Here is a 230686-nt window from a genome sequence, read left to right on the forward strand (position 1 = left end):
AGCCGCCTTCTGGTGGGGCTCCCGCAGCTACGACTCAGACCTCGCCGCCGTGACCGGCAGTGCGGCGGCACCGACCGCACCCCTCACACGAGAAACGGAGTGGAACGGATGAACACCGACAGCGAACGCACCGCGGCCGCGGGCGTGAACTCCCCGGCGGTGGAGCAGATGCGTGCCCGCGGCGCCTGGAACCCGCTGTGGGACCGGCTCCACGAGTGGGACCCGGGCTGGACCGAGCAGTTCATGGCCATGGGCAGCCAGCCCTGGCAGAGCGGGGTGCTGGACCCCAAGGTCATCGAACTGCTCTGCATCGCCGTGGACGCGGCTGCCACCCACATGTACGCCCCCGGGGTGCGCCGGCACATCCGGGCGGCACTGGATCTCGGCGCCACTCGTGAGGAGATCCTGGAGGTCCTCAAGCTGTCGACGCTGGTCGGCATCCACGCCTGCAACATCGGCGTGCCCATCCTCGCCGAAGAACTCGCGGCGCGCGAGCAGCCCGGCAACGGCTGAACGGCCATCACACCCGCGAAACCCACCGGAACAAGGAGACAGAACATGCATTTCCTCGACGACTCGCTCCTGCCGGAGAACCAGGAGAAGCTGGTCATCCAGGTCGCCCCGTACGGCCCCGAATGGTTGCCCGGTGACTCCGACGACATCCCGGTGACCATGGACGAGCAGGTCCAGAAGGCGGTCGACTGCTACAACGCCGGCGCCCAGCTGCTGCACATCCACGTGCGCGAGCTGGACGGGCGCGGGTCCAAGCGGCTGTCGATGTTCAACGAGATGCTGGCACGGCTGCGGGAGGCCGTGCCGGAGATGATCCTTCAGGTCGGCGGGTCCATCTCGTTCGCTCCCGAGAACGAGGGGGACACCGCCAAGTGGCTCGACAACGACACCCGGCATCTGCTGGCCGACCTCAGCCCCGCACCTGACCAGGTGACCATCGCCATCAACACCAACCAGATGAACGTCGTGGAACTGCTGACCCGGGACGACATCGCCGGCACCTCCATGCAGAACCCTCAGCTCTACAAGGCGTATCGCGACCTGGTCAGCGAGGCAGGCCCGGAGTTCTACCTCGAACACCTCAAGCGCCTGACCGCCAACGGCATCCAACCGCATTTCATGCTCGGGAACCTGCCCTCCCTGGAAACCGTGGAGCGGCTGATCCGGGCCGGGGTCTACACCGGCCCGCTCAACCTCAACTATGTCGCCATCGGCGGCGGTGCGTCGGGCGTGCACCCCGCGGACCTGATCGAGTTCGCCCGTCGCAGCCCTGACGGCGCGGTGCTCACCGTCGAGAGCATCATGCGCTCCACGCTGCCGATGAACACGATCGCCCTCGCGCTCGGCCTGCACGTGCGGGTCGGCATCGAGGACAACCTGTGGGCGCCCCGCAAGGAGCGCATCACCTCCGTCCAGCAGGTCGAGCAGATCGTCCGCATCGCCGATGAGCTGGGACGCGACGTGGCCAGCGCTCAGGAGGCCAAGCAGATCTACCGGATCGGCGAGTACTGGTCCACCTCTGACGAGACCCTCGCCCACCTCGGTCTGCCACCGAACCGGCGCGCCGGCGAGCGGGGTGTCCCCCTGCGCCACCGCGCCCCTGCGGTGCCCGCCGGCAGGCCGTCGGTCCAGGCATCCGGCACCACCGGGGCCACCGTGGAGTCCCCGACGCCCCCTGCCCGCGCGCTGGTCTAGGGCTGCTCGGCCGATCGGCCCCGCTCACTCCGAGGCAGCGTCGGGCCGTCCCGGTTCGCCGAGGACGGCCCGGCGCCCTCCCCCTTCGCGGCACACCCGCAACGCAACGTGCACCGGGAGCAGACACCCCCTGCACCGCCGACGCCGCGGCCGGTCACCTGCCTCCGCCACCCGTACCACGACAGCCCCTGGAGTTCTCGATGCTCAACCTCGCCACCGTGCTGGAGGACAGCGCCCGGTCGGTGCCCGACCGGGTGGCGATCGTGTCGGACGAGGAGCGGTTGACCTACCGACAGCTCGACGCAGCGGCCAATCAGGTGGCCAACCTGCTGGCCGCACGCGGGATCGTCAAGGGCGACAAGGTGGCACTGTCGTGCCCCAACATCGCCTGGTTCCCGGTGGCCTACTACGGGATACTGAAAGCCGGGGCGCTGGTCGTACCGCTCAACGTCCTGCTCAAGCGCCGCGAGATCGCATACCACCTGGCCGATTCCCACGCCAGGGCGTACCTCTGCTTCGAGGGCGGCGCGGATCTCCCGCTCGGCCGCGAGGGAAAGGCCGCGTTCGACGACACGGACGGGTGCGAGCACTTCTTCCTGATCACCGGTGGCCCGGCAGCGCAACCGGGCGCCGCGCCCCCGGCGGACGGGCCCGAGGATCTCGCCCACGCACTCAGCACCCGGCCCACCACCTTCGACACCGTGGTCACAGAGCCGGATGACAGCGCGGTCATCCTCTACACATCGGGCACCACCGGTCGGCCGAAGGGAGCCGAACTCACCCACGCCAACATGGTCTTCAACGCCCTGTCCTGCCACCGGCTGTTCGGCGAGGCGGAGCACGACGTCCATCTGGTGGCCCTGCCCCTGTTCCACTCCTTCGGCCAGAGCGTGCAGTTGAACGGCGGGCTCGCCTCGCGGTCCACCCTGGTCCTGATGCCGCGCTTCGACGCCAGGGGCGCGCTCGCCCTCATGCGGCGCCATGTGGTGACCTTCTTCGCGGGTGTCCCGACGATGTACTGGAGCCTGCTCGGCGCAGAGATCTCCGCTGCGGACGCGTCCGCCGTCGCGGAGAACCTGCGGATGGCCGTGTCCGGTGGTGCGACACTGCCGGTGGAGATCCACCGCACGTTCGCCACGACCTACGGGGTACAGATCCGCGAGGGCTACGGGCTCTCGGAGACAAGCCCGGTGGCGACGTTCTGCCCCCGCGGGGCACGGACCCGGCCGGGGTCCATCGGCGTGCCGGTCTGGGGCGTGGAGGTCGACCTGGTGGCCCCCGACTGGACCCCGGTCGGACCGGGGCAGATCGGGGAGATCGCGGTCCGCGGGCACAACGTCATGAAGGGCTACCACCGCCGCCCCGCCGCCACCGCGGAGGTCATGCGGGGCGGTTGGTTGCGCACCGGCGACCTCGCCTGCCGGGACGAGGACGGCTGGCTCTACATCGTCGACCGCGCCAAAGACATGATCATCCGCGGCGGCTTCAACGTCTACCCGCGCGAGATCGAGGAAGTGCTGCTCGCACACCCCGCCGTCAGCCTGGCCGCCGTCATCGGTGTCCCCCACGAGCGCCACGGTGAGGAGATCAAAGCGTACGTGGTCCCCGCTCCGGGCGCGGACCTCACCGAAGACGCCCTCATCGACTGGGCCCGGTCGACGATGGCCGGCTACAAGTACCCCCGGCTCGTCGAGTTCCGCGACACCCTGCCCACGAATGCCACCGGGAAGATCCTCAAGGGAGAGCTGCGCACTGACCACATGACTCGCCCGCGGTAGGCGGTACCCCACGGAGCGTCCTCCCGCGGGGCCACAAGCGGCCGGTTCCCCGGTCGATGACGGTTCTCTGTGCCCACGCGGGCCTGCCGAGCGGCAGCCCGGCACCCGGAACCGCGTGCAAGACCAGAGGGAAGCCCTGTTCTGCGCCAATACTGGAAATATGGACATGATGGGGTATTTGAGGCGGCCTCTTGTGCGTGTGCTCGGCGCGCGGCGGGGTCAGCCGGCTGGGCCTGAGGACGGCGAGCGGAGTGCCCGTCGCCGGGCGCAGGCGCGGCCCTTGTCCTCTCTGCTGAGCCCGCGGAGCGTCGCCGGCCAGGTCTTCCTCCTCCAGCTGGTGCTGATCGTCGTCCTGGTCGCCGCCACGATGGTGACCCTGGTGCTGCAGGCGCGGCGCCAGGGGACGGAGGCCGCGCGCGCAGAGGTACTGGCCGCCGGGGAAGCGTTCGCGAACGCCCCGGGGACCGCCAAGGCACTGGATAGCCCCGACCCGACCGCGGTGCTACAGCCGCGCGCCGAGGCGGCCCGGAAACGGTCCAACCTCGACAACATCGTCGTGGCCACCACGCAGGGTATCCGTCTCACTCACCGCGACCCTCGTCTGATCGGGAAGCGCTACGTCGGCCCGTACCGGGAGGCGGTGCACGGCAAGGCTTTCACGCATGTCGTCGTGGACCCTCTGGGCCTGTCCGTGTACGCGGCGGTGCCCGTCTTCCGGCCGGACGGCTCGGTCGCCGGCATCGTGACCCCCGAGATCACGGTCAAGAACGTGAACGAGGGGGTGGAGCGGCAGCTGCCGATGCTCCTCGGGGCCGCGGGCGGCGCGCTCGCCGTGGCCCTGGCCGGGTCGGCCCTGGTGAGCCGGCGGCTGAGCCGCCAGACCCATGGGATGGCCCCGGCCGAGATGACGCGGATGTACGAGCACCATGACGCGGTACTGCATGCGGTGCGGGAAGGCGTGCTGATCGTCGGGGGCGACGGGCGGCTGCTGCTGGCCAATGACGAGGCGCGCCGTCTGCTGGACCTGCCTGCTGATGCGGAGCAGCAGCCCGTCACCGACCTGGGCCTGGCCCCGGACACCGCTGAGCTGCTGGCCTCGCGCAGGAAGGCCACCGACGAGGTGCACCTGGCCGGGGACCGGCTGCTGGCCGTCAACGTGCGGCCCGTCGATGACGGTGGCCCGGCGGGCAGCGTGGCCACGCTGCGCGACACCACCGAGCTGCGCGCCCTGGCCGGGCGGGCCGAGATGGCGCGCGAGCGCCTGCGGCTGCTGTACGAGGCCGGGGTGCGGATCGGCACCACGCTGGATGTGGTGCGCACCGCCGAGGAGCTGGCCGAGGTGGGGGTCCCGCGGTTCGCCGACTTCGTCACCGTTGAGCTGCTGGACCCCGTGCTGCGTGGCGAGGAGCCGGACAGCGCGAGCACCGAAATGCGCCGCACCGCTGTGCGCGGGATCCGCGACGACCAGCCCCTCTACCCGGTGGGCGAGCTGATCCGGTTCGCCCCCGCCAACCCCGTGGCTGCCGGTATGACCAGCGGCCGCGCGGTGCTTGAGGCCGACCTGGCTGCGTCCGGCGGCTGGCGCGCCCAGAGCCCGGAACGCGCCCAGAGGATCCTGGACTACGGCATCCATTCCCTGATCTCGGTACAGCTCCAGGCGCGAGGCATCGTGCTCGGGATGGCCAACTTCTGGCGTTCGGAGAACGGGCCCTTCGAGCAGGAGGACCTGGACTTCGCCGAGGAGCTGACTGCCCGGGCGGCGGTGTGTATCGACAACGCCCGGCGCTACACCCGGGAGCACGCGATGGCAGTCACCCTTCAGCGCAGCCTGTTGCCCCGCGAGCTGCCCGAGCAGTCCGCCGTCGAGGCGGCCTCCTGCTACCTGCCGGCTCAGGCCGGGGTGGGCGGTGACTGGTTCGACGTCATCCCGCTGCCCGGCACCCGGGTGGCCTTGGTGGTCGGCGACGTGGTCGGCCACGGCCTGCACGCTGCGGCGACCATGGGCCGCTTGCGCACCGCGATCCACAATTTCTCCGCCCTCGACCTGTCACCCGACGAACTGCTCGGCCACCTCGACGAGCTCGTCGCCCGGATCGACCAGGAGCAGACTGCCGAGGGCGACGGCGCAGCCATCACCGGGGCCACCTGCCTCTACGCGATCTACGACCCGGTCTCCGGACAGGCCACCATCGCCCGGGCCGGACACCCCGGCCCCGCCCTCGTCCACCCCGACGGCACCGTCACCTTCCCCGACGTCCCCGTCTCGCCGCCCCTCGGCCTCAGCGCCAGCATGCCCATCGAGACCGCCGAGCTGCACCTGCCCGCCGGCAGCCGGCTGGCCCTCTACACCGACGGACTCGTCGAAAGCCGCGACCGCGACCTCGACACCGGCTTGGCACTCCTGCGGGACGCCCTGAGCCATCCCGATCGCGCCCCGGGGCAGACCTGCCAGGAGGTGATCGAGGCGCTGCGGCCCACCAGCCCCAGCGACGACATCGCCCTGCTGGTGGCGCGCACCCGGAGACTGGACCCCAGCCAGGTTGCCGTCTGGGAGGTGCCGGACGACCCCACCGCCGTCGCCCCCGTCCGGGCCGCCTGCGCCCGTCTGCTGGAGACCTGGGGCCTGAGCCACATCGCCTTCACCACCGAGCTGATCGTCAGCGAACTGGTCACCAACGCCATCCGCTACGGAGGGACTCCCATCACGTTCCGCATGCTGCACGACCGCAACACCCTGATCTGCGAGGTCTCCGACGGCAGCAGCACCTCCCCGCATCTGCGCCGCGCGGCCGCCACCGACGAGGGCGGCCGCGGCCTGTTCCTCGTCGCCCAGATCGCCCAGCGCTGGGGCACCCGGTACACCGCCCGAGGCAAGGTCATCTGGACCGAGCAGAGTCTGGCCGAGGGCGCGGCCGAACCGGGCGAAGGCATGGACGACGGCCTGCTGCTGGACCGATGGAGCTTGTGAGGCCGCGCTGGAGCCGCGGACGCGGCAAGGCTCAGATGACGCTGCGGATCGCCGCCTCGAACCCTTCCACGTGGGCGGCGGCGAGCGCTTCGGCCTTCTCCGCATCGCGGTCGACGATGGCGCGCAGCAGCGGCCCGTGCTCGTGGACGTGGCCGTGGCCGGCCAGGCTCGGCAGCCGGTCGATGAACAGACACCAGATGCGCGTGGCCAGGTTGTCGTACCTGACCAGGGTGTCCTCGAGGTAGGGGTTGCGGGTCGCTGCGTAGAGGGCACGGTGCACGGCCATGTCGAGCCGGATCAGGTCCGCGCCGCCGTCGGATGCGTCCTTCAACTCGCCCAGCAGCCGGTTGAGTTCACGGCGGTCGCTCTCGCCGGCGCGTTGAGCCGCCAGGGCCGCGGCGAGCGGCTCAAGCCGCTGGCGCACTTCCGAGATGTGGCCGAGATCGGCGATCTGCACTTCGGTGGCGAAGGTCCCGCGGCGGGGGTAGGCGATGATGAGCCGTTCGTGCTCCAGCCGTTTGAGCGCCTCCCGGACGGGGGTGCGCCCGAAGCCGAGGTCGGCGGCGATCCGCTCGTCGTTGACGGGTTCTCCGGGGCGGATCCGGAGCGTTACCAGACGGTCCGAGATGGAGCAGTAGGCCTGGTCGGCCAGCGTTCCGGCACTCTGACCGGTGGTGGTGCCCCGACGAGGGCCCGGGTGAGCGTTTGACGCTCTCGCGGGAACGGCCGCACTCCGCCGGGGTGGAGTCCACCACCCACGGGTGTCGACCGCCAGCAGCCGGATGACCCGCTGGATCATCCGGCTGCTTTGCGCAGTGGCTCGGTGCGGCCCGGCGCCTTGGGCAGCTACGGGAACAGGTGCCGCGGGCGGGTGGGGGGCATGGCGGGCCCGACCGGTTGCGTCACGCCTGCTGCCGGTAGGCGCGGAAGGCACGCGTGGACAGCCAGCCCATGACGAGGGCTGCCGCTGCGAGCAACCCGAGGTGCAGCCGGACCGTGTTCCAGTCGGTGTGGGCGCCCATCGCCTCCCGGGCCGCGACGACCGCCCATTCCACGGGGTTGTACTCGGCGACGACACCGACCCAGCCCGGGGCGAGGCCGAGGTCCATCACGGCCGAGCTGAGGAACATCAGCGGCAGCGTGGTGAATTGGGAGATCGCGATGAGTGTCGCCTGCTGGCGGGTCAGCAGCGCCACGGCGTCGGACAGGGCCGAGAAGATCAGGGTCAGCAGCACCGCGGCAAGCAGGGTGACGCCGACTCCGGCTACGCCTCCGGGGAACCGGGCGCCGGCGGCCAGGGCGATGGCGACGATGATCAGGCTTTGGATGAGCGTCTGGATCGCCTGGTAGGCCATGGTCGCGATCGCCATGGCGCCTCGGCTGGCGGGGGAGGTGAGCATCCGGTCCATCACGCCGCGGTCGATGTCCTCCTGGTAGGTCGTTCCTGCCCACGCGCTCGCGAACAGCGCGGTCATCATCACCACGCCCGGCGTGAGGAACCGCAGGAAGCCGCCGGCTGCGTGGGTGAACCCGGGAAGGCCCACCACCGAGCGGAACAGCTGTCCGAACAGCAGCAGCCAGATCACCGGCTGCACCAGGCCGATGACGAGGAAGGTCGGCATCCGCCAAAGGGCGCGCAGCAGCCGACCGGTCAGGAGCGCGGCGTGCGTGAGCACGGTGAGGGGGCGCGCACCTGTGAAGTGCTGGTGTGCGGTGGTCACTTCGTCACCTCCAGGGCCTTCGGGTCTGCGTCGGCGTCGAGGCTGTGGCCGGTGTGCCGCAGGTAGACGTCATCGAGCGAGGGGCGGGCGAGAGTCGCGGAGGTCACGGCCATGCCCGCTTCCTCAAGGGCGGCCAGTACGGGTGGCAACGCCCGGGCACCGTCATCGGTTCGGCCACGGACGGTGCTCCCGTCCATGGTGATGTCCCGCAGTTCGGGCACCGTCCGCAGGACCGCGGGCGCCCGGTCGTCAGCCTGGGCCAACTCGATGTGCACCGCGTCGCCGCGCAGGCCGCTCTTGAGTTCCTCCGGGGTGCCGGCGACGACCACCCTGCCTTGGTCGACGATCGCGAGCCGGTCGGCGAGATGATCGGCCTCCTCCAGGTAGTGCGTCGTCAACAGCACCGTCATCTGCTCGTCCCCGGCCATCCGTGCGATCTCGGCCCACATTTCGCTGCGGGCATGGGGGTCGAGCCCGGTCGTCGGTTCGTCGAGGAAGAGCACCTGGGGGCGGTGCATCAAGCCGAGCGCAACGTCGAGCTTGCGCGCCATACCGCCGGAGTAGGTCTGCACCAGCCGGTTCGCGGCGTCGGCCAGGCCGAACCTGTCGAGAAGCTCGCGGGCGCGGGCCACGGCATCCCGACGGGACATCCCGTGCAGGCGTCCGGCGAGCAGCAGGTTCTCGGTCGCGGTGCCCATCGGGTCCGCGCCGGACTTCTGCGACACGAACCCGATCACCCGGCGCACCTGCTCGGGCCGCGTCGCCGCCTCGATCCCGGCCACGCGCGCCGATCCCGAGTCGGCGGCCGAGAGCGTCGAGAGGATCTTCACCGTGGTCGACTTGCCGGCTCCGTTCGGCCCGAGCAGTCCGAATACGGTCCCCTTCGCCGCTGCGAAGCTCAGCCCCCGCAATGCCGTGATGCGCGGCTTGTTCCTGCCGGCCGGATAACTCTTGACCAGATCGACGGCTTCCACAGCCGGATCTGCTACGTGGGCAGCACCCATCGTCACACCCCTTGCCAGGACTTGGTGTGACTCCCGCCTTCCTGGTGTCACCGGACACGAGGAGGCTTGATGGCGAGGGCTGGGCCCTACGGCGAGTAGTCGCCCGAGAGGCTAGCACACGAGCGCACCAGACCAGGTCCCGGTGCCGACCGCTGCGCTCCGCATCCTCAACACCTGTGACCGGCGCCCCCCTTGGCAGCAGAGCAGCAGGACGGCCGCCGATCCGGTGGCCGTCCTGCTGGAGTGGCCGACATCAGGGGTGAGCACGCCCGGTGACCGTGCCGGTCCTCCGCCCCGCTAACGGACCTGGGGGTGCCACACATCCTGGGTGCGGCCCTCGTCGTCGACCACGGTGATGTCGGGCCACCGGTCGAAGGCCGAGCACGGGTGGGAGATCCCGAGGTCGACCACGTCGCCCACCTTCAGGCCGCGGGCGCCCGTGAGGACCAGGTGGTGATCGTAGATCTGCTCCGCGGTGGCCCGCGCGGCCGGCTGCGGCGTTCCCTGTGCGTCGCGGGAGCCGATCAGGACCGGCAGCCCGGCGTCGTAGGGCAGTTCACGTTTCCCGGCGCCGACGACGATGCGTCCCGGTTCCGGCGCGGAGAGCACGACCGCCCGTACGGTCAGTGCCGCCTTCAGCCCCGGCAGGGGCGAGACCTGCTCGTACGTGCCGTGGTCGTGGGTGACGTAGCAGCCCGACCGCAGGACCGGCACCACCGGCACCGCCCCGGGCCGCTCGGTAAGGTCCGACAGGGCGTGGACGACCCGGTCGGGGAAGGCGGAGCCGCCCATGCTGAATACCGGCCGCGCGGTCTGGAACAGCGGTGTCAGGCTGCGGAAGAGATCGGCCGCCTTCCGGCAGTGGGCGTCGACCTCCGCAACGGTGGTGGCGTCCCGGCGGTTGGGCCGGATGCCCTCGTAGCCCGCGACACCGGCCAGGAGGATTCCTGAGGATTCCTGGGCGGCCACGGCGAGTCCGTGCGCCGTGGCGGCCTCCCGTACGCCGGTCCGGCCGCCTTCCGCACCGACGTCGACCAGGACGTGCAGGGGACTGCGCACCCCGTCCATGACCGACCGCGCGAGGTTCAGCCCGGCCATCGAGTCCACGAAACAGTAGAGCTCGAGATCAGGTGTTTCCTCAAGCCAGCGCCGCATGAGGGCGAGGTCGGGGCGGTGGATCACCTCGTTGGCGATGAGGATGCGCCGTGCTCCCCAGCCCAGCGCCGTGCCGCCCTGCCGCACGGTCGCGACCGTGACGCCCCACGCCCCGGCGGCCAGCTGCCGCTCGACAATCGGGCGCGTCATGGTGGTCTTGATGTGCGGGCACAGTGCGACGCCCTGATCGCGGCACCAGTCCGCCATGAGCTGGACGTTGTGGTCCAGCGCGGGCAGGCTGAGCCGGAGTTCGGGCATCTCGCGCGCCCCCGTGGACAGCGTGTCGTCGTGGCTCATCGGCCCTCCAGACCGGTCGTCAGGCACGGCGGCGCGAAAGCGCCGTCGTCGCCACCGAGTTGTGCACCGTGAACGCCACCGTGCCCGGCAGGAAGCGGTCCTCGGACCATGCCAGTGGCGTGCCCGCCGGATCGGTCACGCGCCGCCGCTCCCGGATCAGAGGTCCGCCGGCCGCGCAGCCGAGCAGGCGGGCGTCCTCCGTGTCGGCGTGGACCAGGTCAATGGTGTGTTCGGCGTCGGCGAACACCACTCCGAGGTCCGCCAGCGGCTCGGTGTGCGAGACGGCATCGGTTTCCAGGCCGGCGATCATGGCGCCGACACGCTCGGGGTAGAGGGTGCGCTCGATCATGGTCGGCACCCGCGACAGGGTGCGGAGCCGCAGCACCCGGTAGATCGGCGCCCCCGGTTCGAGAGCGAGTTGTTCGCACTCCGACGGATCGGCGGGACGGCATTCGACATCGATGGTGCGGCCGCCCGGCTCCTCCCCGATCGACCGCGCCCAGTGGGTGAAGCTCAGCAGCTCGAAGAAGCTCTGCGTGCGGGCGGTGCCGAGTACCACGCGCCGCGTGCCGCGCCGGGAGGTGACCAGGCCGTTGGCGCGCAGTACCGTCAGCGCCTGGCGCACGGTGCCGCGGGACACGGCGTACCGCTGGGCGAGCTCCTCCTCGCTGGGCAGACGGCCGCCGGCACCGTAGGCCCCCGAGGCGATGGCCTCCCGCAAGTCGGCTGCCAACTGCCGGTACCTGGCCCCCGCCGCGCGGCCGCCCGTGCCTGCCATGCCGCTCTCCTTCGCCATCAAGCGCCTCCCGCTGCTCCGGATGACCTTATCCGCTGGTCGCAGCTGTCTACCAGCTGCGACCCGGCCTCCCGGCCGGCGTATGGCCTCTTCCCGCGACGCTCGCCCCTCCGCACGGTGACGTTCACCTTCCGGACACCATCCTTCGCGGTAATGATCCAAGTTGTACAGCCAACTCCACCACCCCCCTGGAGAACCTTGTGAAACTGCACGTCCGCACGGTGAGCCTCGCCTGCTCCGTCGTCGTGGCAGCCGTTGGGCTCAGTGCCTGCGGCGCATCCGGCGGCGCCGGGGTCGATGGCAGCAGCAAGGCCGCGACCACCACCTCGGCCAAGGATTTCGGCGGCATGGACGCCCTCGTGGCAGCCGCGAAGAAGGAAGGCAAGCTGAACGCCATCGCCCTTCCTCGCGACTGGGCGAACTACGGCGAGATCATCGACACCTTCGAGAAGAAGTACGGGATCAAGGTCGAGGTCGAGAACCCCAGCGGTTCCAGCCAGGACGAGATCAGCGCGGTCACCTCCCGCAAGGGCCAGGACCGGTCTCCGGACGTCATCGACGTGGGCAGTTCCTTCGCCATGAGCGCGGCCGGGCAGAACCTCCTGGCGCCCTACCAGGTCAGCGCGTTCGGGCAGATCCCGAAGACACAGAAGGACCCCCAGGCCCGCTGGTACAACGACTTCGGCGGCTACGTCTCCATCGGTTGTGACGCGGCCCGCGTCAAGAAGTGTCCGAAGACCTTCGCCGAACTGCTCGATCCGCAGTACAAGGGCCAGGTCGCACTGACCGGCAACCCGACGAAGTCCGCCTCGGCCTTCGGCGCCGTGCTCGCCTCGGCACTCGCCGACAAGGGCTCCTACGACAACGTCAAGCCCGGCCTGGACTTCTTCGCCCGCCTGAAGAAGTCCGGCAACTTCAACCCCGTCGAGTCGAGCCCTGCGACCATTCAGAAGGGCGAGACACCGATCAGCATCACCTGGGACTACCTCAACACCGGCTACGCGGACCAGCTCCGCGGCAAGGGCGTCAACTGGAAGGTCAGCATCCCGACCGACGGCGTGTACGCCAATTACTACTCGCAGGCGATCGTGAAGTGGGCACCGCACCCGGCCGCGGCCCGCCTGTGGCAGGAGTTCCTGTACAGCCCCGAGGGCCAGAACCTGTGGCTCAAGGGCTACTCCCGCCCGGTGCTGATGCCCTCGATGAAGCAGGCGGGGACTCTCGACACGGCCGCTGCCGCCAAACTCCCGCAGGTCCCCCGCAACGGTGCGAGCACCTTCCCGACCGAGGGCCAGCTCAGCAAGGCCAAGCAGGACGTCGCCCAGGGCTGGTCCCAGGCGGTCGCCGGATGAGTGCCATCCCCACGGCGGCCGGCGGCAGCAGCCGGCCCCGTTCCGCCGGCCGCAGTGCCGGCCTCGGGCCCGCCCGGCGGCTGCGCCCTCCGCGCCTGACGGGCTGGCTCGGTGTCGTCCCGCTGCTCGCGTTCACCGTCGTGGTGTTCGGCCTGGCTTTCGGGACGATGGTGTTCGGTGCGTTCACCACGCCCGAGACCGCGCCGGGCGGGGTCCACCTCACCGGCGCGAACATGAGCGCCTCGGTGCACGGCGCCTACCTGACCTCGCTGATCGGCAGCGTCAAGCTCTCCGCTGTCTCCGCGTTGATCGCCACCGTCGTCGGCCTGCCGATCGCCCACGTGATCGTGACCTCGCGCTTCCGCGCCCTGCGCAGGGCGGTGCTGGCAGGGTCGGGCGTGCTGGCGAACTTCGGCGGGGTGCCGCTCGCGTTCGCCTTCGTGGCGACGCTGGGCAACGCCGGCGTGCTGACGCACCGCTTCCACCTGCTCAGCCACGGCTGGAGCCTGTACGGCTTCTGGGGCCTGACCTTGGTCTACCTCTACTTCCTCATCCCGCTCATGGTGCTCACGCTCACCCCGGCTCTGGAGGGGCTGCGGCGGCAGTGGTGCGAGGCCGCACGCAACAACGGTGCGAACACCTTCCGGTACTGGGCTCATGTCGCGCTGCCCCTCCTCACGCCCTCGCTCCTCGGCGGCTACGTACTGCTGTTCGGCAGCGCGTTCAGCGCCTATGCGACTGCCGCCGCGATGGTCGGCAGTTCGGTACCCCTGGTCACCATGCAGATCGCGGACGCGCTGTCCGGCAACGTCCTGGTAGGCCAGGGCAATGTCGCGCTCGCGCTCGGAGTCGACATGGTGGTGGTGGCGGGGCTCGTCATGGCCGTTCAGCTGCCGCTACAGCGGAGGAGCGCGCGATGGCTGGCCTGAGCAGAATCCGGTACGGGCGCGCCTTCGTCTTGCTGCTCACCGGTGCCTACTTCCTCGTTCCGCTCGCCTGCGCCGTCGCCTTCAGCATCGGCGCCGGCACCCCGGGCCGGAGCATCGGCTTCGGGGCCTACACCGGCGTCCTCGGCGCCGGCGGCTTCACCGACAGCCTGACGCTGACCCTGAAACTGGCGGCCGCCACGATCGCGCTCGTGCTGGCGCTGCTGGTGCCTGCCCTGGTCACCGTGCGGCTGGCCGCACCGCGCCTGCGCACACTCGTCGAGATCGTGTGCATGCTGCCGTTGGTGGTACCTGCTGTTGCCCTCGTCGCGGGGATCAGCGCGGTGTTGCGCTGGGGACCCGACCACTTCGCCGGCACCCCGGTCTTCCAGGCCCTGGCAGCCCTCCAGGACCAGAACTTCCCCTTCGTCCTGGTGCTCGCCTACACGCTGATGGCACTGCCGCTGGCGTACCGCACACTCGACGCCGGGATCGCGGCCATCGACCTGCGGATGCTGGTCGAGGCCGCCCGGGCCTGCCGGGCGCCATGGCCGCGCACCCTCCTGCAGGTGGTGCTGCCCAACCTGCGCGGGGCGCTGCTCAACACGGCGTTCCTGACCCTGGCGCTGGTGCTCGGTGAGTACACCGTCGCCGCGATCCTCGGCTACCAGCCGTTCGCCGTGTGGATCCTCGCCATCAGCGGCTCACAGGCGCAGATGTCGGTGGCCGTGTCGGTGATGGGCCTGCTCGTCACCTGGGTGCTGCTGCTGGTCGTCGCCACCGCCGGACGCGCTCACCATCCCAAGGAGACCTCATGACCGACCTGGTAAGCGATCTCACCCCCCTCAGCCCGGCACGGACGGGTGCCACCGTCGAGTTCCGCGGGCTGCGCCGCGCCTTCGGCGCAACGACCGCGCTGGACGGCCTGGACCTGACGGTCGAGCCGGGTGAACTCGTGGCGCTGCTCGGCCCGTCCGGTTGCGGCAAGACCACCGCACTGCGCACCCTCGCCGGATTCGAGCGGCCCGACTCGGGCGAGGTCCTCGTGGACGGCGAGGACATCACGGGTGTTCCGGCGCACCGGCGCGACGCGGGCATGGTGTTCCAGTCCTACAGCCTCTTCCCGCACCTGACCGCCCTCGACAACGTCGCCTTCGGGCTGCGGATGAGCGGCATCCGCACAGCCGAGCGGCGGGCCCGCGCCGCCGAACTCGTCGAGCTGGTCGGGCTGCCGCACCACACCGGCCACTATCCGCACCAGCTGTCCGGAGGTCAGCAGCAGCGGATCGCGCTGGCGCGGGCTTTGGCGCTGCGGCCACGTGTGCTGCTGCTCGACGAGCCGCTGTCGGCACTCGACGCACAGGTGCGCCTGACGCTGCGCGAGGAGATCCGCCGCATCCAACAGCAGCTGGGCATCACGACCCTTTTCGTGACACACGACCAGGAGGAAGCCCTCTCCATGGCCGACCGGGTCGCGGTGATGCGGGCCGGACGACTGGAGCAGTGCGCGCCTCCGGCGGAGCTGTACGAACGCCCCGCGACCGCGTTCGTTGCCGAGTTCGTGGGCGTGATGAGCCGGATCCCGGCCCGGCCCGGGGCGGACGACGGGACCGTGCACGTACTCGGCCGCAGTCTGCCGGTCAGCGGGAGGCTGCCGGGCACCGGTGCCGCCGGCGGCACCGGTGACGTGGACGTACTGGTACGGCCGGAGGCGGTCGAGGTCACGGCGGACGAGAACGGCACCTCCCGGATCACGGGCGCGGCCTTCCTCGGCGCGACCTCGCGGTTGACCGTGCGGCTGGCCAACGGCGCCGAGGTGGCGGCCGACGTGCCCACCCACGCCATGACCAGGCTTCCGGTCGGTGCGGCGGTGACGCTGACGCTGGCGCACCGGCCCGTGCTGGTGGACCGCCGCCGCGCAAGCGGCGGCGCAGGGAGCTGACGGCCGGAACGATGCCCCGCCGGAAGACGACGTCAGCGGTCATCGACCGGGCTGACGACCCCCTTGACGGACGCGGAACGCCCTCCGCTTCCGCACATGACCGCCTGTTGGAGAAAAGCGCCTTGGAGCACCGCATCACCGCGCCCGCCCTTCCCGCTGCCGTCCTGTTCGACATGGATGGCACCCTCGTCGACACCGAGCGGCTGTGGAGCGCCGCGGTCGAACAGGTCGCCAACCGGATCGGGCGGCCCCTGACCGACGCGGACACCCCTCACGTACTGGGTCGCCCGGCTGTGTACACGGCGGCCCACCTGCACCGCACGGGTGCTCCGGCGGCCTGCGACCCCGGGGCGCTCGCCACCGAGCTGGATGCCGAGTTCGCCGCCCGGGTCGCCGGCGATCTCGTTCCGCGTCCGGGCGTACTGCGCCTGCTGGACGAGCTGGCCACGGCCGGCGTGCCCGCGGCGATCGTCTCCGCCTCGCCGCGCCACGTCGTCGACCTGGTGCGAACGGCGCTGGGGGAGGACCGGTTCACGCTGACCTTCGCGGTCGAGGACACCGCCCGCACCAAACCGGCGCCCGACCCGTACCTGGCCGCGGCCGCCGCTCTGGGCGTCGCGCCGCACACGTGCGTGGTCGTCGAGGACACGCCCACAGGTGTCGCCTCGGCCGAGGCTGCCGGGTGTGCGGTGCTCGCCGTTCCCTCCACCGTACCGATCCGGCCCTCGGCCAACCGGACCGTCCTCGACTCCCTGGAGCGGGCCGACCTGGCCCTGCTCGGCTCCCTCATCGCGTCAGCAGAAAGGCAGTGACAGACACCGTGGACGACATCCGGCACGTCGTGATCCTGATGCAGGAGAACCGCAGTTTCGACCACTACTTCGGCACGCTGAACGGCGTGCGCGGCTTCGACGACCGCCAGGCGCTGACGTTCCCGAACGGCGACAGCGTCTTCCACCAGCCCGCACTGTCCCGACCCGACGGCGGGTTCCTGCTGCCGTACCGGATGGACTCGACCACGTTCGACGCGCAGAACGCGGACGGCCTGCCGCACGACTGGGAGAGCGGTCACGAGGCCATCAACAACGGCGCGATGAACCGCTGGACGTCCGCCAAGGGCGAGCAGAGCATGGGCTACCTCACCCGTGCGGACATCCCCTACCAGTACGCGCTGGCCGACGCGTTCACGCTGTGCGACGGGTACTTCTGCTCACTGGCCGGGCCCACCAGCCCCAACCGGCTCTACCTGTGGACCGGCACGGCCGGCCCGGGCCGGGACGGTACGACGGGCCCGTGGATCGACAACACCCCGCTGCCCGAGAGCCCGGTCTGCGACTGGACCACCTACGCGGAGCGCCTGTCGGCCGCCGGTGTCAGCTGGCGCGTCTACCACTCTCCCGGCCTGGACGAGCGGGACGGCAACTACGAGGACAACGCCCTGGAGTACTTCGGCCAGTTCCACCGGTTCGACAAGGACGACCCCCGCTACCGCGACGCGATGACGAAGTGGGACCTGTCGGCGTTCGACACGCACTGCCAGGACGGCACCCTGCCGACGGTGTCCTGGCTGGTCTCGCCGTATCTGTTCTGCGAGCATCCGACCGCCAGCCCCGCATACGGCGCGCACTGGGTCGACACCGCCCTGCGGTCGCTGTTCGCGAACCCGGAGGTGTGGCGGCACACCGTCTTCCTCGTCATGTACGACGAGAACGACGGCTACTTCGACCACGTGGTGCCGCCGTTCCCGCCCGCGGGAACCCCCGACGAGTTCGTGGACGGGCAGCCGATCGGGCTGGGCAACCGCGTCCCCCTGTGGGTGATATCCCCGTGGTCGCGCGGCGGCTGGGTCAACTCCCAGGTCTTCGACCACACCTCCGTCCTGCGCTTCCTCGAACTCGTCACCGGCGTGCGGGAGCCCAACATCGCGGCATGGCGCCGCGCCGTGTGCGGCGATCTCACCACCTGCTTCGACTTCACCCGGCCCGACTTCTCGCTCCCCCAACTTCCGGACACCCGTGCGCTGGTGGAGCAGGCCGATGCCGCGACGGAACTGCCGCCGGTGCCGCTCCCCGCACCGGGCGCGCAGGTCACGCCGGTACAGGAACCCGGCGGCGCGCGCCCGCACCGGCCACTGCGGTACCGCCCCTGGGCTGACATCGCGGTGGACCGCGCCACCGGCAAGGTCACCTGCGTGCTCGCCAACGAGGGGCCGGAGACCTTCCATTTCACGGTCTTCCCGAACATCCACCGGCCGTTCGCGGGAACGCCGTACACCGTCGCCCCGCACAGCACCGACACCTTCGTGTGGGAGACGGTGAGTACCGCCGGGCGCTACGACTTCACGGTCCACGGTGCCGACGGTTTCGTCTGCCGCTTCGCCGGGACGGTGGCGGGAGCCGGTCAGGGGGACATCGCCGTCCCCCGCGTGACAGCGGTCCTACGGGGCAGCGAGCCGGAAACCTCGGCCGTCGAGTTGCTGCTGGCCAACGACGGCGAAGCGGCCGTGTCCTTCACGGTCACCCCGAACGACTTCGGCGGCGCGGTGCGCACCCGGCTGGTCGGGCCGGGCGAGGAGGCCGTCCTGCCCTGGCGCACGGACGGTGGACGGTACGACGTGACCGTCACGGCCGATGGCGCCACGGGCTTCGCCCAGCGGTATGCGGGGACCGTGCACGCGGTCGGAGCGGCGCCGTCCGCACCGCGCTGATCACGGCGGCCGGCGGCTCGCTCGTCGATGCCGGAACCGGCCCTGCGCCGGCGGCACCGGCGCGCGGGCAGCGTGGTGCGCGCACGGAGAGCGCGCGTGCTTCCCCTGCCGCGTCGGAGGAGAGGTCGAGCACGTCGCCCCGGTGCCCGGCGTCGCGCAGGGTCCGGGCCGCGATGGTCACCTGGACGGTGCTGGACGAACGGGCCTCGAAGTGGCGGCAATATTCGGGCCCGGCGTTCAGGGCGCTGAGGCCAAGATCCGGACCACGCACGGGCTCCCCTACCCATCCCGCTCCCGACCAGCTTTTCCGGTCTCTTCGCGGTCTCTTTCCGGTCCCCCTCGGTCCGCTCAGCCGGCAGCCGGCCCCGGGCCCCGCTGACGCGGTCCTCTTCCTGCATGGACTGCTCGATGAGGCGGTCGGCCTGATACCGAACGCCGGCAAGGAACTTGGGGTACGGGCGGGCCCACGCGGGCTTGGCCGTTCGCCCACCACCGACAGGGGGTGCAGTGCCCGATCCCCGCCCGCGGCCGCGTTCCCGCGGCAGTTGCTGCGTCAGCCCCTGGCGGGGAATGGGCGGCCGACGTACCGGAAGCCCATCATGACAAGCACGGCCAGGCAGCAGCGGGCCAGACCCCCTCATCGAGCGCCCTGGCCGCCGGTGCGATCTCTCCTCGGCTGCCTCCGGCGTTTTCCCGCTGCGCCAATGGGGTGACGCTGCGCCTTCAGACTTGAGCGCTTGTCCTACCGCGTGGATTACTGGAGACGAGGTGCTGAGGACGTGCCCCCGGCATAGTCCAAGAGCCGGCGCCCATCCCGTGCTCCACCTCGCCCACCGCACGATGGCCGTCCACCCCCGCAGCCCGATCCTTCCGCAGGCTCCCGCCCGGCCTCGTGCAGGATCGTGCGGACTCTTCTTGGGCCGGCCATGGCAGGCGGCCGCGGCCAACCACCGCACCACCGGCGACCAGTTGCTCACTCCGCCCAGGCAGCACTGGCACGGCCGTGTTCGCGGGCCGCCGCCTTCACCCCTCTACTCCTCGGGAGACTGATCGTGACCTCCAACGCCGTTGCCTCCGCGACCCAGGCCACGGGCTACTGGCCCCCTCCGCCCCCCGCCGGACCGCCGACGCTGCTCGCCGCCATCCCCGACTCCGGACCCGCCACGGGCGGAAACCTCGTCCGGCTGATCGGACAGAACCTGCGCGGCGCGACCAGCGTGACCTTCGGTGGTGTCCTGGCCACCATCGTCTACCAGGGCCCTCTCACCGGCCCCGGTGACCCCGGTGCAGGGCAGGACTCCCCGCAGGCGGGCGCCGGCTGGGGCGGCCCCGGCGGCTGGCCCGGGCACGGCGGGTACCCGGGCGGGGGCCGCCCCGGCTTCGACTTCCTGGTGGTGATCGCGCCGGCGAACCCGCCCGGGACCGTGCAGATCATCGTCACCACACCGGCCGGTACCAGCAACCCCCTGCCCTACACCTACCTCACGCCGCCTCCGCCGCCCCCCACGCCCACCGCTATCGCGCCGACCAGCGGACCGAGCACCGGCGGGACCGCGTTCACCATCACCGGCACCAACCTCGGCAGCGTGACCGGCGTGCTGTTCAACGGCGTTCCGGCCACCGGCGTGACCGCCACCGCCACCACCGTCACCGGCACCACCCCGCCCGGGACCGTCGGCCCTGCCACCGTCACCCTGCTCAGCCCCGCGGGCAACACCACGGTGCCCGGCGGCTTCACCTACCTCCCGCCGGCCCCGACCGCGGCCTCGATCATCCCGGCGGTCGGGCCGGTCACCGGCAGCACCCCCTATGTGCTCACCGGCACCCACCTGACCGGCGTCACCAGCGTCACCTTCGGCGCCACCCCCTCGACCATCCTGTTCGTCAACCCGGCCGGAACCCAACTGGTCGGGCTGACCCCGGCCGGCCCCGTCGCCGGCGGTAACGTCACCGTGACCGTCACCGGCCCCGGCGGAAGCGCCACCGTGCCCGGCGGTTTCACCTACTTCGCCGCCCCGCCCCCGCCGGCCCCCGCCGCCATCAGCCCCACCTCCGGAACCGCCGCCGGGGGCACCGCCTTCACCCTCACCGGCACCGGCCTCGGCGGCACGCTCGCCGTGCTGTTCAACGGCGTTCCGGCCACCGGCGTGACCGCCACCGCCACCACCGTCACCGGCACCACCCCGCCCGGGACCGTCGGCCCTGCCACCGTCACCGTGGTGACCGCCTCCGGTACCGCCACTGTCCCCGGCGGCTACACCTACACCTGACCCACCGGACCGTCGGTCACCGAGCCGTCATCCTCCTCGGCTCGGTGACCGACGCCTGCCCATCCGGCCATCCGGGGCCCCCGGGGGCCGCTACCCACCCCTCACGACAGCGACCACGGAACTGCTCGGGACCGGCACGGGACCGGCCGTATCTTCGCCCTCGCCGGCGCGCCTCGAACGGATCCGGGACGGAACCTCCTCAACTGTCCAGAAAGTAGGAGCACTTGTACGGGCCCAGTGGCTCGTCTTTCGGGCGAAGGGTGACCTGGATGTCGTCGGGACGGAGAGTGGGGTGGAGGACCGCCCGGGCGCGGGCGAGGCTGCACACCAGTTGCCCGTTGCGGAGGCGGTCGTCGGCGGAGAGGTAGGTCTCCGGTGCGTCAAGGGTGACGCGGTTGCCGTTCGCGGAGGCGTGAAAGGGGCCGTTGAACACCACGAGGTTGGCGAGTCCGCTCTTCTGCTCCGACTCGTTCGGGCCGGCGAGGAGGAGCTTGAGGGCGGAGTCGAGGTGGTTCAGCTGCACGCCGGGCCGCGAGACGCCGCGCAGGCCCGTGTCCGAAGCGAAGTAGATCCGCATCCCCTTGGTGAGACCCGGTATGGGCTCACCGGCGTCGATCACCCCTGTGGGCCGGATCCCGCAGCCGGCAACGGCCGGCAGGAGCAGGGCCGCGGTGGCGCACAGGCGCGGAATCCTCCTTGCACGTCCTGGACTCTTCACGGCATGTCCTTCGGTCGGCTGCGGGGGAACCGGAGGGTGAAGACCGCGCCGCCCCCGGCGCGGTTGGCGGCTTCGATGGTGCCGCCGTGCAACTGGGCGTTCTCCAGGGCGATTGCGGTGCCCAGGCCGCTGCCCTCGGATCGTCTGCGGGCGGTGTCGGCCTTGTAGAAGCGGTCGAAGACGTGCGGCAGGACCTCGGGGGGCAGGCCGGGGCCGCGGTCCGTGACCTCGATGGTGATCGTGTCGGCCGTGGCGCGGAGCACCACTGTCACGGGCGGGGCCCCGTGTTGCAGCGCGTTTCCGACGAGGTTTGCCACCACGATGTCGATCCGGCGCCGGTCGACCACCGCCCGCGCCCCGCCGCCGAAATCGGTGCGTACCCGGGAGGTCCAGCCGCGCCGGGTGAGCGTCGTGCGGATCAGCTCCGCCAGGTCGGTCTCCATGACGTCGAGCGACACGGTTCTGGCGTCGAAGCGCGAGATCTCGATGAGGTCGTGGACGAGTCGGGTGAGCTGGGCGATTTCCGCGCTGACGGTGCGGGCGGCCAGGGAGGAGTCCGGCGGCAGCTGATCGGCCTCCTCGTCCAGCACGGTGGACACCACGGTCATCGCGGCGAGCGGGGTACGCAGTTCGTGTGAGACGTCGGAGACGAACCGGCGTGCGCGCGCCTCCTGTTCCCGCAGCTCCGCGACGGAGGTCTGCAGGCTCTCAGCGGTGTCGTTGAAGGTTTCGGCCAGCTGGGCGAGCTCGTCGCGTCCCCTCACCGCGACGCGGGTGGCGAGTTCACCGGCAGCGAGCATCCGAGTGGCCCGGCCGAGGTCCCGTACGGGGCGGAGCACCGTACGCGCGGCGAGCAGGGCGAGGGCCGCGGCCAGCAGGACGACCGGGACGGTTCCGGCACGGACCGTGGCCAGCAGCACGGCGATGTCCTCCTCCTCGGTCCTGAGCGGGGCGATCGTGAAGACGTCGAGGTCGGAGGTGCGCCCGGTGTCGAAGGCCACGGACGCGCCGACCACCAGAAACGGTTCGCCGCGCCACTCGACGCGCTGGAACCGCAGGCGGCCGGTGGTCCTGACCGCGGTCCGCAGCTCAGGGCTGATCCGCGTCTGGTCCGCCAGGGAATCCGAGGTGGCCGTGAGGTTGTGGTACCGGGCGACGACGAGGTCATCGCCGAGCCCGCGCGAGACGCTCGCGGCGAAGCGGGTGAGGGTGCTCCGGTCGAGGGGTATCTCGAGGTCGGCCGCCACGTCGCTCACCCGGTTGCGGAAATCGGTCTGCAGCGCGTGCTGGGCCCGCTCCAGCACGGCGTCGCGGGACTCGCGGTAGGCGAGCGTGGTCGAGGTCACCGCGCTGATCAGGGTGACGAGGACGAACGTGACCACAAGGCGGATCCGCAGCCCGCCCATACGGGCCCGGAAGCGTCTCATCCGGGGCTCACAGGGGCCCGAAGCGGTAGCCGAAGCCCCGGACGGTCTGGATGTACCGGGGTGTGCCGGGAAGGTCCTCGATCTTGGTGCGCAGCCTGCGCACGGCGGCGTCCACGAGCCGCGAGTCGCCCAGGTAGTCGAGATCCCAGACCGATGTCAGCAGTTGCTCCCGGCTGAACACCCGGCCCGGAGCGGCCGACAGCTCCAGCAACAGCCGCAGCTCCATCGGCGGCAGGGGGACGAGCGTGCCCAGCTTGGTCACGGTCAGGCCGGACCGGTCGATGACGAGGCCGCCGTGCTGCTCTCCCGGCGCGGAGCCGGGCGCCGGTTCGGCACGGCGCAGTGCCGCCCGGATACGGGCCTCGAGTACGCGTGCCGTGGCCGGTTTGACCACGTAGTCGTCGGCGCCCGCTTCGAGGCCGGTGACGATGTCCTGGTCGTCGCCGCGGGCCGTGAGCATGATCACCGGGATGGTGGTGCGGGACCGGATGGCCCGGCAGACGTCGAAGCCGTCCATACCGGGCAGCATCAGGTCGAGGACCACGAGTTCGACGGGCTTCCCGGTAAGGCCGTCCAGCAGGGGCAGAGCCTCTTCTCCCGCGCCGGCCACGGATACGTCGTAGCCGTGCCGGCGCAGTACGAGTTCCATCCCGTCGCGCACGGAGGTGTCGTCCTCGATGAGCAGCACATGGGGCATGGCTCTGATTATGCGGGAGCGTTTGCCCATGTCAGACCGGGTCGGCCGGGAGAATCGCACGGCGCGAGCGATTGTTACGCCGCCATCATCCAGGCATCCACCGCCCATCATGTGAGGGGCTGAGCGTTGACGGCATGGACCTTCGAATTCCCTCCCGCGCCGCGGGCCGTCTGCGTCTGGCGGCGCTCGTCGCGCTTCCCGTCCTGGCCCTGTCGGCCGCCTGCGGCGGCGGGGGCGATCCGCTCGCGACGGGCGAGGAGATCGCCTCCGTTCCCGGGGACACCGCCTCCGGCGGCGAGCACTCCGGGAACTCCGGCAAGCGAGGCGACCAGGGCGCCTTCTACGACGCGCAGATGGACTACGTGCAGTGCATGCGCGGGAAGGGCGGCGTCAAGGACTTTCCCGACCCGAAGCTGAGCGGCTACCTCGACTGGACGAAGATCGACGAAATCTCCCGGAAGCCCGGGAACGAGGAGGCGTCCAAGGGCGGCAAGAACGGCGTCTGCGGCAAGGAGATGTCGGCCGCCATGCGTCTGGAGCCGAAGCGCGATGTGCAGAAGCAGTACGAATCGATGCTGGCGCATGCCGCCTGCATGCGGAAGAACGGCGTCTCGAAATTCACCAACCCCACGCTGTCCGGCGGCAATGTGATACCCGGCGGGGACCCTGACCCGGCGGCATCGCAGATCGACACCAGCTCCCCGGCGTACAAGCAGGCCCGCCAGGCGTGCAAGGACAAGCTGCTCGACGGTCTGGACGGCATGCAGTGATGCGGCGTAAAGCATGCGTCGCGGCCGGTGCGGTGACCGCCGTTGCCGCGCTGGGAGCCGGAGCCGTGGTCCTCGGGGGCGGCGACCGGGGCGCACAAGCGGAGAAGAGGGGTGACCTTCCGCCCGCCACGGCCGAGATCACCCGGACCGATCTCGTGCAGAGCAAGACCGTCGACGGGCACCTCGACTACGCACAGCGCCGCACCGTCAAGTCTGCGGTCGAAGGGACCGTCACCAAGGCCGCCCAGGAGGGCAGGACGGTCACGGCCGGGCAGCGGTTGTACGAGCGGGATGCCCGGCCGGTGATCCTCCTGTACGGGCCGACACCGGCGTTCCGGCCGATGAAGGTGGGCGATCGCGGCCCCGACGTCCTCCAGCTGGAGCGCAACCTCCGCGACCTCGGTTTCGGCGCGAGCCTCTACGTCGACACCCGCTACGACAAGGGAACCGAAGCCGCGGTCAAGAGCTGGCAGAAGTCGATCGGCATCGAGAACCCGGACGGCCGTGTCGGCAGGGGGGACATCGTCTTCCAGCCCGGCGCGGTGCGGGTGGTGGCGGCCGACGCCGCACTCGCCGATCAGGTCGGGCCCGACAAGACCGTGCTGACCGTCGCCTCGACCACACCGGTCGTGCGGGCCCAACTCGACCAGACCGACGCGGTCCTGACGTCCCGGGGCACCAAGGTCGAGGTCACCCTGCCCAGCGGCAGGACCGTCGGCGGCAAGGTGGCGGGAACGGCGAGGCCCGAGGCATCGGAGGGCTCCCCCGGGGCGCGCCAGGAGGGCATCACGGTCGAGGTCACCTTGGACAGCCCTCGGTCCGTCCTCGCTGCCGAGGACGCCAAGGCCACCAGCAGCGTCACGTTCATCAGCGAGAGCCACCGGAATGTGCTGGCCGTGCCCGTCGAGGCGGTCGTCGCCCTGCGCGGTGAGAACGGCGGCTACGGCCTCCAGATCGTCCAGGGCCGTACCACCAGGATGGTCCGGGTCACGACCGGCATGACCGCCGACGGGCGTATCGAGGTCAGCGGCGACGGCATCTCCGCAGGCATGAAGGTCGGAGTGGCCAAGCAATGACCGTCATCGAACTGCGGGCCGCCACCAAGTCCTACCCCGGCGGGGTACACGCCCTGCGCGGCGTGGACCTGCGCGTCGGCCAGGGCGAACTCGTCGCGATCGTCGGCCCGTCCGGGTCGGGAAAATCCACCCTGCTCAATCTGATCGGCACCCTCGACCGGCCCACGTCGGGCACGGTCCGGGTGGCCGGACACGACGTGGGTGCGCTCAGCGACAGCCGGCTGGCGGCGCTGCGGGCGCGGCACATCGGCTTCGTCTTCCAGCACTTCCACCTGTCCCCCGGCCGGGACGCGGTCGACAACGTCGCGGACGGCCTGCTCTACGCGGGCGTGCCGCTGAAGGAGCGGCGGTCACGGGCCCGTGTCGCGCTGGAGCGGGTCCGCCTCGGTCACCGGCTCTCGCACCGGCCCAGCGAGCTCTCCGGCGGCGAGAAGCAACGTGTCGCCATCGCCCGCGCCCTGGTCGGGGAACCGGACCTGCTGCTCGCCGACGAACCTACGGGCGCGCTGGACACCGCGTCCGGCGAGGTCGTGATGCAACTCGTCCACGAACTCCATGCAAGGGGCACCACGATCTGCGTGATCACCCATGACCATGAGATCGCCGCTTCCCTGCCCCGCCGCATCCGGTTCAGGGACGGGGCCGTGGTCTCCGACTCCCGTTCCGGCGAGGCTGCCTCATGACCGGCCGCGTGCTCAAACCCGCCCGCCTCACCGCAGCCGACGTCCTGCGTGTCGGCGCCGTCGGGCTGCGCGCCCGCCGGACCCGTGTGGTGCTCTCCGCCCTCGGCATCGCGATCGGCATCGCCACCATGGTCGCGGTCGTCGGTCTCTCCATGTCCAGCCGGGCCGACCTGATGTCCCGGCTCGACCGTCTCGGGACGAATCTGCTCACCGCCGAGGCAGGCAAGGACGCCCTGGGCCAGGAGGTGAAGCTGCCGAAGAACGCGGTGGCCATGGTCGAGCGCATCGGCCCGGTGCAACAGGCCACAGCCACCGCGCAGGTGGACGTCCGCATCCGCCGCAGCGATGTGGTTCCCGAGGAGCAGCCGGCCGGAGTCACCACGCAGGCCGCCCGAGCGGACCTGCTGACCGCGCTGAACGCCACAGTGGCCAAGGGCCGTTGGCTGGACGGTGCCGGCGAGCGGCTGCCGGTCACCGTCCTCGGCGCCGTCGCGGCCGAGCGGTTGGGCATCACCGAGCCCGGCGAGAAGATCATGATGAACAGCCGGTACGTCGTGGTCGTCGGCATCCTCAGCCCCGTGGAGCTCGTCCCCCAGCTCGACCGCACGGCGCTGGTCGGCTTCCCGGCCGCCGAGCAGTACCTGGGATTCGACGGCCACCCCACGACCGTCTTCGAGCGGTCCCCGGATGCCTCGGTCGACGATGTCCGGGCGGTGCTGGCGCGGACGGTGATGCCCGGTAACGAGGGTTCGGTGAAGGTGTCCCGGCCCTCCGACGCACTGGCGGCGAAGGCCGCCGCCGACAAGGGGCTCACCGGCCTGATGCTCGGCCTCGGCGCGGTCGCCCTCCTGGTGGGCGGCGTCGGTGTCGCCAACACCATGGTCATCTCGGTCCTGGAACGCCGGCAGGAGATAGGTCTGCGCCGGGCGATCGGCGCCACCAGGGGCGCGATCCGGCTCCAGTTCGTCACCGAGTCGCTGCTGCTGTCGGCGCTGGGCGGGACGGCGGGGGCGGCGCTCGGCGCGGCGGCCACGTTCGCCTTCGCCACGGCACAGGGCTGGGCGGTCGTCGTGCCGCTCTGGTCGCTCGGCGGCGGCCTGGGCGCAACGCTCGCCATCGGTGTCCTGGCCGGTCTCTACCCGGCGATCCGGGCCTCCCGTCTCGAACCCACGGTCGCGCTCCACGCGGCCTGACGGCCCCGCACCCGACGGTACGGGGCCGAGCCGCCTCCGGAGGCGGAATCGGGCTGCTCTGCCCGTGGCGGGGAGCGGCGTTCCTACCTGGTGGCCGCCATGGTCCTGGTGATCGTCCGCATCGTGCAGCTCGCACTGGGCAAGCTCGGCCCCCGCTACGGGGCCATCATCACCGCGGCAGCAGGCGGATACGTACTCGATCCCGCCGAAGCCGCACGCTGAGCCCCATAACGAGCCGAACCCGGTGCGGCCCGCCCTCGGCCGAGGGTGGAGGTGTGCGGCTCCAGGCGCCCCGCGTGCCTGCGCACCGTGTCGGCAGCCGTGTGGGCCGCCCTGCAACAGCGGTGGCGCCGCGACCTGCCGAGCGCCGGGCAACCCTTCTCCAGGGCCGGCGGCGGCCGAAGGTGCCCGGATGGTCGCGCAGCGCAGCCGCCACCGTCAGAGCGGTCCCGGCGAGGAGTGGCAGAAGCGTCGCGGCGGACAGCCGACCGGGTACCTCCTGTTCGGCTGTGGAGCGCCACAGCACTCCGCAACCGGTCGGGAATGAGATTCCCGTGCCGGCGTTCAGCGCCGGCACGGCCCGTGCGGTGCGCAGTGCCGAGGCACGGGTGCGGGGCCGGTGGAGCGAGTACCCGACCATCCCGCCGCCGAAGGACGCCGCCGCCGAGCAGTGCATCAACAAGCCCAAGCAGTGGCGCGGCCTGGCCACTCGCTACGACAAGACCGCCACCCTCCACCTCGCCGGGCTCCGCCGCGCCGCCATCTTCGTCTGGTCGGCGAGATGATCCGAAGGAACCGGCCGAGTAGCGCTTCGTTACGTCGAGGATCTGTACAGCCACTCGAATGGCAGGCCCTGCGCACGCGTGTTCCAGTTAATGAGAGCCCTTTTTGCGAGGAAGTCGGAAAGGTGAGCCCTATGACGGAGACGACGGAGCGCATCACCCAGTTGACGGACCGGGCGAAGCACGCGCAAGAACACGTACAAAGCGCCATCGCAAAGAACCGTGAGCAACTGTCGGCTGCGGTTGAAGAGGCCCAGCGGGAGGCGGAACAGCGCGCAGAACAGCTCCGCCGTGAGGCAGCCGAACAGAAGGCTGCTGCCGCTGGATCACTTGAAGAAGCAAGGAACAAGTGGCAGGAGCACGTAGCGACGGTCAAGAGCCGTTTCCAGGAGCGCAAGGCTGAGCTTGACGTGAAGCGCGCCGAGCACAATGCGGAGGATGCGGAGCACTACGCATCGTTCGCAATCGACTACGCTGCCGCCGCGATTCTCGAAGCGGAATCCGCCTCGCTGGAAGCCTTGCTGGCCCGCTCGGAGGCCAAAGCCCTGGCCCACAGGTAGGCGGAGTGCGGCCGGCGGACGGCCCACCGTCACGACTCTGCCGAGAAAGGCACGCCCTCCCGGCGGCTCCCGGCGGAGGCCGCGTGTGGCCTCCGCCGGGACGGGGTTGACCGGACCCGGAACGGCGAGCCGGCAGCTCATGGGAGGGAAAGACATGGACGCGGCGGCCGGCGGCTCAGTCCCTGGGCCTCCGGCAGCGCCTGTGACGTGCACCGAGCTGATGAACGGTTCCCTACGGTGATGGAGAACGCGTCCCGACCGGTGGCCGCCGCGCGACGGCCCTATCTGATCGTGAATCCGCATTCGGGAGGAGGAAAGGCGATTCGCTTCCGGATCGCGGAGGCGGCCCGCGATTTGGGAGCTCAGGTCTTTCTGATCGACTCCTCCCAGCACCAAGACCTTGCGACGGTCGCCAGACGCGCGGTGGATAACGGTGCGGATCTGCTGGGGGTGGCCGGCGGAGATGGAACTCAGGCACTCGTCGCCGAGGTGGCCGCGCAGAGCGGCCTTCCCTTCCTGGTCATTCCGGCAGGCACGCGCAACCATTTCGCGATGGACCTCGGCCTGGATCGTAAAGACCCTTCGGCCGCGTTGGAAGCCCTCACCGACGGCATCGAGGTGTGCGTGGATCTCGGGTTCGCGGGCGACCGTGCGTTCGTCAACAACGTGTCCTTCGGTGCGTACGCCGCCCTGGTGCAGGACTCGGCCTACCGGGAGGACAAGATCGGCACGATGATGCGGATCCTCCCGGAATTCCTGGCCCACCACGAGGGCCCGGACCTGGTGGTACGCACCGGACCGCTTACTGTGGACCGGCCGGATGCCGTGCTGGTGAGCAACAACCCTTACCAGGCCGACGACCCGGCAGGGCTCGGTAAGCGGGCACGGCTCGACTCCGGGCTCCTGGGGGTGCTGGCCGCCAGGGCGGAAACACCCGCGGAGACGGGCGCCCGGCTGCGCAGTGGGCAGCCGCACGGGCTGACGCATCTCGCCACCCGGGACGACGTGACGGTCCACGCCGACGTCCCGGTCGTCCCCGTCGGGCTGGACGGCGAGGCCGTCACCCTGCCGACTCCCGTACGGTGCCGGATCAGTCCCCGGACACTGCGGGTACGTGTTCCCCGCCATCGGCCGGCCGCGCAGCAAACAGCCGCCCAGCACGCCGGGCGGCCGGGCGGCTGGGGCGCCATCCGGCGGGTGGCCTCAACTGTCGGACGGGGTGCTCACGGCCGCCGGTGACCGCAGCAGCATGAGCATGCGTGCTGAGGAGCGACGGCGGCCGTTCCGAGCGAGCCGCCCACCGACAAGGGCCGCGGCTCAGTGCTGAGGGTGCGGGCGGGTGTGGAAGAGCGGGCGCCGCTGGCGGGTCGTCCCCGGAGCGAGACGGCCGACTTCGACGCGCGTCCGGATGGCGCGGACCATCTCGGTCAGGCCCACCACTATGGCCATGACGCCCACTACCAGGGTGAGTGTCGCGATGGAGGCGAACGGCATGACGATCAGCACGATGCCGGCCAGAGAGCCGATGAAGCCGAAGGCCATGTGCCAACCGCGCGCCGGCATGTCCGGAGCTGAGATCGCCACAGCCGTCTCCATGGTGCCGCGCATCAGCCAACTGAAGCCGAGCCACAGGGCGAGCAGGAGAATCGACTCCAGGGTGCCCCGGAAGCAGATCAGCCCCAGCAGGATGGAGAGCGCACCTGTCACGAAGTGCACCACACGAAGGTGTCCCGGCACCTGCGTGCCGAAGGCACCGGCCAGCTGGAAGACACCGGTGACCAGCAGATAGACGCCGAAGAGCACGCCGGCGACCCGCAGCGTCGCATCCGGCCACACCAAGGCGATGACGCCCAGGGCAACGGCGGCAAGGCCCATGGTGAACAGGACCTGCCAACCCATGTTCGCCAGGAGAGCCATGACTTTGGTCGCGGGCGGCGCCTCTTGGGGCTCGGTGCCGCCCGGCGGAACGGGACCCGAGGACGCGGAAGAGGCAGAAGAAGACGCCATGACGCCCACCTCCTTCTGAGAACAGCGTGATCACGTCAGTACACCTCCATCGTCACCCGATCGGCCTCACACCGCTCAGTGAAGACGGAGAGTGCGGTGCCGGCTCAGCTCCCAGAGCCACCGGGCACGGGTCCCCCGGCCTCCTCCCCCGACGCCCGGGGCCGCTGCGTTCTCAGGTGGAGAGACGAAGACCCACCGGGATCGGGGGGGGGACGGGGGGCAAGCGCGTCGCGCGTCCCGCCGGGAGGTGAGGAGGCCCCGAATGGCGCCGGCAGCCGTACGCGACCTGGCCGCGGGCGGATCGGCATGGACGGCGCGATCACCCTCCGCCCCCTGCCGACACCGGCGGCAGCACCGGTCGGGATCGCCGCCGACCGCGACGGAGCCCTGTGGTTCACCGAGATCGCCGCCGGGCAGATCGGAAAGATCACTCCCGACGGGCAGATCACCGAGTTCCCCCTGCCCGATCCCACCGCCCGACCGCACGCCGTCACCGTCGACGGCCACGGCACCGTGTGGTTCACCGAATGGAGCGGCAACCGCGTCGGCACGCTCACCCCCGACTACTCCCTCACCGTCCACGACCTGCCCACCCCCCACTCCGAACCCCACGGCATCGCCCCCGGCCCCGACGGCGCCCTATGGGCCGCCCTGGAGATCGGCGCCCTCGCGCGCATCGCCCCGACGCCCAGCACCACCTGACCAGGCCGCCCGCTCACTCCCTGGTTTTGTTCACGAGTCGCCACTCATGAGCAATGCCGCACGCCCCCTCAGTCCTCGCGATCGAGGTCACCACCCCTCCGCCCCAGGACGCAACCCGACGTCACCACCAACGAGTTGGGCCGAAGGGGTGCGAAGGATGCTCAACGAGCAGAGCGCATCCCGTGGCGGGTTTCTGGCGTATCCGGGTCACACCCCAGTAGGGCTCAGCGGCGCGCGTCGCCAGCGCGAGCAGGCTCGTCAGCTTCGAGATCGCCTCAGGGGAGGCTTGAAGTAGCGGCGGACGTTCTCCGGCCTCTCATGGAGGTGTGGCGGGGAACGCGACTCGAGCAGTGATCGTCAGCAACCGGAGGCTCTTGCCGGAGACGAACGTCCCGGTCCTTCCGTCCGGCGGCCGTTCGTGGGCGGGAACGCGAAAGTGGCCGCTGACTGTCCTTCGCCGACGTCACCGGGCCGGCAGGGCGCCGTGAACTACTCGTCACGCTGGTGATTGATGAACGCGGTCAACGCGTCCACCGTTGCGTCGGGCTGCTCGTCCGGAATGAAGTGTCCGGCCTGGGGGATGAAGACGCCGGTCACGTTCTCTGCCCACGGGCTGAGGGAGGCGGCCATGTCAGGGATCGAGCCATGGGAGCTGGAGATTCCCAGGACCGGGACGGTCACGTGTCCTCGTTCGAGAGCGTCATGATTTCTCCGCGCTGATTCCGCGGCGTCGCGGTAGTAGGCGAGAGATGCTGAAAGACCTCCCTCGGCCGCGATGGCGGCGGCGTAATGGTCGATCTCGGCACCGTCGAAGGTGTTCGGGGACAGAGCTTTGACCTTCAAGAACCAGCCGACGTAGGCACGCTCACGGCCGGTGAGCAGAGTCTCGGGCAGTTCGGGCACCAGGTGGAAGGCGAAGTGCCAGGTCTTCCAGGCCCGGTCGGGATCCGTAGGAATGGAGTCCGGGAGGGTGATTCCGGGAATGCCCGCGTCGAGCAGGGCGACCCCATGCAGGCTCGCTTCGTACTTCAGGGCCAGCGAGAAGGCGACCCAGGCCCCGATGTCGTGGGCGACGAGCCAGTACTTCGGCACGTTGAGCGCGGTCAGCGCGGCCTGGACGCGCGCAGCGACCGTGTGCGTGTCGTAGGGCCCTTGAGGGCGGTCGGAGTGCCCCTGCCCCGGCAGGTCGATCGCGATCACGTGGAATCGCTCGGTAAGGCGTGCCATCACCTTTCGCCAAGCCCACCAGGTCTGCGGGAATCCGGCGAGCAGGACGACGGTAGGACCGTCCGGCCGGCCGCCTTCCACGGCGTGGAGTCGAATTCCTTCCGCGTCGACCCAGCGGTGAGTGAAACCCGCCAGGTCGTACAGCGGCAATCCCGGGACCGGATTCTGGTCGCAGGAGCGGTTCGGGGCTATGGCGGCGTCGGTCATGTCTGGAGCCTACTGCATCTTGGACTGGTTGGTTCAAGATACGATGGGCAGGGCCACAACGGCTGGTCCGGGAACGAGGTACATGCGTGATGGCGGGGAAGAAGCAGTTCGATGTGGACATCGCGCTCGACGCGGCGATGGTCCAGTTCTGGCGAGCTGGATACGCCAACACCTCTCTCGACGACCTCTCCAGGGCGACCGGATTGAACCGCAGTTCCCTCTACTCCTCGTTCGGCGACAAGGACTCGCTCTACCTGCGCTGCCTGGACCGCTACGCCGCGAGGTACGGAAGCAGGTACGACCAGGCGCTTTCCCGTGCGTCCGAGGAACCGCTCCAGGCGGTACGGGCGTTCTTCGAGGTCACCCTGGAGCGCATCGCCGACCCTGACGTCCCTGATGGATGCCTGATCGCCCAGACCGCGATGGCAGCACCGGCGCTCAGCCCCACCATCGCCGCACGCGCGATCGAGGCTCTGGGCCTTCAGCATGCGCGGCTGCGGACCGCCTTGAACGCCGCGCAGTTGGCGGATGGCGATGCCGACGACTTCGCCGTTCACATCATGGCGGTCAACCAGTCGCTGGCCGTGCTGAGCAGGACCAGGGCGGGCCAGCAGCAGCTCCGCACGGTCATCGACGTCAGCATGAGGGCGCTCTCGCACGCCTTGCCTGCCCGGAGCTAGTACTGCAACGGTGTGTGCTGTGACGGGTGACCGGGTCAGGGGCTGGCGGTCTGCGACTGGACCACCTACGCGGAGCGCCTGTCGGCCGCCGACGTCAGCTGGCGCGTCTACCGCACGCCCGGGCTCGACGCGCGCCACGGCAACTACGAGGAGAACGCCCTGGAGTTCTTCGGCCAGTTCCACACCTTCGACCACGACGACCCCCGCTACCGCAACGCGATGACGACGTGGGACCTGTCGGCGTTCGACGCGCACTGCAAGGACGGCACCCTGCCGACGGCGTCCCCAGGTCTCCGACCACACTTCCGTGCTGCGCTTCCTGGAGCTGGTCACCCGCGTGCGGGAGCCCAACATTTCGCAGTGGCGCCGAGCCGTCTGCGGTGACCTCACGAGCTGCTTCGGCTTCGGCGGCGCGGCGCACACCCAGCTGGTCGGCCCCCGCGAGCAGGTCACCGTGACCTGGCCCACGAAGGACGGGCGGTACGACGTCACGGTGACCGCTGACGGCCACCCGGAATTCGCCCAGCGATACGCCGGAACGGTGCACGCCATGCCGGAGGGGCGTGCGGAGACGGCTCACTGAGCCGCCGGCCCCGTACCGGCCCCCTTGCGGGGTGCGCCCTCCCCCGGACGGGTCAATTCCGGTGGGAGGCCCCTCTCCCTCCTGGGGAGAATGAGGCATGAGCAGCTGGGGTCGTTCAGGGCTGGAGCCCGGGCCTGAGTCTGCGCCCCGACCGAAGGGTGCGCGTCGGGGCTCGGCTCGGGACTGGGTGTCGACCCTCATCTCAGGTGTGGCCGTGGTGGTGTCCGTCGTGAGCCTGAGCCAGTCCCAGAAGGCCCAGAACGCCGCGCAGCAGGCGCAGAAACACGAACGAGCCGCAAACGTGGGGTCCTTCTCGCAACCGGCACTGCAACCACCTCACATGTACATCGTCAACCGGAACTCCTTCGACATCAGAGACGTGACCATCACCTTCAAGGACGGCAGCTACCACACGGTCGGTATCGTCCCGGCCTGCTCCATCTGGCATCTCACCAACTTCACCGAGAACGTGAACGGTGCGACCTACACGCTCACTTTTCCGGCGAAGGTGAACTTCACCGACGCGGACGATCCGCCCGGCTACTGGGTCATCGACGAACAGGACCGCGTCGCGCACATGGGGGCGAAGCCCGCCGCCCCGTCCGGCAGCAATCTGACCGACTATTTCGCCAGTCACGTGCAGATTCAGTTCCTCAACGCGTGCGTGTGAAGCGTTGCCGGTGCCGGGCGCCGCACCGGATACCGGCCCGGCTGCTGTTCAGGCTTCCTGGCCGGTGGCGGCGAGGACGATCTCCCGGATGGTGACGTGGTCGGCGGCTACCGCACTCATCCGGATGGACGGCGCATGCCGCAAGACCGAGACCGAGCCGGCATACCCGCGCCTTGAACTCAAGCGCGCTTGAGGTCACATGATCGAGCCATGAACGCGATGAGCAACACCACGGCGCTCCAGGACCACTTCGAGGTCACCACCCTCATCAGCGGTCTCTTCCGCACCATGGACGAGCGGCGGTTCGACGAGGGCTGGGCCGGGGCCTACTTCACCGACGATCTGCGGACGACGACGCCGCTCGGCGTGGCCGAAGGGGCGGACGCGGTGCGCCACATGGAGGAAGCCGTCGGCCGGTTCGCCGCCACCCTGCACGTCTCCTCCGACGTCCTCGTCCAGGCCGAGCCGGGCGCACGGACGGCCCAGGTCTCCTGGAACGCCCACATGACCCACCTCCACCTGGACTCCACGCTCCGGGCACGGGGCGAGACCGCCAACCCCCTGTTCACGGTGGGCGGCAGCTACAAGGGGGAACTCCGACGCACCGACAGCGGCTGGCGCATCAGCGACATGGCGGTGCGGGCCGTCTGGACCACTGGCGAGCCGCCCGTCCTGCCGGAGGAGGCCGCCACCCGTGTCGCGGAACTGACCGGCGCCCGGCATTGAGCCGAGCCCGGAGGGTCATGGCACGGCGGCCGGCAGCGCCACCGCCCCGGCTTCCGCAACGGACCGTGCGGGAAGCCACTTTGAGACGGAAAACGCAACGTCGACAGGGCACGCAGAGGCAGCTACCTTCACCTGGTCTGCGGCGGCCGGCCACGGCCGGGCGGGGATTCCTTCAGGCTGCGCCACCCGCGACGGGACGGGGCAGCACGCCCGCGAATCCTCGCCCCCCGTGCGCAAGCCACCGAATCGGGACCGCACCAGGCACCCCCAACCAGGGAGAGACGCATGCCCCATCTTGCTCTGTACACATTCGGCGCCCTGAAGTCACCTCTCTCCGTTCCCACCCCGCTCACGAGCGAGTTCTATGAGCTGGGTGAGGCCGTCTACCGGGAGATCAGCCGGCACCCCGGATACCTCGCGCGGGCGGAACCGGTGGGCGGCAGCCGGGGCGTGCTCTTCGACGCGGACTGGGGTGCATGGGGGGAGTTCGCCGTACCGGCCTGGTACGACAAGGGCCGTACGGCGGAAACCACGGCCCTGGCCGCGACCCTCTCCCTCTGGACCGCCCTGCGCCCCGCCTTCGACGCCATTTACACCGGTCTGCACCGGGCGGCGCTGAACCGGCGCTACGACTGGTTCGAGAGGAACGCACACCCCAATTACGTGTTCTGGTGGGTCGCCGACGGAGAGACACCCACCTGGCAGGACGGGGTTTCCCGGCTGGCGCACCTCGACGGCCACGGCCCCACGCCGCGCGCCTTCACCTTCCACCACGCGTTCGCCCCGGACGGAACTCCGGCCGAGACCAAGGCCAACGCCAAGGCCAACGCCAACGCCAACGCCACTGACAAGGCCGCCGGTACCGGGCCGGAGAGCGAGCGGGTTCGCTGAGAAGGAAGCCTGAACGGCTGGGGTCGCGGCCGTACGCCTCGATTGAGTGACGGAGCACTTCTCAGCTGACGTTCGCCCGGGAGGGCGGCCGACGCCCAGCAGCAAGCCGCACGCGCCGGACGGCAGCAACGCGAGGTGGTCCACTCGCGGCCCGGACTCCCGGGCCGCTCCCCCGCCCGTGGGATCAGGCGAGCGGCAGTCCCAACGCGCGCAAGGTGCCCGGCGACACGTCAGCGTCTTCGAGGGCGTCGGCGAGCCGCAGCGCCCGGTCCGCGATGACGAGGTCGCGGGGCGCATCGGGGACGGCCTCACCGGCGTCCACCAGGAACGCGGCGATCGCGCGCCACGAGTAGAACTCCGTCCCGGCCGATCCGGGCAGCGGTTCGGGGAAACCGCCCGGGTCGCGCCGGTTCTTGGCCAGTTCGATGAGCTCGTGGTGGCCGCGCCCCCAGCGTTGCGCGGCCTCCTCAAGGGTGACGGTGTCGTGGTAGCGCGCGCCCACGGCCCGGAGGCCCGGGATGAGCCGGATCTTCTGCGCCGCCTGCGCGATGGCGTCCAGCAGCGTCGGGGCCTCGATGTCGCACGACAGCTCCCGCAGCGCTTCGGGGTCCGGAACGCGGGCGTACGCGCCGGGTTCGCCGGGGGCGAGGGTGTAGGAGACCGAGCCGTCGGCGAAGGCGTCGCAGTGGTCGAAGGCGTCGGCCTGCCCGGAGGTGAGGGGCTGATTGACGAGGAGGGTGAAGCTCCACTCAGACACGGCGCGGTGTCCTTTCAGTGCTGGTGGTCCCGGACGAAGCGGTCGATCCGCTTCGCCTCGTTGCCGGGGTTCTTCGGAGTGCCCGAGACGACGTGGCGCGCCCCGCAAGAGCAGCACACCACCCACCCCCACCGGTGCCCGTTCTTGTCGGGCACCACCTGGCAGCCGGCGCTCCTGGCCCGGTCAAGGGCCGCCGCAACATCCCCATCCTGGTGCCGTCCCTTGGAAATCACACCTGTACCTTACTCAGAGCATCCCCAAGATCACCGTAAGTGATACAGCGGGCTGGGGAACGTCAACCAGAACACGCCACTCCTGTGCGGAGGATGCTGTCCTGCCGGCAGGACAGCGGCAGTCCGCCCACCGGCAGGGAAGCGCACCACCGGGCGGATGGCAGGGCAACCGGGCGGGGCGCCCTCGGCGTCTCACCGTCCGACCGCGACGTTCACGAGACCTCTGGGGGACCACGGATGGCTGTCACGCTGGCCGAGGAAATCATGCTGCTGTGCCTGGACGGCGAGTCCGGGGTGCCGGAGCAGCGGCAGGCGGCGGGCTGGGCCGTCGCGGGCGGGATCCTGCTCGAACTGGTCCTCGCCGGAAGGGCATCCGTAGAGGGCAAGTACCTGAAACTGACGGACCGGACGCCGACCGGTGAGCGCCTGCTCGACGACCGCATGGCGCTGCTCGGCACCTGGCTGCGCGACCGTGAGAAGCGCCGGGTGACGGAGTGGCTGACCAAGGACCGGAACAAGGCCGCGAGCGCGGCCACGGAGAGCCTGTGTGCGCGCGGCGTGCTCGTCGAGCAGGAGCACAGGGCGCTCGGGCTCTTCCCGACGCGCCGCTATCCCGAGGTCGACGGGGCGCCCGAGACCGAGGTGCGGCAGCGGCTCCGGGCCGTCGTCCTGGACGGCGCCGCCCCGGACGAGCGCACCGCGGGCCTCATCGCCCTGCTCCACGCCGCCAAACTGCACCGCGTGGTGTTCCCCGACACCCCGCGCAAGGAGGTGGCCGGCCGGATGGCGGAGATCGCGGCCGGCCAGTGGGCGGCGGAGGGGGTGCGCGCCGCGATCCGTGACATGCAGGCGGCGGTGGCCGCGGTGGCCGTGGCCGCCAGCGTCTCGGCCGGAAGCTAGCGGCTCGTCGCTCGGCCTCGGGCGGGCCTCGGGCGGGTCAGCGGCTGGAGGACCGGAGGACTTCGTGCACCCGGGATCGCCCCGTTACGCTGCCTGCGTGAACGGTGCGGATGAGGTGCGGGGGCGTCCCGACTGGCGGGTGCTCGTCGTCGGGGGCGCGTCGGGGATGGGCAAGACCGGTGTCGGCCGGGCGTTGGCCCGACGGTACGGCGTCCCCGTCGTGGAGGTCGACGACCTCGTGGAGGCCCTCCTCGCCGTCACCCGGCCCGAGCATCTGCCGGAGGTCCACGTCTGGCGCACGCACCCCGAGGCCGCCCACCAGGCACCCGAGTCGGTGGTCGAGCGGCAGATCGCGATCGCCCGGGCGCTGGCGCCGGCGATCGAGGCGGTGGTGGCCAACCATGTGGGCACCGACACCCCGGTGATCCTGGAAGGCGACTACGTCCTGCCCGGACCGGCATCGCTCGCGGGCCCGGTCCGGGCCGTCTTCCTGCACGAGGACGACGAGGCGCAGGTGGCGGCCAACTACCTGCGCCGGGAGCCGGAGTCCGGACCGCAGCGCCACCGCGCACGCGTCAGCGTGCGGTACGGCCGGTGGCTCGCCGCACAGGCGCGGGCGGCCGGCGTGCCGGTCCTCGCTCCGCGCCCGTGGGAGGACCTGGCCGACCGCGCCGCGGCGGAGGTGCAGGCGGGGCCGGGAGGCGCTGCGGTCTCCCGGCATGCCTCGTAGGCCCGGCACGAGCCCACCGCAGCAGTCGCCGGCCCCGTCCGGCAGCCGAGCGCCTCCGCGCCGCGGCCCGCGCGTTCTCCGGCGGACTCCGCGCGGCACGGAAGCTGCGGCAGGCGCGGCGGATACGGCAGATGCAGCCGTTTTCGGCAGCTGCCCCCGGTCACCGGCTGATCCGTGGTAGGCAGTCCCGGGCCGCACGCTCCGCTCCACGAATCCCGGAGGGACCCCATGAGAAGACTCCTGCTGCCGGCGGTGCTCGTCGGGGCACTGTTACCGGGAGCGCTCGGCGCGCCCCCGGCAGCCGCGTCGACGGCCCCGCCGCCCGCCCCGGCGGCGGCCGGCCGGCCGCAAGCCCTCATCGATACGTGGCGTCCGCCGCTCAGCACCCGGGGCCGCTACGTCGTCGACGCCGACGGCAAGCGCTTCAAGCTCATGTCGGCCAACTGGCAGGGCGCGCAGGGCTCCTGGAACGGATCCGGAGACCCCACCGACCCGGCCAACCACCACGACGGCGAGAAGTCCGACCAGATGCCGCTCGGTCTCGACCGCGCGCCGATACCGAAGATCCTCGCCGGATTCCACGCACTCGGCATCAACAGCATCCGGCTGCCGTTCTCCAACGAGATGCTGCACGACAAGCGCCCCGTCCCGGACTCCTCGGTCGCCGCCAACCCGCAACTGCGCGGCAAGACCCCGCTCCAGGTCTTCGACGCGGTGGTCGGCGCCACCACCGCGGAAGGCTTCGCGGTGGTACTCAACAACCACACCAACACCTCGCGTTTCTGCTGCGGGCTGGACGGCAACGAACGCTGGAACACCAGTCAGTCCACCGCGCAGTGGGAGGACGACTGGATCTCGCTCGCCCGCCGCTACAAGGCCGACAAGCGCGTCGTCGGGGCTGATCTCTACAACGAGGTGCGCCGCACCGTCACCGACGACGCCAACTGGAACTGGGGCGACAGCCACGACTGGTGGGCCGCCTCCCAGCACCTCGGCGACCGTCTGCTCACGGAGGCCAATCCCGATCTGCTGGTGGTCGTCGAAGGCATCAACTGGCAGGGGATCCCGGCCGACGGGCTGTTCCACTGGCGGCCGACGCTCGAACCGGTACGCACCCTGTCGCACACCCTCGTCGCGTCGAACAAGCTGGTGTACTCGGCGCACTTCTACGGCTACACCGGGCCGAACCACACCGGCGCGACCGGAATGGGCGAGACCCACGACCCGCGCTACCAGGAGCTCTCCCGCGAGGACCTGTTCGCGACCCTCCGGCGCCAGGCGTTCTACGTCACCGAGGCCGGCCGCCACTACACCGCGCCGCTGTGGATCAGCGAGTTCGGCATCGGCCGGGACGAGACGAACCCACAGGCCCGGGCCTGGTTCGGCACCTTCGTGGACTACCTGATCGACCAGGACACCGACTTCGCCTTCTGGCCCCTGGTCGGTTGGGCCGGCCACGGAACGTGGCCGTTGATCAACTACGACACCGCCGGACGGCGTTCCGGCATCCTGGACGGCGGTGACTGGCGCACGGCCGACTGGAAGCGCCTGGTGGCCGCGCCCCAAAAGACGGGGCGGATCGCCGTCTCCGACACCTGGGACATGCTGAACCTCGACCACGCCGACGCGGTCCAGTCGGCGCGGGTGCGGAAGCAAGGGGACTGGGATCCGGGAGCCCGCAAGGGGGTCTGCCCCGACGGCCAGCGCCTGATCGGCCTGGCGCACCGCGACGGGCGCGGCCTGTGCACCGACGCCGGGGCCGCCGGGCTCGCCGGACCCGACGCGGCGCTGAGCACCGTGCAGGACGAACGTCATGTCCAGCAGGGCGACTGGGCGCGCGGCTACACCAAGTACCAGTGCGCGACCGGCCAGTTCATGATCGGCTACAGCGTGCGCGGCCAGGCGGTCTCGGGAGTCCTGTGCGCCCAGGCGCGCCGCGCCCTGGGCACGGACGGCCGTACCGTCTGGTTCGACCGGAGCGACGACCGTCCGGCCGGGGCCCCGGGCGGCGAGTTCGCCCAGGGCACCGCCAAGGGCCAGTGCCGCACCGACGAGTTCGCGGCCGGCCTCGCCTTCACCCACGCCTGGGCCAAGGGCGGCACACCCGACGCCCTCCTGTGCCGCAAGCTCTGACGGACACCGGCCCCGGGGCAGCGCCCGAGGCAGCCCTGCCCCGGGGCTGCCGGGTCAGCCGGCCGGCGTCCTCGCCGTAGCGAAACCGCAGGTCAGCCGCGTCGGCGCCGGGGGCGCAGGGCCACCGAGGGCAGCTCGGGCGCCGGCAGCCGGTCGCCGTCGTAGCCGTGCACCTCGCCGAAGCGGGTCCCGGTCATCCAGTCGGCACGCGCCGTCACGATGTCCTCGTGGGACCGTCCGACGAAGTTCCACCACATCACGATCTCTTCCTCGAACGGTGCGCCGCCGAGGAGGATCGCGCGGGCGGTCTCCGCCGAGGTGTTCGTCAGCGTGAGGCTGTCGGCGCCGGGGTGGACGTACCCCAGTTCGGCCGGCGCGAGCGCCGTGCCGGCCACCCGGACCGAACCGGTGTCGAGCAGCAGACCGTGCTCGAAGGCCGCATCGAGGCCGAGGGTGAGGGAGGCGTGCGGCGCGAGGAGCACCTCGGCGCCGAGGAGGGGCGTGAACGTGCGCACCGGGGAGCGGGCGCCGGCCAGCGAGCCGAGGAAGACCCTCAGCTCGGCCCCGGGCAGGCGGACGGGCTCGGGCACGTGGTGCTGGAAGTCCCGGTCCGTGCCGCGGTGCTCTTCCGGCAGCGCCACCCACAGCTGCACGCCGTGCAGGACGGTGGTCCGCGGGGTGGACACCTCGGAGTGCGCGATGCCGTGTCCGCCGGTCATCAGGTTCAGCTCACCGGGCCGCACGAAGGCATGGCTGCCGAGGCTGTCGCGGTGCTCGATCTCCCCGCTGAACAGCCAGCTCACGGTCTGCAACCCGGTGTGCGGGTGGGGGGCCACGTCCATGCCGCCGGTGGCCGCGACATCGTCCGGCCCGTAGTGGTCGGCGAAGCACCACGCGCCGATCAGGGACCGGTTCCGCTGCGGCAGGGTGCGCCGCACGGTCATCGCGCGCGGCCCGCCCAGCGGCACCTTCCGCGGGGCGAGGACCTCCACCCGCGGGGCGGCGGCGCCGCGCACCTCGTCCGCCTGCGCCGCGCAGCGCACTTCGGCCGGATCCGCCTCGACGTTGCTCATGGCACGCCCACCGCCTTTCACCCAGCAGCTCGATCGCCCGGGGGAGTCAAGAGATTCAAGAGATTCGAGGGACTCGCGGGAGCAGTATCGCTCACCGCGCGTCCCGGTGAGCGGGGCGGGCGCACCCGGGCCGACCAGCCCGTTCATGCCCTCCCCTGGTCCGGGAATACTCCCCTCCCGGCTTTAGTTTACGATTCAACCAACCCGACGCCAGCGTGAAGGGACGCACACCATGGCTTCGACCCTCGACATCCGGCGCGCCGACGAGCGCTTCCACACCCGGGCCGGCTGGCTGGACTCCCACCACTCCTTCTCGTTCTCCCGGCACTGGGACCCCGACAACACCCACTTCGGGCTGCTGCTGGTCTCCAACGACGACATCGTCGCGCCGGGTACCGGCTTCGACACCCATCCGCACCGGGACATGGAGATCGTCACCTGGGTGCTCGACGGCAGCCTCGTCCACCAGGACTCCGAGGGGCACAACGGCGTGATCTACCCGGGCCTGGCCCAGCGGATGAGCGCCGGCACCGGCATCCTGCACAGCGAGAAGAACGACTCCTGGACCCTCACCGGCCGGCCCGAGCACCAGGACCCGGTCCACTTCCTCCAGATGTGGGTCATCCCCGACGAGGCCGGTATCCGCCCGGGCTACGAGCAGCTCGACATCAACGACGAACTCGCCCGCGGCGGCTGGACCACCCTGGCCTCCGGGATGTCCCGGGACACCGGGCGGCGGGCGATCGGCATCCGCCAGAAGCACGCGGCACTGCACGTCAGCCGGATGCGTCCCGGGGAGACGCTCCAGATCGCGACCGCTCCGTTCGCGCACCTCTTCGTCGCCCGGGGCAGCGTCGAGCTGGAAGGCGTCGGGCCGCTGGCCACGGGGGACGCCGGTCGCCTCACGCACGCCGAGGGCCAGCGCCTGACCGCGGGCCCGGACGGCGCGGAGGTCCTGATGTGGGAGATGACGGCCGCTGTGGCGATGCGCTGAGGGAAGCGGGGGCGGGGGTAGCGGGCCGCCTCGGGGCCGGGGGCCCGCCGGCACCGTGAAAGCGGCGCGCCCGCGCTCCCGTTGGGGGGGGGAGGCGACCGGGGGCTGCGGGGCGCGCCGCGTGCCGGACCGCAGCCGAGGACCGGTCGCGGCGCGCCCCTCCCCCGCATGCCCCCGCTCCTCCCCCGAGGCACCCTGGGAGGTATGGGGCGTGTCAATGAGGAGGTCGAGGCGCTGCTCCAGGAGTACGCCGACCTCATCGCGATCAGTGGGGGCGATGCCTTCAAGGCGCGGGCGTACGAGAAGGCGGCGCGGGCCATCGGGGGGCATCCGGCCGATGTGGCGCGGCTCGATGCCGCGGGGCTGCGGGAGATCCCGCACGTCGGGGCGTCGATCGCGGAGAAGGTGGCGGAGTACCTGCGGTCCGGCCGGGTGTCGGTGATCGAGGAGACCCGGGCGATGATCCCGGCGGGGGTGCGGGAGCTGATCACCATCCCCACCCTGGGGCCGAGGAAGGCGATGGTGCTCTACGAGGAGCTGGGCATCGCCTCGGTGGACCAGCTGCTGGACGCCGTCCACGAGGAGCGGCTGCGGGATCTGAAGGGGTTCGGGGAGAAGACCGAGGCGAACATCCTGCACGGGATCGCGCTGCTCCAGCGGGCGGGCGGCGGGCGGATCCTGCTCAACGCGGCGATGGACGTGGCCGAGCAGATCACCGCCGAGCTGGCCGGCATCACCGGGTGCGAGCGGTGCTGCTACGCGGGGTCGCTGCGGCGGATGCGGGAGACGATCGGGGACATCGACATCCTGGTGGCGGCGGAGCGGTCGGCGCCGTTCATGGCGGCGCTGGCGGAGCTGCCGGCCACCGCGGAGGTGATCGCGCACGGGGAGAAGAAGACCTCGGTCCGTACGACCAAAGGGCTCCAGGTGGACCTGCGGGTCCTGCCGCCGGGCTCCTGGGGCGCGGGGCTCCAGTACTTCACCGGGTCCAAGGGGCACAACATCCGCACCCGGGCGATCGCGGTCCGCCAGGGGCTGAAGCTGTCCGAGTACGGGCTGTTCGACAGCGAGAGCGGGGAGCTGGTGGCCTCGCGGACCGAGGAGGACGTCTACGCCCGGCTCGGGCTGCCGTGGATCCCGCCGCCGCTGCGGGAGGACCGCGGCGAGATCGCCGCCGCGCTCCGCGGTGAACTGCCCGAGCTGGTCACCGAGGACGACATCCGGGGCGATCTGCACACCCACACCGACCTCACCGACGGTCTGTCCTCCCTGGCCGACATGGTCGCCGCGGCCGCCGACCGGGGCTACCGGTACTACGCGGTCACCGACCACGCGCCCAACCTCGCCATGCAGCGCATGACCGACGAGAAGATGCTCGCGCAGCGGGCCGACGTGCGCGCGCTGGACGGGCGGTTCGGCCGGATGCGGCTGCTGCACGGCACCGAGCTGAACATCGGGCCGGACGGCGAACTGGACTGGCCCGACGCGTTCCTGGCGGAATTCGACCTGTGCGTGGCGTCGGTGCATTCGCACTTCAACCAGAGCCGCCGGGAACTGACCAGGCGGCTGGTCCGCGCCTGCGAGAATCCGCACGTGTCGATCATCGGCCACCCCACGACCCGGCTGATCGGCAAACGGCCGGGGATCGACGCGGATTTCGACGAGGTGTTCGCCGCGTGCGCGCGCACCGGGACCGCGCTGGAAATCAACGCGCATCCCGAGCGGCTGGACCTGTGCGACGAGGACATCCTGCGCGCCAAGCGCCACGGGGTGACCTTCGCGGTGAACTCCGACGCGCATTCCACCACCCATCTGCCCTATCTGCGGTACGGCGTGGGCACCGCGCAGCGCGGCTGGCTGACCGCGGACGACGTCCTCAACACCTGGCCGCTGACCCGGCTGCGGCGGTTCCTGCGCGGCGGACGGCGGGGCTGAGCGGCGGGCCGGGCCCGCCGCCGGTCACGCCGGTTCGGGGGCCGGTACCGGGGCCGCTGCCGGGACGGGCTCCGCGGCGCGGGCGCGGCGGTGCACCCGGTCGAGCAGCGCCGCCGGGTCCGGTTCGGCCTGTAGGCCGCGGAGCAGCAGCCGCCACAGGTCGTCGAGGTGCTCCTCGATGTTGCGCCGGCCCTCCAGGGCGTCGGAGACGGTGTGCAGGCCGAAGAAGGCGCAGACGATGCCGTGCGCGGTGGCGGCGGGCGGTACGCCGGCGGCGAGTTCGCCGTTGCGGGCGGCCTCCTCCAGCAGTTGGGTGACGGCCTCGATCCAGCCGAGGAACGGGGTCGGGAGCTGCGTCTCGATGGCCTTGCGCTCCGCCCAGAGGCGCGCCCCGGCCCGGACCACGATGTCGTCGCGGAACGCCCGGGCCACCTCGAAACTCAGCCCGACGAGCTTTTCCAGGGCGGGCACCCCGGGCTCGCGGTAACGGCTGATCAACTGCGGCCAGGTGGCGAAATGCTCCTCCACGATGGCCAGGGCGAGCTTCTCCTTGCTGGCGTAATGGAAATAGATCGCGCCGCTGGTGCGGCCGGAATGCGCGCTGATATCGCTGATGCTCGTCCCGGCATAGCCCCGTTCGTCGAACAGGGTTGCGGCCGCTTCCAGCAGGAATCTGCGCGTGGTCTTCGCCCGGATCTGCACGTGCACCTCGGATGTCGTTTCCCTGCCCTCTGCTGGAAATGTACCGTGCCCGGCCGCCGCCAATTCACGGGTGCGCCTGTTCGAATTTCGATATTCCCTGGTCATATGAGTACGTCACCGTCATCCACCGGCACGGCCGGAACGAGCGGACCGCTGGACCGGTCCCGAACCGTCGAGCGGGAGCTGGTCCACCGGTCCTCCGTGGCGGAGGTCCTCCTCACCGACGTCCGGCCCGCGGCGGGCTGCGCGGACGTCTTCGAGGCGGCCGCGGCCTGGCCCCGCGCCCATGCGACCTTCCCCCGGGACGGGTCGCAGCGGCACAGTCCGCTGGTCCTGGTGGAGACCCTGCGCCAGTTGGGCCTGTACATCCCGCTGCGGTTCCACGGGGTCCCGGCGGCGTGCCACGCGATCATCACCGACCTGTACTTCCGCCTGGCGCCCGAGCGGGAGCCGGCGGCCGGGCCTGGGGCGACCGAGGTCACCTGCCGGGCGCGGGTCGGCGGGGTCCGCCGCGCACCCGGCGGCACCGTCACCGGCCTGCGGCTGGACGTCTCGTTCACGGCCCGGGGGGCGGTCTTCGGGCAGGGCGGGGGCGGGGTGCGGTTCGTGGACGGGGCGGGCTACGCCGCGCTCCGGGGCCGGGGCGCGGGGCCGGCGGAGCCGTGCCGCACCCGGACCGGGGCGTACCGTCCGCCGGCCGCCGCGCTGACCGTGAACCACCCGCAGGACGCGGTACTGGCCGAGGACGGCGGCGGGCTGCTGGTCGCGCCGGCCGATCCGCTGCACCCGTTCCTCTTCGACCACCCCTCGGACCACGTGCCCGGCATGGTGCTGCTGGAGGCGGCGCGGCAGGCGGCGGCGTACCGCAGCGGGGGCGCGCTGGCCCGGCCGCGCGCCGGGCGGCTGAAGGCGGTGCGGTTCACCGAACTCGCGCCGTCGGCGCGTGTGCTGTGCACCCGCCACCACACGACCTGCGTGTTCCGGGTGGTCCAGGACGGCACACCAACGGCCTACGGCACCCTCAGCTACCCATAGAACATAAAATATGGACATTTATGACTCTATTGACCCTGGCGCGTTGCCGTCCGTAACGTAACGATCGTTATTTTCCGACGCCGAGCGCGCCTTGGTCTCCCCTGTCGGGAGCCGCCCTCCGCCGGGAACCCTTCAGCCCGCTGCCGCGGCCGTGCACCGACGCGGACACGCCCCCGAGGCGACCCGGTCACACCGCCGCCCTCCGGGCCCATCGGAACGGAACCTCGGATGACCGCACATCGCATCCTTTCCTGGACCCCAGACGCCGTGGTCTTCGACTGCGACGGCACGTTGATGGACACCGAACGCCACTGGGTGGACGCCCGTGACGCGGTACTGCGCGAATACGGCTGCACCCCCGCCCCCGGCTTCGCCGAGCAGGCCAGAGGGCTGCACTACACCGCCTGCGGACGGCTGATGGCCGACGCGGCCGGCCGCCCCGAGCTGGCCGACGAACTCACCGACGCCCTGCTCGACCGCTTCCGCCGGCTGGTCGCGGCGGATCCGGCCACCATGCCGGGCGCCCCCGAACTGGTCCGCAGCGCCGCGCGGTTCGCGCCGCTGGCGGTGGCCAGCAACTGCCCGCTGGAGGTCGTCGAGTCCTGCCTGGACATGGCCGGGCTGCGGCAGTTCTTCGGCCACATCGTGGTGCCGGACGACACCACGAGACCCAAACCCCATCCGGACGTCTATCTCACCGCGGCCCGGCTCTGCGGGGTCACACCGGACCGCGCGCTGGCCGTCGAGGACTCGCAGTGCGGCATCCAGGCCGCCGCGGCGGCCGGACTGCGGGTGATCGGCGTCGGCCCGCGGCCCAGCGGCCGGGAGGCCGCCCCCGCCGACTGGTGGGTGCGGTCGCTCGCCGAACCGGCCGTGCAGGGCTGGGCCGGTGCCCGGATCCCCGCCCAGGGCGGCGGCCCCGGGCCCGCCGGCAACAGCCACCGCAACGGCAGCGGCGCGGCCTGAGCGGCCGGTAACCCACGCCCCGTGCCGGAACGTTGCTCCGCCCGGGCCGCGCGGTCGGTCCGGGCGGCGGTCACCGCTACGGGGTGCGGGCCGCCGGGGCCCGGGCACCGGCCGGCGGGCCGCGTTAGGGTGGCGGCATGCTCTGACGCCGGCCCGCAGCCCGGGCACCCCCGCCCCCTCCTTCGTCACCCGTACCGCATCCGGATCCGGACCACGAAGGAGTACCCCCTCATGACCACGTCGTCCCCGATCGACGTGCCGGACGCGTTCGCCGCGTCCTACGGCGCGCACGGTGCCGCCGAGCGCGCCTGGCTCGCCGGACTCCCCGCGCTCGGCGCGGAGTTCCTCGACCGCTGGGCGCTGCGGCCGGACGGCCCCGCCCGCTACGGCATGGCCTCGCTCGTGCTGCCCGTACGGCGCGCGGACGGCACCCCGGCCGTGCTCAAGCTCCAGCGGGCCAGGGAGGAGACCACGGGCGCCACCGCCGGGCTGCGGGCCTGGTGCGGCGACGGCATCGTGCGCCTGCTCGACCACGACGAGGCGACCACCACCCAGCTGCTCGAACGGCTCGACGCCCGGCGCCCGCTGTCCTCGCTGCCCGACGCCACCGCGGCGCTGGAGATCCTGGCCGGGCTGCTGGCCCGGCTGGTGGCGGTGCCCGCCCCGCCGGGCCTGCGGCACCTCGCCGACGTCGCCGCCGACCTGCTCGCCCGGGCGCCGCGGGCCGCCCGGGCGCTCCACGACCCGGACGAGCGGCGGCTGGTGCGCACCTGCGCCGCCGCGGTGGCCGAACTGCTGGGCGAGAGCGGGGACCGGCTGCTGCACTGGGACCTGCACTACGACAACGTGCTGGCCGGGGAGCGCGAGCCGTGGCTGGCCATCGATCCCGAACCCCTGGCCGGCGACCCCGGTTTCGAGCTGCTGCCGGCCCTGGACAACCGCTGGGCGGAGGTGGTGGCCACCGGCGACGTGCGGCGGGCGGTGCTGCGCCGCTTCGACCTGCTCACCGAGGCGGTCGGCCTGGACCGGGCCCGGGCCACCGGCTGGACGCTCGGGCGCGTCCTCCAGAACGCGGTGTGGGACGCCGAGGACGGCAGCACCGCCCTGGACCCGGCCCAGGTGGCCATCGCGGAGGCGCTGCTGAGCCGGTGACGGACGGCCGCGGCCGGGTTCCGCGGCGCGGCGGCGGTCTGCCATGCTGCCGGGCGGGGCACTCCCCCGCCCGGCGCGGGCACCGGGCCCGCCGCGGCCGGCCGAGGAAGGGGCAGCACATGGACGACACCGGCGCACCGGGCACCGGCTCCCCACCGGACGCCGCGCGGATCGCGCTGACCGATGCGGCCGCCGCACTGCTGCGGTCGCTGCGCGCCCGGCACGGGCCGCTGATGTTCCATCAGTCCGGCGGCTGCTGCGACGGGAGCGCGCCGATGTGCTATCCCGCCGGGGAGTTCCGGACCGGCGCGTCGGACGTGCTGCTGGCACGGCTGGCGGTGGCCGGGGTGCCGGAGCCGGTGGACTTCTGGATGTCGGCCGAGCAGTTCGCCCGCTGGCGGCACACCCATCTGACGGTGGACGTCGTACCGGGGCGGGGCAGCGGCTTCTCGCTGGAGGCGCCGGACGGGGTGCGCTTCCTGATCCGCTCGCGGCTCCTGACCGAGGAGGAGCGGGTGCGGCTCGGCGGCTGAGCGGCGGTCCCGCGGCGGCATGGGTGAGGCCCCGCGCACGGGGGAGAACGCGGGGCCTCACCGGGAACAACGGGCGGCGGAGCGCCGGGGTTCCCGGTCGGCGCGGAATCCGCGGAAATTTTTTCCGCCGGCCCGGACGCGCCCGGGAGCCCGCGCCCCTTACGGTTCGTCCTGGACCAGCCGTTCCAGGAGTTCCTGGAACTCGCGGTCCACCACCACCCGCAGGCCGTCGCCGTCCGGTTCGCTCAGCGGGGTCATCATTCCGCGGCGCCACCAGTAGACCCGGGGGCTGATCGCGCCCGCCGCGTCCTCGTGGCCGGCCGCCGCGAACTGCGCCATCGACTGGAGCGCCGGGATGACCTGGGCGTCCTGGATGCGGTGGAAGGCCAGCTGGTGGCGGAAGGGCAGGGCGACCAGGGCGCCGTCCGGGGTGAGGCCGGTGCCCAGCAGGCGCTCGACGAGGTCCTCCAGGACCAGGACGCGGCTGGCCGTGAAGAAGGAGTCGCCGAGCAGCACCTCGAACGCCGAGCCGTCGCCGCGCCGCACCGTCTCGTGCCCTTCGACGGGCAGGGCGCGGAGGTTGTTCATCGCCCGGATGCGGAGTTCGGCGACGTCGCCGAGGTCGGCGAGCGAGTCCTCGCTGAGCATCTGCACCGCCTCGGGCAGGTCCAGGGCGAGCACTTCGCGCAGCCCGGGGGCCGGCTGGCGGCCGTAGCGGAAGGAGTCGGAGGCGGGCAGCGTCTCCTGGGCGACGATGCGGGGGTAGAGGCAGGCGCGGATCTCGTCCTGGGAGAGGATCTCCAGCGGCTGCGGGCCGTCCATGGTGCGCAGCACCTTGCCGACGTGGTCGCGGATCAGGGCGGGCCAGCTGCGCTCGCCGCGCCGGTCGCGGTGGCAGACGGCGGCCAGATTGCCCAGGCCGAACTGGCGGCCGGCGGAGTCGGTGACCACCCCGGCGTACGCGGTGACCTCCAGGCCGCGCTCGGCGAACGCCTGCCGGACCTGGGATCTGAAGACCCGCCCCTCGCGTTCGGAGAAGAAGCTGAACTCCTCGTCGCGTGCGAGGTCGCGGGGATCCCGCTTCGGTCCTCGGCGGAACAGACCCATTCTTCCTCCCGGCTGCGGCCGGCCGCATCGGCCCTTGAATGCGCCGATGGTAACGGGTGGCCCTGACCGCGGCGCCGCCCCGCGGCCGGGGACGGGCCGCGGGGCGACGGGTGGTGCCGGTGAGCGGAGGTGAGCGGAGAGGGGGAAGGGGGAAGGCCGGTGCGGGGGTGCGGTCCGGTCAGTTGATGGTGACGTCGATGCAGGCGTAGAAGGCGTTGGCGGTGTCGGCGATGTTCCAGACCGCCAGGATCTTCTGCTTGCCCTTGATGCCGCCGAAGTTGACGGTGTGCGAGACCTCGGCCGGGGGCTGCTTGCCGCCGCCGCTGATCTCGGCGACCTTCTGCCCGTTGGCGAAGTACTGCCAGTTGCTGGTGGCGTGCCGGGCCGTGAAGCGCCAGGTGAAGGTCTGGGTGCTGCTGATCGGGGTGACCTTCCAGCCCTTGGCGTCGTCGTCGAGGTCGGCGAACTGGCTGTTGCCGCCGCTGCAACTGGTCAGGCCCTTGGGCCCTTCGACGCTCTGCGGCTCCCACTTGATGGGGCCGCAGTTGACGGTGCCGGCCGCGCACTGGGCCTGCCGGCTGGGCGGGGAGGAGACGTAGCCGTGCGCGCTGGCCGGGCCGGCCGGCAGGCTGACCACGAGGAGGGGGGCGATGCCGGCGCCGATGGCGAGGGCCAGCCTTCTTTTCTTGTTCATGTCAACCCTTTCGCGTAGGGGGGTGGATGACGCGAGGGTGTACCGAGGGGATTGGTCTAGACTTAACGTGCTGACCGCGTACCGTCAAGAGGTCGGACGCGTACCGGGGGCACTGGACGCCCGGACCACCAGTTCCGGGGCGAGCCGCACCGTGCGGACCGGGCGGCGGGGGCCGGGCACCGGCGCGCCTGCCGGACGGCGCACCAGCAACCGCGCGGCCTCGGCGGCGAGTTCGGCGACCGGCTGGCGGACGGTGGTGAGCGCCGGATCGGCGAGCCCGGCCAGCGGGATGTCGTCGAAGCCGGTGACCGCGACGTCCCCGGGGACCTCCGCGCCGAGTTGCCGCAGGCGTTGCAGCGCACCGGCCGCGATCAGGTCGTTGGCGCACACCACGGCGTCCGGCCGGGCGGGCCAGAGGCGGTCGACGGCGGCCCGGCCCCACTCCACCGAGAAGTCGCCGAGCACCGCGCGTTCCGGCGCGGCCGGGTCCAGGGCGGCCGCGCCCGCCGCGTAGGCCGCGCGCCGCTCGGCCGCCGCCGAGGCGGTCCCGGCCGCGCCGATGAAGCAGGGGCGGCGGCGGCCGGTGGCGGCCAGGTGGTCCAGCACGAGGGCCATGCCGGCGGCGTTGTCGACCGCGACCGAGTCGGCGACACCGGGGCCGCAGCCGCGGTCCAGCAGCACCAGCGGCACCCGCGCCGCGGCGGCGGCCACCGCCTCCCGGCTGCGCCGCTCGTCGACCGGGATCAGCAGCAGGGCGTCCACCCGGCGGCCGAGCAGCGCGCCGATCCGGGCGGCCTCGGTCGCCGGGTCGTCGTCGCAGTCGGCGAGCAGCACGGCCCGGCCCGCGGCGTGCAGCGCGTGCTCCAACTCCCGTACGAGGGTGGGGAAGAAGGGGTTGGTGATCTGCGGGAGGACCAGGCCGACGGTGCCGGTGGAGCGGCTGCGCAGGGCGCGGGCGACCTCGTTGGGGCGGTAGCCCAGGCGCTCCGCCGCCTCGCGTACGGCACGGGCGGTCTCGGCGCCGACCGGGCGGGTGCCGGCCAGCACCCGGGAGACGGTGGCGACGGAGCAGCCCGCCGCCCGCGCGACGTCCCGCAAGGTCACTTCGGCCACGGCGGCGTGCCCTTCCACTACGGGGCGGCGGGCCGCTCGGACGGCGCCGTCCCGGAACGATGGCGGCAAACGTTATCACCGCCCGTGCACAGACGTACCAGTTCCGTGCCGTCGGTACCAGCAGCTGAGCAGGTCGCCTGGCTCACACTTCCTTGACATTTCATTGACATCTCCGCGCGGGATGGGCGAAATTTCCGGAGAACGTTTTCCCTGGGTAGCAGCCCCCGGTGCCCGCACCGGCTCCACCGGAGCGGCTGACGCCGCGCCCCTGGTCGGGACGCACCGGAGATCGAGTTCACCCCGCTTGACCGTCCCGCAGAGCAAAGGGGCTCTCCCGTTGGCCAGAAAGATCATCCTCGACTGCGACCCGGGGCATGACGACGCGATCGCCATGCTCCTGGCCCACGGCAATCCCGACGTGGAGCTGGTCGCCGTGACGACCGTGGTCGGGAACCAGACGCTGGAGAAGGTGACCCGCAACGCGCTGTCGGTGGCGGCCATCGCCGGCATCACCGGTGTGCCGTTCGCCGCGGGCAACCCGCGGCCGCTGGTCCGGTCCATCGAGACCGCTCCGGACATCCACGGCGAGACCGGCCTCGACGGGCCCGAGCTGCCCGAGCCCGCCTTCGAGCTGGACCCCCGGCACGCGGTCGACCTGATCATCGACACCGTGATGTCCCACGAGCCGGGCGAGATCACCCTCGTCCCGACGGCCGGCCTGACCAACATCGCGATGGCCGTGCGCAAGGAGCCCCGGATCGCCGAGCGGGTGCGCGAGGTCGTCCTGATGGGCGGCGGCTACCACGAGGGCAACTGGAGTGCGGTCGCCGAGTTCAACATCATCATCGACCCCGAGGCCGCGCACATCGTCTTCAACGAGAAGTGGCCGGTCACCATGGTCGGCCTGGACCTCACCCACCAGGCGCTGGCCACCCCCGAAGTCGAGGCGCGGATCGCCGCGCTGGGCACCGGGCCGTCGAGGTTCGTGCTGGAGCTGCTCGACTTCTTCCGCGAGGCGTACCGGGAGAACCAGGGCTTCGAGTTCCCGCCGGTGCACGACCCGTGCGCGGTCGCGTACGTGATCGACCCGGACGTGATGACCGTCCGCAAGGCGCCGGTGGACATAGAGCTGCGCGGCGCGCTGACGCTGGGCATGACGGTGACCGACTTCCGCGCACCGGCGCCCGCCGACTGCCACACCCAGGTCGCGGTCGAGCTCGACCACGAGCGGTTCTGGAACCTCGTGGTGGACGCCCTGGAGCGGATCGGCGAAGGCCGGGCATGAACGTCTCCACCGCACCGCGTACCACCCTCCCCGGCGGCGGGTCCGGCGTCCGGATCGGCGTGCTGGTCACGGCGCTGCTCACGGCCTGTTTCGCCTTCCAGCTGAACGCCAGCATGCTCAGCCCGGCGCTGAAGAGCATCGAGGACTCGCTCGGTGCCAGCTCCGCCGAGGTGGGCATGACCCAGACCGCGTTCTTCACCTCCGCGGCGCTGTTCTCACTGTTCCTGCCCCGGCTGGGCGATGTGCTCGGCCGGCGCCGGGTGCTGGCCGGGATGCTCGCCCTGATGGCGGTCGGCTGCGTCGTCGCGGCGCTGGCGACCGGCATCCCGATGCTGTTCGCCGGGCGGATCATCCAGGGCGTCAGCGGACCGGTGGTCCCGCTGTGCCTGATCATGCTGCGGGTCGAGGTCAAGGAGCCGAAGAAGTACGGCACGCTGCTGGGCGTGATCACCGCCGTGAACGGCGGGATCGCCGGTGTCGACTCGCTGGCCGGCGGCTACCTCGCCGACCACCACGGCTTCCAGTCGGTGTTCTGGGCGATGGCGGTGGTCGCCGCCGTGGCGACCTGCCTGGTGGCCACGCTGACCCCGGAATCCACGGCGCAGGCGGCGTCCCGGATGGACTGGCCGGGCGTCGCGCTGCTGGTCGTCTCGGTCGGCGCGCTGCTCATCGCCCTCAACGAGGCGGGCAAGCTCGCGGCCGCCAACTGGGCGCTGATCGCCGTCCTGCTCGTGCTGGCGGCCGGCGCGTTCGCGCTGTTCTGGCGGACCGAGGACCGCAGCCGGCACCCGCTGGTGGCCACCCGGCACCTCAAGCAGCGCGCCACCTGGTCGCTGCTGCTGACCACGGTGCTGACCATGACCGGTGTGTTCGCCGTGATGAACGGCCTGATCCCGGCCTTCGCCCAGGACGCCCGGGCGGGCCTGGGGATGTCCGCCGAGCAGTCCGCGTGGTGGACGCTGTCGCCGTACGCGCTGGCGGGTCTCGCCATGGGCCCGGTGGCCGGCCGGCTGGCCGCGACCTTCGGCTACGGCCGGGTCCTGCGGCTGGGGCTCTTCGGGTCCGTGGGGTCGGTGGTGCTGATGCTGCTGACCATGCACAGCCAGTCGCACGTGCTGCTGCTGGTGACCTCGCTGCTGGTCGGCATCACGTACGCGGGCGTGGCCAACATCGTCCTCAACGGGCTCGGCATCGTCCTCTCCCCCGGCGAGAACCCCGGCTTCCTGCCCGGTCTGAACGCGGGCGCCTTCAACCTCGGCGCGGGGCTGAGCTTCGCGGCGCTGTATGCGGTCAAGACCGCGCTGACGCCCGCCGACCCGGCCTCGGCCGGCGGCTACACCGCGGGCCTGATCGCGGGTGTGGTGATCCTGGCGCTGGCGATCGCCGCGTCGTTCCTGATCCCGAAGCCGGTGGCCGCCGAGGCGCAGGACTGACCTGGCCCGGCGCCGCACCGACCGACCCGCCGCCCGCCGCTCCCCGGATCCCGGGAGCGGCGGGCGGCGGGGTGTTCGGGCCCCGCCTGCGTGGTACGCGTCCCCCGTACCCCTCCTCCGCCGTGTTGTCAGGGCGGGGGGAAAAGGGAGACTGGAACAGAAGGCAACGGAGGCAGCGTCATGGAACACGGTATGGACAAGACCGGTCCCGCCCGGGACGACATGATGAAGAAGCAGCTTCGGAGCCAGATGGCCGCGGACCGTTCGCTGCGCGCGGACGAGAGCCGGGACCTGGAGCCGGCCGGTGAGGACCAGCCGGCGGTGGCACCGGCACCGGAGAGCACCTACCGCGGCGGCACGCCGCACGGGATGTCCGAAGAGGACGTGGGGCTCCGCTCGGAGCTGGCGCAGTACCTGGGCCGCAGCGTCTACCCGGCCGAGCGGGGCGACATCATCCGCGCCCTGCGCCGCAACCACGCACCGGACCGCCTGGTGTCGATGGCCGAGCACCTGCCCGCCCACCACCGGTACAGCAATGTGCAGGGAATCGCCGAATCGCTCGGGCTGGGCACCGAGGACCGGCGCTCCTGAGGGCAGAGGAGGAGGGCGGCAGATGCCCGACGACGCCATGGGCGACGAGGTCTACCAGCCGCCCGCATCCGATCCGCAGGACATCCCCAACGACCTCGACATGGAGGACGCCCTGGACGAGCCGGGGCTGGACGAGGCCATGGACACCGGCTACTCGCCGCCGGAGCGCCCGTTCGTGGTGAACCACGAGGGCACCACCGCGCGCGAGCAGCACGAGCGCGAGTCCCTGGCCCACCGGCTCTCCGTGGAGCTGCCGGACATCCGCACCCCCGACGGCGACGGGATCGGCGATCTGCCGGACGGCGCCGGGGAGCCGTACGACGACCAGGTCGGCGAGGAGCGCGCCGGGCGGCTCGTCGGTTCCGACGAGGGGTTCTGGCGCGGGGGCGGCAGCAACGACATCATCGGCCGCGATGTCGGCATCGACGGGGGTGCGGCGTCCGCCGAGGAGGCCGCGGTGCACATCGCCCACGACGTGGGCGGAACGGTCGAGGACGAGGTCTGAACCTCCCGCCGACCCGCGAAAGCATCCGGAGAAAACCCTCCGCTTCGTTGCGGGAACGGCAACGGACTTTGCCGTGTGGCCGCCGGCCGCCGGAAGCTCTCCCCGTGACCGACACGAAGGAGAGCACGTCCATGGCGCACGGCAGCGGCGGCACCGGCACGGCGGTGCCGGACGAGGAGTTCTGGGACGCCCGGTACGCGGAACAGGACCGGATCTGGAGCGGGAACCCCAACGCCGCTCTCGTACGCGAGGTCGGCGGCCGGGCCCCGGGGACCGCGCTGGACCTGGGGTGCGGCGAGGGCGCCGACGCGATCTGGCTGGCCCGGCAGGGCTGGCGGGTGACCGCCGTCGACGTCTCGTCGGTGGCGCTGGACCGGGCCGCGGCGCAGGCGGCGGCGGCCGGGGTCGCGGACCGGATCGAGTGGCAGCGGCACGATCTGACCGCCTCGTTCCCCGAGGGCGGTTTCGACCTGGTGTCGGCGCAGTTCCTGCACGCGCCCGGGGAGGTGTTCCGGGCGGGCATCCTGCGGGCCGCGGCGTCCGCGGTGGCACCTGGGGGCGTCCTGCTGATCGTCGGGCACGCCGGGGCGCCGCCGTGGGAGCACGGGCACGCGCACGACCCCGCGCACCCGGTGGAGCGCTTCCCGTCGACCGGTGAGGTACTGGCGGCGCTGGCGCTCCCGGAGCAGGAGTGGGAGGTGCAGCGCAGCGAGGAGGTCGCGCACACCCGCACCGGTGGCGACGGGCAGCCGGTCGAGCGGGTCGACGCGGTGCTGAAGGTGCGGCGCAGAGGGTGAGTCCGGCTGTCCCCCGGCGGCGGCACGGGCCGCCGCCGGGGCGCGGGGGATCAGGCCGCCAGGACGGGCAGCGGCTTCTCGTAGAGCCAGGAGTGCAGCAGCGGCCGGACCGGGTGCCCGGCGCTGCGTTCGGCGTGCGCGAGGAAGGCGGCGGTGTCGGCGCTGGCGCCGCGGTGGGCGCCGTGCCAGTCGCGGAGCAGCGCGAAGAACCGGCTGTCGCCGACGGCCCGGCGGAGCGCGTGCAGGGCGCAGGCGCCGCGGACGTAGATCCGGTCGTCGAAGATCCGGCGCTGGCCGGGGTCGGCGATCCGCAGGTCCTGAGGCCGTGCGCGCAGCGCCTGCCACTCGTGCCGGGCGATCTCGTCGGCGGAGTCCTCGCCGATGTGCTCGGACCACAGCCACTCGGCGTAGGTGGCGAAGCCCTCGTTGAGCCAGATGTCCCGCCAGTCGCGCAGGCTGACGCTGTTGCCGAACCACTGGTGCGCGATCTCGTGGGCGACCAGGGTCTCGGCGCCGCGCTGCCCGTCGATGTGGTTGCTGCCGAAGACCGACCGGGTCTGGTTCTCGACCGGGGCGGCGAGTTCGGCGTCCACCACCACCGCCCCGTACGCCTCGAACGGGTAGCGGCCGAACCAGCCGGCGAAGGCGCGGAGCATCTCCGGCTGGCGGGCCAGGTCGAACGCCGCCTCCTGCGCCATCCACGCCGGGTAGGCGTTGTGCAGTGCGACCGGCGGGTGGTCCGGGCCGATGTGGGCGGTGCCGCTGTCGTGCCGGAAGCGGCCGGTGTAGAGCGCGGCGAGGTAGGGGGCCATGGGGCCGGGGTGGTGGTAGGTCCAGCACTCGCGGTGCCCGGTGCGGCGGCGTTCGCACAGGGTGCCGTTGGCCAGCGCGTGGTGGCCGTGCGGGACGGTGATCCGGAAGGTGAAGGCCGCCTTGTCGTCCGGGCGGTCGTTGCAGGGGAACCACGAGGGGGCGCCGAGCGGCTGGGAGGCGACCAGGGTGCCGCCGTGCGGGTCGCCGGTGCGGTCCCAGCCGATCGGGCCGAACGGGGAGCGGACCGGCCGGGGGCGGCCGCGGTAGCCGATCTCCACGGTGAAGCGGGTGCCGGCGGCCAGCGGGCGCGGGGTGGCCAGGTAGAGCTTGCCCTGCTGCTGGCGGGCCCGGACCCGGGTCCCGTCGATCCGGGCGGTGTGCGCGGTGAGCCGGGACAGGTCCAGTTCGACCCGGTCCAGCGGCTCGTTGGCCACCGCCTCGATGCGGGCCCGCCCGTCGAGGCTCGCACCGGCCGGCCGGTAGTCCAGGTGCAGGTCGTAGGAGAGGGTGTCGTGGGCGTGGGTGCCGTGGCGCGGGAAGTAGCGGCCGGTGGCCGGGCCGGCCAGGCCGTCCGCGACGGTGGCGGCGAGCGGGAGCAGTGCGGCGCCCCGGAGCAGGGCGCGGCGGCTGCATCGGGTCATGCCGCCGCACCGCCCTGCGCGGGGGCCGCGGCGGGGCGCGGCGGGCGGGCGCCGGCGATCGGGTTGCCGCCCCACCGGGTGTGCGCGGGGACCGTCTCGCCGCGCATGACCAGGGAGGACGGCGCGATCGAGGCGCGGGCGCCGACGTCGGTGCCGGGGAGCACGATGCCGTGCGGGCCCAGCGAGGCGCCCTCGGCCATGCGGACGGCGTCCAGCCGCATGATCCGGTCGTGGAAGAGGTGGGTCTGTAGGACGCAGCCGCGGTTGACGCTGACCCCGTCGCCGAGGCTGACCAGGTCGGTCTCGGGCAGCCAGTAGCTTTCCAGCCAGACCCCGCGCCCGATCTTGGCGCCCAGGGTGCGCAGCCACCAGTTGAGGACCGGGGTGCCGGTGAAGGCGCCGGCCATCCAGGGCACGGCGAGGGATTCCACGAACGTGTCGTAGAGCTCGTTGCGCCAGACGAACGCGGACCACAGCGGGTGTTCGCCGGTGGTGAACCGGCCGACCAGCAGCCACTTGGCGAGCGTGGTGGTGAGCAGGGCGGTCAGCCCGGCGGCGAGCAGCAGCGGCGCGCCGACCAGCGCGGCCAGGCCGAGGCCGCCGGTGGCGAAGGCGTCCTGCTCGGTGAGGAGTACGCCCTCGGCGAGTGCGACGCCGCAGATCAGCGGCAGGATCCGGCACAGTTCGACGGCGGCGCGGGCCGCGACCAGGCGGCGCGGCGGGGCGAAGGTGCGGGCCGGGTCGGCCTCGGCGGCGACCCGGGGCAGCGGCATGGCGGGCCGGCCGAGCCAGGACTGGCCGGGTTCGCCGTGCGCGGGGGCGTTGGAGAGCACGCCGACCAGGCTGTGGTCGGGGACGTCGTGGCCGGGGTCGACGATGCCGGAGTTGCCGACGAAGGCCCGGCGGCCGATCCGGACGGTGCCCAGCCGCAACCAGCCGCCGCGGAGTTCGTAGGGGGCGACGAGGGTGTCGTCGGCGAGGAAGGCGCCGTCCTCGACGTGCAGGAGGGAGGGCAGCGGCAGCACGGTGGAGATCTCGGCGTGCTTGCCGACCCGGGCGCCCAGCAGGCGCAGCCAGTGCGGGGTGGCGAGGCTGGCGTAGAGCGGGAAGAGGCTGCCGCGGGCGCCGTCGAGGAGACGGGTCACCAGCCAGGCCCGCCAGGCGACGCCGCCGGTGGCCGGGTGCAGGCCCGGGGTGATGCCGCGGCCCAGGATCCGGACCGCCGCGGCGGTGACCAGGATGGAGCAGCCGGTGGTGACCAGCGCGAAGGCGGGGGCGGCGGCCAGCAGGCGGAGCGTCGCGGCGGACAGCGTGGCGCAGTCGCGGACCAGGAAGTACGCGGCGATCAGCGCGGGGGCGGCGGTGAGCAGGGCGAGCAGCGGCAGGCCGAGCAGGGTGAGTCCGTAGGCGGCGGTCCAGCGGCGGGAGCGCCGGTGGCGGGGCGCGGGCCAGGCGGGGCCGGCGATCCGTTCGGCGGCGCCGGCCGGGCGGGCCGGGGAGCCGGTCCAGCGGTCGCCGTCGGGGACGGTGCCGTCCAGGCAGCCGCCGGCGGCGAGCTCGGCGTGCGCGCCGAGGGCGGCGCCGGGCATCAGCATGCTGCGGTGCGCGACCCGGGCGCCGGGGCCGATCCGGACGGCGCCGATGTGCAGGGTGTCGCCGTCGAGCCACCAGCCGGAGATGTCGGCCTCGGGTTCGACGCTGCACCCGTCGCCGAGTTCGGCGAGGCCGGTGACCGGCGGCATGGTGTGCAGGGCGATGTCGCGTCCGGTGGTGCAGCCCAGGGCGCGGGCGTAGAGCCGGGCCCAGGGGGTTCCGAGGAGGGAGGGCACGCCGAAGGCGGCGACGGTGCGTTCGGCGGTCCACAGGCGCAGGTGGACGGCGCCGCCGCGGGGGTAGGCGCCGGGGCGGATGGTGCCGGCCAGCGCGCGGGCGGCCAGCGCGCCGATCGCGCACCGCAGGGGGGCGCTGAAGAGCACCACCCAGCCCGCGATCACCAGCCACCAGGCGGTGTGCGGGGCCCAGACGTGCGGGGCGAGCAGGCCCAGCACGTTGTCGGCGAGCGCCAGTCCGACCAGTCCGCGCAGACCGGCGACGCCGTACAGCGCGGTCTGGACGAGGAGTTGGACGGCGGCGGCGCGGCGCGGGACGGGGCGGACCGGGCGGGCCTCGCCGACCGGGCCGCCGAGCGAGTCGAGGTGCTCGGCCATGTCGCGGAGCACCGGGTGGCGGTAGAGGTCGGCGACCGAGACGCCGGGGTGGTGGGCGCGGAGCATCGACGCCATCCGGGCGGCGGCCAGGCTGGTGCCGCCGAGGGCGGTGAAGTCGCTGTCCGGTCCCGGCCGGACGCCGAGGAGTTCCTCCCAGACGCCGGCCAGGCGGGCGGCGGTGCCGTGCAGTTCGGGGGCGGGGCCGTCGGCGGCGGGCGCGGACGGCAGCGGCCAGGGCAGCGCCGCGCGGTCGACCTTGCCGGAGGTCCGGGTGGGCAGGCTGTCCACCTCGGCGAGGACCGGCACCAGTTGGGCCGGGAGCCGTTCCTGGAGCAGCGCCCTGGCCTTGTCCTGCTGGAAGCTGGAGCCGTCGGCGGTGCGCTGCGCGGGGACGACGTAGCCGACCAGGAGCTGGGTGCCGGCCGGGGTGGTCCGGACGGCCGCGGCGGCGCCGCGGACGCCGGGCAGGGCGGCCAGCGCGGCGTCGATCTCGCCCAGTTCGATCCGGCGGCCGCCGAGTTTGACCTGGTCGTCGGCGCGGCCGAGGAAGAGCAGGCCCTCGGGTTCGGCGCGTACGAGGTCGCCGGTGCGGTAGGCGCGGGCGGTGGCCAGGACGGTGTCGGGCCGGAAGCGGTCGGCGTCCTTGACCGGGTCGAGGTAGCGGGCGGTGCCGACCCCGCCGATGATCAGTTCGCCTTCTTCACCGTGCGCGACCGGGCGGCCCGCCGGGTCCACGACGGCGAGCTGCCAGCCCGCGAGGGGGAGGCCGATGCGGACCGGCTCCCCGGGCAGCAGGCGGGCGGCGCAGGCGACGACGGTGGTCTCGGTCGGGCCGTAGGTGTTCCACATCTCGCGGCCGGGCCGGGCGAAGCGGTCCACCAGCCCGGCCGGGCACGCCTCGCCGCCGACGATCAGCAGCCGGACCCGGCGCATCGCCTCGTCGGGCCAGAGGGCGGCGAGGGTGGGCACGGTGGAGACCACGGTGATCCCGCGCTCGACCAGCCAGGGGCCGAGTTCGTGCCCGGCCCGGACCAGGGAGCGCGGGGCGGGCACCAGGCAGGCGCCGTGCCGCCAGGCGAGCCACATCTCCTCGCAGGAGGCGTCGAAGGCGACCGACAGCCCGGCCAGCACCCGGTCGCCGGGGCCCAGCGGGCGGTCCTGGCAGAACAGGCCGGCCTCGGCGTCGACGAAGGCGGCGGCCGAGCGGTGGCTGACCGCGACGCCCTTGGGCGCGCCGGTCGAACCCGAGGTGAAGATGATCCAGGCGTCGTCCGCGGGGCCGGGCGGGCGCGGTGCGCCGGCGGGGCGGGCCGGGCCGTCGGCGGGGCCGCCGGGGCCGAGGACGGCGCAGACGGCGGCCTCCCCGAAGACGGTGGCGGCCCGCTCGTCGGGGTCGTCGGCGTCGACCGGGACGTAGGCGGCGCCGCTGCGCAGCACGGCGAGGATCGACAGGTACAGCTCGGCGGTACCGGAGGGCACGCGGACTCCGACCCGGTCGCCGGGGCCGATCCCGCGGTCCCTGAGCTGCCGGGCGCGGCGCTCGGTCTCGGTGCACAGGTCGCGGTAGGTGAGCGCCTCGGTGCCCGTGTCCAGGGCGATCGCCTGCGGGTGTGCGGCGGCGGTGGCGTCGAGCACGTCGAGCAGGGTCCGCGGGGCCGGGGTGCCGGCGGTGCGGTATACGGCCCGTTCGGGAAGGGGCTCGGACGGCTCGAAGGACGATTCGAGAAGGGGCGACGACATCGATATGCCTCTGTTCGGTGCCGGTGGGTGGAAACCCTCGGACGTTCGCCCCTACAGATGCCGCCGGTCCGGCGGCGGTTCGCGTGCCGGTATCCGAAATCCGCTAATCGAACGTGCTGTGAACGCGGCCACCGGCCCCTCGGGCAGACGGCGCCGGGAAACCGGCCGCGGCGCCTGACCACGACGTGGGAAAGAATTGACTCCGGGCGGGGATTGTTTTCGGGAACCCCTCCCGGTCACGACGAAACCGCAGGTCAGAGCCTTGCGGCCGATCGGTTACGGGTCCCGCGGTCAAGCCTTGGCCAATTAATTGCGCAACCGCGCAAGTGTTCATCGGTTTCTCATGGCGGCCTCATCAGGCCGTCATGACACCGCCATACCCTCGCAACGCGCCCGTCACACCTACCGGTCCGTCACCTTCCCGATCCGGCCCGGCCGCACGCTACTTGAGGATGTTCACCGCCCGCGCCACCACCAGAAGGACCGTCAGCAACGAGACCGCGGACTGGAGGAGCATCAGCAGCTTCGCCCAGCGGGTCAGCGGCATCACATCGGTCGGGCTGAACGCGGTGGCGTTGGTGAAGGACAGGTAGAAGTAGTCGGCGAACTGCGGCTCCCAGTGCTCCGGGGCCAGTTCCGGCGTCGCCATCTGCGGGAAGAGGAAGTCGGGGTAGCGCCGCACCGCGTGCGCCCGGGCGACCGGGCCGCCGCGGTCCCACTCCCAGTACCAGAGCGCGAAGGCGATGACGTTGGTGAGCCAGATGCCGCCGCCGGTCACCAGCAGCTGGCCGGCGTCGCTGCCCTCCGTCCCGCGCACCAGACCGGCCACCAGCAGCACCGCGGACCAGCCGTTGGCCGTACTGATCAGCGCGATCAGGGCCAGCCCCACCCACCGGTACAGCGCCGAGACCCGCTCGATGCGGTACGGGTCGGCCGCCACCAGCACCAGCACCAGCGCCGTCTCCAGCCCCGGCAGCAGCCACGCCGGGTGGATCGCCAGCCGCTCCGGCAGCAGCCACTGGAGGACCACCGCCACCAGGACCGCGACCGTCGACGGCCAGCGGGGCTCACCGCGGGTGACCCGCCGCCAGGCCGGGGGTCGCAGCCGCCGCCCGGCCGCCTCCACCCCCGACACGACGGGCGCCAGCAGCTCCTCGATGCGGTCCAGCCGCTCGGCCTCACTTCCGGGACGGCCCGGCTCACCGGGCCCGGACTCCTCCTGGGACATGCGGCTCATGCTCACCCGGCACCGCGGCGGTGTCCAGCGTCCGGTCCGCGCGGCGGAACCGGGTGGCCGCGTGGTGAAGAGCGGGTCAAAACTTGCACGATTGCGCAAGTGAGCCTCTCCGAGGGTCTACACTTCCAGAGGATTGACGAAGCGAGCACCTCGTTCGGTGAGGCGTCGCCACGGACACAGGCCACTGATCCCACCCGTCGAGAGACGCTCCGGATCAGGACAGGTCTCCCCGGCCCAAGGGGTGACCCCAGGTGGCTGCCCCCTCGGGGGACTACGCCGTGTCGTGCCAAAGCTCTGACGAGTAGGGGTGGCACCGGTCGACGGCGACCGGTCCGCTCCTTGCCGGATCGACGACGGCGCGCCCGGCGCGCCCCGGCCGGAAGGAGGCGAGAGACATGGATTGCAGTAGTCCGGGCCATCATCGGCCCCATTTCCGCCTGCCCTCGCATTCTTCCGGCACGCGGTAACCACCTTCCCTGCGCGGCTTCCCGCCGTGTCACGCCCCCGTGCGGCCCCGTGCCGCGACGGGCCGCCGTGCTGCGCGTCCGCGCAGGGAGGACGGCTGCCCCGCGCCACCGACCCGTCCCCCACCGGGGATCCGGAAGGTAGCCATGACCGAGACCACCGTCCACTCCGCGCACCCCGCCCCGCGCGCCACCGCCGTCCTGGACGACGCCCACACCGGCGACATCCGCGGCGCGCTGGGCACCATCCGGCACGACGACACCGCCCCGCGCAAGGGCCTGTCCGCCAAGCTCAAGACCCTGCTGGCCGTCGTCGGCCCCGGCCTGATCGTGATGGTCGGCGACAACGACGCCGGCGCCTTCGCCACCTACGGCCAGGCCGGCCAGAACTACGGCACCCACCTGCTGTGGACCCTGCTCCTGCTCATCCCCGTCCTGTACGTCAACCAGGAGATGGTGCTGCGGCTCGGCGCCGTCACCGGGGTCGGCCACGCCCGCCTGATCCTGGAGCGCTTCGGGAAGTTCTGGGGCGCCTTCTCCGTCATCGACCTGTTCCTGCTCAACGCCCTGACACTGGTCACGGAGTTCATCGGCATCACCCTGGCCGCCGGGTACCTTGGCCTGCCCCGGGCCGCCGCGGTCCTGCTCGCCGCCGCCGTGATCATCGCCTCCGCGTTCACCGGCTCGTTCCGCCGCTTCGAACGGGTCGCCATCGCGCTCTGCGCGGCCTCCCTGCTGCTGGTGCCCCTCTACTTCCTCGTCCACCCGCCCACCGGCCAACTGGCGCACGACTTCGTCGTCCCCCAACTCCCGGACGGCCCCGGCGGATTGTCCACCGTCATGCTGCTGATCATCGGCATCGTCGGCACCACCGTCGCCCCCTGGCAGCTCTTCTTCCAGCAGTCCTACGTCATCGACAAGCGCATCACCCCGCGCTTCCTGTCCTATGAGAAGGCCGACCTGTGGATCGGCATCGCGGTCGTCGTGATCGGCGCCGCCGCCCTGATGGGCTGCACCGCCGCGGCCTTCGCCGGCACGTCCGGCGCCGGCGCGTTCACCGACACCGCCGGGATCGCCCACGGCCTGGCCGCGCACGCCGGCAAGCTCGCCGGGGTGCTCTTCGCGATCGCCCTCCTGGACGCCTCGATCATCGGCGCCTTCGCGGTCTCGCTGTCCACCGCGTACGCCATCGGGGACGTGTTCGGCATCCGACACTCCCTGCACCGCGGCATCAAGGGCGCCAAGGGCTTCTACGCCGTCTACGCGGGCCTGGTCGCGGCCGCCGCGGCGATCGTCCTCATCCCCGGCTCCCCGCTCGGCCTGCTCACCGAGGGCGTGCAGACCCTCGCCGGCGTGCTGCTGCCGTCCGCCTCGGTCTTCCTGCTCCTGCTCTGCAACGACAAGGCCGTCCTCGGACCCTGGGTCAACGGCCGCGCCACGAACGCCTTCACGTCCCTCGTCGTCGCCGTCCTGGTCACCCTCTCCGTCATCCTCACCGCCGCGGTCCTCTTCCCCGACCTCGGCGCCGGCGCCATCCTGACCATCATGGCCTGCTGCGGCACGGCGGGCGTCCTGCTGCTGGGTTACGCCGCCCTGCGGCAGCGGCGCGGCAGGCGATCCCCCCACCCCCGCCCGGCGGCCCCCTCCCCCCACCCCGCCGACACCCCCCGTGCCGACTGGCGCATGCCGCCCCTCGCCACCCTCCCCGCCCCGACCTTCTCCCCCACCCGCAAGGCCGGCCTGACCGCCCTGCGGACGTATCTCCTGGTGGCGATGGTGCTGGTCGTGGTGAAGCTGGTGGAGGTGGGGATGGGGCAGTGAGGGGATGGGGCGCTGAGCGGCGGGCCCTCCTGACGGCCACCGGTGGTGACCGGGCACCTGAGCGGCCCGGCTCCGGCCCGGGGAAACCCCCGTTCCGGTTCGGGGCAACACTTTGACCTCCCTCGCGCACCGGACTCCTACCGGGGGGCCTTCCGCCGGGCCCCGTTGCGCCCTCCCCTCCCCTCCTCCTCGTCCCCCGAGGGCTTCGGCGGGGCGGGGAGGGGAGGGAAGGGCGCTGCGCGACGAGGACCCGCCGCTGTGCGGAGCCGCCGTCCGCTGACGTTGCCGTCAACTACTGCCGTCACCCCATGCAGAAGCCCCGCCAGGACACACCTGACGGGGTTTCAACTTTGCTGCGGCTATCCAGCGCGAGGGTCGCGGGATCGGGCAGCGAGGCTACACCTCACCCTCCAGCCAACGTTCGAACGGCGCGACCTCCGACAGTTCGGAATTGATCGCCTTCAACCCTCTGGCGAAGTCTTCGGCCAATTTCGAGAGCATCGCGACTAGCTCACTCCGCGCAACGCTCTCGCGCTCTGGGCTTGGAACCCATTTGGTCCGCGAATCGCAGTGAATCACCACGAGATCCCCGCTTGGACGGAAAGTCAAAGTCCTCTCGATGCCTTGCGAGTAGAGGTCAACTTCGACTTCGCGACGGTCGCGCACACCCACCAGAAGCGACGGGAGCTGCTCCATGAAGGCAGACAAGTCATACGCGACATCGAGCGGCCACTCATCACTCCCGAAGCCGCCAATGTGGAATGTGCTGCCTCCAGCGTCAGAGAGGACGCTACACGCCTCCATGACCAGGGTTTCGTAATCGTCACCCGGCTCCAGACCCGCTGAAGCGACAGCCACAGCACCAGTCGGCACGGCCGGATTGAACGACACAGAGAAGCTCATCTCTCCAGCCTCCTAGTTCGGACCAATGATCGGGAATCCCGTCTTGTACAACCCATTTGGACTCGGGACGATGGTAGCGGCCCGCACTTGGACGATACTCCCATCCGACATAATCACCTGCCCCAACCCGTCCGGAATGCGCACCGACCTGGGCCCGGCTCCTTCGACATGGAGTCCCTTCAAGAACTCTGCAGCGGCGTCATTGTCCAGCCACTGGCCTTGCTGATTCCCGGTGATACGAGCTCGATCGGTCAGAGCCTTCGTGTTCTTCGTTCCGGCGCCATGAGTCTTGAATGTATGACCCCACGTTTTAACGCTGTTGGAGGCCCAGTTCACGCAGCCGTTGCTGTTGTGAACCAAGACCGGAGTCTGCCCCGCCAGCACATAGTACGTGTGCTGCGCGACCCCTCTCTATCTGCGTATTCGCAGATCAGCGGCGCTTTTGGGTTCCGCCGGTGTCCGTGGTTGTGCGGGGGAATCCGTGGGTGTTGCCGTCGCTACTGCCGTCAGGGGCGCGGAGCGTGCGGTGGTGCTGCCGCTGGCGCGCTGTCGGCGCAGGGGGACTCTACTGCCAGGCTCCGGGCTCGGCGCGGACTATGGCGCGGACGGTCTGCTCGTAGTCCTGGTGGCCGGTGACGGCGCAGTGTTCGGCGATCCAGCGCGTCAGCTCGTCCGGGGTGTGCAGGGCGCCGGAGGTGGCGCCGCAGTTGCGTTCCTCGCCGGTGACTCAGAGCGCCGTGAAGGCCGGCAGCGCCAGAGGGTCCGGGGCGGTGGTCACGTGGTATTCGCGGAATCGGTAGCAGACTCGGGCGAGGCCATGCGGCGGCATGTCCGCGCTGTCAGACATCGCCGTCCCCGCCTTCCTCCGCCGCTTCGCCCTCCGAGTCGGGGAGGCGTTGCCCGCGCGAGTCGGCGACCCGGAGCGCGTCGGCGAGGGCTTCGGTCAACCGGCAGGCCAGCCAGCGGTATTCGGTGGCCGTCAGGATCTTCGCGCCGGGGGCCGTGGTGTCGCGGGCGTACTCCAGCAGTTCCTTGCTCATGCCGATCTGTACCGACTCGATGTTGTCGGCGAGGCTGGCGAGGTAGCCGTGGCCGTCGGTGCTGAGGTAGCAGGGTTTTCCCTCGGGGGTGGTCCACGGCAGCAGGCGCGGTCCGGTCAGTCCTGCTGCCGCGTCGTGGAGATCCCTGCGGCGCATGCGGTCCACGTCGCTCCTGGGCTGGTTCACCGTGTACCCCCGGGCCTGGTCACTGGTTGAGACACCAAGACCGTAGGTACTGATGAGCCGTCACTCCATGCATGCGCCAGGGCAGTTGGTGACGGACAGTGCGGAAAGTGCTGCGTTGCGTGGCAGTTAGCCGACGACGCCCAGGTGGTCTGCCATCTCGCGCATGTCGGCGGTGAGGGTGCGCTTGGGCTTCTTGAGGATCTCCTGCATGGTCTCGGCGGCCATCCGCTGGTGCCGCAGCCATTCCGGGGAGGCATGGCGGACACCGGCCAGACCGTGACGTACGTCCACGCGGTCCTCAAGTCCGCCCTGGAACACGCCGTGCGCGAGGACGAACTGCCGCGCAACGTCGCCCGGAACGTCAAGACAACCGCGCCCCGCCCCAGGCGCTTCCAGCCCCTCACCGCCGCCGAAGCCAGCCAACTCCTTCAAGCGGCCAACGGCGACCGGCTTCACGCCCTGTACGAACTCGCTCTGCGCACCGGACTCCGTAAGGGCGAACTCCTCGGGCTGCACTGGGAAGACCTCGACCTCGATGGCGGCACCGCCACCATCCACCGCTCCCTCCAGCGCACCCGAAGCCAGGGCCTGACCGTCTTGCATACCAAGACCCTGGCCTCCGAGCGGCGCATCGCCCTCCCCACCGAATGCCTGAGCTCCCTCAAGATCCACCAGGAAGAGCAGCAGGCAGAGCGCCAGGCGGCCGGAACGAGCTGGACGGACAACGGACTCATCTTCACTACCCCGAAGGGCAGGCCGCTCGATCCCGGCAACCTGACCCGCCGCTTCCGCCGCCTCCTCCACAACGCAGGACTTCGGACGATCCGCTTCCACGACCTCCGACACTCGACCGCCACCCTGCTCCTGGAGCAAGGCGTCGACCTCGTCGTCATCAAGGAACTCCTCGGCCACGCCCACATCGGCGTCACCGCCGGTGTCTACGCCCACGTACGGCTCCGCCTCCAACGCCAGGCCATCGACACCCTCGGGGGCATCCTCAGCCAGACCGACGCCCCGGACGACCCGCCCACCGCAGCCGTCGTCCGCTGACGTTGCCGTCACCGTTGCCGTCACAAGACGCCAGGCCCCGCCGGAGATCATTCCGGCGGGGCCTGATTAATCTATTTTCCCGAGCAATGCAAATACTCCGACTATTAGGCGTACCGCACCAGGCGCTTACCGAACCCCTTGACTCGGTTCAACCTATCCGCGCGAAGAAGTATCACTCGCCGGGATCGTATAGGAAGCTGCGAGACTCTCGTCGAAGAACACGATCAGCTCGTCAGGCATATACGTGAACCCCTCCCCCTCAGCCGAACCTAGAGCAATAACCAGGCTTGACTTATTGGAGAATCCAAGGCGATACGCCCACGGCATTTCAGGACACCCGTCATTGGGAACGTGCCAGGCAGGACTGATCTCCACAATATCCGCCCCAAGGAACCTCTCCCAATCGACATGGTCGCTCACGTCGACAGTGTCCCCAGGCAAGTCGGCGTCCGACTCTCCAGGTTCCCTAAGCTCGATTGCCATCCCTTCGTTGAGGCCATCCATCGCCCAGGACAGGGACAGTGCAGCCCCGGTGCTCATGAGCAGATCAACGGCCATGTCGACTTCATGAGCACGATCCTCCCTGTGCCCTTCGGGCCAGGTTTCCCCCTGCGGAACTACGTAGCGGACCGCACTCACAGACGCCCCCGCGATCGCACCCCGAAGGTCAGCGAGACTAGCGTCGCCGCGCGCCTTTGCATCCCACGGCTCGATTACCAACATGCCTAGTACCGCCCGAAGTATTGGAACTGCCCATTTGCGTCGAAGGTCGCACCGATCCCGCGCCCACCAGCAGGGTCCGGCATGATATACCGCGTTCCGCCCGCGAAGTTGCCGGAATTGACAGCGGACGTAGTGGTTTGCGGATTGGTTAGAATGTCGTCCAACAAATCCTGCCCGGCGGTCTTCAATTCCTTGCCGGGAACCACAGGAAGGTCGCCGCGGTTCATGTGCTTCTGGTATTCACGGCCTGCATGAGTCGTCTTCCCCTTTGCTGGACGCATTCCACTCTGCGAAAGCGCATCCAGATCAGGGCAGCCTCCGGAGTTATGCACGAGCACGGGAGTCTCGCCCGCCAGCACATAGTACGTGTGCGTGCCCGCGATGGTCAGGTCGTGGGTTCGCTGCTGCTTCGTGAAATGGCGGACTGCTGTGAGCTTGGCCGTTGCGCCCTGGGGTGTACGGAGTTCGGTGCCTGGGCTCAGCTCACCGGCATCGATCCACTCCTTCTGGTCGACGGACCAGAAGGGGTGGGTGTCGGTGGCGATGATGCTGGAGTTGCCGGAGGGGGTTTGGATGGTGAGGTCGGTGAATTCCTTGTCGTCCTTGGTGATGATGGTGGCGACGACGGGGCGGGTGGTGGTTTTCCCGGTCTCGGGGTCGGTGGCTATGACCTTGTCGCCGGTTGTGACGTCCTCGATGCGCTTGTGTTCGCCGTCGGCGAGGGCTACCTCGGTGTCCGGCAGGAAGCTGTGGGAGCAGGGGCCGGCTCCCCGAGAGGAACCGCGCCCTCCGAGGCGTCCGGCAGGCCCCTCACCACCGACGCCCGCAAGCGCACCCGCGGCCATGGAGTTGGCTATCAGCTCCAAGCGGCTTTGCTGGCAGTGTTTGGCCATCTCCGCACACACCGCCAGCCGGAGACCTGCCAGGGTCCACTGAGTGATCGGCTCGCTCGGGTCGATGTTGAACGTGCCCTGGTAGAAAAGCTTTTGGCTCGAGGCCCGGGCGTAGACGCGTTCGGTGAACTCGTCGGCGCGGCCCCACGTCGCATCGATGTAGAGGCCGGGGAGTACGGCGGCCTTGGGCCGAGATGCTCGGTAATGGCCATATTTCCGGGGGTTGCTGTCCGCGAGAGCGTCCAGGAAATCGCGGCGCTCCTTGCTTGTGCCCCACTCCAGCCACGGGCAGTTGACCGGGTCGCAGCCGGTGCCGCCGTTGTTGATGGCGTTCATCAGGCCAGTGGGGTCACTGAAGGTGATCGGGCTGTTGCTGCTGTACGTGTAGCCGTTGATTTGCTGGGGTTCCGTCAGGTCCATCAACGGGTCGACGGAGAGGAAGCGGCCCGTGTCCGGGTCGTATTCGCGGGCGCCCAGGTGGGTGAGGCCGGTGTCGGCGGTGTCATTGGTGCCGCCGACGAAGCCCTTGGTGCCGGGCCAGGCGGGGGGTTCGGGGCCGCGGAGGCCGCCGAAGGGGAGGGTGCGGCGCTGGGTGAGGGTCTGGTTGGCGGTGTTGACGGCGAGTTGGCCGGTGCCCTGGTGGTCGGCGAGGGTGAGGGTGTAGGTGCCGTCGTCGGACAGGACGGCCTGGTTGCCGCCGCCGAGGGGGAGGTAGCGGGTGGCCTTGGGGGTGTCGGAGCCCTTGTCGAGGGTGACTTCGGTGTGGTCGGCGAGGGTGAGGGTGGTTTTGGTGTCGGTGCGGGTGATCAGGCGGTTGCCGTCGGCGTCGTAGACGTAGGCGGTGGTTTTGGTGCCCTTGTCGCCGGTGGGTTCGGTGACCTTGGCCAGGTGGCCTTCGGGGGCCCAGGTGAGGGTCTGCTTGTCGCCGTGGAGGGTGCGGGTGGCGGTGTTGCCGGTCGGGTCGTAGGTGTAGGTGGCGGACTTGTAGCCGGGTCGCCGCACCGTCCGCGCCGTCCGCACCGGCCAGCGGGCGGTCGGGCACCCGCCGGCCCGCCCACCGGCCGCCGCCGGACGGGGCAGCCCACCGGCGCCCGTACCGCTCCCCGCGCGGCGCCCCCGCACCGCCCCCGAACGAGCCGTCCATGCTGCGCGGCCCGGGGTCCGCCGCCCGCGCCGAAGGGGGCACCGGCGGTGCCGGTGCCCCCTTCCCGGTGCGGTCCCTCAGGAGGTCCGGGCCCGTTGGGTGACCACGATGCAGGTGAGGACGATGGCGGCGGTCAGCGGCACCGCCGCGGTGAAGTGCTCACCGAGCAGGAGCACGGCCCACACCAGGGTCAGCAGCGGTTGCGCCAGCTGGAGTTGGCTGGCCCGCGCCACACCGATCAGGCCCATGCCCTTGTACCAGACGACGAAGCCGCCGAACTGCGAGACGGCCGCGATGTAGGCCATGCCGGCCACCGCCTTCGCGGTGAGGTGCACCGGCTCGTTCGGGAGCGCGCACAGCGACACGACGAGGTTGACGGGGGCCGCGAGCACCACGCCCCAGGCGATGACGCGCCAGCCCGGCATGCGCGCGGACAGCCGCCCGCCCTGCGCGTAGCCCGCCGCGCAGACCAGCAGGGCGCCGAAGAGGTAGAGGTCCGCGACGGTCGGCCGGCCGTGGTTCTGCGCCAGCGTGTAGACGACGACGGTCGCCGCTCCGATCCCGGCCGCGGCCCAGAAGACCTTGGACGGGCTGCGCCGGGTGAGCACCGCGGAGATCGCCGCCGTGGCCATCGGCAGCGCGCCGATGACGACCGCCGAGTTCGCGGTGGAGGAGGTCTGTAGCGCGAGCGTGGTGAGCAGCGGGAAGCCGACCGCGCAGCCGCCCGCGACGACGGCGAGCGCGGGCCAGTCCGCGCGCGCCGGCAGCGGCGCCCGGGTCAGCAGGAGCGCGGCGAGCGCGATGACGGCGGCGAGGACCCCGCGGACCCCGATGGCGCTCCACGGCCCGAAGCCGTCGAGCGCCCAGACCGTGCCGGGGAAGCTGAAGGAGAAGCTGATGACGCCCAGCGCCGCGTAGAGCGTGCCACCGGCGGGCCCGGCCGCCGTGGTGGTGCTGAGGGGGGTGAGGGAACTGTGCTGCGATGTCACTGCTATCGGCTCTTCCGCTTGCGGGAGGTTTCTTCCAGCCGTTCGGCGATGGCCCGCGCGAAGCGTGCGGCGGAGCCTTCCGAGAACGGCATGCTCAACGAGGGTTCGCCCAGCTCCAGTTCGAGGACGACCGGCTTGCCGTCGGCGTCGCGGACGAGGTCGACGCGGCCGTAGAGCAGCGGCTCGCGCAGGCCCAGGTGGGCGGCGGCGGCGTCCAGCGCGGCCGCGGCGACCGCCCGTTCGTCCTCGGCGGCCGCCCGCGCCGCGCGGGCGTCCTGCGTCGGCTCGTCGACCGTGCCGTCCGGCAGCAGCAGCGCGCGCTTGCGGATGGCGTGGCTGTAGACGCCGTCGAAGTAGATCAGGTCGGTCTCGCCGTGCTGGTCGATCCGGTCCAGGTAGGGCTGGAGGATGACGTGCCGGCCCTGGTCGAGCAGTTTGCCCAGGTGCGCGGCGGCTTCGGCCGCGGCCTGGCGGGGGAAGCGCTGCACGTCCCGGGAGTAGGCGCCGACGGTCGGCTTCACCACCAGCTCGGCGCCCCGGCCGGGTCCGGCGAGGAACGCCCGCAGCGCCGCCGCGGGGTCCTCGCCCGGCGCCACGAAACCGCTCGGCACGACCGGTACGCCCGCGGCGGCCAGGTCCGCGAGGTAGTGCTTGTCGAGGTTCCACCGCACCACCGGCAGGGGGTTGAACAGCGGCACCACGTCGGTGACGTACTCGCACCACTCCAGGAACTGCGGCAAATTCTCCACATAGCTCCACGGGGAGCGCAGCAGGACCGCGTCGAACCGCTCCCAGGCGATGTCGGGGTCCTGCCAGGAACATATCTCGGCCCGGACGCCGGCCGCCTGGCAGGCGTCGAGCAGCAGGGGCATGTCGTAGTCGATGACGAGGCTGGCCCCATCGGTGACCAAAGCCAGATGGTTGCCCATGGAGCAACTCCCATACGGAAAGGACTGGGGGAACGGGGGTGAACCGGGGGACGGGGGCGGCGGGGCGGCTACCAGGGGACGGTCTCCCCCCGGTGGGTGTACGTGCCGGTCGGGCCGTCGTCGCCGAGCAGCGCCATCGCCACGCTCGTCCGCGCGCCGTCCGCGACGTCGAGGTCGCCCTCGCCGTCGTTCATGCCGGTCCTGGTGTAGCCCGGGTGCACGGCGTTCACCTTGACCGGGGTGCCGCGCAGTTCGTAGGCCAGGTGCACGGTCCAGGAGTTGAGCGCGCTCTTGGAGGCGCTGTAGGCCGGGAGCGATTTGAACATCGGGCTGTACGCGTACGACTCGGGGTCGGTGTGGGTGGTGAGCGAGCCGAGCAGGCTGGACACGTTGACGATGCGTCCGGCCGGTGATCTGCGGAGCAGCGGCAGGAAGGCGGTGGTGACCTCGACGGCTCCGAAGAGGTTGGTGTCGAAGGTCTCGCGCCACTGCGCCAGCGGCTGCTCGGACGGCTGCCGGCCGTACTCCTCGATCCGGATGCCGGCGTTGTTGACGAGGATGTCGAGGCGGCCGTGGGCGGCCTCGACCTCCGCGGCGGCGGCCCGGATGCCGGCCGGGTCGGTGACGTCCAGGACGAGCGGGGTGGCGGTGCGGCCGTCGTCCCGCAGCGTCTTCGCGGCGGCGGTGACGGCTTCGCGGTCGCGGCCGGCGAGCAGGACGTGGACGCCGGCGGCGGCGAGCTGCCGCGCGGTCTCGAAGCCGATGCCCCGGTTGGCACCGGTGACGAGGGCGATCATGGGTGGGCGGTCGGGCATGCGGTTCCTCCAGGGTTGCGGAAACGGCGGATCGGCGGGACAGGGGGCCGGGAAGCAGGGGTTTCGGTCGGGCCGGAAGGGCCGTTCAGAGCACGGTCAGGAATTTGGCGATGGGGGTGCCGAAGCGGGCGGTGTCGATGAGGAAGGCGTCGTGCCCCTCCAGCGAGTCCAGCGCCAGGAAGGTGACGTCCGCGCCGCCCGCGGCGAGTCCGTCGGCGATCTGCCGCTGCTGCCGCGGGGGGAAGAGGATGTCGGTCTCGACCCCGATGACCAGGGCCTTCTCCAGCTGGATGCGGGAGAGCGCCGCATCGGTGGTGGTGCCGCCCGACTCGCCGAGGTCGAACCGGTCCATGCAGCGGCTCAGCGCGAGGTAGCTGTTGGGGTCGAAGCGGCGCGCGAAGCGCCGGGCGTGCTCCTCCAGGTACGCCTCCACCTGGAATTCGTGGCCGAAGGGCGGGTCGCCGGCCCGGGCCCCCGGCGCGATGCGGGCCCGGTCGAAGCGGCTCTCCCACTCCCGGGCCGACCGGTAGGTCATCATGCCGAGCTTGCGGGCGGTGAACATCCCGCGCTCCGGGTAGGAGGCGTCGTCGTAGCGGCCGTGGTTCCAGTGCGGATCGCACCGGATCGCCTCCCGCTGGAGGGAGCGCACCGCGATCGAGAACGGCAGGGCGCGCGCCGCGCCGCAGATGTTGATGTGGCCGCGGGCCAGGCCGGGGTGCCGGGCCAGCAGGGACAGCGCGCTCATCCCGCCCATGGAGGTGCCGATGACGCACGCCAGCCGCTCCACGCCCAGGGCGCGCACGGTGTGGGCGGCGGCGTCGGCGATGTCCTCCATGGACAGTTCCGGGAAGTCCGGACCGTACGGCTCACCGGTGCCGGGGGCGGGCGAGGCGGGCCCGGTGGACCCCTTGCAACTGCCCAGGGAGTTCAGGCAGATCACGTACCAGCGGTCGGTGTCGACGGGCTTGCCCGGGCCCACCATCGCTTCCCACCAGCCGGGTCTGGTGTCCGCCGGGTGGGAGGCGGCGTGGGCGTCGGGTGAGAGGCCGGTCAGGACCAGGACGGCGTTGTCCCGCCCCGGGCCCAGCCGCCCCACCGTCTCGTAGGCGATGCGCGCGCCGTCCAGCCGTCCGCCCCGCCGCATGGCGAAACCGGCGGGGAGGTCGACGAAGCGGGCCGCGGGCGGGACGAATTCCCTCATGTCTGTCTCCTGGCGGATGTGGGTGGGCCGCGGGGCGGCGGGGTCGGGTGGCGGGGTCAGGCGGTGCCGTCACCGCTCTCCAGGGCGGCCAGCCAGGCGTCGTCCGACCCCTCGGGCAGGCCCTCCATGAGGAACGTGGAGAGGTAGCGCTCCCCGGTGTCCGGGAGCATGGCCAGCAGCACCGAGCCGGCCGGCGCGGTCTTCGCGACCCGCAGCGCGGTCTCCAGGGTGGCGCCGGCCGAGATGCCGGTGAAGATCCCCTCCTCGGCGGCCAGCCGGCGCGCGGTGTCGCGCCCGGCCACCTCGTCCACGGTCACCAGGTCGTCGATGACGCCGCGGTCCAGCACGCCCGGTACGAAGTTGGGGGCCCAGCCCTGGATGCGGTGGACGTTCCACTCCTGTCCGGCGAGCACGGCGGCGTTCTCCGGCTCGGCGGCGACGATCCGCACGTCGGGGCGGGCCCGCTTGAGCATCTGCCCGACGCCGGTGAGGGTGCCGCTGGTGCCGAAGCCGGTGACGAAGTAGTCGAGCCGCTTGCCCGCGAAGTCGCCGAGGATCTCCGAGGCGGTGGTCTCGCGGTGGTAGGCGGGGTTGGCCGGGTTGTCGAACTGGTGGGCCCGGAACCAGCCGTGCTTCTCGGCCAGTTCGTCCGCGATCCGGTTGCCGCCGCTGCTGCCGAGGTGGCCGGGGAAGAGCAGCACCTTGCCGCCGTAGGCGCGGATCAGCTTGCGCCGTTCCGCCGAGTAGGTGTCGCCCATCACGGCCACGAAGTGGTAGCCGCGGGCCGCGGCCACCATGGCCAGCGCGATCCCGACGTTGCCGGACGTGCACTCCACGATGGTGTCACCGGGCTTGAGCAGCCCCTTCGCCTCGGCGTCCAGGACGACCGAGAGCGCGAGGCGGTCCTTGACGGACCCGCCGGGGTTGAACGACTCCACCTTCACGTAGACCGTGGTGTGGGCGGGGGCCATGCGGTGCAGCCTGACGATCGGGGTGCGGCCGATGGTGTCGAGGATGCTGTCGTACAGGGGCATCGGAAGGTACTCCTTGGCGGGCGGAGCCGGCGGGGCCGGCCACGGGAAGCGGGGCGGGGCCCGACAGGGCCGGCGGCCGCGGGGTCCGGCGGCCGGCCGCGCCTGTCGGGGTGTGCGGGAGGGGCAGGCGGCTGCCCCGGGGGCTAACCGGCGGCCGGGGTGTCCTCGAAGGCGGGCGCGACCATGGCCAGGATCGTCTCGACGGCGCGTTCGCTGAGGTCGTCGTCCAACGGGGCGTTGAACTCGGCCAGTTCGACGCCGCGCAGCTGCTGCGCCGGGATCGCCTCGAAGATCTCCCGGATCTGCTCCGGCAGCAGGCCGTCCGGCACCGTGTAGTCGGCCGGTACGTGGCCGGGTTCGAGGACGTCCCAGTCGATGTGCACCCACACCGGGGCGTCGCCGACGGCGTCCAGGATGCTCGCGGCCGAGGTGCGCGCCGGGGGGATCAGCCGGACGCCGTGGCGCGCGATCAGCTCGCCCTCGGCGGCGTCGATGTCCCGCGACCCGACCAGCACCGCCCGGGCGGGGCTGAGGCCGGCGCCGTGTCCGCTGTCCCAGAGCCCGCACGCGCCGGCCAGGACCATCCCGCCCAGATAGCCGGTCCCGGTGGTCTGCGGGGTGTTGAAGTCGCCGTGCCCGTCGATGTAGAGGACCACGGCGTCCGGGTGCTCCCGGGCCACCACCGGCAGGGTCGCCAGGCTCGCCGAGCAGGTGTTGGAGATCATCACCGTCCGGCTGCCGTGCGCGATGCTCTCGGTGACGGCCCGGCCCAGCCCGTTCAGCGTCTCCCGGGCCTGCGGGAGGCTGACGGTCCAGTCGTCGTCGGCGGGCGGCGCGGGCTCGCCGATGAAGCGGCCGGTGAGCCCGTAGCGCTTCTCCAGGGCCCGCGCGAGGCGGGCGGCGCCCTCGATCATCCGCGGCTCCCGGTCGGCCACCCGGCCCTGGGACACAATGAGTTCGATCATGCGGTCAGCAACTCCTCTTCTCCTGCACGGCAACGCGGGGACGGAAGGGGCAGGTATCGCCGCGCTCGGCGTTCTCGTCGATGAGCCCGTACTGGAGCCATTCGAGGGCCCCGATTCCGTACGAGCCGAGTTGCGGCGCATGCGGTTGGCCGTCGTATTGGCGTATCCGCTTGCGGATGTTCGCGCGGACCTTGCGGCCGCTCGGCGTGTCCCCGGCGAATACGTCGAACCGCTCCCTGGGGTTGATCACGAGCGCGAAGAACTCACCGAGATTCCTGCTGCGGCGGTTCCGGTGCGCGGGACTGCTCATATTGCAGAACAGCGGCATTCCGTTGAAGCACATCGACCAGGTCTCCGATTCCGGGTCCGTGCCGACGTCCGCCGGCCAGGGCTCGGGATCGACGTGGTGCAGTTCCTGGAGAACGCGCCAGCCGAAGGAGTGGTGATCCGCCACGGTGTGCCCGCCGACGGCGTCCGCCGCGAACAGTGCGACCATCGGGTAGGCGGTGTCCAGCCGGCCGTCCCAGGCCCGGGACAGCTCGACGTACTCGGTGAGGGCGCTCGCCAGATGCCGGATGCCGTCGCTGCCGGCGTTCTCCACGAAGGCGAACGTGAGCAGCTGCTTCCGAAAGGCGTTACGGGAAAAAACGCAGGGGAAGTCCGGATGGGCGAGTCGTGCCGCGACCTCCTCGAAGGCGGCCCGATGCCACCCCTGCGCGCCGTCGAGAACCTGCGCCTGGGAGATCAGCGTTGCGGTCTGCTGAGACCTTTCCAACTGAGCATCCTTTTTCTAGGTTTCCTTGCTCGTCGTTCTGTTCCTGGCTCGTTGTTCTATTCCTGTACGGGCGCGAGGAGGTCGTCTCTCCTTGCCTGAAAACATCGCAGGATCACCACGCACCCCGGAAACGTAGCGGTTGGGGATATTCCGGTACGGGTGCCGTGCACGCCCTCGCCGCGGCGTCCGGGGTTTTTCCACCGGGCCGCGCCCCGCCCACCTTTCCCGCCGCACACCTGGCCTGGCAACGCAGTGCAACCAAGGGCCCAGTGGGGATGTACGCCTTGTACGCCGATGGTTGTATGGCCCGTCACCGCAGCCATTCCTAGGCTGCAACCGTGACCAATTCCGTTGCTCCTGCCGCTACTTCTCTGCATGTCGCCGGCCTGGCGGGCACGGCGATCCCCCGGTGGCGCACCGCGCTGCGCACGGCCCGGCTGTGCTGGTCGGAAGCGCGGCCCACGGTCCAGGTGGTGTTCCTGCTGCGGTTCGCGGTGGGCGCGGTGTCCACCGGGCAGCTTCCGGCGGCCCCGGGGCGGGCCGTGCTGGGCCTCGCCTCCTGGTGGTGCGCCGTGGCCTGCGCCTATCTGCTCAACGGCGTGACGGACGTCCAGGAGGACCGGGCGAACGGTTCCCGGCGCCCGATCGCCCGGGGTGCCCTCCCGGTCCGCACCGCGGCGGCCGTCACCGCCCTGCTGGCCGGTGCCGCGCTGGTGCTCGGTGCGGCGGCCGGCGGCGGGGTGCCGGTGTGGGTCGCGGCCTTCCTGCTGCTCGGCTGGGCCTACTCCGCCCGCCCGGTGCAGGCGAAGCGGTCGAGCGTGCGCTGCGCGGTGGTGGTGTTCGGCCTGGGCGCGACCTCGTACGCGGCCGGGATCTCGGTCGCGGGCCACGGGTGGACCGCCACGGGCGTGGTGTTCGGCGGGGTGATGGCGGCCTGGATGGCGCTGGTCGGCTCGGTGGTCAAGGACCTCGGGGACGCCGACGGGGACGCGGCCGGCGGCCGGCGCACCCTCGCGGTCGTGCACGGTCTGCCGGCGGCCCGGGCCGTGGCCGTGGTCTGCGCCGCGCTGGTCGGCGTGGCCGGGACGGCGGTGGCGGCCCGGTGGGCCCCGCTCGCCCTGGCGGGCACGCTCCCGGTGGCGGCCGGGGCGGTCTGGGTCATAGCCCGGGTCGTGCGCGACGCCCGGCGGGAACACGCCGAACGCCGCCAGCGCCGCGGCGCCTACCGCGCCTTCATGCTCACCCAGTACACCGCCAACCTCGTCATGCTGAGCGCCCTGCCCACCCTGTGAACGCCCACCGCCCGCCACCGGCCGCAGCGGCACGCCACGTCAGCCGGGCTGGCCCTGCTCGGGGAACGCGGTGTTGAGCGCCTGGACCCGTGAGCCGACGCCCAGCTTGCGGTACACGTTGTGCAGGTGCCGCTTGACGGTCGCCTCGCTGATCTCGAACCGGCGGCTGATCAGACGGTTCGTCAGCCCCGCCCGCACCGCTTCGAGGATCTCCCGCTCCCGCAGCGTCAGCAGGCCGAGGACCTGTGCGTCCGCGCCGTCCGGGGGCGGCGCGGGCCCGCGCCCCGGCTCCGCGGGGGCGGCCGACCGCTGGGCTTCCTCGTAGGCCCGGATCCCCTGGTAGAGGCGGCAGCCGGCGGCGACCCGGAACGCGGTCCCCACGGTCTGCGCCGCCGCGACCCGGTGCTCGGCCTCCACCTGGTCGAGCACCTTCGTGACCACCGCCTGCATGGCCTGCCAGAGCACGTCAGCGGCCCGCACCGACTCGGACACCGGCACCTGCTGGACGACGCGGTGCGCCCCGAGCAGCCGGGTGTACTCCCCCGCCCCCGGCGACTGCGGGCGCTGCCCGTCCTCCAGTGCCTGCGCGCACTCGGCCACGATGCTCTGCGCCTGGTGGCGGCACTGCCGCCAGATGTCCTCACGGGACACCAGCGGGCTTCCGATGCGCGCCAGCGCGGCCCGGTACGCCTCCGTGATCTCAGGTATGGCAGCACGAAGCTGCCGGGCGGCCGCCTGACGGCCCATCACTGTCCCCCCTCGGCAAACAGAGCGACGCGATCGGCCCCCCGGGCGGCGCTCGTCATGGACTCCGGTGGGCAAGTTAACATCAAGCCCCCGTAATGCGAAAGTAAACTTCCGCATTACGGAACCAAAAGCCCCGTGAACGCTCAGCCGACCCGACGCCGCCCGTCCGCCACCGGCCCGCCCCGCGCCGCGCCGCCGCTCACCGCTCCGGCCAGCGCTCCGCCAGGTCGACGGTTGCCGTGACGCGCTTGCCCACCGGCTCGCGATGGATCTCGAAGCTCCGGGAGACCGCCCGGACGATCTCCAGCCCGTGCTGCCCCACCCGGGCCGGGTCGGCGCCCCGGATGACCGGCAGCCGGGGTTCGCTGTCCCATACGGTCACCCACACCACGCTCTCCCCGGCCTCAAGGGTGAGCAGCAGCGGGCCGGGAGCGTATTTGCGGGTATTGGTCACCAGCTCGCTCACCACCAGCTGCACGACGTCCACCGCCCGGTCGGACACCGGCACCCCGCGCTTCTCCCGCAGGTCCCGCAGGAACGACGACGCCCGGTCCCGGATGCCGGCGATCGTCTCCCCGCCCTCGAACACCGCCGACACCGAGAGCGGACCCTCGGCCAGCTCGCCACTTCCCTCGCCGGCAGCCTGCCTCATACGCCGCTCCGCCCCCGCGTCCTCACACCTGACACCCGACCGCCTACCCCGCGCGCCCCGCCCCAGACGTGCCGGAGGGCCGGGCACGGCCACCAGCCGACCGCGCCCGGACCCCGGCCCGGTTCAGAACGCGGCGGCGACGCGGAAGAGCGCGGGGCTGGCCGTGACGGAACCCGACGGGGCGGGCAGGCGCCGTTGGAAGCGGGGGTCGTCGCGCGCCGTGCGCCAGGCTTCGGGGCTGGTCCAGTGCGCGACGTTGACCAGCTGGAAACGCGTGTCGGGGGCCACCGCACGGTGCAGTCGGAAGTCCTGGAATCCGGGCGCCCCACTCATCAGCTCCGCCCGGTCGAGCCAGCGCGGCAGGAAGGCGTCGACCTCCTCGGCGGGCAGCTCGAAGGCGTTGATGAACGTGATCCCCGGTTCCTCCCCCGCGCTCTCCGCGGCGGTGCCGGAGGCGGCCACGACCTCGTACCAGCCGCCGTGCACGGTGGCGTAGTCGGCCGCACGGGCCGCCGACGCGGTGAAGTCGGGACGCGCCAGCGCCGTGTCCCGCGCCTCGACGCTGTCCCAGTGCGCCACGTTGACCAGGCCGAGCCGGGATTCCGGGCGCAGCCGGCGGTGCAGCCGCGCGTCCCGGAATCCGGGGGCGGAGGCGATGAGCCCGACGCGCTCCCGCCAGCGCGCGACGGATTCGTCCATCCGGTCCTCGGGCAGTTCCCAGGCGTCGATCAGGGTGATTCCGTTGTCAGTCACCGCGCCATCATGAAACCTCGACCACACTTCAGGTCAAGCGCTGACGGTCGAGATCCGCCGGATCGTTCAGGGCCTGCGGCCGCGGAAGGGGGTGCGGCGCAGGTCGCTCACCCAGGCATCGGGGTTCTCCCACGGGATGAAGTGCCCCCCGTGCTCATGGGCGTTGACGTTGACGTGGTGGAACCAGGCAGCCTGCGGACCCTCCTCGAAGGCCCGGACACGGTCCTCGGCGGTGCGGATGCCGGGCGCGTTCTCGAACGTGACGAAGGTGAGGCCGACCGGAGCCTGCACGACCGGCGTACGGTCGTGGGCCGGTTCCCAGGGGTAGCGGTTGGCGTTGGCGTAGTAACGCAGCGACGTACCGATGGAGTTGTTCACCCAGTAGATCGTGGCGTGGGTGAGCAGCTCGTCCTTGGTGAAGACGGATGCAAGGTCGCCGCCGTGGTCGCTCCAGGCGTGCCAGCGCTCCAGCAACCAGGCCAGCAGCCCGGCGGGCGAATCGCTCAGCCCGTGGGCCAGGGTGGCACCGTCGAGCATGTGCACGGCGAGGTGGGACGCCCAGCGGCGGTCCAACTCGACGATGCGGGAGCGCACTTCGGCGGGCTGGTCGTCGGTGAGGGGGCGGTTCCGGGCGAAGTCCCAGGCCCGGGGGCCGGAGAAGAAGTCGAGCGGCAGCCCGGAGCCGATGTGGATGCCGTACAGCTCCTCCGCGTACTTGTGACCGAGCTGACTGGAGACGAGCCCGCCGATGTCGCAGCCCCCCGCGGCGTACTTCGCGTACCCCAGGGTCTCGGTCATCAGGGTGTGCCAGAGGTCGGCGACCTTCCAGAAGTTGACGTCCGGAAATCCGGTGAGCGGGCCGGGGAAGCCGAAGCCGGGCAGGGACGGCACGATGACGTCGAACGCGTCGGCGGGGTCACCGCCGAAGGCGGCCGGATCGGCCAGCGGGTCGATCACCTTCGACCAGTGCCAGAACGTCCACGGCCAGCCGTGGGTGAGGATCAACGGGACCGGGCGGGGGCCGCGGCCGGGCTTGCGCAGGAAGTGCACCGGCACACCGGCGACGCTCACCTCGTAGTGCTCGTAGGCGTTGAGGGCGGCCTCGGCCTTCCGCCAGTCATAGCCGTCCCGCCAGTGCGCGACCAGCTCACGCAGAGAGCTGCCCGGGACGCCGTAGGACCAGTCCCCGTCCCCCGCGTCCGGCGGCAGACGGGTCGAGGTGAGACGGGCGCGCAGGTCGTCGAGGACCTCGTCGGGCACATGGAGAGGGGTGGGGTCCAGGAGGAAGGCGTGCGGAGTGGTCATGGCGCGGTTCCTTACCAGGGAGGGGACAGCGGGGCCGTCGGCCTGCTGGATGGTCGCGCGGCGAGCCGCCCCACTTCAAGCAGCGCAGACCGCAGCACGGACAGCACTGCGGACGGCAGCCCGGACGGCAACGCGCCCGGTACCTGCCGGGGACTCCCGGGACCGCCCGCCCCGCCGCCCCGTTCGGCTGACCGCGAACCGTGCGGCCACCGCGCCGGCCCCTCGGCAGAGTGGAGGGCATGAGGCTCACCAAGTTCGGTCACGCATGCGTGCGGTTGGAGAAGAACGGCCAGGCGATCGTCATCGACCCGGGCGTACTGACTGCCGAGCCCGATGCCCTGGCAGGGGCCGCGGCCGTCCTCGTCACGCACGAACACTTCGACCACTTCGCTCCGGACCGCCTGCGCCACGTCCAGGCGGACGTCTACACCTGCGCCGGGGTGGCCCGGCACCTGACCGGGCTCGGCCGGCGCGTGCAGGTGGTCCGCGCCGGCGACCACTTCTCGGTCGCGGGCTTCCGGGTGACGGTGGCGGGCGGCACCCACCACTACAGCCATCCGGACGCGCCCCCGGTCGACAACGTCGGGTTCCTGGTCGACGGCGAGGTCTTCCACCCGGGAGACGCACTGACGGTGGTCGACGCACCCACCCTCCTGCTGCCCGGCCAGGCACCGTGGCTGACGGTGCCGGACATGATCGGCTACCTGCGCCGGATGGCACCACGCCGCGCCTACGCCGTGCACGACGGGCTGCTCAACGAGTGGGGCCTGAAGGTCCTCGACGACGTCCTCGCCCTGGAGGCCGAGCGGGCGGGCGCCGAGATCCGCCGCCTCCTGCCCGGCGAGAGCGTCGCGCTGTGAGCGGATTGCGGGTGCGCCGGGGCGCAGGGCCCCGGCGCACGCCCGGCCGACCACCCTCTGACCTGCTCGCTCACCGCGGGGTAACCACCCACCATGAAGTGCGTACTTGATCAACTCCGGGCCGGTGACCAGCCTGGTGGCCATGGCACAGACCACTGTTGAGAACACCGTTGAGAATCCCGTTGACAGCACCGTTGAGAACACCGCCGGGAAGACCCCCGTCACGCTGCTGGGCCTCGGCGCGATGGGCACCGCGCTCGCCCGCGCCTGGCGCGCCGCCGGACACCCGCTGACCGTCTGGAACCGCACCCCCGCCCGGGCCGCGGCCCTCGCCGCCGAAGGCGCACAGGTCGCCGACACCGCCGCCGAAGCGGTCGCGGCGAACACCCTGATCGTCGTCTGCCTGCTGGACGACGCCTCCGTCGCCGACGCACTGAACGGCATCGACCTGACCGGCAAGGACCTGGTCAACCTGACGACCGGCAACCCCGCCCAGGCCCGCGACCGCGCCGCATGGGCCCGCGAGCGCGGCGCCCGCTACCTGGACGGCGGCATCATGGCCGTCCCCCCGATGATCGGCGTCCCCGAGGCCGGCGGCTACGTCTTCTACAGCGGCTCGCGCGACCTGTTCGAGCAGCACCACAAGACGCTCGGCGTCCCGGCCGGCACCCACTACACCGGTGAGGACGACGGTTTCGCGGCCCTGCACGACGTAGCGCTGCTCAGCGCCATGTACGGGATGTTCGCCGGAGCCGCACACGCCTTCGCCCTGATCCGCAAGGAGGACATCGACCCCACGGCCTTCGCCCCGCTGCTCGCCGACTGGCTCGTCGCCATGGCCCCGGCCGTCCACCAGACCGCCGACCAGCTGCGCAGCGGCGACTACACCAAGGGCGTCGTCTCCCGCCTCGCCATGCAAGTGGCCGGCACCCCGACCTTCCTGAGCACCGCCGAGCAGCAGGGCGTCAGCCCCGAACTCCTCAGCCCCTACTTCGCCCTGATGCGCCGACGCCTGGCCGAGGGCAGCGGCGAGGAGGACCTGACGGGCGTCATCGACCTGCTCGTGCGCTGACCGGCCGGGCGCCGCCACACCGGCGGCCGTGCTGGCCACAGTCCGCAACGCACCGCTGTGACCAGCACTTTCCGTCACGCGCGCTCAGTTGCTGCGGTCGTGCAGGGTGTACCGTCCGTCGACGACCTTCGCGTCGGCGGCGGGCGCCATGCACTTCGTGAGGAGCGGCTCGCCCTTCTTGGTGGCGCCGGAGAGCCCGATACGGGCCTGGCCCTTCTGCGGGACGAAGAAGCTGACGCCCATGCGGGTGTGCGGGTCCAGCATGGTGCGCCAGGGGTGGCCGGGGCTGGTGCGGACCAGGCGGCCGGTGACGGTGGCGGTGGGGCCGCCGGTGGTGAGGCAGTCGACCTCGAACTCGCCCCAGTACAGCGTGCCGTCCTGGGCGTGCGAGATGCGGAAGGTGCCCCAGGACCGCTGCGGGGTGCTGCCCACCGTGTACGCGGAGTGGGCGTCGACGGACACCCGTACCTCCTGGTCGGTGAGGGGGTAGTCCATGCGTGCGTCGCCCTTGAGCGAGGAGACGGCGACGGCCTCCCCCGCGGGGGGCGTGGCCGGGGCGGGCGCCGCGGCGGCGGGCGCGGCGACGGCCACCACGAGGGCGAGAAGGGCGGTCACGCGCAGGGTCCTGGTCAGCATCGGGAACTCCGATCGGAGGGGCGTTGGGATACCCCTTGATCGTCGCCAACCGCCGCACCCTCAGGCATCGTTCGCAGGGAGCCACCGCCTCCGCCCCACGGCGGAGACGGCGGTCCACCCAGCCCTCCCCCGCACACGAGGTGGTCCCGTGCGCGACCCCCTCAGCGGACGACGTCGAAGACGTTCTTCTGGAGACCGTTCGCGTAGACCTCGTGCTCGACGAGCGTCAGCTTCTGGGTGTCCTTGTCGGTGGCGCTGAAGAGCCGCTTGCCCGCGCCGAGCAGGAGCGGGAAGACGAGCAGGTGATACCGGTCGATCAGGCCGGCGTCCGAGAGGGAGTGGTTCAGGGAGGCGCTGCCGTGGACGATGATCGGGCCGCCCTCGGTCTCCTTCAGCGCGGCGACGTCGTCCAGCGAGCGCAGGATCGTCGTCTCTCCCCAGTTCGTCACCAGGTCGTCCTCGGTGAGCGTGGTGGAGACGACGTACTTCGGCATCACCTTGTAGGCGGCGAAATCCGCCATGTCGGGCCACACCCGGCTGAACGCCTCGTAGCTGGTCCGGCCCAGCAGCATCGCGGTGGCTTCCCTCTGCTCCCGGTCCTTGATCTCGAACGCCTCGGGCAGGAACTCGACGTCCTTGAAGGTCCACCCGGCGTTCCGGTAGCCGGACTCGCCGCCCGGGGCCTCCACCACGCCGTCGAGCGAAACGAAAGCGGTGCTGATCAACGTACGCATCCAAGGTCTCCCGCGGGTCTCATGGCTGGGTCACAGCAGACTCGGTCGGCGCACGACGCTTCGCCGATCCCGTGGATCCAGTACACCAGCGACCACTGACACTCGGCCCGCTGAGCACCCCCTCGGCCCCCGCCCGCCGCCCGCCGCCCGAGCCCCCCTGACCACCGATGACCGCCCTTGACCAGCGACTTCCGGCGGCAGCGGATCAGCGCGGTACGTGGGGCGCCACCGCCGCGGCGAACCTCGCGGCGGCGCCGCACAGGTCCTCGCCACCCCCGGAGACCTCGCTGGCTGACAGGTTCACGCTGCCGTACGACGTCGGCCACATGATCATGCACGTCATGCCGGTATCGACGCTCTTCGCCGCGGGGACACCGTCGACCTTGATCGGCACCACGCTGCTCCACCGCGCCGGCGGCTCCCCCAGATAGCTCAGCCTGATGAGCATCTTGTGCCTCGCCGAGTGCCAGCGGCAGCCGGTCTTCGCTTGAACGTCGAGGTGCGTCAGATCCCACTCCTGGGCCAACTCGTCGCTCACCGCCGCGCACGGATCCGACGGAACGCGGCCGGCCCCGGCCGTTTCCCCGCGCCCGGTGGGAGCGCTCCCCGACGCACTCGGACCGGTCGCGGCCGGTGGGCCGGAGCCCGAGGCGCCGGGCTCCCGGCCCGTCCCCCAGGCCCAGATCCCGGCGCCCGCCGCCACGCACACCACGACCGCCACCGCCGTCACCACCGCCGCCCGCGGGTTCCTGGTGCCCGGCCGCGCCGCCCCCTCCGAGGGGTTCGGCTGCGTCCAGACCTGCCGGTCCTCGTCCCACTGCTCCACGACGCCTGCCCCCTGCGCTCCCGTCACGCACGCCGCACCGCCTCCCCGACCCTCGCCGACGCTGTCCGACCGCACCTGCCGTGCCGAGGGACCTCTCGCCCGCGAGGACCACCCAGGGAAACCGCACCCGCACTCGCCCCGAACCGCCCCCTGTGAGCAAGCTCCTGACGCGTTCTCACATACTGGCCGACACCCACCCCCTGGAAAAGGGATACCTCCGCGACGTCGGCCCGGGGAGCCCGGAAGAACCAGTTCGGCAAACACCCGCCCCCTGGCTCATCTCGGTCCTCCGAGGCTGTCGGCGAACTGGTTCAGTACGGCCGAGCGATCTGCCCGGCGGTACGGCCGCCGGAGTGCGTATCCGCCCTGCGCCGGCCGGGGGCGGGCGGCGGCTGCGGGGTGAGGCGGCGCACGAAGTCCAGCAGCAGGCCGCAGAAGGCTGCGGGCTGTTCCAGCGGCGCGAGATGACCGGCGCCCGGGATGGCGACGGGCCGGCCCGCGCCGAGTTCGCGCGCCAGCTCTTCGCCGCCTCGGTGGAAGTCGGGCATGTCGTGCTCGCCGACGCCGACCAGGGCGGGGACGGCGAGGGTGCGAAGGGCCGGTCCGGAGCCGAGCGGGTCCGCCGCCTGCGGCGGTTCCCCGTGGGCGAGTTGGGCGGTCAACCGGCGGTGGAGCATGCGGGCGGCGTGGGCGCGTACCCCGTCGGTGGCGCCGGCCGAGGTCCACGCCTCGACCCCGGCCCGGACCGCCGCATCCAGGTCACCGGCGGCCAGCGCCGCCCTTTCCCCCTCCCAGGCGGCCTGCAACTGCGGGGAGGCGGGTTGGCCGTGGGGCCGGTACCCGACCAGTACCAGGCCCGCCACCCGCGCCGGTGCCGTCACGGCGGCTTGCAGCGCCACCAGGGCACCGAGCGAGTTCCCGGCCAGCACGAAGCGGTCGGCCCGGAGGTGGTCAAGGGTGTCGAGCACGTCCGACCAGGGGGCCACCTCGCGGCCGTCGGGTACCCGCGCGTCGCCGTACCCGGGCAGGTCCAGGGCGATGGCGCGGACGCCCACCTCGGCCAGCAGGGGGAGGTGCGCGTCCCACATGGTGCGGTCGGTGGGCCGGGCGTGCAGCAGGACGACAGGCCGTCCCCGGCCTGCCTCGGTGAACGGAAGCAGCATGGTCTGAGGTGCCTTCTTCGGTGCGGGAAGGGGAAAGGGGTGAGGCCCCGGCGCGGGGGGCTTCGCCGGCCCGGCCGGGATACCGCTCACGCGGCCTCGGCTGACCTGACCGGCGCGCCGCCCGCACGGCCTCGCCGCCCGCGTCGATCTCCGCGGACGAACGAACGGACGGGCGGACGAACGGAAAGGCGGAGGAACGGACGGCTGCCGTACGTCGGACAGCGCCGCGCTCACGAGCGGCATCCGCCGTCCTCCGCGAGGTCCTCCTGATCGGTGGGCGCGGAGTTCTGCTCGGCCAGCCGGCGGAGCAGGACCAGGGCGTCGGCACCGGCGCTGCCGGGTTCGGCGCTGTAGACGGACAGGTGCTGGCCCGGGGCGCTGGTCACGGCCAGCGCCTCGAAGTGCAGCCGCAGCTCACCCGCGTGCGGGTGGCGGAAGTGCTTGTCCTCCTGCGTGCGCGGACGCACCTCGTAACGGGCCCACAGCCCGGTGAAGGCGGGGCTGCGCACGCTGAGCTCACCCACGACCCGTTCGATCCGCTCATCGCCCGGGAACTGCGAGGCGGACGCCCGGAGGTTGCCCACCGCGATGTGCGCCGCCCTGTCCCAGTCACCGTAGAATTCCCGCGCGAAGGGATCGAGGAAGATCATCCGCAGCAGGTTGTCGTACCGGGCGAACCCGCGATACAGCTCGCGCGCCATCGCGTTGGCCGCCAGCACGTCCTGCGCCGCACCGACCACGAACGCCGGCAGGTCGCGCATTCCGTCCATCAACCGCCGCAGTTCCGGGGCGACGCTCGGCTCCGCGGCCGCCGTGGCGAGGGCGGGCAGACCGAGCCGGAACAGGTGGCCGGCCGCGGCGCCGTCCAGCCGCAGCGCCCCGGCGATCGCCCGGAGCACCTGCTCGGACGGGTGCCGCTCGCGGCCCTGCTCCAGGCGGATGTAGTAGTCCGTGCTGACCCCGGCCAGCAGCGCCACCTCGTCCCGCCGGAGCCCCGGCACCCGCCGCTCCCCGATGTCGGGCAAGCCGACGTCCCGCGGCGTGACCGCGGCGCGGCGGGCACGCAGATAGGCACCGAGCTCGTTGTTGCTTTCCATGCCCGCCACGCTAGATCCCTGCCGGGCGCCGGGGCGTGGGTGCGGTGCACCCACCCGGGCGCGGGCCCTGTGCCCTCGGCGCCGCGCAGACCGGCCGCCGCGCCCCGGTTCCTCGGCAGGACGCCCTCCACCCACCGCGTTAGCGTGAGGAGTGCGGGCTTGTCGGCGCATGCCGAGAAGTCATTCACAGGGAAGTGGTTGAAGTGTCCAAGCAGTCAGGAGACGTGGCACCGCTGCATCTCATGCCGCAACGGCTGCCGAAGGAAAAGCTCTCCGAGGCCCCGGCCGAAGGACTTTGGCCGGCAACCGGTCGCGTACGCCCGCTCTCCCCCCAAGTGCCGCTTTTCCTCAACGGCGACGTCGTTGAGGACCTTGAGCGGTTGAACGCGGAAATGACCGAGCCGCTGCACGTCACCTGCCTGGTCAACGGCGACTCGCTCGTGCTCGCCGCGTTCACCGACCGCCAGGCGATGCTGTCAGAGGTACGCCGGACCTACGCGGACAGTGCGCAGATGGCCGTCCTGTCGGGCGAACACTACTGCGTCTCCCACCCCGAGGCGCTCCCGGACTACGTCAGGGTATGGGAGGACGCCAACGAGTCGGGGGACTATCTCGACCTCGACGCCGGCTACTACTACCCCGACCTGAGCAAGGTGCACCGGGGATTCCTGCACACGCAGAACTGGAATGACATCATCTCGTCACTCAGCGCGTGCCGGTACGACGTGGCGCTCTTCGAGGACACCGGCCTCACGGGCCATGAATTCTTTGCGCCCAAGGGGTGCAACACCCCGGACCTGAGCGCCTTGGGATTCAACGACATCACCTCTTCACTCATCAACTTCGGCGGTTGACAACCGCGCGCTGAGCCCCCATGACCCTCCCCCACGACGAAGCGGGACGAAGCAGCACGACGTACCGGCTACCGCACGGCCCCGCGCGCAGCGCCGGCGGCCCGCGCCCAGGGGTGCGTGCGGGCCGGCGTTCAGGCGGCCCGGTGCCCCGCGGGCAGCCCGCATCGGTCCCGGCGCGGTCCCGTCCCGGGGACGTGCGCCCACAGGTGCTGGGCGTCCCTGGTGCGGGTCATGCCGAGGTCCCAGGCGATCACCGCTTCACCAGGTTCAGGATCAGCGTGGCGATGTCCTCCGGAGCCTCCTCGGCCATGAAGTGGCCCGCCTGGGTGGTGAAGTGCTGAAGGTCGGTGGCCCACGGTCGCCAGGTCGCGGTGGCGTCGAAACCCAGCTGCCGGCCCCAGTCCTGCTGGACGACCGTCACCGGCATGGTGAGGCGGTTGCCGGCGTCGAGGTCGGCCTGGTCGTGTGCGATGTCGACGGTCGCGGTGGCGCGGTAGTCGGCGACGATCGACGGAACGGCGTCCCGGCATGCGCGAAGATACTCGGCGCGCACTTCCGCGGGGATCGCATCGGAGCCCGTGGACCAGACGTCGAGGAAGTGGCCGAAGAATGCGTCGGCGCTTCCGGCGATCATCCGCTCGGGCAGACCGGGCGGCTGGGCCATCAGATACAGGTGGAAAGCCACCGCCGCGCTGACGCCGTGGAGGACGTTCCAGGTGTCCAGAGTGGGAACGATGTCCAGGATTCCCAGGTGGCTGATCCGATGCGGGTGGTCCAGGCCGGCCCGGAAAGCAACGTGCGCGCCGCGGTCGTGCCCGACCAGCGCGAACCGGTCGAACCCGAGCGCGTCGGCCAGGCCGATGATGTCTGCGGCCATCGTCCGCTTCGCGTAGGTGTCCTCGGCGACCGCTTCCGGCTTGCTGCTGGCGCCGTAGCCGCGAAGGTCGGGGCAGACCACGGTGTGGTGCTCGGCCAGGAGGGGAGCCACCTGCCGCCACATCAGGTGGGTCTCGGGAAAGCCGTGGAGCAGCACCACGGGCGGCCCTTCTCCGCCGACCGCCGTGTTCAGCTCCACGCCGTCCGCCACACCGATCGACCTGGTCTCACACCCCGGAATGCTGATGCCCATCGTTGTCGTCTCCTTCTCCCGGACTTGGATGTCTCTGCCGCTCACACGCGGATGCATGAACGAGAGGAGGATCGGGGAGCCGGATCAGCAGTGGATCAGCAGCAGCCTGGAACCGACGACAATGAGGACATGGAGATCCTCGTCAAGGTGCTCGGGCCGATCGAGGTCACGGATGCCGAGGGCCGCCCCGTGCCGGTGGGCAGCCGGCGTCGCCGCGAGCTTCTGGGACGGCTGGTCGCGGCCGGCGGCCGGGCCGTCCCGCTTCCGGTGTTGCTCGATGATCTCTGGGAGGACCCTCCGCCCGCAGCTGCCGGGACGGTCCGCACCTTCGTCGCCGAGCTCCGCCGCGCCCTCGAACCCGACCGTCCTCCGCGAACCCGGTCGCACACCATCGAGACCGTCGGCACCGGATACGCCTTGCGGATCCCACGGGCACACGTCGACGCCCACCGGTTCGAGGACACCCTCCGGGCCCTGCACGACGCGCCCAGTGGCCAGGCTGCCGGCGCACTGAGCGAAGCGCTCTCATGGTGGCAGGGCGAGCCGTACGCAGACCTCGACGCCTCACCCTGGCTGACGCCGGAGCGCGCGCGGCTGACAGAGCTCCACCGTCAAGCCGTCGAGCTGCGCGCCCGAGCGATGCTCGACCTCGGACGGGGTGCGCCCCTCATCCCGGAGCTGGAGACGTTCACCACCGCACACCCGTGGCGGGAGCGTGCCTGGGTTCTGCTGGCCCATGCTCTGTACCAAGCCGGCCGCCAGGTGGACGCGCTGGCCTCGCTGCGTGACGCGCGAACCAGACTGCTGGATCGGTTCGGACTGGAATCGGCGGACGACCTCGACCATCTCGAACGTGACATCCTCCGGCACGCCGCGCACCTGACGCCCGCGCCCCGGAACGAGGACCAGCTGCGCCTCCTCACGCGCACAGAAGCGACGGGGACCTTCACCCGGCTGCGCTCGATGAGCACCGTGGCCAGGGCGGCCGCGGTCACCGGCGGCACCAACCTGGTACTTGCCCAAGAACAACGCGCCGCGGCCGCCGCGGAAGCCGAACGGACCGAAGACCCCGGCCTCACCGCCCGCGTGATCGCCGCGTACGACGTCCCCACCATCTGGACGCGCGCCGACGATCCCGGACGGTCCGAGGCACTGGTCGCCACCACTCGGCGCACTCTGCACCGGCTGGGGCCGGAATCTCCACCCGCACTCCGGGCACGTCTCCTCGCCACCATCGGCCTCGAGCATCGCGGAAGCCGAGACCGCTGGGCCCTCGAGGCGGCGACCGAAGCCGAACGGCTGGCCCGGGACCTCCAGGACCCCAGCGTGCTGGTACTCGCGCTCAACGCCCGATTCGTGCAGTCCTTCCAGCGCCCCGGGCGCACCGGCGAACGCGACGTGATCGCCGGCGAGCTCATCGATCTCTCCACACGGCACGATCTCCCGATGTTCGAGATCCTTGGCCATCTGATCAAGGTCCAGGTCGGCGCGGCCCGCGGCGACACCGAGACCGCGCACCAACACGTCGTGGCGGCCGGGCGGCTCGCCGCCCTTCACGAAACCCCGCTCGTGCGCGTTCTCACCGCCGCCTTCCGGGCCATGCAGCTGGCAGAACGCGCGGACGACCCCGCCGAGGCCGCTCACGCCTATCGCACCGTAGCCACCGACCTCGCCGGCGCCGGCATGCCCGGGGTGGAAGCCGGCATCCTCCCGCTCGCGCTCCTCTCACTCCGCATGCGCCACCAACGCCCCGCGCCAACGGACCCCGCCCTCGACTGGGGCCCTTACCGTCCCTGGGCCCAGCCCCTCCTCAGCCTCGCCGACGGCGACCTCACGGCGGCCCGCGAGGCCGCCGCCCTCCTGCCCAGACCTCCCGCTGACCACCTGTACGACTCGCTCTGGGCCGTCACCGCACATACCGCGATCCTGCTCCAAGACGCCTCCCTCGCCACCCAAGCGCACGAGGCCCTGTCGCCTCTGCGCGGCGAGATCGCGGGCGGAACAACCGCCATGATCAGCTTTGGCCCCGTCAACGACATCCTGGCCACCCTCGATCCGTACCGCATGCGGCGGTGACGCCCACCCCCCGAACCGATCCCCCGTCTGTTGCCTGCGCCGACAACGTCCGGCCGCGCGACCGATGGTGGGCGCGTTCGGTGGCCGACGGGCTACCGGCGCCTCCGGCACCCACCAGCCCCCGCGGGCGCCCATGACAGGCCCTGCGCGACAGCGGACCCGGCAGACCAGGACTCGCAGACCCACGCGGGAAGCACCCGCACCCGCGATACTGCGTGGCATGCCCAACAACCGTGAGCTGGGGAGCTTTCTGCGGAAGGCGCGCAGCCAAGTGGATCCCGAGCAGGCCGGTCTGCCGCCGGACAGCCGTACGCGGCGTGTCCCGGGCCTGCGCCGTGAAGAGGTAGCGCGCCTGGCCGGGGTATCGACCGACTACTACACCCGGCTCGAACAAGGACGCCCGATCGCCCCGTCGCCCGGTGTCGTGGACGCGCTCTGCCGCGCCCTGGGCCTCGACGAGGCGGGACGCACCTACCTCCACTCCCTCCTCGGGGCGACGGCCGCGCCGTCCCGGCGTCACCGCCGAAGCGCCCAGGGGCTCCGACCCGGCCTTCACCAGCTCATCGACGCACTCGACGGCGAACCGGCCCTGGTTCTCGGCCGCCGCAGCGACGTCCTGGCGGCCAACCGGATGGCCAAGGCACTGTTCGCCGACTTCGACCAGCTGCCCGTCCGGCACCGCAATTACGCACGCTGGATGTTCCTCGGCGAGGAACCCCGGACGCTGTTCATCGACTGGGAGGACCAGGCACGGGCCGCCGTGGAGAGCCTGCGCCTGGAGGCGGGAAGGGACGCGGACGACCGGGCCACGAACGATCTCATCGCAGAGCTGCGCGGAAAGAGCACGGAATTCGACCGCTGGTGGGAAGAGCACCGGGTCCACCAGCGCACCCACGGCTCCAAGCGCCTCCACCACGCGCTCGTCGGTGAACTGACAGTGCAGTACGAGACGCTGACCCTGCCGGGAGACCCGGACACCACCCTTTACGTCTACACCGCGGAACCCGGATCGCCGTCCGGACTGGCACTCGGCCTCCTGGCCGTGTGGACCCTCACCGGCACCGGAACGCCCCGGACCGGCACAGCTCAGGAGCCCGACTGACACGGGTGTTCGTCCCGTATCCGGCGGCCACGTCCCCGGGAGCCCGGTGCAGCGGAAGTGCGGCACAGCTTCACCGTTGCGCCGCCGGGTCCGCGTCGGCCCACCCCGCGTCCGCCCCGGCATCGCATCGCTCGCGTGCCGGAATACTCCCGCCGCGTTCCGTTGTTGGGAGTGACGCCCGAGGAACACCCCAGGGGCACCCGCTCCCTGGGCTGCACAGCACGCCCCAGCACGCCCTCACGGGCGGGCGAAGGACAGGTGAGAGATGAAAGCCGTCATCCGGACAGCTCCCGGCGGCCCCGAAGTGCTCCAGGTCGTCGAGCGTCCGCTCCCCGGGCCCGGACCCGGCGAGGTACGGGTCCGGGTGCACGTCTCGGGCCTCAATCCCACCGACTGGCGCGGCCGCCGACGCGCACTGCCGCCCGGCATGGACGAGCAGGTGCCCCACCAGGACGGTGCCGGGGTCGTCGACGCCGTCGGGCCGGAGGTCGATCCGGCGCGGATCGGACAGCGGGTGTGGATCTGGGAAGCTGCGTGGGAGCGGCCCTGGGGAACGGCCCAGGAGTACACAGTCGTCCCCGCTCGGCATGCCGTCGCCCTGCCCGACCACGCCCCGTTCGAACTCGGTGCGTCCCTGGGCATCCCGGCACTGACGGCGCACCGCGCGCTGACCGTCCACGACGGCGGCCCAGGACGTCTCGCACCCGGCACTCTGGACGGCACGACCGTGCTGGTGGCGGGTGGTGCGGGGGCGGTCGGCAACGCGGCGGTGCAGCTCGCCCGCTGGGCCGGTGCGCGCGTGGTCACCACGGTCAGCAGCCCGGCGAAGGCCGCACTGGCACGCGCGGCCGGTGCGCACCGGGTGGTCGACTACCGTACGCAGGACGCGGCGGCCGAGATCCTCTCGTTCGCGCCCGCGGGCGTCGACATCGTCGTGGAGGTCGCACCGGGCGCCAACGCCGCGCTCGACCTCGCGGTGGCCGCCCAAGGGGCTGTCATCGCCTACTACTCGGGGGGCGAGAAGGAGGAGCTGTCCGTTCCCGTGCTCTCCTCGCTGTCGGCGAACCTGCGCTGGCAGAGCGTCTTCGTCTACCGCGTGCCGTACGCGGCGAAGCAGCAGGCGCTCGCCGACGTCGCGGCGGCCGTGGACGCGGGTGCGCTGCGCGTGGGCGAGGACGCCGGACTGCCCTTGCACCGCTTCCCGCTGGAGCACGCCGCCGACGCCCACGCGGCCCTCGAACAGGGCGTCGTCGGAAAGGTCCTGCTCGACGTCGCTTGACGGGCTCGGCCCCGGACCGGCAGTGGCCCGGCCTCGGGGAACGACAGGAGAGCGATAACCGGTCGACTGACCTGACACGGTGTCAGCCCGCCTCCCACCGGGTGAGGTGAACAGACAGGCTCGGGAAGTGCGTTGTGGAGGAAGGGGCCCGGGCCGATGGAGCAGAGCGATCTCGTGTGGCGTGACGCGTCGGCGCGACCGGCCGGCGGCCCGCTCAGCGGAGTCCCCTTCACGGTCAAGGACTCCTTCGACACCGCGGGGCCCCCACCACCTGGGGGGCGAAGCTCTTCGCCGACCGGGTGCCCGACACCGATGCCACTGTGGTGGCCCGCCTTCGGCAGGCCGGCGGCATCCCGCCGGCCAAGACGAACCTGCCGGAGACGTCTCAGGACTGGAATCAGAATGAGGTTCCGGGGCTCGGGGGTGACGGCACGTCAGTTCACGTGGGCGCGTCCCGGGGCACAGGGAAGCTGGACTCCGAACCAGGCATCCACTTCGCACTGTCTGTCGGCATTGTTCCCTGCGGTCACGACTGTGCCGTCGGCACGCAGGCCGAGGGTGTGCGTTGAACCGGCCGCCACGGCGACAATGTCGCGCCAATCGCCGACCTCGCACTGTCCGTAGCCGTTGTCTCCCGCTGCGAGAACCCGCCCAGAGGCTGTGACCCCGACGGTGTGGTAGCTGCCCGCGCCGAGTGCCACCACGTCTTCCCACTCATCGACCTCGCACGCCCCGGTTGCCCGCTCCCCGGTCGCTACTGCCCGCCCGTCGGCTCTGAGACCGACGGTATGGAGGTACCCGGCCGAAATCGCAGTCAGGTCACGCCACCCCTCAACGGCACACTGTCCGCGTCGGTTGTTCCCTGCGGCCAGTGCAGAACCGTCCGACCGGACGCCGACCGAGTGCCAGTCACCACACGAGAGGACGACCATCTCGCGCCAGGACTGCACGGCGCACTGTCCTTCTGCACTGCGGCCAACTGCCAGCACGCGGCCATTCGCGAGTAGCCCGAGCGTGCGGCGCCAGCCTGCGGCCACGGCCGTGACGCCTCGCCATCCGGCGACATCACACTGCCCATCGCCATTCCACCCCGTCGCCAGCACCGTGCCGTCCGACCGGAGTCCCACCGTATGAGACCTGCCCGTGTTCGTCGCGGTATGGACATTGCCGACTGCCACCGTGACGACGTCGTCCCATCGCTCGACACGACATTCAGCGGCCGCGGTATTGCCCACGGCGAGAACGGTTCCATCCCAGCGCCGTCCCACCGAATGACGCCTTCCGGCCGCCAGCGCCGACGAGTTGGCGAACATTCCGCCTCCTTGTGCTCGGCGCGTTCGCGACATGGGATTCCACCTTACTTCGCGGAGCCGAACCCGAGTGACCTGACGCGGCGTCATTCCCGAGCCCCCGAGACCTCATTCTGATTCCGGTCCTTACTGGACCGAGACGGACAACCGCCTGACCGGCAGGTCCCTGAACCCCTACGACCCCCAGCGCACTCCCGGGGGCTCCAGCGGCGGTGAACCGGCGGCCATCGCGAGCGGGCTCTCGCTGCTCGGTATCGGGAGCGACGTCGCCCTCTCCGTGCGGGGGCCCGCCGCCGACACGGGGATCGCCTCGGTCAAACCCACCCCCGGCAGGTTGCCGATGACCGGCCACTTTCCCGCCGTGCCGCGCCGCTGGTGGCACGCCGGCCCGATGGCCCACAGCGTGCGCGATCTGCGCTTGGCGCTCTCCCTCATGGAAGGGCCCGAGGGCAGCGACCCCTACGCCGTGGCGCTGCCCGCCGCAGACCGCACCCGTCGCAGGGCTCGGCTGCGGCTTCCTGCCTGCCCATGGCGCGGCGTCAATACAGGTCGTTCTTGTAGTGGTCGTCGATGACCTCGTGCAAGCCGTCGGCGAGGGGACCGAGGGTGTCGGCCATCTTCGCGGCGTTCTCCGCGATCGTCAGGGTGTAGAAGTCTCCGCCGACCAGGGCCGCGTCCGCCAGTCCGCGGGCGTCGCCGTCCCACAGGCCGGCCCGGATGACCGCTTTGCCGCACTGCCCGAACACCTCGCGGACGCGCACGATCGTCGCGAGCACGGCCGGTTTGCCGTCCGCGCCGAGCATGCCCAGCAGCTCCGGGTCGTCGGTGATGAACGCGTCGCCGTTGACCCGGATCACTTCGCGCACGCCGGGAACGAAGAAGACGAGCCCGACCGCCGGGTTGCGGGTGATGTTCTCGAAGCTGTCGGCGAGCTTGTTGCCGGGCCGGTCGGGAATGGCGAGCGTCCAGGGGTCGAGGACCCGCACGGAACCGGGCGGGTCGCCCTTGGGGCTGGTGTCCAGCTGCCCGTCGGCGCCGACGGTGGCCATGCAGAAGAAGGGGCTGTGGGCGATGAACCGGGCGGAGAACTCGCCCAGTTGCGCCTCCTTCTTCTCCGCGATGAAACGCGGCGGATATCCGATGACCTCGCGGACCCGCTGCATCGTCACCGGCCGGTAGGCGTCCGCGGCGGTGCCCGCCGGCAGGTCGGTGGTGGTCTCTGCTGTGCTCATGGCGCGGCTTCCTTTCCCGCGGGGTTACAGGCCGAGGACGAGTCGCGGGGTCCGGGCGCGCGATACGCAGACGAACATCCGGTCGCCGACGTCCCGTTCCTCCGCGGAGAGGATCTCGTCGCGGTGGTCGGGCACCCCCTCCAGCACGGTGGTCTCGCAGGAGCCGCACAGCCCGGAGCGGCAGGACGCCGGCACCCGGATCCCGGCTTCTTCGAGGCCGTCGAGGATGCTGCGCCCCGCGGGGACGGCGACGGTCCGGCCGGAGGCACGGCAGACGACGTCGACGGGCTTGTCGTCGGCGGGCGTCCGGGGACGGCGGGCCGTGAAGCGTTCGACGTGCAGGGTGTCCCGGGGCCAGTGCGCCACGGCTTCGCCGAGCGCGCTCAGCAGCGGCGCCGGTCCGCAGGCATAGATCTTCGCGCCGGGCTCGACCTGGGCGAAGAGCGAGCCCAGGGGCGCGCGGCCGACGGTGTCCGCGGGGTAGAGACCGACCCGCGACCCGTAGTGCCGCAGTTCGTCGAGAAACGGCATCGACGCCGCGGTGTGACCGCCGTACAGCAGCCGCCAGGGCGTGCCCTGCGTCTCCGCCTGGCGGATCATGGGCAGGATCGGCGTAATCCCGATGCCGCCGGCGACGAACACGTACGAGGCGGCCGGCCGGAAGCCGAAGTTGTTGCGGGGGCCCTTGAGGTGGAGGCGCTGCCCGGGGCGCAGGAAGGCGTGGACGTACTCGGAGCCGCCGCGGCCGGCCCGCTCCCGCCGCACCCCGATCCGGTAGGAGGCCACGTCGCCGGTCGGTCCGCACAGGGAGTACTGGCGCTGGATCCCGGTCGGCAGCACGAGGTCCACGTGCGCTCCGGGTTCCCACGGTGGCAGCGGCCCGCCCCCGGCCTTGGCCAGCTGGAGTGAGACGACACCGTCCGCTTCCCAGCGCAGCTGCCGGACGGTGACGTCGAACCCGCTGGAGGGGGCGCCGTGCTCGCGGTCCGCGGCGGGCTGCCGGCCGGAAGCGGACTGGGTGGGGGCGGCGGGGGTGGCGGCGGAAGAAGGCATCTCGTTCCCTGACTCAAGGTGTTAACAGCGTTATCAACGAGTGCGCGCACGCTACTGCTAACATCGTTAACATGTCAATCGAGGGGACGGGCCGCAGGCGCACCACGCTGGCCACCACGCGGGCCGACAGAGCGGTGCGCGAGGCGCTCGCGCTGGTGGACGAAGGCGGCCTGGAGACGCTCACGATGCGCCGCCTGGCCGACCGGCTCGGCGTCCATCTGCCGACCCTCTACCGGCTGTTCGCCGGCAAGGACGCGCTCGTGGACGAGATGGCCGAGGCGATCCTCGCCCGCGCTCTGCCCGCCGCGTTCGACGGCGACGCCGCGTGGCCGGACCGCGTCAGGGGCCTGGCCGCAAGCCTGCGCGCGGCCCTGCTGGCCCAGCGCGACGGGGCACGCATCGTCGGCGGCAACTACGCGGCGAAGCGCAACAACCTGACCTACATCGACACCCTCGTCGGCTGCGTGTGCGACGCCGGACTCCCCCGCGACCACGGCCTGTGGGCGGCCGGCGCGGTCTTCTGCTTCGTGCTGGGCGAAACCCTCGAGGAACAGGGCGCTGCGGGAGGGGAGGCCGACACGCTCGAAGGCGTCGTGCGCGCCGGCGGCTATCCGCATCTCGCGGCGGGCCCGGTCGGCCCGTTGCTCGACTTCGACGCACGCTTCGCCTTCGGCCTCGAACTCCTCCTGGCCGGCATCGAGTCCGCCACCCAGGCGGCTCCGCCCCGGCGCGGCCCCACCGGTGAACGTGGCGGCAGCGAGGCCGACTCCTGACGGCCTGTGAGGTCCCCGGACTGCTCACCAGCTCGGGAGCGGCGGTTGCCGGGGAGCCGGGGCGGCATGCCTCCGGCGCACAGCGTGAGGAGTCCGGCTACGCCAACCAGGACAAGGCTAAGGATCGCCTGATCGCTCTCTACAACGAGAAGCGGACCACTCCGGCCGACGTGATCGACCAGAGAAGGGAACTGGGTAGGCAGACCTTCAAGGAGTTCGCTGCCGACTGGTTCAAGGCCCAGCGGCATCTGGCAGACGGATCGAAGAGGGTCATAAAGCCCTCCCTGGAGATCTGACTGCTACCCCGATAGGCAGCCGTCAAATCAATACCTTCACACCGAGGGTTGTCGAGAAGTTCATTCAGGATCTCGAACGAGAAGACGGTGTAGCCGAAAGCATCCTGTCTCGCTCGTTCGCGACTCTCCGCAGCGTCCTCAAGTCAGCAGAGGACCAGGGGGCCACTGTCGGCGACCTCTTCAAGGGGATCATTGCCCCCGAGTACAAGCCGCCCAAGGTCGGCATTCCGACCAATGAGGAGCGTAAGCGCGCTATCACAGAAGCGGCCGACGCCCTGGCATTGATCATCGAGATCATGGGAGCGGAGGCGCCACTACTGGGACCACGGGACGTCCGTGGCACCCGGACTACCAACGTCGCTCGACTCCGCGCTGAAAGTCAGGAGACTGCTGGTGACGCCCGACGACCACCCCACCCTCCGCGGTCGCAACCTTCCGAGCCCAGGTCACGGCCCTGAACAACGAAGCCAACAGCAAGATCAAGACGACGAGTTGGTGATCTGCAAACCCGAGGAGGGGCACAACATAGCCGACGATCGCCGGCTACCCAAACCGGCGATCCTCCGGACCATGGTCGTTGTCCGATTCGACTGCCCTTGGCTGCGGCGTCGTACGGACGCAGCGCACTTTGCGTCTGCCCACGCACTCACTGACGACGACTGGGAGCGGAGCCTCTCTGTGGAAGCAATACTCATGGATGCGCGAGAGACCGCCGAGATGCTGAACATGTCGTTGACGTGGGTATATCGAGATGCACCCAAGCTGGGCCTCAAGGGATACAAGCTGGGCCGGGGGCGCAACGCAAAGATCCAGTTTAAGAAGGCAGAAGTGCTTCGCTGGCTGGAACAGCAGAAGCTGCTCTGACTACGGGGAGCACGTCGCCAACAACGGCATCCGGTTTGGCCATTGTTGGCTGGTTCTCCGCCCCTTTGTCCAGGAGTTGCTCGGCGCGCAGCCGCTGGTCCTCCGCAGCCGTACCGTAAGCGCCGGTACTGCCGCCGGCATCCTCCGTCATTCGCCGGTCACGGCTACGCTCCCGTAGGGCGGTTCGCTGCTGTCGACATAGACGACCAGCGTCTGTTCCGGCTGTTCGGCCAGGTGAAAAGCGGTGTACGCATAATCGGCCGCTCCCCGTTGCGGGTGTCGCAGCCGTTTGCGACCGCTGTGCCGGGCCTGCACCTCGTACTGCGGCCACCAGTCCCGCACCTCCGGGCTGCCCTCGTTCAGGTCCTCGATCAGCCGGGTGTACCGCGGGTCGCCGGAATGACGTGCCGCTAGCGTCCGAAGTCGGCCGAGCAGGCCGCGTGCTTCGGGTTCCCAGTCGACCAGAACGTCCCGGGCCACCGGTTCGAGGAACACCCAGCGGGCGAAGTTGGCGGGCCGGTCCGCCTTGGTGATGAGCCTCGGGAACAACTCGTGGGCTGCCTGGTTGTGACTGAGGACGTCATAGTTGCCGCCGATGATGTACGCCGGGTTCGGCTGGAGCAGCAGGGGGACGGCACCCGCCTCGGCGGTTAGCGGCTCGCGTTCCTCGGCTTCGGCCGCAGGCGCGTGACCGGCAAGCTGGAGAAGATGATCGCGCTCGTGCCGGTCCAGCCGCAGCGCCGCGGCCAGGGCGTTGAGTACCTGTTCGGAGACGCGGATCTTTCGCCCCTGCTCCAGGTAGGTGTACCAGGTGGCGCTGATTCCGGCCAGCAGTGCCAGTTCCTCTCGGCGAAGTCCCGGAGTCCGACGGCGGCCGGTCTGGGGCAGGCCCACCTCATCAGGAGTCAGGCGCTCTCTCCGGCTGCGCAGGAATTCACTCAGCTGACGGCGTTGGTCCGGATGCGCGGGCATGATGGCACCTTCAGTTCCAGAATAAGTACGGTCTGGATACCAGGCTAAGGCCATCGGAGACTGGTGTGCGAGCACGGGCCGCAGCATGACCGACGGCCTCACACGGTCACACCGGCACCCGGCTGTCCAGTGCGCAACGGCTTGGCGGACGTTCCTGAAGGGCCCGCTGCCGCTCGGCACCCCGGCCCCGGTGCCGAAGATGGAGAGGGCAACTCATGTCCGGAATCAAGGGCAAAGTGGTGGCGATCACGGGAGCCAGCAGTGGCATCGGCGAGGCGACCGCGCTGCTGCTCGCCGAACGCGGCGCGCGACTCGTCCTCGGCGCACGCCGGTCCGAACGCCTGGCGGAACTGGTGGCCCGGATCGAGAAGGCAGGTGGCACGGCCGTGCAGATCCGCACCGACGTGACCCGGCGGGACGACCTGCATGCCCTGGTCGCGCTGGCCAGTGAGTGCTTCGGCCGACTCGACGTACTCGTCAGCAACGCCGGAGTCGGCACCATATCGCCTCTCGACGATCTGCGCGTCGAGGAGTGGGACCACATGGTCGACGTCAACGTGAAGGGCGTGCTGCACGGGATCGGCGCCGCGCTGCCGGTCTTCCGGGCGCAGGGAACCGGCCACTTCATCACCACCGCCTCCACGGCGGCGTTTCGCATCGTGCCGACCATGGCCGTCTATGCCGGCACCAAATTCGCGGTCCGGGCCATCTGCGAAGGTCTGCGCCAGGAAGCCGGCGACTCCTTGCGGGTGACCACCGTCTCACCTGGTCCGACTGCGACCGACTTCGCCGAGGCGTCAACCAACAGCCAGGTCAAAGCAGAGATCACGAAGATGCGGGACGACATCGCGATCCCGCCCGACGCGATCGCCCGTGCCATCGCTTTCGCGATCGAACAGCCTGCCGCGGTCGACGTGAACGACATCGTCGTCCGGCCCACCGCCCAGAGCTGACCTCCCCCGGCAGCAAAGGCCCGCTGGCCGGTGGGGCCCGAGTGGAAACGACGGACGCAACGCCAGACGATCAAGGTTGCCGAGACAGAAGATCGACCTGGAGCCGCGTCCGCGGGGTGTCGTCCACCACCCATACCTGAGGACGGACCACCCACACGGCCCGACCATGCCAGCCGGCCTCGAACCGCATCGCAGGGCCAGGTGGAAGAGGTGACGAACTGCTGGAGCTGCTGGTGGTCCACCCCCAGACGCTCAGCCATCGGCTGCATCGACTAACGGCGAACGACAGGAGGCCGATATTGTTCCTGCTGAGGTGTCGAAGGCCGAGCATGGCAAGGGCGAGCGCGACGGCGACCCTGAGCATGGACCAGTCCTCCTCGTCCCAATGCCGTCGGGCTTCTCGTCGGTCAGGGCGCGGAGGGCGCCCCAGTCGAGCGATGCGGTCTGTTGGTCGGCTGAGAGAGTGATGGCCTGCCGAACCTCCCGTGAGCCCGAGGCGTGCGACCCGACGCTCGATGTCGACTTCAGCTCGCTGCGCGAGCAGGGCCTGACAGCCGCCGGCCTCGGCCAGGCCGCCTGACCGCCGGACTTTCCGAAGGACTCCGCCAGGACCACCGAGCAGTTCGGTCTCCAGCGCCTACGGGCCCGCCGCGGCGCAAGGTCCGTCGAACGGCTCCCACTCCGGTGCCGACGGCCCCACCCGCGACCATCTACAGGATCCCGGCACGGGCGTGCGAGAGCGCTGGCGCTATTTCGGCTCGCCGTCCATCGGTGCTGGGGCGGTCTGTGCAAGGCCGGCGAGCAGCAGGTCGATCATGCGGCGGGCCTGGTAGTCGGGGAAGGTTCCGACTCCGATGCACAGGTTGCCGATGGCGAGCATGAAGTCGTAGGCGCGGATGTCCGCGCGCGTGGAGCCGGCGGCGGCGGACGCTTTCAGGAGCTGGTCGAGCACGGGCAGCAGGCGTTCGACGAACTCGTTGTGCAGGCTCTCGAATCCGGCTTGGTCCGAGTGCAGTGCTTCGGCGAGGCCGTGCTTGGTGACCAGGAAATCGGCGAATTGATGCACCCACAGCCGCAAGACCTCGTACGGCGTATCGGCAGCAGGCGCCATGTGAGCGGCAGCGGAGAGCGCGTCAACCTGGTGTCTGAAGACGGCGACCACCAGGTCCGCCCGGGTGGGGAAGTGGCGGTAGATGGTGCCCATGCCGAGGCCCGATTCGGCGGCGATCTCCCGCACGGGAGCGTCGACTCCCGCACGGACGAACACGGCAGCAGCGGCGTCCAGCAGTCTCTGCTCGTTTCGGCGGACGTCGGATCGCTTGCGGCCGGCAGGGGGCGGCGTGTTGGCCGTGGACATCGTGAGCACCTCCCACTTGCAAAGCGGAGCGGTGCTCCGTATCGTAATGCGGAGCGGCGCTCCGTATTCCAATGGTGCCAGACGCCGCGCAGCACGGGCCACCGGGCCCCTCCGAGACAGGCATTCACCTCATGAGCGACACCACGTCCGCTGACGGCGGCAACGACTCCACCACCCCGATCATCTCTGTCAGGCCGGTCGCCCTGGCCGCCCCGGACCGCGGCCAGGACCTGGAGGTACGGGTCACAGCGCCGACGACCGGCGACAACCTGCCCGTCGTCGTCTTCTCGCACGGCATGACGCTGGCCATGGACGACTACGCACCGCTGGTCGACTTCTGGGCCGCCCGCGGGTTCGTCGTCATCCAGCCCACCCATCTCGACTCGCTGGGCCTGCTCCCCGACGACCCGCGCACCCCGCTCATCTGGCGCATCCGCACCGACGACCTGACCGGGATCCTCGACCAGCTCGGCACCATCGAAGCCGGCGTACCCGGGCTGGCCGGACGCATCGACCACGACCGCATCGCGGTCGCCGGACACTCCTGGGGCGCACAGACCGCCAGCACACTCGCGGGCGCCCGGGTCGTCGACGCCGACGCCACACCCGGTGAGAGCATGAGCGACTCGCGCGTGAAGGCGGCGGTACTGCTCTGCCTGCCCGGAACCGGCGGCGCCGACCTGAGCCCGCTCGCCACCCAGTTCTTCCCGTTCATGAGCCCTGACTTCACCGAACTGAAGACGCCGAGCCTCATAGTCGCCGGAGACCACGACCAGTCCCCGCTGACGGTGCGCGGTCCGGACTGGTTCACCGACGGCTACCACCTCAGCCCTGGCGCCACCGATCTGCTGACCCTGTTCGGCGCGGAACACGGACTCGGCGGCATCCACAGCGCCAACGACACGCGCACCACCGACGAAAACCCCGAACGCGTCACGGTCGTCCAACACGCCACCCTGGCGTACCTGCGAACAGCACTGGGCCTCGACAACGACGCCTGGCCCGCCGCCCGCCGGTCCCTGGCCGCGACCAGCGACCCGCTGGGAAGGATCGACTCGAAATGACCACCCCCCTCACGCCGGCCCGCAGACCCAGCTTCGGAATCATGACCGCGCCAGCGCAGGTCGCCTACAACGACGTCCTGCGGGTCTGGCGCGAGGCAGAGGGCATCCCACAGATCGAACACGCCTGGCTGTTCGACCACCTCATGCCGCTCGGCGGCGACCCGAACGGGCCCACCTTCGAGGGCTGGACACTGCTGTCCGCTCTCGCAGCCCAGACCGAGCGGTTGCGGCTCGGTCTGATGGTTACCAGCAACCGGTTCCGCCCACCGGCCATGCTGGCCAAGATCGCCGCCACTGTCGATGTCATCTCCGGCGGCCGGCTCGAGTTCGGCATCGGCGCAGGCTCGCGAACCGATGTGCCGCTCGCCCGGCGTGAGTACACAGCTCACGGCCTTCCGTTCCACGACGCCGCCCACGCGGTCGGAAGCCTCGCCGAGGCGTGCACGATCATCCGCAGACTGTGGACCGATACCGCGCCGTTCGACTTCCAGGGCGACTACCACCAGCTGACGGGCGCGTTCTGCAGCCCCAAACCCATCCAGCGACCCCACCCGCCGATCCTGATCGGCGGCCAGGCCACCCCGACGCTGCGCGTGGTGGCCGAGCACGCCGGCCGCTGGAACATGCCCGGGGGCAGTATCGAGCAGGCGATCGCGCGCAGCACCACACTGGACCGGCTGTGCACCGAGATCGGCCGCAACCCCGCTGAGATCACCCGATCCATCGTCCTGTCCGCCTCCTACGACCGGCCCCAGGACACCCGCCACGCCATCCGCGCGGCACTCGACGGCGGGTTCAGCCACATCGTCCTCGGACTCTCCCCGCCCTACCCGACCGGGGTCGCACGCTGGGTTGCCGACACCATCATCGGCCCCCTCTCCGACAAGACCTGAACACCAGACGAGGACGTGGCCGGCGGTCTCCGCTCAAGGACTGGCACGTCAACTTCCTGGGTCCCGCTACCAGTTCAACTTCGCGGCCAGCGGCGCGGGTTTCTGGCGTATCTGGGTCATGCTCCAACTGGAACGCTCAAGGCGACGCGCTCAGTCACATTTGCGAGACTCGCCTACCACTCAAGCGCCGCCGAACGAATCGGCGATCTGCGCTTCGAGGTCGGCTACTCGGCGGTCCTGGAACCGCAGGTGGGAGCGCGTGGCGTGCAGGCGCTCTTCCAAGGAGCGGTTGTCGGCGGTGAGTTGGCGGACGCGCTGCTTGAGCGTGGTGTTCTCGGTGGTGATGCGCTGGACGGTCTCCTCGGTCCACTCGGATTCCAAGTCGCGCACTCGGCCGCGGAGTTGGCTGATGCGGGCGCGCTGAGCACCGGCCTGTCCGTAGACGTGGCGCTCCTGACTCGGGGGGGTGCCTCTATGCCTTTGGTCAAGGCGCCAGGTTCGGTTGGGGATGGTTTGGCTGGTGGGGGTCAGGCGGCGAGTTCGACGTCCTCGGGAATGCGGGGTTCGTAGAAGGTGCCGTCGCGGAGCATGGCGAACAGGACGCCGATGCGCTGGCGGGCCAGGCGGAGGAGGGCCTGGGTGTGGGTTTTGCCGCCGCCCGTCGGTGGCCCGGAGGCGCAGCACCGTGGTGGACGTGCCAGGCCAGCTATGGTCTGCGACAACCTTGGCCGCATCGATCTTCTGAGCCGACCAGGCCGACGGGCTCGCACGACCAGCACCACTGGACGATCACAGCCTCCCCCGGATGGACCGGCAGGGCACCTCGAGGCGACCTGACATGTCGTCAGCAAAGTCAGCAATGAGTCAGCAACGGTATGACCAGAACCGACCAGAGATGATCGAACCTGCAACCCGACGCGAACCGAGGTTAACCCCATGACCTGGGAAGATGCTGGCCATGAGGTCAACCCCGGCCCCGCCCCTGCCCGATTCGGGCGATCCCCCGCATCGCCCGAATCAGGCAGTCCTGGCCGGATTTCCCGCCCTTGCGGGCGGGCATCCGCAACCTGTGCTGAGTATATTGGCTCCAAGCCAGTCAACGCAGGAGTTACAGGATGTCCCCCCGCAGCGCATCGGTCAATGAAGAATTGCGGCGGCGGTCCCGCGAGCGGCTGTTGCAGGCGACGGTCGAGCTGGTGGGTGAGCGCGGCTACGAGGCCACGACGCTCGGCGACATCGCACGGCGCGCGGGGGCGGCCCGCGGCCTGATCTCGTACTACTTCCCCGGCAAGCACCAGCTGCTCCAGTCCGCGGTGCACCGGCTGATGCACCGTACGCTCCAGGCCGCGCTGGAGCGCGCACCGCGGCCGGCCGGACCGGACGCGGGGCGGGAGCTGCTGGCCCGGGCCATCGACGCGATCCTGGGGCTGGCGCACGACGAACCGCTGCTGATGCGCACGCACATGGCCGGGATCCTCACGTCCGCCGGATTCGTCCAGTGCCCGGAGCAGCAGCGGCTGGCCCAGCTGCTGCGCGAGACGGTGGTGGCCTACGGGTCGTCCGACCCTGACGCCGACTACCCGCTGCTGCGGGCCCTGTTGATGGGGTCGGTGGTGCCGATGCTGCTCCAGGGGGCCCCGATGTCCCGGGTCCGGCTGCGCGCGGAGCTGTTCCAGCGGTACGGCCTGGAGTGGGAGTTGGGGGTGCCGCCGGGCCCCCGGCCGCCCGAGGGCGCCACGACCCGCGGCAACCCGGGACGCGCGGCGGCACGGGACACCTCCCCGACGCTCCCGGAGGGCACAGGAAAGCCGTAGGACGCCAACCGGCCGTGGACCGCCGGCCGACGGCCGCCGGCCGCTGCCCGCCGATCGCCGGCCGTCCGACGGGTGACGGCTGACGGCCTCGGCCGGGTACGGCCTCCCTAGCGCTTGTTGTGGCGGGGCGTCAGGAGGCCGGCGTCGCGGGCTCCGGCGATCAGGCGGAGGGCGCGGCGGCGGTTGCGGCCGGTGGCGTCCATGACCGCGAGGACCGGGTCGCGGCCCTCCTTCTGGGCCGCGCGGTAGGCCGCCGCGGCGACCCTGCGGCGTTCACCGGCCCGGGAGCGGACCAGCACGGCGGAACGGACACCGGCGGCGGGGGTGGGGGTGGCGGGCGGCGCGGACGGTGCGGTGGGCGGTGGCGTGTCCCCGTCCGGGGACGCCTCGTCGCCGGAGCCGGCACAGGGGCCGGAGCCGGTACCGGAGCCGGTACCGGAGTCGGCGCCGGGGCCAGGACCCGTGCCGGAGCCGGCCCCGGACCCGCCCGCCGGAGCCTCACCGGATGCCTCCCCTGATACCCCCACCGGTACCCCCTCCGGTGCCTCCCCCTGTACGACCTCCAGCGCCCCCTCCGGCGCCGCGGTCGAGGGCGCCTCGGCGACTCCGTCGACCGCCGGGGACGCCGCTGCCACCCCCGGAGCGCAGAGCGCCCCCTCACCCCGGACGGCGCCCGCCGCGGGAGCCTCGGCCTCCGCGGGAGACTCGGCCGTCGCGGGGGCTCCCCCGGGGCGGGGTGCGGTGGGGGCCGGGCCGGGGCGCCGGCGCGGGGGTCCGGCAGGGGTGGGGCGGGTCTTCGGGGGGCGTCCGGTGGCCGCGCGGCACGCGTCGTCGAGGGGGCCCTCGATCCAGTGGGCGAGGGTGGCCAGGGCGTCCAGTGTCAGGGGCGGGTCGGCACGGACGTCCTCGACGGTGAGGTGGTCGCCGGAGGCCGTCACCAGGACGTCGATCCGGGCGCCGTGGGGGAAGGTCAGCCGGGCGCTGAACCAGGGACCCAGCCCGGACGCGGCCGAGCCGTGCGCCCGAAGCTCCCAATCGGGCCACTCCAATGCCGCGCCCTGCGCTTTATATCGGGGGTTATCGGTATAAAACTCACTTTCCGACACAAAAAAAACCTAGCCTCCAGCTCACCCGGCCACGGGGCGCGGCACGCTCATCGGACCGGGAGCAACCCCGATAGCGCAGCTCTCCCGCCGGCCGCCCGCCGGTGCCATGCTGGGGGTACTCCGCGGAAGGGGCCACCCGTGCTTCGTGTCGCAGTGATCGGTTCCGGACCGAGCGGTGTCTACACCGCCCAGTCGCTGGTCGGGCAGGAGGAGGTCCCGGACGTCGAGGTCTACGTCCTGGACCGGCTGCCGTGCCCGTACGGGCTGGTGCGCTACGGCGTCGCGCCCGACCACGAGAAGATCAAGTCGCTCCAGAACAACCTCCGGACGGTGCTGGAGCACCCCCGGGTGCACTTCCTGGGCAATGTGGAGGTGGGGTCCGGCGGGGTCGGCCTGGCGGAGCTGCGGGAGATGTTCCACGCGGTGGTGTTCTGCGTGGGCGCGGCCACCGACCGGCATCTGGACATCCCCGGGGAGGCGCTGCCGGGCAGCCATCCGGCCACCGACTTCGTCGCCTGGTACAGCGCGCATCCGGACGCGGCGGACGGCGGCTTCGCGCTGACCGCCCGCTCGGCGATCGTGATCGGGGTCGGCAACGTGGCGGTGGACGTGGCCCGGATGCTGTCCCGGGGCGCCGCCGAACTGGCCGCCACCGACATGCCGCAGGGTGCCCTGGGGGCGCTGGCCGAGAGCCGGGTCGAGGAGGTGTGGATGGTCGGGCGGCGCGGGCCCGCCCAGGCCAAGTTCACGACCAAGGAGCTGCGGGAGCTGGGGGCGCTGCCCGGTACGGAGGTGGTGGTCCGCCCCGAGGAACTGGCGCTGGACCCCGGGTACCGCGATCCGGCCGGGCTGCCGGCCCCGGTGCGGCGGAACGTCGAGGTGCTGCGCGACTGGGCCGAGCGGCCGGTGGCGCGGGCCGCGGGGGTGGGCCGGCCGCGCCGGATCCACCTGCGGTTCTTCCTGCGCCCCGTGGAGATCCTCGGGGACGCGGCCACGGGGGTGCGGGCGGTGCGGTTCGAGCGGACCGTGCCCGACGGGCGGGGCGGGGTCCGGGGCACGGGTGAACGGGAGGAGATCGCGGGCCAGTTGGTGCTGCGGTCGGTCGGCTACCGGGGCGTGCCGCAGCCGGGGCTGCCGTTCGACCCGGCCACGGGGACGGTGCCGCACGCCGGCGGGCGGGTCCTGGTGGACGGCGCGCCGGACCCGGGCGTCTACGTGGCCGGGTGGATCAAGCGCGGCCCCACGGGGGTGATCGGCACCAACCGGCCGTGCGCCAAGGAGACCGCGACGGCGCTGCTGGCCGACGCGGCGGGGCTGGTGCGGCGGCCGGTGGCGGCGGATCCGGTGGCGGCGCTGGAGCGGGCCGGGGCGCGGCCGGTGCCCTGGCAGGGCTGGCTGGCGATCGAGGCCGCGGAGGCGGCGTGGGGCCGCGGTCTGGGGCGCGGCACGGTCAAGCTGGCGGACCGGGCGGAGCTGCTGCGCGCGGCGCGGTCGGCGATGACGCTGCGCTGAGCCTGCGGGGCGGGCCCGTTCAGTGCTCGCCGAGGTGGCGCGCCTGGAGTCCGGCGGCCCGCAGCACCGCGTCGATCAGCCCGGGGAAGAGCGCGTCGAGGTCGTCGCGGCGCAGCCCGTTCATCTTGGCGGTGCCCCGGTAGAACTGCGTGATCACGCCGTTCTCGCGGAGCACCCGGAAGTGGTGCGTACAGGTCGACTTGCTGACCGGCAGCTCGATGTCCGCGCAGTTCAGCTCGCCGTCGGCGGCGGCCAGCGCACAGACGATCCGCAGCCGCATCGGGTCGGCGAGGGCGTGCAGGACCTGGGCGAGCCGGATGTCCTCGCGGGCCGGGTGCGCGAGCGACCGGGCGCCCGAGGCGGCGCCTGCGGCGGGCGTTTCGGTCGACATGACGGCTCCTGACCTGCGGTTCCAATGATGCTGCGGACCTGCGGCGGGCCCGCCCCCGGCGTGCGGGGCGAACCCGCCCCTCCATGGAGCCTCATTGTACGAGAACCATCGTAGTTTGACACACACCGTACTACGACGCCCCTCGCGCCAACCGAGGCAGGGCGGCCCCCGCCGCTCCTCCTCCGGCCGTCGCCGGGTTCGGCGGCGGACCGTCGCTGCGGTGCCGGCTCCTCGGCCCACGGCGGCACCGGCGCGGCGCTTCGGTCAGGGCAGGGGAGCCGCCCTCGGTCGGCCGGGCGAAGGGGAAGTCGGGCGGCGCGCGGATCAGGAACCGGTGGCCGGGGCGGCTGGGGTGGGCGGCTCCGGCGGTTCCGTCAGGTGCACCGAGCCTCCAGGTCCGGTGCAGCCCCGCGCGCCTGACCTGACGATGGCGCATGCCCGTGCCTGCGACGACGCCTCGGCAGCCACCATCGGACTGTAGACGTCGGTGTCGTAGCGGACGTGCTCCTGGTACGAGGCGCCGTTGTCCGCCATGACCTTGGCGATGTCACCGGGAGTCCCCCAACTGATGCGGGCCCACGCCGCCTTGCAGGAGTCGCTGTAGCGCAGCTCCAGGTAGACGTCGTGGACGCGGGTGAGTGCAGCGGTCCAGGCATCGCCCGCACAGCCCGAGGTCTTGGGGTCCGCGCCGCGGCAGCTCTCTTGGAAGCAGTGGGTTTCCAGCGCTTTGGACTCCGTGCCGGTGGTGGTCGCCGGCCGTGCGGCGGTGCCCGGTGAGGCGTGGGACGCCGGTTCCCACCGGATGACGACAACGCTGACGATCAAGGCCGCCAGCGCGGCGGCGGTGCCCACCAGCACGGCCCGGCGCGCCGCTCGCGGGCGCAGCCGGGTCATGGCCGGAAGACGGGGGCGGCGTCTTCGCGGTGGCGGTCCCGCGGCGCTTCCGGGCGGCTGCGGCGGCGACGGTGGGGCGAGGGAACCCGGCGGGTGGGGTGGGGCTCCGGTGGGGGAGGAGCCTGCTGGGTGCGGCGAGGCTGTCGGGTCCGGGGAGGCGGGTGTCTGCGTTGGCTGATCCGGAGCCGCGGGAGGCGCGGCGGACGGCGGCTCCGAGACGTGGCGCCCGCTCCAGGCGCGGTCCGCGAGCTCCCACAGGGCGGCCAGCCGGGCGGCGTCGGCGCCGACCTGGCGGCCGAGGGAGGTGACGGCCTCCTGCGGTGGGAAAGCCTTGCCGTTGAGATAGCGCTCCCACGACGACTTGCTGTGCAGGGTGCGTTCGGCCAAGGAGGCGAGGCTCAGTCCGCTGCGGTCCTTGCAGGCACGCAGCTGGTCGATCAGGTTGCGGACGTCGGCATCAAGGGTGTGCGGCAGAGGTTTCCAGTCAGTCACGCCTCCATGACACGGTCTTTCCGCATTGCTGCATATTCCTCTTTGCGTCAGCTCTGAGGCACACTGGCCGGGATGGGAGGGGGCTTGCGTCCAGCGGGACGGCTGATGGCGGCGGTAGCGATGCTCGCGTTGAGCACGGGCTGCGCAGACCCGGCGTCCGGACCTTCAAGCCCGCCTTCCGCCTCGGGGGAAGGGCACGCCGTGAGGGGGCAGGGCGCCCTGGTGGACGACTGGCGCGACGAGCCATGGCTCGTCCCGGGACACACTCCGCGCAGTGACCTGGTGGGACTGTGGCAGGCGGTGCTCTGGGCGGACGGGTACCTGCCGCGCTCCGGTGTGCACTGCACCTACGACGCCGCGACGGCCCGGGCGACCCGGGTGTGGCAGAGCAACCACGGGCTGTCGGCGGACGGGATCGTGGGGCCCGTGACGTACGGATTCGCGGGGCGCCGGCTCGCGTTGCTGCCCCCGTGGACGGTGTACCGGGGGGAGGTGCGCGATCTTCCGTTGCGCCGTGGCCGCGGGGGCGCCTATGAGGTGTACGACGTCGATGGCTTCCGCGCGGTGAGGTTGCATCAGGTCACCCTCACCGTGTGCCGTGGCCGCTGACCGGTCGCAGCCAACTGTCGTGCTCCGTCACGCACAGTTGGTGTCCCGCCGCCTCCACGCAGGCCCGGGCCGGGAGTTGACCGGCCGCGACCATGTCCGTGCGGGAACCGCCGGAGGCGGCCTGGGCGGTCCTGCCCACGGCGGTCAGGACAAGCCGAGCGGTGCCGCGCGCGGGCTCGACCTCCGCCCAGGCGGACTGGCAGGCCCGGCTGTACCGAAGGCGGAGCTGATGCCCGTAGGCGTTCAGCGCATGGAGCGTGGCGCCGTCCCGGTCGCACTTCTCGCGGTAGGGATCCTGCCCCAGGCAGGTACGGCCGGTGCAGGCTGACCCGCCCGCCGGCACCGGCGCGGTGTGCAACGCCCACGGCCAGACGCGTGTGCCGTCCGGCCCGCCCCGCGCCCCGTCGTTCCCCGCGTCGCCGTGGCTCCCGAACCGGAGCAGCAGCGCAGCCAGCAGGCCGCACGCGACGATCCCGGCCCCGATGGCCGCGGTGCCCGCGGTCGACACGCGCCGGGGGACGCGCCGGGCGGGGGCGTCAGGCGGCGCGGGCCCCGGATCAGGCCGGGCGGCCGCACCGGTCGCCGCGGGGCTTCCCCTGTGCGGTGGCTGCTGAGAAGCGGGCGCGGCTGCCGTCGGCGCCGCGTCCGCCGTGGCGCGTGGCCGGTCCGGCGGTTTCGGCGCCCACGCGTCCGCGGCCGACTCCCACAGGACGCGCAGCCGTTCCCGGTCCGCCCGGGTCACGGTGCCGAGCGCTTCGACGGCCGGCCACGGCGGCAGGGCCCGGCCGTTGAGGTAGCGGTGCCACGACGATCTGCTGTGCGCGGTCCTGGCGGCGAGCGATGCCAGAGTCAGCCGCGAACGGTCCTTCCGGAGCCTGAGCTCTTCGACCAACCGCCGGACCGAGGGCGGGAGATCACCGGGCAGCGGTCGCCATCGGCTCATCGCAGCCCTTCCACGCGGCGGGGGGCAGGTCCACGAGGAGCAAGCATGACGCACGGTGGGCTCGTTCGACAGCCCCGGGACAGCTCGTCCTCTCCGGCCGGCGGGACTGCCGTGGAGGACGGTTGCGGCCGGGCGGACTGCCGTCACCGCCGCCCTGCGCCGCTGCCGGCCCGGTGGCCTGCCGCGGACGCGGTCGGTGGCTCCGGCCGCGTCCGCGGTGCGGGTCAGGCCGCCCAGTACCCCGTGGACGAGGCGTCCGACCTGAACCAGAAGAAGAAGTCCGTGCCGTCGAGCACGTTCGTGGCGAGAGTCGTCCACTGCCCTGCCGTGGTCAGCGTGTAGTCGGTCTGACAGTTTCCGGTCTTCAGCCAGCAGACCTTGACGTACCGGTTGGTGTTGGTCTTGATGTTGATGTCGGCGCAGTTGCCGGTCGTGGTGAGGTAGGCGCTGCCGGTCGGGTAGTCGTAGGAGCCGCTGGGCTTGCTGTAGGCGTGGGCGCTGCCGTAACAACTGGTCGCCGCCGAGGGGGCCGCGTCGCGCCGGGCGGCGTGGGCCGAGGGCGCGACAGCCATGGCGCCGGCGACGAGGGCGACCGAGACCAGGCCCGTCGCGGCGCGTTTGGGTATCTGCATGAGTGGAGTCCTCCCGTGTCGTTGATGGAGCGAGGCGGGGCGAGCGAGGCGCGGGGATCCGACGGCCCCGCGCCCCCGGGCGAGGTGCCCCGCGGGCTCGACGCCGGTGGACGTCCTCCCGCAGCCGCTCCGCGGACCGCCTCACCGGCCCGCCCTCGCTCCGGACCACCGAGCATGGCCCCCCGCCCCCGTCCGGGACAGGACGGGCGAGCAGAGGGGAACATCGTGGGACGTCCCGCCTTCCGACCTCGGCGAACGCACCGCCCGACGGCACCGTCCCGGGACGGCAGCCGCCCGGCTCTCCCGCTCCGGTACGCCGCCGCCCCGGCGGCCGGCCGTCCCGCGGAAGGCGTTCGCCGGCCCGAGCGCAGGGGCCTTCGTCGGTCGACGCGCGTCCCTTCCCGGTGACACACCTCCGGGTGCAGGTAGGGGTGGTCCGCCGGGCGGGGCCATGGGGGGCGGCGCGCTCACCACCGACGGGGAGCGGCGTCGCGAGGTCTGCGGAGGTGTGCGAGGGAGCGCAGGCGCCCGGGGGGTGTGAGCGCGACGGAAAACGCAACCGGGCGGCGCCCGGTGGGCCGCCGTGCGCCCGCGCTACTGTGCGCGTTGCCTTGGCGGTGACTTGACTCTGGTCATGGCGAATCATTCCCGGTTGTTGGGTAATGACCTTCCCGGTTCCGCAACGTTGGATATGCCGATGTAAAGGTTTTTCCGCACGTGCATGGAGGCGCACACCCATGACCGGCCGCCCCGTCGTCCCACGTCAGAGCAATCAGCGGCTGCGGTCGCTCATCCAGGAGGCGGTGGTGTCCAATTCGGCCCTCGCTCGGCAGGTGAACGTGCTGGGGCAGGAGCAGGGGCTGGATCTCCGGTACGACAAGACGTCGGTGAGCCGGTGGTTGCGGGGCCAGCAGCCCAGAGGCCGGGTCCCGGCCATCATCGCCGAGGCGCTGAGCAGCAGACTCGGGCGCACGGTCTCCACCGAGGAGATCGGCATGGCCAACGGCAACAGCGTGACGTGCGGGGTCGGCCTGCACTTCGCCGCCGATGTGCAGGACGCGCTGGAGCAGGTCCGCGAGTTGTGGCAGATGGACGCGGAGTCGAGCGAGGCGCTGTCCGGCATGACGATGGGAGCGCCGGCGCTGGTCGAACCCACGCGGGACTGGCTGATCAGCGCGGTGGACCCGGAGGTGGGACGAAGTCACCGGCTGGGGCCGCGCGCCGGGCCGGACGAGGTCGAGCTGGTGCAGATGACCACCCGGGCGCTCGCGGAACTGGACCACAGGGTGGGGGGCGGGTACGTCCGTCCGGTGGTGGTGTCGTGTCTGCACAGCGTGCTCTCGGGGCTGCTGGCCGGCAGCTACGGCGAGGCCACCGGGCGGCAGCTCTTCGCCGCGGCCGCGAGGCTGACGGAACTCGCCGGGTACACCGCGGTGGACACCGGCCAGCCCGGCCTGGCGCAGCGGTACTACATCCAGGCCCTGCGCCTCGCGCAGGCGGCGGGCGAGCGGTGCTTCGGCGGTTACGTGCTCGCGTCCGGGTTGAGCCGCCTCGCGGTGGACGCGGGCTGCGCCCGGGAAGCGGTCCAGCTCGCCCGGGCGGCCCAGGAGGGGACGCGAGGACAGGCACCACCAGCCGCACAGGCGCTGTTCTTCGCGGCCGAGGCCCGCGGTTACGCGCTGCTCGGCGATTCCCGGATGTGCGGGATGCTCCGGGACAAGGCGATGGAGGCGATGGCCCATGCGGACCCGCTGGACGGGCCCGAATGGCTGGCGCATTTCAACCGGGCTTATCTCGCTGACGAGTTGGCGCACTGCTACCGCGATCTGCGGCAGCCGCAGCAGGCCGCCCGCCGGGCCGCCGAGGCGCTCGCCCGCCATCCGAGGTCCCTGGTGCGCCGGCGGGCGATCGACCTGCTGCTGCTGGCGTCGGCGCAGGTGCAGGCCGGTGCGGTGGACGAGGGGTGCCAGGTGGCCGAAGAGGCCGTGGGTCTGCTGCGGCAGCTCCGGTCGGCGCTGGGCCGGCGGTACCTGGAGCGTTTCCTGGCGGCGCTCCGCCCCTACCGGGACACCAGACCGGCCTGCGAGTTCGACGCCCTGCTCCAGGAGAACGACGCGCATGTCCCCGCCCGGCACGCGTGCGGCGAATAGTGCGGGGCGGCGCGGGACGCGGCGGCCGGCGGTCCGTGCCGCGCCGGGGAGGGTGCCGCCGGTTCCGCCCGGCCGCCGGCTCCCCGACGCGGCCGCGGCCGGTGCCCGAGGTGGTGCGGGTGCCCCGGGTGCGCTCACGGCTGCGGGAGGCGGCCGGCAGGTGCGCCCGTGGCCAGGGGCACCGTCGCCCAGACCGTGCAACCGTTGTCGGGGCCCGTGCGGCGGCCCCACTGGGTGCAGGACCTGGCGACCAGGTCGAGGCCGCGGCCCCGCTCCTGGCCGTGGTCGGGGCTCCGCCTGCGCGGCACCCAGGGGGTCCCGCCGCCGTCCTGGACCTCCAGGTGCAGCTCATCCGCGGTCCGGCGGAGCCGGCAGGTGATGCGCAGCGTGCCGGAGTGCTGGATCGCGTTGGTGACGAGTTCGGACAGGACGAGCAGGACGAGGTAGCGGGTGTCCTCACCACGGATCCGCTGTCCGTCCAGCCAGGCACGGACCAGGGCCCGGCAGACCGGCACCGAGCGCTCCAGCGGCGGCAGGCTGAAGGTGGTGTGCTTGCCGGAGCGCCACCGGTCGGCCGGGATAACCGCGGCTTGCGCGTCGGGCCAGGTCTCGACCTGGTGGGCCGTCAGGTGAATGCCGATTTCTTGTGTGCTGGGTAACACGACTACCCCTTTCGCAAGGTTCCTCTCGGACCCCCGATGCCAATAGCGGAATCTCCGGGCTTTTTACGCCGCGATTCCTCGACCGAATTCCACTATCCAGTGAAGCAGTACGGAAGGCATGACGGAAGGCGTATTCAGGGGCATACAAAGGGGCGCGGTGAAATATCGGAGCGAAGTACTATCACCGTAAGAAAACGTTGTGCGGGAATGGCGAAACGCGAAGAATTGGCGCCGTTTCCGGGGAACGTCCGCCCGCTGGCGCGGCGTTCGGCGGGCACTGTGCAAGTGCCCGCCGAACAGGGAGGATTGCGGCTCAGGACGCGCTATGAGGCGTCCAGTCCAAGACTCAGCCGGTCCGCGATGCCCGCGGCGAGCTCGGCCAGTGTGGGGTGTTGCCATACGAAGTTCCGCGGCACGGAGACGGCGAAAGTCCGCTCGATGCGGGCCCGCAGCTCAAGGGCCAGCAGCGAGTCGAATCCCAGCGATTTCAGCGGAATCTGGGGATCGACCGCGCCGTCTCCGAGGCGCAGCACCGCCCGGACGTGGTCCGCCAGGTATTCCTCCAGCGCGGTTCTCCGGGCCAGACCGGCCGGCAGGGCAGCGAGCCGGGCCGGCACGTCCGCGCCGTCCTCGGGAGCCGGGGGCGGTGCGGGGGACCGCCCGGCCGGGACGTCGCTGAAGAAGGGCAGGTGCCGCCCCGCGGGCGGGAGCCAGGTGTCGGCGGGGCCCGGGAGGACCCCGGTCTGCACCCGCCGCTCGGTCAGCAGGCAGTGCAGGGCGGCCATGCCCTCGTCGGTGGGGATGGTGTGGTAGCCGCGCCGGCCGAAGTCGGTGGCGACGCCGGTCTCGCCCCACGGGCCCCAGTTCACCGCCAGGGTGGGCAGGCCCTGGGCGGCGCGCCAGGCAGCGAAGCCGTCGAGCCAGGAGTTCGCCGCGGCGTAGGCGCCCTGGCCGGGGTTGCCGAGGAGGGAGGCCATCGAGGAGAAGGCCGCGAACCAGTCCAGCGGGGACCCCTCGGTGGCGTGGTGCAGGCGCCAGGCACCCGTGGCCTTCGGCCGCCAGACATGCTCCAGCTGCTCGTCGGTGACGTTCGCCAGCACCGCGTCGTCCAGGACCATGGCGCAGTGGACCACTCCGTGCAGGCGGTGGCCGCCGGTCGCCGCGGTCGTCACCAGCCGCTCCGCGGTGCCCGGTTCGGCGATGTCGCCGAGGACCACCGTCACCTTGGTGCTGCCCTTGCCCAGGCCCGCGATCTGCCGTGCCGCCTCGGGGGAAGGGGCCGTGCGGCCGTTGAGGACGAGGTGGCCGGCTCCCTGCGCCGCCAGCCACTGCGCCGTGGCCAGTCCCACCCCGCGCAGTCCGCCGGTGACGAGGTACGCCCCGCCCTTGCGCACCGGCAGGTCCAGCTCCGGGAGCACCGCGGGGGCCTGCCCGGAGGACGGCACGGTCAGCACGAGCTTGCCGGTGTGATCGGCGGCGGCCATGGTGCGGAAGGCCGTGGTGGCCTCGGGAAGGGGGTACTCGGTGCAGTGCAGCGGGGTCAGCTGCCCGGCCCCGAAGGCGTCGAGGACCTCCTGCCACACCGCGGCGAACGCGGCGGGGCGGTGGCGGCGCAGCTCGATCAGGTCGACGGTGCGCAGCGTGACGTTGTGGCGCAGGGGCCGCATGCCCAGCGGGGCGTCGGAGAGGATGTCGCGCACACCGAGTTCCACGAAGCGGCCGAACGGGCGGAGCGTCTCCAGCCCGGTCCGGATCGCCGCCCCGGAGAGCGAGTTGAGCACGACGTCGACGCCGTCGCCGGTCGCTTCCCGGACCTGCGCGCCGAAGTCCAGCGAACGGGAGTCCATGACGTGCCGGATGCCCATACCGCGCAGGAAGCGGCGCTTGTCCTCGCTGCCGGCGGTGGCCAGCACCTCGGCCTCCAGGGACCGGGCCACCGCGATCGCCGCCAGTCCGGTGCCGCCGGTGGCCGAGTGGATCAGCACCCGTTCCCCCGACGTCAGCCGTGCCACGTGCCGCAGGGCGTACCAGGCCGTCAGGAAGGCGATCGGCAGCCCCGCCGCGGTGGCGCCGTCCAGACCGGCGGGGAGCGGCGCCACCGCCTCGGCCGGGAGGGTCAGGAAGGAACCGAACGCGCCGCCCCGCAGCTCGACGGCGACCACCTCGTCCCCGACCTGGAGGTGCTCGACGCCCTCCCCCACCGCGCTGACGACACCGGCGCATTCGAAGCCGACGCGGTAGCGGACGTCCTCGTCGCCGGGGAGCAGGCCCATCGCCGTCAGCACGTCGCGGAAGTTCAGGCCGGCCGCGGTGACCCGCACCTCGACCTCGCCGCGCTGCGGCGGGCGCCGCCCGACCGCGGCGTACTCCAGGCTCGACAGGTCTCCCAACCGGCCCGCGCGCAGCCGGAACCCGTCGACGCCGTACCGCACCGTACAGCGCGTCGGCGGCCGGTCCGGACCGGTCGGGGCGGGCCGCAGCCGGGCCACCCAGCGCTCGCCGGCGCGCAGCGCGACCTCGTCGTCCTCGGTGTCCGCGAGCAACTCCCCGGCCACGTCCGCGGGGTCCGCGGTGCGGGGGTCGGCGTCCACCAGGGCCGGTCGCAGGTCGGGGTGTTCCAGGGCGGCGACCCGCACCAGGCCCCGCAAGGGGCTCTGGCCGAGGTCGACGGTGTCGTCCGGCAGGACGTTCCGGGCGCCCTGGGTGAGGACGTAGAGCCGGGGCGCGGCCGGGCCCGCGGCGACGGCCTGCACCGCGGCGAGGAGTCTGCGGGTGCGGCGCAGAGCGTCCCCGGCCGGTTCGGCAGCGCTCCGCCGGCCGCACACCAGCACCACCGCGCGCGGGGGTTCCAGACCGGCCGCCAGGCGTTCGCCGAGGGAGTCGCGGAGCGTTTCGAGGGGTGTGTCGTCCAGGGGGCGGTCCCAGACACTCGTGCGGGCGCAGCGGGAGCGCAGCGCGGCGGCCAGGATCCGGGCCGACCCGTCCGCCTCCCCCACCAGGAACCAGCTCCCCGGCGCCCGGCCGTCCTCGGCCGGGCTCCGGTCCGAGCGCCGCCAGCCGATTTCCAGCAGCCAGTCGGGCGCCGCCGTCGTGCTGCGCACGGCCCGCCGCACGAACCGCAGGCCGTGGACGGCGGCGACGACCGCGCCGCTGCCGTCCAGGAGGCGGACGTGGGCCACCACGCCGCCCGGTGCGTTCTGGCTGATGTGCGCGTGGCAGTACTCGGCCCGTGCGGGGTCGCCCAGGACGCGCACCGCCTGGACGGCCACCGGCAGCACCGGGGCGGTGTCGTCCTGGTGCATCAGCGGGGCGACCGCGAGCTGGGCGCAGAGGTCGAGCAGTACGGGGTGGACGGGGAGGCCGGGGGCGGGATCGTTCGCCCGGGCCGGCACCGTGATCCTGGCGAAGTAGCTGCCGTGGTGGCGTTCGGTGCGCAGTTCGGTGATGCCGGTGAAGGCCGGGCCGTGTTCCAGACCGCGCCCGCGCAGGTTCCGGTACAGGTCTGCGGGGTCCAGCCGCACCGGGTGGCGCACCAGGAGGGCCTCGATGGGCCGGGGCCGGGTGTCGGGGCGTACGGTCAGCCGGTGCAGCACCGCGTCGGCCTGGCGCTCCCAGTCACCCTCCGCGTCCCGGGTGAGGATCTGGCAGTGCGCCCGGTCGGGCGCTGCCATCGTGACGACGGTGCTGAGGTCGGTGTGCCGGCCCAGGCGCAGCAGCTGTTCGAAGTGGACGTCGGTGACGTCCACTTCGTGCGGCGCGGCCCCGAAGACCTCGGTGGCCGCCGCGAGCGCGATCCCGCAATAGGCGGCTCCGGGCATGACCGGGCTGCCGTGGACGCGGTGGTCGGCGAGCCAGGGCAGGGCGTCCGTACCGCCATCGGCGCGCCAGCAGTGCCGCACGGGTGCACCGGGCACTTCGGTGTGCTGGCCGGGCAGGGTCGTGCCGGCCGGTGCGGCCGGAGCCGGGGGCCGGGCGGCGGCCTCCGCCCAGTGGTGGCGCCGGTCGAAGGTGAGGGTGGGCGCGTCGACGAGGTGCCCACCGCCGTAGAGGCGCCGCCAGTTCACCGGGACCCCGGCGCAGTGCAGTGCGGCGAGCTGGGTCCGCAGGGTGGCCGGTTCGTCCTCGTCGCGGCGGAGCGTGGGCAGCACGGTCGGGGACGTGGCCAGTCCGGACAGGCTCCGCTCGACGGAGTGGGTGACGACGGGGTGGGGTGAGAGTTCGACGTAGACCTGGTGCCGGTCGGCCGCCGCGGCGGCCACCGCCTCGGCGAAGCGGACCGGGCGGCGGAGGTTGTCGCACCAGTAGTCGGCGTCGAACGACGGGGTGGCGCCGGCCTCCACCGCCGTCGAGTAGAACCGCACCGCGGGCGGCCGGGGCCGGAGCCCGGCCAGTGCCGAGCGCAGCGCGGGCAGGACCGGGTCGACCAGCGGGCAGTGGGAGGCGACGTCCACGGCGATCGGGAGGACCGCGATGCCCCTGGCCTCCCAGGCGGCGGCCAGCCGGCTCACCTCCGCGGTGCGTCCGGCCACGACGGTGGTGTCCGGTGAGGCGAGCACGGCGACCGAGACGGTTTCGGCGGCGCAGGCGGCGAGTTCCTCGCGTACCGCGTCGGCGCTCAGCCCCACGCTCAGCATGCTGCCGGTACCGGCGATGTCGCTCAGCAGGCCGGACCGGCGGCAGATCACCCGGACCCCGTCGGCGAGGGTCAGTGCGCCGGCCACCACCGCCGCCGCGACCTCGCCCATGGAGTGGCCGATGACCGCGGCGGGTTCGACACCGTACGAGCGCCAGGTCCCGGCAAGCGCGATCTGGAGGGCGAACAGCACCGGCTGCACGTCGCCGCAGCCCTTGACGGGCCGTCCCTTGCGGAGGATGTCGACGACCGGCACCCGGCTCTCGGACCGGATGAGCGCGTCGGCCTCGTCCAGTGCCTCGCGGAAGGCCGGTTCGGTCCTCAGCAGGCCCCTCCCCATCCCGGGCCACTGCGAGCCGTGGCCGGAGAACACCCAGACCGGGTGCCGCTCGACCGCCGCGTCCACCGTCCCCGTGACGACGGCGGGGTGCCGCTCCCCGGCGGCGAACGCCCGCAGCGCGGCGAGGAGTTCGCGGCGGCTCCCGGTCACCACGCCCAGCCGGCCGCGGCCGGAGCAGCGCCGCAGGGCCAGGGTGTGCGCGAGGTCCCGGAGCGGCACCTGCGCGCCCTCGCCGGCCAGCCAGTCGGCGAGCCCGCCGGCCGCGGCGGGCAGGACGGCGGGCGAGCCGGCCGGGACGAGGAAGACGTCGGGCGCCGCCGGGGAGGCCGGTTCCTCGGGGCGCCGGGGGGCCGGGGGCTTCGGCGCCTGCTCCAGCAGGACATGGGCGTTGGTGCCCGCGAAGCCGAAGGAGGACACCGCCGCCAGCCGGCCCCGCCCCGGGAGGGGCCAGGCGGTCAGCTCGGTGGGGACGAAGAAGCGGGTGTCGTCCGCGGCGATGACCGGGTTCCAGCGCCGGAAATGGAGGTTCGCCGGGACGGCGCCCCGCTGGAGGCAGAGCACGGCCTTGATCAGCCCGGTGACGCCGGCGGCCGGCTCCAGATGTCCGAGGTTGGTCTTCACCGAGGTCAGGGCGCAGCGCCCGGGGCCGTCGCCGTAGACGTCGGCCAGGCCGGCGAACTCGACCGGGTCCCCCACCGGCGTCCCCGTGCCGTGGGTCTCCACCATCCCGACGTCCCGGGGGTCGGTGCCGGACCGGTTGAGGGCTTCCCGGTAGAGCGCCCGCTGGGCGGCGGCCGAGGGAGCGGCGAGGCCGTCGGACGAACCGTCCTGGTTGGTCGCGGAGCCGCGCAGCACCGCCAGGACGCGGTCGCCGTCCCGGAGGGCGTCGGCCAGGCGCTTGAGCACCACCACGCCGCAGCCCTCGCCGCGGACGAACCCGTCGGCCCCGGCGTCGAACGTGCGGCAGCGTCCGCTGGCGGAGAGCATGCCCATCCTGGCGAAGGAGCGGGTGATGCGGGGCTGGAAGGTCAGGGTGACGCCGCCGGCCAGCGCCAGGTCGCACTCGCCGGAGGACAGTGCCTGGCGAGCCATGTGGACGGCCACCAGAGAGGAGGAGCAGGCGGTGTCCAGGGCCACGCTCGGCCCGTGCAGCCCCAGGAGGTAGGAGACCCGGCCGGCCGCCACGCAGTGGCCGTTGGTCAGGATCGACCCTTCGAGTTCGCGGGGCGTCCCGGTCAGCTGGTCCATGTAGTCGCCGTAGCTGATGCCGGTGAAGACGGCGGTCGGCGTGCCGTGCATCCGCTCCGGCGGCAGACCGGCGTGTTCCAGCGCTTCCCAGGTGACTTCCAGCAGCAGGCGGTGCTGGGGGTCCAGCACATCGGCCTCCCGGCCCGCGACGCCGAAGAAGGCGGCGTCGAAACCGGTCACCTCGCGCAGATAGCCGCCCGGCGGCAGGCCCGGCGCCCCGGGATCACCCCGGCCGAGCGAGTCGCCCTGGACGAGGCGCCGGCGTTCGGGAGGGAGTGCGCCGACCGCGTCCCGGCCCTCCGCCAGCAGGCGCCACAGGGCCGCGGGTGACGGGGTGTCGCCGGGGAGGCGGCACCCCATGCCGATCACGGCGATGCGCTCGGCGGACGGGGCCTGCGGCGCGGCGGCCGGAGGAAGCGTGTGGTTGCTCATCGGATCTCCGTACGTTGGCGTGGTCCGCGGTCACACGGCCTGTGTGCTGCCGAGCAGGATGGCGTTCTTGACCCCGCCGACCTGGTAGTTGAAGCTCAGCGCGTAGTCGAAGTCGAGGGGGCGGGGCCGCACCCCGGGCACGGGGTCGAAGGTCAGCACGTCGGCGGGCTGCTCGCAGTTGGCGGTGGGACAGACCTGGCCGCGCTCCATCATCATCAGCGTCAGGGCGACCCCCACGCAGCCGGCCGGTGCGCCGTTGTGGCCGAAGCAGCCCTCCTGGGACGTCACCAGCGGGGTCCTGCCCGCCCCGTACAGCTCCTGGACGGCGGCGGCCTCGAAGGCGGTGACGACGACATTGCCGTCGCTGCCGCCGTGCACGTACGGGATGTTGCCCAGGTCCCACCGGTCGCCCAGGCAGCGGCGGACGGCGGCGACCAGTTCGCCGCCGGTCTCGTCGCACGCGAGCGGGTTGGCCAGGCCGTCGCGCGTCATGGCGGTGGCGAGGATCTGGCCGTAGAGGTGCGCACCGCGCCGGACGGCGTGGTCCCAGCTCTCGATGATCAGTGTTGCGGAGCCCTCGCCGTGGTTGATGGAGCTCGCCCGGCGGTCGTAGGGGCGCATGAGCGAGAGGAACGACGGCACCGCGTCGGGCATCCCGGGCGTCCGCACGGACTCGTAGGTCTGCTGGGCCCCGTGCAGCAGCCGCTGGATGTTCTGGATCAGCTGCACGTTGAAGACGTCGACGCCGGTGACCACGGCGATGTCGGCCTCACCGCGGGTGATCATCTGCCGGGCGTGGCCGATCTGCACGGCGGACGACGCGCAGCCGCACGAGACGGTGTAGACCGGGCCGTTGGAGCGGAGCAGCGCCGACTGGACCAGGGCGACGTCGGAAGGGGTCACCGCCTGCTGCGCCGCGACGAAAAGTTCCATGGCTTCCGGTGCGCTGGTCGTCGCGGGGTCGGCGCGGAGCACCGACAGATAGCTGTCGATGTTCGCGTCCACTCCCCCGCGTCCGACCAGAACGGCGGCATCGCCGAGTTCTCCGCCCCGGAAGTCCAGACCGGCGTCCTCGCAGGCATGGGCCAGCGAGAGCATGCCGTAGCGGTGCGCCGAGGTGTAATGGCGGGAGAAGAACGGCGGCAGGTCGGGGAAGTGCTCGTCGAACATTTCCTGGGTCAGGTCGACGGTGCCGTAGTAGACCTCGTCGTACTGAAGGCACGACCGGCCGTTCGCGGCGACGTCCCATGCCTGATCGGCCGTGAAAACCGGTCCGCTCAGGCCGGGGAGGCAGAAACCGACACCGGTCACCACGGCCCGGCGGCCGGTGTCGTGGTCCTCGGGGTACGTGGTTTGTGGCTTCATGGCAGGACTCCGTCCCTCACGGGGATCGTCAGGTCCGTCCCCGGTGAAATGATTTTTCGGTGGAGCGCGACGCCTATTCGGCGATAGACGTGCGGTAACGCCAGCGGTACACGGGGACTTGTTCACCGTCCAGCTCCGCGTATTCGCCGTAGAATTCGAAACGCTCGTAACCGCTGCCGCGCACGAGGCGTACCGGATCCCGGACTTCGTCCGGGGAGATGCGGGGAAGAGCTGTCCCCCCGGGCTCGTCGACGAGAATCACGATGCTTTTCCGTGGCATGGTCCACTCCGGGGTTCTTTTCGCAGGATTTCCGGGGCCCCGGCCGGGCTGCGGGCCGATGGCGGTGCAGAGTGCGGTGGGGGAACCTGCGCGGAGGTCACCGCGGGGGCGGCGGCTGCCGGAAGGGCGACGAGGGCTGCGCCGGGCGTACCGCGGAGCTGCGTCGGCCAACGGCCGTCAACAGCGGTGCAAGCGGTGTCCGCTGTCGGGCGTGGCATCCTGGGCATCGGCCACCACGCGGGGAATTCGATCGCACGCCCCTGGCTGAGGTGGGGCCGATCGGCCGGTGCCGGAATCCGGCACCGGCCGACGGATCCAAAGCCCTCTGCCGGGGACGCCCATACGGCACCGGGCTGACCCGCAACCAGGCACTGGGCCGGGCCGACGAGCAGATCGGATACCGCTCCCCGGAGAGGGTGGGCGGCCCACCGGTTGGATGCGAACCAGTTATCCACGGGCGCCGGTCGGGCTACAACAGTCAACCGTTAAGCCCACCCGTTCGGAGCAGCGCGAAAGACCGCGAACACGCACCGACCAACTTGCGCACCGGCATTGGTGGATGCTTTTAATTCACGCATGACCGACCTGGCCTCGCCCTACCTCGCGCCTCGACTCCACGGCGAAGGGAAGAGCTGTTCCACCAACGGTTCAGCACTGGGCAGTTCGGCACTGGGCATTCGAAAACTGGAGGCCGGCCGCTGCACATATAGTTGCTCTCGTCAACATTTCCCGGCGATAGCCGCACTCCGGTTCCATTTCCGTACGAATAAATCCCGCCAGCCCGCCGGCCCGGCAGCCCGGCAGGCGTCCCGGCCACAACTCCCATGAGAACAAGGGCTATTCAAGAATGACGATTGATTACTCGCACGAGCCCTCCCCTGCGGCGGCCGGCCGCACGATGTCACTCGCCGAGTACGGGGAATGCCGGTGGACGGCGGCGATGCGCGGGCTGGAGCCGCTGACCATGTGCCCGTACGAGGCCGGGTGGCGGCTGCGGGTCCTGCCCAGTCTGGGGCACGTGCCGGTGCACGGGATGACCCGGCGGGCCGTCAACCGCGCACTGCACGGCTGGATCGCCGACGAGTGTGGTCTGTCGACGGTGAAGAACAGCCTGGCCGTGCTGGTACGGGTCCTGGAACAAGCCGTGCGGGACGGTCTGCTCGACGCCAACCCCGCCCGCATCGTCGGCTGGCAGCGGGAGTACCAGCGCGCCCAGCACGAACGGACCGCACCGCGGTCCCTGGCGCTGCCCGGACCGGCGGCCCTCGACCGCCTGGCGGCCGGGCTCGTCCGGCGGTCCGCGGACGGTTACGAGGGCTGGGGCGACATCGTGCGTTTCGCGGCCTGGACGGCCGCCCGGTTCAGCGAAGTGTCCGCCCTGCGCGCCCAGGACATCGACCCGGTCAGCTGGACCTGGCAGGTGTGCCGGCACACCGTCTCCGTGCCGGGCGGCCTGAGCGACTGCGCGTGCCGGGGCAGGAGCCGGCGCGCGGTGCCGCTGCGGCCCGCGGCCCGGATACTGCTTGCCGGCAGGCTCCGGGCGGCACGCCACTCCCCGCAGGCCCGGCTGTTCACCGCACCGTGCGGTGGCCGGTTCTCCACCCCGCTGCTGAGGCAGGCGACCGACTGGGACGAGGCCGTGGTGGAGCTCGGGCACGAGTTCCTGCTCCGCCACGATCTGCGGCCCACCGGTCTGACGTGGCTGGCCGCCGCCGGGGTGCCGCTGTCCGTACTGCACGAGGTGGCCGAGCGTCCCGCGCCGGACCGGCTCCGGCGCTATCTCCCGCCGGAGGAGCGCCCGGTGCGGGAGGCCGCGCCGGGGGTGCCGCCGCAGAGGTCCGGCCCCCGTCCCTGAGCGGGGCGGGGGCCGGACCGGAGGTGTTCACCGTGCTCTCCCCGTCACGTACGGCGCCGGGCCGCGGCTCTCCGGGGCCTGGGGAGGGCCCTCACCTCACACGTAGGTGAAGGCTCCGGCGCTGACGGTGCCGCCGGGGGTCGTGACGATCACCGGGACGGTCGTCGCGGGCGTCCCGGGCGGGACGGTGCCGGTGATGACGGTCCCGGTCCCGTTGACGGTGACCCCGGTGGCGGGAACCGCACCGAACATCACGATGGCCCCGGTGAGGTTGGTGCCGGTGATGGTGAAGGTCGCGCCCGCGGCACCGGCCGGCGGCGTGACCGGGATGGTGACGGTGGGCGGCAGGACGGCCGGCAGGTAGGTGAACCCGCCGGGGACGGTGGTGGTGCCGCCCGGAGTCGTCACCACGACCGGGACGTTGCCGCCGCCGACGGGCCCGGCCGGAACGATGCCGATCAGGAACATGCCGGTGGGGTCGGTGCCCAGGACGGTCGCCGGAGTGCCCCCGAACGTGACGGTCCCGTTCTGGAGTCCGGTACCGATGATGGTGAACGGGATGCCGCCCGCGACCGGGCCGCTGGTCGGGATGATCGCCGTGGCGTGCGGGACCGGCGGCGCCGCGTACACGTAGGTCACCGGGTTGCTGGTCCCTACCGCGTTGGTGGCGGTGACCTGCACCGCACCGGCCGCGTGGGCCGGTGCCAGCACCGTGACGGTCAGCCCCAGGGGGTCCTGCCCGATGATGGTCGCCGGCGTGCTGCCGAACAGGACACTGGTGGTGCCCGCCAGTCCCAGACCGAACAGCGTCACCGTGTTACCGCCCGCGACCGGGCCGGAGTTCGGCAGCACGGCGAGCAGGACCGGGCCGAAGCCCGGGAACGGGAACGGGAACGCCGGGGACGGGGGGAGCTGGAGCTGGGCCTGCGGGGTGAGTTGGGGTGTGGATGTGGACATGGGAGTCCTCCTGCTGTCTGCGGCTTGTCGCCCGGCCCGGCTCGCGACCGAGGTGGCGCGTGAGCCGAAGGTCCGGGCACGGACAGCAGCCGGCCGTACCGGCGGGGGAACACCGGCGGGGCGGTCAGGGCCCGCTCGCACTCGCGAGGTACGGGGCCCGTCACGCTGCCGGGCTTCCTGCACAGCCCTGCACACAGGGACTGGAGGGGGCGGCCGACCACTGAAGCCCGAGGGGGATGGACGGCCCGCCAACCAGGCATCACCAGTAACCCAGAAGGGTTTTCGGCAGGCAATGCCGTTGACGCAGAGCCACTCGTTCGGCTCAGCGCGTATCCCGGTGGCGTGACAACCGGTCCACCGGAAGTGGGGTCGGTCGCGGCACGGCCGTGACGGCCCGCGGCGGGCGGGCGCGGGGCGCGGTGACGGGTGCGGACAGCGCGGTGACGGGTGCGGACAGCGCGAGTGCCCGGGCCTGGGGCCCGGGCACTCAACGGCTCATGCAGGGGTCAGCTTGCGTTGGCGAGCGCCTGGGTGAGCGCCGAGGCCGTCGACCGCTCCGAGTCCAGGGCGGCGGCCGAGGCCCCGAGCAGGTTGAACACCACCGCGGCCGCGTTGCTTGTGGTCGCGGTGAGGACATTGGCGGTCACCGCCGAAGGCTGCCCCAGGCAGTCCACCACGGCGGAGAGCAGTGAGGTCGCGGTGGACAGGTTGGCGGTGCGGGCGGCCGAGGTGTTGTTGAGCTGGTCGGCCGAGATGGCGGCGTTGTTGGAGGTCTGCGCGGCCTGGAGGTCGGTCACACAGGCCGAGGCGGCCACCCGGGCGGGGGCGGCCGAGGCGACGGGGGCGGCGCCCAGGACGAGGGCCGTCGCGACGACGGCCGTGCTGGCGGCGATGCGGATGCGGTTCATGGTGGAACTCCCATGCGGAGGTGTCCTCGCCGAGCGGCAAGGCAGGTGGGTACCGGAGGACGCCGGGTCCCTCTCACCGAGGAACTGCGCGGGGAAGTGGGCAACGGCCGCCAGAGGAACGGCTCCTGGGGTGCGAGCGGGCGGGTGTCGGACGCCGACTTCCCGGGACAGGGTGGGCGGCCCGCCGGTTCGGATGGGCCCCAGTTAACCAAGCCAGGCACCCACCGCGTCAAGGAATGGCCCCACTTCACCCGATCGGACCAAGTCGCTTAGGACACAGGGGAGTTGACGTGCGGAACCGTCCTCGTGACACCGTGTCCGCACGCTGCCGCGCAGCCGCCGGGCCCCGGCCGGCCCGCACCGGCTCAGCGCACCATGCGCTCGACCGCGGCCAGCACGCCCCCGGCCCCGTCCTCCGCGCCGATCAGCGCGGAGAGGTGCTGGGCACGCTCGCGGTACCGCGGATCGCCCACGGCCCGCCGCACGGCCTCCGCCAGCCGTTCCGCGGAGAGCCGCCGCAGCGGCACCGCGCCGGGACTGACCCCGAGGGCCGTCAGGCGAGCGGCCCAGAACGGCTGGTCCAGCATCATCGGCACCGGCACCGCCGGCACCCCCGCCCGCAGGCCGGCTCCGGTGGTGCCCGCTCCCGCGTGGTGTATCACCGCCGCCATGTGCGGCAGGAGTTGGGCGTGCGGCACCTCGCCGATCGTCAGCACATCGGCACCCCGGAGCGCCAGCCCGGTCCACCCGGTCTGCACCACCCCGCGCACCCCGGCGAGCCGCAGGGCACGGGCCACCAGCCGGCCGAGGTCCTCGGGGTCGCCGGGCGCCATGCTGCCGAAGCCGACGAAGACCGGCGGCGGACCCGAGCGCAGGAAGTGCGCCAGCCCCGCGTCGGGTGTCCAGTCAGGTTCCGCCGCCGGCCACCAGTACCCCACCACCTCCATGCCCGGCCGCCAGTCGGCGGGCCTGGGCACCACCCTGGGGCTGAAGCCGTGGCACACGGGCGTCGTCGCCCGGCGCAGCGCGACGGCCCGCGCGGTCACGCCCAGCCGCCGCCGCAGGTACCGCGCCGCCGGGGCGAAGACCTGGTCCAGCAATGCCTGGGCACCGTGGCCCGCCGCCCGGTTGCCCAGCGGGCCGAGCGGCGGGACGCGGTGGATGACCGGCGGGAACTCCCGGGTGGGCGCCAGGGGTTGGAGGAAGACCCCCGCACTGGGCAGTCCCGATCCTTCTGCCGCCACCAGAGCCAGCGGCGCCAGGCTGCTGGAGTACAGCAGCGCCTCCGCACCGTCCGCACAGGCATCCACCAAGGCGTCGGCCATCACCGGTCCCAGGTCCCGCACCAGGCGTATCTGCGCGATGCGGGACAGGCCGGGCCGGGCCGTGGCGGGGCGCCCGCCGTGCGGGGCGCCCGCCGCTGTCCCCCGGTCGAGCGGCAGCGGCCGGAAGCCCAGCCCGCACCGGCGGACCAGGCCGGCGAACCGCTCGTGCGTCGCGACCACGACCTCGTGCCCGGCCGCCGACAGCCGCATCCCCAGGCCGGTGTACGGGGCGACGTCCCCGTACGAACCGGCGGAGGCTATGAGCGTGCGCACGGCCACCTCCTCTCGGCCGACCCGTTCCTGTTCCCCCGGCGGTTCCGGCGACCGGAGCCGGCCGGGCGGTTCGCCCCGTCACCGTGGTCCCCGCCGCCGCGCGTGTGGCGCGGCACCGGACGCGCGTCCGGCTGCCCTGTGCGGCCGCTCGACGCCCCTGGCTCAGAGGGCGGGTGGCGGGACGCGGGTACAGGTCAGCGCGGCGCTGGTTCCACCGGGGCGGTGACCGACCGGGTGACCGCAGTCGCCCCGGTGAAGTCGCGCCGGTCACGGTCACCGTGTCCCCACCGGAGGGCGGCCCCTGGTTCGGGCGCACGCCGCTCACCGCGGGCACCGACACGTAGGTGTACGCCAGCCGGTTGCTGGTCCCGCCCGGCGTCGTCACCGTGATCTGCACGGTCCCCGAACCCGCCGGGGCCACCGCCGTGAGCTGGGTGTCGGAGGCCACCGTGAAGGACGGCGCGGGCGGCGGGACGGTCGACAGGGTCGGGGGACTCGACGGGTGCCGGGATGGGCTCACGGGAATCGGCTCCTCTTGTCAGCGGAAGGCCGACGCCCGTACCTGGCCCGGACGGGGGCGGCCTGGTGTCATGGAGAAGAAGAAGGCGCGGGGACCCGCCCCCGGGGGGGGGTGGAGGGGCGGACGGGTCCCCGCGCGGCCCGGCCGGTGGCCGGGCTCAGCAGCCCGGGCGTCAGATACCGGGCCCTGCGGTGTAGGTGAAGGCACCGGCGGCGGTGACGGACCCGCCGGTCGTGGTGACCACGACGTCCGCGGCGCCGGCGGTACCGGGCGGCGTGACGGCCGAAATAGTGGTGTCACTGATGGCATCGAACGGCACCGGGGCCCCGCCGAAGCTGACCGACTGGATCGTGGTCAGGTTGGCACCGGTGATGGTCCCCGCGGTCCCACCGGACGTCGGCCCGGCCGTGGGCGTCAGGGAGGTGATGGTGGGGGCGTCGACGTAGGTGTACGACAACCCGTTGTGGGTGCCTCCCGCGGTGGTCACGCTGACGCCGTCCGGCCCGGGTCCCGTACCGGCCGGCACGGTGACGGTGAGCTCGCGTAGGTGCAGAAGGGAGCCAGCGCCAAGGTGTCCCCGCCGGCCGCGTTCGCCGCGTTGACGGCGGCCACCAGTGCGCTCTCGCTGCACAGCACAGGCACGTGGGCATGGGCGGTGGTCGGCGCGACGACCGGTCCCGCGGTCAGGCAGCACAGCACGGGCACGGAGCGAACAGCACGAGCAGTTGGCATGATGCCCCCAGGCGGTCATGCGAGCCGGTGCTCGCGCCTGGCCAGTGGGACGCACGGGCGGCGGAAGCACGTCCTTCGCCGGGGAATCCTGTGCGGCATCGCCGTCGAACCGGTGCGGGGTGGTGCTCCAAACCGGGAAGCGAACAGGGACCGCCGTCACTTGCTCCCCCGGAGAAGTGGGCGGCTCACCGGATTGGACGCACCCAGTAACCCACCAGGGCGGCAAGCCGGGCAACGCCCCCGAAGCCTTGTCACCCGTATGGCCCCGCGCGAAGGTTGCGCGACCGGGGCCGCCCCTCGGCCGAGGCCGGCCCCACCCCGCGCGCAATCGGGACCATCCCCAACGCATCCGCCGACGCGACCACGTGTCACCGCGTACCGTGGCGCCCTCGCCGGCTCAGGTGGCCCAGTGGTACTGGGCCGGTTCGGCCGCTTCGCCGCCGAGTTCCCGCGCGGCATGCCGTGCGAAATAGGGGTTGCGCAGCAGTTCGCGGCCGATCAGCACGGCGTCCGCCTGGCCGTTCTCGATGACTTTCTCAGCCTGCCGCGCTTCGGTGATCAGGCCGACAGCACCCACGGGAAGTCCGGTTTCGACCCGGACCCGCTCGGCGAACGGCACCTGGTACCCGGGGCCGGTGGGGATACGGGCCTTCGGCGCGTTGCCGCCGGTGGACACGTCCAGCAGGTCCACGCCGTGTTCCGTCAGCTCGCGGGCGAACCGCACGGTGTCGTCGGCCGTCCAGCCCTCGCGCTCGTCCTCAGGGTTCTCCGTCAGCCAGTCGGTCGCGGAAATCCGGAAGAAGACGGGGAGTTCCTCGGGCCACACGGCTCGCACCGCGTCCACGACCTCCAGTGCGAAACGCGTCCGGTTCTCGTAGGAGCCACCGTAGGCGTCGGTGCGGTGGTTGGTGTGGGGGGACAGGAATTCACCGATCAGGTAGCCGTGGGCGCCGTGCACCTCGACCACCTCGAATCCGGCCTCCCGAGCCCGTCGGGCCGCGGCGGCGAAGTCCTGAACCACCCGCTGGATTCCCTCCACCGTCAGTTCGTCCGGGGTCAGGTGCCCGTCATCGAACGGCAGCGGGCTGGGCGCGACCGGCTGCCAGCCGTACTGCTCACCGGGCGGGACCGGACGGCCGCGGCCCACCCAGGGGCGCTCGGTGGACGCCTTGCGGCCGGCGTGCGCCAGCTGCACACCGGGCACCGTGCCCTGCTCCTTGAGGAAGGAGGTGATCCGGCGGAACCCCGCAACCTGGGTGTCGTTCCACAGCCCGAGGTCGTAGGGGCTGATCCGGCCCTCGGGGCTGACCGCGGTGGCTTCGGTGAGGATCAGGCCCGTACCGCCGGCAGCCCGTGCGCCGTAGTGGGCGAGGTGCCAGTCCCCCGGGACGCCGGCCTCCGCTCCGGACGCCTCAGCACTGTATTGGCACATGGGGGCCATCCACACCCGGTTGGGGATGACCAACGACCGAAGCCGAAACGGCTCGAAGAGGGCGCTCACAAAGGACTCCGTTCACCTGGGCAGCCGGCTCGGCCGCGCCTTGTACGATGCACACCGTACTACGAAGCCTTTCGAAATACGACACCCTTCGTACAAGGCCGCCATCCAGGGACCCGTGGGCGGCCGGATCGCCTCTACGCCACCCCCTTCAGCGTGACGGCCCATCAGGCAAGTCGGCGAGGGGTCAGCGTGCGGCCGAGCGGACCTGGTCACCGCTGACCGGTCCGACGCATCGGCCCGGTCCCGAACAAACCTGCCTGACGTGCGGCGATGCGGGTGGTGACGAGGACGCCGGCGGCGGCGCCCCGGAAGGCGGAATCGCGGCGCGGCCCGGCTACCAGGTGCGGTGCTGCCCGGCACGCCGCGCGCGGGCTCGGCGCCGCCGTGCACCTGCCGCCGTACCACCGCGCCGTCTGACCTGCGCGGACACCGCCGCGGGACGCCGTTGTCAGTGGCCGGGTGCACACTGACGACAGCTGAGACAACGGCGTCTTGGAGGTGTTCCGGCATGACAGACGTACTCCTCGCGGTGGGCACCCGCAAAGGACTGTTCCTCGCCCGCCGGCGGCGCGGCGCATGGCAGTTGAGCGCCCCGCACTTCCCCGCTCAAGCGGTCTACTCCCTCGCGATCGACACCCGCGGGGACCGGCCGCGGCTGCTGGCCGGAGCCGACAGCGCGCACTGGGGGCCTTCCGTCTTCCACTCCGACGACCTCGGTGAGACCTGGCAGGAGCCGGCCCGCCCGGCGATCAGATATCCGCAGGACACCGGGGCGTCGCTGGAGCGGGTGTGGCAGCTGCACCCGGCGGGCCCGGCCGCGCCCGAGGTGGTCTACGCGGGCACCGAGCCGGGCGGCCTGTTCCGCTCCGAGGACCGCGGGGAGACCTTCCAGCTGGTCCGGCCGCTGTGGGAGCACCCGAGCCGGGAGCGATGGGTGCCGGGCGGGGGCGGTCTGGCGGTCCACACCGTCGTCACCGATCCGCGGGACGCGGCCGCGGTCACCGTCGCGGTCTCCGCGGCCGGGGTGTTCCGCACCCGCGACGGCGGCGCCGCCTGGGAGCCGTCCAACACCGGCGTCAAGGCGGTCTTCCTGCCCGACCAGCACCCGGAGTTCGGCCAGTGCGTCCACAAGGTCGCGCGGGATCCGGTCGACCCCGACCGCCTCTACCTCCAGAACCACTGGGGCGTCTACCGCAGCGACGACGGCGGCGCGCGGTGGACGGACATCGGCGGCGGCCTGCCCTCGGACTTCGGCTTCGCGGTCGCCGCGCACCCCCGGAGAGGCGGTGTCGCCTACCTCTTCCCGATCACCGCCGATATCGACCGGGTGCCGGCCGGGCACCGCTGCCGGGTCTTCCGCACCTGCGACGCGGGCGCCGGCTGGGAGCCGCTGAGCGCCGGCCTGCCCCAGGAGGACCACTACGGCACGGTGCTGCGGGACGCCCTCACCGTGGACGACGCCGACCCCGCGGGGGTGTATTTCGGCAACCGCAACGGCGAGCTCTACGCCAGCGCCGACGACGGCGACAGCTGGCGGCAACTCGCCTCCCACCTGCCGGACGTGCTGTGCGTGCGGGCGGCGGTGGTGGCATGAGGCGCCGGTGGCCGGGAGTTGAAGGGCAGCCGGGATCGGCCAGTAGGGTGACCCCGTGGCTGCACGACCTCTCCATGACATCGTCGAACCAGGCTGGGCCAAGGCACTTGAGCCGGTCGCCGGGCAGATCGCCGCGATGGGCGACTTCCTGCGCGCCGAGATCGCCGCGGGCCGGACCTATCTCCCGGCCGGCAGCAATGTGCTGCGCGCCTTCCAGCAACCCTTCGATGAGGTACGGGTCCTCATCGTCGGCCAGGACCCCTACCCCACCCCGGGGCACGCGGTCGGACTGAGCTTCTCCGTGGCGCCGGACGTCCGCCCGCTGCCCGGAAGCCTGGAGAACATCTTCCGGGAGATGCACTCCGACCTCGGACTGCCCCGGCCGTCCAACGGCGACCTCACCCCGTGGACCCGCCAGGGCGTGCTGCTGCTGAACCGCGCGCTGACCACGGCCCCGCGCAAGCCCGCCGCCCACCGCGGCAAGGGCTGGGAGCAGGTCACCGAGCAGGCCATCCGGGCCCTGGTGACGCGCGGCGGGCCGCTGGTGGCGGTGCTGTGGGGCCGCGACGCGCGCAACCTCCGCCCGCTGCTGGGGGACCTGCCGGCCGTCGAGTCCGCCCACCCCTCCCCCATGTCCGCCGACCGCGGCTTCTTCGGCTCCCGCCCGTTCAGCCGCGTCAACGACCTGCTCGTCCGGCAGGGCGCCCAGCCGGTGGACTGGCGCCTGCCCTGACCCCGGCTCCCCGCCGGTGCCGGGCGATAGTGTGCCGGGCATGACGAATGCGAACATCCCTGCGGGCTGGTACGCCGACCCGCAGGGCACCCCCCACCAGCTCCGCTGGTGGGACGGCTCCCAGTGGACCGCGCACACCCACCCGGGCCGGCAGGCGCAGCCCCAGGAGCAGGCCGCCCACTCCGCGCCGCAGCCCGCGCACCGGTCCGCCCAGCAGTCCGCGTCCGAGCAGGCGCAGCCGTATCAGCAGGCTCAGCCGGCCCAGCACGCCCAGTCGGCCCAGCAGCCGCAGATGGCGCAGATGCCGCCGCAGTCCGCGCCGCAGCCGTACGCGCCGCAGCAGCCCGACCCGGCCCAGGCCCCCTACGGCCAGCAGGGCGGCTACCCGCAGCCGATGCCGGGCCAGGGGCAGCCGGGGCAGCCGGTCCCGTATTCCGCCGAGGCGCACCACCAGGCACAGCAGCAGGCCGGGGCCCAGCACCAGGTGCAGCAGCAGGCCGGGGTGGCGCCCGCCGGGCCGGGCGGCGGTTCGCTGTTCACCGAGCCGGTGCTGGTGGTCAACCAGAAGGCCAAGCTCATCGAGGTGAGCAACGAGTACGCGGTCTACGACCAGCACGGCACCACCCTCGGCTCGGTCGTCGAGATCGGCCAGAGCGCCGCGAAGAAGGTGCTCCGGGTGGTCTCCAGCCTGGACCAGTACATGACCCACAAGCTGGAGATCCGGGACGCCTACGGGCAGCCGCAGCTGGTGCTGACCCGGCCCGCGAAGCTGATCAAGTCCAAGGTGCTGGTGGCCCGTCCGGACGGGCAGCCGGTCGGCGAGATCATCCAGCAGAACGCCATCGGGAAGATCAACTTTGCGATGATGGCCGGCGGCCGGCAGCTCGGCGCCATCAAGGCGGAGAACTGGCGGGCCTGGAACTTCGCGATCGTCGACCACACCGACGCCGAGATCGCCCGGATCACCAAGACCTGGGAGGGCCTGGCCAAGACGATGTTCACCACCGCCGACAACTACGTCCTCCAGATCCACCGGCAGCTGCCCGACCCGCTGCTGAGCCTGGTCGTCGCCACCGCGCTGACCGTCGACACCGCCCTCAAGCAGGACGCCCGCGGCCTTGGCTGAGCCGGGGAGCACCGCGGGCGGGGGCCCGGCCGGGGGCCACGTCCTGGGGGTGGATTCGGGCGGATCGGGCCTGCGGATCGCGGTGGTCCGGGCCGGCGCCGACGGCCCGGTGGGCCCGGCGGCCACCCACGTCTCGCGCGAACCGGTCCGCACCGGTCCGGCCGGGATCGACGCGGACCATCTGCTGAGCCAACTCCTGCCAGCCGCCGAGGAGTTGAAGCGCCGCACGGGCGCCGCCGGGTTCACCGCGGTCTGCGTCGGGGCGGCCGGTATGGGGACCCTCGGCGACGGGCTGCGCGCCCGGCTGCCCGCGGCCCTCGCCTCCGCCTTCGGGGTGCGGCAGCTCGCGCTCGCCGCGGACGCGGTGACCGCGTACGCCGGGGCGCTCGGGCAGCGGCCGGGCGCCGTGGTCGCGGCGGGCACCGGCCTGGTGGCGCTGGGCACCGACCTGACACCGGCGGGCGGCTGGCGCCGGTCCGACGGCTGGGGGCACCTGCTGGGCGACTGCGGCGGCGGTGCGTGGATCGGCCGGGCCGGGCTGGAGGCGGCGCTGCGTGCGCACGACGGGCGGCCCGGCGGGTCGCGGGCCCTGCTGACGCGCGCCGAGGCCGTGTTCGGGCCGGTGGCAGCCCTGCCCGGCGCGCTCTACCCGCGGTCCGACCGGCCCGCCGTCCTGGCGTCGTTCGCGCCGGAGGTCGCGCGGTGCGCCGCCGGGGACCCGGTGGCCGCCGGGATCCTGGCCGAGGCCGCGCGCCACATCGCCGACACCGCGGCGGCGGCCTGCCCGCCGGTCCCCGGCGCCGCGCTCGCCCTCACCGGCGGCCTGCTCAACCTGGGCGAGCCGCTGCTCACCCCGCTCCGCGCGGCCCTGGCCGCCCGGCTCCCCGGGGCCCGCCCGGCCGAGGCCGCCACGAGCCCGCTCGACGGGGCGCTGGCGATCGCCGCGGCACTGGCCGGGGACCGGCTGGCGCTGCCGGTCGACGGGAAGTTGTTGCAGATCACAGGGCATGTGACGGCCCGGCCACCCCGACGCGCGGGATAAAACGGGACGGATACCGCTCGACGGAACCCTCCCTCGGCGGACGGGCGCGCCGAGGCGTTAGCATGCGGCGCCATGAGTTCCCCCACTGGGCCCGCACCTGGCTCGCCCCGTATTGACGCCGACGCCCCCGGCCTGCCGGTACGCACGCCGCGCAGCCGGCCGTCCGGCCGCCACCGCAAGCCGGAGCCGCTCGCCGCTCCCGAGGGCGCACCCGCCCTGGTGCTGGCCGTGCCCGGCACCCCCGCCCCCGCCGCGCGCAGCCTGGCGGAGGAGGTCTCCAGCATCGCCCGCTCCGAACTGCCCGGCCTGGACGCCCGGATCGGGTACGTGGACGGCGGGGACGACGAGTTCCCGTCCCTGGAGGCGGTGCTGACGCAGGCCGCCGCCGAGCAGCGGGCCACCGCGGAGGCGGCCGGCCGGCCGGACCACGGCCCCGCCGCGGTCGTCGTCCCGCTGCTGGCCGGTCCGGACAGCGCGCTGCTGCGCCGGATACGCCAGGCCATCATGAACAGCGGCTCCGGGGCGGAACTGACCGACGTCCTGGGCCCGCACCCGCTGCTCGCCGAGGCGCTGCACGTGCGGCTGTCCGAGGCCGGGCTGGCCCGCGCCGACCGGGCCCGGCTGTTCACCGTCGCGACCGCCGCGGACGGCATCATCCTGGCGACCGTCGGCGGCGAGGAGGCGGTGCAGGCCGCCGGGATCACCGGCATGCTGCTCTCCGCCCGGCTGGCCGTGCCGGTCCTGGCCGCCGGCCTGGACGAGGAGGGCGCGATCGCCCGCACCGCCGAGCAGCTGCGCGCGGCCGGTTCCCAGCAGCTGGCGCTGGCCCCGTACCTGATCGGCCCGGAACTCGCCGACGGCCTGCTGGGGGCGGCCGCGGAGGAGGCGGGCTGCGCGTCGGCCGAGGCACTGGGCGCGTACGGCGCGGTGGGCCGGCTGGTGCTGTCCAACTACGCGGCGGCGATGGGGATCGCCCTGCCGGGCCAGGGCCTGGGGGCGGCCGTCCGGTAACCCCGCGCCTCAGCCGCACGGCACCGGCCACACCATCCCGGCGCCGCACCCGTTCACCGAGGGCCGCCCCGCACACCGACACGCGGGGCGGCCTTCCGCGCTGTCGGGGGGTGGTGCGCTTGGGGGTGGTGCGCTTGGGGGCGGCGCGCAGTCGTCGCCCAGCGAGGCCGCGCCGACCGCCCACAACCGGGGGCACCGCGCTGGCCCCCGAAGAGCCGGCCGCCGCGTCCCCCGACGCTGCCCGGGGGTGCCATCGCGCCCGCCGTCGCACCTCCACGCAGGCCCTCACCACCCCTCTGAGCGGCGCAGATGCCCTTCTGGCAGCCGGGGGGACGGCGGGAGGCGGAGGAGTCGGGGCGAGCGCCCGTCGGCCCTGTACGGGCATTCTGCGGCCGCCGTGCGGGGCTGGCCGGCTACCCGCCGGCCCGATGCTGTCGCCGCGGGCCGCCCGTCGCTCCCGTTCCCCACCCCACCGGGCACCCGGGCCCGCCGCCCGGCCCGTCAGGCGAAGACCACACAGGAGGCGGCGGGGGCGGCGACCGAGCCGCCGCGTACCGGTACGCCGCTCTCCGGATCGACGGTGAACCAGGTGACGTCGCCGGAGCGCTCGTTGGCGGCGTACAGGTGGCGCCCGCCGGGGTGCAGTGCGAGGTCGCGGGGCCAGTGGCCGCCGCAGGGCACCGTGGCGACGAGGGCGGCGGTGCCGGCCCCGGCGCCCAGGGAGAGCACCGCGATGCGGTCCTCGCCCCGGATCGCGACCCAGGCGAACCGGCCGTCCGGGGAGAGCACCGCTGCGGAGGGGTAGGCCGGGCCGCCGGGCGCGGTGCCCTCGGGGAGCAGGGAGGTCTCCCCCAGGGGCGTCAGGGTGCCCCGGTCTCCGTCCCAGCGGCACAGCGTCACCGTCGGGGTGAGCTCGTTGACCACCCAGGCCAGGCCGCCGCCCGGGTGGAACGTGAGGTGGCGGGGGCCGCTGCCGGGGCGCAGCCGGGTCTCCCCGTGCACCGTCAGCGCGCCGCTCGCGGGGTCGAGGTCGCAGATCCGGACCGAGTCGGTACCCAGGTCAACGCTGAGCAGCCGGCGCCCGCCCGGGTCGGGCAGGACGGCGTGGGCGTGCGGGCCCTCCTGCCGGTCGGCGTTCGGGCCGCTGCCCTCGTGGGCCAGGACCCGCGCCGGGCCGCCCAGGGTGCCGTCGGCGCGGAGCGGGAGCGTACTGACGTCCCCCGAGCCGTAGTTGGCGGTGACCAGGTGGCCGGCGGCCAGGGTGAGGTGGGTGGGCCCGGCCCCGTCCACCGGGACGGCGGAACCGAGCGGAACGGGCCCGTCCGGAGTGAGCGAGAAGGCGGCGGCCGCGCCGTCCGGCGTCTCGCTGACCGCGTAGAGGTACCGGCCGCCGGGGTCCGGCGCCAGGTAGGACGGGTTGGCGACCGCGTCCGTGGTGTGCAGCGGCGTCAGCGCCCCGGTAACGGGGTCGACCGCCGCGGTGGTGATCCCGGCCCCGCCCGCCGTGGTGAACGAGCCGATGTACGCCCGCACCGCGCCCCCGCGCGCTCCCCCGGCGTCCCGCCCCTCCTTGCCATCCGTCCCCGCTGCTTCTGCGCTCGCCACCACTCGCCACCTCTTCCTCGTCCGTCGTTCACCAGCTCTGCCGGTGCCCGGCCCCACCTCGCGCTGTTCGGCGCACTCGCGCGGGCTGTCGTCTTCATGGCGTACGGACGCCCGTGGCAGGGGCGTATCGGCGCCACAGGCACCGGCGGGCGCTCCGCCCCTCTCCGGTAACCGCCTGGGCGGGGCCGCCCCCTGCGCCGCCGCCCCGGCTTCCCGTCGGTCCGACCGCCCGCCGTGACAGACCGCCGGACCGCCGCGGGTCATCGTAGGCCGCCCAGCCCGCCGGGGACCGGGGACGGGCGGTGCCGCCCCGGCGATGCTCGCCCCATGGCCGGGGGCGCCCCACCGGCCCCGGCCGGAAAGTGTCCGTGTTGCGCGGGCGCGTGCCGTTCGGCAGGGGGCGGAGGCGTGGCGGGTGCGGGTCAGGCGCCCAGGGGGAGGCGGTCGGTTCTGCCGAGCGGGACCGCGAGGGCGAGCAGAGCCTGTTCCAGGGCGTGCAGGTGGGCCAGAACGGGGCCGCCGTCGGGGGCGTGGGCCTCCGCCGCGGCCCCGGTTTCCTCGCGGCGGGCGTCCAGCGGGGCGTCGGTGAGGGCCTCGACCGCGGCCTCCACGCGCCGGCAGGCCGCGACGAGCCGGGCATCGTGCGACGCCTCCGGGTCGGCGGCGACGGAGGCCAGTGCGCGGACCTCGCGCGCGCAGTCGTCGAGCAGCGCCAGCACCTGCCGGGCCCGCCGCTTGCGCGCCCGGAGCGGACTGAGCGGATGCACCAGCGGGACGAGCGAGAGCCGCACCCCGCCGAGGATCGCCTCCAGCTCGGCGACGCGCGGCGCCGGGTCGGCCTCCGGGGCCCCCGCGAGCCGGGCGGCGGCCTCCGCGGTGCACGCGTGCACACACCGCAGGGCCCGCGCGACCCGCGCGTCGGTGACCGCGTGCGTGGTCACCGGCAGCACCAGCAGCACCGCCGGTACGGCCCCCAGGGCGCCGATGGCCGTCTCGCCCACCCGCAGGGCGAGCAGGGCCGGGTCGAGCACGCCCAGCAGCCCGTACAGCATGCTCGCCAGCACGGTGACGGCGAGCATCATCCAGGTGTAGGAGACGGCGGCGGTGTAGAAGATGCCGAAGACGCTCAGCGCGACGAGGACGGCGGTGGCCACCGGCGCCCCGTGGACGGGGACCGCGACGGCGAGGCCGAGGACCACCCCGAGCACCGTCCCCAGGAAGCGCCGGAAGCCGCGGACCAGGGTCTCGCCCCGGGAGGTGGTGTTCACGAACACCCACCAGGCGGCGCCGACGGCCCAGTACCACCGCTGGTCGGACAGCGCCTGCCCGATGCCGAGCGCGAGGGCGGCCGCCACGGTCGCCTGCACGGCCTGCCGCGTGGTGATCCGCGCGAGCCCGGTGCCGCCGGACGGCGCGGGCGCCGGAGCAGGCGCCGGCAGCCGGCGCTCGTAGCACCACAGGCCGAAGCGCACCGCCGACGCCACCGCGAGCGAGAGCAGCACCGCCGCGGACAGCTCGGGGAGCTGGGCGGGGACGGTGTGCAGGAACTGCGCGGCGAAGAAGGACATGAAGGCGAACACGCCCAGCGCGTGCCCGCGCGGACCCCACCGCCGGGCGTACACGCCGGCCCCGACCACCGCGAGGAAGGCCAGGTCGCGGGCGAGCGGCAGCCCGTGCAGCGCGGCCGCGAGCGCCAGTACCGGGAGCCCGGCGACGGGCAGCAGCGCGGTCGTCACGGCCTGGCCGCGCACCGTCGGGTCGGTCACCGTGAACAGGGCGAGCAGCGCGGCCAGGCCACCGGCGACCGCGGCGGTCAGCGCGTGCCCGGCCGCCCCGCAGAGTGCCACCGCGAGCCCGATCCCGACCACGCCCCGGGCCGCGAACCGCAGCCGCACCCGCCCGGGATCCGGTGCCACGAACGCCCTCTTCAGCAAGTTGCCCCGCCCCTTCCGCACCCAGGTGCACCGCGACATGAGAAAGGCGCCGCGGGGGAACCGCAGCGCCATCGACCTCTCTATCTCAGCACCTGCACAGCCGATGGCTCAACAGAGGCTTGAAGTGCTGTGCCAATGGTTCAGTTCGTCGGCACTCCCGGCCGCCATTCGAGGGCCAATGGACCACCGGTCGGCGGGTCGGCGGCCGGGGGCTGCGTCCGGGGCCCGTCAGGCCGCGGCGGTCACGGCCGCATCAGGGCGTCGCGGACCGGGTTGCCGTGGGCCTCGTCGGAGGGGTAGACGTCCTCGGCCTGGTCGACCAGCCACCGGCCGCCCTGCCGGACCAGGCGCAGGGCCTTCTTGGTGGTCGTGGTGCCGCTGGGCCAGGTCACGGTGTACTGGACGCCGATGCCGATACCGGCCGGGTGTTCCCCGATGGCGGGCACCGGGACCTCGCCGGCGGCCGTGACGGGTCCGGTCTCGGCCCGGTCGGGCCCGCTCGTGGAGGGCTTCGGCCTGGGCGGGACGATGGAGCCGTCCGCCCGCCGCAGGGGCGGTTCGCTGCTCTCGCTGGGCGACGGGGTGGCGGACGGGGTGCTCTCGGTGTTGTCGGCGACGCACGCCTGGACCGAGCCGTGGCGGTACCGGTCGGTGCGCATCCGGCACGCGTGCTGCCAGTCCTGGCCGTTCACGGCTTTCTGGTAGGTGCGGGCGAACGCCTCCGCCGACACCTGGGTGCCGGACCCCTGGGTGCCGGACTGCTTGCCGGCTCCGTCCGGCCGGCCGGCGTCCCCGGCGCCCGACGAGCAGCCCGCCAGGCCCACCGCCGCGACCGCGACCGCGAGCGGGCCCACGACCGCCCTGACGACGCGCTTGGTTCCGATCATCCCATCCCCTCCCCGTTCACCGGTGACCCCGGTGACCCCGGTGACCCCGACAATTCCCGGCCGTGCCACGGTAGTTCGGCACTGTTTCCGCGGTCGTCGTTCCGTGGTGGTTCCGCGGTAGCCCTCCGGCCTGGCGGCCGGCCGGTGATCAATGGCTGCTCGATCCTAGGTGCAGCGCCGCGTTCCTCTGGAGGGAGGGCCGCTGTTCCTGGAAGGACGGCCGGTCGCCCCAGGGAGGACGGCCGGTCGCCCCCGGAGGGCAGTCCGGTACCCCTCACCCCGCAGCCCCGTCCCCGCCCAAGGCCAGTCGTTCCCGAGGGGGAAGGCCAGCCGTCCCCAGAGGAAGGACCGGTCTTCCCCAGAGGGAGGCCCGCGACGGGCCGGCCCGAGGGCCCGCGGCCGGGCTTCACATGGGCAGGGACCGGAGCCGGGCCGTGCCCGGGGGCCAGGCGGCGCCCTCCTGGAGCGGCGTCCACAGGGAGTGCAGCGGCATGCGTACCGAACCGGTGGGCTGTTCGACCCAGACGTCCCCGGGGACCTCCCGCCAGCCGAGCCGGGCGTAGCGGGCGACCAGCGGCGGGCGGCAGAACAGCAGGGCGTGCCGCGGGCCCATGGTGCGGGCGTGGGCCAGGGCGGCCTCGACCGCCCGGCGGGCCAGGCCGCGGCCGCGCAGGTCGGGGGCCACGGCCACGCCGCCGACGCCGATCACCTCGGTCTCGGCGCCCCCGAGGGCGACCGGGACGCGGCGCAGACCGGCATGGGCCACCAGGCGGCCGTCGAGGCGGATACCGAAGTGCTCCTCCTTGGGCAGCCAGGTCAGGCCCGTGGCGCTGACGCCGAAGGGGTCGGGGCCGTCGCCGAGGATCCCGGCCAGATGGGACGGGGTGAAGGCGTCGAGGCGGACGGCTGGCGGGGGTCCGGGGTTCGCGGTCATCCCCGCATGATGATCCACCGGGCGGCCGGCGGACAGCCCGGGGGCACGCCCGCCGGGCCGGGCTCAACCGAACTGGGCGACGTACTCCGCGAAGGGCGGAATGCCCACCTCGGCGCGGCGCTCGTCCATCCGCTCCGGGTCCCGGCAGGGCCACGGGACGGGGGCGCCGTCCCGGACGCCGGCGATCTGGGTGCCGTAGATCTGCTCGCGGCCCTCGTTGACCAGGGTGCGGTCCTGGAGGAAGGCCAGTTCGCGGCGGCCGGCCAGACCGTCGGCGACGGCGCGCTCCATCAGGCGCAGCGCCCGGCGCTGGACGTCGAGTTGGCGGTCGGCGTGCTGGGCGATCAGCCAGGCGGCGCGGGCCGCGTCCGCGCCGAAGCGGTCCGCGGTCGGCCAGCCGTGGGCGTCGATGATCCCGGTGAGCCGGTCGGCGTGCCGGGCGGTCAGCCGGCGCCAGGCCAACTGCTCGGCGAAGTCGGCGCTGTTGGCGTGCGGGGCGGCGTGGTGGTCCTCGGCGGCCATGGCGGCCAGTTCGGAGGCGACCGCGGCGAGGTGTTCGGCGGGGCCGGCGGGGGGCTGCTGCGGGGCGTGCGTCATCCGTGCTCCAGAGGTGGCGGGCGACCCGGGTGCCGGGTCGGTCGGTCAGTCGGTCGGTCAGTCGGTCGGTCGGTCGGTCGGTCGGTCGGTCGGTCAACGCTAAAGGCGCGAATCGCCGCAAAAGATCGTTCTTGGGTACGGTGACGGGAGGGGTTCCGCGCGGGGATAATGGATCTGTATCCGGAAGGGTCACGGGCTCTTTCCGGGCTCGTTGCGGGCCCTTTTCGACCTCCGTCCCCGGCCCGCCCCTGAGGTGGCGGCCGGCCGTGCGCGGTCGTGCCGGATCGTTCCGGGCCGCCGCCGGTGAGCCGTTGACCGCAAGGAGGGCCTGCGCCCATGGCCGTGGACGCGCTGGACGCGAAGATCCTCGGGTTGCTGCTGGAGCAGCCGCGGACGAGCGTGCGGGAGTACGCCCGGGTGCTCGGTGTCGCCCGCGGGACGGTGCAGGCCCGGCTGGACCGGCTGGAGCGGGACGGGGTGATCACCGCCTACGGGCCCCGGCTCTCGCCCGCCGCGCTGGGCCATCCGGTGCTGGCGTTCGTGCACATCGAGGTGACGCAGGGTCATCTGGAGGAGGTGGCCGGGGCGCTGGCGGAGGTGCCGCAGATCCTTGAGGCGTTCTCCACGACCGGCGGCGGCGATCTGCTGGCGCGGGTGGCGGCCCGGGACGCGGCGCACCTGGAGGACGTGATCCAGCGGCTGGTCAGTCTGCCGGGGGTGGTGCGGACGCGGACGGAGGTGGCGCTGCGGGAGCGGGTGCCGCACCGGATGCTGCCCCTGGTCGAGACGGTCGGCGGCGGGCCCGCCGGTGCCGCGGGCGGCTGAGCGCACGTAGCGCACGTTCGGCAGGCGGGGCGGGCCGGGGCCGGCGGGGCCCCGTCCGCGGCCGGGGCCGGCCTCCGCGGCGCGGGCCGGCCCCGGTGGTGCGTCAGAGCAGGCCGAGCGACTTGCACTCGGCGGCGACGGCCGGGACGCAGAGCAGGTCGGTACGGACCGCTCCGTCGCGGACGACGGTGTCCTTGAGGTTGTCCTTGGTGACCAGGGTGGCCTTGAAGAGCTTGGCGGGGACCCGGGCCCCGCCCGCACCGGCGGCGGTGGTCGGCGTGAGCGAGGCGGTGCTCTGCCCGCGCAGGAGCCGGTAGGCGATCTCCGCGGCGGTCTCCGCCTCCGGCCGGACCTCCTTGTAAACAGTGAACGCCTGGGTGCCGTCCAACAGCCGCTGCAAAGCCGGGAGTTCGGCGTCCTGGCCGCCCAGCGGAATATTCTTCAAGCCGGCCGACTTCAGCGCCTCGGCGATACCGCCGGCCATCCCGTCATTCGCCGAGTAGACCGCGTTGAAGCCTTGCGGGCCGCGGGAGTTGATGACCTCGCCCATGTCCTTCTTGGCGGTGGCCTCGGACCATTCGGGGATGTCTTTCTCGTAGACGATTTTGTGCACCTTGCCGTCGAGGACGGCGTGCGCGCCCTTCTTGAACGAGGGGGCGTTCGGGTCGTCCGGGGAACCGTTGAACATGACGACGTCGGCGGTGGCCGCGCGGGAGCCGAGCGCCTGGAGAATTCCCTCGCCCTGGAGCCGCCCGATCTTCTCGTTGTCGTAGGAGACATACGCCTTGACGTCGCCCTCGGCGAGCCGGTCGTAGGCGATGACCTGGACGCCCTGACGTGCGGCGGAGTCCACCCAGGTCTTCGCCGCCCGGGCGTCGACCGGGTCCAGGACGATCACCTTGACGCCCTTGTCCACCATCGCCTCGAACTGGGTCCGCTGGGTCTCGACGCTGGAGCCGGCGTTGCCGTAGTCGACTTTGCAGGCGAGGCAGAGCGCGGCGATTCTCCGGGAAATGATGCGGTGATCGAATTTCTCGTAGCGCGCGGATTTGTTCTCGGGCAGGAGGAGGCCGATGGTGTCCTTCCCCTCCGGTGCCGCCTGATGATCATTTCCGCAGGCCGCCAGCGGAGCGGCGAGGGAAAGCGTCAGTGCGCTGATGAGGACGCGGCGACGTATTGTTGCATTCGTCACATGCCGCGCGTCCATTGCCTTCATCGGCCTCATGAAATGTACCTCCACACGGGGCCGCCCTGACTCGGCCCAGAATGGCTGAGTGAACGTCACCGGGGCCCGGAACGTCAAGAAACGAAGTCATAACGAGAGGAATCCTTGAACGTGTGTTGAGTTTCCGAAGGCGGGCACGTGCTACCGGCCCGCCGCGGCGCCCGTACGCCAGGTGATCTCCGCCCCGTTACGGGGCATGGTGCGAGCCATGAGCACGGTGTGGCAGCAGACCCCCCTCTCCGCCGAGGGACGGATGGGCCCCGCGGACCAGCATCCGGGCCGCCGCGACCCGGACTACCGGCGGCGCCGGGACGCGCTGGCGGCCCGCGCCGCCGGCCACCGGGTGGGGACGCCCTACCCGGACGTCGACTACACCGAGGACGAACACCGCACGTGGCGCACGGTGCGCACCGCCCTCGTCCCCGCGCACCGGGCGCACGCCTGCCGGGAGGTGCGCGACGCCGCCGCGGACGCGGACCTGCCCGCCGAGCGGATCCCGCAGCACGCCGAGGTCACGCCCGGTCTGCGGACGCGCACCGGGTTCGCGCTCACCCTGGCCGGCGGGGTGGTGCCCAACGAGCGGTTCCTCGGGTCGATGGAGCACGGCTACTTCCACGCGGTGCAGTTCGTACGCCATCCGGCCGTACCGCTCTACACCCCCGAACCGGACGTGCTGCACGACGTGTTCGGGCACGGCATCCACCTGTCCTCGCCGCGCATCGCGGCGCTGTACCGGACCATCGGCCGGGCCGCGAACCGGGTCCGGACCGATGAGGCACTGGACATTCTCAGCCGTATCTACTGGTTCACCCTGGAATACGGACTGGTCACCGAATCCGGTGCACCCCGGGCTTTCGGGGCGGCACTGCTCTCCTCCTCCGGAGAGATCGCCGCGTACGGGAACCGGGTAGTCCGCGCACTCGATCTGCCGGCCTCGGCCGCCACGCCGTACCGGATTTCCGGCTATCAGCCCGTTTTGTTCGCCGCACGCTCCTTTTCCCACCTTGAGGACGTACTCGGCGCGTTCTGCGAGGAATTCGACGACGACACCGGCGCGCGGCTGGGAATCCCCCGGCTCTCCCGCGACCGGGGATAGCCCCGGGCCGCGTCATTCCCCGACCCGCACCAGTGCCAGGGTGATGTTGTCGGGGGCACCCGCCTCCAGCGCCGCCCGCCACAGCTCGAAGGCGGCCCGCGCGCCGTCGTGTGCGCGCAGCACCGCGCCGATCTCCGCCTCGGTGACCGGGTCGGTCAGCCCGTCCGTGCAGACGACGTACCGGCGGCCCTCGGTGAGCGGCACGGTCCGGACGTGCGGGGTGACCGCGCTGAACCGGGCCGCCCCGCCGATCGCCTGGGTCACCAGCGACGTGGTGCGCTGCCCGGCGGCAAGCGGCGGGCTGTCGTCCGTGCTCACCCGGCGCAGCCCGTCCTCGCCGGCCTCCAGCACCCGGCTGTCACCGACGTTGAAGACCAGGAGCCGCCCGTCCAGGACGACGGCGCCGGCGACGGTGGTGCCCATCGCGGTCAGCGAGCGGTTGCGTTCGGCCGCCGCGTAGACCGCGCGGTTGCACCGGACCAGCGCCGCCCGGACGGCCTCCTCGCTGTCCAGTGCCGGTCCGAGCGCCGCCAGGTGCGCGACGGTCAGCGCACTGGCCACCTCGCCGCCCGGCTGCCCGCCGATCCCGTCGGCGACCGCGACCACCAGCGGGCTGCCCAGCGGGAAGACCAGGGTCTGGGGGTTCTCGGTCACCGTGCCGCACAGCGTCCAGGGGCCCGCCACCAGGCTGTCCTCGTTGTTCTCGCGGACCAGTCCGGGGTGGCTGAGCGCCGTCACCGTGATGTAGTGCACCGCTGTGTCCATCGCCGTCGCTCCCTCGCGTCCGCCCCGCCGGGTCCGTCACGGCCCGTCCGCCCTCGGGCGCCGGGGTGTCATCCGGTCCCCGTCCGGCCGCTCAGCGTGTGCCGCTGCATCAGCCGGGAGATGTCGTTGCCGGTGATGATCCCCACCAGCTGCCCGGCGTCCACGACCAGGATCCGCATCCCGGTCCGCAGCGTCAGGCGGTCCATGGCCTCGGTCAGCAGCTCCTCCGGTGCGGCCACCGCGCACTGGGACAGCGGGGTCGCCACGTCCCGGACCCGCAGGTCCGCGCGCTGCGCCGGCGGTACGGCGGCGAGCCTGCGGAGCTGGACGACGCCGCTCGGCCGGCCCTCGAAGTCCAGCAGCGGGACGGTGGAGTGCCGGGTGGTCACCGCCACCTCGTCGATGAAGCGCTGGACGGTCAGCCAGTCCGCGCCGGTCACCACGGGCGCCGACATGGCGTCGCCCGCCGTCACCCCGCGCAGCGCGGTCTGGAGCGCCGCGCGCCGCCGCTCGGAACCGGCGACGACCACGATGAACAGCCCGATGAACGCCAGCCACAGCCCGCCCGCGGCGCCGCGCAGCAGCATCAGCCAGCCGACGGCCACCAGGACCGCGCCCATCACCTGCCCGCCGCGGGACGCCGCCAGGTCGGCGCGGTCGCGGTCGCCGGTGCGCCACCACAGGAGCGCCTGCACCACCCGGCCCCCGTCGAGCGGCACCGCGGGCAGCAGGTTGAACACGCCCAGGAACACATTGGCCCAACCCAGCCACACCAGCACCACCGCGGGCACCGCGGCCGTCGCCAGCAGGCCCAGCCCGAACCCGGCGCCCAGGGCGACGCCGCCGATCAGCAGGCTGGCCAGCGGGCCGCTGACGGCCACCGCGAACGCCGCGGCGGCGGTCCGCGGGCGCCCCATCCGCGTCATCCCGCCCAGCGCCCACAGGGTCACGTCCTCGACGGAGATCTGCTTGCGCCGGGCGATCGCGGCGTGCGCCGTCTCGTGCAGCAGCAGGCTGCCGAGGAGCAGGGCCGCGCCGACGACCCCGGCCAAGGCGTAGACGAGGGCGGAGCGCCCGGGGGCGATGACGGGCAGCGTCTGGCGCCCGAGGCCGTACGCGAACAGCACCACCAGCAGGGGCACGCTCCAATGCATGCGCAGCGGCACCCCGACCACATGTCCGATCCGGACCGAGCCGTTCATCGGCGTCTCCCGCCGGCCCGGGCACGGGATCCTGCGGGCGGGGCCTCGCGCCCCGCACTCCGCGGACCGCCCGGCGCGGCACTCACCCCCATTGTCGCTCGGGCCTCCCGCCCGCCGGACCGCGTGCGCCAGCGGTAGCGGCCCGCCGGTGCGGCTCTAACCTGGAAGTGCGGGCGCCGGGCGGGCGGCCGCCGGTGCGCGTCGCGTACCGCAACCGCGGGGCGCACCGCCACGGAGTCCCCCGCGGTCCGGCGCCGCGGGTACGGGAGGCGAGGGCCATGGGGCGCAGCCATCACTTCCACCTCGACCAGGGCGGCCACTCGATCACCGTCAATATCGGTCCCGGCCGGGACGGCGAGATCGAACTCCTGGTCAACGGCAAGGTCGTCGCGTACCAGAAGGCGCACGGCACCGGCCAGAACCTCCTCACCGGCGAACTCCCCGACGACCCGGCCCGGACCTTCCGGGTACGCGTCCGCGAACCACGGCTCGTGCCCACCGCGCCCCGCTGCACGCTGGAGCTGGACGGGGTGGAACGCCCCATGCCCGAACGCCACGTCGTCTGACGCCGGCCGCTACGCCTTGGTGCCCTGCGCCTCGACCAGTTCCTTGAACCGCTGGAGGTCGGTGCGGACGCCCCGCTCGATCGCCACCGCCTGCGCGAACCCCTGCGGGCCGCCGAAGAGTTCCCGGATCGCGCCCGGGTCGTACTCGAAGCGGGCCTGGAGCCGGGTGTGCTCCCCGTCGATGGGCAGCAGCGAGCACGTCCCCGCCAGATCGGGGCCGCTCATCGTCTGCCACGTCATCACGTTCTCCCGCTCCCGGTCGACGATCTCGATCTCGAATCCCTCCTCCTGGCCGGCCGCTTCCACGTCCAGATGCGCCCGCCGGCCTTCCGAGCGGGCGCCCCGGACACCGTTGAGGAACCGTGGATACGTTTCCGCGCGATGCAGGCAGTCCCAGGCGGTCCCGACCGGAACGCTGAGGTCGATGTGTTCTTCCAGAGTGCTCATAGGACACCTCACAGCTCTGTGCCATGACCCCGCTGACCCTTCCAGGGTCCAACGCCGGACCACCGGAAGCGACCGGAGCAACCCTGGAGCGCACTGCGCCGGTCGCCCGCCCCTCCCCTGCGCCGCCTACGCCGCCGCGTCCGGTTCGCACGGGGCGAGCGCGAGGATCGCGACGTCGTCGTGGAGGACGCGGGTGTGGCGGGGCAGGTCGGCGTTGAGGAAATCGATGACCTCGGCCGGCCCCGGCGCGGGCCGCCCCGCGAAGCGCCGGCCGAGCCGCTCCAGCAGCGGGTAGAACGCGCCGGTGTGGTCCCGGGCCTCGATCAGGCCGTCCGTGCAGAGCAGCAGGACGTCCCCGCAGCGGAAGCGGTGGGTGTAGGAGACCGGGCGCTCGGCGGCCAGTCCGCCCAGGCCCAGGGGCAGCGCGGGCGGTCCGGTCAGTGCGGTCACCTCCCCTCCGGAGATCAGCACCGGCTCGATGTGCCCGTGGTTGATGATCGTCACCTGCTCGGCGCGGGCGTCGTACTCGACCAGTGCGGCGGTCACGAACAGTTCGTCGTCGGGGATCTCGGCGGCTTCCCGGGCCAGCCGCCGTTCCATCCGGGCAGCGACCGACAGCAGGTCCCCGGGGTCGTAGGCCGCCTCGCGGAAGCTGCCGAGGATGTCGGCGACCGTACGGACCGCCTGGAGGCCCTTGCCCCGCACGTCCCCGATGATGGCCCGCTCCCCGGCCGGGGTGGCCCGGATGTCGTAGAGGTCCCCGCCCACCATCGTGCCGACCTCGCCGGAGCGGTAGAGGCCCGCCGCCTGGACCCTGCCGACCCGGTGCGGCACCGGCCGGAGCAGGGTCCGCATCAGGGCCTCGGCCACCGAGTGGGCGCGCACCAGATGCCGCTGCTGCCGCCGGCGGTACCCGGCCAGCGCGACGCCGAGCATCCCGACGACCGTGGTGGAGATATAGGCCGCGACATGGTGGTTCTCCCATAACTGATGGATGTTGGTGCCGGTGCAGCACGGCGTGCCGGCGAGCACGCCCTCCAGGACGACGGCGAAGACGGTGACCAGGGCGACGCCGACCGGGCCGTGGGTGAAGGCGGCGAGCACCGGGACGGCGATCAGCAGGGAGCTCACCGCCCACTGGGTGGGGGTCACGAACTCCAGCAGCAGGACGAACACCACGTAGAGCGCCGGCAGCCAGCGCATCCAGGCGGGGACGGTGGGTGCCTCGAAGCCGTTGCTGTCCACGAGGCCGGAGAGCCGCTGGGCGGTCCGGCCGGGGCCGGCGGCCACCCTCACGGCGGTGGCTCCCGCCGCGTCACCGGGACCGGACAGGCCAACGCCGTCACCCCTGTCTTCCGTACCACCGCTCAACGTCCCACTCACCGGCCTGTCCGGACGGGCTCCCGCCACGGCCGCTGCCGCGACCGTGCTCCGGGCCCACAGCCTGACGGCCCCGGGCAGCCAACCCGATGATTACGCCGTCGGCGGCATGTCACGGCGGGGCGCGGCCGGGCCCCGGCGGTGCCGTGCGCACGGGCGCGGGTGGACTGGGCCGGGAGGAGGCAGGCACCGGGCGGTGGGGCCGGGGTGAGGCGGCCACCGGGGAGTCGGCCCGAGGTGGGCCAGCCACCGGGGTGTCGGGCCAGGGCGGGGCCGCTTCCGGTGAGCCGGAGCGGGCTGGGCGAGGTGTGCGAGGGTCGGGTGCGGTGGTCATGAGGTGCTCCTCTTCGGGCGGTGGGTGCGTGGTGTGCGGGGGCCGCCTGCTCTCCCGCGCTGCCTTCACTGTCCTTGATCCGCCGCCCCGTGGCGTCAACCCGTGGGGCGTAACGCCGCGTCAACCCGTGGTACGACGACGGCGCCGGACGGGAACCCGGGGCCGGCCGGCGCCGCACCGTCCCGCGGCGGCCGCTGCCCCGCCTACTCCTCCACCGCCCCGCCGACGCGCCGGAGGTGCTGCCGGAAGGTGTACGCCGGATCGGCCGCGCGGCGGGCGAGGTAGTCGTCGAAGGCGGTCTGCCGGCGCAGGGTGTCGCCCGCGCGGATCCGGCGGGCCTGTTCGCGTTCGGTGTCCCCGAGGGACCGGGCGGTCTCCAGCACCTCGGCGGCGCGGTCCGCGGGGACGAAGAGCACGCCGTCGTCGTCACCGAGGACGACCTCGCCCGCGGTGATCAGATGGTCCCCGAAACGGGCGCTGACCAGGGCGTCCGCCTCCCGTTCGCCGAGTCGTACCGGACCGGGCGCGCAGCGGCCGTAGCTGAAGACCGGGAGGCCGATCTCCACCAGTTCCGGGGTGTCGCGGTGCAGGCCCCAGATCACCAGGCCGGACAGTCCGGCGGCCCGGGCTTCGAGGGCGATCAGGTCGCCGACGCACGCCTCGTCCCGGCGGCCGCCGTTGTCGATGACCAGGACGTCGCCCGACGCGGCGTCGGTGAAGGCCTCCAGGAAGATGTCGACGCTCCCGTAGTGCCGGACCGGGAGGGCCCGGCCGGCGAGCCGGTGTCCGGGGACCACCGCGCCGATACCCGGCGGCGCCGCGCGCAGCGGCACCCCGAGCCGGACGCAGGCATCGGCCACCAGGGGGGTGGTCAGCTCGGCGAAGGTCTTGAGCATGGCGTTCTCCTCGGTCAGGGCCCGTCGCCGCCCCGGAGCGGTCGGTGCGGTGCGGTGAACGATGCCATGCTCCCCGGCCGCCCCGGCCGCCCCGGCCCGTACAGGCCGGTCGCCAACCGCCTTGCGGGGGAGGGCGGGTGGCCGGAAACCGCCTTATGGAGGGGGTGCGCCGGGGCTAGCTTTGACTCCGTGACCAGATTCGACATCTGGTCACGGAACGGGAAGGAGCCGAGGACGTGGAGCGGGCCGAGCGCGGCGAGCGCATCCTGGAGGCGGCCAAGGAGCTGCTGCTCGCCTGGGGCTACCGGCGGGTGACCATCGACGAGATCGCCCGCCGGGCGGGCGTCGGCAAGGGCACGGTCTACCTGCACTGGAAGACCAAGGATTCGCTGATGCTGGCCGTGGTGCTGAAGGCCAAGTGGCGCAGCCAGCAGCAGCAGTTGGCGCGGATGCGGGCCGATCCGCGGAACATCCTGCCCAGCCGGATGCTGCGGGGTTTCTACCGCGACTTCCTGGCCGAGCCGGTCCTGCGCGCCCTGTACACCGACGACGCCGATGTCCTCGGCCGGCTCAACGACACCGCGAAGAAGGAATTGACGGAGCTGATGGAGGTCAGCGACCAGGCCCTGCACGGGAGTCTGGAAATACTCCGGGAGCACGGTCTGGTGCGCACCGACACCGACCTGCGGCACCAGCAGTACGCGCTGCTGTCCATGGCGGCCGGGTTCTTCCTGGCGGAGGCGATGCTGTACGACCGTGCCCCGGACAGCCCCGAGGTGCGCGGCGACATCTTCGCCGACACCGTCCACCGGGCCGTGGAGATCTCCCCGGAGGAATTCGCGGCCGGCCAGCCGCCCGGCGCGGCCCACGGTCCGACCCATGGCGAGGCGGTGGCCGCCGCCGCACCCGACGTCATCGCGCTGTACGCGCGGATGGAGGAACACAGCGCCCGGGAATTGCGCCGCCACGTGCGCGACTGAACACCCGCCGGCCCGGCCGCGACCCGGCCCGCCGTCCGCGCGGATTTCCGTTTCACCCATGCTCATCCCCACAGGAGAAAGAGACATGACCGAAACAGCGGCCTCCCCGTTCACCGAGCACATCGGCAAACACCCCGGCGAGCCCAATGTGATGGAACCGGCGCTGCTCGCCGACCCGTTCACCGGCTACGGCGCACTGCGGGAGCAGGGCCCGCTCGTCCGCGGCCGCTTCGTGGACGACACCCCCGTGTGGCTCGTCACCCGTTTCGAGGAGGTCCGCGCGATCCTGCGCGACCACCGGTTCGCCAACGACCCGGCCCGTGCGAAGGGCGCCGCCGAAGGCGAATCCCCGATCGACCGGCTGATGGACATGCTGGGACTGCCCGAGCAGTACCGGCACTACCTCGCCGGCAGCATCCTGAATCTCGATGCCCCCGACCACACCCGGATCCGGCGGCTCGTCTCCCGGGCGTTCACGGCCCGTAAGATCATGGATCTGCGGCCCCGGGTGGAGGAGATAGCCGACGACCTGCTCGACCGGCTCCCGGAACACGCCGAGAACGGCGTCGTGGACCTCCTCCGGCACTTCGCCTATCCGCTCCCCATCACGGTCATCTGCGAATTGGTGGGAATTCCGGAGGAGGACCGCCCGCAGTGGCGGGAATGGGGCTCCCAGCTCGTCTCGCTCCGGCCGGAGCAGCTCACCGCCTCCTTCCCGGCGATGATCGACCACATCCACGAACTCATCGGCGCCCGGCGGGCGGCGCTCACCGACGACCTGCTCAGTGAGCTGATCCGCACGCACGACGACGACGGCAGCCGGCTCAGCGACATCGAAATGGTCACCCTGGTCCTGACCCTGGTCCTCGCCGGGCACGAGACCACCGCGCACCTCATCTCCAACGGCACCGCCGCGCTGCTCACCCACCCCGATCAGCTGCGCCTGCTGAGGTCCGACCCGGGACTGCTGCCGCGCGCCGTGCACGAATTGATGCGCTGGTGCGGGCCGGTCCAGATGACGCAGATGCGCTATGCCACCGAGGACGTCGAGGTGGCCGGCACCCGGATCACCAAGGGCGAGGCCGTGCAGCTGGTCCTGGTGGCGGCCAATTACGACCCGCGGCACTACGCCGAGCCCACCCGGCTCGACCTCACCCGTCAGCCGGCGGCCCGGGCCGAGAACCACGTCGGGTTCGGCCACGGGATGCACTACTGCCTGGGCGCCGGACTGGCCCGCCAGGAGGCCGAAGTGGCCTTCGGGAAACTGCTCGCGCGCTACCCGGACCTCTCCCTGGCGGTGGCGCCGGACGCCCTGCGGCGGGTACCCCTGCCGGGCAACTGGCGGCTGGCGGAACTGCCCCTGCGGCTGGGCTGAGCCGGGGAATCCGCCCCGGCACCGTCGCGGCACACGGCCGCGACGGTGCCTGGGGCCGGGGCCCTGGACGAGCAGGCCGGCGCTGCCGTCCGGGAGGGCGGGCCGGGCGGTCAGGGCCCGATGTGCACGTGCCCGGCCCACCGGCTCGGCAGCAGGGGGGCGGCGGCCCGCAGCCGGCGGACGGCGTCGTGCAGGGCGGCCGCCGGGGCGGGGTGCGGGCTGGTGTGGAACAGCCGGGCGGCCTCGGCCGCGGTGGCGTCCTCCACGGGCCAGAGGGTGGCGACGACCTGGCCGTAACCGGCCAGGTGGAAGGCGCCGCCGAGGGGGACGGCCTCGTCGGGCAGCTGCCCCGAGCGGGCCGTGGCGCAGGCCGAGAGGTAGCAGAACTCCCCGTGGCCGAGGCGGAACCGGGAGATCTCGGCGACGGTCAGCGGCTGGTCGTACAGGATCAGGTGGCTGCCGTACGGGCCGGCGGGGTCGGCGACCGCGTGGCAGGCGAGGTGGAGGTGGGTGGCGGCGGGCAGCGCGGCCAGCAGCCGGGAGCGGGTGGCGTCCGCGCCGGTGAGGACGACGGTGCCGGGCCCGTAGCGGGCGGCGGCCGCGTCGGCCTCGGTGAGGGCGCCGTCCAGCGGCGCGAAACCGGGGGTGCGGGGGATCGCCACGACCAGGGGTGCCGGCGGGCGGGGGCGGGCGGTGCGGACCGCGGCGGCGAGGGCGGCGACGGTCGGGGTGTACGAGGGCACCGCGCGGTCCAGGAGTGTGCAGGCACCGCCGTCCTCCCCGTGGTGGCCGGCGGCGTGCAGCGGCAACAGGGCCAGCGGCCCGGTGGCGGAGAGCCACAGGCGGGGCGGCCGGGGGCCGTCGGCGGGGCCGGGTCGGCCGGCGGCCGTGCGGTCGAGGTGGGCGAGGACGGGGGCGGCGGTGGTGTCCCAGAGCCAGCCGAGGGTGTCGCGGAGGTACGCCTGGGCGGTGAGCCGGTCCACCAGGGGCGTGCCGGGGAGTTCGGCGGTGCGCAGCGCCTCGGTGAAGCGCGTGGCGCGCTCCTCGGCGTCGGCGTGGCGCAGGCCGGGCAGCGGGACGGCGGCCACTCCCCCGCTGGTGAGGACCAGCGCGTCGCAGCGCAGCGGGCTGGTGTTGACGGTGACCACCGGGCCGCCGGCCGCCGCCGGGCGGAGTGCGGCCAGCCGCGGCGGCTTGAGGAAGCCCTCCAGACCGGGCAGCCGGCGCGCCTCGTCGACCACCGCGTCCCATTCCCCGGCGAGGCGGTGGCGCCGGTCGGCGGCGTCACCGGGGCCCGCTGCGGTGGTGGCCGCGGCGGCGGTGAGGGCGGTGCGCAGGGCGGTGAGCCGGGCCGCGAGCTGCGGGGCGGCGGCCCGGAGGGCTTCCTCCTCGCCGTGCAGGCCCAGGGAGCGGGTCAGCAGGATGCCGCGGCCCTGTTCGAGGACTTCCAGCGCCCGGGCCGGCGCGTCCGGCCCGCCGGCCCGGAGGACCGCGGCGGCGGCGTCGGCGGGCAGTCCGCGGCCGGGCCGGTCCGGCCGGTCCTCGGGCGCGCTGCCGTGCAGCTGGTGGGGCACCACCTGGGGCAGCAGGGCGACGGCGCGGGTGTAGGCCGCGGCGGCCTCGGGGCGGCGGCCGGTGGCGGTGGCGAGTTCGGCCAGCGCCCGGTGCAGGCGCAGGAGTTCAGCGGGCGGCCCGGTGGCGTGCCGGGCGGCGGCCTCGGCGACGACGTACGCCTCCCGGATGAGCTTGGGTTCCGGTTCCTCGCTCGCGGTGTGGCGGTGGCGTTCCAGGAGGGCGGCGCAGAGGTGGGAGAGCATGGCGGGGCGGAAGAGGCGGGCGGCGTGGGCGGATTCGATGGCCTCGCGCAGCAGGGCGATCGCCTCGTCGAGGGCGTCCGGGCGCCCGGTGGCCCGGGCCCGTTCGCGCAGGGCGCGGGCGAGGTCGTCGAGGTGGCCGGGGCGCCGGGGGTCGTCGGCGGCGCTCACCGCGACCGCTTCCCGGTGGACGGCGACCGCCTCGCGCAGCGCCGCGGGCTCCGCGGGCACCGGCCCGCTCCCGCGCGGGCCCGGCCCGTCCTGGGGAAAGTCGGCGGCCAGGTCGTACAGGGCGTTGCCCAAGTGGCCGAGGGCGGTCGCCAGATCGGTGCGGTGGCCGCGGCGCGCCCGCCGCTCACCGGCCGCCTGCCGGTACAGCTCGACGGCCTCGTGCAGCACTCCGGCCGACCCGGTGCGCCGGTACTGGGCGTGCAGCACCTCCGCGTGCTTCAGCAGGACGCGGTCGCGGCCCGGGGCGGGCAGCGGCTGGTGCTCGCCGCGGACGAGCTGGACGGCCTCGTCCAGCGCGGCGCCGTCGCCGGTCACCCGGTGGCGCTTGACCAGCAGGCCGGCGAGCCGGGCCCGGTGGGCGACGGCGTCCGGGGCGCCGGCGGGCGCCGCCCGGACCGCGCCGCGGCAGGCGTCGACGGCGGCGTTGAGGTCGGCCGGGGCGCCGCTGAGGTCGTAGCGCCGCGCCAGGTGCAGGCTGAACGCGTCGAGCCGGTCGGCCAGCCACTCGCTGTCCTGCGGGGTGTGGCGCAGCGCCTCCCGGCCGCATTCGACCGCCTCGTCGAGGTCCCCGCGGTCGCCGGTGTGCCGGTAGTGGTCGCCGAGCACCCGGGCGTGGTGGGCGACGGCGTCGGCCCAGCGGGCGCCGGCGGCCGGGATGAGCAGCAGGAGTTCCCGGCCGAAGCGGACCGCCTCGGCGAGGACGGCGGCGTCACCGGTCTCGCGGTAGCGCGTCCGGAGGCTGACCGCGAGCAGGCGCAGCGCCCTCACCCGCTCCGGATGGTGACGGGGCGTCAGGTCCAGGAACGGGTGGAGCGCGGCGGTGTCCTGCTGCGGCCGGCGGCCGTGCGGGTCGAGCCCGCGGGCGGCCGCGACGAAGTCCGCGGACAGCTCCTCGCGCTGCCGCAGGCCCGCCAGCACCCACCGGCGGACCTCGCGCGGCACCCGGGGGCCGACCGGCCGGCGGCCGGCGCGCAGCGCCTCCAGCACCGCGGCGGCCTCCGGCGGCACCGCGTCCCGCTCCCTGGCGTAGACGCAGGACAGCGGCTGGAGGGACGCCTCCCACTCGGCCTGGTGGGCGCCGTCGGGGCCGAAGACGTACTGCGCCCAGCGGGCCAGGCCGACCGCGTGCAGGGCCGCGAGATCCGGCCACCGGGCGCCGTCCATGCTGATGACCAGCCGGGTGACCGCGCCCTGCCGCTCCAGGGCCCGCAGGCCGGCGAGGTCGCCGGTGTCGCGGACGGTGGCGATGGCCCGGCGTACCGCGACGAGCAGCCGGTCCCGTGAGCCGTCCCGGGAGGGATCCCGCGCCGGATCCCGTGAAAACTCTCGCATCGTGCCCCCGTTGGCCCGAGAATGAGGTGCCTGGTCCGCAACCGTGCGGCGCCGTACGGCGGTTGTCTCCCCGTGCGGTCCCGCGGCCCCTCCGGGCACTTCAGCATAGGCCCGATCGGAACGGCAGCCCATGGCATCGACAGCACCGGCGTCCGGCCGGGAAGACCTTGATCTGGCCGCGCTGTGCGCCCAGTTGGGCGCGGTGCGGCGGGCGGTGCGCGGCACCCCGTCGGCCGACGAGCTGGCCGACGGCCTGGCGGCGGTCCGGGACGGGGCGTCGGCCGGCGCCCTGCTGGCCCGGCTGGGCATCGCCCCGGCCGGACAGGACCGGGACCCCTGGGACGGCGCGGCGCCCGTCGCCGCACCGGGCGCCGGGGACGGCCGCGGCGAGCGGTACGGCTGCCCGGCCGGCCGGTGCGGGCGCGCGGTGGCGCGGGAGCCGGGCGGCGAGCCGCCGTGGTGCGCGGTGCTCGGCGCGGCCATGCGACCGCTGGTGGGCTGACCCGCGGGCGCGGGCGGGGGTGCCGTTCCCGGGCGCACCGGGCCGTCCGCGCGCCCGGAGCGGTGGCGGGAGCAGCTGAGGCGGCCCGGTCGGTACCGGTCGGTGCGGCGCCGCACGGGCCGGTGAGCGGGCGGCGAGGCCCCCTCGGCCGCGCCCGGGCGGTGCGCCGCGCGGCCGTGGTGGTGGCGGCCTTCGCGGCCCGTCCGACGGCGGTGGCATCCAGGGCGTCAGCGGCGGCGGGAGCCGGGGCAGCTCTACGGCCGTGGGCGCGGGCCCCGCGCCGCCGTCCGGCGCGCTGACACGGCGCGGCGGGGGCCGCACGGGCGGTGGTGCGACGACGGTGGCCGGGCCGGCGGCTCAGGCTCTCGGCGCCGCGCGCACGGTCCGGGCCCGGGACCGGGAGCCGGGCGAGGGCGCGGCGGTGCGTGCGGTGGGCGCCCCGGGCGGTGCGGGGGGCGTCAGGCCGCCGCCGGCACGGTGTGCGCGGCGGCGTCCGGGCAGCCCCCCGGCGCGGCCCGGCGGGGCTGCCCCGTGCGGTCCGGCTGCCCGGCCCCGCCGGACTGCCCGCGCAGGTCGGCCAGCCGGTCCAGGAGCTGGTCGCGGACCGCGGCCAGGTCGGCGATCCGCGCCTGGAGCAGGGCGAGCCGCTGCTCGAAGACCTCGATCTTGGGCGCGGGATCGGCGCAGCGGTGCCCTCCGGTCAGCTCGTCGCGCAGGCAGCCGTCGAGCAGCCGCAGGTCCTCGGTGGTCAGCCCGGCGGCCAGCAGCAGCCGGATGTTCTCGACGACCCGGACGGCGCCCTCCCCGTAGCTGCGGTAGCCGTTGGCGGTCCGGTCGGGGCGGAGCAGGCCCTGCTCCTCGTAGTAGCGCAGCGCCCGGGTGGTGACGCCGGTGGTCCGGGCGAGTTCCCCGATCCGCATGGTGCTCCCTCCTGGTGTCGGCCGTCGGGGGAAGCGTAGACGTTGCCGTGGACGTGAAGGTCAAGCCCGGTCGGCGAGCACGGTCAGGACGACGACCGGGACGGCTCGCCCGGCGCGCTCCTGGAAGACGGCGAACTGCGGGTCGGCCGCGACCTGCCGGGCCCACAGCCGGTCCCGCTCGGCCCCGGTGGCCGCCGCGGCGCGGGCCCGCAGCACCCGGGTGCCGACCTCCACGGTGACCTCCGGGTGGGCGGTCAGATTGCGGTACCAGGCCGGCGGGGTGGCCGCGCCCCCGTTGGAGGGGAAGACCGCGAACCGGCCGTCGCCGTCGGCCAGGTAGCAGACCGGCGTGGTCCGCGCCAGCCCGGAGCGGGCCCCGGTGGTCGTCAGCAGGAGCAGCGGCTGCCCGGTGAACGGGCCGCCGACGACGCCCCCGTTGGCGCGGAACTCCGCGATGACGCGGCGGTTGACCTCGTTCACGCGCCCGCTCCCGTCGTCCCGTCGGCCGCCGCGCCGTGCGGGCCGCCGCCGGATACCGCCCCGGCCCGGGCCCGCCGCCGTTCGCCGCGGTGCTCGGCGCCGGCGGCCGCCAGGGCGAGCAGCGCGACGGCCCCGCCCGCCACCGGCACCCAGCGCAGCGCGACCCCGCCGGTGAGCAACTGCCCGCCGAGCCAGCCGCCGCCCGCGATCCCGAGGTTGAACGCCGAGCTCTGCACGGTCAGCGCGAGGGTCCTGGCCCGCTGCGACGCCACGTTCAGCAGCCGGGTGTTGACCGCCGGGATGACGGCGTAGTACGCGGCGCCGAAGAGGAAGAGCGCCGCCACCGCCAGCGGCCGTACGGCCACCGCGGCGCCGAGCAGCAGCAGCGACCCGGCCAGGGCCAGCACCCCGGCGCAGACCGCCCCGGTCACCGAACGGTCCGCCAGCTTCCCGCCGAGGAGGTTGCCGAGGGTGCCGCCGGTGCCGAAGAGGAGCAGCAGCACGGTGACGTACCGCGGTTCGACGCCGACGGTGTCGGTGAGCAGCGGTGTGACATAGGTGTACGCGGTGAACGCGGCGGCGGCGCTCAGCGCGGTGACGGTCACCACGGCCTGCACCCGGCGCTCCCCGAGGACGCGCAGTTCCGCGGCCCGGCCGCCCGCCGTCCCGGCGTCCGCGTCGCCGTCCGCCGGGTCGCCGGCCGCCCGCACCAGGGCGAGTACCGGGCCCGCGACGGCGAGGGTGAGCAGGGCCACGGCGGCGAACGCGGCGCGCCAGGACAGCCATTGGCCCAGTGCGGTGCCGATCGGCAGGCCGGCGACCATGGCCAGGCCGAGTCCGAGCGAGACCCGGGCCACCGCGGTGCCCCGCCGGTGTGCGGGCACCACGTCGGCGGCCAGGCCGAAGAAGAGCGGCATCAGCCCGGCGTGCGCCAGCGCGGACGCCACCCGGCCGGCCGCGATCAGCGGGAAGCCGGGGGCCAGGGCCGAGACCGCGCCGCCCAGGGCGTACAGCGCCAGCAGCCCGGTCAGCAGGGTCCGCCGGCGGACCGCGGTGGTGGCCAGCGCCAGCACCGGCCCGCCGACGACCACCGTCAGCGCGAAGACGCTGACCAGCAGCCCGGCCGTGGACAGCGGCACCCCGGCGTCCGCCGCGACGTCCGGCAGCAGTCCGGCGATCATGATCTCGCCGGTGCCGAGGGTGAAGGCGCCCAGGGTGAGCACGGCCGGCCCCCAGGGCCGGCCGCCGCCCGCGGCGCCCGCCGGTGCCGGGGGTGCGGTCCGGGGTGCTGCCGCGGGTGCGGACGGCTCCGGGGGTGCCGGGTCCGCGGGGCGGGCCGGTCGTACGGGTGTCGGTGAGGTATCCATGGGGCCACCCTCGACGTTCACGCCGGGGTGAAGGTCAAGGCGGGCGGTCCGGCGCCGCGCACGGCGGCGCCTCCAGGGGGCCACCCCCCTCCGCCGCACCGTCATCGGCCGGCGGAGCCCGGCCCGGCTCCGCCCGGGCCAACTCCCGCCCCACCGCACCCCATTGACGAAAGGTATGGACCAATCTACGGTGTGCGCACCACCCCCCGATTTCCCCGCCACGGCACCCCGTCGCGGCGTGAAGGGAGCACAGCGTGACCGGTCGGATAGCGCGTCTGCTGAGAGCCGGCCTCGCGGCCGCCTGCCTGCTGCCGGTGCTGGGGACCGCGGTGCCCGCCACCGCCGCCCCCCGTGCCGACACCTGCGCCGTCAAGCCGCGGCCCGCCGGCAAGGTCCTCCAGGGCTACTGGGAGAACTGGGACGGCGCGGCGAACGGCGTCCACCCGCCGTTCGGCTGGACCCCGATCACCGACTCCCGGATCCGCGCCCACGGCTACAGCGTCCTCAACACCGCCTTCCCGGTGATCCGTTCGGACGGCACCGCCCTCTGGGAGGACGGTATGGACGCGACGGTGAAGGTGCCCAGCCCGGCCGAGATGTGCCAGGCCAAGGCCGACGGCGCCACGATCCTGATGTCCATCGGCGGCGCCGCGGCCGGGATCGACCTCAACTCCCCCGCGGTCGCCGACCGCTTCGTGGCGACGCTCGTGCCGATCCTGAAGAAGTACAACTTCGACGGCATCGACATCGACATCGAGACCGGCCTGACCGGCAGCGGCAGCATCAGCCAGCTGTCGCCCTCGCAGGCCAACCTCATCCGGATCATCGACGGCATCCTGGACCGGATGCCCGCCGGCTTCGGCCTCACCATGGCCCCCGAGACCGCCTACGTCACCGGCGGCAGCGTGACCTACGGCTCCATCTGGGGCGCCTATCTGCCGGTGATCAAGAAGTACGCCGACAACGGCCGCCTGTGGTGGCTGAACATGCAGTACTACAACGGCAGCATGTACGGCTGCTCCGGCGACTCGTACGGCGCCGGCACGGTGGAGGGCTTCACCCGGCAGACCGACTGCCTGGACAAGGGCCTGACCGTCCAGGGCACCACCATCAGGGTCCCCTACGACAAGCAGGTGCCGGGGCTGCCCGCGCAGCCGGGCGCGGGCGGCGGCTACCTCTCCCCGGCCCTGGTCACCCAGGCGTGGAACACCTACCACAACGGTCTGAAGGGCCTGATGACCTGGTCCCTGAACTGGGACGGCGCGAAGGGCTGGACCTTCGGGGACACCGTCCGGGCCCTCCAGGGCCGCTGATCCGCCGCTACGACCGCCGGCGCGGCCGCCCGCGCCGGGCCGCGCCGCCCCTGGCCCCGCCGGCCGTCCGCCGCGCTGCCCGCCCGGCCGCCGCCTGCCCCTTCTCCCTGGGCTTCTCCGCCGCCTTGCCCTTCGCCTTCGGCTTCTCCGGGGCCCCGGCGGCGGGGCGGCGGCCCCGGGTGCTGTTCACCGTCCGGCCGCGGACGATGCCGATGAAGTCGTCCACCAGGTCGGTGGTCCGGTCCTCGCGCCACGACAGCGCCACCCGGGACTGGGGCGTGCCGGTGACCGGGCGGTAGGTGAGGTCCCGGCGGTGGTACAGCCGGGCCAGCGACTGCGGCACGATCAGCAGCCCGATCCCGGCGGCCACCAGCTCGATCGCGTCCGCCGTCGTGGCCGGCCGGTCGAGCGCGGGCCGTCCCGGCGGCCGCGCCCAGTCCAGGGTGTCGTCGAGTGGGTGCAGCACGATCTCGTCGGCGAGGTCCTCGGCGCTCACCTCGTCGAACGCGGCCACCAGGTGGTCCTTGGGCGCCACGACCACCGTCGTCTCGGTGTAGAGCGGGATGGCGCTGAGGTCCGTCCGGTCGGCGGGCAGCCGCAGCAGCCCCGCGTCGGCACCGCCGCCCCGCAGCTCGTCGGCCGCGTCGGCGGCCGTGACCTGGAGGAGGGTGAGGGGTACGTCCGGCAGGCGCTCGTTCCAGATCCGCACCCACTTGGCGGGTGTCACTCCCGGTACATACGCGAGCCGGAACGAAGGGGATACGTCCGAGCCTGTCACCCCGCCAGGCTACCCGCCGGGGCCGGAGGCCGTGGTCAGCGGCCGCGCGGACGCTCGATACCCTGGGACCATGAAGTCGCACCAGACCGCCCAGACGATGAAGCCCGCCACCGCGGCGAAGAAGCTGGGTGTGTACCTCCAGGCCACCCCCGCCGCGTTCCAGGAGGGCGTGGTCTCCCGCGCCGAGCTGAACGCGCTCCAGGCGGATCCCCCCGAGTGGCTGCGCGAGCTGCGGCGCAACGGCCCGCACCCGCGTCCGGTGGTCGCGGCGAAGCTGGGCGTCTCCATCTCCGGTCTCGCCCGCGGCGGGGTCACCGAGGCCCTCACCACCGAGCAGATCGACGCCCTGAAGACCGAGAACCCCGAGTGGCTCCGGAAGGAGCGCGCCACCCAGGCCGAGGTCCGCAAGGAGACCGCCCGCCTGAAGGAGAAGAAGCGCACCGACGGCGCCGCCTAACGCCTCCGGCACAGCCGGCCCGGGCGGCGGGGCGGCCGGGGCGGTTCCGCACCGGGCCGGGGCGGCGCAGCATGGACGTATGACCCCACCGCCGCCTGCCCGGCGCGCCTCCGGCGCCGCCCCCGCCCGCCCCGCGCTCCCCACCCTCGTCTACGACGGCGACTGCGCCTTCTGCACCGCCTGTGTGCGGGCCGCCGAGCGGTACGTCCGGCCCCGCTGCCGGATCACCGCCTGGCAGTCCGCCGACCTGGCCGCGCTCGGCGTCACCCGGCGCCGCGCCGAGCACGAAGTGCTGTGGATCACCCCGCCGGGGACGGTGCACGGCGGCGCCCGGGCCGCCGCCGCCCTGCTGCTGAGCGCCCGCGGCCCCTGGCCCGTCGCGGGCGCCGTCCTCACCCTCCCCCCGGTACGCCCCCTCGCCCACGTCCTCTACCGCCTGATCGCCACCCACCGCCACCGCCTCCCGGGCGGCACCGCGGCCTGCGCCCTGCCGCCCGCGGAGCGTCCGGGGAGGGGGCGGGGGCAGTAACGGCTCCGGGGCCCGGCTGTGGGGCGCCGTTCCGTGCCGGGGTGCGGGGGTGGTCAGGGGGTCGGCCACCAGGACGGGGCGAGGGCGATGGTCCGGAGCTGCCGGAGGGTCAGGGCGGGGGTGGGGCGGGTGGCGGCGCCGGACTGGGTGGGGGCGTTGAAGGCGCTGATGACCACCCGCTTGCCGTCGGCGCGCATGGTGTCGACGGTCCACCTCACCACGCCGTCGCCGCCCTTCTCGCCCGGGCCCTGGTGGACGGCGATCCGGGTGCCGTCGGCGAGGGTCTCGGTGCCGGAGCGGAAGAGGTCGCCGGCGGCGTCCCGCATGTCGGGCTGGACGTTGATCTGGACGAGGCTGCGGCCCTTCCCGTCGTCGACGACGACGTAGGTGAATTCCGGGTCGCGGACGTCGTCGCTCTTCCCGACCACCGTGAGGCCCTTGGGCAGCAGGCCGGTGAGGGTGGCGGCGAGCCGGGCGCCCGCGCCGTCCTTGAGGGGAGCGGGCCGCTCGGCGCGCTTCCGCAGGCCGGCCGGGAGGGCCTCGGCGAGCCGGCGCCATTCCGGCGCCGTCACCAGGGTCTTCAACTGCGCCGGGGACAGCGGCGGTTCGGTGCGGCTGTCGGGGGCGCCCTTCTCCGCTGCGGCGTTCCACTCCTGCACGGAGATGCTCTGCCCGGCCGGTGTGACCAGGTCCGCGGTCCACCTCTTCGTGTCGGCCCGCCGGTCGGGGTACTCGTAGCCCTGGAAGACCCGCAGGATTGATCCGTCGGCCAGCCGTTCCGCGGCGCAGGCGTCGTAGGTGACGTAGGCGCGGTCGGGGCACCGGGTCCGCTCCGGGGTGTCCTGGCCACGGCCCGGCTCGGCGATGCCCAGGGAGACGGAGAGGGCCGCGGGGCCCTTGCCGTCGTCGTAGACGACGGAGGCGTACGGCAGCGTCGGCCCGTCCTGGTCCGTGCCGCGCCCCTCTTCGCTGCTGAACGTGCCCCGGGGCAGCAGTTTTTCGAGCGTCCGGATCAGTTCCTCCTTGGTCACCCCACCGGACGGCGTGGCCGCGTGCGGGCCGGCGGCCACCGCGGCGGCCCGCGAGGCGGTCGGGGAACCGTCCGCGGACACCAGCCACGCGCCGCCCGCACCGGCGCACAGGACGCCGGCCGCGCCCGCGGCGAGGGCGGCCCGGCGCCGCAGCCGCAGCCGCCGTCCGCGGGCCGCACCGGCGTCGGCGAGCGCGGCCCGGTCGGCGGCGAAGGTGCCGCCGACCTGGTGCAGGGCGTCGGAGAGCCGGTCCTCGAAGGGGTCGTGGGGCTGCTCAACGTGCATGACGAACCACCGTTTCCGCGAGGTCGAGAGGGTTGAGGGGAGGGGGAGGCGTGGGGAGGGAAGCGAGGACGCGGGGGCTGCGCGGTGTCAGGGGTGGGGGCAGGCGCCGAGGTCCTCGCCGAGGAGTTCCCGGAGCCGCCCCAGGGCGCGCACGCAGCGGGTGCGCACGGCCGCCGAGGAGGCGCCGAGCACCTCGGCGGTGTCCGCGATGGACCGGTCCTCCCAGTAGCGCAGGACGATCACCGCCCGGTCCTTGGCGGGCAGTTGCCCGAGCGCGTCCATGAGGACGAGCCGCAAGGCCGGGTCCCCGCCCGCCGGATCGGGCCGGTCGGGCAGGACGTCCGTGGCGCGCTCGGTGCTGCTGCGGCGCCGCTGGTGGGTGAGGAAGATCCGGGTGAGGACGGTCTGCGCGTACGCAGCGGGGTTCCCGGCGCGGCTGACCCGTCCCCAGTGGACGTACAGCCGCCCGAGCGTCTCCTGCACCAGGTCTTCCGCGAGATGCGTATCGCCCGCGGTGAGCAGGCACGCGGACCGATACAGGTGTCCGGCCCGCGCCACCGCGAACTCCACGCACTCCGCCGCGCGGCCCTGTCCCATCTGCTCCTCCTGCCCCGGTGCCCGATGTCCCGTGGTGCGGACCCGGGCGTGCCTGCGCGCGATGCGCCGCGTTCCGCACTTCTTCGACGCGGTGGGCGGGCGGAAATGTTTCACGTGAAACCCGGCGGGGCGGCGGGGAGATGGCCGCGGACGACCGGCGGACGGCCCGAGCGCGATCCGGGAGCGGCCCGGACGCGGTGGGTGGCGGCGGTCGGTCAGTCCGCCGGGCGCTCGGCCGGCAGGGCCGGGGCCGTGGTCGGCGTGCGGTCGCGGCCGCGGAGGCGGGGGCGCAGGCGGTCGAGGAGGACGAGGGCCAGGGCCAACGCGTAGAAGGCCAGGGCGAAGACGACGGCGTTGGTGGCGATGCCGTCGTAGCCGTGGAGGTCCACGTCGAGGAAGGGGTAGGGGTAGCGGCCGTCGGTTCCGGGGTCGAGGAGGGCGCCGCGGACGAGGGCGAACGGGAGGTAGAGGAGGGGGTAGGTGAGCCACTGCCAGGCGTAGCGGAACAGGAACGCGCCGGGGCCGGTGAGGAGCAGCCAGTCGAGGACGGCGGCGAGCGGCGTCGCGGTGTGCAGCAGCTGGCTGGCGGCGGATTCGAGGGGGGTGCGGTGGCTGGTCATGGCGAAGCCGCTGGAGTCGTTCGACAGCACGAAGTGGAAGACCAGGCCCGTGATGCAGATGTAGAGCAGCGCCGCGCCGGTGGTCCGCGGGGAGAGCGCGGGGCGGCCGGTCCAGGCGCGGTGGGCGGACCAGGCGAAGACGACGGCCAGCACGATGTTGGACTGGATGGTGAAGTAGCTGAAGAGCCGGCCCAGGTCGTGCGAGGCGATGGTGTCCAGGACGATACCGGTCGCCCCGGTCAGCGCCGCGAGGGTGCGGAAGGCCGCCGCGACGGGGCGGCGGTGGCCGGCGGAAGGGGCGAGCGCGGGCGCCGCTCCGGGCGTACCGGGCCGGGCCGCGGGCTCGGCGGACCCGGCGGCGGCCGGGGTGGCGGCGGGGGGTGTGGGATCGAGCATTGGTACACCGTACGGCCCGGTGGCCGGGCGGACTTCGCGGGCTCCCGATCACGCCGGGACCGGGGCGCGCGGGGGCGAGCGGGGGTGGTGCCCGGGTGGGCGCGGCCGCGGCCGTGCCCACCCGGTGAACAGCATGAACGCCCGGACCTGCTCAGACGACGCTGTTGAAGGTGGTGCCCTCCCCCGCGTACAGGGTCGTCGTCTGCCGGCTGAACGGGGCCGTCGCCGAGCCGGTCGAGCGGTAGACGTACGTGCCGCTCGCGCCGTAGGCGATCAGGTCGGGGCGGCCGTCGGCGGTGACGTCACCGGCACCGACGAGGTGGGAGAAGGCGTTCCAGCCGGCGCCGATCTTGACGCGGGGGCTGAAGCCGCCCGCGCCGTTGCCCTGGTAGAGCCAGAGGACGCCGGAGGTGTCGCGGGCGACGAGGTCACCCGCCGCGCTGCCCGCGAGGTTCCCGACGGCGGTGATCTGGTGGTAGATCTGCCAGCCGCCGCCGACCTTGACGCGCGGGGCGAAGGGCGCGGACCAGCTGCCGGTGCCCTTGTAGAGCCACAGGACGCCGGAGGTGTCGGTGGCGAGCAGGTCGGGGCGTCCGTCACCGGTGAGGTCGCTGCCTGCGGTGATCGTGTTGTAGATCTGCCAGCCGCCGCCGACCTGGAGGCGCGGCGCGAAGGTGCCGTCGCCCTTGCCCAGGTACAGCCAGAGCACGCCGGAGCCGTCCCGGGCGACCAGGTCGCCCGTCGGGGCCCCGGCGACGTTGCCGACCGCGGTGACCTGGTTGTAGATCTGCCAACCCGCGCCGATCCTCGTCCGCTTGGCGGTGGCGACCTGGCCGCCCGACGGCCAGTCGAAGAGGTCGTCCCGCCACAGCACACCGGAGGCGTCCCGGGCCAGGACGTCCGTCGAGCCGTTGTCGTTGAAGTCGTGCGGGTTGGCCTCGCGGGTGACCTGGAAGCTCCCCGAGCCGGTCGCCGGGCCGCCGATCCCGTCGGCCGGGGTGGCGGTGATCTGCCAGGTGTACGCGCCATTGGGCGCGCTGATGCCGTCCAGGAGGCCGTCCCAGACGAAGCGGAAGCGGCTGTCGTTGACCGGCTGGGGCAGGCGCTGGGTGAGCGTCTTGCCGGTGGCCGTGTGGGTGAGCGTAAGGTCCACGGTCGCGTTCGGGCGCGACAGGGTCCACTCCATCGGCACCGTGGTGCCGGGCGTCTCCAGGTTCACCGCGGTGGGGACCTTGGAGTCCGCCACCTTGACGGCCAGCGACCGGCCCGTGCCCGCCACCAGGGCCACGCGCGGCTGGTCGAGGCCCGAGGGGGCGATGCTGAACAGCCCGTCGGCGTCGGCCGTGGCGCCGCGCACGCGCAGGCTGCTGTCGGGTGCGTGGGCCACGCTGGAGAAGTGCTCCAGAAGCTTGTACGGCTCGGCGTCCGCCTTGGTGATGCTCCGCGCGTACAGCGGGCTCAGCGTCTCGCCGCCGGCGCTCCCCGGGACCCCGTAGAGCAGCGTGTCATCGGTGATGCCGGCGATGACGGCGCCGCTCAGGGAACTGTCCAGGGGGAACCTCTTGGTGAGGCCCGGCTTGGACACCACGATCTGGGGTTCCCTGCCCGAGTACCCGTACTCGGTCCACGCCGTGTAGTCGCCGGGGTAGGAAGCCGTCGAGTTCGCGGTCCAGGGGCCGATCATCTGCCGGCCGGCCATGTCGATGACCGCGCCCTTGGTGACACTGGTGGCCGCCTTCCAGTACACCGTCTGGAAGGTCGGCCCCGAGATCTCCCGGGACTTGCCCAGGATGAGCAGGGAGAAGCCGTTGGAGGCGACGACCTTGTAGTCGAGGCTGTAGTTGCTGCCCGAGAGCTGCGTCTTCTTGGTGGCGCCGTCCACCTGGGAGAGCTGCCACAGTTCGTGGTAGTCCGCGGTGGTGGGCACGCTCACGAAGAGGTTGCCGCCGACGACGCCGACGAGCTTGGCCCCGGGCTTGAATTCGGCCGCGAGGTCGAACGACACGGTCGGCGCGGCGCCGTCCGTCATGTCCCGCAGGTAGAACGTGGTGCCGCCGTCGCCGGTCACGACGGTGTCGGTGTCGCTTTCGTAGCCCACGGTGCCGTCGGTGATCGGTGTCACCGAGCCGTCGGCGTACGTGCGCCACTCCAGAACCGGGTGGCCGGCCTCGTCCTTCCGGGTCGTGAGGTAGCCGGTCTCGCCGCTGCTGACGATGTCGGCGCCGACCGGCAGCGTCGCCGGGGCGGCGGGAGCGTCAGCCGGCGCGGCGGCGGCCGCGACCACGGAGGCCGGGGCCGCCACGGCACCGGGCGCGGCCAGGACGCCGGCTCCGACCGTGACGGCCAGAACGGTGGCGACGGCGGCGCCGAGGCGACGTCGGGTGGTATGTGCTGAAGCCAAGAAAGGCCCTCCTGATGAGTCGAACGGTACGCAGGCCAGCGCGTACAACTCGATCAGACTTGCGAATAGGGACGGGGGTTGTACGAGTTACTCGTGTTTCTCATGGAGAAGGGGAGGCGCCCAAAAGCGCCCGATGACCGCCCGCCGCACCGCCCCCGAGCCCCCGGGCAGCGCCAGGTACAGCCCCTCTCCCCCACTGCCGCCCAACTCCTCCTCGCGGGGACACCGCCTCTCCGCCCCAACTGCCCCGCCGGCCACAGGAGTCCACCATTCGAAAGGCTCTTTCCATTCTGCGCGTTGATCGCTAGCGTCCTCGCCGACGACGCGAGCGCATCCGCACGCGTCCCGACCGACCGACGAGGGGAAACACCCATGCCGGCACCGATCGACCTGCGCAGCGACACGTTGAGCACCATCACTCCGCAGATGCGCCGCTTCATGGCGGACGCCGAAGTGGGGGACGACCTGTATGGCGGAGACCCCACCACCCAGCGCCTGGAGCAGCGGTGCGCCGAGCTCCTCGGCAAGGAAGCTGCGCTCTTCACCGCGAGCGGCACCCTGAGCAACCAGCTGGCCATCCGCGTGCACACCGACCGCGGCAGCGAAATCATCACCGACGCGAAGTACCACATCAACTTCTTCGAGAGCGCGGCCACCGCCGACCTGAGCGGCGTGGTCCTCAACCCGGTCGACACCCCGGACGGCATCCTCACCCCCGCGCACCTGGACGCGGCCGTGGACCGCAAGCGGCGGGCCCGGCTCACCTCCGCACCGTCCCTGGTGTGGGTCGAGAACACCGTCAACTACTACGGCGGCCGGGCGATCGGGCTGTCGGACCTGGCCGACCTGCGCGCGGCCTCGCTCGCCAAGGGCCTGCCGACGCACATGGACGGCGCCCGGCTGCCCAACGCGAGCGTCGCCACCGGCGCCTCGCTCGCCGAGTACGCCGCCACCGTCGACACCGTCGCGGTCTCCTTCGCCAAGGCCCTCGGCGCGCCCTTCGGCAGCGTGCTGGCCGGTCCGGCCGAACTGATCGAACGGGCCGCCGTCTACCGCCTGTGGTACGGCGGCGGCCTGCACCAGTCCGGCTTCATGGCGGCCGCCGCGCTGTACGCCCTGGAGCACCACATCGACCGGCTCGCCGAGGACCACGCACACGCCCGGCTGCTGCGGGAACTCCTCGTCGAGAACCCGGCGTTCAGCGCCCCGGAGCCGGAGACCAACATGGTCATCGCGGATGTCTCCGGCACCGGGCTCAGCTCCGCCGAGTTCGTCTCCGCCGCCGCCGACGCCGGCGTCAAGGTCGCCCGGTGGACCGACACCCAGGTGCGGATCGTCGCCCGCCTCGGCGTGGACGAAGCCGTCGTGCGCGACGCCGTGCGGCGCCTGCACCAGGTCGCCGACCGGCAGCCCGCCCTGGCCGTGGAGCGCTGACGCACGTGGACCTGTGGACGCCGCTCGACTGGCCGGGATTCGGCCACATCGCCCTGGCCGCCCTCGCGTTCCTGTGCGTGACGGCCTTCCTCGCGGGCGCGATCGACGCCATCGTGGGGGGCGGCGGACTGCTCCAGCTCCCCGCCATGCTCCTGGTCAACCCCGGTGGCGCGGTGGTGTACTCGCTGGCCACCAGCAAGATGGTGGGCCTGGTGGGGACCTCCGCCGCGGCGGTCACCTTCGCCCGCAGGACACCGCTCGACTGGAAGGCCGTGGGGCAGATGGCCGCCACGACCTTCCCGGCCTCGGTCGCCGGGGCGGCGGTCGCCTCCGCCCTGCCCAAGTCGGTCCTGAACACCGTGGTGCTGTGCGCCCTGGTGATCGTGGGCCTGTACACCTGGCGCAAACCGGAGTTCGGGGTGGCGGAGGACCGGCGCTTCGGCCACCGCGGTGAACTGATCGCCATGGCGGTGGGCGGCGCGGCCATCGGCTTCTGGGACGGCCTCGGCCCGCCCGGCACCGGCTCCTTCCTGGTGTTCCTCCTCGTCGGGGTCATCGGCTACGCGTTCCTGCGCGCGTCCGCCGTGGCCAAGGTCGTCAACATCGCCGCCAACCTCGGGGCGCTGGTCTTCTTCATCCCCGCCGGCAAGGTGCTGTGGGGCCTCGGTGCGGCCATGGCCGTGTGCAACCTGGTGGGCGGCATCCTCGGTGCCTCGCTGGCCATGAAGCGCGGGTCCGCCTTCGTCCGCAAGGTCTTCCTGGTGGTCGTCTCGGGCCTGGTGATCAGCGTGACCTGGAAGCTGTCGCTCGCGTAGCCCGCGGTGCGGCGGACTCCTCCGCCCCGTGCCCCCGCCCGCGGGGTGGCGCGCACGCGCCGCCCCGCGGGCCCGGGGCCCTGCGGCCCTCCCCACGACCCCGGAGGCAGCGACGGCGACGCCCTACGGAGCGGACTCCCGCCCCACCTCGACCAGGGTCCGAAGGGTCAGCGGCCGGGCCAGGATCCGGTCCAGGACCCGCCGGGCGTGCCGCAGGTGGGGCGTGGCGAGGTGGGCGTCGAGGGCCTGCCGGTCCTCCCACCGCTCCACGGCCACCATGCGGGCGGGGTCGTTGGGGTCGGTGTAGATCCGGTACGCGAGACAGCCCGGTTCGTCCAGCGTGGGCTCGATCAGCGCTTCCAGCGCCGTGCGGAGCCGGTCGTGCCGGCCCGGTACGGCGAGGAACTCGGCGACCACGAAGAGGGACACGGCCCGGCCCCGTCAGGCGTGGCGGGCGGGGCCGCTGCCCGCGCCGGTGGCCGTGATCGCGGTGGCGATCTCCTCGATGTCGGCAGGGGTCAGTTCGAGCGTCGCCGCGCCGATCCAGCCGTCCACCTGAGCGGCCTTGCGCGCACCCACGATGGCCCCGGTGATGCCGGGCCAGGCGAGCACCCAGGCGAGGGCCACCTCGGCCACGGTGCGCCCGTGGCGTGCGGCGATCGGCCGCAGTGCCTCGGCGAGCCGGAGGTTGGCGGTCAGGCCCGTGGTGAAGTCGTGGTGGGCGGTCCGCCAGTCATCGGCGGGCAGACCGGCCACCCGCTCGGCGGAGAACGCCCCGGTGAGCAGGCCGGATTGCAGGGGCGAGTAGACGATCACGCCGGTCCCGTGGGCGCGCGCCCAGGCGATCTCGTCGGCGGACGACCGGTTGATCGCCGAGAACGGCGGCTGGATGACGTCGACATGGGCGATCCGCTCGGCGGCCTCCAGCAGGTCGGGCGTGTGGTTGGACAGACCGATCGCCCGGACCTTCCCCTCGGCCTTCAGGTCGGCCATGACCTGCCAGTATTCCTCCAGCGGCGTGGCGTTGGGCGACACGGCACCGAAGCCGCCGCCGGCGTACTCCAGCGATTCGCCGGTGTCGGGGTAGTGCACCTGGTACAGGTCGATGCGGTCCACGCCCAGCCGCCGCAGGGAGTCCTCGACCTCGCGGCGGACACTGGCGGGCTTCATGATGCGACGCGGCGCGGCCGACGGATCGGACGGGTCCCAGACCAGGCCGGCCTTGGTGAAGAGGTACGGGCGGTCGGCCTCCGGCAGGCCGGCGATGGCCTTGCCGACCAGTTCCTCCGAGTGGCCCAGGCCGTACACCGCGGCCGTGTCGATCCAGTTGACGCCCGCGTCGAGCGCGTGGCGGATCGCCGCGACCGACTCGGCATCGTCGGTGGCTCCCCAGCTGAAGGTCCACCCCGAGCCCGAGACGGCCCACGAACCGAAGCCCAGTCGGGTGATCTCCATGCCGGTGCGGCCAAGCGTGACAGTCATGAGTGAAGCGCTCCTGTGCGTCGGAAAGCCGGATCCGTTCCGGCGGATTCCACCCTCGGCGATCCGCGCCGGGCCAGGCAGTGCCGGGCGCTGCCCAGGCAGGCCGAGACCAGGCACGCCAAGACCAGGCAGGCCGGGACCAGGCAGCCGCCTCCCTAAGATGGGGCCCGTGAGCTTCGACCGACGTGCCGAACTGGGTGAGTTCCTCCGATCGCGCCGCGCCCGGCTCCGCCCCGAGGAGTTCGGACTGACCTCCTACGGGCGGCAGCGCCGGGTCCCCGGCCTGCGCCGCGAGGAGCTGGCGCAACTGGCCGGCGTCAGCGTCGATCACTACGTCCGGCTGGAGCAGGGACGCAGTCTGCAGTTCTCGGTGGAGGTTCTGGACGCGGTGGCCGCGGCCCTGCGCCTGGGCCCGGCGGAACGGGAGCACCTGCACCGGCTGGCGCGCCCCGCCCCGGACACCGCCGGGGCACCGGCGGACCGCGCGCCGCTGCCTCCGGGCATCCACCGCCTGCTCTCCGCGATCACCGGCGCCCCCGCCTACGTGGTCGACCGCAGGACCGACGTACGGGCCTGGAACCCCCTGGCCGCGGCGTTCCTTACCAACTTCGGCCAACTCCCCGCCCCCGAACGCAACATGGCCAGGCTGGTCTTCCTCGACGACGGCATCCGCGAGCTGTACGCCGACTGGTGGGCGCGGGCCCGCGACGTGGTGGCCTTCCTGCGCCTGGACATCGCGCGCCCGCCCGGCCCCCCGCCCGCGCAGTCCCTGATCGAGGAACTGTCGGCCGCCAGCCCCGAGTTCCGCCGGATCTGGGCCGAGCACGACATCAAGGCCCCGGAACACGGCAGCCACCGCTACCGGCACCCCCTGGTCGGCGCACTCGAATTGTCCTACGAGACGCTGCGGCTGCCGGGCCACCCCGACCTGGCCCTGGTCGTGCACACGGCGGAGGAGGGCTCCCCGTCCGAGGAAGCCCTCCGTCTCCTGATGCGCTGACCCCCCGGGCCCACCTCGGCCAGGGCGGGACGGGGGCCCGGGAGGAGGCAGCGTGTGCCCCGTTGAGGAAGCAGCGTGTGCACCCTGGAGGAAGCAGCGCGTGCCGGCCCCCTCGGGGACCGGCACATTCACCGTCAGCCGCCTGTCAGCCGCTCACGGCCCGGTGTTCCCGGCGCGGTGAGCCGGCTGCCGGCCGCTCAGGCGCGGCAGCGCAGCAGCTCCAGCGGCGGGTGGGCGAGGAGGTCCGCCCAGAACTCCTCGCCGAACTCCCGGACCCCGTCCTTTGACACCTTCAGCGGCACCCACTCCACCGCACTGAATCCGGCCGTCCGCAGACACTCCTCGTAGACCTCGCGGCGCGGGACCGCGCCGACGATGCTGATCGGCTGCGGTGCGAGGAGCGCCGTGACCTGCACCCGCGGCCCCGTCTCGATCTCCTCGCCCATCGGCTCGCAGCGGAACCCGTACTTCTCCAGGGACAGGCAGTCGAACCGGTAGTCGGGCTTCTGCCCGAGCAGGAAGAACTCACCGCCCGGCACCAGGCTGCGGTGGATGGTGGCGCACATCTGCTGCATCTCCGCCCTGGTGCGGGCGTAGTTGAGGCACTGCACGGCCAGTGCGAGGTCGAAGCGCTGTTCCAACGGGCGAAGTTCGGCCACGTCCCCGACCTCGTAGCGGACGCCCAGCGGCTCCCGCCGCTCCCTCTCCTGGGCCACGGAGATCATTTCGCCGGAGATGTCGACGCCCAGGACCTCCGCGGCGCCGCGCCGCTTGAACTCCCGGCTGTAGAAGCCGGTGCCGCACGCCAGGTCGAGGATCGTCTTGCCGGTCACGTCCCCGACCAGCTCCAGGACGCTCGGCACCTCCCCGTAGCGGATCATCGGCAGGGCCTTGAATCCCTCGAACGCCTCGCCGATCCCGTCATACTGCTGCTGCACGCCCATGGGCTGCCCCCTCTTGCTCTTCGTCCAGTACGCGGCCACACCGACCCACCGGATCCGCAGGTTCACCGAACCGCCGTCGTGGCTGAAAGTGTGCTCCGCACGGCCCGACCGACCGAATGGGCAGAAGCTACGAGAAGTGGACGGGGCGATTCTCGTATCACCCAACACCGGGCGCCGCCTTCGCTGGGGGCAGCCGTGTGGTGCGAGGCGAGGGGAGACCACACTGTGCGGCTCAGCGCCGGTGGGTTCGACAGGAGCGTTTGCCACACGTGCGGGGCGCTGCCGCGGGTTATTGGGCGCTTGCGGCGGGACGGACGACGATTTCGTTGACGTCGACCTGCGGAGGCTGGGAGAGGGCGTAGGCAATGGCCTCCGCGACGGCCGAGGCGGGCAGTGCGACGGCGCGGTAGGTCTTCATGGCCTCCCGGGCGGCAGGGTCGGAGATGCTGTCGGCGAGTTCGGACTCGGTCACGCCCGGGGAGACGAGGGTGACCCGGATGTTCCCGGTGGACTCCTGGCGCAGTCCTTCGGAGATCGCGCGGACGGCGAATTTGGTGGCGCAGTAGACGGCGGCGGTGGGAGAGACCTCGTACGCGCCGACGGAGGCGACGTTCACGAAGTGTCCGCCGCCTTGAGCTCGCATCGCGGGCAGGGCGGCGGCGATACCGTGCAGGACTCCCCGCACATTGACGTCGATCATGCGGTCCCACTCGTCGGTCCTCAGTGCTTCCAGCGGCGAAAGCGGCATCACTCCGGCGTTGTTGACCACCACGTCCACCCGGCCGTAGCGCTCGCGGGCGGCGGACACGAAGGCCCGGACATCGTCGGCATCCGTGACGTCCAGCCGCTGGAACGCCGCGGTGCCGCCTGCGGTAGTGATCTCCCTGGTCAGCGCGTCGAGACGAGCGGTGCGGCGCGCTCCGAGGAGCAAACGGTGGCCGTCGGTGGCAAGTCGGCGGGCGGTCGCCTCGCCGATCCCGCTGCTCGCTCCGGTGACTGCCACGACCTTGGCTGCGTCTGTCATGCCTGCTTTCCCTCTCGGTAGAGCACGAGGTGCTCGTGGTGGAGCACGCCCTCACGGATGTCGCCCGTCGCGTGGAACCCGGAGTCGTCGACGTAGTCGATGTGGCTGCCGGTCACCGTGTAGCGGCCCGTGTACGCGCTGCGCCGGTCACCGCGGGCCTCGTCGTACCGGCCGTCCGGCAGCAACTCCTGGCGGATGTGACCGTCCGCGGTCACCCACATGCCGACCACGTCGGCATGGCCCTCCTGCGTGTTCCCCGTCATGACGGACTCCCTTCGTCCACGAGTGCCGGTCTGTCCTGCCCGACCGAGTCTGGACAGGACGGAGACCGCCGACCAGGACGTGTGCTGCCTGGGTGCGCCGCCCCCAGGCTGGCCGCCTGGCCACGGCGCAGCCCGACCCGGCCGAGCAGCAGCACGCTCAGCCGGTCCCGGGCGCTGGCAAGCACCGAGCGGGGCGCCTCGCGCACCGACACGGCGTACGGCAGCAGCCCACGAACCGCGGTCGGCATCCCGTTGATCCGCCGTCCCCGCCGCGCCGGCCCGGCCCAGGGCCGCACGGTGGTCGCGGGGCGGACGCCTACCTCCCGGTGCCTGCGGGGCTCGCCCGCCGCTCCGCGCGCCGGCGCCGCCAGGCAAGGGCGAAGCCGATGCCGGCCAGCGCGGCGGGGACCGCCGACTCGGTGGCGAGCGCGGCCAGCCAGTCCGGGTTCAGCGGCCGGGTCAGGCCGCTGGTGTACTGACAGGTCGCCTGTGGGGGGAGGAAGCCGTACTCCAGGGTCCTGGGTGCCTGGGTTCCCCAGTCCGCGCCCGCCGCGCAGGCCGACGACGGCCCCGCGAACAGCCGCCAGGCAGCCGCCGCGTAGCACAGCAGGAACGCGGAGCCGGTCACGAAGAACGCCGTCCCCGTGCGGCGGAGCTTTTCCGCCCTGGTCATCGGCACCACCAGACCGCCGCCCCGGCGCGGATCCGGATCCAGGCACTCCGCGACCAGGGCCGTCAGCAGGCAGCCGACCAGGACCAGCAGACCGGCCCACAGCAGCACGCTCAGCACGCCCTGGCCCCCGGGGGACACCACCTCGCCCTGCTCGAACTCGCAGACGGTGGCGGGCGGAAACGCGCGGTCCCGGGCGTGCAGGAAGCGGCCCGGCCCCCGGATCAGCCCCTGCGCGCACTGCTCGTCGAATTCCAGCATGCCGAACAGGGCGAGGCCCGAGCCCACCACCACACCCCCGAACGACGCCCCCGCCGCGATCCACAGACCGCCGGTCCGGTAGCCGCCGTACGCATGTGCCTTTGCCATGCGGGAACAGTAGCCAACCGCACGCCCGCTCCGGCCGGGGCAAGTGCCGCAGCCGGGCCGCGGCGACCCGCCGGCCGGTGCGGGCCGGGCGCTCGGGGCGCCCGCTACCCCCGGCGCAGCAGTCCGCGTTCCAGGGCCACCACCACGGCGCGGGTGCGGTCGTTGACGTCGAGTTTGGCGAAGAGCCGCAGCAGGTGGGTCTTCACGGTGGCTTCCGCGATGACCAGCCGCCGGCCGATCTCCGCGTTGGACAGGCCGTCGGCGACCGCGTTCAGCACCTCGGTCTCCCGGGCGGTGAGCGGCACCTGGGCGGGCTGCCGGAACTTGGCGACGAGCCGTTCGGCCACCCTGGGGGCGAGCACCGTTTCGCCGCGGGCCGCCGCCCGGATGGCGGCGGCGAGCTGTTCGCCGGTGGCGTCCTTGAGGAGGTACCCGATCGCACCGGCCTCGACGCCGCGCTCGATGTCGGCGTCCGTGTCGTACGTGGTCAGGATCAGCACCCGGGTGCGCGGGTGGCGGGCCGTGATCTCGGTGGTGGTCGCCACCCCGTCCAGCACCGGCATGCGCAGATCGACCAGGGCGACGTCCGGGGCGTGGCGGTCGACGAGTTCCAGCGCCGCGCGGCCGTCGGCCGCCGCGCCGACGATCTCGATGCCGGGGTCGGGTGCGAGCAGGGCCAGGACGCCCGCGCGCATCACCGTGTGGTCGTCGACCACCAGGACCCGGATCGGGCGGCCGGTCCCCGGCGGGGCCGGTTCGGCGGTCATGGCGTCTCCTCGTGGCGCGGGGCGGCCGGCCGGTCCGCCGGGGGCTCGGCCGGCAGCAGGGGGACCGTGGCGAGGATCCGGGTCCCGTCGCCGACCGAACTGGTGACGGTGAGCCGGCCGCCCAGTTCGGCCAGGCGCTTGCGCATCCCGTCGAGCCCGAACCCCGGTGCCCGGCCGACCACGAACCCCCGCCCGTCGTCGGTGACTTCCAGTTCCACGCCGTAGGGCTGCTGGGCCAGCACCACGGTCACCTGGGAGGCCGCCGCGTGCTTGCGGACGTTGGCCAGCGACTCCTGGAGGCAGCGCAGCAGCGCGATCCGGGTCCACTGCGCGCAGACCGGGTCGGCGAGTTCGGCGGTGACCGGGAGGCCGGTGTCCTGGGTGAACCGGTCCAGGGTCCGCCGCAGCGTCCGGGCCAGCGACCCCTCGGCCACCCGGTGGCCGGGCTGCGCCGATCCCACCAGGGCGCGGGCCTCGGCGAGGTTCTCGCGGGCGGTGTCCTCGATCGAGCGCAGCTGTTGGGCGCTGCGCGCGGGGTCGGTGGCCAGTCCGGCCCGCGCGGCCTCGGCCAGGACGACGACGGAGGCGAAGCCCTGCGCGAGGGTGTCGTGGATCTCCCGCGCCACGCGCTCGCGCTCCGCCGCGGCCCCCTGCCGCCGGTGGGCCTCGGCGAGCCGCAGCTGGGTCCGCTCCAACTCCTCGATGAGCAGGGCGCGTTCGGCGCTCTGCTCGATGACGGAGTGCACCCACAGGGCGAGCAGGACGCTGGCCGCGACCACGATCAGGGTGGAGACCATCGTGGAGCCGAGGAACTCCGCGGTCCAGCCCTTCCGGAGCCAGCTGCCGGTCAGGGTGGACACCGTGACGAGCCCGGTGAAGCCCAGCGAGGCCCGTACCGTCCGGCCGAACAGCCAGAAGTGCGGCAGCGTGACGATGAACAGCGCCGCGTACCCGCTCCAGACGTAGGCGCCGGCGCCGAGCCCGATGACCAGGACCCACAGGTAGGTGTGGGGCCCGAGGAAGCGGTTGCCGGGGAAGCGGTCGAGGATCGCGTAGCACAGCACCACGCAGCCCAGCAGGGCCAGCGCCGCGTAGGTCCGCCGGCCCGGCGCCTCGGTGGTGGCCAGGCCGGCGAACAGCGCGCCGAACAGCACCCAGCAGACCGCGTTCCAGCGGCGCAGGGCACTGGTCCGCAGCGGGGCGGCGAGGCGGCTCGCGGCCGGCCCGCCGAAGACCGGCCCGCCGAAGACCGGCCCGCCGAAGAGCGTTCCGCCGAAGGGGAGGGCGCGGCCGGCGCCCGGTGACCGACGACTCATGGGGTCAACCTACGCGGACCGGGTCGGCCGCCGCGCGCCGCGTCCGCCGGGCCCCGTGCGACGGCCACCAACTGGCCTCGCCCAGCAGCGTCATGGCCGCCGGCAGGACCAGGATGCGGAGGACGAAGGCGTCCAGCAGCACGGCCGCCGCCAGGACGAAGCCGATCTGCTTCATCTCGATCAGGTGCAGGAAGACGAAGCTGGCGAACACCGTCACCATCACCACGGCCGCGCTGGTCACCACCGCGGCGGAGCCGCCGATCCCGTCGAGCACCGCCGTGCGCGTCGGCACCCCCCGGCGGACGGCCTCGCGGATCCGGCTCACCACGAACACCTGGTAGTCCATCGACAGTCCGAAGAGGATCACGAAGAGGAAGAGCGGCACCCGGGAGCCGATGGACCCCGTGGAGTGGAAGCCCAGCAGGCCCTCGGCCCAGGTGTGCTGGAAGACCAGCACCAGCAGGCCCAGTGCGGCCCCGGCCGACAGCAGGTTCAGCACCACGCCGAGCAGCCCCAGGACGACCGACCCGAACGTCAGGGCCGTCATGGCGAACGTGACCAGCAGCAGCGCGCCGATGACCAGCGGCAGCCTGGCGGTCTGATGGGCCGGATAGTCCGTGGTCCGGGCGACGTCGCCGGTCACTCCCGCCTCCGCGCCCGGGACCCGACCGGCCGTCGCGGGCAGATAGCTGCCGCGCAGCCGCTCCAGGGACCGGCGCGCCTCGGCGGAGTTCCCCAGGTACGGCACGGACAGCTCCAGCACGCTGATCCGCCGGTCGGCCGAGGTGCGCAGCCGCGGCCGGCCGGTGAACAGGGGGTCGGCCTGCGTCCGGCGGCCCAGTTCGGTGAGGGCCCGCGCCACCGCCGGGGCCCGGTCCGCCCGGGCCCGCACGACCACCTGGTGGGTGGTCCGGTGCTCCGGGAACGCCTCGTTCAGCCGGTCGTACGTCCGCATCGCCGGGACCTCCCGGGAGTGGGTGTCCCGGTTCATCTCCACGAGCGTGAGCCCGGCCAGCGGGGCCGACAGGCCCAGCAGGAGCAGGACCGAGACGCCGAGCGTCAGGGCCGGCCGCCGGCTCGCCGGCCGGGTCAGCACGGCCCACACCCGGCCGCCGCGGCCGCCTGCGGCCCGGCCGCCCCGGACCGCTCCGGCCGCGCCCCGGCCGGGTCCGCCCGCCCGGCGCGCGGCCCGGCGTTCGGCCCGCTGCCCGGCCTTGGCCAGCAGGGCGGGCAGCACCGTCAGGGAACTCACCACGGCCACCAGGACCACGACGATGGTGCCGGTGGCCAGCGACGAGAAGATCACATCCGAGGCCAGGTAGAGCGTGGCGGTCGAGACGGCCACCGCCAGCCCGGACGCCACCACCGCCCGCCCGGAGGTCGCCGCGGCCAGTTCCACCACCGCCTCCGGGGCGAGCCGGCCGCCGGACCACTGCCGCTCCTCGCGCTCCCGCTTCAGGTAGAAGAGCGTGTAGTCGACGCCCACCGCCAGGCCGATCAGGATGATGACGTTGGTCCCCACGCCCGCGTCGGGGACGACGTGCGAGGCCAGCATGGACAGGCCCACCGCCGCAGCGATCGAGGTCAGGGCCAGCAGCAGCGGCACCACGGCCATCAGCAGCGAACCGAACGCCAGGAGCAGGGTGATGAGGGTGGCGGGCAGCGTGATCGCCTCGGAGAGCGCCAGGTCGCTGCCCCGCTGGGCGTCCACCCCCTGGCTGATGGACGGGCCTCCGGTCTCCTCCACCAGCAGGTCCGGGTGGCTGCGCTGCACCGCCGCGGTCTGCGCGCGCAACGGCCCGACGTGCTTGCGGGCGTCCAACTCGGCGCCCTTCATGGTGACTTCCACCATGACCACCGGCCGCTGCCGGTGCCGGGCCGCCTGCGGCGCGGCCACCCGCTCGACCTCGGGCAGCGCCGCCATCCGCCCGGCGACCTCGCGTGCGGCGGCCTCGATGCCGCGCCGGTCCGGCGTGCCGCCCCGCGCCGAGACCAGCACCTGCTCCACAGGCTTCCGCTCCAGGTGCCCCTCGGCCGCCATCGCCTCCGCCCGGCCGGCCTCGCCGACCCGGTAGTCCTCGGTCGTGGCGCTGTGCGTACCGACCGCGGCCCCCAGCCCCAGGCACAGCGCCACGAACACCAGCCATCCGACCATCGCCCGCCAGGGGTGCAGCGCACTCCACCGGGCGGCCCGCACAGGTAGTTCTCTCATGCCCCGAGCCTCGCCGCCCGGCCCCCGTCCCCGACAGCACCGACCGGCTGCACTTCGCCTCCACCGCCCGGCGGACGCGGCCGGTGGGGATACCCCCACCCGCCGCCGGGCGCCCTCCCCCGGGAGCGCCCGGCGGGGGCGCCCCGGCAGGTCCCGGGCCCGCGCCCGGCGCCCGGACCCCGCCGCACGGGCCGCGGGCCGCCGGCAGCGCCTCCGTCAGCGGACTCCGACCGGCGCGTCGGGGGTCGTGACCAGGGCGTGCAGCGCGCCGAGGAGGTTGGCCAGGAGGTCGGCGGGGAGGTCGGGGCCGCACCGGTGCACATCGGCGGTGACGTGCAGGCTCAGGCCGGAGCCCGCCGTCTCGTTGAGGGCCTCGATGCGCACGGGGAGGCTGGTGTGGTCGCGCATGTCCTCCTCGACCGCGAGCAGCCCGGAGCTGAGGAGTTCGTCGCGGGGGTGGAAGCGGACGTAGTTGAAGGTCACCTCGAACGGGTTGTGGCCGAGCAGCCGGCGCACCTCGGAGTGCGGGAAGCGGCGGTGCGGCAGGAGGTCGTTCTCGGCGTCCAGGGCGAGCCGGCCCGCGGTGCGCCAGTCCGCGCCGGTGAGGTCGAGGCGGACCGGGAGCTGGTTGAGGAACAGGCCGAGGGTGACGTCGGCGCCGGTGCGTTCGGGCCGCCCGTTGAGGAGCAGGCCGACGACCGGGGTCGTGGTCTCCCAGGCGGCGCCGACGGCGGCGCAGGCGGCGGCGAGCAGCAGGCTCTTCACCGGCAGCCCGGTCTCCGCGGCCAGTGCGTCCAGGCGGCGGGCGTCGTCGGCCGGGACGGCGGCGCTGACCTTGCGGTGGTCGGGCGCCTCGGTGCTCGCGGTGCGCTGCGCGGGCAGCAGCTCCTTGAGCCCCTCGAAGTGCCGTGCGGAGGCGAGGTCGGCGACGGCCTCCCGCTCCAGGCGCACGAACTCGGCGTAGGGCACGGGCTCGGGCAGGTCGAGCGGTTCACCGGCGAGCAACGCGGCGTAGCAGCGGACGAGTTCGTTGAAGAAGACGGCCTCGCTCCAGCCGTCGAGGATCGCGTGGTGGAAGGAGTAGGAGAGCCGGAACGCGCCGGCGTTGAGGCGGGCCGCATGCACCCGCAGGAGCGGGGCCCGCTCCGGGTCGTAGGGGCGGCCGAGGTCCGCCATCGCCGCTTCGTAGCGCGCGGTGGCGCTCGCCGCGTCGAGGCCCTCGTGGTCGTCGGTGGTCAGCGGGATCGGGGCGTCGCGCAGGACGAGCTGCACCGGTTCGCTGAACGTGCCGAGGTCGAAGCGGGTGCGCAGGGCGGGGTGGCGGTGCGAGAGCCGGTCGAGGGCGGCGCGCAGCACCTCGGGGTCGAGCGGGCGGTTGACGGTGCGGGAGATCACGTCGAGGTAGAAGGCGCCGTCGCTGACCAGGCTCTCGTAGATCAGGCCGAGTTGGAGGCGGGCGGCGGGGAAGGCGTCCTCGGCCTCGTCGGGCACCCGGGCCCGGTCGAGGGGGCCGAGCAGGTCGGCGGCGCGGCCCTCGGCGGCGGGTCCGCCGTTGCCGAGGGCCCGGCAGGCGCCGCGCGGGGTCGGGTTGCGGAACAGGTCGATCAGCGAGAGCGACAGGCCCTGTTCCTGGGCCGCGCCGATGACCTGGAGGGCGAGCAGGGAGTCGCCGCCCAGGGAGAAGAAGTCGTCGTCGGGGCCCACCTCGTCGACGCCGAGGATGTCCTGCCAGATCCCGGCGAGCAGGACCTCGGGGGCCAGGGTCGTGGAGCTGTCGTTCATCGCGGTGTGTCCCTCTCGGTGCGGCGCGTGCTGCTCGGTGGTGTGCGCGGTCACAGCGTCCCCAGGTCGGTGCCGGTGACCTCGCGGGGGCCGTGGGCGCCGAAGGCGAAGCGGTAGCGCAGGGTGGCGTCGATGTCCTTGACGATGGCCGCCAGTTCGGGGACGTCGTCGGCCTCGCCCATGACGATGTCCAGCTCCAGGGTCTGCACGCCGCCGGGCAGGGCGGTGCCCGGGCGCGCGTACGGGCGGTACAGCGTGACCCCGGGGAGCCGCTTGACCTCGTCGGCGCCGTCGATGCCCAGCAGGGTCCCGGGGGTGCGGGGCGCGGGGTGGAAGAGCTGGAAGTAGGCGCGGCCCCGGTAGGGGGCGGGCAGGTCGGGATGCTCGCCGAGGGCGACGCGGCCCGCCAGCTCGATCAGGTTGAGGTTCTGCGCGCGGACGGACAGTTCGTTGATGCCGCCGCCGAGCCGGCCGTTGACCTCGATGAGCCGGGGGCCGTCGGGGGTGAGCTTGATCTCGGTGTGGGTGAGTCCGTCGCGGACGCCCAGGGCCTCGACGGCGCGGCGGGCCAGGTCGCGGCATTCGGCGTCCTCGGCGGCGCCGAGCGGCGAGGGCCAGAACCGCCCGGTCTCCCGGAACGGGGGCACCATCGGGAACTTCCCGGTGACGGCGAGGTCGGTGACGGTGCCGCCGGTGACGACGCTCTCGATGGACACGTAGTCGCCGAACGGGCCGCAGTCGCGGCCCCGCAGGTACTCCTCCAGGACGAGGGTGCCGCCCGCGACCAGGCCGGGGCGGTCCTCGCCGAGCAGGGTGCGGGCCAGTTCGCGCCCGGCGGCGGCGTCGGTGACGTGGAAGGTGTTGCGGCTGCCGCCGCCGTGCGCGGGCTTGAGGACGGCGGGCAGCCCGGTCTCGGCGACCGCGTCGTCCCAGTCCGCCAGGCGCTCCACGCGGCGGCAGCGCACGGCGTCCACGCCGGCCGCCGCCAGGGCGGCGCGCTGCTGCCACTTGTCGGTGAGCCGCCCGAGGGTGCTGCGGTCGTGGAACGGCAGCGCGAGCTGCTCGGCGAGTGCGGCGGCCAGGTGCAGGGCGCGTTCGCTGTAGGTGACGATGCCGTCCGGCGCGTGGGCCCGCAGCCGCCGGGCGGCCTCCGGCACGGAGTCGGTGAGCACGACGGGCCCGAACTGGGCGAGCAGCGGCTCCATCGCGCGGGTGTGCGCGTCGGGTTCGGCGACGAACACGCAGTCGGCCCACGAGGCGAGGCCGACGGCGATGTCGCCCGGGTGCGCCGCGCCGTCCGCGTACACGACGACGAGGGTCTTGCGCATCAGAGGTCCCTTCCGGTCGTACGGGCGTCCGCGGTCACCGGGTGGCGCAGGCGGGCCCGGATCAGGCCGCCGAACGCGGCGGTGGCGCCCCGGTAGTAGAAGTGGTCGCCGGGCAGCACGGCCGCGGCGAACGGGCCGGTGGTCCAGGACCGCCAGGCGTCCAGGTAGGGGCGGGCCACCCAGGGGTCGGCGGCGCCGCCGAGGGCGAGCAGGGGGCAGGTGAGGGGGCGCGGCGGGCCGGGGCGGTAGCGGGCCAGGAGGAGGTAGTCGGCGCGCAGCACCGGTATCGCCAGGTCGGCGACCTCCGCCAGCGGGGACTCCCCCAGCTCCGCGTTGCCGCCGGTGGCCAGCTCCTCGATCCAGTCGTCCCGGGTCATCGCGAGCACCGCGGCCGGGTCGAGGCGTTGCAGGTCCGGGGGGCGGGCCGCGGACACGGCCAGCAGCTCCACGGGCCGGCCCAGGTCGTGCAGGCGGTGCGCGATCTCGTAGCCGAGGACGGCGCCCAGGCTGTGGCCCACCAGGACCAGGGGGCCTTCGGTGGCCGCGGCGATGTCGTTCGCCGCGGCGTCCGCCAGCGCCGTCAGGTCGGTGGCGTGCGGTTCGGCGGAGCGGGGGCCGCGCCCGGGGTACTGGAGGGCGAGGACCCGCTCGCCGGGGGCGCGCAGGTCGGGCACCCACTCGCCGAGCGCGTAGGCGCTGCCGCCGCCGAAGGGGGCGAGGACGAAGGTGCGCGGCGGCGGCTCGGGGTGGGCCGGCTGCTCGGTGAACTCCCAGAGCAGCGGCGTCAGGCGGTGGCGTCTCACAGGTCGACCACCGTGGCCCGGTCGGGCGCGTCCGGGGCCGGGGCCCCGGCGCCGGTCAGTGCGGCGGCCAGCTCGGCGACGGTCGCGTGCGCGTACAGCTGGGCGATGACCAGGCCGGGGTGGTGGCGGCGCAGCCGGGCGAAGACGGTGAGGGCCTTGAAGGAGTCGCCGCCGATGTCGAGGAACCGTTCGTGGCGACCGATGCCGGTGCGGCCGAGCGCCTCCTCCCAGATGCCGGCGATGAGTTGCTCGGTGCCCTCGCGCGGTGCCTGCCCGGGGTCCGCGGCCGGGGCGGTCGCGGCGGCGGTCACGGCGGCGCGCAGCGCGGCGAAGTCGGTCTTGCCGTTGAGGTTGACCGGGATCGCCGCGACAGTGTGCACGGCGCCGGGCACCAGGGCGGAGGGCAGCGTGGCGCGCAGCGCGGGCAGCAGGGCGCGCGGGTCGGCGTCGCCGACGAGGTAGGCGACGAGCTCCAACGGGGCGTCGGGGGTGGCGCGTTCACCGGTGACGACGGCCTGGCGCACCCCGGGCCGGGCCAGCAGCGCCGCCTCGACCTCGCCGGGCTCGACGCGGTTGCCGCGGATCTTCAGCTGGCGGTCGGCGCGCCCGAGGTAGTCGAGCCGGCCGTCCGGCTCGCGGATGACGAGGTCGTCGGTGCAGTAGTGGACGCCGGCGCCGGGTCCGTCCAGCTCGGCGAACTTGGCCCGGGTCAGCGCCGCTTCACCGAGGTACCCGGCCGCGACGCAGGCGCCGCCGAGGTAGAGGGTGCCGGGTGTGCCGTCGGGCACCGGCCGCAGCTCCGCGTCCAGGACCCGGGCCTCGACCCCGGCCAGCGGGGTGCCGATGGAGATGCGCGGGCCGGCGGTGTCGGCGGGCCGCACCCGGTGCATGGTGGCCAGGATGGTCGCCTCGGAGGGGCCGTAGCCGTTGTACACCTCCAGGTCGGGGCGGACCCGCAGGATCTGCTCGGCGAGCCGCGGCGGGAACGCCTCACCGGCCACCACCAGCACCCGGCGCGGCAGCAGCGCGGCGAGGTCGCCCTCGGCGGCGAGCGCGGCCAGCTGCGAGGGCGTGTAGGTGAGGCAGTCGGCGGGGTGCGCGGCGAGGTCGGCGGCGAGCGCCTGCGGGTCGAGCGTGGTGTCGCGCGGGTAGACGTCGAGCCGGGCCCCGGTCAGCAGCGCGCCGTACACCGACACCTTGCCGAGATCGGCGGCGAAGGTGGTGGCCAGGCCGTAGCTGTCGAGGCCGGTGGCGGTCACCCGCTCGGCGAACGCGGCGCAGTAGTTGAGCAGCGCCCGGTGCTGCACCTCGACCGCCTTGGGCGTGCCGGTGGAACCGGAGGTGCACACCAGGTACGCGGTGTCGTCGGGGTGCAGCCCGGGGTCGACGGTGTACGGGGCACCGGGGCCGCCGGCGGTGACGGTGCGCACCGGTGCGGCGGTGCCGGTGAGCCGGGGCCGGTTGCGCGCGTCGGTGAGGACGGCGGCCGCCTTGGTGGTGCCGAGCAGGGTGGCGACGCGGTGGTCGGGGTCGGTGGCCTCGATGTGGACGTAGGCGGCGCCGACGGCCCAGGCGGCGAGGACGCCGATCATGCAGCGGTGCGAGCGGTCCATCAGGGTCGCGACGATGTCGCCGCGGCCCACGCCCCGCTCGCGCAGCCAGGCGGCGCTCGCTCCGGCGGCGGCCGCCAGCTCCTCGTAGGTCAGCTGCTCGGCGTCCTGGCGCAGGGCCGGGCGGTGCGCCGCGGCGCGCGCCGTGTCCGCGAAGACATGCGCCGCCGTGCGCGGGGGCTGGGGGGTGCCGGTCATCGGGGGCTCCGTTCGGTGGGTCGGGGCGTCGGGTGCGCGGCGGCCGGGGCGGTCATCGCTGCCGCCCGCCGGCCGCGGCGCCGATCAGGGCCGCGAGGCCGTCGACCGTCTCGGTGCGCAGGTAAGTGCGCAGGTCGAGCTTGATGGCGAAGTGCTCCTCCACGGCGGTGAGCAGGCGCAGCGCGGCGAAGCTGTTCCAGTGGCCGAGGGTGTCGAAGCGGGTGGCGCCGGTGAGCTGCCCCGCGGGGACGTCGGTGACGCCGGAGATCACCTCGGCCAGTGCCGTGGGGGCCGGGGCGGCGGTGTGGTCGCTCATGGGATGCGGTGTCCTTCACGGGAGGCGGCGAGGGCCGGGGCGGTGACGGTGGTGGTGATCCAGGCGGCGGTGGTCCGGGGCCCGGGGTCCAGGGCGAGGACCCGGCGTCCGGCGCCGTCGGCCCGGGGCGCGGCCGGGGCGAACCCGGCCTCGTCGAGGAAGCGGGCGGCGGGCCCGTTGCGCGGGGTGGGGCGGAAGTCGGCCTCCAGGCGCTGCGCGCCGGCGGCCCGGGCCGCGTCGGCGACGGCGCCGAGGACCGCGTGCTCCACGCCGCGGGCGAAGACCCGGCAGCTCATCACGGCGTTCTCCAGCACCCAGTGGTCGGGGTGGCGGGCGATCCACAGAGCGCCCACGATGCCCTCGTCGCCGAACCGGTCGGCGACCTCGAAGGCGAGCAGGGCGTGCGCGGGCGAGTCCGCCATGCGCCGGGTCTCGGCCTCCGGGTGGCAGCGGCCGATCAGGTTGAACTGGTTGGTGCGGCCGCCGAGCTGGACGATCCGCGGCAGCGTGTACGCGTCGGCGGCGCGGAGCGTGACGCGCAGGTCGAGGCCGTGCAGGTACTCCTCGGGCGAGGGCTGCTCGGCGCCGAAGCGCTGCCGCTGGGCGCGCGCCCGGTACAGACCGGTGCGCTCCTTGTCGGTGTCCGTCGTGGTGAGCGAGTCGAAGCCGCCCCGGGCCAGGAGGGCCGCCGCGTACTCCGCCGGGTCGCCCGCCAGGTGGACCACGGTGACCTCGGGGAGCGAGCGCTGGACGAGGGCGCACTCGAAGGCCGAGTCGTCGGCGAAGACGATGCTGTCGAGGCCGATGTTGAGCTGCTCCGCGATCCGCCTGATGCTCGCGTCCTTGGCGCCCCAGCCGGCCTCGACGGCGACGAAGTCCGGGGCCCGCAGGACGAGGGCGGGGTGTTCGTCGAGGACGCGGGCGACCAGGTCCGGGTCGTTCTTGCTGGCGACGGCGAGCAGCACGCCCTGCCGGCGCAGGGCCAGGGCGGTGCGCTGCACGGCGGCGTAGGCGTTGCCCGGGTACATCGGGCCGATCTCGATGTTCTCCGGGCCGTCGTCGCCGAGGACGCCGCCCCACAGGGTGTTGTCGAGGTCGAGGACCAGGCACTTCTTGCCGCGTCCGGTGAACGCCCGGGTGTAGGCGGCCACTTCGGCGGCGTAGCGGTGCTCGACGCCGGGTGCCCAGGCCATCTGCGCGAAGGCGTGCAGACGGGCGTCGCGCAGCGGCCCCGGGTGTTCGGCGAGCAGGGTCTCCAGGTCGAGGACGTCGACGCGGTCGGTCCGCTCGGCGAGGTCCAGGAGGCGCAGGTTCAGCTCGCGCCACAGCCGGGCGAGGGCGGCGCGGCCCCGGTGCGAGACGACCCGGCGCAGCGCGGCGGCCGGCAGCGGCACCGTGCTCAGCAGGACGGCGCCGGCAGTGCGCGCGGCGTATCCGGTGACGGCGGCGGCGAAGCGCTCCCAGCGCGCGTCGACCGCCGCGCGCACCGCCGCCCCGTCGCCGGGGTCGAGGTCGGCCGGCAGGAACACCTCCTCGTGCACCGGGCACAGCGTCAGCTCGGCGCCGAACGCGTCGAGGTCGTCCACCGCCCCGCCCAGCCGCAGGAGTTGCTGGTCGGGGGCGGCGATCTGGAACTCGGGGGCGAAACCGGCGGCGAGCAGCGCGATCCGCAGCGGTGCGGCCATCTGGTCGGCCGTGAACGAGGGCACCAGGGCCACCCGCAGCGGGCGCGGCCGGTGGCCCGGCGGGCACAGCAGCCGGGGGTCCGCGGCGGCCAGGATCCGGCCGGCCTCCCGGACCACCGGGAGGTCGGAGCTGCCGGCAAGGCGGGCCGCGAGGTCCGGGTCGGGGGCGGCGGCGGGTTCGGCCAGGCGCCTGGCCCGGGTCAGCAGGTCGTCGTCAGCCATCGGGGTCCTTGGTCCTTCCAGGGGTTCAGAGGCGCAGCAGCGTGCAGGTCCAGTGCATGCCGGTGCCCATGCTCAGGAGGGCCACGGTGTCGCCCTCGACGAGTTCGCCGGCCGCCGTCAGGCGTTCCAGGCTGAGGAGCTGGTCGGCCGGTCCGAAGTGGCCCATGGCCAGCGCGACGTCGGCGTTGGTGGCCTCCAGCGGGATGCCCAGCTCCTTGGCCAGGTCGCGGAAGGCACCGATGTTGTCGTGCAGGTACAGGACCCGCTCCAGGGCGCCGGGGGTCAGCCCGGCGCGGGCGCAGGCCCGTTCGAGCACCTCGCGGTTGCGGGCGTGCATGAGGGTCATGAAGTCGTACGTGGCGCGGCCGTCGCCCGCGAAGAAGCGGTCCATCCGCTCGATCAGCGGGGCGATGGCGGCCGGTTCGGGGGCGTCGGCGCGGAACGGGCGGGCGGCGCCGCCGGTCTCCATGCGCATGAAGTCGGCGTACCGGCCGTCGCTGAGCGTCTCGGTGCCGAGCCACACACAGGAGCCGTGGCCGCGGCGCAGCACCGCGGCGGCGGCGCCGTCCGAGGAGAGCGAGGTGCCGGTGGCGGTGCGGTCCCAGTACGCCTCGGTGATGCGGTTGGCGGCGACGAGCAGCGCCGTGTCGTGGTCGGGGTGGGTGGCCAGGCGTCCGGCGACGGTGTCGAAGGCGGTGACGCCGCCGCCGCACGCCTGGGCGATCAGGATCGCCTCGGCGCCGGTGGCGCCGAGCCGTCCCTGGAGGGCGGCGGCCGCGTCCCAGTACAGGTACTCGGGGACGTCCGGCAGCGCGAGCACGAGCAGGTCCAGGTCGGCGGCGGCCACCTCGGCCCGGCGCAGTGCGGACTCGGCGGCCCGCAGCGCCAGGTCGGTCAGGCCCTCGCCGTCGTCGGCGCGGTGCAGCCGCCGGTAGCCGAGCCCGGCCAGCTTGCGCGGGTCGGCGCCGTACCGCTCGGCGGCCTCCGCCACCGTGACCGGGCGGCCCAGCGCGTGTCCTTGGGCCACGATCCCGAATGCCATTCCTCGTCCTTCCCGGGGAGCCGGGGGCGGCGGGCCCCCGGCTCGTGTGCGGTGTACGTCGCTCGGGTGCGGCTACTGCGCCGCGGGCCCGATGTCGGAGGTGTCGACCGCGAACCGGCCGACGGCCCAGGCCATGGCGCGCGCGTTCTGGTCGAGGATCGTCTTGTTGATCCCGCCCAGGACGTCGCACGCCTGGTGGTAGCAGGGGTCGAGCATCTGGCCCGCGGTGCCGCCGAACAGGTCGGCCCACTCCTGGGACTTGACGGTGTCGGCACCCGCGTTGACGCCGCCCGACGGGATGCCCGCGTTGACGAACGCGGTGTGGTCGGAGCGGCCGTCGAGGACCAGGCCGATGGTGGGCAGCTTCTGCCGGGCGAAGTAGCCGGTCACGAGGTCGCTGATCCGGGTGGACCCGGCGGGCGCCGGGCCGGTCGCGGTCTGCCCGTTGTAGACCATGCGCGCGAAGTTCGGGGAGGCGATCATTTCGAGGTTGAGGTAGAGCGCGGTGTGCGCCTTCTCGGCGGCGGTGAGCTGGTCGACGTAGTACTGCGAGCCGGCCAGGCCCTTCTCCTCGGCGGCCCACCAGGCGAACCGCACCCGGTTCTTGACGTGCGGGCGCTGCTTGGCGAGCTGGACGGCGGTCTCCAGGACGGCGGCGGCCGCCGCGCCGTTGTCGTTGGCGCCGGCCGTGGTGTCGACGGTGTCGAGGTGGGCGCCCATGACGACGGTGTGGTCCGCGCTGCCCGTCGGGGTGTCCGCGAGCAGGTTGTACGTCTTGGTCATCGTGTTGTTGCCGCGCAGGTCCAGGTCGAGGGTGACCGGGCCGTTGGCGGCGTCGGCGCGCAGCGCCTCGGACTCGGCGCGGGACAGGGTCGCCGTCGGGATGCGCGCGTCGCTCGGCGGGACCATGCGGTAGCGCAGGTTCAGGTTCGCGTTGGGCGAGTTGACGTTCATCAGCATGGCGGCGGCGCCCAGCTGCGAGAGGACCAGCTGCTTCTGGGTGATGAAGCAGTCGGTGCCCGCGTCGACGAGGACGATCTTGCCCTTGACGTCCTGGCCCGCGTAGTCGTCCGCGCTGCAACCGGTGCTCTTGCCGGCGGGCCGGGCCAGTTCGGCCTTCAGGCCGCCCTCGGGCGTGGAGACGGAGAAGCGGGCGATGACCGGGTGCAGGTCCCGGGCGGCGGGGGCGACCACCGAGCCCTTCTCGGACAGGATGTCGTAGTCGAGGAACTCGAACGGCTGCTTCCTGACCTGGTACCCGGCCTTGGTGAGGGTCCGGGTCAGGTAGTCGGCGGAGGCGTCGTAACCGGCGGTGCCGGAGACCCGGGTGCCGCCGTGGTCGAGCGTGGCCTGCTGGAGGGCCTCCAGGCGCTCGTAGGTGTGCGCGCCGGTGACCTCGCGGGACATCACCTGGGCCAGGACGTCGGCGGGCGTGCCGGTGGTCTCGGCACCGGCCGGGGCCGACGCGGCCAGCGGAAGGACGACGGCGCCCGCCGCCAGGGCGGCCAGCGTCCGCCGGAGGGACGGTGCGCGCCGGGATGGTGCGTTCATGTGCTGTGGGCTCCTCGCTGCGTGCGGTGCACGGATCGGTTCGGGTGGTCCCCCGGGGCGTCAGGCCCCGGGGCGGTCGGTGAGGGCGGCGGCGTAGGCGTCGGCGAGCCGGCCGATGCGTGCGGCGTCGAAGAGTTCGCCGCTGTAGCGCCACAGGACGGTGAGCCGGTCGCCGTCGACGCTGGGGTAGACCTCCAGCGGGCAGGGCCGCTCCATGTCGGCCGGGCGGTCCCGGCCGACGCGCTCGGTGTCCACGTCGCGCAGCACCCCGTCGGCGGCCCGGAAGGCGGGCGCGCCCCAGAAGGAGAACAGCACGCCCGGCACCGGGATGGCGCCGAGCGCCCGGCGCACTCCGGGGTCGGGGTGGTGGTGGCGCAGCACCTCGAAGTCGAAGCCGCTGCGCGGCACCGCGCGCAGTTCGGCGGCGACGTGGGCGCGGTGCGCGGCGCGGTCGCGGCGGCCGGGCAGGGCCAGGGCGAACGGGTAGGTGGTGTTGAAGTAGCCGACGGTGCGGCCCAGTTCGAGGTCGTCGAAGAGGTCCTCGCGGCCGTGGGCGACGAGTTGCACGGCGACCTCGCCGCCGCGCACCCCCAGCCACTCCTGGAAGGCGCCGCCGAGCGCGCTGAGCAGCAGTGCGTAGAGGGTGTGCCCGTCGGCGGCGGGCAGCGGGTGGCAGGTGGTCAGCTCGCGGGTGTTGCCCTCGGTGCCGCTCGGCCCGTCGGGCACGGTGGCGCGCTGGGCGTCCTCGCCCCAGGCCCGGTCCAGCCAGTAGCCGCCGTCGAGTGCGTCGGGGCGGGTGCGGGCCCAGTGGCCGAGCCGGTCCGCCCACTGGAAGCAGGACGGGCCGGGGGCGCCGAGCGCGCGGTCGTCGCCGTCGCGCAGCAGCGCGTCGAGTTCCTCGGTGAGGACGTTCCACGAGTACAGGTCGACGGCGAGGTGGTGGACGATCAGCAGCAGCCGGTCGGCCGTCCCGTCGGGGAGCCGGACCAGGGCGGCCCGGGTCACGGGCCCTTCGCGCAGGTCGAGCGCCTCGTGCAGCGCGCCGGCCCGCTCGTCCAGTTCGGCGAGTGCCTGCTCGGCGGTCAGCGCGCGCAGGTCGAACTCGGTGACGTCCGGGGCCTGCGGGGCGGCGTACTGCCGCAGGCGGCCGTCCTCCTCGGTCAGTCGGGTGCGCAGCGCGGGATGCCGGGCGGCGAGCGCGGCGAGGGCGCGGCGGGCCTGTGCCAGGGTGACGGTGCGGCCGAGGCCGTAGCTGACGCCGTGGTTCCAGTGGTCGGGGCGTTTGGCGCCGCGGGCGAGGAACTCCAGCTGCGGGGGCGTGAGTTCGGCCGGGCCGTCGGCCGCGGCCAGGGCCCGTCCGGGCCGGGCGCCGGTGGCCTCGCGCGGTGCGGCGGCGCCGGGTGCGGCGGCGGCGACGGCTTCGATGGTGCGGCCGTCCAGGATGGCGCGCGGGCGCACCGGGTGGCCGAGCCGCTCGGCCTGGGACGCGATGGCGATGGCGAGCAGCGAGTCACCGCCCAGGTCGAAGAAGTCGTCGGTGACGCCGACCGACTCGCGCTTGAGGTGCGTGGCCCACAACCGGGCCAGCACGGCCTCGCGTTCGGTACGCGGCGCCACCTGCGCGGGCCGCTCCGCGCACAGCGCGGCGGTGCGGGCGGCCGGGCCGTGCGCCGCGAGCCGGTCCAGGAGCGCGCGGTAGTCGTCGAGCCAGCCGCGGACGCGGTCGCCCGCGGGGCCGCCGGGGGCGTACTGGGCGGTGGCCCGCAGCCGGTCGCCGTACTCCAGGACGGACAGCTGGACGGGGAAGGTGGCGGCGCCCTGGCCGACGTCGAGGAGTTCGACGCCGGGCCCGCCGGCGGCGAGCGCGCGCAGCGGTTCCACGTCGCCGTTGAAGCCGAACATCGTGGCGGCCAGCGGGCGCGCGGAGCCGGGGCGGGCCAGCCGCCGGATGCGGTCGGTGGGCAGGCCCTGGTGGGCGAGGGCGGCCAGGGACGCCTCGCGGACGGCGGCGAGCAGCGCGGTGAACGGCTCGTCGGGGCGCACCTGGACGCGGACGACCAGCGTGGTGGCGTAGTTGCCGACGACCGGCTCGTCGGCGGGGGCGCGTCCGGCCGCCGGGACGGCCACGGTGACGTCGCGCTCCCCGGTGATCCGCCACTGGAGCGCGACCCAGGCGGCGAGCAGCACCATGTGCGGGGTGCACCGCTCGGCGGCCGCCAGCTCGCGCACCCGGCCGACCAGGTGGTCGCCGAGCGGCAGCGCGGCCCGGCCGCCGGTCCCGGCCTCGCCGGGCAGGCCGGTCTGCGGGGCGCCGGCGAGGTAGCGGGACCAGAACGCCGCGAGTTCCTCGCCCCGGGGCGAGTCGAGCAGCGCCCGCTGCTCCTCGACGTGGTCGAGGAAGGTGCGGGTCCCGGGGGCGCCGGGCTGCCCGGCCAGGTCCGCGAAGAGGATCCGCCACGACCAGCCGTCGACGAAGAGGTGGTGGTGGGTGAGCATCAGCACGTCCCGCTCCGCGTCGGCGAACCGGACCCGGATCAGCTGGTGACGTGCGGGCAGCTGCGCGTAGGGGTCGAGCGGCCTGGCCACCTCGTCCCGCAGCCGGTTGAGCAGCGTCTCGTGGCCGTCGGCGGCGGTGTGCGCGGTGAGGTCCCAGTCGAGCCGGTCCAGCGGGAGGTGCGCCCGCTCCGGCGGGAGCACGACCTGGCGCGGCCCGTCGTCGGTGTCGTGCAGGTGGGCGCGGAGCATCGGGTGCCGGCGGACGAGCGCGGCGAGCCGTGCGGCGAGGTCGCCGGGGTCGGCCGGGCGGTCGAGCAGGAACGCGGCGGGCACGTTGTAGGCGCCGGTGCCGGGGTCGAGCCGGTCGGCGGCCCAGATGGCGGTCTGCTCACCGGAGAGCGGGCCGCTGTCCGGCGCGGGCTGCGCCGGGGCGGACCGCGCCGGGGCGGGGGTCCCGGGGGCGGCCCCGGGGGCTGCGGCTTCGCCGTCGGCGGGCGCCAGTTCGGCCACGTGCGCGGCGAGCGCGGCGAGGTCGGGCAGGTCGAACAGGTCGAGGACCTCGATCCCGGTGCCGTAGCGCTCGTTGAGGCGGGCCACCAGCTGCGCGCCGTTGAGCGAGTTGCCGCCCGCGTCGAAGAAGTCGTCGCCCAGCGCGAGCCCGGGCTCCTTCAGGACGTCGCGGGCGAAGGCGAGGACGGTCTCCGCCACGGTGCGGGCGGGGGCGGCGGCGGGTGCGGGCGCGGGGGCGGAATCCGCGGCGGGCGCGGTCCCGGCCGTGCGCGGCCAGCAGTGCTCCTCGTCCAGGGCCGCCAGCGGCAGTTCGACGCGGCGGCGCGGGGCCCGGCCGAGCGCCGCCCGCCAGTCGACGTCCCGGCCCTGCCGGTAGACCTGGCACAGCGCGGCCGCCGGCGTGTCCGCCACCGCCGCCGCGCGCCCGGCGAGCAGCGCCGAGAGGGCGCTGCCCGGGGCGAGGTCGAGGACGAGCGGGGGCGCGCCCCGGGCCGCCAGCGCCGCGTCGAGCGCCGCGGCGTCGGGCGGTGCCACCGCCGGGCCCGGCTCGGCCAGCGCGTCCAGCTCGGCCCCCAGGGGCGCCCCGCCGGCCACCCGGACCGCGGCCTTGCCGAGGCCGTGGGCGAGCACCAGGTCCGGTACGGGTCCGGCCGCGGCCTGCACGGCCTGGGCGCCGACCAGCGCCACCAGGGCGCGCTGCGCGGCGTTCCACTCGCCGGCCGGGCGGTGTGCCTCGGCGGCGGCGAGGACGGCCGCGAACGCGGGCCCCTCGGCGGCGTTCCGGCGCAGTGCGGCCAGGTCGGCGTCGGCCAGGTCGCCGACGGCCAGCACCAGCGGCCCGGCCGGCGGCCCCGGCACGGTGCCGCCCCGGCCGTGCAGCGCCGCGTCGAGCCGGTCGAGCAGCTCGGCGCCGTCGCGCACCGCCACCCCGTACCGGTGCGCGAAGTGCTCGCGGCCGACGGTCAGCGTCTCGCTCGCCGCGGCCAGGTCGAAGCCGTCGACGTCGGCGGCCACCGTGTCGCGCAGGGCGCGCAGCTGGTCGCGCAGGCCCTGTTCGGTGGGGGCGGACAACACCACGGGCCGCTCGGCCGCGGGCCCGGCGCCGGTGCGGTCCGGTGCGGTCCGGCCCTGCTCGATGACCATGTGCGCGTTGGTGCCGCTGAGTCCGAAGCTGCTGAGTCCCGCGAGACGGGGGCCGCGCGGTGCGGGCCACGGCTCGGCGCGGTCGGCGATCCGCAGCGGGGTGGTGTCCAGGGCGAGGAGGTCGGAGGGGGCCGTGAAGTGGGCGGTGGGGAAGATCTCTCCGGCGCGGAACTGGGCGAGGATGCGCACGAGTCCGGCGAAGGACGCCATGCAGCCCAGGTGCCCGAGGTTGGCCTTGACGGAGGAGAGCGGGCGGACGCCGGGGAAGTCGGGGCCGAAGGCGGCGGCCAGGCCCTGGATCTCGATGGGGTCGCCGATCCGGGTGCCGGTGCCGTGCGCTTCGAGGTAGCCGAGGTCGGCGGGGGCGACGCCGGCGTCCCGCCACGCCGCGGCGACCACCTCGGCCTGCGCGGCCGGGCTGGGCGCGGTCAGTCCCGTGCTGCGGCCCGCGTCCTGGTTGACGGCGCTGCCGCGGATCACCGCGTGCACCGTGTCGCCGTCGCGCAGCGCGTCGGCGAGCCGCTTGACCAGGACGAACCCGCCGCCCTCGCCGTGCATGGTGCCGTCCGCGGCGGTGTCGAAGGGGCGGCAGTGGCCGGTCCCGGAGAGCACGCCGAGCCCGTCGCCGGCGGCCGCGCCGTGCCGGGGCACCGGGCCGAGCACCAGCTCGTAGCCGCCGACGAGCGCGAGGTCGCTCTCGCCCCTGGCCAGCTTCCAGCGCGCCTCGTGGAGCGCCACCAGGAACGAGGAGCAGGAGGTGTCGATGACCTGGGCGGGGCCGCGCAGGTCGAGGTGGTAGGAGATCCGTCCGGCGGCGTAGGCGTGCAGGCTGCCGGTGGTGGCGGGGCCGCCGCGCTGCTCCTGGGGCGGGAGCAGGTTGAACAGGCTGGGGTGCGGGGCGCCGTAGCCGCCCACCAGGACGGCGGTGCCGGTGCCCGCCAGCTCGTCCGGCGCGTAGCCGGCGGCGCCGATCGCGCGCACCGCGAGCTGGAGCATGCGCCGTTGGCGCGGGTCGATGAGTTCGGCCTCGGCGCGGGAGAGGCCGAAGTAGCGGTGGTCGAAGCCGGTGATGTCCTCGATCCAGCCGCCGGTCCGGTCCTCGGGGGTGGGGGTGAGCCCGGTGGCCGTCAGGCGGCGTTCGGGCATGGTGCGCATGGTGTGGCCGCCGCCGCGCAGCAGCGCGGTCAGCGCGGCCCAGTCGGCGGCTCCGGGGAACTCGAAGGCGACGCCGATCACGGCGAGGTGGCCAGGGGTGGCGGGGTGGGCCATGGGTGCCTGCCTCTTCAGCGAGGGTTGACGTCTTGGGGGGCGCGGCCGGTGAGGGCGCGGGCGTCCGGCAGGGCGATCACGCCGAGGTTGGCGACGACCACCAGCACCGCCGCGGTCAGCAGCGGCAGCGCCTCGCCGGTCCAGGCCGCGATCGGTGCCGCGACGGCGAGGCCGAGCGGCCGGGCGGCGAACGACAGCAGCGCGTCGTAGGAGTCCGCGCGGGCCAGGGCGTCGGCCGGGAAGTGCCGTTGCATGGTGGTCTGCCACAGCGTGTTGAGCACGCCGATGCCGAACATGGCGATGCCGTACGCCACCGCGTCGGTCCAGGTCGGCCAGCGCGCGGCGAAGGTGAGCAGGGGCAGCGCGAACAGGGCGCCGCACACCGAGGTCACCACCAGCGGCCGGCCCACGCGCAGCCGGGGCGCGACGAACGCGCCGATCAGCATGCCGGCCATGCCCGCCTGGTAGACCACCACCCAGGCGAACTCGCCGCCGAGCCGGTCCACGGCGATCAGCGGGCCCAGCGTCATCAGGACCCCGGCGGCCAGGTTGGACACGCCGTGCCCGATGAGGTTGGACCAGAACCAGGGGCGGCTGCGCACTTCCTGCCAGCCGTCGGCGAGCTGCCGGAAGAAGCCGGTGCGCGCGGTGCGGTCGGGGGCGGTCGCGGGCAGGCCGCCCAGGGTGACGGCGGCGCAGCCGAACACCGCGGCGGTGGCGAGGAACGCCCAGCCCGCGCCGACCGCGACGACCAGGACGCCGGCGACCCCGGGCCCGGCGACCAGGGCGATGCCGCGGGCCACCCCCAGGTGGCCGTTGGCCCGCAGTCTGGCCTCCTGCGGCACGGTGGCGGCGACCAGCGGCGACATCGTGGGCGTGCCGAAGGCGATGGCCGCGCCGGTGACCGCGGACAGCACGGCGAGGTCGGCGATGCGCAGCGCACCGAGCAGCAGCTCCGCGCCGATGGCCAGTTGCGCCAGGCCGCGGACCAGGTCGGCGAGGAAGGCGACCCGCTGGGCGGGGAACCGGTCGGCGAGGACCCCGCCGATGGGCAGCAGCACCAGCTGCGGCACCAGTTCGGCGGCGAGCACCAGGCCGAGGTCGGTGGCGCTGCCGGTGGCCTCGATGACGGCGAGGGTGAGGGCGGTCGGCACCACGGCGGTGGCCAGGAACGACAGCGACCGCCCGGTGAGCAGCCGGGCGAAGCCGGGGATCTTCAGGACGCGTACCGGAGCCGGGCCCCTGAGCTGGGTCACGGGCGGGCCGCCAGCTGGGCGCCCAGGGTGCCGAGGAGTTCGCCGGGCGCCTTCAGGAAGGCGTAGTGCCCGCCGGGCAGCACCCGGAAGGCGACGTCGTCGGCGTAGTCCTGCCAGTCCTTGAGCTCGTCCTGGGTGACCTCCGGGTCGCCGTCCCAGTGCAGGACGCCGATCGGAAAGGGCACGGGGGTGGGGGCGTCCCGGCGGTAGACGCGGTTGGCGTCGAGGTCCTCCTTGAGGACGGCGAGGGCGAGGTCGAGCAGCTGCGGGTGGGCGATACCGCCCCGCAGCAGCGTCAACTCCTCCAGCTCCGCGCGCAGTTCGGCGTCGGTCATGGCAAGGAAGCGGTCGTGCGGGCAGCGGTGCGGGGCGACCTGCGCGGAGACGAAGACCCGCGCGGGCTGCGGCAGTCCGCGCGCGGCGAGCAGCCGCGCCGTCTCGAAGGCGGGCAGCGAGCCCGCGCAGTGCCCGAAGAAGACGTACGGCCGGTCCAGGTGCGGGGCGAGCGCGTCGGCGAGCTGCTCGGCCAGCTCCTCGTACGTGCCGTAGTGCGGCTCGCGCAGCCGGCCCTCGCGGCCGGGGAGTTGGACCGGGCACACCTCGATGCCGTCGTCCGGTCCGAACCGCCTGGGCCAGGCGTTGAACATGGACGCGCCGACGCCCGAGTAGGGGAAGCAGAAGACCCGGGCGGCGGCGTCGGCGGCGGGCTTTCTCAGGAGCCAGCGGTTGCTGGGCAGGGCGGTGCCGGCGGACATGGGTGATCCGTCTCGCAATCTCGTGAAGGGACGCTGGGGTCAGCGCGGCGCGGTCACCACGGGCAGCTGGGTCAGCCCGGCGATGAACACCGACCGCAGGTGGCGGGCGGGCCCGGCGGTCTCGACCGACCGGAAGAGGCGGAAGAACTCGTCGAACAGGATCCGGAAGGTCATCCGGGCGAGCGGGGCGCCCAGGCAGTAGTGCGGCCCGAAGCCGAAGGCGAGGTGCCGGTTGTCGTCGCGCAGGACGTCGAAGCGGTAGGGGTCGGTGAAGACGCGCTCGTCGCGGTTGGCCGAGCCGATCCAGACGGCGACCGCGTCCCCGGCGGCGACGCGGCCCCCGGCCAGTTCGGTGTCCTTGACGGCGTAGCGCAGGAAGCTGCTGGCGGGCGAGGTCCAGCGCAGGCCCTCCTCCACCAGGGTGGGGACGACCGCGGCGGGGTCGCCGGCCGCCTTGCGCAGCTGGTCCGGGTGCTCGCTCAGGGCGAGCAGCGTGCCGGAGACGGTGTGCGGGGTGGTCGCGTTGGCGCCCAGCAGGATGCTGTAGCAGTTGTAGATGACCTCTTCGTCGGTGAGCGGGGCGTCGCCCGCGCTCATGCTCATCAGGTGCCCGATGAGGTCCTTCGCCGGTTCCGCCGCGCGGCGGTCGCGCACCTGCCCTGCGAAGTAGTCGAACGTCTGGTGGTGGGCGACGGCGAGGGTGGCGGCGCCGCTGCCGACGCTGAACTCCGCGTCGTCGGGCGCCGCGGCCATCGCCGTCCAGCGCACCAGGTCGTCCCAGTCCTTCTCCGGTACGCCCAGCAGGGCGCCGGCGACGGTCATCGGCAGCCGGTAGGCGCGCCCGGCCACGTCCCAGGCACCGCCGCCGAGCGCGGGGGCGAGGAACTCGGTCACCGCCTGCCGGATCCGGTCCTCCCAGTCGGCCAGGGCGCGCGCGGTGAGGCGGCGGTTCAGCGGGCGGCGCAGCTGGCTGTGGCGCGGCGGGTCGGTGGAGACCAGCATCTTGCCCGACGAGACGTCGTCGTGGCCGAGCTGGGTGAGGACCGAACCGCGTTCGGAGGTGAACTCCCGGTGGTCGCCGAGCACCCGGCAGACGTCGTCGTAGCGGGTCACCGACCAGAACTGCCGCCCGTCGGGCAGCACCTGGAGGTGGAGCGGGGCGTGTGCCCGCAGGTGGGCCCACACGGCGTGCGGGTCGCCGCTCGCGTGGAACTCCGGGTCGAACAGGTCGGCGGCGGCCGGGTCGGCGGCCGCGCCGGCGGAGGGGGCGGCGGTGATCCTCACCGGGCGCCTCCGGCCTGGACGACGGCGGCGGCGAGACCGGCCGGGGTGGGGGCGAGGTAGAAGGTGACCGGCGAGATCTGCACGCCGTACTCGCGCTCCAGGTCGGCGGTGATCCGCACGCCCACCAGGGAGTGGCCGCCGAGTTCGAAGAAGTCGTCGTCGGCGCCGATCCCGTCGATGCCGAGGTGGTCGCTCCACAGCTGGGCGACGGCGGCCTCGATGCCGGGGGCCGGGGGCCGGTGCGCGGCGTTCAGCTCGGGCCTGGCCGGTGAGATGTCGGCGGTCAGGGCGGCCCGGTCGACCTTGCCGTTGGCGGTCAGCGGCAGCGCGTCGACGACCCGGAGGTGCGAGGGGACGGCGTACGAGGGCAGCACCTCGCCCAGTTCGCGGCGCACCGCGAGGGTGGCGGGGCGGACGCCGCCGCGCCCGGTGACGAAGGCCACCAGCCGCTTGCCGCCGTCCGGGCCGGGCTGGGCGACGACCGCGGCCTCGGCGATGTCGTCGCGGGCGGCGAGCGCGGCCTCGATCTCGCCGGGCTCGATCCGGAAGCCCCGGATCTTGACCTGGCGGTCGGCGCGGCCGTGGTAGTCGAGGACGCCGTCGGGGCGGCGGCTCACCAGGTCGCCGGTGCGGTACATCCGGGCGCCGGGCCGGTCGTCGAACGGGTCGGGCAGGAAGGCGCGGGTGGTCTCCTCGGGGTTGCCGAGGTAGCCGAGGGCGAGGCCGTCGCCGGTGGCGTACAGCTCACCCACCTCGCCGTCGGGCACCGGCCGCAGGTCGGCGTCGAGGAGGTGGACGCCGGTGCCGCGGATCGGGCGGCCGATGGGCACGGCGCCCTCGACCGGCGCGGTGATCGTGTGGCAGCAGGTGAACGTGGTGTTCTCGGTGGGCCCGTAGCCGTTGACGAGCGTGAGGCCGGGCAGCGCCGCGAGGGCCTGGTTGACGTGCGGCGGCGACAGCACGTCCCCGCCGGCCAGCAGGACCCGTACGCCGCCGAGGTCGTCGAGGCCGTACTCCACGACCTGCTGGAACAGTCCGGCCGTGAGCCACAGCACGGTGATCCCGAAGTGGCTGATGTGCTTGGTCAGTTCACCGATGGCCAGGTCGCGCTCGGGCGCCACGTCGAGGCGGGCCCCGTTGAGCAGCGGTCCCCAGATCTCCAGGGTGGAGGCGTCGAAGGCGACGGGCGCGTACTGAAGGACGACGTCGTCGGGCCCGAGGGTGAGGAAGTCGGCGTCCACGACGAGCCGCAGGACCGCGCGGTGCGGCACCCGGACTCCCTTGGGGGCGCCGGTCGAGCCCGAGGTGTAGGCGATGTAGGCGACGTCGTCCGGCGCGGTGGTGACGGGCTCGGGGGCCGGGCCCTCGGCGATCGCGTCGAGGTCGTCGCGGGTCAGCACGACGGCGGCGCCGCTGTCGGCGAGGATGAGCCGCCGGCGCTCGGCCGGGTAGCGGCGTTCGAGGGCCAGGTAGGCGGCTCCGGCCTTCAGGATGCCCAGGAGGGCGACGGCGGTCGCGGCGCGGCGGTCCGCGTCGAGTGCGACCACGTCACCGGGCCGCACCCCCCGGTCCTGGAGGTGCCGGGCCAGGTGGTCGGAGCGGCGGTCCAGCTGCCGGTAGGTCAGCTCGGCGTCCTCGCCGCGCACGGCGATCCGCTCGGGGGCGCTGCGGACCTGCCGCGCGAAGAGCGTCGTGATCGACGGGGGGTGCGTGCCGTACTGCGACTCCACGGGTCGGCCTCCAGCTGCTTCAGGGGAGCGGCCACCGGTTTTCGGTCACCGCCGCGGCTCATCATGGGGACGGCCCCTACCGACCCGCTTTCGGCCACACATCGGCCGGGCGTAGCGGGGTGATAGCGGAGCGATAGCGCGGCTGCCTAACCTCGCGGTACCGACCAACGAGCACGCGGCCGACCCAGCGGCCCCGGAAAGCGAGCGCAGACGTGCGGAAGTCCCTCACCCTCGCGGTGACCACTCTGGTCGCGGCGGCGGTCCTCCCGGTGGCCCTCAGCGGGCCGGCTGCCGCGGACACCCCCTGGCCCTCCCCCGGCGCCGGCAGCGTGCGCGCGGTGACCTGGGCGGACACGCCGTGGCCCGGCAGCGACGCCGCCCCGGCCGCCGCCGACGACACCCCGTGGCCGGTGCCCTGACCCGCGCCGGGGGGCGGCCGGGCCTCAGCGGTGCGGCCCGCTCCCCTTTCCCGCACACGGCGGCTGGACCACCCGGTCCTCCAGGTCCGCTTCCAACTGGGCCAGTTCCAGGCGCACCTCGGCCGCACCCACCCGGTCCATGATGCGTTCCCGGGTCGCGATCGCGGCGCGCAGCAGGCGCTGGGCGTCGTCGGTGCGGCCCAGGCGGGCGCTGATGCCGCCGAGGCGGTGCAGGATCCGTGCCTCCCCCGCCACGTCCCGCCGCTCCCGCACCTGCCGCAGCAGGTCGGTGAGCACCTCCTCGGCCTCCTCGTACCGCCCGTGGCACTGCATCAGGTCGCTGAGCACGTAGCGCACCTGCAACTCGACCCGGCGGCTGCCCACGCCCTGGCAGAGGTCCAGCGCCTCGTTCAGATAGCCGCTGGCGGTCCCCCAGTTGCCGCGGTCGCCCTCCAGGCGCGCCATGTGCACCAGCACGCTGGCCGCGCCGACGTAGTCGCCCGCCTCCCAGAACTCGCCGAGCGCCACCCAGAAGTGGCCGAGCGCGGCCTCCGGATTGCGCTGGCGCGCCTCCAGCAGGGCGAGATTGCGCCGGGCCAGGGCGCAGCCGTGCACCTCGGCGAGCGCGGTGAACAGCTCCAGGGCGGGGACGAGGCGCTGCCGGGCCGCCTTGAGCTGCGAGCGGCTCAGGTGCAGTGAGCCCAGCGAGCACAGCAGCGCCGCGCGGCCGCGCTCGGCGCCGGCCACCCGCACGCTCTCCAGCGCCTGGAGATGCGTCGCCTCCCAGTCCTCGAAGTAGCAGCGCGCCTCGAACAGCGAGACCAGTCCGGTGGCCAGGTCCCAGCACGCCTCGGCCTGCCCGGTGCGGGCCGCGAGGCCGACGGCGGCGCACGCGTTGGCGCGCTCGGACTCCAGCCAGGCCAGCGGATCGGCCAGCGCCCGGTCCGGGGTGAGGCCGGCCGGGCTGCGGCGCGGCGCCGGGCCGTGCAGGACGGTGAAGTCGCCGCCGTAGATCCGCCGGTGCGCCTCGTCGACGAGGCTGAGCCAGCCGCCGGTCACCCGGACGAGGGCGGCGTCGCAGTCGTCGGCGTCCCGGTGCCGGTCCAGTTCCTCGCGGGCGAACAGCCGGATCAGGCCGGGCAGCCGGTAGCGGGGGCTGGACGTCGCGTCGTTGCCGACCACTTCGAGGAGCTGCGCCTCCACCAGCTGGTCGAGCAGGTCGACGGCCTGGAAGAGGTCCACGTCGAGCAGGGCCGCGGCGACCCAGCCGCCGGTCGAGGGCCCGTCCAGCAGGCTCAGCAGGCGCAGCAGGCGGCGGGCCTGGTGGTCGAGGGCCTCGTAGGACAGGGCGATGCCGGTACGGATCGCCAGGTCTCCGTAGGCCAGTTCGTCGAGGCGCCGGTGCTCGTCGGAGAGCCGCTCGACCATCCACGCCAGCGACCAGTGCGGGCGGGCCGCGAGCCGGGCCGCCACGATCCGCAGGGCCAGCGGCAGCCGGCCCACGATGCGGCCCAGCGTCTCGGCGGCCGGCGCCTCGCTCGCCACCCGCCGCTCGCCGACGATCCCGGCGAGCATCCGCAGGACCTCGTCGTCCGCCAGGACGTCCACGGCCAGGGTCCGCACACCGGGCAGGCCGGCCGCCCGCGGGCTGCCGGTGACGAGGACGGCGCCGGGGCCGGCACCGGGCAGCAGCGGGCCGAGCTGGTCCTCGGTCGCCACGTCGTCGAGGACCACGAGGATCCGCCGCCCGGCGAGCACCTGCCGGTACAGCGCGGCCCGTTCGTCGCAGGACGCGGGCAGCGCCTCGCCCGGGACGCCGAGCGCCCGCAGGAAGCGGCCGAGGACATCGCTCGCGGTCAGCCGGCGGCCGGGCTCGCGGCCCAGGTCGCAGTAGAGCTGGCCGTCGGGGAAGGCGCGGGCGATCCGGTGGGCGGCGTGCACCGCGAGGGCGCTCTTGCCGACGCCGGGCGGCCCGGTGAGCGCGACGGCCCGCACGCCGGTGGGGTCGGCGCCGGTGAGCAGCTCCTCGATGGTCCGCAGCCGGTCGGACCGGCCCACGAAGCCGACGACGTCCGGCGGCAGTTGGCAGGGCACGGCGGTGTCGGCGCCCTCCGCCGCGCCGACGGCCGCCGGCCCGGGCAGGTCCCCGTCCGCCGGGGGCTCGGCGGGCGCGGCGGGCGGCGCACCGGCCGGGGCGGCCCCGGCCTCACCGGAGAGGATGGCACGCTGCGTCTCCCGCAGCGCGTCGCCGGGCTCCAGCCCCAGCTCCTCCACGGCGAGCCGGCGGCCGGCCCGGTAGGTCTCCAGCGCCTCGGCGGTCCGGCCCGAGCGGTGCAGGGCGAGCATCAACTGCCCGCGGGTGCGCTCGCGCAGCGGGTGTTCGGCGAGCAGGGCCCGCAGTTCCCCGACGAGTTCGGCGTGGCGCCCCGCGTCGAGCCGCAGTCCGGCGTACGTCTCCAACGCGGCGAGGCGGGCTTCTTCCATGTGCTCGGCGCGCTGCATCAGGCGGTCGCTCTCGGTGCCGCTGAGCGCCGGGCCACGCCACAGGGAAAGGGCCGACCTGAGGAGTTCCTGCGCCTCACCGGCGCGGTCCTTGCGCATCAGCGCCTGCGCTTCGGCGACTTCGGAAAGGAATACCTGGCTGTCGAGTTCCCCCGCGGCGACCTGCATCACATACCCGGGGCTTTTCGTCACGATGACCGAAGGGCGTCCGCCCTTCGAGAATAAGGTCCGCAGCCCCGAGATGCAGGTCTGTATCTGCGTGCGCGCGGTGAGCGGCGGATTTTCCCCCCACACCGCTTCCATGAGGTACTCCGCACTGACCACGCGATTCGCGTCGAGGAGCAGCGCGGTCAGTACCGTCTGCGTGCGACCGCGCGGCACCCGGCTCTCCGGTGACCCCGGGAAGACGACTTCGAGCGGGCCCAGAATGCGATAGACCGGACCATTCCGCATCACCATGCAACCCCTAGTGTCGTATGAGCCTGTTCCTGTTGGCCGGAGCCTGCCGGTCCGGTCGGCCGGAGCCCGCCGGCGGCGCTCGCGGGCGGCTGCGTCAGCCCCTGCCGCGGGAGGCGTGCCGGGGCAGCCGAAAGCGGCGTTGTCGTGGCCGGGCCGGGCGCGGGTCGTACGCGGCGCCTGCGCCGAGCGCCATCGGGGCGCGCTCGGGTCGAGGATGCTCCCGCGAAGGTAGTGTCGGACGACTTCCCGGTGGGTTGGGGTAACGTTTCCGCGACGTTTCGGGATCAGACGTCGGGTAAATCCCCGGCGCCGGCCGGCATCGAAGCGCGCTGCGCCGCGCGCAGGGAACCGCGCACCCCCACCCGGCCCTTTTCCCGCCCACCGCGGAAACCGGCCGGCGCGCACCGGCCTTCGGCCGCACCGCACCCGTACGGCGTGACCACACTGCGGCCACCGAGCCTCACCGCCCCCGGAACCGCCCCCGCCGCACCGACCGCCCGCGCCCCGAAGAGCACCCGCCGGACCCCGGAGCCGGAGCGCCCCTCGCATTCCCCGAACGCCCGGGGCCGCGCCGCCCCCCGACAGGCGTCGTGGCGGACGCCCCTTCCCTTCCGCTCGCGTGCGGTCTCGATGCTCGGCAGTCCGGTGACAGCAGAACCTGCGGGGGCGGCGAAGGCGGCGATCAGGGCTGGCCAGACTTGATCCATGCCGGGAGGCTAGCGGCGGGCCGGAAGGGATACCAGTGCCTCCGGCACCTCATTACCTTTTCATGTCAGTGCCCATGACCGGCGGCGACCTCGCTCATGGCGGCGCACCCGCGAGCGGCTGCCGGGGGGCGTCGTCGCGGCGGGTGCGCCCGGCTGCTATCGGGCGCTGGTTGTTCGGGGCGTGCGGCCGAAGTCGGTGGTGAGCCAGTGCTCGATGGAGGGGGCGGGGAACTCGTGGGGCCGGTGGGTGCCGGGGACCGGGGTGAGGTCGGTCATGCGGTCCAGGCAGAACGCGCGCCAGTCATCCCTGCCGAGGTCGAAGGCGATGAGGTACCAGCGGCCGGTGCGCAGGATGTACCGGTACGGCTCGACCAGGCGGGTCGAGGTGCGGTTCCGCCGGTCGGTGTAGTGGAACTCGATCCTGCCGTGGTGGGCCACTGCGTCAGCGATCACGCCGAGGGCGGCTGAGCTGATGGCGGTGGTCGGTTGCTGGAGGACCTCGGTGGCCAGAGCGGTGGCAGCCGCCCGTTGCCGGAGGCGGCGGGGAAGGACTTGGTCCAGCTTGAGCAGCGCGCGGGAGGTGACCGGATCGTCCGGGAGCCAGGATTGCAGCACGCGCAGACCGGCGATGACGGCGGCGATCTCATCGGCGCTGAACAGCAGTGGGGGGATCTGCACGTCCGGACGAAGCCGGTAGCTGCTGCCCGGGCCCGGGCGTGCTTGCACGTCGTAGCCCAGTTCCCGCAGTCGTTGTGCATCGCGTCGGACGGTGCGCACGCTGACGCCCAGGCGCCGGGCGAGGGTTGCGGCGGGCCAGTCGCCCCCGCTTCGCAGCAGCATGAGCAGGTGCAACGTCCGTGCTGTCGGATCCGCATCCATACGGTCAGCCTGCCAGGAAAGGCGGCCGGAATCAGGCCGCCTCTGTTCCTACCGTGGTGGCGATCTCCGCGACTCGAAAGGACCGCACGTGCAGATCGCTGTCACCACACCCAACGGCAACGTCGGCCACCATGTCGTACGCATCCTGGTGCGGGCCGGAACCCGGCCCAGGCTGCTGATGCGGAGGCCGGACCGGTTGGCCCCGGACCTGCGGGGCCTCGTCGATGTCGTGAAGGTCGACCAGTACGACGCCGCGCAGGTCGTCGATGCCACCAGGGGCCTGGACGCGCTCTTCTGGGTGGACCCCACGCCGGCCGGTGCCGACCCGCTCGCCGACTACGCGCGCGCCACCGACAGCGTCGTGGCCGCCGTCACGCAGAACGCCATCGGACGGGTGGTGTTCCAGAGCAGTGTCGGCGCCGAGAAGCGGCACGGCGCCGGCGAGATCGACGGTCTGGCCCACACCGAGACCGCCCTGGACGCCACCGGCGCCGATGTCACGCACCTGCGCTGCGGCTATTTCTTCACCAACCTGCTGCTCCACCTCGATGCGCTGCGCGCCGGAACCGTGCAGGTCGTGCTGCCGCTCGACAGCCCCATGGCCTGGGTCGCCCCGAGAGACATCGCCGAAGTCGCCGTGACCCGGCTGCTCAGCCCTTCCTGGTCCGGCCGGCAGGTGCAGGCCGTGCACGGCCCCGCCGACTTCACCTGGTCCGAAGTGGCCGAGATCCTCAGCGCGGTGCTGGGGCGCCGGATCACGGCCGAGCGGATCGCGGACGAGGCCATGTATGCGCAGCTCACCGCTTCCGGTATGCCGCCCCGGCTCGCCGACGCGGTCCTTGGTATGTCGACCGGGCTGCGCGAGGGCTTCACCCCCGAGCAACCCCGCACCGCGACCACGACGACCCCGACGACGCTGGTGTCCTGGGCCTACGAAACCCTCCGGCCCGCGCTGACCTGACGACGGTGCCCGTCCGCCCGGCGAGGGACACGGAGCCCAGCTGAGCGGCTGGAGTTGAGGTTGCCGGCGTTCTTGTGGTTGTACGGTCGTGGTGGGTCAATGGCAGGGCGTTTCCGCAGGGCCGTGAAGCGCCGGAGGGGCAGGGAGGCATGATGGTGCTGGAGCTGTTGCTGATCTTGGCCGTGTTGGGCGCGATCGCGGTGGGGGTTGTCGTCGCCGCGACGGCGATGAGCAAGCGCGGCAGGAACGCCCAGCCGCCGGTCCCGCCGGGGAGTTGGGGTCCGGGCCCGGGCATGCCGCACCAGGCGCCGTACCCGCCCGTCCAGCAGCCCGGTCCGGGGTACCCGCCGATGCAGCAGCCCGGTCCGGGGTACCCCTCGGTGCAGCAGCCCGGCGGGCAGGCGCATCCGCCGGTCATGCCTCCCGGGCAGCCGCCGCAGCACCCCGGCCCGTACGGCGCCCCTCCGCCGCAACAGCCGCCCGCTCAGGGGCAGTGACACAGGGGGCCCGGCCGTCCGCGGGCGGGCGGCGGGCGGGCCCGGCCGGCGCTGTTTCGCGCGGGGCTGTGTCGACCAGCGCTGATTCGAGCGGCGCCGTTTCGCGCGGTTGCTTGCTCGTTCGACGGTGTTGCGTTACGTGTGCTGCTCTTCGTCGATGCCCGGGGGCCGTCCGTCGGGTGCGTCCTTGCGGTGGTTGGCGTGGAAGCGCGCCTTCTTCTGGCGGTTGCCGCACGTGTTCATGTCGCACCATTTGCGGGTGCGGCTCCGGCTGGTGTCGAAGAAGGCGGCCCGGCAGGTCGGTGAGGCGCACAAGGCCAGTTCTCCGTCTCGTTCGCCCGCGATGATGCTGATCGCATCGGCGGCGATCACGCTGAGGGCGTCCTCCACGCAGGAGGCCGAGCCGAGGCGCCACCGCCGCTCCCCCTCGGGCGTCAGGACCGCCGCGGCCCGACCCCGGGTGCTGTGGTCGTTGATGACGTGGACGGCAGCCGCGGGGAGCGCCTCCTGGACCGCGGCCGCCGTGGCGGCGGCGTGGATCGCCTCCCGCAGTTCCCTGGCGAGGTCGAGCTGGGCAGGGGTGCAGGAGTCCACGGCGAGGTCGTTGACTGCCAGCCAGTCGACGAGCCGGTGCGGCGTGGGAATGCGCTCGACGGCCTTGCCGTAACGCTCCGACAGCGTTCCCGTGAAGCTGGTCGCCAGCACCCTACCGAGGCGGAAGTCAGGGAACGCAGCACGCATGGAACCACCTTAGCCGGTTGCGGCCCGGCTCGGTCTGGGAATTCACTTCCTGCACCGCCGCTCCGCGCGCGCGGATGCCACTCCGCTGATCCTGACGCACGGCTGGCCGGGCAGCATCGCCGAGTTCATCGACGTCGTGGACGAACTGGCAGAGCCGGACGATGCCGGCGCGCCGGCGTTCCACGTCGTGGTCCCGTCGCTGCCCGGCTTCGGTTACAGCGACAAACCGGCCACCACCGGGTGGGGAACCGAAAGGATCGCGGCCGCGTGGGTCGAGCTGATGGGACGGCTCGGTTACCGCCGATTCCTGGCACACGGCGGTGACTGGGGCGGAAATATCACCACGGTTCTCGGCGGCCGGTTCCCGGCGCACGTTCTCGGGATCCACACCTTGTTCGCGGAGGCGCCGCCCGGGCTGACAACGGACGGGCTGACCGCGGTCGAGCGCAGGTGGACCGAGGAAACCCGTGATTTCTGGCGCCACCGCGCGGGGTACGCGAAGCAGCAGGCGACCCGGCCGCAGACCATCGGCTACTCGCTCGTCGATTCACCGGTCGGGCTTCTCGCCTGGATCCTCGACAAGTTCGCCGAGTGGTCGGATACCGAGGACAGCCCGTTCGAGACGATGTCCCGGGACAGGATTCTTGCCGACGTCACCCTGTACTGGCTGACGCGGACCGGCGCGTCGGCGGCCCGCATCTACTACGAAAGCCACAACTCGCTGGACCCGGAACTCCGGGTCGACGTCCCGGCAGCGATCAGTATGTATCCCCGCGATATCGAGAAGTGTCCGCGCCCCTGGGCACAGGAGCGGTACCGCCGCATCGTCCGGTGGCGGGCGCCCGAATCCGGAGGGCATTTCCCGTCGCTGGAGGTGACCGGGTATTTCGTGAAGGACCTACAGGAGGGCCTCGCGGCGGTGTTGGCCGCTCGTCGGTGACAGCGGCTCGGCGCCCCGGCACCGGCCACCGTCCTCCAGACCGCGAGGGGCGCCGGGCACCGCCCGCCGGAGCACATCCCCCCGACGGCGGCCGCGCGGGCGAGGCCGTTCAGTGCGGCATCGCCCAGCCTGGCGCCCAGGTCCCGGCGGTGTCGTGGCCGGCCGCTGTGGCGGCGAGGTGGGCGCGGAGGGTGGCCAGCGCCGGGTGGGGGTTGTCGCGGTGCCAGAGGAGGGAGTGCGGGTAGACCGGTGTCGGGTCGGTCACCGGGATGCGGCGCAGGCCGTGGCCGACGGGCCAGACGAGGCGGGTCTGCTCGGTCGTGAGGGTGGCCAGGGCCGGCGTGTCGGCGATGGTGTCGAGGAGCGTGTCGGAGCCGAAGTTGGGGCCGGTTGCCTCGATGGTGAGGCCGAACTCGGCGGCGAGATCGTCGTAGTAGGCGGCCCACTCGGTTCCGGGAACGATGCCGGGCATCCAGATCCGGTGCCCGGCGAGCTCCTCGACGGTCACCGACCGGGCGCGGGCCAGCGTGTGGGCGGGACCGGTGAGGAGCTGGTGCGGCTCGTCGAGAACCCGCACGGACTCGATACCCTCGGGGAGGGGCCGGCCGGGCATGGCGACGGCGCGGAAGGAGGCGTCGATCGCACCCGACCGGATGGCGGCGACGGCCGTCTCGACGTCGAACAGCATCACCACGTCGAGGTCGATCTCCGGATGCGCGTGGTGGAAGCCGCGCATCAGGCCCGATGGCGCGACGCGCGAGGCGATCACGTCGACGCGCAGCGGACGGCGGCCGGTGCGAACGGAGGCGACCGCGCGCTCCCCGACGCGCAGCAGCTCGCGCGCATGGGGGAGGAACGCCTGCCCGTCGATGGTCGGCTCGGCGCCGCGCGGCGTGCGGGTGAACAGCCGCACGCCGAGGGTGCGCTCCAGCGCGCCGATCCGTTTGGAGACGGCCTGCTGGGTGATCGACAGGTCGGCGGCGGCTTTCTGGAACTGGCCCTCTTCCGCGACGGCGACGAAGGTACGTACTGCTTCGAGATCCACGCCGACCACCCTAGCGAACAACCAATAGTTGTAGGTCGTCGGCAGATCGGTTGTTTGACCTGCCGTTGCCCTTCCCGATTACCTCTCATCGATCAACGTCAGTTTGTTCCAGTGGGACCTCAAGGGAGTGCGCTGAGCATGGTGGGCAGGAGACGGTTGGGCCGGCAGTTCGGCTGGCTGTGGGCGTCGTACGCGGTGAGCGCATATGGGTCCGGGCTGGGGTTCGGGGCGTTGCCGCTGATCGCGGTGCTGGTGCTGCATGCCGGACCGGCTGAGGTGTCCGCGCTGTCCGCGGTGGGGCCTGCGGTGGGTGCGCTGATCGCGGTGCCGCTCGCGCCGTGGGTGGAGTTCCGGCGCAAGCGCCCGGTCATGATCATGATGGACCTGGCCCGGTTCGCGGCCATGGCGTCGATCCCCGTCGCCTACGCCTTCGGACGGCTCGGTTTCGTCCAGCTGCTCGTGGTCTCGGCCGCGGTCGCCGCAGCCAAGATCGCCTTCAACGCGGCCAGCGGCGCCTACCTCAAGGCCCTCGTGCGGCCGGACGATCTTCTCGTCGCCCATGCGCGGTTCGAGTCCACGAACTGGAGCTCCATAGCGGTGGGGCCACCGCTGGGCGGGGCGGCGATCGGCCTGTTGGGGCCGGTCACCACCGTGGTGGCCGATGCGCTCAGCTACCTGCTCTCCGCACTCGGCATCACCGCGATCCGCGGCCAGGAGGAAGCGCCGCGCACCACCGACAAGAGCCCGGTCCGGGCGGGCGCGCTGCTCGACGGCTGGCGACACATCATGGGCCACCCCGGTCTGCGGCCGCTCTACGTCAACAACATGCTCGTCTCCGGTCTGATCATGGCCACCGAGCCGCTGCTGGCCGTGCTCCTGCTTCGACAGCTCGGGTTCCCACCCTGGCAGTACGCCCTCGCCTTCGCCGCCCCCTGCCTCGGCGGACTCATCGGCTCCCGGCTGGCCCACCGTGTCGTGGCCCGCTTCGGCCGGCACCGGGTCTTCCGGACCGTCGGCACCCTGCGCGCCATCTGGCTGATCGGCCTGGTCTTCGTCCGTCCCGGCGTCGTCGGCCTCGTCACCGTGATGGCCGTCGAGCTGGCGATCATCATCAACATGAGCCTGTACAGCCCGGTGCTCGCCACCTACCGGCTCGAACACACTCCCAAGCACCTCGTCGCCCGCACCCTGTCGGCCTGGTCGATCGGGCAGCAGGCGTCCATCGCCGTCCTCACCGCGCTCGCCGGCCTGCTCGCCGACGTCACCAGCCCACGCACCGCTCTCACGGCCGCAGGGCTGCTCATCCTGGCCACCCCGCTCCTGCTTCCCCGACAGGAGCAGACGTCGCAGCACGAGCCGGAACCGTCCCCCAGCCCCTCATGAGCCACCGCAACTCGCCCCTGAGACCCGCAGCCGGTCCGCCGCGCGTCCGCGTCGACCAGGCACACCACCAGCAAGGAGAACATCGCGTGAGCACTGCCCCCGCACTCGACCCCGCGCACACCGCTCTTCTCGTCATGGACTACCAGCCCGCGATCCTGGCCGTGGTGCCCGCAGGCGAGGACCGAAACGCCCTGCTCGGTCGCGTGGCAGGGGCCATCGCCGACGTTCGCGTGAACGGCGGCACCATCGCCTACGTACGCGTCGGCTTCACCGAGGCGGACTGGGACGCGATCCCGGCCTCCAACAAGTCCTTCGCCCCGCTGGCCCACCACCGCGCCATGCACCACGAGGACCCTGCCACCGCCGTCCACGAGCGCCTGGCTCCCCAGGAGGGCGACATCGTCGTGCGCAAGGTCCGATACGGCGGCATGTCCACGACCGACCTCGACCAGCAGCTGCGCGAGCGCGGCATCACCACTCTGGTCGTCTCCGGCATCAGCACCGGCGGAGTCGTCCTGTCCACCGTCATCGACGCGGCCGACCGCGACTACCGGCTCTACGTCCTGTCCGACGGCGTCGCCGACCCGGACACCGAGGTCCACGACGTCCTGCTCCACCGGGTCTTCCCCTCACGGGCCCACATCATCGACACCACCGAGCTGCGCGCCCTGCTCCGGGCTGACTGACGCGAGCCACGGTGCGGTGTCAGTAGTGGATGGTGTGGTTGCGCAGGATCTGACGTGCCGGGCGTCCGGTGTCGAGGCGGGCGGCAGACCTCAGGGCGAAGTACGCCCGGAACGTGGAGATGTGGTGCTCGGTCAGCATGGCGATGGTGCGGTTCCAGGTGCCGCCGTCCCTGGTGCGCCACAGGTCGAGCAGGGAGCCGCCCACGTTGCCCTGGACGGTGTCGCCGTCATCGTAGGTGGGGCCGTGCGCGAAGCTGGTGGGTATTCCGTTCTCCCCGACGTAGCGGTAGTCGCCCAGGACGTAGGCGGCGGCCGCGTCGGCGAAGGCTTCCGTCCACGCGCAGGTTCCGGAACTGGCCTTGTCGACCCAGTGCGGGCTGCACCGGGTGACCCGCGGGAACCAGCCGCCGAACAGGAGGTGCTGGAGGAAGTGCGCGCTCTCGTGCAGCACCGTGTGTTCGGAGTCGGGCACCGCGCCGGCCAGGTGGACGGTGTGGTGCCCGGTGTCGTAGTAGGCATCGGCAGGTGCCGACGCGTCCCACTGGAGGGTCAGTTCGGTACAGGCGTTGTTGTCGGTCTCACGGGCGCTCCAGCAGTTGCTCTTCGGGTTGCCGCGCTTCCACCACAGCTCGTTCCCGGTGTCGAAGGCGTGCCAGGCACGCATGTCGCCGAAGGGCGGCTTCCTGGTTCCCAACGCTCTGCTGGAGGACACCGCGGTGGTTGCCGGGGAGTTCCAGGTGAAGGTGGCTCCTGACCCGTTGGTGACCTTCCAGAGCCTGCTGCTCTCCGTCGAGATCCGGACCCACAGCAGGTCCACCGTCGGTGCGGGCCCGGGGGTGTAGCACGCCTGGAAGCCGCCGTCGGAGACATCCGTGAACAGGGCGGTGGTGGTGAGTTTCCGGACCGTGCCCAACGCCCGTTCGCGGCCCCACAGTTCGACGTTGGCGTTGCGTACCGGTTTGGTCTTCCACGGTTTGCCCGGCCCGTCCTCGGCCGACCGGTAGTCGTAGTGGAGGGCGCCGGTCAGGCAGATCTGCCTGGCGGGCGCACCGGCCGCACCGGAGAAGAGCTGGGGGAGGGCGAGAGCGGCCGCCATCAGGACGGCGCCGCAGCCTGCTATGACGAACCTCTTCCGGAGGAAGCGGCTGTTTCCTTGATCCATCATGGGACTCCCTGGTCGTCATGGTCCGGACGGCCCGGCGCGCGGCAGGGGTGCGGCCGGTGCGCCGGCGGTCGCGCCGCTGCACGGCGCGAGGCCCCGCCCAGGGCTCACGCCCGTCGCGGGGCCTCGCTACCGTTCGTGGCCGGCCGGGCCGTCGGTCGTCAGTCCTCGTCCGGGGCGGTGGGCAGGGCGGCCTGGATGAGGTCCATGACCGAGGCATCGGTGAGGGTGCTGACGTCGCCCAGGACGCGGTTCTCCGCCACATCGCGCAGGAGGCGGCGCATGATCTTGCCCGAGCGCGTGGTGGGCAGGGCGGTCACCGTGAGGATGCGCTTCGGCTTGGCGATCGGGCCGAGCTCCCCGGCGACGTGCGTGCGGAGTTCGTCCGCGAGGGCATCGGTCTCCGAGGCGGTGCCGCGCAGGATGACGAAGGCGCAGATGGCCTGCGTGGTCTGCGGGTCGGTGGCGCCGACCACGGCGGCCTCGGCGACCGCGGGGTGGGAGACGAGGGCGGATTCGACCTCGGTGGTGGAGATGTTGTGGCCGGAGACCAGCATCACGTCGTCCACCCGGCCCAGCAGCCAGAGGTCGCCGTCCTCGTCCTTCTTGGCGCCGTCCCCGGCGAAGTAGAGGCCCTCGAAGCGGGACCAGTAGGTGTCCAGGTAGCGCTGGTCGTCGCCCCAGACGGTGCGCAGCATCGACGGCCAGGGCTCGGTCAGGACGAGGTAGCCGCCCGCCCCGTCCGGGACCTCGCGCCCCGCGTCGTCCACGACGGTCGCGGCGATGCCGGGCAGCGGCACCTGCGCCGCGCCGGGCTTGGTCGCCGTGACGCCGGGCAGCGGGCTGAGCATCATCGCGCCGGTCTCGGTCTGCCACCAGGTGTCGACGATCGGGCATCGGCCGCCGCCGATGTGCTCCCGGTACCAGACCCATGCCTCGGGGTTGATCGGCTCGCCCACCGAGCCCAGCAGGCGCAGCGAGGACAGGTCGTACCCGGCCGGTATGTGGTCGCCCCACTTCATGAAGGTGCGGATGGCGGTGGGTGCGGTGTAGAGGATCGTCACGCCGTACTTCTGGACGATCTCCCACCAGCGGCCCTGGTGCGGGGTGTCGGGAGTGCCCTCGTACAGGACCTGGGTGGCGCCGTTGGAGAGGGGGCCGTAGGTGATGTACGAGTGGCCGGTGATCCAGCCGACGTCGGCGGTGCACCAGTAGACGTCGGTCTCCGGCTTGAGGTCGAAGACGGCGTGGTGGGTGTACGAGACCTGGGTGAGGTAGCCGCCGGTGGTGTGCAGGATGCCCTTGGGGCTACCGGTCGTGCCGGAGGTGTAGAGGATGAACAGCGGGTGCTCGGCGGGGAACGGCTGCGGGCGGTGCTCGGCGGACTGGCGGTCCACGACGTCGTGCCACCACAGGTCCCGGTCCCCGTACCAGGCGGTCGGCTCGCCGGTGCGGCGCACGACCAGGACGTGCTCGACGGTCGGGCACTTCTTCACCGCACGGTCGATGGCCGGTTTGAGGGCGGATGCCTTGCCGCGGCGGTAGCCGCCGTCGGCGGTGATGACCAGCTGGGCGTCGGCGTCCTGGATGCGGGCGGCGACCGCTTCGGCGGAGAAGCCGCCGAAGATGACGGAGTGCGGTGCGCCCAGGCGCGCGCAGGCCAGCATGGCGATGACCGCTTCGGGGATCATCGGCAGGTAGATCGCGACCCGGACGCCCGCGGTCACGCCGAGTTCCGCCAGCGCGTTGGCGGCCTTGGCGACCTCGCGCTGGAGCTCGGCGTAGGTGATCGCGCGGCTGTCGCCGGGCTCGCCCTCGAAGTGGATCGCGACCCGGTCGCCCAGGCCGTTCTCCACGTGCCGGTCGACGCAGTTGTAGGCGACGTTGAGCTTCCCGTCGGCGAACCAGGAGGCGAAGGGCGGATCGGACCAGTCCAGCGTCTCGGTCGGCGGTACGGCCCAGCTGAGCCGGCGGGCCTGCTCCGCCCAGAAGCCGAGGCGGTCGGCGGCGGCCTTCTCGTAGCTGTCGGCGGTGACGTTGGCGGCCGCCGCCAGTCCGGGCGGCGGGGGGAACCGCCGTTCCTCGTGGAGGAGGTTGGCCAGGCTTGCGTTGTTCACGACGTGCTGTTCCTTGGAGTCGTTCGTCGGGTGAGGGAGACGTGGGGCGCCGCGACGGCGTCGCGGCGCCGGGGGTCAGTGCGCGCCGGCCCCGGTGAGGGAACGGACTTCCAGCTCCGCGTACTTGTCCGGGTCTCTCTCGCGGGAGGCGAGGGTGCCCAGCCAGCCGGCCAGGAAGCCGATCGGGATGGAGACCAGGCCGGGGTTCTCCAGCGGGAACCAGTGGAAGTCCGCACCGGTCACCAGGGATGCCGGGGTGCCGGAGACGACCGGGGAGAAGACCACCAGTACCACCGCGGCCAGCAGGCCGCCGTAGATGCTGCACAGCGCGCCGGTGGTGTTGAACCGCTTCCAGAACAGGCTGTACAGGATCGTCGGCAGGTTGGCCGAGGCCGCGACGGCGAAGGCCAGGGCCACCAGCGCCGCGGTGTTGAGCTTGTCGGCGAACATGCTCAGTACGACGGCCACCAGGCCGATCCCGATCGCGGCGAACCGCGCCGTCCGGATCTCCTCGCGCTCACTGGCCTGCCCCTTGCGCAGGGCGTGCGCGAACAGGTCGTGGGCGAAGGAGGTGGACGAGGTGAGGGTGAGGCCGGCCACCACCGCCAGGATCGTGGCGAAGGCAACCGCCGAGGTCACCGCCAGCAGGGTGGCGCCCGTCGTGGTGCCGGGCCCGCCGCCGAGCACTTCGGCCAGCATCGGTGCGGCCGTGGTGCCCGCCGGGTTGGCGGCCCCGATCCTCGCGTGCCCCACCAGGGCCGCCGCGCCGAAGCCCAGCACGAGCGTCATCAGGTAGAAGCTGCCGATGAGGCCGATCGCCCAGTTCACCGACGTCCGGGCGGCCTTGGCGGTCGGCACCGTGTAGAAGCGGACGAGGATGTGCGGCAGGCCCGCGGTGCCCAGGACCAGGGCGACCCCGAGGCTGATGAAGTCCAGCTCGGTCGTGGGGCCGGCGCCGTACTTCAGGCCGGGCGAGAGGAAGGCGTGGCCCTTGCCGCTGGCCTCGGCCGCCGAGCCGAGGAGCGAGGAGACGTTCCAGCCGAACCTGCTCAGCACCAGAACGGTCAGCACCAGCGTGCCGGCCATCAGCATCCCGGCCTTGACGATCTGCACCCAGGTGGTGCCCTTCATACCGCCCACGACGACGTAGAGGATCATCAGCACGCCGACGCCCAGAATGATCCACTTCTTGGGCGCGTCACCGGAGACGCCGAGCAGCAGGGCCACCAGGGACCCCGCGCCGACCATCTGGGCGAGCAGGTAGACCACGGAGATCACCATGGTCGAGATGCCCGCCGCGGTGCGCACCGGCCGCTGGCGCAGGCGGAACGCGAGGACGTCGGCCATGGTGAACCGGCCCGTGTTGCGCAGCGGTTCGGCCACCAGGACCAGCGCCAGGACCCAGGCGACGAGGAAGCCGACGGAGTACAGGAACCCGTCGTACCCGAAGAGCGCGATGAGGCCGGTGACGCCCAGGAACGAGGCGGCCGACATGTAGTCGCCGGAGATGGCCAGGCCGTTCTGGAACCCGGAGAACGAGCGGCCGCCGGTGTAGAAGTCCGTGGTGCCCTTGGTCTGCCGGCTCGCCCAGAGGGTGACGCCCAGCGTGGCTGCCACCACCGCCAGGAACAGGCCGAGGGTCAGCCAACGGCCGCCGTCCGCAGCCGGGGCAGCGGCCAGGGCGGTCTGCCGGAGTGGAGTGATCATGCCGCGGTGCCCTCCGCCTCGCTGTGGCTGTGCGCACGGATCCGGGCCTGCTCGATGCCGTCCCTGATCTCTTCCGCGAGCGGGTCCCGCCGGCGGTGCGCGTGCCGGGTGTAGAGCCACGCGGCGAGGAAGGTCGCGGCGAACTGGGCGAGTCCGAGGAAGAGCGCGACGTTCAGATTGCCCACGACCCGGCCGGTCATGAGGCCGGGTGCGTAGCTGGACAGCAGGACGTACAGCAGGTACAGGCTGAGCACCGCGGTGGTCGCCACTGCGGCGAACGTCCGGTGCGAGCGCCGGAGTTCGCGGAACGGCCGGCCCTGCTGTGCGGTCCGGAACACCGTGGCGGTGAGGTCGCCAGCGGCGGGCGGGGCTCCCGTGCTGTCGGGCGCGCCGGCGGTGGGGCTGCCGGGCGGGGAGGCGTGCGTGTTCATAGACCTTCCAGTGATGGGGCTCGGTGGGGCCCGGCGGCCGGGCCGGCCACGGGCGGTGGTGTGCGCACCGGTTCACGGCACCGGTTGAACGGGCTGCCCAGCCGGCCGGTGAGCAGGGAAGCCCGGGTCGGCGGGGAGTACGGGGCGGCATGAGCCGGCTCCTGACAGCCGCGCGGACGGGCACGGCGGCCCGGTCGCAGGACCGTTGTCCAGCCACAGTGTGGAGCGGGACCGGCCATGATGGATGACGGGCCGCACCGAAGGATTAAGGCACCGCGGGGCGGGGCAGGGCACCGAAAGATCTCGCGGCCGCGGCCCGTTGCGCGCCGCCCGGGGCCCGTTGCGGAAAAATTATCGATTTCTTGCACGCCGGCGTCACCCTTCTGGGCAGAGCTGCCGGCCCCGGCGGGTGTGCCCCCCTGCATGGCGCCGGTGGGCCGGCAGCTCCGTAGCCAGGTAAGACCGCGCGTTCCCCCGCCTCCGCACGGGAACCGCCCTCCAGACAGTCGTGGTGTGACATGCCGACCAACCCCGCAAGGACCGCTTCCGTTCCGGAACGGAGTGCGGTCCGGTGCTGATCGGGCGGGAACGTGAGCTGAGCGCCCTCGCCCGGCTGCTCGACGGCCCCTGGACCGGCGGTGACTCCGCGGCCGTCACCGGGAGTTGGGGAAGCGGGAAGACCGCGCTGCTGCGGGCCGTCCTGGCGGACCTCCGCCAGGACCCCGGAACCTGCGTCGTCTCGGCGGTCGCGGATCCACTGGAGCGCGACCTGCCCTTCGGCGTGGTGCGACGGCTCTTCGAGCACCTGGCCGCGGACGACCCGTCAGCTCCGCCGCTGCGCGACCGGACCCTGGACGCCGCCCGGGTGCTCGCCCCGTGGACGCAGCCGCCCGGTGGGCGGGCGGCCATGACCGGGCCGGACGCGGAGGTCCTCGGCGACCTGTACCGGCTGTCCGTCCGGCTGGCGGGTGAGAAACGGCTGCTGATCGCCGTCGACGATCTTCAGTGGGCCGACCCGCAGTCCCTGCTCTGGCTGCGGTACCTGCTGCGCAGGGCCGACCACCGGCCGCTGGTCGTCCTGGCCACGCTCGGCCCGGGGGCCGCGCCTGCGCACGCTGCTGCGGTGGCCGCCGTGGAGCCGCTGTTCCCGCACCGGCTGACACTCGACGGCCTCGCCGACGACGCCGTCGGGGCCCTGGCGGCCCAGGTCCTGGGTGAGCCCCCGGAGCCCCCGTTCACCGCCGCCTGCCGGGCGGCCACCGGCGGCAACCCCCTGCTGCTGCACGCCGTGCTGCGCGGGCTCCGGGCCTCGGGACAGCGCCCCCGGGCGGAGCTGGCGGACCGGATCACCGGCCATGTCCCGGCCGACCTCGGTTCGGCCGTGCTCCTGCGGATGCAGGAGGTCGATCCGCACGCCGTGGCCACGGCCCAGGCCGTCGCGGTGCTCGGCGGTGCGCCGGGCACCGACCTGATCACGGAGGTCACCGGCCTGCCGGAGCCGGCCGTCGCGGACGCCGCGCACCGGCTGGTGGGCACGGGGTGGATGACCGGTACGGAGCACGGCCTGTCCTTCGTCTGCGACGTCCTGCCGGCGGCGGTCACCGCGGTGGTGCTGCCGAGCCGGCGGGGCGACGTCCACCTCCGGGCGGCCCGGCACCTGCTGGCGCACGAGGCCCCGTTGCTGCGGGTGGCCGCTCACCTGCTGCTCAGCCCCCTGGGCGAGCCGTGGGTGCCGGAGGTGCTCGGCCGGGCTGCGGCGCTGGCCGCGGAGCAGGGTGACGACGCGCACGCCGCGGCCCTTCTGCGCCGCGCCCTGCGCGAGGAGCTCACCGCGGACGTGCGGTCCGCGCTGCTGGCGACGCTGGGCGAACTGGAACTCACCTCCAGCCTGCCGGTCGCCGTCCGCAATCTGGAGCGCAGCCTGGAACTGTCCGCGGACCCGGCGAAGCAGACCGCCCTCGCCCGCAAGCTGGCCGGCGCACTGCTGGCCCTGGACCGGCACCCCGACGCGCTGGAGGCGTTGCGGCGCACCTCCGAGGCGGTCCGGGAAACGGCCCCCGACCACGCCATGCGGCTGGAGATCGACTTCATCCACACCAGCCTGAGCGAGGCGGCCTCGGCCCCGGCCGTGGTGCCGCGGCTGATGGAGCTGGACCTCTCCGACGCGGCCGGCGGTCCGGTGCAGCGGCCCCTGGCCGCCCTGTTGAGCCTGCGTGCCGCCATGGCGGGAACGTCCACGCGAGAAGTGGTGGACCTGGCCCGACTGGCGCTGAGCCGGGGCATGGCCCCGGAGGACGACGCATCCCTCGTCTACACCGGCGCGGTGACCTCGCTGGGAGCCGCCGGGGAGACGGACCTCGCGCTGACCTACGCCGACGCGGCCGTGCGGGCGGCGCAGGCCGGGGCCTCGGCCTTCCACCACGCCCACGCCCTCAGCACCCGGGCGAACATCTACTGCCGGCTCGGCCGCCTCACGGACTGCCAGGCCGACGCGGAGGCCGCGCTGGGCGCACTCGGCAGTATCGGCGTCGGCCCGTGCAACGGCCTCAGCACGTTCGCGATCACGACGCTGGCGGAGACGCTGCTCCGGCAGGGCGAGCTCGCCGACGCCGAAGACCTGCTGGTGCGCGGCGACCTGAACGGCCGGCTGAACGGCAACTGGATCCACGACTACGTCCTGATGGTGCGCGGCTGGCTGCGCTGCGCCCAGGGCCGGTTGCCGGAAGGGCTGGCCGACTTCCTGCTGTGCGGCGAGCGGACCTGCGCCCGCTCGATGCCCAATCCCGGTTTCTTTCCCTGGCGTTCGGAGGCGGCGCTGGTGCACGCGGCGCTGCGGCAGGGCGAGGAGGCCAGGGCGCTGGCCCAGGAGGAGGTGCGGCTGGCCCGCATCTGGGGCGTGCCCGAGGTGACCGGGGTGGCCGTACGCGCCCTGGGAGTGGTGGTCGGCGGGCGCAAGGGACTCGATCTGCTCGGCGAGGCCGTACGGCTCCTCGCCGGCACACCCGCGCGGGTGCGGTACGCCCAGGCGCTGGCCGACTGCGGGGTCCTGGCCCGCAAGGCCGGCCGGCTGTCCGAGGCCCGGGCGCACCTGCGGCGGGCGGTGAGCGTCGCCCATGAGTGCTCGGCGACGTCGCTGGCCGACCAGGCGCTCGCGGAGCTGCGCGCCGCCGGTGACCGGCCGCGCACCCGGACGTTCCACGGCGTGGGAGCACTGACCCCCACCGAGCGGCGGGTGGCGGAGCTGGCCGGCCGGGGCCTGACCAACCGCGAGATCGCCCAGCGCCTCTTCGTCGGTCTGCGCACCGTGGAGGTGCACCTGACCAACGTCTACGGGAAGCTCGCCATCGACGGCCGCGCGGGGCTGAGGCGCGCGCTGGCCCCCCACGATGCGGACCCGCAGTGAGGACGTCGTGTCAGGTCGGTCCGGCAGCTTCCGCCGTCCCTTCGGTGCCGACCGCGACCTGACCGCGCGTTCCGGTACGCGCCTTCGCCACCGCCCCCTTCACCTGTCACGTTGTCCCCTACCGAGGAGAGACCCATGGGGTTCGTCAAACCCACCACCGTGGCCCAAGTCGCCGAGGCCGTACGGCAGTCCGATCCGCTCGCCCGTCCGCTGGTGACCCTGGGCGCGGGGACGGGGCGCCATCCGTTCCTGCGCGCGCTGCTGTCGGACGGTGTCCCCGACAACGACAGCTTCTTCGTCACCCTCACCGACCGCTCGGTGCTCTTCCACGCGGTGGCAGCGGCGGGATACCGGCCGGGGAAGCTGCGGTACGCGATCGAGCACGAGCAGGTCCGCACACGGATCAGCGAAGTGCGCCGGCGCCCCCTGTGGAGTACCTTCCGGTTCCGGTTCCCCGGGCACAGCCAGGCTGCCTGGCTCAACGTCGGCCGCGCCTGGCGACCGGAGATGGACCGGTTCCTCGACGCGCTGCACGGGGACGGGCTGCGCGGCCGGGCGCTCGGGCAGCCGGACTCCGGTGGGGCCGGGAATCCGGAGCACCGGCAGGACGGCCCGGGGACCGCGTCATGACCGCACTGCCGCCTTCCTGGTTCCCCCGGGGCCGCGGAATGGCCCTGGCGGTGACCGTGGCCGTGGCCGTGGTCAGCGGTTGCGGTCCGACCGGCGACCCCGCCGACGCCCCGACCCCGAGCCCGCCGCCGGGCACCACCCCGCCGCCGCTCCCCCCACCGGTCGAGACCGTGCCGGGCCAGGACGTGCCGGGGTGGCCCTGCCCGGCACGCACCCGGCTGCCGGACACGGTCGAGGTGAGCTGGCCCGTCGCGGCCCCCGCGCACCGGGCCGCGGGGCCGGACGGCCCGTCAGCGCTCGGTAGCGCCTGCCCCCCGAGGCCCTTGCGGGGCTGACGGACCGGCCGCTGGGAGGCGGTCCAGCACGGCGCGCGCCTGCGCCTCGCCCGTGGCGTCGCCGAGCTGGGCCAGGGCGGCCCCGGCCTCCGCCGCACACGTACGGGCCTGCTCCGGCCGGTCGACGGCGGTCAGCACCGAGGCGAGGCCCAGCAGCGTACGGGCGCGCTGGGCGTGCAGTCCGTGCGCCCGGCAGACGGCGAGCGCCGCACCGTACTCCGTCACCGCTTCCTCGTACCGGCCGAGTCGCTCCAGTGCGTCGCCCACCACGCGCCGGGCCAGGGCGATGCCCACCGGATTGTCCCCGGTCGTGCACCGGGCGAGGGCGTCCCGGGCGGCCTCCAGCGCCTGGTGCGGCCGGTCGAGCGCGAGCTCGGCGCGGGCGAGGCTGATCGAGCACTGGGCAGCCATACCGTGCTCGCCGTTCCCGCACGCCAGGGCGTGCGCGCTCCGGAAGTGGCCGATGGCCTCGCCGAGGTTGCCGGGCCGCACGGTGGCGACCACGCCCATGGTGTACACCGTGCGGACGGCCAGTACCCGGTCCGCGGGGTCGAGCGTCGCGTCGGCGCGGGCGGCCAGCGCGGCCGCCTCCTCGTGGTGGCCGCTCTGCGCGCAGGCGACGGCCGCCGCGATGCAGCCGAAGACGGTCGCGAGCCGCTCCCCGTGGTGGTCGGCGGCGCGCAGCACCGTATGGCCGAGCTGATGGATGGTGTCCCACGGCAGGCAGAAGTCGGTGAACGTCATGAGCAGCGCCAGCAGACACGACAGGGTGCGGGTGTCCTCCGCGCTCACCGGCCGATAGGGGTGGTGGAGGATCTGGCCGGCGACGGCCAGCATGGCGGGGAGCTCGTGCAGCATCCATTCCTGCGCGTGCAGCGCGTCGGTGAAGGCCGCGCCCGGCGAACCGTCCGCATCGGTGGTGTCGGGCAGCCGGCTGTAGGGCCGCTCGGCGCGCATGGCGCTGCTCGTCCCGGTGAGGTGGAAACGGGCGATCCGGCTCAGGGCCGCCTGCCGGGTGGGGGCCGGGTCGGTGTCCAGGGTCCGGTGGCGGGCGAACAGCCGCAGCAGATCGTGGTAGCGGTACCGGCCCGGTTCCCCGGGTTCCAGCAGACCGTGGTGGACCAGGGCCTCCAGGAGCGCCTCGGCCTCCCGCCGGTCGCAGTCCAGCACCGCCGCCGCGGCGGGCGGGGAGAGGTCGGGCACTTCGGGGATGGCGAGCAGCCGGAAGGCGCGCGCCTCCGGCTCGTCCAGCGACGAGTAGCCGAAGTGGAAGACCGATTCGACGGCCAGGCTGCCGGCCTCCAACTCACCCAGCCGCTGCGAGCGGTCGCTGAGCCGCTCGGCCAGCGTCGCGAGCGTCCAGCGCGGACGCGCCGCCAGCCGGGCGCCGACGACCCGGACGGCCAGCGGGAGCATGCCGCACGCCCGCACCAGGTCGCGGGCGGTCCGCTGCTCCTGACGGCACCGCTCGCTGCCGGCGATCCGCTCCAGGAGGGCGAGGGCCTCCTGCTCACTGAACGGTTCGAGCGCGGTGCAGGTGGTCGCCGGGAGGCAGGTCAGCGCCGTACGGCTGGTGACCAGCGCGGCGCTGCCGGCGGTACCCGGCAGCAGGGCGCTCACCTGCTCGGTGTCGGCGGCGTTGTCGAGCAGGAGCAGCAGCCGGCGGCCGGCCATCCGCGAACGGTAGAGCGCGGTGCGCTCCTCCCTCCCACCGGGCACATTGCTGGCCAGCACGCCCAGGGAGCGCAGGAACAACTCCTGCACCTCATAAGGGTCCGCGCGTTCCCGTCCGGCCCCGCGCAGGTCGGCGTAGAGCTGGCCGTCGGGGAACTGCTCCCGCACGGCGTGCGCGGCGTGCACGGCCAGCGCGGTCTTCCCCACCCCGCCCATGCCGTGGATCACGCAGACCACCGGAGCGGTGGCGTCCGTCCGTACGGCGCCGGCCAGGGCGTGGCGCACGTGCCGGCCCTCCTCCCGGCGGCCGGTGAAGTCAGGGGCGTCGGGCGGGATCTGCGCCGGTGGCACCCAGGGCGGCCGGTCCGGCCCGGCGGCCGGGCCGGGTGCCGGGGGCGCGGCGGCCGCACCGGGCTGCGGTGCCAGCGCGGGGTCCGCCTCCAGCATGCGCTGGTGCAGGCGTTCCAGCTCGGGGCCGGGATCGACGCCCAGCTCCGCGGCGAGGTGCCGTCGGGCCTCGGTGTACCCGGCCAGCGCGTCCGCCTGCCGGCCGCAGCGGTACAGCGCCAGCATCTGCAAGGCACGGAGCCCCTCGCGCAGCGGATGTTCGTCGGCCAGCGTGAGCAGTTCCCCGACGACCCGGGAGTGTCCGCCGAGCTGGAGTTCCAGGCTCAGCCGCGCCTCGACGAGGAGGAGCCGGTACTCCGTGAGGCGGTCCCGCTGCCGCTGGGCGTAGGGGCCCGGCACCCCCGTCAGCGGAGTGCCGTCCCACAGCGCCTCGGCCTCGACCAGGAAGCGGACCGCCGCCTCCAGGTCCCCGTGGCTCCGGGCGGCCTGCGCCCGGGCGTGGAGCCGTTCGGCCCGGGAGACGTCCAGCGCCCCGTCCGGCAGGTGCAGCGCATAGCCGCCGGCGACGGAGACCAGGGTCGTGGGTGCGGCGGACCCGCTCTCCAGTACGGTGCGCAGCCGTGAGATGTGGTTGCGCACCGCGGCGTGCGCGCTGGCCGGCGGCTCCGGCCCCCAGACGTCCCGCACCAGTTCGTCCGCGGAGGCGACCTGGCCGCACCGCAGCGTCAGGGAGGTGAGCACCGCGCGCTGCTGTGCCGGTCCGGTGTCCAGCGGCCGGTCACCGCGCCACGCCCTGAGCGGACCCAGCGCCGCGATCCGCAGCCCTCCGGTGTCTGCTCCCACGGTCCGACGCACGGCATCGGTCATCAGTCGACAGCCCTCAGTTATTGGCCGAGAATCGAGGGGGGATCACTTGCCGGGAAGTTCTGCACGGCAGTCATTATCCCTGGAAGCGCGCGGCCGATCCGGAGTGTCCGCTGGTCGAGACGGAGCGGGCACCTCACCCGACCCCCCGCCATGGCGGCTCAACCCTCTCGCCCGGACCAACGCCGCGTCACCGTACGTCGATTACCAGCCAAGGAGCAAGAGGCCGGGCGCCGGCGCCGAGCCCTCGGTGGCCACCCCGCCGGCGCCGCACACCCGCCGTAGGACAGCGCACCCGTTCCCCGCAGCTCGGTGCCGCCGGCGCCCGGGCCGGCCCCGGAGGAGCGGCCGACGGAGGCTGCGGCTGCGGCTGCGGCTGCGGCTGCGGCTGCGGCTGCCAGGACGCCATCCCCCTGACGCACCGTCAAGGCTTCTCCGTCTCGCCCGCGAAGGCCGCGGAGAGCGCGGAGAGCGCGCACCCACTGCCACCGCGCTCGCGGCCTCAGCACACGGCTGCGGCCGCGCGCACTTCGGTGAGGGCTTGCCGTGCCAGCGGGCCGAAGCCCTCGCTGTTATCGGCGTCGATCCACCGGTCGAAGGCGATCTCCCAGGCGAGCGCGCCCAGCCTCGCGGCCACGTGCGCGGTCAGGCCCGGGACGCCGCGGCGGCTGAGGGCCTCGCACATCGAGGCGGTGAGGTCGATCCTTTTCAGGGCTTCGCGTTCGCGCAGCTCCGTATGGGCGTTCAGCACGGCCTGGCGCCGGCCGCTGAACTCGCGGCGGTCGGCGGTGAAGAACGTCCGGCCGAGCGCTTCGAGGGCATCCGCCACCGCGTCGAGCGGCCCGGCCGCCGGCGCCGCCGAGGCGATCCCCTCGACGAGCAGACCGGCCACCGTGCCCCCGCCGAAGAGCACCTCGCGCTTGTCCGGGAAGTACCGGAAGAACGTGCTCTTGGTGAGCCCCGCGCGCTCCGCGATCTGGATCACGGTCGTGTTCTCGTAGCCGTTCTCCTCGAAGAGGTCGAGGGCGGCGGCGGCGAGTCGTCCTGGTGCGTCGGGTTGCCAGCGAGCCATGAGAACAGTGTACGGGACTTGGTCCCATCACTGAGGTAAGGTCGATGAGACCAAGTCCCATCACTGGCCAGGAGAGGTCACCGATGAGCAGAGCTGTCCGCTACCGGCGCTTCGGCGGTCCCGAAGTACTCGAACTCCAGGAGATACCCGAGCCGCACGCCGCACCCGACGAGGTGCGCGTCCGGGTCACGGCCGCCGGGCTGAATCCGATGGATTGGCAAATCACCACACGGCCCGACATGGCAGCGCGGTTCGGCATCACCTTGCCGGCCGGATTCGGCAGCGACTTCGCCGGAGTGGTGGACGAAGTGGGCGCACACGCCACGGGATTCGCGGCCGGCGACCGGGTGTACGGGGCCGCGATCGGCCGGTCCGTCGCCGATTTCGTGCTGGTCAAGACACCTACGGCAGCACTGTGGCGCACCCCGGAGGGCATCCGCGACGAGGTGGCGGGCACGCTTCC

The 230686-nt window shown here is 73.1% G+C and carries 196 protein-coding genes, 9 pseudogenes and 1 riboswitch (2 of these 206 running past the window's edge); of the genes and pseudogenes, 87 read left to right on the plus strand and 118 right to left on the minus strand.

Translation table 11 applies throughout. The annotated features are described in order from the left end of the window. The 5 genes from MUU72_RS00550 to MUU72_RS00570 all read left to right on the plus strand — a co-directional run. Window positions 1-112, plus strand: partial view of an MFS transporter gene (locus tag MUU72_RS00550; RefSeq protein WP_248011048.1) — the final stretch only. 1247 nt of this gene lie to the left of the window's left edge; only the last 112 of its 1359 coding nucleotides appear in the window; its start codon lies beyond the left edge, outside the window; its stop codon occupies window positions 110-112. After that, window positions 109-513 carry a carboxymuconolactone decarboxylase family protein gene (locus tag MUU72_RS00555; RefSeq protein ID WP_248011049.1) on the plus strand — a complete coding sequence of 135 codons (405 nt, stop codon included), beginning with the start codon at window positions 109-111 and terminating at the stop codon, window positions 511-513. The genes MUU72_RS00550 and MUU72_RS00555 overlap by 4 nt, the downstream gene beginning before the upstream one ends. A 45-nt stretch (window positions 514-558) precedes the next feature. Then, a complete protein-coding gene (locus MUU72_RS00560) occupies window positions 559-1707 on the plus strand; it encodes a beta-keto acid cleavage family enzyme (RefSeq protein ID WP_248011050.1) in 1149 nt (382 codons plus the stop codon). A 200-nt stretch (window positions 1708-1907) separates the two neighbouring features. Further along, window positions 1908-3485: a long-chain-fatty-acid--CoA ligase gene (locus MUU72_RS00565; protein WP_248011051.1), complete on the plus strand. Its 1578-nt coding sequence runs from the start codon at window positions 1908-1910 to the stop codon at window positions 3483-3485. A 289-nt stretch (window positions 3486-3774) separates the two neighbouring features. Beyond that, a complete protein-coding gene (locus tag MUU72_RS00570) occupies window positions 3775-6453 on the plus strand; it encodes a SpoIIE family protein phosphatase (protein ID WP_308403766.1) in 2679 nt (892 codons plus the stop codon). A gap of 31 nt (window positions 6454-6484) precedes the next feature. Here the strand turns inward: MUU72_RS00570 and MUU72_RS00575 are convergent, their stop codons facing one another. The 5 genes from MUU72_RS00575 to MUU72_RS00595 all read right to left on the minus strand — a co-directional run bounded on the left by MUU72_RS00575 (window position 6485) and on the right by MUU72_RS00595 (window position 11408). Then, a complete protein-coding gene (locus MUU72_RS00575; protein ID WP_248011052.1) occupies window positions 6485-7252 on the minus strand; it encodes a GntR family transcriptional regulator in 768 nt (255 codons plus the stop codon). A gap of 103 nt (window positions 7253-7355) precedes the next feature. Then, the gene (locus MUU72_RS00580) at window positions 7356-8174 is read right to left on the minus strand and encodes an ABC transporter permease (RefSeq protein WP_248011053.1); all 819 of its coding nucleotides are present in this window, start codon (window positions 8172-8174) and stop codon (window positions 7356-7358) included. After that, window positions 8171-9178, minus strand: coding sequence for an ATP-binding cassette domain-containing protein (locus tag MUU72_RS00585; RefSeq protein ID WP_248011054.1), 1008 nt, complete (start codon window positions 9176-9178; stop codon window positions 8171-8173). Before MUU72_RS00585 ends, MUU72_RS00580 begins: the two co-directional genes overlap by 4 nt. A gap of 297 nt (window positions 9179-9475) precedes the next feature. After that, complete coding sequence (locus tag MUU72_RS00590; RefSeq protein WP_248011055.1) at window positions 9476-10630, minus strand: alanine racemase; 1155 nt, start codon at window positions 10628-10630, stop codon at window positions 9476-9478. A gap of 19 nt (window positions 10631-10649) precedes the next feature. Then, window positions 10650-11408 carry a GntR family transcriptional regulator gene (locus tag MUU72_RS00595; RefSeq protein ID WP_248011056.1) on the minus strand — a complete coding sequence of 253 codons (759 nt, stop codon included), beginning with the start codon at window positions 11406-11408 and terminating at the stop codon, window positions 10650-10652. A gap of 218 nt (window positions 11409-11626) precedes the next feature. Between MUU72_RS00595 and MUU72_RS00600 the strand changes: the two genes are divergently transcribed. From MUU72_RS00600 to MUU72_RS00630, 7 genes are all read left to right on the plus strand, one after another. Then, window positions 11627-12778 (plus strand): ABC transporter substrate-binding protein, encoded by a 1152-nt coding sequence (locus tag MUU72_RS00600; RefSeq protein WP_248011057.1) that lies wholly within the window; start codon window positions 11627-11629, stop codon window positions 12776-12778. Further along, window positions 12775-13707, plus strand: coding sequence for an ABC transporter permease (locus MUU72_RS00605; RefSeq protein ID WP_248011058.1), 933 nt, complete (start codon window positions 12775-12777; stop codon window positions 13705-13707). The genes MUU72_RS00600 and MUU72_RS00605 overlap by 4 nt, the downstream gene beginning before the upstream one ends. Next, a complete protein-coding gene (locus tag MUU72_RS00610) occupies window positions 13695-14522 on the plus strand; it encodes an ABC transporter permease subunit (RefSeq protein WP_248011059.1) in 828 nt (275 codons plus the stop codon). Before MUU72_RS00605 ends, MUU72_RS00610 begins: the two co-directional genes overlap by 13 nt. Then, complete coding sequence (locus tag MUU72_RS00615) at window positions 14519-15646, plus strand: ABC transporter ATP-binding protein (RefSeq protein WP_248011060.1); 1128 nt, start codon at window positions 14519-14521, stop codon at window positions 15644-15646. Before MUU72_RS00610 ends, MUU72_RS00615 begins: the two co-directional genes overlap by 4 nt. A 122-nt stretch (window positions 15647-15768) precedes the next feature. Continuing rightward, window positions 15769-16458 (plus strand): HAD family hydrolase, encoded by a 690-nt coding sequence (locus MUU72_RS00620; RefSeq protein WP_248011061.1) that lies wholly within the window; start codon window positions 15769-15771, stop codon window positions 16456-16458. After that, a complete protein-coding gene (locus MUU72_RS00625; RefSeq protein ID WP_248011062.1) occupies window positions 16455-18353 on the plus strand; it encodes a phosphocholine-specific phospholipase C in 1899 nt (632 codons plus the stop codon). Before MUU72_RS00620 ends, MUU72_RS00625 begins: the two co-directional genes overlap by 4 nt. A 1052-nt stretch (window positions 18354-19405) precedes the next feature. After that, window positions 19406-20623: an IPT/TIG domain-containing protein gene (locus MUU72_RS00630; RefSeq protein WP_308403757.1), complete on the plus strand. Its 1218-nt coding sequence runs from the start codon at window positions 19406-19408 to the stop codon at window positions 20621-20623. Between the two features lie 199 nt (window positions 20624-20822). Here the strand turns inward: MUU72_RS00630 and MUU72_RS00640 are convergent, their stop codons facing one another. From MUU72_RS00640 to MUU72_RS00650, 3 genes are read right to left on the minus strand one after another with little or no spacing between them, the layout of a single operon-like run. Further along, entirely contained in the window at window positions 20823-21341 is a 519-nt protein-coding gene (locus tag MUU72_RS00640) for a hypothetical protein (protein ID WP_248011063.1), read from the minus strand. After that, window positions 21338-22768 (minus strand): ATP-binding protein, encoded by a 1431-nt coding sequence (locus tag MUU72_RS00645; protein WP_248011064.1) that lies wholly within the window; start codon window positions 22766-22768, stop codon window positions 21338-21340. Before MUU72_RS00645 ends, MUU72_RS00640 begins: the two co-directional genes overlap by 4 nt. A 7-nt stretch (window positions 22769-22775) precedes the next feature. Continuing rightward, window positions 22776-23465, minus strand: coding sequence for a response regulator (locus tag MUU72_RS00650; protein ID WP_248011065.1), 690 nt, complete (start codon window positions 23463-23465; stop codon window positions 22776-22778). 134 nt (window positions 23466-23599) lie between these two features. On the opposite strand from MUU72_RS00650, the gene MUU72_RS00655 reads away from it, so the two are divergent. The 8 genes from MUU72_RS00655 (at window position 23600) to MUU72_RS00685 (ending at window position 29768) form a co-directional block, all read left to right on the plus strand. Then, window positions 23600-24235 (plus strand): hypothetical protein, encoded by a 636-nt coding sequence (locus tag MUU72_RS00655; protein WP_248011066.1) that lies wholly within the window; start codon window positions 23600-23602, stop codon window positions 24233-24235. Beyond that, window positions 24235-25311 carry a peptidoglycan-binding protein gene (locus tag MUU72_RS00660; RefSeq protein ID WP_248011067.1) on the plus strand — a complete coding sequence of 359 codons (1077 nt, stop codon included), beginning with the start codon at window positions 24235-24237 and terminating at the stop codon, window positions 25309-25311. Before MUU72_RS00655 ends, MUU72_RS00660 begins: the two co-directional genes overlap by 1 nt. Beyond that, window positions 25308-25994, plus strand: coding sequence for an ABC transporter ATP-binding protein (locus MUU72_RS00665; protein WP_248011068.1), 687 nt, complete (start codon window positions 25308-25310; stop codon window positions 25992-25994). Before MUU72_RS00660 ends, MUU72_RS00665 begins: the two co-directional genes overlap by 4 nt. Beyond that, on the plus strand, window positions 25991-27187 hold the full coding sequence (locus MUU72_RS00670; RefSeq protein WP_248011069.1) for an ABC transporter permease: 1197 nt from the start codon (window positions 25991-25993) through the stop codon (window positions 27185-27187). The genes MUU72_RS00665 and MUU72_RS00670 overlap by 4 nt, the downstream gene beginning before the upstream one ends. A 99-nt stretch (window positions 27188-27286) precedes the next feature. Beyond that, window positions 27287-27409, plus strand: a complete 123-nt coding sequence (locus MUU72_RS35105; protein WP_282503467.1) for a hypothetical protein — start codon at window positions 27287-27289, stop codon at window positions 27407-27409. 332 nt (window positions 27410-27741) lie between these two features. Further along, window positions 27742-27972, plus strand: coding sequence for a hypothetical protein (locus MUU72_RS00675; protein WP_248011070.1), 231 nt, complete (start codon window positions 27742-27744; stop codon window positions 27970-27972). Between the two features lie 131 nt (window positions 27973-28103). Continuing rightward, window positions 28104-28529 carry a hypothetical protein gene (locus tag MUU72_RS00680; RefSeq protein ID WP_248011071.1) on the plus strand — a complete coding sequence of 142 codons (426 nt, stop codon included), beginning with the start codon at window positions 28104-28106 and terminating at the stop codon, window positions 28527-28529. A gap of 240 nt (window positions 28530-28769) precedes the next feature. Further along, entirely contained in the window at window positions 28770-29768 is a 999-nt protein-coding gene (locus MUU72_RS00685) for a diacylglycerol/lipid kinase family protein (protein ID WP_308403758.1), read from the plus strand. 78 nt (window positions 29769-29846) lie between these two features. Here the strand turns inward: MUU72_RS00685 and MUU72_RS00690 are convergent, their stop codons facing one another. Then, entirely contained in the window at window positions 29847-30536 is a 690-nt protein-coding gene (locus MUU72_RS00690) for an HdeD family acid-resistance protein (protein WP_248011072.1), read from the minus strand. A 294-nt stretch (window positions 30537-30830) separates the two neighbouring features. On the opposite strand from MUU72_RS00690, the pseudogene MUU72_RS00695 reads away from it, so the two are divergent. Next, window positions 30831-31238: pseudogene (locus tag MUU72_RS00695) on the plus strand (Vgb family protein); the annotation flags it as partial. A gap of 489 nt (window positions 31239-31727) precedes the next feature. Here the strand turns inward: MUU72_RS00695 and MUU72_RS00700 are convergent. Beyond that, window positions 31728-32672 (minus strand): alpha/beta fold hydrolase, encoded by a 945-nt coding sequence (locus MUU72_RS00700; protein WP_248011073.1) that lies wholly within the window; start codon window positions 32670-32672, stop codon window positions 31728-31730. An 89-nt stretch (window positions 32673-32761) separates the two neighbouring features. Between MUU72_RS00700 and MUU72_RS00705 the strand changes: the two genes are divergently transcribed. The 6 genes and pseudogenes from MUU72_RS00705 (at window position 32762) to MUU72_RS00730 (ending at window position 36222) form a co-directional block, all read left to right on the plus strand. Further along, window positions 32762-33352 carry a TetR/AcrR family transcriptional regulator gene (locus MUU72_RS00705; RefSeq protein ID WP_248011074.1) on the plus strand — a complete coding sequence of 197 codons (591 nt, stop codon included), beginning with the start codon at window positions 32762-32764 and terminating at the stop codon, window positions 33350-33352. 48 nt (window positions 33353-33400) lie between these two features. Next, window positions 33401-33761, plus strand: a pseudogene (locus MUU72_RS00710) (alkaline phosphatase family protein); the annotation flags it as partial. Between the two features lie 45 nt (window positions 33762-33806). Next, the gene (locus MUU72_RS35815; protein ID WP_372502929.1) at window positions 33807-33935 is read left to right on the plus strand and encodes a hypothetical protein; all 129 of its coding nucleotides are present in this window, start codon (window positions 33807-33809) and stop codon (window positions 33933-33935) included. 214 nt (window positions 33936-34149) lie between these two features. After that, entirely contained in the window at window positions 34150-34605 is a 456-nt protein-coding gene (locus tag MUU72_RS00720; protein ID WP_248011076.1) for a hypothetical protein, read from the plus strand. A 210-nt stretch (window positions 34606-34815) separates the two neighbouring features. Further along, entirely contained in the window at window positions 34816-35331 is a 516-nt protein-coding gene (locus tag MUU72_RS00725) for a nuclear transport factor 2 family protein (protein ID WP_248011077.1), read from the plus strand. A gap of 285 nt (window positions 35332-35616) precedes the next feature. Then, complete coding sequence (locus tag MUU72_RS00730) at window positions 35617-36222, plus strand: DUF3291 domain-containing protein (protein WP_248011078.1); 606 nt, start codon at window positions 35617-35619, stop codon at window positions 36220-36222. Window positions 36223-36406: 184 nt separating this feature from the next. Here the strand turns inward: MUU72_RS00730 and MUU72_RS00735 are convergent, their stop codons facing one another. Beyond that, the gene (locus tag MUU72_RS00735) at window positions 36407-36979 is read right to left on the minus strand and encodes a hypothetical protein (protein WP_248011079.1); all 573 of its coding nucleotides are present in this window, start codon (window positions 36977-36979) and stop codon (window positions 36407-36409) included. A 14-nt stretch (window positions 36980-36993) separates the two neighbouring features. Continuing rightward, window positions 36994-37212 (minus strand): hypothetical protein, encoded by a 219-nt coding sequence (locus tag MUU72_RS00740; RefSeq protein ID WP_248011080.1) that lies wholly within the window; start codon window positions 37210-37212, stop codon window positions 36994-36996. Between the two features lie 237 nt (window positions 37213-37449). On the opposite strand from MUU72_RS00740, the gene MUU72_RS00745 reads away from it, so the two are divergent. The 3 genes from MUU72_RS00745 (at window position 37450) to MUU72_RS00755 (ending at window position 40975) form a co-directional block, all read left to right on the plus strand. Continuing rightward, window positions 37450-38112, plus strand: a complete 663-nt coding sequence (locus tag MUU72_RS00745) for a GOLPH3/VPS74 family protein (RefSeq protein ID WP_248011081.1) — start codon at window positions 37450-37452, stop codon at window positions 38110-38112. A gap of 97 nt (window positions 38113-38209) precedes the next feature. Beyond that, window positions 38210-38842 (plus strand): hypothetical protein, encoded by a 633-nt coding sequence (locus tag MUU72_RS00750; protein WP_248011082.1) that lies wholly within the window; start codon window positions 38210-38212, stop codon window positions 38840-38842. A 228-nt stretch (window positions 38843-39070) separates the two neighbouring features. Then, the gene (locus MUU72_RS00755) at window positions 39071-40975 is read left to right on the plus strand and encodes a glycoside hydrolase family 5 protein (RefSeq protein WP_248011083.1); all 1905 of its coding nucleotides are present in this window, start codon (window positions 39071-39073) and stop codon (window positions 40973-40975) included. A 92-nt stretch (window positions 40976-41067) separates the two neighbouring features. Here the strand turns inward: MUU72_RS00755 and MUU72_RS00760 are convergent, their stop codons facing one another. Continuing rightward, on the minus strand, window positions 41068-42048 hold the full coding sequence (locus tag MUU72_RS00760; protein WP_248011084.1) for a pirin family protein: 981 nt from the start codon (window positions 42046-42048) through the stop codon (window positions 41068-41070). A gap of 232 nt (window positions 42049-42280) precedes the next feature. On the opposite strand from MUU72_RS00760, the gene MUU72_RS00765 reads away from it, so the two are divergent. Then, a complete protein-coding gene (locus MUU72_RS00765; RefSeq protein WP_248011085.1) occupies window positions 42281-43042 on the plus strand; it encodes a pirin family protein in 762 nt (253 codons plus the stop codon). Between the two features lie 204 nt (window positions 43043-43246). Next, window positions 43247-44977, plus strand: coding sequence for a DNA polymerase/3'-5' exonuclease PolX (polX, locus tag MUU72_RS00770; RefSeq protein ID WP_248011086.1), 1731 nt, complete (start codon window positions 43247-43249; stop codon window positions 44975-44977). 24 nt (window positions 44978-45001) lie between these two features. Here polX and MUU72_RS00775 read toward each other — a convergent pair whose 3' ends face one another. After that, on the minus strand, window positions 45002-45685 hold the full coding sequence (locus MUU72_RS00775; protein ID WP_372502919.1) for a ScbR family autoregulator-binding transcription factor: 684 nt from the start codon (window positions 45683-45685) through the stop codon (window positions 45002-45004). A 99-nt stretch (window positions 45686-45784) separates the two neighbouring features. Here MUU72_RS00775 and MUU72_RS00780 point away from each other — a divergent pair, with 99 nt between their 5' ends. From MUU72_RS00780 to MUU72_RS00795, 4 genes are all read left to right on the plus strand, one after another. Beyond that, a complete protein-coding gene (locus tag MUU72_RS00780; protein WP_248011087.1) occupies window positions 45785-46714 on the plus strand; it encodes a ScbA/BarX family gamma-butyrolactone biosynthesis protein in 930 nt (309 codons plus the stop codon). Between the two features lie 228 nt (window positions 46715-46942). Then, window positions 46943-47680 carry an HAD family hydrolase gene (locus MUU72_RS00785; RefSeq protein WP_248011088.1) on the plus strand — a complete coding sequence of 246 codons (738 nt, stop codon included), beginning with the start codon at window positions 46943-46945 and terminating at the stop codon, window positions 47678-47680. Between the two features lie 231 nt (window positions 47681-47911). Continuing rightward, window positions 47912-48832, plus strand: a complete 921-nt coding sequence (locus MUU72_RS00790; RefSeq protein ID WP_248011089.1) for an aminoglycoside phosphotransferase family protein — start codon at window positions 47912-47914, stop codon at window positions 48830-48832. A gap of 119 nt (window positions 48833-48951) precedes the next feature. After that, the gene (locus MUU72_RS00795) at window positions 48952-49365 is read left to right on the plus strand and encodes a DUF779 domain-containing protein (protein ID WP_248011090.1); all 414 of its coding nucleotides are present in this window, start codon (window positions 48952-48954) and stop codon (window positions 49363-49365) included. A 159-nt stretch (window positions 49366-49524) separates the two neighbouring features. On the opposite strand, the gene MUU72_RS00800 is transcribed toward MUU72_RS00795, so the two are convergent. The 3 genes from MUU72_RS00800 to MUU72_RS00810 all read right to left on the minus strand — a co-directional run bounded on the left by MUU72_RS00800 (window position 49525) and on the right by MUU72_RS00810 (window position 52279). Next, on the minus strand, window positions 49525-50472 hold the full coding sequence (locus MUU72_RS00800; protein ID WP_248011091.1) for a DUF1444 domain-containing protein: 948 nt from the start codon (window positions 50470-50472) through the stop codon (window positions 49525-49527). Window positions 50473-50650: 178 nt separating this feature from the next. Further along, window positions 50651-51166, minus strand: coding sequence for a lytic polysaccharide monooxygenase auxiliary activity family 9 protein (locus tag MUU72_RS00805; RefSeq protein WP_248011092.1), 516 nt, complete (start codon window positions 51164-51166; stop codon window positions 50651-50653). 84 nt (window positions 51167-51250) lie between these two features. Then, window positions 51251-52279, minus strand: a complete 1029-nt coding sequence (locus MUU72_RS00810; protein ID WP_248011093.1) for a LacI family DNA-binding transcriptional regulator — start codon at window positions 52277-52279, stop codon at window positions 51251-51253. Between the two features lie 337 nt (window positions 52280-52616). Between MUU72_RS00810 and uriH the strand changes: the two genes are divergently transcribed. From uriH to MUU72_RS00835, 5 genes are all read left to right on the plus strand, one after another. Beyond that, window positions 52617-53564 carry a uridine-preferring nucleoside hydrolase UriH gene (uriH, locus tag MUU72_RS00815; protein WP_248011094.1) on the plus strand — a complete coding sequence of 316 codons (948 nt, stop codon included), beginning with the start codon at window positions 52617-52619 and terminating at the stop codon, window positions 53562-53564. Continuing rightward, a complete protein-coding gene (gene uriT / locus MUU72_RS00820) occupies window positions 53561-54997 on the plus strand; it encodes a uridine transporter UriT (RefSeq protein ID WP_248011095.1) in 1437 nt (478 codons plus the stop codon). Before uriH ends, uriT begins: the two co-directional genes overlap by 4 nt. Before the next feature lie 180 nt (window positions 54998-55177). Further along, on the plus strand, window positions 55178-55588 hold the full coding sequence (locus MUU72_RS00825; protein ID WP_248011096.1) for a DUF2795 domain-containing protein: 411 nt from the start codon (window positions 55178-55180) through the stop codon (window positions 55586-55588). Window positions 55589-55610: 22 nt separating this feature from the next. Then, the gene (locus MUU72_RS00830; RefSeq protein WP_248011097.1) at window positions 55611-56093 is read left to right on the plus strand and encodes a DUF5709 domain-containing protein; all 483 of its coding nucleotides are present in this window, start codon (window positions 55611-55613) and stop codon (window positions 56091-56093) included. A gap of 131 nt (window positions 56094-56224) precedes the next feature. Then, window positions 56225-56890 (plus strand): class I SAM-dependent methyltransferase, encoded by a 666-nt coding sequence (locus MUU72_RS00835; RefSeq protein WP_248011286.1) that lies wholly within the window; start codon window positions 56225-56227, stop codon window positions 56888-56890. Window positions 56891-56940: 50 nt separating this feature from the next. Here the strand turns inward: MUU72_RS00835 and MUU72_RS00840 are convergent, their stop codons facing one another. The 3 genes from MUU72_RS00840 to MUU72_RS00850 all read right to left on the minus strand — a co-directional run bounded on the left by MUU72_RS00840 (window position 56941) and on the right by MUU72_RS00850 (window position 63519). Next, window positions 56941-58344, minus strand: coding sequence for a M1 family metallopeptidase (locus tag MUU72_RS00840; protein ID WP_248011098.1), 1404 nt, complete (start codon window positions 58342-58344; stop codon window positions 56941-56943). Next, window positions 58341-62291: an epsilon-poly-L-lysine synthase Pls gene (pls, locus tag MUU72_RS00845; RefSeq protein WP_248011099.1), complete on the minus strand. Its 3951-nt coding sequence runs from the start codon at window positions 62289-62291 to the stop codon at window positions 58341-58343. The genes MUU72_RS00840 and pls overlap by 4 nt, the downstream gene beginning before the upstream one ends. A 442-nt stretch (window positions 62292-62733) precedes the next feature. Continuing rightward, window positions 62734-63519 carry a hypothetical protein gene (locus MUU72_RS00850; RefSeq protein WP_248011100.1) on the minus strand — a complete coding sequence of 262 codons (786 nt, stop codon included), beginning with the start codon at window positions 63517-63519 and terminating at the stop codon, window positions 62734-62736. A gap of 151 nt (window positions 63520-63670) precedes the next feature. Continuing rightward, window positions 63671-63842: riboswitch (M-box (ykoK) riboswitch) on the plus strand. A 297-nt stretch (window positions 63843-64139) separates the two neighbouring features. On the opposite strand from MUU72_RS00850, the gene MUU72_RS00855 reads away from it, so the two are divergent. After that, window positions 64140-65813, plus strand: a complete 1674-nt coding sequence (locus tag MUU72_RS00855; protein ID WP_248011101.1) for an NRAMP family divalent metal transporter — start codon at window positions 64140-64142, stop codon at window positions 65811-65813. Between the two features lie 396 nt (window positions 65814-66209). Here the strand turns inward: MUU72_RS00855 and MUU72_RS00860 are convergent, their stop codons facing one another. The 4 genes and pseudogenes from MUU72_RS00860 to MUU72_RS00870 form a co-directional block, all read right to left on the minus strand. Beyond that, a complete protein-coding gene (locus MUU72_RS00860; protein ID WP_248011102.1) occupies window positions 66210-66716 on the minus strand; it encodes a hypothetical protein in 507 nt (168 codons plus the stop codon). A gap of 565 nt (window positions 66717-67281) precedes the next feature. Then, window positions 67282-67413 (minus strand): annotated as a pseudogene (locus tag MUU72_RS35980) (DUF7848 domain-containing protein); the annotation flags it as partial. A 142-nt stretch (window positions 67414-67555) separates the two neighbouring features. After that, window positions 67556-67912: a hypothetical protein gene (locus MUU72_RS00865; protein WP_282503504.1), complete on the minus strand. Its 357-nt coding sequence runs from the start codon at window positions 67910-67912 to the stop codon at window positions 67556-67558. A gap of 156 nt (window positions 67913-68068) precedes the next feature. Then, window positions 68069-68233 (minus strand): hypothetical protein, encoded by a 165-nt coding sequence (locus tag MUU72_RS00870; protein WP_308403759.1) that lies wholly within the window; start codon window positions 68231-68233, stop codon window positions 68069-68071. On the opposite strand from MUU72_RS00870, the pseudogene MUU72_RS00875 reads away from it, so the two are divergent. Then, a pseudogene (locus tag MUU72_RS00875) lies at window positions 68216-68992 on the plus strand (tyrosine-type recombinase/integrase); the annotation flags it as partial. The gene MUU72_RS00870 and the pseudogene MUU72_RS00875 overlap by 18 nt on opposite strands. Window positions 68993-69145: 153 nt before the next feature. Here MUU72_RS00875 and MUU72_RS00880 read toward each other — a convergent pair. From MUU72_RS00880 to MUU72_RS00920, 9 genes and pseudogenes are all read right to left on the minus strand, one after another. Then, on the minus strand, window positions 69146-69550 hold the full coding sequence (locus MUU72_RS00880; protein WP_248011104.1) for a hypothetical protein: 405 nt from the start codon (window positions 69548-69550) through the stop codon (window positions 69146-69148). A 167-nt stretch (window positions 69551-69717) separates the two neighbouring features. Continuing rightward, window positions 69718-71610 (minus strand): annotated as a pseudogene (locus MUU72_RS00885) (polymorphic toxin-type HINT domain-containing protein); the annotation flags it as partial. Window positions 71611-71829: 219 nt separating this feature from the next. Continuing rightward, window positions 71830-72747, minus strand: coding sequence for a DMT family transporter (locus MUU72_RS00890; RefSeq protein ID WP_372502930.1), 918 nt, complete (start codon window positions 72745-72747; stop codon window positions 71830-71832). Further along, complete coding sequence (gene dcsG / locus MUU72_RS00895) at window positions 72744-73670, minus strand: D-cycloserine synthetase (RefSeq protein ID WP_248011106.1); 927 nt, start codon at window positions 73668-73670, stop codon at window positions 72744-72746. Before dcsG ends, MUU72_RS00890 begins: the two co-directional genes overlap by 4 nt. 68 nt (window positions 73671-73738) lie before the next feature. Next, a complete protein-coding gene (locus MUU72_RS00900) occupies window positions 73739-74485 on the minus strand; it encodes an SDR family oxidoreductase (protein WP_248011107.1) in 747 nt (248 codons plus the stop codon). Between the two features lie 85 nt (window positions 74486-74570). Next, window positions 74571-75686 carry a homoserine O-acetyltransferase MetX gene (metX, locus tag MUU72_RS00905; protein WP_248011108.1) on the minus strand — a complete coding sequence of 372 codons (1116 nt, stop codon included), beginning with the start codon at window positions 75684-75686 and terminating at the stop codon, window positions 74571-74573. Between the two features lie 56 nt (window positions 75687-75742). After that, a complete protein-coding gene (cysK, locus tag MUU72_RS00910) occupies window positions 75743-76720 on the minus strand; it encodes a cysteine synthase A (RefSeq protein WP_248011109.1) in 978 nt (325 codons plus the stop codon). Between the two features lie 143 nt (window positions 76721-76863). After that, window positions 76864-77685 (minus strand): arginase family protein, encoded by an 822-nt coding sequence (locus MUU72_RS00915; RefSeq protein ID WP_248011110.1) that lies wholly within the window; start codon window positions 77683-77685, stop codon window positions 76864-76866. 4 nt (window positions 77686-77689) lie between these two features. Beyond that, window positions 77690-78460, minus strand: a complete 771-nt coding sequence (locus tag MUU72_RS00920) for a YqcI/YcgG family protein (RefSeq protein ID WP_248011111.1) — start codon at window positions 78458-78460, stop codon at window positions 77690-77692. A 338-nt stretch (window positions 78461-78798) separates the two neighbouring features. On the opposite strand from MUU72_RS00920, the gene MUU72_RS00925 reads away from it, so the two are divergent. Continuing rightward, window positions 78799-79752, plus strand: a complete 954-nt coding sequence (locus MUU72_RS00925) for a UbiA family prenyltransferase (protein ID WP_248011112.1) — start codon at window positions 78799-78801, stop codon at window positions 79750-79752. A gap of 39 nt (window positions 79753-79791) precedes the next feature. On the opposite strand, the gene MUU72_RS00930 is transcribed toward MUU72_RS00925, so the two are convergent. The 4 genes from MUU72_RS00930 to MUU72_RS00945 form a co-directional block, all read right to left on the minus strand. After that, entirely contained in the window at window positions 79792-80499 is a 708-nt protein-coding gene (locus MUU72_RS00930) for a helix-turn-helix transcriptional regulator (protein ID WP_248011113.1), read from the minus strand. A 199-nt stretch (window positions 80500-80698) separates the two neighbouring features. After that, window positions 80699-81151 carry an ATP-binding protein gene (locus tag MUU72_RS00935; protein WP_248011114.1) on the minus strand — a complete coding sequence of 151 codons (453 nt, stop codon included), beginning with the start codon at window positions 81149-81151 and terminating at the stop codon, window positions 80699-80701. A gap of 123 nt (window positions 81152-81274) precedes the next feature. Next, window positions 81275-81904, minus strand: coding sequence for an antibiotic biosynthesis monooxygenase family protein (locus MUU72_RS00940; RefSeq protein ID WP_248011115.1), 630 nt, complete (start codon window positions 81902-81904; stop codon window positions 81275-81277). A gap of 66 nt (window positions 81905-81970) precedes the next feature. Then, the gene (locus MUU72_RS00945) at window positions 81971-83209 is read right to left on the minus strand and encodes an epoxide hydrolase family protein (RefSeq protein WP_248011116.1); all 1239 of its coding nucleotides are present in this window, start codon (window positions 83207-83209) and stop codon (window positions 81971-81973) included. Window positions 83210-83448: 239 nt separating this feature from the next. Here MUU72_RS00945 and MUU72_RS00950 point away from each other — a divergent pair, with 239 nt between their 5' ends. After that, complete coding sequence (locus tag MUU72_RS00950; protein ID WP_248011117.1) at window positions 83449-84069, plus strand: MBL fold metallo-hydrolase; 621 nt, start codon at window positions 83449-83451, stop codon at window positions 84067-84069. A gap of 244 nt (window positions 84070-84313) precedes the next feature. Beyond that, a complete protein-coding gene (locus tag MUU72_RS00955) occupies window positions 84314-85141 on the plus strand; it encodes an NAD(P)-dependent oxidoreductase (RefSeq protein WP_443743058.1) in 828 nt (275 codons plus the stop codon). Between the two features lie 84 nt (window positions 85142-85225). On the opposite strand, the gene MUU72_RS00960 is transcribed toward MUU72_RS00955, so the two are convergent. The 5 genes from MUU72_RS00960 to MUU72_RS00980 form a co-directional block, all read right to left on the minus strand. Further along, window positions 85226-85777, minus strand: coding sequence for a hypothetical protein (locus tag MUU72_RS00960; protein ID WP_248011119.1), 552 nt, complete (start codon window positions 85775-85777; stop codon window positions 85226-85228). Window positions 85778-85938: 161 nt separating this feature from the next. After that, window positions 85939-86511, minus strand: coding sequence for a dihydrofolate reductase family protein (locus MUU72_RS00965; protein WP_248011120.1), 573 nt, complete (start codon window positions 86509-86511; stop codon window positions 85939-85941). A gap of 205 nt (window positions 86512-86716) precedes the next feature. Then, window positions 86717-87364: a DUF3558 family protein gene (locus MUU72_RS00970; RefSeq protein WP_248011121.1), complete on the minus strand. Its 648-nt coding sequence runs from the start codon at window positions 87362-87364 to the stop codon at window positions 86717-86719. A 284-nt stretch (window positions 87365-87648) separates the two neighbouring features. Then, window positions 87649-88500, minus strand: coding sequence for an alpha/beta fold hydrolase (locus MUU72_RS00975; protein ID WP_248011122.1), 852 nt, complete (start codon window positions 88498-88500; stop codon window positions 87649-87651). Window positions 88501-88730: 230 nt separating this feature from the next. Beyond that, a complete protein-coding gene (locus MUU72_RS00980; protein ID WP_248011123.1) occupies window positions 88731-89597 on the minus strand; it encodes a helix-turn-helix domain-containing protein in 867 nt (288 codons plus the stop codon). A 224-nt stretch (window positions 89598-89821) separates the two neighbouring features. On the opposite strand from MUU72_RS00980, the gene MUU72_RS00985 reads away from it, so the two are divergent. Beyond that, on the plus strand, window positions 89822-90451 hold the full coding sequence (locus MUU72_RS00985; RefSeq protein ID WP_248011124.1) for a hypothetical protein: 630 nt from the start codon (window positions 89822-89824) through the stop codon (window positions 90449-90451). A 250-nt stretch (window positions 90452-90701) separates the two neighbouring features. Here the strand turns inward: MUU72_RS00985 and MUU72_RS00990 are convergent, their stop codons facing one another. Beyond that, window positions 90702-91580: an alpha/beta fold hydrolase gene (locus tag MUU72_RS00990; protein WP_248011125.1), complete on the minus strand. Its 879-nt coding sequence runs from the start codon at window positions 91578-91580 to the stop codon at window positions 90702-90704. 129 nt (window positions 91581-91709) lie between these two features. Here MUU72_RS00990 and MUU72_RS00995 point away from each other — a divergent pair, with 129 nt between their 5' ends. From MUU72_RS00995 to MUU72_RS01005, 3 genes are all read left to right on the plus strand, one after another. Beyond that, window positions 91710-93656 carry an AfsR/SARP family transcriptional regulator gene (locus MUU72_RS00995; RefSeq protein ID WP_248011126.1) on the plus strand — a complete coding sequence of 649 codons (1947 nt, stop codon included), beginning with the start codon at window positions 91710-91712 and terminating at the stop codon, window positions 93654-93656. A 220-nt stretch (window positions 93657-93876) separates the two neighbouring features. After that, a complete protein-coding gene (locus MUU72_RS01000) occupies window positions 93877-94758 on the plus strand; it encodes a helix-turn-helix transcriptional regulator (RefSeq protein WP_248011127.1) in 882 nt (293 codons plus the stop codon). A gap of 265 nt (window positions 94759-95023) precedes the next feature. Next, window positions 95024-96037 carry an NADPH:quinone reductase gene (locus tag MUU72_RS01005; protein WP_248011128.1) on the plus strand — a complete coding sequence of 338 codons (1014 nt, stop codon included), beginning with the start codon at window positions 95024-95026 and terminating at the stop codon, window positions 96035-96037. A 434-nt stretch (window positions 96038-96471) separates the two neighbouring features. Here the strand turns inward: MUU72_RS01005 and MUU72_RS01015 are convergent, their stop codons facing one another. Further along, entirely contained in the window at window positions 96472-97350 is an 879-nt protein-coding gene (locus MUU72_RS01015; protein ID WP_248011129.1) for an RCC1 domain-containing protein, read from the minus strand. A gap of 85 nt (window positions 97351-97435) precedes the next feature. Here MUU72_RS01015 and MUU72_RS01020 point away from each other — a divergent pair, with 85 nt between their 5' ends. Further along, window positions 97436-97921 (plus strand): amidase family protein, encoded by a 486-nt coding sequence (locus tag MUU72_RS01020; protein WP_308403767.1) that lies wholly within the window; start codon window positions 97436-97438, stop codon window positions 97919-97921. Here MUU72_RS01020 and MUU72_RS01025 read toward each other — a convergent pair. Both MUU72_RS01025 and MUU72_RS01030 read right to left on the minus strand, forming a co-directional pair. Next, window positions 97887-98579 carry an MSMEG_1061 family FMN-dependent PPOX-type flavoprotein gene (locus MUU72_RS01025; RefSeq protein WP_248011130.1) on the minus strand — a complete coding sequence of 231 codons (693 nt, stop codon included), beginning with the start codon at window positions 98577-98579 and terminating at the stop codon, window positions 97887-97889. The genes MUU72_RS01020 and MUU72_RS01025 overlap by 35 nt on opposite strands. Window positions 98580-98603: 24 nt before the next feature. Continuing rightward, window positions 98604-99632: a PDR/VanB family oxidoreductase gene (locus MUU72_RS01030; protein ID WP_248011131.1), complete on the minus strand. Its 1029-nt coding sequence runs from the start codon at window positions 99630-99632 to the stop codon at window positions 98604-98606. A 71-nt stretch (window positions 99633-99703) separates the two neighbouring features. Here MUU72_RS01030 and MUU72_RS01035 point away from each other — a divergent pair, with 71 nt between their 5' ends. Beyond that, window positions 99704-100405, plus strand: a complete 702-nt coding sequence (locus MUU72_RS01035; RefSeq protein WP_248011132.1) for a TetR/AcrR family transcriptional regulator C-terminal domain-containing protein — start codon at window positions 99704-99706, stop codon at window positions 100403-100405. A gap of 689 nt (window positions 100406-101094) precedes the next feature. Further along, window positions 101095-101565: a helix-turn-helix domain-containing protein gene (locus MUU72_RS01040; RefSeq protein WP_248011133.1), complete on the plus strand. Its 471-nt coding sequence runs from the start codon at window positions 101095-101097 to the stop codon at window positions 101563-101565. A 147-nt stretch (window positions 101566-101712) separates the two neighbouring features. Here MUU72_RS01040 and MUU72_RS01045 read toward each other — a convergent pair whose 3' ends face one another. Further along, on the minus strand, window positions 101713-102537 hold the full coding sequence (locus tag MUU72_RS01045) for a helix-turn-helix transcriptional regulator (protein WP_248011134.1): 825 nt from the start codon (window positions 102535-102537) through the stop codon (window positions 101713-101715). Window positions 102538-102752: 215 nt separating this feature from the next. Here MUU72_RS01045 and MUU72_RS01050 point away from each other — a divergent pair, with 215 nt between their 5' ends. Further along, a complete protein-coding gene (locus tag MUU72_RS01050; protein ID WP_248011135.1) occupies window positions 102753-103490 on the plus strand; it encodes an SDR family oxidoreductase in 738 nt (245 codons plus the stop codon). A 115-nt stretch (window positions 103491-103605) separates the two neighbouring features. Here MUU72_RS01050 and MUU72_RS35985 read toward each other — a convergent pair. Both MUU72_RS35985 and MUU72_RS01055 read right to left on the minus strand, forming a co-directional pair. Continuing rightward, window positions 103606-103762: pseudogene (locus MUU72_RS35985) on the minus strand (transposase); the annotation flags it as partial. Between the two features lie 476 nt (window positions 103763-104238). After that, the gene (locus MUU72_RS01055) at window positions 104239-104847 is read right to left on the minus strand and encodes a TetR/AcrR family transcriptional regulator (protein WP_248011136.1); all 609 of its coding nucleotides are present in this window, start codon (window positions 104845-104847) and stop codon (window positions 104239-104241) included. A gap of 131 nt (window positions 104848-104978) precedes the next feature. Between MUU72_RS01055 and MUU72_RS01060 the strand changes: the two genes are divergently transcribed. Then, the gene (locus tag MUU72_RS01060; protein WP_248011137.1) at window positions 104979-105911 is read left to right on the plus strand and encodes an alpha/beta hydrolase family protein; all 933 of its coding nucleotides are present in this window, start codon (window positions 104979-104981) and stop codon (window positions 105909-105911) included. Next, a complete protein-coding gene (locus MUU72_RS01065) occupies window positions 105908-106804 on the plus strand; it encodes an LLM class flavin-dependent oxidoreductase (protein ID WP_248011138.1) in 897 nt (298 codons plus the stop codon). Before MUU72_RS01060 ends, MUU72_RS01065 begins: the two co-directional genes overlap by 4 nt. Before the next feature lie 180 nt (window positions 106805-106984). Here MUU72_RS01065 and MUU72_RS01070 read toward each other — a convergent pair whose 3' ends face one another. Together MUU72_RS01070 and MUU72_RS01075 are read right to left on the minus strand one after the other, a co-directional pair. Further along, complete coding sequence (locus MUU72_RS01070) at window positions 106985-107185, minus strand: hypothetical protein (protein ID WP_248011139.1); 201 nt, start codon at window positions 107183-107185, stop codon at window positions 106985-106987. A 146-nt stretch (window positions 107186-107331) separates the two neighbouring features. After that, window positions 107332-107457: pseudogene (locus MUU72_RS01075) on the minus strand (IS110 family transposase); the annotation flags it as partial. Between the two features lie 462 nt (window positions 107458-107919). Between MUU72_RS01075 and MUU72_RS01080 the strand changes: the two are divergent. Beyond that, window positions 107920-108618 carry a TetR/AcrR family transcriptional regulator gene (locus MUU72_RS01080; RefSeq protein ID WP_248011140.1) on the plus strand — a complete coding sequence of 233 codons (699 nt, stop codon included), beginning with the start codon at window positions 107920-107922 and terminating at the stop codon, window positions 108616-108618. A 107-nt stretch (window positions 108619-108725) separates the two neighbouring features. On the opposite strand, the gene MUU72_RS01085 is transcribed toward MUU72_RS01080, so the two are convergent. Beyond that, on the minus strand, window positions 108726-109667 hold the full coding sequence (locus tag MUU72_RS01085) for a DUF6214 family protein (RefSeq protein WP_282503470.1): 942 nt from the start codon (window positions 109665-109667) through the stop codon (window positions 108726-108728). 195 nt (window positions 109668-109862) lie between these two features. On the opposite strand from MUU72_RS01085, the gene MUU72_RS01090 reads away from it, so the two are divergent. Beyond that, window positions 109863-111236: an FAD-dependent oxidoreductase gene (locus MUU72_RS01090; RefSeq protein ID WP_248011142.1), complete on the plus strand. Its 1374-nt coding sequence runs from the start codon at window positions 109863-109865 to the stop codon at window positions 111234-111236. Between the two features lie 19 nt (window positions 111237-111255). Here MUU72_RS01090 and MUU72_RS01095 read toward each other — a convergent pair whose 3' ends face one another. After that, window positions 111256-111627, minus strand: a complete 372-nt coding sequence (locus tag MUU72_RS01095) for an ArsR/SmtB family transcription factor (protein ID WP_248011143.1) — start codon at window positions 111625-111627, stop codon at window positions 111256-111258. 324 nt (window positions 111628-111951) lie between these two features. After that, window positions 111952-113013: a helix-turn-helix domain-containing protein gene (locus MUU72_RS01100; RefSeq protein WP_248011144.1), complete on the minus strand. Its 1062-nt coding sequence runs from the start codon at window positions 113011-113013 to the stop codon at window positions 111952-111954. 222 nt (window positions 113014-113235) lie between these two features. Between MUU72_RS01100 and MUU72_RS01105 the strand changes: the two genes are divergently transcribed. Beyond that, window positions 113236-113622 (plus strand): peptidoglycan-binding domain-containing protein, encoded by a 387-nt coding sequence (locus MUU72_RS01105; RefSeq protein ID WP_248011145.1) that lies wholly within the window; start codon window positions 113236-113238, stop codon window positions 113620-113622. Here MUU72_RS01105 and MUU72_RS35535 read toward each other — a convergent pair. The 3 genes and pseudogenes from MUU72_RS35535 to MUU72_RS01115 form a co-directional block, all read right to left on the minus strand. Then, complete coding sequence (locus MUU72_RS35535) at window positions 113600-114130, minus strand: DUF2690 domain-containing protein (protein ID WP_248011146.1); 531 nt, start codon at window positions 114128-114130, stop codon at window positions 113600-113602. The two genes, MUU72_RS01105 and MUU72_RS35535, sit on opposite strands and share 23 nt — an antisense overlap. Before the next feature lie 216 nt (window positions 114131-114346). Further along, window positions 114347-114565, minus strand: a pseudogene (locus MUU72_RS35820) (helix-turn-helix domain-containing protein); the annotation flags it as partial. Between the two features lie 224 nt (window positions 114566-114789). Next, complete coding sequence (locus tag MUU72_RS01115; RefSeq protein ID WP_248011147.1) at window positions 114790-115197, minus strand: hypothetical protein; 408 nt, start codon at window positions 115195-115197, stop codon at window positions 114790-114792. Between the two features lie 737 nt (window positions 115198-115934). Here MUU72_RS01115 and MUU72_RS01120 point away from each other — a divergent pair. Further along, window positions 115935-117347, plus strand: coding sequence for an NsdA family TPR-like regulatory protein (locus tag MUU72_RS01120; protein ID WP_248011148.1), 1413 nt, complete (start codon window positions 115935-115937; stop codon window positions 117345-117347). 134 nt (window positions 117348-117481) lie between these two features. On the opposite strand, the gene MUU72_RS01125 is transcribed toward MUU72_RS01120, so the two are convergent. The 4 genes from MUU72_RS01125 to MUU72_RS01140 all read right to left on the minus strand — a co-directional run bounded on the left by MUU72_RS01125 (window position 117482) and on the right by MUU72_RS01140 (window position 126307). Continuing rightward, on the minus strand, window positions 117482-118009 hold the full coding sequence (locus MUU72_RS01125; RefSeq protein WP_248011149.1) for an ATP-binding protein: 528 nt from the start codon (window positions 118007-118009) through the stop codon (window positions 117482-117484). A gap of 323 nt (window positions 118010-118332) precedes the next feature. Next, window positions 118333-124662 (minus strand): type I polyketide synthase, encoded by a 6330-nt coding sequence (locus tag MUU72_RS01130; RefSeq protein WP_248011150.1) that lies wholly within the window; start codon window positions 124660-124662, stop codon window positions 118333-118335. A gap of 30 nt (window positions 124663-124692) precedes the next feature. Next, window positions 124693-126027: a beta-ketoacyl synthase N-terminal-like domain-containing protein gene (locus MUU72_RS01135; RefSeq protein WP_248011151.1), complete on the minus strand. Its 1335-nt coding sequence runs from the start codon at window positions 126025-126027 to the stop codon at window positions 124693-124695. 73 nt (window positions 126028-126100) lie between these two features. Further along, window positions 126101-126307: a DUF5988 family protein gene (locus MUU72_RS01140; protein ID WP_282503472.1), complete on the minus strand. Its 207-nt coding sequence runs from the start codon at window positions 126305-126307 to the stop codon at window positions 126101-126103. Between the two features lie 847 nt (window positions 126308-127154). On the opposite strand from MUU72_RS01140, the gene MUU72_RS01145 reads away from it, so the two are divergent. Next, window positions 127155-128162, plus strand: a complete 1008-nt coding sequence (locus tag MUU72_RS01145) for a tyrosine-type recombinase/integrase (RefSeq protein WP_248011153.1) — start codon at window positions 127155-127157, stop codon at window positions 128160-128162. A gap of 96 nt (window positions 128163-128258) precedes the next feature. On the opposite strand, the gene MUU72_RS01150 is transcribed toward MUU72_RS01145, so the two are convergent. The 5 genes from MUU72_RS01150 to MUU72_RS01170 form a co-directional block, all read right to left on the minus strand. Then, the gene (locus MUU72_RS01150; RefSeq protein WP_248011154.1) at window positions 128259-129119 is read right to left on the minus strand and encodes an IPT/TIG domain-containing protein; all 861 of its coding nucleotides are present in this window, start codon (window positions 129117-129119) and stop codon (window positions 128259-128261) included. Between the two features lie 506 nt (window positions 129120-129625). Beyond that, window positions 129626-130027, minus strand: coding sequence for a hypothetical protein (locus MUU72_RS01155; protein ID WP_248011155.1), 402 nt, complete (start codon window positions 130025-130027; stop codon window positions 129626-129628). A 365-nt stretch (window positions 130028-130392) separates the two neighbouring features. Then, window positions 130393-131625: a glycosyltransferase gene (locus MUU72_RS01160; RefSeq protein ID WP_248011156.1), complete on the minus strand. Its 1233-nt coding sequence runs from the start codon at window positions 131623-131625 to the stop codon at window positions 130393-130395. 692 nt (window positions 131626-132317) lie between these two features. Further along, entirely contained in the window at window positions 132318-132632 is a 315-nt protein-coding gene (locus MUU72_RS35540; RefSeq protein ID WP_248011157.1) for an IPT/TIG domain-containing protein, read from the minus strand. A 642-nt stretch (window positions 132633-133274) separates the two neighbouring features. Further along, window positions 133275-134378, minus strand: a complete 1104-nt coding sequence (locus tag MUU72_RS01170) for an NADH:flavin oxidoreductase/NADH oxidase (RefSeq protein WP_248011158.1) — start codon at window positions 134376-134378, stop codon at window positions 133275-133277. Between the two features lie 508 nt (window positions 134379-134886). Between MUU72_RS01170 and MUU72_RS01175 the strand changes: the two genes are divergently transcribed. From MUU72_RS01175 to MUU72_RS01195, 5 genes are all read left to right on the plus strand, one after another. Continuing rightward, window positions 134887-135972 (plus strand): WD40/YVTN/BNR-like repeat-containing protein, encoded by a 1086-nt coding sequence (locus MUU72_RS01175; RefSeq protein ID WP_248011159.1) that lies wholly within the window; start codon window positions 134887-134889, stop codon window positions 135970-135972. A 55-nt stretch (window positions 135973-136027) separates the two neighbouring features. After that, complete coding sequence (locus MUU72_RS01180; protein WP_248011160.1) at window positions 136028-136705, plus strand: uracil-DNA glycosylase; 678 nt, start codon at window positions 136028-136030, stop codon at window positions 136703-136705. Between the two features lie 40 nt (window positions 136706-136745). After that, on the plus strand, window positions 136746-137831 hold the full coding sequence (locus MUU72_RS01185) for an LURP-one-related family protein (RefSeq protein WP_248011161.1): 1086 nt from the start codon (window positions 136746-136748) through the stop codon (window positions 137829-137831). Then, window positions 137824-138873 (plus strand): N-acetylglucosamine kinase, encoded by a 1050-nt coding sequence (locus MUU72_RS01190; protein ID WP_248011162.1) that lies wholly within the window; start codon window positions 137824-137826, stop codon window positions 138871-138873. The genes MUU72_RS01185 and MUU72_RS01190 overlap by 8 nt, the downstream gene beginning before the upstream one ends. A gap of 72 nt (window positions 138874-138945) precedes the next feature. Then, window positions 138946-139884: a sirohydrochlorin chelatase gene (locus MUU72_RS01195; RefSeq protein ID WP_248011163.1), complete on the plus strand. Its 939-nt coding sequence runs from the start codon at window positions 138946-138948 to the stop codon at window positions 139882-139884. Between the two features lie 501 nt (window positions 139885-140385). Here the strand turns inward: MUU72_RS01195 and MUU72_RS01200 are convergent. The 5 genes from MUU72_RS01200 to MUU72_RS01220 form a co-directional block, all read right to left on the minus strand. Next, window positions 140386-141417 (minus strand): lactonase family protein, encoded by a 1032-nt coding sequence (locus MUU72_RS01200; protein WP_248011288.1) that lies wholly within the window; start codon window positions 141415-141417, stop codon window positions 140386-140388. A gap of 494 nt (window positions 141418-141911) precedes the next feature. After that, window positions 141912-143423: an FUSC family protein gene (locus MUU72_RS01205; protein ID WP_248011164.1), complete on the minus strand. Its 1512-nt coding sequence runs from the start codon at window positions 143421-143423 to the stop codon at window positions 141912-141914. 242 nt (window positions 143424-143665) lie between these two features. Further along, on the minus strand, window positions 143666-144310 hold the full coding sequence (locus MUU72_RS01210; protein ID WP_248011165.1) for a hypothetical protein: 645 nt from the start codon (window positions 144308-144310) through the stop codon (window positions 143666-143668). A gap of 406 nt (window positions 144311-144716) precedes the next feature. Further along, the gene (locus MUU72_RS01215) at window positions 144717-145244 is read right to left on the minus strand and encodes a GNAT family N-acetyltransferase (RefSeq protein WP_248011166.1); all 528 of its coding nucleotides are present in this window, start codon (window positions 145242-145244) and stop codon (window positions 144717-144719) included. A 63-nt stretch (window positions 145245-145307) separates the two neighbouring features. Then, complete coding sequence (locus tag MUU72_RS01220; protein WP_248011167.1) at window positions 145308-145841, minus strand: DUF6624 domain-containing protein; 534 nt, start codon at window positions 145839-145841, stop codon at window positions 145308-145310. Between the two features lie 336 nt (window positions 145842-146177). Between MUU72_RS01220 and MUU72_RS01225 the strand changes: the two genes are divergently transcribed. After that, window positions 146178-146666 (plus strand): Lrp/AsnC family transcriptional regulator, encoded by a 489-nt coding sequence (locus MUU72_RS01225; RefSeq protein ID WP_248011168.1) that lies wholly within the window; start codon window positions 146178-146180, stop codon window positions 146664-146666. 103 nt (window positions 146667-146769) lie between these two features. Here the strand turns inward: MUU72_RS01225 and MUU72_RS01230 are convergent, their stop codons facing one another. Beyond that, the gene (locus tag MUU72_RS01230) at window positions 146770-147873 is read right to left on the minus strand and encodes a sugar ABC transporter substrate-binding protein (RefSeq protein ID WP_372502933.1); all 1104 of its coding nucleotides are present in this window, start codon (window positions 147871-147873) and stop codon (window positions 146770-146772) included. A gap of 226 nt (window positions 147874-148099) precedes the next feature. On the opposite strand from MUU72_RS01230, the gene MUU72_RS01235 reads away from it, so the two are divergent. Then, window positions 148100-148987 (plus strand): phenylalanine 4-monooxygenase, encoded by an 888-nt coding sequence (locus MUU72_RS01235; RefSeq protein ID WP_248011170.1) that lies wholly within the window; start codon window positions 148100-148102, stop codon window positions 148985-148987. A gap of 12 nt (window positions 148988-148999) precedes the next feature. Here the strand turns inward: MUU72_RS01235 and MUU72_RS01240 are convergent, their stop codons facing one another. After that, entirely contained in the window at window positions 149000-149752 is a 753-nt protein-coding gene (locus MUU72_RS01240; protein WP_248011171.1) for a PP2C family protein-serine/threonine phosphatase, read from the minus strand. A gap of 68 nt (window positions 149753-149820) precedes the next feature. Then, complete coding sequence (locus MUU72_RS01245; protein ID WP_248011172.1) at window positions 149821-150954, minus strand: site-2 protease family protein; 1134 nt, start codon at window positions 150952-150954, stop codon at window positions 149821-149823. A 278-nt stretch (window positions 150955-151232) separates the two neighbouring features. On the opposite strand from MUU72_RS01245, the gene MUU72_RS01250 reads away from it, so the two are divergent. After that, window positions 151233-151520 carry a hypothetical protein gene (locus MUU72_RS01250; RefSeq protein ID WP_248011173.1) on the plus strand — a complete coding sequence of 96 codons (288 nt, stop codon included), beginning with the start codon at window positions 151233-151235 and terminating at the stop codon, window positions 151518-151520. A gap of 9 nt (window positions 151521-151529) precedes the next feature. On the opposite strand, the gene MUU72_RS01255 is transcribed toward MUU72_RS01250, so the two are convergent. The 3 genes from MUU72_RS01255 to MUU72_RS01265 all read right to left on the minus strand — a co-directional run bounded on the left by MUU72_RS01255 (window position 151530) and on the right by MUU72_RS01265 (window position 154577). Then, window positions 151530-151967, minus strand: coding sequence for an SRPBCC family protein (locus tag MUU72_RS01255; protein WP_248011174.1), 438 nt, complete (start codon window positions 151965-151967; stop codon window positions 151530-151532). Window positions 151968-152093: 126 nt separating this feature from the next. Beyond that, window positions 152094-153263: a PP2C family protein-serine/threonine phosphatase gene (locus MUU72_RS01260; RefSeq protein WP_248011175.1), complete on the minus strand. Its 1170-nt coding sequence runs from the start codon at window positions 153261-153263 to the stop codon at window positions 152094-152096. Between the two features lie 621 nt (window positions 153264-153884). Then, window positions 153885-154577: an RraA family protein gene (locus MUU72_RS01265; RefSeq protein ID WP_248011176.1), complete on the minus strand. Its 693-nt coding sequence runs from the start codon at window positions 154575-154577 to the stop codon at window positions 153885-153887. Window positions 154578-154813: 236 nt separating this feature from the next. Between MUU72_RS01265 and MUU72_RS01270 the strand changes: the two genes are divergently transcribed. Both MUU72_RS01270 and MUU72_RS01275 read left to right on the plus strand, forming a co-directional pair. Further along, window positions 154814-155557 (plus strand): TetR/AcrR family transcriptional regulator, encoded by a 744-nt coding sequence (locus MUU72_RS01270; RefSeq protein WP_248011177.1) that lies wholly within the window; start codon window positions 154814-154816, stop codon window positions 155555-155557. An 85-nt stretch (window positions 155558-155642) separates the two neighbouring features. Continuing rightward, the gene (locus MUU72_RS01275) at window positions 155643-156932 is read left to right on the plus strand and encodes a cytochrome P450 family protein (protein ID WP_248011178.1); all 1290 of its coding nucleotides are present in this window, start codon (window positions 155643-155645) and stop codon (window positions 156930-156932) included. 110 nt (window positions 156933-157042) lie between these two features. Here MUU72_RS01275 and MUU72_RS35120 read toward each other — a convergent pair whose 3' ends face one another. Continuing rightward, window positions 157043-160309 (minus strand): CHAT domain-containing protein, encoded by a 3267-nt coding sequence (locus MUU72_RS35120; RefSeq protein WP_282503475.1) that lies wholly within the window; start codon window positions 160307-160309, stop codon window positions 157043-157045. 130 nt (window positions 160310-160439) lie between these two features. Here MUU72_RS35120 and MUU72_RS01285 point away from each other — a divergent pair, with 130 nt between their 5' ends. After that, a complete protein-coding gene (locus MUU72_RS01285; RefSeq protein ID WP_248011179.1) occupies window positions 160440-160811 on the plus strand; it encodes a hypothetical protein in 372 nt (123 codons plus the stop codon). 458 nt (window positions 160812-161269) lie between these two features. Here MUU72_RS01285 and MUU72_RS01290 read toward each other — a convergent pair whose 3' ends face one another. Genes MUU72_RS01290 through MUU72_RS01300 form a run of 3 tightly spaced genes read right to left on the minus strand, consistent with a single transcriptional unit; the run spans window position 161270 to window position 163578 of the window. Then, a complete protein-coding gene (locus tag MUU72_RS01290) occupies window positions 161270-161731 on the minus strand; it encodes a MerR family transcriptional regulator (protein WP_248011180.1) in 462 nt (153 codons plus the stop codon). Window positions 161732-161791: 60 nt separating this feature from the next. Then, entirely contained in the window at window positions 161792-162211 is a 420-nt protein-coding gene (locus MUU72_RS01295) for a nitroreductase family deazaflavin-dependent oxidoreductase (RefSeq protein ID WP_248011181.1), read from the minus strand. Next, window positions 162208-163578: an MFS transporter gene (locus MUU72_RS01300; protein ID WP_248011182.1), complete on the minus strand. Its 1371-nt coding sequence runs from the start codon at window positions 163576-163578 to the stop codon at window positions 162208-162210. Before MUU72_RS01300 ends, MUU72_RS01295 begins: the two co-directional genes overlap by 4 nt. A 254-nt stretch (window positions 163579-163832) precedes the next feature. Between MUU72_RS01300 and MUU72_RS01305 the strand changes: the two genes are divergently transcribed. Further along, window positions 163833-164891 (plus strand): chitinase, encoded by a 1059-nt coding sequence (locus MUU72_RS01305; RefSeq protein WP_248011183.1) that lies wholly within the window; start codon window positions 163833-163835, stop codon window positions 164889-164891. Between the two features lie 7 nt (window positions 164892-164898). Here MUU72_RS01305 and MUU72_RS01310 read toward each other — a convergent pair whose 3' ends face one another. Then, window positions 164899-165669, minus strand: a complete 771-nt coding sequence (locus tag MUU72_RS01310) for a LysR family substrate-binding domain-containing protein (RefSeq protein WP_248011184.1) — start codon at window positions 165667-165669, stop codon at window positions 164899-164901. Window positions 165670-165739: 70 nt separating this feature from the next. On the opposite strand from MUU72_RS01310, the gene MUU72_RS01315 reads away from it, so the two are divergent. Then, a complete protein-coding gene (locus tag MUU72_RS01315; RefSeq protein WP_248011185.1) occupies window positions 165740-166126 on the plus strand; it encodes a DUF5997 family protein in 387 nt (128 codons plus the stop codon). A 79-nt stretch (window positions 166127-166205) separates the two neighbouring features. Beyond that, window positions 166206-166655: a thiol-disulfide oxidoreductase DCC family protein gene (locus MUU72_RS01320; RefSeq protein WP_248011186.1), complete on the plus strand. Its 450-nt coding sequence runs from the start codon at window positions 166206-166208 to the stop codon at window positions 166653-166655. A gap of 53 nt (window positions 166656-166708) precedes the next feature. Here the strand turns inward: MUU72_RS01320 and MUU72_RS01325 are convergent, their stop codons facing one another. The 4 genes from MUU72_RS01325 to MUU72_RS01340 form a co-directional block, all read right to left on the minus strand. Then, window positions 166709-167971, minus strand: a complete 1263-nt coding sequence (locus MUU72_RS01325; RefSeq protein ID WP_248011187.1) for a hypothetical protein — start codon at window positions 167969-167971, stop codon at window positions 166709-166711. An 87-nt stretch (window positions 167972-168058) separates the two neighbouring features. Beyond that, window positions 168059-168568, minus strand: coding sequence for a SigE family RNA polymerase sigma factor (locus MUU72_RS01330; protein ID WP_248011188.1), 510 nt, complete (start codon window positions 168566-168568; stop codon window positions 168059-168061). A gap of 215 nt (window positions 168569-168783) precedes the next feature. Continuing rightward, window positions 168784-169584, minus strand: coding sequence for a Pr6Pr family membrane protein (locus tag MUU72_RS01335; protein WP_248011189.1), 801 nt, complete (start codon window positions 169582-169584; stop codon window positions 168784-168786). A 151-nt stretch (window positions 169585-169735) separates the two neighbouring features. Then, window positions 169736-171985 carry an FG-GAP repeat domain-containing protein gene (locus MUU72_RS01340; protein WP_248011190.1) on the minus strand — a complete coding sequence of 750 codons (2250 nt, stop codon included), beginning with the start codon at window positions 171983-171985 and terminating at the stop codon, window positions 169736-169738. 372 nt (window positions 171986-172357) lie between these two features. Between MUU72_RS01340 and MUU72_RS01345 the strand changes: the two genes are divergently transcribed. Continuing rightward, window positions 172358-173419: a threonine aldolase family protein gene (locus MUU72_RS01345; RefSeq protein WP_248011191.1), complete on the plus strand. Its 1062-nt coding sequence runs from the start codon at window positions 172358-172360 to the stop codon at window positions 173417-173419. A gap of 5 nt (window positions 173420-173424) precedes the next feature. Continuing rightward, window positions 173425-174234 (plus strand): TSUP family transporter, encoded by an 810-nt coding sequence (locus tag MUU72_RS01350; protein WP_248011192.1) that lies wholly within the window; start codon window positions 173425-173427, stop codon window positions 174232-174234. Between the two features lie 123 nt (window positions 174235-174357). Here the strand turns inward: MUU72_RS01350 and MUU72_RS01355 are convergent, their stop codons facing one another. After that, window positions 174358-174663: a putative quinol monooxygenase gene (locus MUU72_RS01355; protein ID WP_248011193.1), complete on the minus strand. Its 306-nt coding sequence runs from the start codon at window positions 174661-174663 to the stop codon at window positions 174358-174360. Window positions 174664-174675: 12 nt separating this feature from the next. After that, window positions 174676-175716 (minus strand): aldo/keto reductase, encoded by a 1041-nt coding sequence (locus MUU72_RS01360; protein ID WP_248011194.1) that lies wholly within the window; start codon window positions 175714-175716, stop codon window positions 174676-174678. 160 nt (window positions 175717-175876) lie between these two features. Between MUU72_RS01360 and MUU72_RS01365 the strand changes: the two genes are divergently transcribed. Further along, window positions 175877-176716: a helix-turn-helix transcriptional regulator gene (locus MUU72_RS01365; protein ID WP_372502924.1), complete on the plus strand. Its 840-nt coding sequence runs from the start codon at window positions 175877-175879 to the stop codon at window positions 176714-176716. A gap of 197 nt (window positions 176717-176913) precedes the next feature. On the opposite strand, the gene MUU72_RS01370 is transcribed toward MUU72_RS01365, so the two are convergent. From MUU72_RS01370 to MUU72_RS01465, 20 genes are all read right to left on the minus strand, one after another. Beyond that, window positions 176914-177660, minus strand: a complete 747-nt coding sequence (locus MUU72_RS01370; protein WP_248011289.1) for a class I SAM-dependent methyltransferase — start codon at window positions 177658-177660, stop codon at window positions 176914-176916. A 289-nt stretch (window positions 177661-177949) separates the two neighbouring features. Then, window positions 177950-178684, minus strand: a complete 735-nt coding sequence (locus tag MUU72_RS01375) for an SDR family oxidoreductase (RefSeq protein WP_248011196.1) — start codon at window positions 178682-178684, stop codon at window positions 177950-177952. Continuing rightward, a complete protein-coding gene (locus MUU72_RS01380; RefSeq protein WP_248011197.1) occupies window positions 178681-178947 on the minus strand; it encodes an Atu4866 domain-containing protein in 267 nt (88 codons plus the stop codon). The genes MUU72_RS01375 and MUU72_RS01380 overlap by 4 nt, the downstream gene beginning before the upstream one ends. Before the next feature lie 316 nt (window positions 178948-179263). Beyond that, window positions 179264-179986: a hypothetical protein gene (locus MUU72_RS01385; protein WP_248011198.1), complete on the minus strand. Its 723-nt coding sequence runs from the start codon at window positions 179984-179986 to the stop codon at window positions 179264-179266. A gap of 104 nt (window positions 179987-180090) precedes the next feature. Beyond that, the gene (locus tag MUU72_RS01390) at window positions 180091-180753 is read right to left on the minus strand and encodes a response regulator (RefSeq protein ID WP_248011199.1); all 663 of its coding nucleotides are present in this window, start codon (window positions 180751-180753) and stop codon (window positions 180091-180093) included. Next, window positions 180750-182069 carry a sensor histidine kinase gene (locus tag MUU72_RS01395; protein ID WP_248011200.1) on the minus strand — a complete coding sequence of 440 codons (1320 nt, stop codon included), beginning with the start codon at window positions 182067-182069 and terminating at the stop codon, window positions 180750-180752. Before MUU72_RS01395 ends, MUU72_RS01390 begins: the two co-directional genes overlap by 4 nt. Before the next feature lie 4 nt (window positions 182070-182073). Continuing rightward, window positions 182074-184281: an MMPL family transporter gene (locus tag MUU72_RS01400; protein ID WP_248011201.1), complete on the minus strand. Its 2208-nt coding sequence runs from the start codon at window positions 184279-184281 to the stop codon at window positions 182074-182076. 216 nt (window positions 184282-184497) lie between these two features. Further along, a complete protein-coding gene (locus tag MUU72_RS01405) occupies window positions 184498-186063 on the minus strand; it encodes a condensation domain-containing protein (protein WP_248011202.1) in 1566 nt (521 codons plus the stop codon). Window positions 186064-186113: 50 nt separating this feature from the next. Then, a complete protein-coding gene (locus MUU72_RS01410) occupies window positions 186114-187391 on the minus strand; it encodes an ATP-grasp domain-containing protein (protein ID WP_248011203.1) in 1278 nt (425 codons plus the stop codon). Beyond that, entirely contained in the window at window positions 187391-188194 is an 804-nt protein-coding gene (locus MUU72_RS01415; RefSeq protein WP_248011204.1) for a thioesterase II family protein, read from the minus strand. The genes MUU72_RS01410 and MUU72_RS01415 overlap by 1 nt, the downstream gene beginning before the upstream one ends. Next, window positions 188191-190002: a non-ribosomal peptide synthetase gene (locus MUU72_RS01420; RefSeq protein WP_248011205.1), complete on the minus strand. Its 1812-nt coding sequence runs from the start codon at window positions 190000-190002 to the stop codon at window positions 188191-188193. Before MUU72_RS01420 ends, MUU72_RS01415 begins: the two co-directional genes overlap by 4 nt. Window positions 190003-190054: 52 nt before the next feature. After that, entirely contained in the window at window positions 190055-190318 is a 264-nt protein-coding gene (locus MUU72_RS01425; protein ID WP_248011206.1) for an acyl carrier protein, read from the minus strand. Further along, window positions 190315-192225 carry an HAD-IIIC family phosphatase gene (locus MUU72_RS01430; protein WP_248011207.1) on the minus strand — a complete coding sequence of 637 codons (1911 nt, stop codon included), beginning with the start codon at window positions 192223-192225 and terminating at the stop codon, window positions 190315-190317. Before MUU72_RS01430 ends, MUU72_RS01425 begins: the two co-directional genes overlap by 4 nt. Window positions 192226-192250: 25 nt before the next feature. Further along, window positions 192251-193267: a 3-oxoacyl-ACP synthase III family protein gene (locus MUU72_RS01435; protein ID WP_248011208.1), complete on the minus strand. Its 1017-nt coding sequence runs from the start codon at window positions 193265-193267 to the stop codon at window positions 192251-192253. A 72-nt stretch (window positions 193268-193339) separates the two neighbouring features. Next, entirely contained in the window at window positions 193340-194818 is a 1479-nt protein-coding gene (locus tag MUU72_RS01440; protein WP_248011209.1) for a M20/M25/M40 family metallo-hydrolase, read from the minus strand. Window positions 194819-194878: 60 nt separating this feature from the next. After that, window positions 194879-200236 (minus strand): condensation domain-containing protein, encoded by a 5358-nt coding sequence (locus MUU72_RS01445; RefSeq protein WP_248011210.1) that lies wholly within the window; start codon window positions 200234-200236, stop codon window positions 194879-194881. A gap of 14 nt (window positions 200237-200250) precedes the next feature. Continuing rightward, complete coding sequence (locus tag MUU72_RS01450) at window positions 200251-201492, minus strand: MFS transporter (RefSeq protein WP_248011211.1); 1242 nt, start codon at window positions 201490-201492, stop codon at window positions 200251-200253. Next, window positions 201489-202247 (minus strand): thioesterase II family protein, encoded by a 759-nt coding sequence (locus tag MUU72_RS01455; RefSeq protein ID WP_248011212.1) that lies wholly within the window; start codon window positions 202245-202247, stop codon window positions 201489-201491. Before MUU72_RS01455 ends, MUU72_RS01450 begins: the two co-directional genes overlap by 4 nt. A gap of 39 nt (window positions 202248-202286) precedes the next feature. Continuing rightward, entirely contained in the window at window positions 202287-203531 is a 1245-nt protein-coding gene (locus MUU72_RS01460; protein ID WP_248011213.1) for a cytochrome P450, read from the minus strand. Continuing rightward, window positions 203528-205261: a non-ribosomal peptide synthetase gene (locus MUU72_RS01465; protein WP_248011214.1), complete on the minus strand. Its 1734-nt coding sequence runs from the start codon at window positions 205259-205261 to the stop codon at window positions 203528-203530. Before MUU72_RS01465 ends, MUU72_RS01460 begins: the two co-directional genes overlap by 4 nt. A gap of 212 nt (window positions 205262-205473) precedes the next feature. Here MUU72_RS01465 and MUU72_RS01470 point away from each other — a divergent pair, with 212 nt between their 5' ends. Next, window positions 205474-205680, plus strand: coding sequence for a hypothetical protein (locus MUU72_RS01470; RefSeq protein ID WP_248011215.1), 207 nt, complete (start codon window positions 205474-205476; stop codon window positions 205678-205680). Between the two features lie 24 nt (window positions 205681-205704). On the opposite strand, the gene MUU72_RS01475 is transcribed toward MUU72_RS01470, so the two are convergent. Both MUU72_RS01475 and MUU72_RS01480 read right to left on the minus strand, forming a co-directional pair. Continuing rightward, entirely contained in the window at window positions 205705-209190 is a 3486-nt protein-coding gene (locus MUU72_RS01475; RefSeq protein WP_308403762.1) for an AfsR/SARP family transcriptional regulator, read from the minus strand. A 314-nt stretch (window positions 209191-209504) separates the two neighbouring features. Further along, a complete protein-coding gene (locus tag MUU72_RS01480) occupies window positions 209505-210227 on the minus strand; it encodes a helix-turn-helix transcriptional regulator (protein ID WP_282503476.1) in 723 nt (240 codons plus the stop codon). Between the two features lie 88 nt (window positions 210228-210315). Between MUU72_RS01480 and MUU72_RS01485 the strand changes: the two genes are divergently transcribed. Together MUU72_RS01485 and MUU72_RS01490 are read left to right on the plus strand one after the other, a co-directional pair. Next, window positions 210316-211188: an NAD(P)H-binding protein gene (locus MUU72_RS01485; RefSeq protein WP_248011218.1), complete on the plus strand. Its 873-nt coding sequence runs from the start codon at window positions 210316-210318 to the stop codon at window positions 211186-211188. Between the two features lie 149 nt (window positions 211189-211337). Further along, entirely contained in the window at window positions 211338-211685 is a 348-nt protein-coding gene (locus MUU72_RS01490) for a hypothetical protein (protein ID WP_248011219.1), read from the plus strand. A gap of 135 nt (window positions 211686-211820) precedes the next feature. Here MUU72_RS01490 and MUU72_RS01495 read toward each other — a convergent pair whose 3' ends face one another. Next, entirely contained in the window at window positions 211821-212426 is a 606-nt protein-coding gene (locus MUU72_RS01495; protein WP_248011220.1) for a CGNR zinc finger domain-containing protein, read from the minus strand. A 34-nt stretch (window positions 212427-212460) separates the two neighbouring features. Here MUU72_RS01495 and MUU72_RS01500 point away from each other — a divergent pair. Further along, window positions 212461-213366 (plus strand): annotated as a pseudogene (locus tag MUU72_RS01500) (alpha/beta fold hydrolase); the annotation flags it as partial. A 109-nt stretch (window positions 213367-213475) separates the two neighbouring features. On the opposite strand, the gene MUU72_RS01505 reads toward MUU72_RS01500, so the two are convergent. Continuing rightward, window positions 213476-214411, minus strand: a complete 936-nt coding sequence (locus MUU72_RS01505) for a LysR family transcriptional regulator (RefSeq protein ID WP_248011221.1) — start codon at window positions 214409-214411, stop codon at window positions 213476-213478. A gap of 138 nt (window positions 214412-214549) precedes the next feature. On the opposite strand from MUU72_RS01505, the gene MUU72_RS01510 reads away from it, so the two are divergent. Continuing rightward, complete coding sequence (locus MUU72_RS01510) at window positions 214550-215794, plus strand: MFS transporter (protein ID WP_248011222.1); 1245 nt, start codon at window positions 214550-214552, stop codon at window positions 215792-215794. A gap of 86 nt (window positions 215795-215880) precedes the next feature. Continuing rightward, entirely contained in the window at window positions 215881-216480 is a 600-nt protein-coding gene (locus tag MUU72_RS01515) for a cysteine hydrolase family protein (RefSeq protein ID WP_248011223.1), read from the plus strand. 19 nt (window positions 216481-216499) lie between these two features. On the opposite strand, the gene MUU72_RS01520 is transcribed toward MUU72_RS01515, so the two are convergent. From MUU72_RS01520 to MUU72_RS01535, 4 genes are all read right to left on the minus strand, one after another. Continuing rightward, window positions 216500-217645, minus strand: a complete 1146-nt coding sequence (locus tag MUU72_RS01520) for a metalloprotease (RefSeq protein WP_248011224.1) — start codon at window positions 217643-217645, stop codon at window positions 216500-216502. Between the two features lie 158 nt (window positions 217646-217803). Continuing rightward, on the minus strand, window positions 217804-219759 hold the full coding sequence (acs, locus tag MUU72_RS01525; RefSeq protein WP_248011225.1) for an acetate--CoA ligase: 1956 nt from the start codon (window positions 219757-219759) through the stop codon (window positions 217804-217806). A 75-nt stretch (window positions 219760-219834) separates the two neighbouring features. After that, window positions 219835-221466, minus strand: a complete 1632-nt coding sequence (locus tag MUU72_RS01530) for a monocarboxylic acid transporter (protein WP_248011226.1) — start codon at window positions 221464-221466, stop codon at window positions 219835-219837. Further along, window positions 221463-221897: a DUF485 domain-containing protein gene (locus MUU72_RS01535; RefSeq protein ID WP_248011227.1), complete on the minus strand. Its 435-nt coding sequence runs from the start codon at window positions 221895-221897 to the stop codon at window positions 221463-221465. The genes MUU72_RS01530 and MUU72_RS01535 overlap by 4 nt, the downstream gene beginning before the upstream one ends. Before the next feature lie 571 nt (window positions 221898-222468). Between MUU72_RS01535 and MUU72_RS35130 the strand changes: the two genes are divergently transcribed. Together MUU72_RS35130 and MUU72_RS01555 are read left to right on the plus strand one after the other, a co-directional pair. After that, window positions 222469-225300 (plus strand): helix-turn-helix transcriptional regulator, encoded by a 2832-nt coding sequence (locus tag MUU72_RS35130; protein WP_308403763.1) that lies wholly within the window; start codon window positions 222469-222471, stop codon window positions 225298-225300. A 135-nt stretch (window positions 225301-225435) separates the two neighbouring features. After that, window positions 225436-225930 (plus strand): hypothetical protein, encoded by a 495-nt coding sequence (locus MUU72_RS01555; RefSeq protein WP_248011228.1) that lies wholly within the window; start codon window positions 225436-225438, stop codon window positions 225928-225930. Between the two features lie 290 nt (window positions 225931-226220). Here MUU72_RS01555 and MUU72_RS01560 read toward each other — a convergent pair whose 3' ends face one another. Both MUU72_RS01560 and MUU72_RS01565 read right to left on the minus strand, forming a co-directional pair. Then, window positions 226221-229130, minus strand: a complete 2910-nt coding sequence (locus tag MUU72_RS01560) for an AfsR/SARP family transcriptional regulator (RefSeq protein ID WP_248011229.1) — start codon at window positions 229128-229130, stop codon at window positions 226221-226223. 523 nt (window positions 229131-229653) lie between these two features. Beyond that, window positions 229654-230223 carry a TetR/AcrR family transcriptional regulator gene (locus MUU72_RS01565; protein WP_248011230.1) on the minus strand — a complete coding sequence of 190 codons (570 nt, stop codon included), beginning with the start codon at window positions 230221-230223 and terminating at the stop codon, window positions 229654-229656. Window positions 230224-230306: 83 nt separating this feature from the next. Between MUU72_RS01565 and MUU72_RS01570 the strand changes: the two genes are divergently transcribed. After that, a protein-coding gene (locus tag MUU72_RS01570) for an NADP-dependent oxidoreductase (RefSeq protein WP_248011231.1) crosses the window boundary here: on the plus strand, window positions 230307-230686 show its beginning. It continues 541 nt past the right edge of the window; 380 of the gene's 921 nt are visible here — the first part of the coding sequence; the start codon lies at window positions 230307-230309; the stop codon falls past the right edge of the window.

The sequence above is a fragment of the Streptomyces rhizoryzae genome, assembly GCF_023155275.1.
Lineage (GTDB): Bacteria > Actinomycetota > Actinomycetes > Streptomycetales > Streptomycetaceae > Streptomyces > Streptomyces rhizoryzae.

Coding starts and splice junctions, on each gene's coding strand:
- MUU72_RS00980 (WP_248011123.1), bottom strand. CDS start 89,597: ATGGAAAGCAACAACGAGCTCGGTGCCTATCTGCGTGCCCGCCGCGCC.
- MUU72_RS00805 (WP_248011092.1), bottom strand. CDS start 51,166: ATGAACAAGAAAAGAAGGCTGGCCCTCGCCATCGGCGCCGGCATCGCC.
- MUU72_RS00680 (WP_248011071.1), top strand. CDS start 28,104: ATGACGGAGACGACGGAGCGCATCACCCAGTTGACGGACCGGGCGAAG.
- MUU72_RS01195 (WP_248011163.1), top strand. CDS start 138,946: ATGAGTTCCCCCACTGGGCCCGCACCTGGCTCGCCCCGTATTGACGCC.
- MUU72_RS01435 (WP_248011208.1), bottom strand. CDS start 193,267: ATGGCATTCGGGATCGTGGCCCAAGGACACGCGCTGGGCCGCCCGGTC.
- MUU72_RS01290 (WP_248011180.1), bottom strand. CDS start 161,731: ATGCGGATCGGGGAACTCGCCCGGACCACCGGCGTCACCACCCGGGCG.
- MUU72_RS01245 (WP_248011172.1), bottom strand. CDS start 150,954: ATGAACGGCTCGGTCCGGATCGGACATGTGGTCGGGGTGCCGCTGCGC.
- MUU72_RS01345 (WP_248011191.1), top strand. CDS start 172,358: ATGCCGGCACCGATCGACCTGCGCAGCGACACGTTGAGCACCATCACT.
- MUU72_RS01035 (WP_248011132.1), top strand. CDS start 99,704: ATGTCAATCGAGGGGACGGGCCGCAGGCGCACCACGCTGGCCACCACG.
- MUU72_RS00825 (WP_248011096.1), top strand. CDS start 55,178: ATGGAACACGGTATGGACAAGACCGGTCCCGCCCGGGACGACATGATG.
- MUU72_RS00880 (WP_248011104.1), bottom strand. CDS start 69,550: ATGGCCGTTGATCTGCTCATGAGCACCGGGGCTGCACTGTCCCTGTCC.
- MUU72_RS01240 (WP_248011171.1), bottom strand. CDS start 149,752: ATGGACACAGCGGTGCACTACATCACGGTGACGGCGCTCAGCCACCCC.
- MUU72_RS01185 (WP_248011161.1), top strand. CDS start 136,746: ATGACGAATGCGAACATCCCTGCGGGCTGGTACGCCGACCCGCAGGGC.
- MUU72_RS01480 (WP_282503476.1), bottom strand. CDS start 210,227: ATGGATGCGGATCCGACAGCACGGACGTTGCACCTGCTCATGCTGCTG.
- MUU72_RS01150 (WP_248011154.1), bottom strand. CDS start 129,119: ATGTCCACATCCACACCCCAACTCACCCCGCAGGCCCAGCTCCAGCTC.
- MUU72_RS01445 (WP_248011210.1), bottom strand. CDS start 200,236: ATGGCCCACCCCGCCACCCCTGGCCACCTCGCCGTGATCGGCGTCGCC.
- MUU72_RS00690 (WP_248011072.1), bottom strand. CDS start 30,536: ATGGCGTCTTCTTCTGCCTCTTCCGCGTCCTCGGGTCCCGTTCCGCCG.
- MUU72_RS01220 (WP_248011167.1), bottom strand. CDS start 145,841: ATGACGCACGCCCCGCAGCAGCCCCCCGCCGGCCCCGCCGAACACCTC.
- MUU72_RS01380 (WP_248011197.1), bottom strand. CDS start 178,947: ATGACGGGGAACACGCAGGAGGGCCATGCCGACGTGGTCGGCATGTGG.
- uriT (WP_248011095.1), top strand. CDS start 53,561: ATGAACGTCTCCACCGCACCGCGTACCACCCTCCCCGGCGGCGGGTCC.
- MUU72_RS00555 (WP_248011049.1), top strand. CDS start 109: ATGAACACCGACAGCGAACGCACCGCGGCCGCGGGCGTGAACTCCCCG.
- MUU72_RS00995 (WP_248011126.1), top strand. CDS start 91,710: ATGGAGATCCTCGTCAAGGTGCTCGGGCCGATCGAGGTCACGGATGCC.
- MUU72_RS01400 (WP_248011201.1), bottom strand. CDS start 184,281: ATGAGAGAACTACCTGTGCGGGCCGCCCGGTGGAGTGCGCTGCACCCC.
- MUU72_RS01555 (WP_248011228.1), top strand. CDS start 225,436: ATGGGGTTCGTCAAACCCACCACCGTGGCCCAAGTCGCCGAGGCCGTA.
- MUU72_RS01530 (WP_248011226.1), bottom strand. CDS start 221,466: ATGATCACTCCACTCCGGCAGACCGCCCTGGCCGCTGCCCCGGCTGCG.
- MUU72_RS01410 (WP_248011203.1), bottom strand. CDS start 187,391: ATGCGCAAGACCCTCGTCGTCGTGTACGCGGACGGCGCGGCGCACCCG.
- MUU72_RS01120 (WP_248011148.1), top strand. CDS start 115,935: ATGACCGGCCGCCCCGTCGTCCCACGTCAGAGCAATCAGCGGCTGCGG.
- MUU72_RS01265 (WP_248011176.1), bottom strand. CDS start 154,577: ATGCTCAAGACCTTCGCCGAGCTGACCACCCCCCTGGTGGCCGATGCC.
- MUU72_RS00660 (WP_248011067.1), top strand. CDS start 24,235: ATGCGGCGTAAAGCATGCGTCGCGGCCGGTGCGGTGACCGCCGTTGCC.
- MUU72_RS01375 (WP_248011196.1), bottom strand. CDS start 178,684: ATGACAGACGCAGCCAAGGTCGTGGCAGTCACCGGAGCGAGCAGCGGG.
- MUU72_RS00705 (WP_248011074.1), top strand. CDS start 32,762: ATGGCGGGGAAGAAGCAGTTCGATGTGGACATCGCGCTCGACGCGGCG.
- MUU72_RS01495 (WP_248011220.1), bottom strand. CDS start 212,426: ATGCGTGCTGCGTTCCCTGACTTCCGCCTCGGTAGGGTGCTGGCGACC.
- MUU72_RS01285 (WP_248011179.1), top strand. CDS start 160,440: ATGGCATCGACAGCACCGGCGTCCGGCCGGGAAGACCTTGATCTGGCC.
- MUU72_RS01325 (WP_248011187.1), bottom strand. CDS start 167,971: ATGCACGTTGAGCAGCCCCACGACCCCTTCGAGGACCGGCTCTCCGAC.
- MUU72_RS01395 (WP_248011200.1), bottom strand. CDS start 182,069: ATGAGTCGTCGGTCACCGGGCGCCGGCCGCGCCCTCCCCTTCGGCGGA.
- MUU72_RS01055 (WP_248011136.1), bottom strand. CDS start 104,847: ATGTCCACGGCCAACACGCCGCCCCCTGCCGGCCGCAAGCGATCCGAC.
- MUU72_RS00650 (WP_248011065.1), bottom strand. CDS start 23,465: ATGCCCCATGTGCTGCTCATCGAGGACGACACCTCCGTGCGCGACGGG.
- MUU72_RS01005 (WP_248011128.1), top strand. CDS start 95,024: ATGAAAGCCGTCATCCGGACAGCTCCCGGCGGCCCCGAAGTGCTCCAG.
- MUU72_RS00975 (WP_248011122.1), bottom strand. CDS start 88,500: ATGCTGCTTCCGTTCACCGAGGCAGGCCGGGGACGGCCTGTCGTCCTG.
- MUU72_RS01050 (WP_248011135.1), top strand. CDS start 102,753: ATGTCCGGAATCAAGGGCAAAGTGGTGGCGATCACGGGAGCCAGCAGT.
- polX (WP_248011086.1), top strand. CDS start 43,247: ATGGGGCGTGTCAATGAGGAGGTCGAGGCGCTGCTCCAGGAGTACGCC.
- MUU72_RS01430 (WP_248011207.1), bottom strand. CDS start 192,225: ATGGCTGACGACGACCTGCTGACCCGGGCCAGGCGCCTGGCCGAACCC.
- MUU72_RS01520 (WP_248011224.1), bottom strand. CDS start 217,645: ATGATGGATCAAGGAAACAGCCGCTTCCTCCGGAAGAGGTTCGTCATA.
- MUU72_RS01015 (WP_248011129.1), bottom strand. CDS start 97,350: ATGTTCGCCAACTCGTCGGCGCTGGCGGCCGGAAGGCGTCATTCGGTG.
- MUU72_RS00785 (WP_248011088.1), top strand. CDS start 46,943: ATGACCGCACATCGCATCCTTTCCTGGACCCCAGACGCCGTGGTCTTC.
- MUU72_RS00960 (WP_248011119.1), bottom strand. CDS start 85,777: ATGCTGACCAGGACCCTGCGCGTGACCGCCCTTCTCGCCCTCGTGGTG.
- MUU72_RS01250 (WP_248011173.1), top strand. CDS start 151,233: ATGGGGCGCAGCCATCACTTCCACCTCGACCAGGGCGGCCACTCGATC.
- MUU72_RS00935 (WP_248011114.1), bottom strand. CDS start 81,151: ATGAGGCAGGCTGCCGGCGAGGGAAGTGGCGAGCTGGCCGAGGGTCCG.
- MUU72_RS01060 (WP_248011137.1), top strand. CDS start 104,979: ATGAGCGACACCACGTCCGCTGACGGCGGCAACGACTCCACCACCCCG.
- MUU72_RS00830 (WP_248011097.1), top strand. CDS start 55,611: ATGCCCGACGACGCCATGGGCGACGAGGTCTACCAGCCGCCCGCATCC.
- MUU72_RS00700 (WP_248011073.1), bottom strand. CDS start 32,672: ATGACCGACGCCGCCATAGCCCCGAACCGCTCCTGCGACCAGAATCCG.
- MUU72_RS01140 (WP_282503472.1), bottom strand. CDS start 126,307: ATGCCACGGAAAAGCATCGTGATTCTCGTCGACGAGCCCGGGGGGACA.
- MUU72_RS00950 (WP_248011117.1), top strand. CDS start 83,449: ATGAGGCTCACCAAGTTCGGTCACGCATGCGTGCGGTTGGAGAAGAAC.
- MUU72_RS01175 (WP_248011159.1), top strand. CDS start 134,887: ATGACAGACGTACTCCTCGCGGTGGGCACCCGCAAAGGACTGTTCCTC.
- MUU72_RS00605 (WP_248011058.1), top strand. CDS start 12,775: ATGAGTGCCATCCCCACGGCGGCCGGCGGCAGCAGCCGGCCCCGTTCC.
- MUU72_RS01300 (WP_248011182.1), bottom strand. CDS start 163,578: ATGGATACCTCACCGACACCCGTACGACCGGCCCGCCCCGCGGACCCG.
- MUU72_RS00840 (WP_248011098.1), bottom strand. CDS start 58,344: ATGACCCGATGCAGCCGCCGCGCCCTGCTCCGGGGCGCCGCACTGCTC.
- MUU72_RS00900 (WP_248011107.1), bottom strand. CDS start 74,485: ATGCCCGACCGCCCACCCATGATCGCCCTCGTCACCGGTGCCAACCGG.
- MUU72_RS00665 (WP_248011068.1), top strand. CDS start 25,308: ATGACCGTCATCGAACTGCGGGCCGCCACCAAGTCCTACCCCGGCGGG.
- MUU72_RS01230 (WP_372502933.1), bottom strand. CDS start 147,873: ATGGACGCGCGGCATGTGACGAATGCAACAATACGTCGCCGCGTCCTC.
- MUU72_RS01510 (WP_248011222.1), top strand. CDS start 214,550: ATGGTGGGCAGGAGACGGTTGGGCCGGCAGTTCGGCTGGCTGTGGGCG.
- MUU72_RS01095 (WP_248011143.1), bottom strand. CDS start 111,627: ATGTCGACCGAAACGCCCGCCGCAGGCGCCGCCTCGGGCGCCCGGTCG.
- MUU72_RS00990 (WP_248011125.1), bottom strand. CDS start 91,580: ATGGGCATCAGCATTCCGGGGTGTGAGACCAGGTCGATCGGTGTGGCG.
- MUU72_RS01490 (WP_248011219.1), top strand. CDS start 211,338: ATGATGGTGCTGGAGCTGTTGCTGATCTTGGCCGTGTTGGGCGCGATC.
- MUU72_RS35120 (WP_282503475.1), bottom strand. CDS start 160,309: ATGCGAGAGTTTTCACGGGATCCGGCGCGGGATCCCTCCCGGGACGGC.
- MUU72_RS01390 (WP_248011199.1), bottom strand. CDS start 180,753: ATGACCGCCGAACCGGCCCCGCCGGGGACCGGCCGCCCGATCCGGGTC.
- MUU72_RS00560 (WP_248011050.1), top strand. CDS start 559: ATGCATTTCCTCGACGACTCGCTCCTGCCGGAGAACCAGGAGAAGCTG.
- MUU72_RS01425 (WP_248011206.1), bottom strand. CDS start 190,318: ATGAGCGACCACACCGCCGCCCCGGCCCCCACGGCACTGGCCGAGGTG.
- MUU72_RS01135 (WP_248011151.1), bottom strand. CDS start 126,027: ATGAAGCCACAAACCACGTACCCCGAGGACCACGACACCGGCCGCCGG.
- MUU72_RS00595 (WP_248011056.1), bottom strand. CDS start 11,408: ATGGCAGGCACGGGCGGCCGCGCGGCGGGGGCCAGGTACCGGCAGTTG.
- MUU72_RS00610 (WP_248011059.1), top strand. CDS start 13,695: ATGGCTGGCCTGAGCAGAATCCGGTACGGGCGCGCCTTCGTCTTGCTG.
- MUU72_RS01130 (WP_248011150.1), bottom strand. CDS start 124,662: ATGAGCAACCACACGCTTCCTCCGGCCGCCGCGCCGCAGGCCCCGTCC.
- MUU72_RS01145 (WP_248011153.1), top strand. CDS start 127,155: ATGACGATTGATTACTCGCACGAGCCCTCCCCTGCGGCGGCCGGCCGC.
- MUU72_RS01275 (WP_248011178.1), top strand. CDS start 155,643: ATGACCGAAACAGCGGCCTCCCCGTTCACCGAGCACATCGGCAAACAC.
- cysK (WP_248011109.1), bottom strand. CDS start 76,720: ATGCCCCTGTACGACAGCATCCTCGACACCATCGGCCGCACCCCGATC.
- MUU72_RS00850 (WP_248011100.1), bottom strand. CDS start 63,519: ATGTCCCAGGAGGAGTCCGGGCCCGGTGAGCCGGGCCGTCCCGGAAGT.
- MUU72_RS01360 (WP_248011194.1), bottom strand. CDS start 175,716: ATGACTGTCACGCTTGGCCGCACCGGCATGGAGATCACCCGACTGGGC.
- MUU72_RS00615 (WP_248011060.1), top strand. CDS start 14,519: ATGACCGACCTGGTAAGCGATCTCACCCCCCTCAGCCCGGCACGGACG.
- MUU72_RS01225 (WP_248011168.1), top strand. CDS start 146,178: ATGGCCGTGGACGCGCTGGACGCGAAGATCCTCGGGTTGCTGCTGGAG.
- MUU72_RS01000 (WP_248011127.1), top strand. CDS start 93,877: ATGCCCAACAACCGTGAGCTGGGGAGCTTTCTGCGGAAGGCGCGCAGC.
- MUU72_RS01025 (WP_248011130.1), bottom strand. CDS start 98,579: ATGAGCACAGCAGAGACCACCACCGACCTGCCGGCGGGCACCGCCGCG.
- MUU72_RS00725 (WP_248011077.1), top strand. CDS start 34,816: ATGAACGCGATGAGCAACACCACGGCGCTCCAGGACCACTTCGAGGTC.
- MUU72_RS00760 (WP_248011084.1), bottom strand. CDS start 42,048: ATGAGCAACGTCGAGGCGGATCCGGCCGAAGTGCGCTGCGCGGCGCAG.
- MUU72_RS00965 (WP_248011120.1), bottom strand. CDS start 86,511: ATGCGTACGTTGATCAGCACCGCTTTCGTTTCGCTCGACGGCGTGGTG.
- MUU72_RS00795 (WP_248011090.1), top strand. CDS start 48,952: ATGGACGACACCGGCGCACCGGGCACCGGCTCCCCACCGGACGCCGCG.
- MUU72_RS01385 (WP_248011198.1), bottom strand. CDS start 179,986: ATGGCAAAGGCACATGCGTACGGCGGCTACCGGACCGGCGGTCTGTGG.
- MUU72_RS00915 (WP_248011110.1), bottom strand. CDS start 77,685: ATGATCGAACTCATTGTGTCCCAGGGCCGGGTGGCCGACCGGGAGCCG.
- MUU72_RS01235 (WP_248011170.1), top strand. CDS start 148,100: ATGAGCACGGTGTGGCAGCAGACCCCCCTCTCCGCCGAGGGACGGATG.
- MUU72_RS01405 (WP_248011202.1), bottom strand. CDS start 186,063: ATGAACGACAGCTCCACGACCCTGGCCCCCGAGGTCCTGCTCGCCGGG.
- MUU72_RS01565 (WP_248011230.1), bottom strand. CDS start 230,223: ATGGCTCGCTGGCAACCCGACGCACCAGGACGACTCGCCGCCGCCGCC.
- MUU72_RS35105 (WP_282503467.1), top strand. CDS start 27,287: ATGGTCCTGGTGATCGTCCGCATCGTGCAGCTCGCACTGGGCAAGCTC.
- MUU72_RS01440 (WP_248011209.1), bottom strand. CDS start 194,818: ATGAACGCACCATCCCGGCGCGCACCGTCCCTCCGGCGGACGCTGGCC.
- MUU72_RS01330 (WP_248011188.1), bottom strand. CDS start 168,568: ATGGGACAGGGCCGCGCGGCGGAGTGCGTGGAGTTCGCGGTGGCGCGG.
- MUU72_RS01210 (WP_248011165.1), bottom strand. CDS start 144,310: ATGATCGGAACCAAGCGCGTCGTCAGGGCGGTCGTGGGCCCGCTCGCG.
- MUU72_RS00590 (WP_248011055.1), bottom strand. CDS start 10,630: ATGAGCCACGACGACACGCTGTCCACGGGGGCGCGCGAGATGCCCGAA.
- MUU72_RS00575 (WP_248011052.1), bottom strand. CDS start 7,252: ATGATCCAGCGGGTCATCCGGCTGCTGGCGGTCGACACCCGTGGGTGG.
- MUU72_RS00800 (WP_248011091.1), bottom strand. CDS start 50,472: ATGGGTCTGTTCCGCCGAGGACCGAAGCGGGATCCCCGCGACCTCGCA.
- MUU72_RS00565 (WP_248011051.1), top strand. CDS start 1,908: ATGCTCAACCTCGCCACCGTGCTGGAGGACAGCGCCCGGTCGGTGCCC.
- MUU72_RS01320 (WP_248011186.1), top strand. CDS start 166,206: ATGACCCCACCGCCGCCTGCCCGGCGCGCCTCCGGCGCCGCCCCCGCC.
- MUU72_RS00865 (WP_282503504.1), bottom strand. CDS start 67,912: ATGCGCCGCAGGGATCTCCACGACGCGGCAGCAGGACTGACCGGACCG.
- metX (WP_248011108.1), bottom strand. CDS start 75,686: ATGAGGGAATTCGTCCCGCCCGCGGCCCGCTTCGTCGACCTCCCCGCC.
- MUU72_RS00855 (WP_248011101.1), top strand. CDS start 64,140: ATGACCGAGACCACCGTCCACTCCGCGCACCCCGCCCCGCGCGCCACC.
- MUU72_RS00645 (WP_248011064.1), bottom strand. CDS start 22,768: ATGAGACGCTTCCGGGCCCGTATGGGCGGGCTGCGGATCCGCCTTGTG.
- MUU72_RS00655 (WP_248011066.1), top strand. CDS start 23,600: ATGGACCTTCGAATTCCCTCCCGCGCCGCGGGCCGTCTGCGTCTGGCG.
- MUU72_RS00670 (WP_248011069.1), top strand. CDS start 25,991: ATGACCGGCCGCGTGCTCAAACCCGCCCGCCTCACCGCAGCCGACGTC.
- MUU72_RS01475 (WP_308403762.1), bottom strand. CDS start 209,190: ATGCGAGGGGCGCTCCGGCTCCGGGGTCCGGCGGGTGCTCTTCGGGGC.
- MUU72_RS01215 (WP_248011166.1), bottom strand. CDS start 145,244: ATGACCGCGAACCCCGGACCCCCGCCAGCCGTCCGCCTCGACGCCTTC.
- MUU72_RS01315 (WP_248011185.1), top strand. CDS start 165,740: ATGAAGTCGCACCAGACCGCCCAGACGATGAAGCCCGCCACCGCGGCG.
- MUU72_RS01115 (WP_248011147.1), bottom strand. CDS start 115,197: ATGCAGATACCCAAACGCGCCGCGACGGGCCTGGTCTCGGTCGCCCTC.
- MUU72_RS00955 (WP_443743058.1), top strand. CDS start 84,314: ATGGGCACCGCGCTCGCCCGCGCCTGGCGCGCCGCCGGACACCCGCTG.
- MUU72_RS01045 (WP_248011134.1), bottom strand. CDS start 102,537: ATGCCCGCGCATCCGGACCAACGCCGTCAGCTGAGTGAATTCCTGCGC.
- MUU72_RS00585 (WP_248011054.1), bottom strand. CDS start 9,178: ATGGGTGCTGCCCACGTAGCAGATCCGGCTGTGGAAGCCGTCGATCTG.
- MUU72_RS01420 (WP_248011205.1), bottom strand. CDS start 190,002: ATGACCGGCACCCCCCAGCCCCCGCGCACGGCGGCGCATGTCTTCGCG.
- MUU72_RS01155 (WP_248011155.1), bottom strand. CDS start 130,027: ATGAACCGCATCCGCATCGCCGCCAGCACGGCCGTCGTCGCGACGGCC.
- MUU72_RS01335 (WP_248011189.1), bottom strand. CDS start 169,584: ATGCTCGATCCCACACCCCCCGCCGCCACCCCGGCCGCCGCCGGGTCC.
- MUU72_RS00945 (WP_248011116.1), bottom strand. CDS start 83,209: ATGACCACTCCGCACGCCTTCCTCCTGGACCCCACCCCTCTCCATGTG.
- MUU72_RS00755 (WP_248011083.1), top strand. CDS start 39,071: ATGAGAAGACTCCTGCTGCCGGCGGTGCTCGTCGGGGCACTGTTACCG.
- MUU72_RS01255 (WP_248011174.1), bottom strand. CDS start 151,967: ATGAGCACTCTGGAAGAACACATCGACCTCAGCGTTCCGGTCGGGACC.
- MUU72_RS01455 (WP_248011212.1), bottom strand. CDS start 202,247: ATGTCCGCCGGCACCGCCCTGCCCAGCAACCGCTGGCTCCTGAGAAAG.
- MUU72_RS01065 (WP_248011138.1), top strand. CDS start 105,908: ATGACCACCCCCCTCACGCCGGCCCGCAGACCCAGCTTCGGAATCATG.
- MUU72_RS01030 (WP_248011131.1), bottom strand. CDS start 99,632: ATGCCTTCTTCCGCCGCCACCCCCGCCGCCCCCACCCAGTCCGCTTCC.
- MUU72_RS00745 (WP_248011081.1), top strand. CDS start 37,450: ATGGCTGTCACGCTGGCCGAGGAAATCATGCTGCTGTGCCTGGACGGC.
- MUU72_RS00730 (WP_248011078.1), top strand. CDS start 35,617: ATGCCCCATCTTGCTCTGTACACATTCGGCGCCCTGAAGTCACCTCTC.
- MUU72_RS00780 (WP_248011087.1), top strand. CDS start 45,785: ATGAGTACGTCACCGTCATCCACCGGCACGGCCGGAACGAGCGGACCG.
- pls (WP_248011099.1), bottom strand. CDS start 62,291: ATGTCGTCGCCCCTTCTCGAATCGTCCTTCGAGCCGTCCGAGCCCCTT.
- MUU72_RS01080 (WP_248011140.1), top strand. CDS start 107,920: ATGTCCCCCCGCAGCGCATCGGTCAATGAAGAATTGCGGCGGCGGTCC.
- MUU72_RS00860 (WP_248011102.1), bottom strand. CDS start 66,716: ATGAGCTTCTCTGTGTCGTTCAATCCGGCCGTGCCGACTGGTGCTGTG.
- MUU72_RS00765 (WP_248011085.1), top strand. CDS start 42,281: ATGGCTTCGACCCTCGACATCCGGCGCGCCGACGAGCGCTTCCACACC.
- MUU72_RS00930 (WP_248011113.1), bottom strand. CDS start 80,499: ATGGGCCGTCAGGCGGCCGCCCGGCAGCTTCGTGCTGCCATACCTGAG.
- MUU72_RS01535 (WP_248011227.1), bottom strand. CDS start 221,897: ATGAACACGCACGCCTCCCCGCCCGGCAGCCCCACCGCCGGCGCGCCC.
- MUU72_RS00685 (WP_308403758.1), top strand. CDS start 28,770: ATGGAGAACGCGTCCCGACCGGTGGCCGCCGCGCGACGGCCCTATCTG.
- MUU72_RS01365 (WP_372502924.1), top strand. CDS start 175,877: ATGGGGCCCGTGAGCTTCGACCGACGTGCCGAACTGGGTGAGTTCCTC.
- MUU72_RS00790 (WP_248011089.1), top strand. CDS start 47,912: ATGACCACGTCGTCCCCGATCGACGTGCCGGACGCGTTCGCCGCGTCC.
- dcsG (WP_248011106.1), bottom strand. CDS start 73,670: ATGGGCAACCATCTGGCTTTGGTCACCGATGGGGCCAGCCTCGTCATC.
- MUU72_RS01370 (WP_248011289.1), bottom strand. CDS start 177,660: ATGGGCGTGCAGCAGCAGTATGACGGGATCGGCGAGGCGTTCGAGGGA.
- MUU72_RS00835 (WP_248011286.1), top strand. CDS start 56,225: ATGGCGCACGGCAGCGGCGGCACCGGCACGGCGGTGCCGGACGAGGAG.